This is a genomic window from Arthrobacter melezitosi, assembly GCF_054511055.1.
The window spans coordinates 113,614-337,038 of the sequence record NZ_JBTNDJ010000002.1 but is presented as its reverse complement, the minus strand read 5'-3'; the positions used below and the strand labels follow the sequence as shown (position 1 = coordinate 337,038).

The 223,425-nt window shown below is 69.3% G+C and carries 224 protein-coding genes and 2 tRNA genes (2 of these 226 cut by a window edge); 126 read left to right on the top strand and 100 right to left on the bottom strand.

Going from position 1 to position 223,425, the window contains the following annotated elements; genetic code table 11:
* Window positions 1-385, top strand: the 3' end of a protein-coding gene (locus ACX80W_RS04350) for a LysR family transcriptional regulator (RefSeq protein WP_459280759.1). The gene continues 512 nt to the left of window position 1, outside the view; 385 of the gene's 897 nt are visible here — the last part of the coding sequence; its start codon lies off the left edge, out of view; the stop codon is at window positions 383-385.
* Between the two features lie 58 nt (window positions 386-443).
* Here the strand turns inward: ACX80W_RS04350 and ACX80W_RS04345 are convergent, their stop codons facing one another.
* The 3 genes from ACX80W_RS04345 to ACX80W_RS04335 all read right to left on the bottom strand — a co-directional run bounded on the left by ACX80W_RS04345 (window position 444) and on the right by ACX80W_RS04335 (window position 3,891).
* Window positions 444-1,799, bottom strand: coding sequence for a hypothetical protein (locus ACX80W_RS04345; RefSeq protein ID WP_459280757.1), 1,356 nt, complete (start codon window positions 1,797-1,799; stop codon window positions 444-446).
* 335 nt (window positions 1,800-2,134) lie between these two features.
* Window positions 2,135-3,193, bottom strand: coding sequence for an LLM class flavin-dependent oxidoreductase (locus tag ACX80W_RS04340; RefSeq protein ID WP_459280755.1), 1,059 nt, complete (start codon window positions 3,191-3,193; stop codon window positions 2,135-2,137).
* A gap of 266 nt (window positions 3,194-3,459) precedes the next feature.
* Window positions 3,460-3,891 (bottom strand): OsmC family protein, encoded by a 432-nt coding sequence (locus tag ACX80W_RS04335; protein ID WP_459280753.1) that lies wholly within the window; start codon window positions 3,889-3,891, stop codon window positions 3,460-3,462.
* 197 nt (window positions 3,892-4,088) lie between these two features.
* Between ACX80W_RS04335 and ACX80W_RS04330 the strand changes: the two genes are divergently transcribed.
* From ACX80W_RS04330 to ACX80W_RS04295, 8 genes are all read left to right on the top strand, one after another.
* Window positions 4,089-6,257: an acyltransferase family protein gene (locus ACX80W_RS04330; protein WP_459280751.1), complete on the top strand. Its 2,169-nt coding sequence runs from the start codon at window positions 4,089-4,091 to the stop codon at window positions 6,255-6,257.
* A 257-nt stretch (window positions 6,258-6,514) separates the two neighbouring features.
* Complete coding sequence (locus tag ACX80W_RS04325; protein WP_459280749.1) at window positions 6,515-8,485, top strand: phytase; 1,971 nt, start codon at window positions 6,515-6,517, stop codon at window positions 8,483-8,485.
* Between the two features lie 94 nt (window positions 8,486-8,579).
* A complete protein-coding gene (gene ligD, locus ACX80W_RS04320; protein ID WP_459280747.1) occupies window positions 8,580-9,602 on the top strand; it encodes a non-homologous end-joining DNA ligase in 1,023 nt (340 codons plus the stop codon).
* 334 nt (window positions 9,603-9,936) lie between these two features.
* Window positions 9,937-11,643 carry a GAF domain-containing sensor histidine kinase gene (locus tag ACX80W_RS04315; protein WP_459280745.1) on the top strand — a complete coding sequence of 569 codons (1,707 nt, stop codon included), beginning with the start codon at window positions 9,937-9,939 and terminating at the stop codon, window positions 11,641-11,643.
* 108 nt (window positions 11,644-11,751) lie between these two features.
* Entirely contained in the window at window positions 11,752-12,006 is a 255-nt protein-coding gene (locus ACX80W_RS04310) for a hypothetical protein (RefSeq protein WP_459280743.1), read from the top strand.
* A gap of 16 nt (window positions 12,007-12,022) precedes the next feature.
* On the top strand, window positions 12,023-12,946 hold the full coding sequence (locus tag ACX80W_RS04305; protein WP_459280742.1) for a hypothetical protein: 924 nt from the start codon (window positions 12,023-12,025) through the stop codon (window positions 12,944-12,946).
* 48 nt (window positions 12,947-12,994) lie between these two features.
* Window positions 12,995-13,252: a PLD nuclease N-terminal domain-containing protein gene (locus ACX80W_RS04300; protein ID WP_459280740.1), complete on the top strand. Its 258-nt coding sequence runs from the start codon at window positions 12,995-12,997 to the stop codon at window positions 13,250-13,252.
* A 13-nt stretch (window positions 13,253-13,265) separates the two neighbouring features.
* A complete protein-coding gene (locus tag ACX80W_RS04295) occupies window positions 13,266-13,658 on the top strand; it encodes a response regulator transcription factor (RefSeq protein WP_459280738.1) in 393 nt (130 codons plus the stop codon).
* Between the two features lie 39 nt (window positions 13,659-13,697).
* On the opposite strand, the gene ACX80W_RS04290 is transcribed toward ACX80W_RS04295, so the two are convergent.
* From ACX80W_RS04290 to ACX80W_RS04280, 3 genes are all read right to left on the bottom strand, one after another.
* Window positions 13,698-14,222, bottom strand: a complete 525-nt coding sequence (locus ACX80W_RS04290; protein ID WP_459280737.1) for a hypothetical protein — start codon at window positions 14,220-14,222, stop codon at window positions 13,698-13,700.
* 56 nt (window positions 14,223-14,278) lie between these two features.
* A complete protein-coding gene (locus ACX80W_RS04285; RefSeq protein ID WP_459280735.1) occupies window positions 14,279-14,464 on the bottom strand; it encodes a hypothetical protein in 186 nt (61 codons plus the stop codon).
* 139 nt (window positions 14,465-14,603) lie between these two features.
* Window positions 14,604-15,089, bottom strand: coding sequence for a PaaI family thioesterase (locus tag ACX80W_RS04280; protein WP_459280734.1), 486 nt, complete (start codon window positions 15,087-15,089; stop codon window positions 14,604-14,606).
* On the opposite strand from ACX80W_RS04280, the gene polA reads away from it, so the two are divergent.
* From polA to rpsA, 3 genes are all read left to right on the top strand, one after another.
* Window positions 15,088-17,850, top strand: coding sequence for a DNA polymerase I (gene polA, locus ACX80W_RS04275; protein ID WP_459280732.1), 2,763 nt, complete (start codon window positions 15,088-15,090; stop codon window positions 17,848-17,850). The two genes, ACX80W_RS04280 and polA, sit on opposite strands and share 2 nt — an antisense overlap.
* Window positions 17,851-17,901: 51 nt before the next feature.
* Entirely contained in the window at window positions 17,902-19,221 is a 1,320-nt protein-coding gene (locus tag ACX80W_RS04270; RefSeq protein WP_459280731.1) for a GNAT family N-acetyltransferase, read from the top strand.
* Between the two features lie 269 nt (window positions 19,222-19,490).
* A complete protein-coding gene (gene rpsA / locus ACX80W_RS04265; RefSeq protein WP_120168329.1) occupies window positions 19,491-20,963 on the top strand; it encodes a 30S ribosomal protein S1 in 1,473 nt (490 codons plus the stop codon).
* Between the two features lie 188 nt (window positions 20,964-21,151).
* Here rpsA and ACX80W_RS04260 read toward each other — a convergent pair whose 3' ends face one another.
* The 5 genes from ACX80W_RS04260 to ACX80W_RS04240 form a co-directional block, all read right to left on the bottom strand.
* Window positions 21,152-22,279, bottom strand: coding sequence for a class I SAM-dependent methyltransferase (locus ACX80W_RS04260; protein ID WP_459280728.1), 1,128 nt, complete (start codon window positions 22,277-22,279; stop codon window positions 21,152-21,154).
* Window positions 22,272-22,949, bottom strand: a complete 678-nt coding sequence (locus ACX80W_RS04255; RefSeq protein WP_459280726.1) for an IMPACT family protein — start codon at window positions 22,947-22,949, stop codon at window positions 22,272-22,274. Before ACX80W_RS04255 ends, ACX80W_RS04260 begins: the two co-directional genes overlap by 8 nt.
* Window positions 22,950-23,021: 72 nt before the next feature.
* Window positions 23,022-23,495, bottom strand: coding sequence for a hypothetical protein (locus tag ACX80W_RS04250; protein WP_459280725.1), 474 nt, complete (start codon window positions 23,493-23,495; stop codon window positions 23,022-23,024).
* Window positions 23,496-23,504: 9 nt separating this feature from the next.
* Window positions 23,505-24,218, bottom strand: coding sequence for a GAF and ANTAR domain-containing protein (locus ACX80W_RS04245; RefSeq protein ID WP_459280723.1), 714 nt, complete (start codon window positions 24,216-24,218; stop codon window positions 23,505-23,507).
* A 95-nt stretch (window positions 24,219-24,313) separates the two neighbouring features.
* A complete protein-coding gene (locus ACX80W_RS04240) occupies window positions 24,314-24,541 on the bottom strand; it encodes a hypothetical protein (RefSeq protein ID WP_459280721.1) in 228 nt (75 codons plus the stop codon).
* A gap of 402 nt (window positions 24,542-24,943) precedes the next feature.
* On the opposite strand from ACX80W_RS04240, the gene ACX80W_RS04235 reads away from it, so the two are divergent.
* Window positions 24,944-25,282, top strand: coding sequence for a DUF8129 domain-containing protein (locus tag ACX80W_RS04235; protein WP_459280719.1), 339 nt, complete (start codon window positions 24,944-24,946; stop codon window positions 25,280-25,282).
* Window positions 25,283-25,316: 34 nt separating this feature from the next.
* Here ACX80W_RS04235 and ACX80W_RS04230 read toward each other — a convergent pair whose 3' ends face one another.
* A complete protein-coding gene (locus ACX80W_RS04230) occupies window positions 25,317-26,957 on the bottom strand; it encodes a RecQ family ATP-dependent DNA helicase (protein ID WP_459280717.1) in 1,641 nt (546 codons plus the stop codon).
* A gap of 111 nt (window positions 26,958-27,068) precedes the next feature.
* Here ACX80W_RS04230 and coaE point away from each other — a divergent pair, with 111 nt between their 5' ends.
* The 4 genes from coaE (at window position 27,069) to ACX80W_RS04210 (ending at window position 33,221) form a co-directional block, all read left to right on the top strand.
* Window positions 27,069-28,061, top strand: a complete 993-nt coding sequence (gene coaE / locus ACX80W_RS04225) for a dephospho-CoA kinase (protein ID WP_459280716.1) — start codon at window positions 27,069-27,071, stop codon at window positions 28,059-28,061.
* Between the two features lie 85 nt (window positions 28,062-28,146).
* Window positions 28,147-30,225 (top strand): excinuclease ABC subunit UvrB, encoded by a 2,079-nt coding sequence (gene uvrB / locus ACX80W_RS04220; RefSeq protein ID WP_459280714.1) that lies wholly within the window; start codon window positions 28,147-28,149, stop codon window positions 30,223-30,225.
* 4 nt (window positions 30,226-30,229) lie between these two features.
* The gene (locus ACX80W_RS04215) at window positions 30,230-32,053 is read left to right on the top strand and encodes a hypothetical protein (RefSeq protein ID WP_459280712.1); all 1,824 of its coding nucleotides are present in this window, start codon (window positions 30,230-30,232) and stop codon (window positions 32,051-32,053) included.
* Between the two features lie 130 nt (window positions 32,054-32,183).
* Window positions 32,184-33,221 (top strand): TerC family protein, encoded by a 1,038-nt coding sequence (locus ACX80W_RS04210; RefSeq protein ID WP_459280711.1) that lies wholly within the window; start codon window positions 32,184-32,186, stop codon window positions 33,219-33,221.
* A gap of 91 nt (window positions 33,222-33,312) precedes the next feature.
* Here ACX80W_RS04210 and ACX80W_RS04205 read toward each other — a convergent pair whose 3' ends face one another.
* The 6 genes from ACX80W_RS04205 to ACX80W_RS04180 all read right to left on the bottom strand — a co-directional run bounded on the left by ACX80W_RS04205 (window position 33,313) and on the right by ACX80W_RS04180 (window position 39,804).
* Window positions 33,313-34,281 (bottom strand): SDR family NAD(P)-dependent oxidoreductase, encoded by a 969-nt coding sequence (locus ACX80W_RS04205; RefSeq protein WP_459280709.1) that lies wholly within the window; start codon window positions 34,279-34,281, stop codon window positions 33,313-33,315.
* A 290-nt stretch (window positions 34,282-34,571) separates the two neighbouring features.
* Window positions 34,572-34,820: a DUF2630 family protein gene (locus ACX80W_RS04200; RefSeq protein WP_459280869.1), complete on the bottom strand. Its 249-nt coding sequence runs from the start codon at window positions 34,818-34,820 to the stop codon at window positions 34,572-34,574.
* 101 nt (window positions 34,821-34,921) lie between these two features.
* The gene (locus ACX80W_RS04195) at window positions 34,922-35,197 is read right to left on the bottom strand and encodes a hypothetical protein (RefSeq protein WP_459280707.1); all 276 of its coding nucleotides are present in this window, start codon (window positions 35,195-35,197) and stop codon (window positions 34,922-34,924) included.
* Window positions 35,198-35,423: 226 nt separating this feature from the next.
* Entirely contained in the window at window positions 35,424-36,692 is a 1,269-nt protein-coding gene (locus ACX80W_RS04190; protein WP_459280867.1) for an alpha/beta fold hydrolase, read from the bottom strand.
* Window positions 36,693-36,736: 44 nt separating this feature from the next.
* Window positions 36,737-37,222 carry a GNAT family N-acetyltransferase gene (locus tag ACX80W_RS04185; protein ID WP_459280706.1) on the bottom strand — a complete coding sequence of 162 codons (486 nt, stop codon included), beginning with the start codon at window positions 37,220-37,222 and terminating at the stop codon, window positions 36,737-36,739.
* A gap of 44 nt (window positions 37,223-37,266) precedes the next feature.
* Complete coding sequence (locus ACX80W_RS04180) at window positions 37,267-39,804, bottom strand: DEAD/DEAH box helicase (protein WP_459280704.1); 2,538 nt, start codon at window positions 39,802-39,804, stop codon at window positions 37,267-37,269.
* Window positions 39,805-39,843: 39 nt separating this feature from the next.
* Between ACX80W_RS04180 and ACX80W_RS04175 the strand changes: the two genes are divergently transcribed.
* Window positions 39,844-40,647, top strand: a complete 804-nt coding sequence (locus tag ACX80W_RS04175) for a trans-aconitate 2-methyltransferase (RefSeq protein WP_459280703.1) — start codon at window positions 39,844-39,846, stop codon at window positions 40,645-40,647.
* Here the strand turns inward: ACX80W_RS04175 and ACX80W_RS04170 are convergent.
* The 4 genes from ACX80W_RS04170 to ACX80W_RS04155 all read right to left on the bottom strand — a co-directional run bounded on the left by ACX80W_RS04170 (window position 40,631) and on the right by ACX80W_RS04155 (window position 43,066).
* A complete protein-coding gene (locus ACX80W_RS04170) occupies window positions 40,631-41,026 on the bottom strand; it encodes a DUF1801 domain-containing protein (RefSeq protein ID WP_459280701.1) in 396 nt (131 codons plus the stop codon). The two genes, ACX80W_RS04175 and ACX80W_RS04170, sit on opposite strands and share 17 nt — an antisense overlap.
* Before the next feature lie 72 nt (window positions 41,027-41,098).
* Window positions 41,099-41,797, bottom strand: a complete 699-nt coding sequence (locus ACX80W_RS04165; protein WP_459280700.1) for an SRPBCC family protein — start codon at window positions 41,795-41,797, stop codon at window positions 41,099-41,101.
* Entirely contained in the window at window positions 41,787-42,413 is a 627-nt protein-coding gene (locus tag ACX80W_RS04160; RefSeq protein WP_459280699.1) for an ArsR/SmtB family transcription factor, read from the bottom strand. Before ACX80W_RS04160 ends, ACX80W_RS04165 begins: the two co-directional genes overlap by 11 nt.
* 257 nt (window positions 42,414-42,670) lie before the next feature.
* Window positions 42,671-43,066 carry a VOC family protein gene (locus ACX80W_RS04155; RefSeq protein ID WP_459280697.1) on the bottom strand — a complete coding sequence of 132 codons (396 nt, stop codon included), beginning with the start codon at window positions 43,064-43,066 and terminating at the stop codon, window positions 42,671-42,673.
* Between the two features lie 91 nt (window positions 43,067-43,157).
* Between ACX80W_RS04155 and ACX80W_RS04150 the strand changes: the two genes are divergently transcribed.
* A complete protein-coding gene (locus ACX80W_RS04150; RefSeq protein ID WP_459280695.1) occupies window positions 43,158-43,811 on the top strand; it encodes an SGNH/GDSL hydrolase family protein in 654 nt (217 codons plus the stop codon).
* Window positions 43,812-43,836: 25 nt separating this feature from the next.
* Here the strand turns inward: ACX80W_RS04150 and ACX80W_RS04145 are convergent, their stop codons facing one another.
* The 6 genes from ACX80W_RS04145 to ACX80W_RS04120 form a co-directional block, all read right to left on the bottom strand.
* Window positions 43,837-44,268 carry a DUF1801 domain-containing protein gene (locus ACX80W_RS04145; RefSeq protein WP_459280694.1) on the bottom strand — a complete coding sequence of 144 codons (432 nt, stop codon included), beginning with the start codon at window positions 44,266-44,268 and terminating at the stop codon, window positions 43,837-43,839.
* 132 nt (window positions 44,269-44,400) lie between these two features.
* On the bottom strand, window positions 44,401-45,264 hold the full coding sequence (locus tag ACX80W_RS04140; RefSeq protein ID WP_459280693.1) for an SRPBCC family protein: 864 nt from the start codon (window positions 45,262-45,264) through the stop codon (window positions 44,401-44,403).
* A 150-nt stretch (window positions 45,265-45,414) separates the two neighbouring features.
* Window positions 45,415-46,002 carry a TetR/AcrR family transcriptional regulator gene (locus tag ACX80W_RS04135; protein ID WP_459280692.1) on the bottom strand — a complete coding sequence of 196 codons (588 nt, stop codon included), beginning with the start codon at window positions 46,000-46,002 and terminating at the stop codon, window positions 45,415-45,417.
* A 134-nt stretch (window positions 46,003-46,136) separates the two neighbouring features.
* The gene (locus ACX80W_RS04130) at window positions 46,137-48,536 is read right to left on the bottom strand and encodes a glycoside hydrolase family 65 protein (RefSeq protein ID WP_459280690.1); all 2,400 of its coding nucleotides are present in this window, start codon (window positions 48,534-48,536) and stop codon (window positions 46,137-46,139) included.
* Window positions 48,537-48,570: 34 nt separating this feature from the next.
* Window positions 48,571-49,293 (bottom strand): HAD family hydrolase, encoded by a 723-nt coding sequence (locus ACX80W_RS04125; protein WP_459280688.1) that lies wholly within the window; start codon window positions 49,291-49,293, stop codon window positions 48,571-48,573.
* A gap of 316 nt (window positions 49,294-49,609) precedes the next feature.
* On the bottom strand, window positions 49,610-49,879 hold the full coding sequence (locus ACX80W_RS04120) for a hypothetical protein (RefSeq protein ID WP_459280686.1): 270 nt from the start codon (window positions 49,877-49,879) through the stop codon (window positions 49,610-49,612).
* A gap of 205 nt (window positions 49,880-50,084) precedes the next feature.
* Between ACX80W_RS04120 and ACX80W_RS04115 the strand changes: the two genes are divergently transcribed.
* The 5 genes from ACX80W_RS04115 to ACX80W_RS04095 all read left to right on the top strand — a co-directional run bounded on the left by ACX80W_RS04115 (window position 50,085) and on the right by ACX80W_RS04095 (window position 53,718).
* Window positions 50,085-50,582, top strand: a complete 498-nt coding sequence (locus ACX80W_RS04115; RefSeq protein WP_459280684.1) for a DUF2975 domain-containing protein — start codon at window positions 50,085-50,087, stop codon at window positions 50,580-50,582.
* Window positions 50,582-50,866: a helix-turn-helix domain-containing protein gene (locus tag ACX80W_RS04110; protein ID WP_459280683.1), complete on the top strand. Its 285-nt coding sequence runs from the start codon at window positions 50,582-50,584 to the stop codon at window positions 50,864-50,866. The genes ACX80W_RS04115 and ACX80W_RS04110 overlap by 1 nt, the downstream gene beginning before the upstream one ends.
* Window positions 50,863-51,789: an oxygenase MpaB family protein gene (locus ACX80W_RS04105; protein WP_459280681.1), complete on the top strand. Its 927-nt coding sequence runs from the start codon at window positions 50,863-50,865 to the stop codon at window positions 51,787-51,789. Before ACX80W_RS04110 ends, ACX80W_RS04105 begins: the two co-directional genes overlap by 4 nt.
* 264 nt (window positions 51,790-52,053) lie before the next feature.
* Complete coding sequence (locus tag ACX80W_RS04100; protein ID WP_459280679.1) at window positions 52,054-52,635, top strand: protoglobin domain-containing protein; 582 nt, start codon at window positions 52,054-52,056, stop codon at window positions 52,633-52,635.
* An 84-nt stretch (window positions 52,636-52,719) separates the two neighbouring features.
* Window positions 52,720-53,718 (top strand): NAD-dependent epimerase/dehydratase family protein, encoded by a 999-nt coding sequence (locus tag ACX80W_RS04095; protein WP_459280677.1) that lies wholly within the window; start codon window positions 52,720-52,722, stop codon window positions 53,716-53,718.
* A 53-nt stretch (window positions 53,719-53,771) separates the two neighbouring features.
* On the opposite strand, the gene ACX80W_RS04090 is transcribed toward ACX80W_RS04095, so the two are convergent.
* The 6 genes from ACX80W_RS04090 to ACX80W_RS04065 all read right to left on the bottom strand — a co-directional run bounded on the left by ACX80W_RS04090 (window position 53,772) and on the right by ACX80W_RS04065 (window position 57,587).
* A complete protein-coding gene (locus tag ACX80W_RS04090) occupies window positions 53,772-54,005 on the bottom strand; it encodes a hypothetical protein (RefSeq protein WP_459280675.1) in 234 nt (77 codons plus the stop codon).
* Window positions 54,002-54,175, bottom strand: a complete 174-nt coding sequence (locus ACX80W_RS04085; protein WP_459280673.1) for a hypothetical protein — start codon at window positions 54,173-54,175, stop codon at window positions 54,002-54,004. The genes ACX80W_RS04090 and ACX80W_RS04085 overlap by 4 nt, the downstream gene beginning before the upstream one ends.
* Before the next feature lie 117 nt (window positions 54,176-54,292).
* On the bottom strand, window positions 54,293-54,649 hold the full coding sequence (locus ACX80W_RS04080) for a GntR family transcriptional regulator (protein WP_459280671.1): 357 nt from the start codon (window positions 54,647-54,649) through the stop codon (window positions 54,293-54,295).
* Window positions 54,646-55,692: a hypothetical protein gene (locus tag ACX80W_RS04075; RefSeq protein WP_459280669.1), complete on the bottom strand. Its 1,047-nt coding sequence runs from the start codon at window positions 55,690-55,692 to the stop codon at window positions 54,646-54,648. The genes ACX80W_RS04080 and ACX80W_RS04075 overlap by 4 nt, the downstream gene beginning before the upstream one ends.
* A gap of 96 nt (window positions 55,693-55,788) precedes the next feature.
* Complete coding sequence (locus ACX80W_RS04070; protein ID WP_459280667.1) at window positions 55,789-56,799, bottom strand: YeiH family protein; 1,011 nt, start codon at window positions 56,797-56,799, stop codon at window positions 55,789-55,791.
* A 56-nt stretch (window positions 56,800-56,855) separates the two neighbouring features.
* Window positions 56,856-57,587, bottom strand: a complete 732-nt coding sequence (locus ACX80W_RS04065) for a GAF and ANTAR domain-containing protein (RefSeq protein WP_459280666.1) — start codon at window positions 57,585-57,587, stop codon at window positions 56,856-56,858.
* 206 nt (window positions 57,588-57,793) lie between these two features.
* Between ACX80W_RS04065 and ACX80W_RS04060 the strand changes: the two genes are divergently transcribed.
* On the top strand, window positions 57,794-58,600 hold the full coding sequence (locus ACX80W_RS04060; RefSeq protein ID WP_459280664.1) for a GAF domain-containing protein: 807 nt from the start codon (window positions 57,794-57,796) through the stop codon (window positions 58,598-58,600).
* Window positions 58,601-58,623: 23 nt separating this feature from the next.
* On the opposite strand, the gene ACX80W_RS04055 is transcribed toward ACX80W_RS04060, so the two are convergent.
* On the bottom strand, window positions 58,624-59,121 hold the full coding sequence (locus ACX80W_RS04055; RefSeq protein ID WP_459280662.1) for a hypothetical protein: 498 nt from the start codon (window positions 59,119-59,121) through the stop codon (window positions 58,624-58,626).
* Window positions 59,122-59,307: 186 nt separating this feature from the next.
* Between ACX80W_RS04055 and ACX80W_RS04050 the strand changes: the two genes are divergently transcribed.
* From ACX80W_RS04050 to ACX80W_RS04040, 3 genes are all read left to right on the top strand, one after another.
* Window positions 59,308-61,224 (top strand): alpha-amylase family protein, encoded by a 1,917-nt coding sequence (locus ACX80W_RS04050; protein ID WP_459280661.1) that lies wholly within the window; start codon window positions 59,308-59,310, stop codon window positions 61,222-61,224.
* A gap of 94 nt (window positions 61,225-61,318) precedes the next feature.
* Window positions 61,319-61,395: transfer RNA gene (locus ACX80W_RS04045), tRNA-Met, on the top strand.
* Between the two features lie 216 nt (window positions 61,396-61,611).
* Window positions 61,612-62,532, top strand: coding sequence for an NAD-dependent epimerase/dehydratase family protein (locus ACX80W_RS04040; RefSeq protein ID WP_459280660.1), 921 nt, complete (start codon window positions 61,612-61,614; stop codon window positions 62,530-62,532).
* 81 nt (window positions 62,533-62,613) lie between these two features.
* On the opposite strand, the gene ACX80W_RS04035 is transcribed toward ACX80W_RS04040, so the two are convergent.
* The gene (locus ACX80W_RS04035) at window positions 62,614-63,258 is read right to left on the bottom strand and encodes an MBL fold metallo-hydrolase (protein ID WP_459280658.1); all 645 of its coding nucleotides are present in this window, start codon (window positions 63,256-63,258) and stop codon (window positions 62,614-62,616) included.
* 253 nt (window positions 63,259-63,511) lie between these two features.
* On the opposite strand from ACX80W_RS04035, the gene ACX80W_RS04030 reads away from it, so the two are divergent.
* From ACX80W_RS04030 to secG, 13 genes are all read left to right on the top strand, one after another.
* On the top strand, window positions 63,512-63,889 hold the full coding sequence (locus tag ACX80W_RS04030) for a GntR family transcriptional regulator (RefSeq protein WP_459280656.1): 378 nt from the start codon (window positions 63,512-63,514) through the stop codon (window positions 63,887-63,889).
* Window positions 63,890-63,975: 86 nt separating this feature from the next.
* Window positions 63,976-66,885, top strand: coding sequence for an excinuclease ABC subunit UvrA (gene uvrA / locus ACX80W_RS04025; protein ID WP_459280654.1), 2,910 nt, complete (start codon window positions 63,976-63,978; stop codon window positions 66,883-66,885).
* Window positions 66,886-66,944: 59 nt separating this feature from the next.
* On the top strand, window positions 66,945-67,616 hold the full coding sequence (locus ACX80W_RS04020) for an HAD hydrolase-like protein (RefSeq protein WP_459280652.1): 672 nt from the start codon (window positions 66,945-66,947) through the stop codon (window positions 67,614-67,616).
* Complete coding sequence (locus tag ACX80W_RS04015; RefSeq protein WP_459280651.1) at window positions 67,603-68,271, top strand: lysophospholipid acyltransferase family protein; 669 nt, start codon at window positions 67,603-67,605, stop codon at window positions 68,269-68,271. The genes ACX80W_RS04020 and ACX80W_RS04015 overlap by 14 nt, the downstream gene beginning before the upstream one ends.
* 67 nt (window positions 68,272-68,338) lie before the next feature.
* Window positions 68,339-70,426: an excinuclease ABC subunit UvrC gene (uvrC, locus tag ACX80W_RS04010; protein WP_459280650.1), complete on the top strand. Its 2,088-nt coding sequence runs from the start codon at window positions 68,339-68,341 to the stop codon at window positions 70,424-70,426.
* Window positions 70,427-70,498: 72 nt separating this feature from the next.
* Window positions 70,499-71,398 (top strand): RNase adapter RapZ, encoded by a 900-nt coding sequence (rapZ, locus tag ACX80W_RS04005; RefSeq protein WP_459280648.1) that lies wholly within the window; start codon window positions 70,499-70,501, stop codon window positions 71,396-71,398.
* Window positions 71,398-72,429, top strand: coding sequence for a gluconeogenesis factor YvcK family protein (locus tag ACX80W_RS04000; protein ID WP_459280646.1), 1,032 nt, complete (start codon window positions 71,398-71,400; stop codon window positions 72,427-72,429). Before rapZ ends, ACX80W_RS04000 begins: the two co-directional genes overlap by 1 nt.
* A gap of 10 nt (window positions 72,430-72,439) precedes the next feature.
* Complete coding sequence (gene whiA / locus ACX80W_RS03995) at window positions 72,440-73,420, top strand: DNA-binding protein WhiA (protein ID WP_120168237.1); 981 nt, start codon at window positions 72,440-72,442, stop codon at window positions 73,418-73,420.
* A 121-nt stretch (window positions 73,421-73,541) separates the two neighbouring features.
* Window positions 73,542-74,171 carry a superoxide dismutase gene (locus tag ACX80W_RS03990; RefSeq protein WP_459280644.1) on the top strand — a complete coding sequence of 210 codons (630 nt, stop codon included), beginning with the start codon at window positions 73,542-73,544 and terminating at the stop codon, window positions 74,169-74,171.
* Window positions 74,172-74,379: 208 nt separating this feature from the next.
* Window positions 74,380-75,387, top strand: coding sequence for a type I glyceraldehyde-3-phosphate dehydrogenase (gap, locus tag ACX80W_RS03985; protein WP_459280642.1), 1,008 nt, complete (start codon window positions 74,380-74,382; stop codon window positions 75,385-75,387).
* Between the two features lie 10 nt (window positions 75,388-75,397).
* Window positions 75,398-76,639 (top strand): phosphoglycerate kinase, encoded by a 1,242-nt coding sequence (locus ACX80W_RS03980; RefSeq protein WP_459280640.1) that lies wholly within the window; start codon window positions 75,398-75,400, stop codon window positions 76,637-76,639.
* 86 nt (window positions 76,640-76,725) lie between these two features.
* On the top strand, window positions 76,726-77,541 hold the full coding sequence (gene tpiA, locus ACX80W_RS03975) for a triose-phosphate isomerase (protein WP_459280638.1): 816 nt from the start codon (window positions 76,726-76,728) through the stop codon (window positions 77,539-77,541).
* Window positions 77,542-77,592: 51 nt separating this feature from the next.
* Entirely contained in the window at window positions 77,593-77,841 is a 249-nt protein-coding gene (gene secG / locus ACX80W_RS03970) for a preprotein translocase subunit SecG (RefSeq protein WP_120168227.1), read from the top strand.
* 91 nt (window positions 77,842-77,932) lie between these two features.
* On the opposite strand, the gene pgl is transcribed toward secG, so the two are convergent.
* Genes pgl through tkt form a run of 6 tightly spaced genes read right to left on the bottom strand, consistent with a single transcriptional unit; the run spans window position 77,933 to window position 86,214 of the window.
* On the bottom strand, window positions 77,933-78,733 hold the full coding sequence (pgl, locus tag ACX80W_RS03965) for a 6-phosphogluconolactonase (protein ID WP_459280636.1): 801 nt from the start codon (window positions 78,731-78,733) through the stop codon (window positions 77,933-77,935).
* Window positions 78,723-79,664, bottom strand: coding sequence for a glucose-6-phosphate dehydrogenase assembly protein OpcA (locus tag ACX80W_RS03960; protein WP_459280634.1), 942 nt, complete (start codon window positions 79,662-79,664; stop codon window positions 78,723-78,725). Before ACX80W_RS03960 ends, pgl begins: the two co-directional genes overlap by 11 nt.
* Window positions 79,661-81,205, bottom strand: coding sequence for a glucose-6-phosphate dehydrogenase (gene zwf, locus ACX80W_RS03955; RefSeq protein WP_459280632.1), 1,545 nt, complete (start codon window positions 81,203-81,205; stop codon window positions 79,661-79,663). Before zwf ends, ACX80W_RS03960 begins: the two co-directional genes overlap by 4 nt.
* Before the next feature lie 2 nt (window positions 81,206-81,207).
* Window positions 81,208-82,851 (bottom strand): phosphoglucose isomerase-related protein, encoded by a 1,644-nt coding sequence (locus ACX80W_RS03950; RefSeq protein WP_459280630.1) that lies wholly within the window; start codon window positions 82,849-82,851, stop codon window positions 81,208-81,210.
* A gap of 5 nt (window positions 82,852-82,856) precedes the next feature.
* Entirely contained in the window at window positions 82,857-83,969 is a 1,113-nt protein-coding gene (tal, locus tag ACX80W_RS03945; RefSeq protein WP_459280628.1) for a transaldolase, read from the bottom strand.
* Window positions 83,970-84,027: 58 nt separating this feature from the next.
* Window positions 84,028-86,214 carry a transketolase gene (gene tkt, locus ACX80W_RS03940; RefSeq protein ID WP_459280627.1) on the bottom strand — a complete coding sequence of 729 codons (2,187 nt, stop codon included), beginning with the start codon at window positions 86,212-86,214 and terminating at the stop codon, window positions 84,028-84,030.
* Window positions 86,215-86,614: 400 nt separating this feature from the next.
* Between tkt and ACX80W_RS03935 the strand changes: the two genes are divergently transcribed.
* Together ACX80W_RS03935 and ACX80W_RS03930 are read left to right on the top strand one after the other, a co-directional pair.
* Complete coding sequence (locus ACX80W_RS03935; protein ID WP_459280624.1) at window positions 86,615-87,556, top strand: heme o synthase; 942 nt, start codon at window positions 86,615-86,617, stop codon at window positions 87,554-87,556.
* Window positions 87,557-87,574: 18 nt separating this feature from the next.
* Complete coding sequence (locus ACX80W_RS03930) at window positions 87,575-88,486, top strand: dihydrodipicolinate synthase family protein (protein WP_459280622.1); 912 nt, start codon at window positions 87,575-87,577, stop codon at window positions 88,484-88,486.
* Here ACX80W_RS03930 and ACX80W_RS03925 read toward each other — a convergent pair.
* Genes ACX80W_RS03925 through ACX80W_RS03915 form a run of 3 tightly spaced genes read right to left on the bottom strand, consistent with a single transcriptional unit; the run spans window position 88,467 to window position 91,055 of the window.
* Window positions 88,467-89,438: a COX15/CtaA family protein gene (locus tag ACX80W_RS03925; protein ID WP_459280621.1), complete on the bottom strand. Its 972-nt coding sequence runs from the start codon at window positions 89,436-89,438 to the stop codon at window positions 88,467-88,469. The genes ACX80W_RS03930 and ACX80W_RS03925 overlap by 20 nt on opposite strands.
* A 4-nt stretch (window positions 89,439-89,442) precedes the next feature.
* On the bottom strand, window positions 89,443-90,186 hold the full coding sequence (locus tag ACX80W_RS03920; protein WP_459280619.1) for an ABC transporter permease: 744 nt from the start codon (window positions 90,184-90,186) through the stop codon (window positions 89,443-89,445).
* Window positions 90,183-91,055, bottom strand: a complete 873-nt coding sequence (locus tag ACX80W_RS03915; RefSeq protein WP_459280865.1) for an ABC transporter ATP-binding protein — start codon at window positions 91,053-91,055, stop codon at window positions 90,183-90,185. Before ACX80W_RS03915 ends, ACX80W_RS03920 begins: the two co-directional genes overlap by 4 nt.
* 215 nt (window positions 91,056-91,270) lie before the next feature.
* Between ACX80W_RS03915 and ACX80W_RS03910 the strand changes: the two genes are divergently transcribed.
* The 6 genes from ACX80W_RS03910 to ACX80W_RS03885 all read left to right on the top strand — a co-directional run bounded on the left by ACX80W_RS03910 (window position 91,271) and on the right by ACX80W_RS03885 (window position 96,446).
* Window positions 91,271-92,086 (top strand): helix-turn-helix transcriptional regulator, encoded by an 816-nt coding sequence (locus ACX80W_RS03910; protein WP_459280617.1) that lies wholly within the window; start codon window positions 91,271-91,273, stop codon window positions 92,084-92,086.
* Window positions 92,086-93,561, top strand: a complete 1,476-nt coding sequence (sufB, locus tag ACX80W_RS03905) for a Fe-S cluster assembly protein SufB (protein WP_459280615.1) — start codon at window positions 92,086-92,088, stop codon at window positions 93,559-93,561. The genes ACX80W_RS03910 and sufB overlap by 1 nt, the downstream gene beginning before the upstream one ends.
* Before the next feature lie 20 nt (window positions 93,562-93,581).
* Window positions 93,582-94,886, top strand: coding sequence for a Fe-S cluster assembly protein SufD (gene sufD, locus ACX80W_RS03900; protein WP_459280613.1), 1,305 nt, complete (start codon window positions 93,582-93,584; stop codon window positions 94,884-94,886).
* Window positions 94,883-95,248 carry a non-heme iron oxygenase ferredoxin subunit gene (locus ACX80W_RS03895; RefSeq protein ID WP_459280611.1) on the top strand — a complete coding sequence of 122 codons (366 nt, stop codon included), beginning with the start codon at window positions 94,883-94,885 and terminating at the stop codon, window positions 95,246-95,248. Before sufD ends, ACX80W_RS03895 begins: the two co-directional genes overlap by 4 nt.
* A gap of 65 nt (window positions 95,249-95,313) precedes the next feature.
* A complete protein-coding gene (gene sufC / locus ACX80W_RS03890; RefSeq protein WP_459280610.1) occupies window positions 95,314-96,084 on the top strand; it encodes a Fe-S cluster assembly ATPase SufC in 771 nt (256 codons plus the stop codon).
* A 32-nt stretch (window positions 96,085-96,116) separates the two neighbouring features.
* The gene (locus ACX80W_RS03885) at window positions 96,117-96,446 is read left to right on the top strand and encodes a metal-sulfur cluster assembly factor (RefSeq protein WP_459280609.1); all 330 of its coding nucleotides are present in this window, start codon (window positions 96,117-96,119) and stop codon (window positions 96,444-96,446) included.
* Window positions 96,447-96,585: 139 nt separating this feature from the next.
* Here the strand turns inward: ACX80W_RS03885 and ACX80W_RS03880 are convergent, their stop codons facing one another.
* Genes ACX80W_RS03880 through ACX80W_RS03870 form a run of 3 tightly spaced genes read right to left on the bottom strand, consistent with a single transcriptional unit; the run spans window position 96,586 to window position 98,620 of the window.
* Entirely contained in the window at window positions 96,586-97,275 is a 690-nt protein-coding gene (locus tag ACX80W_RS03880; protein ID WP_459280607.1) for an energy-coupling factor transporter transmembrane component T family protein, read from the bottom strand.
* Window positions 97,272-97,964 carry an energy-coupling factor ABC transporter ATP-binding protein gene (locus tag ACX80W_RS03875; RefSeq protein WP_459280605.1) on the bottom strand — a complete coding sequence of 231 codons (693 nt, stop codon included), beginning with the start codon at window positions 97,962-97,964 and terminating at the stop codon, window positions 97,272-97,274. Before ACX80W_RS03875 ends, ACX80W_RS03880 begins: the two co-directional genes overlap by 4 nt.
* Window positions 97,961-98,620, bottom strand: a complete 660-nt coding sequence (locus ACX80W_RS03870) for a biotin transporter BioY (protein WP_459280604.1) — start codon at window positions 98,618-98,620, stop codon at window positions 97,961-97,963. The genes ACX80W_RS03875 and ACX80W_RS03870 overlap by 4 nt, the downstream gene beginning before the upstream one ends.
* 178 nt (window positions 98,621-98,798) lie before the next feature.
* Between ACX80W_RS03870 and ACX80W_RS03865 the strand changes: the two genes are divergently transcribed.
* On the top strand, window positions 98,799-100,397 hold the full coding sequence (locus ACX80W_RS03865) for an ABC-F family ATP-binding cassette domain-containing protein (RefSeq protein ID WP_459280603.1): 1,599 nt from the start codon (window positions 98,799-98,801) through the stop codon (window positions 100,395-100,397).
* 4 nt (window positions 100,398-100,401) lie between these two features.
* Here ACX80W_RS03865 and ACX80W_RS03860 read toward each other — a convergent pair whose 3' ends face one another.
* The 3 genes from ACX80W_RS03860 to ACX80W_RS03850 are packed head-to-tail and all read right to left on the bottom strand — an operon-like array spanning window position 100,402 to window position 101,930.
* Entirely contained in the window at window positions 100,402-101,229 is an 828-nt protein-coding gene (locus tag ACX80W_RS03860) for an SURF1 family cytochrome oxidase biogenesis protein (RefSeq protein ID WP_459280601.1), read from the bottom strand.
* Window positions 101,230-101,466, bottom strand: a complete 237-nt coding sequence (locus ACX80W_RS03855) for a hypothetical protein (protein ID WP_459280864.1) — start codon at window positions 101,464-101,466, stop codon at window positions 101,230-101,232. It abuts the gene before it with no gap.
* A gap of 17 nt (window positions 101,467-101,483) precedes the next feature.
* Entirely contained in the window at window positions 101,484-101,930 is a 447-nt protein-coding gene (locus tag ACX80W_RS03850) for a DUF3099 domain-containing protein (RefSeq protein WP_459280599.1), read from the bottom strand.
* Window positions 101,931-102,068: 138 nt separating this feature from the next.
* Here ACX80W_RS03850 and ACX80W_RS03845 point away from each other — a divergent pair, with 138 nt between their 5' ends.
* Both ACX80W_RS03845 and ACX80W_RS03840 read left to right on the top strand, forming a co-directional pair.
* Window positions 102,069-102,806: a beta-ketoacyl-ACP reductase gene (locus ACX80W_RS03845; protein ID WP_459280597.1), complete on the top strand. Its 738-nt coding sequence runs from the start codon at window positions 102,069-102,071 to the stop codon at window positions 102,804-102,806.
* 92 nt (window positions 102,807-102,898) lie between these two features.
* Window positions 102,899-103,648: an SDR family oxidoreductase gene (locus ACX80W_RS03840; RefSeq protein WP_459280595.1), complete on the top strand. Its 750-nt coding sequence runs from the start codon at window positions 102,899-102,901 to the stop codon at window positions 103,646-103,648.
* Window positions 103,649-103,698: 50 nt separating this feature from the next.
* Here the strand turns inward: ACX80W_RS03840 and ACX80W_RS03835 are convergent, their stop codons facing one another.
* The 5 genes from ACX80W_RS03835 to serB all read right to left on the bottom strand — a co-directional run bounded on the left by ACX80W_RS03835 (window position 103,699) and on the right by serB (window position 109,327).
* Window positions 103,699-105,060 (bottom strand): DUF2254 domain-containing protein, encoded by a 1,362-nt coding sequence (locus tag ACX80W_RS03835; RefSeq protein WP_459280594.1) that lies wholly within the window; start codon window positions 105,058-105,060, stop codon window positions 103,699-103,701.
* Window positions 105,061-105,368: 308 nt separating this feature from the next.
* Window positions 105,369-106,130 (bottom strand): hypothetical protein, encoded by a 762-nt coding sequence (locus ACX80W_RS03830; RefSeq protein WP_459280592.1) that lies wholly within the window; start codon window positions 106,128-106,130, stop codon window positions 105,369-105,371.
* Window positions 106,127-106,654: a DUF421 domain-containing protein gene (locus ACX80W_RS03825; protein WP_459280591.1), complete on the bottom strand. Its 528-nt coding sequence runs from the start codon at window positions 106,652-106,654 to the stop codon at window positions 106,127-106,129. The genes ACX80W_RS03830 and ACX80W_RS03825 overlap by 4 nt, the downstream gene beginning before the upstream one ends.
* Before the next feature lie 164 nt (window positions 106,655-106,818).
* Window positions 106,819-108,318 (bottom strand): MFS transporter, encoded by a 1,500-nt coding sequence (locus ACX80W_RS03820; protein WP_459280589.1) that lies wholly within the window; start codon window positions 108,316-108,318, stop codon window positions 106,819-106,821.
* Window positions 108,319-108,424: 106 nt separating this feature from the next.
* Window positions 108,425-109,327: a phosphoserine phosphatase SerB gene (gene serB / locus ACX80W_RS03815; protein ID WP_459280588.1), complete on the bottom strand. Its 903-nt coding sequence runs from the start codon at window positions 109,325-109,327 to the stop codon at window positions 108,425-108,427.
* Between the two features lie 115 nt (window positions 109,328-109,442).
* Between serB and ACX80W_RS03810 the strand changes: the two genes are divergently transcribed.
* The 5 genes from ACX80W_RS03810 (at window position 109,443) to lplAB (ending at window position 113,656) form a co-directional block, all read left to right on the top strand.
* Window positions 109,443-110,231 (top strand): ABC transporter ATP-binding protein, encoded by a 789-nt coding sequence (locus ACX80W_RS03810; RefSeq protein ID WP_459280586.1) that lies wholly within the window; start codon window positions 109,443-109,445, stop codon window positions 110,229-110,231.
* A gap of 66 nt (window positions 110,232-110,297) precedes the next feature.
* On the top strand, window positions 110,298-111,110 hold the full coding sequence (locus ACX80W_RS03805; protein ID WP_459280585.1) for a TrmH family RNA methyltransferase: 813 nt from the start codon (window positions 110,298-110,300) through the stop codon (window positions 111,108-111,110).
* Between the two features lie 63 nt (window positions 111,111-111,173).
* Window positions 111,174-112,130: a hypothetical protein gene (locus ACX80W_RS03800; protein ID WP_459280583.1), complete on the top strand. Its 957-nt coding sequence runs from the start codon at window positions 111,174-111,176 to the stop codon at window positions 112,128-112,130.
* Window positions 112,131-112,213: 83 nt separating this feature from the next.
* Window positions 112,214-112,468: a type B 50S ribosomal protein L31 gene (locus ACX80W_RS03795; RefSeq protein ID WP_120168169.1), complete on the top strand. Its 255-nt coding sequence runs from the start codon at window positions 112,214-112,216 to the stop codon at window positions 112,466-112,468.
* Between the two features lie 102 nt (window positions 112,469-112,570).
* Window positions 112,571-113,656 carry a lipoate-protein ligase LplAB gene (gene lplAB, locus ACX80W_RS03790; RefSeq protein ID WP_459280581.1) on the top strand — a complete coding sequence of 362 codons (1,086 nt, stop codon included), beginning with the start codon at window positions 112,571-112,573 and terminating at the stop codon, window positions 113,654-113,656.
* Here the strand turns inward: lplAB and pepN are convergent.
* Entirely contained in the window at window positions 113,641-116,256 is a 2,616-nt protein-coding gene (gene pepN / locus ACX80W_RS03785; RefSeq protein WP_459280579.1) for an aminopeptidase N, read from the bottom strand. The genes lplAB and pepN overlap by 16 nt on opposite strands.
* A gap of 111 nt (window positions 116,257-116,367) precedes the next feature.
* Between pepN and ACX80W_RS03780 the strand changes: the two genes are divergently transcribed.
* Complete coding sequence (locus tag ACX80W_RS03780; RefSeq protein WP_459280577.1) at window positions 116,368-117,468, top strand: alanine racemase; 1,101 nt, start codon at window positions 116,368-116,370, stop codon at window positions 117,466-117,468.
* A gap of 17 nt (window positions 117,469-117,485) precedes the next feature.
* Here the strand turns inward: ACX80W_RS03780 and glgC are convergent, their stop codons facing one another.
* Window positions 117,486-118,754, bottom strand: a complete 1,269-nt coding sequence (gene glgC, locus ACX80W_RS03775; RefSeq protein ID WP_459280576.1) for a glucose-1-phosphate adenylyltransferase — start codon at window positions 118,752-118,754, stop codon at window positions 117,486-117,488.
* Window positions 118,755-118,814: 60 nt separating this feature from the next.
* Between glgC and glgA the strand changes: the two genes are divergently transcribed.
* Window positions 118,815-120,008 carry a glycogen synthase gene (gene glgA / locus ACX80W_RS03770; RefSeq protein ID WP_459280574.1) on the top strand — a complete coding sequence of 398 codons (1,194 nt, stop codon included), beginning with the start codon at window positions 118,815-118,817 and terminating at the stop codon, window positions 120,006-120,008.
* Between the two features lie 84 nt (window positions 120,009-120,092).
* Here the strand turns inward: glgA and ACX80W_RS03765 are convergent, their stop codons facing one another.
* Window positions 120,093-122,237: an acyl-CoA dehydrogenase family protein gene (locus ACX80W_RS03765; protein WP_459280572.1), complete on the bottom strand. Its 2,145-nt coding sequence runs from the start codon at window positions 122,235-122,237 to the stop codon at window positions 120,093-120,095.
* Window positions 122,234-122,998, bottom strand: coding sequence for a TetR/AcrR family transcriptional regulator (locus ACX80W_RS03760; RefSeq protein WP_459280570.1), 765 nt, complete (start codon window positions 122,996-122,998; stop codon window positions 122,234-122,236). Before ACX80W_RS03760 ends, ACX80W_RS03765 begins: the two co-directional genes overlap by 4 nt.
* A gap of 63 nt (window positions 122,999-123,061) precedes the next feature.
* Between ACX80W_RS03760 and ACX80W_RS03755 the strand changes: the two genes are divergently transcribed.
* The 5 genes from ACX80W_RS03755 to ACX80W_RS03735 all read left to right on the top strand — a co-directional run bounded on the left by ACX80W_RS03755 (window position 123,062) and on the right by ACX80W_RS03735 (window position 128,793).
* The gene (locus ACX80W_RS03755) at window positions 123,062-124,378 is read left to right on the top strand and encodes an acetyl-CoA C-acetyltransferase (protein ID WP_459280568.1); all 1,317 of its coding nucleotides are present in this window, start codon (window positions 123,062-123,064) and stop codon (window positions 124,376-124,378) included.
* Window position 124,379: 1 nt separating this feature from the next.
* Window positions 124,380-125,732: a 3-oxoacyl-ACP reductase gene (locus tag ACX80W_RS03750; protein WP_459280567.1), complete on the top strand. Its 1,353-nt coding sequence runs from the start codon at window positions 124,380-124,382 to the stop codon at window positions 125,730-125,732.
* The gene (locus ACX80W_RS03745; RefSeq protein WP_459280566.1) at window positions 125,729-126,709 is read left to right on the top strand and encodes a MaoC family dehydratase; all 981 of its coding nucleotides are present in this window, start codon (window positions 125,729-125,731) and stop codon (window positions 126,707-126,709) included. Before ACX80W_RS03750 ends, ACX80W_RS03745 begins: the two co-directional genes overlap by 4 nt.
* 9 nt (window positions 126,710-126,718) lie before the next feature.
* Complete coding sequence (locus ACX80W_RS03740) at window positions 126,719-127,969, top strand: kynureninase (RefSeq protein WP_459280564.1); 1,251 nt, start codon at window positions 126,719-126,721, stop codon at window positions 127,967-127,969.
* 80 nt (window positions 127,970-128,049) lie between these two features.
* Window positions 128,050-128,793, top strand: coding sequence for an ANTAR domain-containing protein (locus ACX80W_RS03735; RefSeq protein ID WP_459280562.1), 744 nt, complete (start codon window positions 128,050-128,052; stop codon window positions 128,791-128,793).
* A 5-nt stretch (window positions 128,794-128,798) separates the two neighbouring features.
* Here ACX80W_RS03735 and ACX80W_RS03730 read toward each other — a convergent pair whose 3' ends face one another.
* On the bottom strand, window positions 128,799-129,953 hold the full coding sequence (locus tag ACX80W_RS03730; protein WP_459280561.1) for a N(5)-(carboxyethyl)ornithine synthase: 1,155 nt from the start codon (window positions 129,951-129,953) through the stop codon (window positions 128,799-128,801).
* Here ACX80W_RS03730 and ACX80W_RS03725 point away from each other — a divergent pair.
* From ACX80W_RS03725 to ACX80W_RS03715, 3 genes are all read left to right on the top strand, one after another.
* Window positions 129,952-130,077 (top strand): hypothetical protein, encoded by a 126-nt coding sequence (locus ACX80W_RS03725; RefSeq protein ID WP_459280560.1) that lies wholly within the window; start codon window positions 129,952-129,954, stop codon window positions 130,075-130,077. The two genes, ACX80W_RS03730 and ACX80W_RS03725, sit on opposite strands and share 2 nt — an antisense overlap.
* Window positions 130,078-130,283: 206 nt before the next feature.
* The gene (locus ACX80W_RS03720) at window positions 130,284-131,075 is read left to right on the top strand and encodes a ZIP family metal transporter (RefSeq protein WP_459280559.1); all 792 of its coding nucleotides are present in this window, start codon (window positions 130,284-130,286) and stop codon (window positions 131,073-131,075) included.
* Between the two features lie 45 nt (window positions 131,076-131,120).
* Window positions 131,121-131,558 (top strand): RidA family protein, encoded by a 438-nt coding sequence (locus ACX80W_RS03715; protein ID WP_459280557.1) that lies wholly within the window; start codon window positions 131,121-131,123, stop codon window positions 131,556-131,558.
* A 39-nt stretch (window positions 131,559-131,597) separates the two neighbouring features.
* Here ACX80W_RS03715 and ACX80W_RS03710 read toward each other — a convergent pair whose 3' ends face one another.
* The gene (locus ACX80W_RS03710; protein ID WP_459280556.1) at window positions 131,598-132,212 is read right to left on the bottom strand and encodes a hypothetical protein; all 615 of its coding nucleotides are present in this window, start codon (window positions 132,210-132,212) and stop codon (window positions 131,598-131,600) included.
* A gap of 90 nt (window positions 132,213-132,302) precedes the next feature.
* On the opposite strand from ACX80W_RS03710, the gene ACX80W_RS03705 reads away from it, so the two are divergent.
* Window positions 132,303-133,250, top strand: a complete 948-nt coding sequence (locus tag ACX80W_RS03705; protein ID WP_459280554.1) for a phosphotransferase family protein — start codon at window positions 132,303-132,305, stop codon at window positions 133,248-133,250.
* A gap of 17 nt (window positions 133,251-133,267) precedes the next feature.
* On the opposite strand, the gene ACX80W_RS03700 is transcribed toward ACX80W_RS03705, so the two are convergent.
* The 4 genes from ACX80W_RS03700 to ACX80W_RS03685 form a co-directional block, all read right to left on the bottom strand.
* Window positions 133,268-133,807, bottom strand: a complete 540-nt coding sequence (locus tag ACX80W_RS03700; RefSeq protein WP_459280553.1) for a GNAT family N-acetyltransferase — start codon at window positions 133,805-133,807, stop codon at window positions 133,268-133,270.
* A 99-nt stretch (window positions 133,808-133,906) separates the two neighbouring features.
* Window positions 133,907-134,497 carry a GNAT family N-acetyltransferase gene (locus ACX80W_RS03695; RefSeq protein WP_459280552.1) on the bottom strand — a complete coding sequence of 197 codons (591 nt, stop codon included), beginning with the start codon at window positions 134,495-134,497 and terminating at the stop codon, window positions 133,907-133,909.
* A 47-nt stretch (window positions 134,498-134,544) separates the two neighbouring features.
* Window positions 134,545-134,724: a hypothetical protein gene (locus ACX80W_RS03690; RefSeq protein WP_459280550.1), complete on the bottom strand. Its 180-nt coding sequence runs from the start codon at window positions 134,722-134,724 to the stop codon at window positions 134,545-134,547.
* Window positions 134,721-135,140, bottom strand: a complete 420-nt coding sequence (locus tag ACX80W_RS03685; RefSeq protein WP_459280548.1) for a hypothetical protein — start codon at window positions 135,138-135,140, stop codon at window positions 134,721-134,723. Before ACX80W_RS03685 ends, ACX80W_RS03690 begins: the two co-directional genes overlap by 4 nt.
* A 318-nt stretch (window positions 135,141-135,458) precedes the next feature.
* On the opposite strand from ACX80W_RS03685, the gene ACX80W_RS03680 reads away from it, so the two are divergent.
* Complete coding sequence (locus ACX80W_RS03680; RefSeq protein ID WP_459280546.1) at window positions 135,459-136,838, top strand: HNH endonuclease signature motif containing protein; 1,380 nt, start codon at window positions 135,459-135,461, stop codon at window positions 136,836-136,838.
* A gap of 240 nt (window positions 136,839-137,078) precedes the next feature.
* Here the strand turns inward: ACX80W_RS03680 and ACX80W_RS03675 are convergent.
* Window positions 137,079-137,162 (bottom strand) — tRNA-Leu (locus ACX80W_RS03675).
* 216 nt (window positions 137,163-137,378) lie between these two features.
* Between ACX80W_RS03675 and ACX80W_RS03670 the strand changes: the two genes are divergently transcribed.
* Together ACX80W_RS03670 and ACX80W_RS03665 are read left to right on the top strand one after the other, a co-directional pair.
* Window positions 137,379-138,680 carry a M20/M25/M40 family metallo-hydrolase gene (locus ACX80W_RS03670; protein WP_459280544.1) on the top strand — a complete coding sequence of 434 codons (1,302 nt, stop codon included), beginning with the start codon at window positions 137,379-137,381 and terminating at the stop codon, window positions 138,678-138,680.
* A gap of 7 nt (window positions 138,681-138,687) precedes the next feature.
* Window positions 138,688-139,851: an acyl-CoA dehydrogenase family protein gene (locus ACX80W_RS03665; protein WP_459280543.1), complete on the top strand. Its 1,164-nt coding sequence runs from the start codon at window positions 138,688-138,690 to the stop codon at window positions 139,849-139,851.
* Here ACX80W_RS03665 and ACX80W_RS03660 read toward each other — a convergent pair.
* On the bottom strand, window positions 139,848-140,081 hold the full coding sequence (locus ACX80W_RS03660; protein WP_459280541.1) for a DUF5703 family protein: 234 nt from the start codon (window positions 140,079-140,081) through the stop codon (window positions 139,848-139,850). The two genes, ACX80W_RS03665 and ACX80W_RS03660, sit on opposite strands and share 4 nt — an antisense overlap.
* Window positions 140,082-140,122: 41 nt before the next feature.
* On the opposite strand from ACX80W_RS03660, the gene ACX80W_RS03655 reads away from it, so the two are divergent.
* Both ACX80W_RS03655 and ACX80W_RS03650 read left to right on the top strand, forming a co-directional pair.
* Window positions 140,123-140,419 carry a hypothetical protein gene (locus tag ACX80W_RS03655; RefSeq protein ID WP_459280540.1) on the top strand — a complete coding sequence of 99 codons (297 nt, stop codon included), beginning with the start codon at window positions 140,123-140,125 and terminating at the stop codon, window positions 140,417-140,419.
* A 216-nt stretch (window positions 140,420-140,635) separates the two neighbouring features.
* Window positions 140,636-140,974 carry a YciI family protein gene (locus ACX80W_RS03650; protein WP_459280538.1) on the top strand — a complete coding sequence of 113 codons (339 nt, stop codon included), beginning with the start codon at window positions 140,636-140,638 and terminating at the stop codon, window positions 140,972-140,974.
* Here ACX80W_RS03650 and ACX80W_RS03645 read toward each other — a convergent pair.
* A complete protein-coding gene (locus ACX80W_RS03645) occupies window positions 140,971-141,909 on the bottom strand; it encodes an aldo/keto reductase (protein WP_459280536.1) in 939 nt (312 codons plus the stop codon). The genes ACX80W_RS03650 and ACX80W_RS03645 overlap by 4 nt on opposite strands.
* Window positions 141,910-141,959: 50 nt before the next feature.
* Here ACX80W_RS03645 and ACX80W_RS03640 point away from each other — a divergent pair, with 50 nt between their 5' ends.
* Window positions 141,960-142,784 carry an undecaprenyl-diphosphate phosphatase gene (locus ACX80W_RS03640; RefSeq protein WP_459280534.1) on the top strand — a complete coding sequence of 275 codons (825 nt, stop codon included), beginning with the start codon at window positions 141,960-141,962 and terminating at the stop codon, window positions 142,782-142,784.
* A gap of 57 nt (window positions 142,785-142,841) precedes the next feature.
* A complete protein-coding gene (mshC, locus tag ACX80W_RS03635) occupies window positions 142,842-144,116 on the top strand; it encodes a cysteine--1-D-myo-inosityl 2-amino-2-deoxy-alpha-D-glucopyranoside ligase (RefSeq protein ID WP_459280533.1) in 1,275 nt (424 codons plus the stop codon).
* An 86-nt stretch (window positions 144,117-144,202) separates the two neighbouring features.
* On the opposite strand, the gene ACX80W_RS03630 is transcribed toward mshC, so the two are convergent.
* Window positions 144,203-145,093, bottom strand: a complete 891-nt coding sequence (locus ACX80W_RS03630) for a PAC2 family protein (protein ID WP_459280531.1) — start codon at window positions 145,091-145,093, stop codon at window positions 144,203-144,205.
* A gap of 106 nt (window positions 145,094-145,199) precedes the next feature.
* Between ACX80W_RS03630 and ACX80W_RS03625 the strand changes: the two genes are divergently transcribed.
* The 18 genes from ACX80W_RS03625 to ACX80W_RS03540 all read left to right on the top strand — a co-directional run bounded on the left by ACX80W_RS03625 (window position 145,200) and on the right by ACX80W_RS03540 (window position 165,910).
* Entirely contained in the window at window positions 145,200-145,952 is a 753-nt protein-coding gene (locus tag ACX80W_RS03625) for an HAD family hydrolase (RefSeq protein ID WP_459280529.1), read from the top strand.
* Window positions 145,949-147,115 carry a site-2 protease family protein gene (locus ACX80W_RS03620; protein WP_459280527.1) on the top strand — a complete coding sequence of 389 codons (1,167 nt, stop codon included), beginning with the start codon at window positions 145,949-145,951 and terminating at the stop codon, window positions 147,113-147,115. The genes ACX80W_RS03625 and ACX80W_RS03620 overlap by 4 nt, the downstream gene beginning before the upstream one ends.
* Window positions 147,116-147,158: 43 nt before the next feature.
* Window positions 147,159-148,241 carry a tRNA (adenine-N1)-methyltransferase gene (locus ACX80W_RS03615; RefSeq protein ID WP_459280525.1) on the top strand — a complete coding sequence of 361 codons (1,083 nt, stop codon included), beginning with the start codon at window positions 147,159-147,161 and terminating at the stop codon, window positions 148,239-148,241.
* 106 nt (window positions 148,242-148,347) lie between these two features.
* Window positions 148,348-150,111 (top strand): proteasome ATPase, encoded by a 1,764-nt coding sequence (gene arc, locus ACX80W_RS03610; RefSeq protein ID WP_459280523.1) that lies wholly within the window; start codon window positions 148,348-148,350, stop codon window positions 150,109-150,111.
* Between the two features lie 74 nt (window positions 150,112-150,185).
* Complete coding sequence (dop, locus tag ACX80W_RS03605) at window positions 150,186-151,754, top strand: depupylase/deamidase Dop (protein ID WP_459280862.1); 1,569 nt, start codon at window positions 150,186-150,188, stop codon at window positions 151,752-151,754.
* 33 nt (window positions 151,755-151,787) lie between these two features.
* Window positions 151,788-151,991, top strand: a complete 204-nt coding sequence (locus ACX80W_RS03600) for a ubiquitin-like protein Pup (RefSeq protein WP_459280521.1) — start codon at window positions 151,788-151,790, stop codon at window positions 151,989-151,991.
* A gap of 8 nt (window positions 151,992-151,999) precedes the next feature.
* Window positions 152,000-152,821 (top strand): proteasome subunit beta, encoded by an 822-nt coding sequence (gene prcB, locus ACX80W_RS03595; RefSeq protein ID WP_459280520.1) that lies wholly within the window; start codon window positions 152,000-152,002, stop codon window positions 152,819-152,821.
* Window positions 152,822-152,824: 3 nt separating this feature from the next.
* Window positions 152,825-153,550: a proteasome subunit alpha gene (gene prcA, locus ACX80W_RS03590; protein ID WP_459280518.1), complete on the top strand. Its 726-nt coding sequence runs from the start codon at window positions 152,825-152,827 to the stop codon at window positions 153,548-153,550.
* Window positions 153,550-154,911, top strand: coding sequence for a Pup--protein ligase (gene pafA, locus ACX80W_RS03585; RefSeq protein ID WP_459280516.1), 1,362 nt, complete (start codon window positions 153,550-153,552; stop codon window positions 154,909-154,911). The genes prcA and pafA overlap by 1 nt, the downstream gene beginning before the upstream one ends.
* A 127-nt stretch (window positions 154,912-155,038) precedes the next feature.
* Window positions 155,039-155,977, top strand: a complete 939-nt coding sequence (locus tag ACX80W_RS03580) for an FKBP-type peptidyl-prolyl cis-trans isomerase (RefSeq protein WP_459280514.1) — start codon at window positions 155,039-155,041, stop codon at window positions 155,975-155,977.
* A 42-nt stretch (window positions 155,978-156,019) separates the two neighbouring features.
* Complete coding sequence (locus tag ACX80W_RS03575) at window positions 156,020-156,415, top strand: FKBP-type peptidyl-prolyl cis-trans isomerase (RefSeq protein ID WP_459280512.1); 396 nt, start codon at window positions 156,020-156,022, stop codon at window positions 156,413-156,415.
* 118 nt (window positions 156,416-156,533) lie between these two features.
* On the top strand, window positions 156,534-158,519 hold the full coding sequence (locus tag ACX80W_RS03570) for a helix-turn-helix transcriptional regulator (RefSeq protein ID WP_459280510.1): 1,986 nt from the start codon (window positions 156,534-156,536) through the stop codon (window positions 158,517-158,519).
* 9 nt (window positions 158,520-158,528) lie between these two features.
* Window positions 158,529-158,864, top strand: coding sequence for a hypothetical protein (locus ACX80W_RS03565; protein ID WP_459280508.1), 336 nt, complete (start codon window positions 158,529-158,531; stop codon window positions 158,862-158,864).
* 102 nt (window positions 158,865-158,966) lie between these two features.
* Entirely contained in the window at window positions 158,967-159,287 is a 321-nt protein-coding gene (gene tatA / locus ACX80W_RS03560) for a Sec-independent protein translocase subunit TatA (RefSeq protein ID WP_459280506.1), read from the top strand.
* 5 nt (window positions 159,288-159,292) lie between these two features.
* On the top strand, window positions 159,293-160,120 hold the full coding sequence (gene tatC / locus ACX80W_RS03555) for a twin-arginine translocase subunit TatC (protein WP_459280505.1): 828 nt from the start codon (window positions 159,293-159,295) through the stop codon (window positions 160,118-160,120).
* 130 nt (window positions 160,121-160,250) lie between these two features.
* A complete protein-coding gene (locus tag ACX80W_RS03550; protein WP_459280503.1) occupies window positions 160,251-163,064 on the top strand; it encodes a DEAD/DEAH box helicase in 2,814 nt (937 codons plus the stop codon).
* Window positions 163,065-163,103: 39 nt separating this feature from the next.
* Window positions 163,104-164,741, top strand: a complete 1,638-nt coding sequence (locus tag ACX80W_RS03545; protein ID WP_459280501.1) for an amidohydrolase — start codon at window positions 163,104-163,106, stop codon at window positions 164,739-164,741.
* A gap of 440 nt (window positions 164,742-165,181) precedes the next feature.
* A complete protein-coding gene (locus tag ACX80W_RS03540; protein ID WP_459280499.1) occupies window positions 165,182-165,910 on the top strand; it encodes a polyprenol monophosphomannose synthase in 729 nt (242 codons plus the stop codon).
* Window positions 165,911-165,986: 76 nt separating this feature from the next.
* Here ACX80W_RS03540 and ACX80W_RS03535 read toward each other — a convergent pair whose 3' ends face one another.
* The 3 genes from ACX80W_RS03535 to ACX80W_RS03525 form a co-directional block, all read right to left on the bottom strand.
* On the bottom strand, window positions 165,987-166,334 hold the full coding sequence (locus ACX80W_RS03535) for an RNA polymerase-binding protein RbpA (RefSeq protein ID WP_459280497.1): 348 nt from the start codon (window positions 166,332-166,334) through the stop codon (window positions 165,987-165,989).
* A gap of 187 nt (window positions 166,335-166,521) precedes the next feature.
* Window positions 166,522-167,466: an SPFH domain-containing protein gene (locus tag ACX80W_RS03530; protein WP_459280495.1), complete on the bottom strand. Its 945-nt coding sequence runs from the start codon at window positions 167,464-167,466 to the stop codon at window positions 166,522-166,524.
* Window positions 167,467-167,518: 52 nt separating this feature from the next.
* Window positions 167,519-168,061: an NfeD family protein gene (locus ACX80W_RS03525; RefSeq protein WP_459280493.1), complete on the bottom strand. Its 543-nt coding sequence runs from the start codon at window positions 168,059-168,061 to the stop codon at window positions 167,519-167,521.
* A 98-nt stretch (window positions 168,062-168,159) separates the two neighbouring features.
* On the opposite strand from ACX80W_RS03525, the gene yczE reads away from it, so the two are divergent.
* Window positions 168,160-168,789, top strand: a complete 630-nt coding sequence (gene yczE / locus ACX80W_RS03520; RefSeq protein ID WP_459280860.1) for a membrane protein YczE — start codon at window positions 168,160-168,162, stop codon at window positions 168,787-168,789.
* Between the two features lie 28 nt (window positions 168,790-168,817).
* On the opposite strand, the gene ACX80W_RS03515 is transcribed toward yczE, so the two are convergent.
* A complete protein-coding gene (locus tag ACX80W_RS03515; protein ID WP_459280491.1) occupies window positions 168,818-169,654 on the bottom strand; it encodes a putative RNA methyltransferase in 837 nt (278 codons plus the stop codon).
* Between the two features lie 46 nt (window positions 169,655-169,700).
* Here ACX80W_RS03515 and ACX80W_RS03510 point away from each other — a divergent pair, with 46 nt between their 5' ends.
* On the top strand, window positions 169,701-171,737 hold the full coding sequence (locus ACX80W_RS03510; RefSeq protein ID WP_459280489.1) for a S9 family peptidase: 2,037 nt from the start codon (window positions 169,701-169,703) through the stop codon (window positions 171,735-171,737).
* 162 nt (window positions 171,738-171,899) lie between these two features.
* On the opposite strand, the gene ACX80W_RS03505 is transcribed toward ACX80W_RS03510, so the two are convergent.
* The 4 genes from ACX80W_RS03505 to ACX80W_RS03490 all read right to left on the bottom strand — a co-directional run bounded on the left by ACX80W_RS03505 (window position 171,900) and on the right by ACX80W_RS03490 (window position 175,378).
* The gene (locus tag ACX80W_RS03505) at window positions 171,900-172,556 is read right to left on the bottom strand and encodes a peptide deformylase (RefSeq protein WP_459280487.1); all 657 of its coding nucleotides are present in this window, start codon (window positions 172,554-172,556) and stop codon (window positions 171,900-171,902) included.
* A gap of 20 nt (window positions 172,557-172,576) precedes the next feature.
* A complete protein-coding gene (locus ACX80W_RS03500; protein ID WP_459280486.1) occupies window positions 172,577-173,212 on the bottom strand; it encodes an AAA family ATPase in 636 nt (211 codons plus the stop codon).
* Between the two features lie 167 nt (window positions 173,213-173,379).
* A complete protein-coding gene (locus ACX80W_RS03495; protein ID WP_459280484.1) occupies window positions 173,380-173,952 on the bottom strand; it encodes a dienelactone hydrolase family protein in 573 nt (190 codons plus the stop codon).
* A gap of 100 nt (window positions 173,953-174,052) precedes the next feature.
* Window positions 174,053-175,378 carry an amino acid permease gene (locus ACX80W_RS03490; RefSeq protein ID WP_459280482.1) on the bottom strand — a complete coding sequence of 442 codons (1,326 nt, stop codon included), beginning with the start codon at window positions 175,376-175,378 and terminating at the stop codon, window positions 174,053-174,055.
* Between the two features lie 293 nt (window positions 175,379-175,671).
* Between ACX80W_RS03490 and ACX80W_RS03485 the strand changes: the two genes are divergently transcribed.
* The 3 genes from ACX80W_RS03485 (at window position 175,672) to ACX80W_RS03475 (ending at window position 180,068) form a co-directional block, all read left to right on the top strand.
* Window positions 175,672-176,202, top strand: coding sequence for a hypothetical protein (locus tag ACX80W_RS03485; RefSeq protein WP_459280481.1), 531 nt, complete (start codon window positions 175,672-175,674; stop codon window positions 176,200-176,202).
* A gap of 293 nt (window positions 176,203-176,495) precedes the next feature.
* Window positions 176,496-177,521 (top strand): zinc-dependent alcohol dehydrogenase family protein, encoded by a 1,026-nt coding sequence (locus tag ACX80W_RS03480; RefSeq protein ID WP_459280479.1) that lies wholly within the window; start codon window positions 176,496-176,498, stop codon window positions 177,519-177,521.
* Between the two features lie 162 nt (window positions 177,522-177,683).
* A complete protein-coding gene (locus ACX80W_RS03475) occupies window positions 177,684-180,068 on the top strand; it encodes an ATP-binding cassette domain-containing protein (RefSeq protein ID WP_459280478.1) in 2,385 nt (794 codons plus the stop codon).
* A gap of 912 nt (window positions 180,069-180,980) precedes the next feature.
* Here the strand turns inward: ACX80W_RS03475 and ACX80W_RS03470 are convergent.
* Complete coding sequence (locus tag ACX80W_RS03470) at window positions 180,981-181,943, bottom strand: aldo/keto reductase (protein ID WP_459280476.1); 963 nt, start codon at window positions 181,941-181,943, stop codon at window positions 180,981-180,983.
* 226 nt (window positions 181,944-182,169) lie between these two features.
* Between ACX80W_RS03470 and ACX80W_RS03465 the strand changes: the two genes are divergently transcribed.
* Window positions 182,170-182,544, top strand: a complete 375-nt coding sequence (locus tag ACX80W_RS03465; protein WP_459280475.1) for a gamma-glutamylcyclotransferase family protein — start codon at window positions 182,170-182,172, stop codon at window positions 182,542-182,544.
* A gap of 69 nt (window positions 182,545-182,613) precedes the next feature.
* On the opposite strand, the gene ACX80W_RS03460 is transcribed toward ACX80W_RS03465, so the two are convergent.
* Window positions 182,614-183,345, bottom strand: coding sequence for a GntR family transcriptional regulator (locus ACX80W_RS03460; RefSeq protein ID WP_459280474.1), 732 nt, complete (start codon window positions 183,343-183,345; stop codon window positions 182,614-182,616).
* 46 nt (window positions 183,346-183,391) lie between these two features.
* On the opposite strand from ACX80W_RS03460, the gene ACX80W_RS03455 reads away from it, so the two are divergent.
* From ACX80W_RS03455 to ACX80W_RS03400, 12 genes are all read left to right on the top strand, one after another.
* Entirely contained in the window at window positions 183,392-186,265 is a 2,874-nt protein-coding gene (locus ACX80W_RS03455; protein ID WP_459280473.1) for an FAD-binding and (Fe-S)-binding domain-containing protein, read from the top strand.
* 160 nt (window positions 186,266-186,425) lie between these two features.
* Window positions 186,426-187,280, top strand: a complete 855-nt coding sequence (locus ACX80W_RS03450; RefSeq protein WP_459280471.1) for an IclR family transcriptional regulator — start codon at window positions 186,426-186,428, stop codon at window positions 187,278-187,280.
* Between the two features lie 32 nt (window positions 187,281-187,312).
* Window positions 187,313-187,960 (top strand): ABC transporter permease, encoded by a 648-nt coding sequence (locus tag ACX80W_RS03445; protein WP_459280469.1) that lies wholly within the window; start codon window positions 187,313-187,315, stop codon window positions 187,958-187,960.
* Window positions 187,953-188,951 carry an ABC transporter ATP-binding protein gene (locus ACX80W_RS03440; RefSeq protein ID WP_459280467.1) on the top strand — a complete coding sequence of 333 codons (999 nt, stop codon included), beginning with the start codon at window positions 187,953-187,955 and terminating at the stop codon, window positions 188,949-188,951. Before ACX80W_RS03445 ends, ACX80W_RS03440 begins: the two co-directional genes overlap by 8 nt.
* Entirely contained in the window at window positions 188,948-189,715 is a 768-nt protein-coding gene (locus ACX80W_RS03435; RefSeq protein ID WP_459280465.1) for an ABC transporter permease, read from the top strand. Before ACX80W_RS03440 ends, ACX80W_RS03435 begins: the two co-directional genes overlap by 4 nt.
* Before the next feature lie 29 nt (window positions 189,716-189,744).
* Window positions 189,745-190,713, top strand: coding sequence for a glycine betaine ABC transporter substrate-binding protein (locus ACX80W_RS03430; protein WP_459280464.1), 969 nt, complete (start codon window positions 189,745-189,747; stop codon window positions 190,711-190,713).
* A complete protein-coding gene (locus tag ACX80W_RS03425) occupies window positions 190,706-191,554 on the top strand; it encodes a nitrilase-related carbon-nitrogen hydrolase (RefSeq protein ID WP_459280463.1) in 849 nt (282 codons plus the stop codon). Before ACX80W_RS03430 ends, ACX80W_RS03425 begins: the two co-directional genes overlap by 8 nt.
* 2 nt (window positions 191,555-191,556) lie before the next feature.
* Window positions 191,557-192,384 (top strand): DUF6282 family protein, encoded by an 828-nt coding sequence (locus ACX80W_RS03420; protein WP_459280462.1) that lies wholly within the window; start codon window positions 191,557-191,559, stop codon window positions 192,382-192,384.
* Window positions 192,385-192,435: 51 nt separating this feature from the next.
* On the top strand, window positions 192,436-193,356 hold the full coding sequence (locus tag ACX80W_RS03415) for an alpha/beta hydrolase (protein ID WP_459280461.1): 921 nt from the start codon (window positions 192,436-192,438) through the stop codon (window positions 193,354-193,356).
* 346 nt (window positions 193,357-193,702) lie between these two features.
* A complete protein-coding gene (locus tag ACX80W_RS03410) occupies window positions 193,703-193,948 on the top strand; it encodes a hypothetical protein (RefSeq protein ID WP_459280460.1) in 246 nt (81 codons plus the stop codon).
* A 329-nt stretch (window positions 193,949-194,277) separates the two neighbouring features.
* Complete coding sequence (locus ACX80W_RS03405; protein ID WP_459280458.1) at window positions 194,278-195,372, top strand: ferredoxin reductase; 1,095 nt, start codon at window positions 194,278-194,280, stop codon at window positions 195,370-195,372.
* Between the two features lie 21 nt (window positions 195,373-195,393).
* On the top strand, window positions 195,394-196,542 hold the full coding sequence (locus ACX80W_RS03400; RefSeq protein ID WP_459280457.1) for a fatty acid desaturase family protein: 1,149 nt from the start codon (window positions 195,394-195,396) through the stop codon (window positions 196,540-196,542).
* Between the two features lie 17 nt (window positions 196,543-196,559).
* On the opposite strand, the gene ACX80W_RS03395 is transcribed toward ACX80W_RS03400, so the two are convergent.
* Complete coding sequence (locus ACX80W_RS03395; RefSeq protein ID WP_459280455.1) at window positions 196,560-197,897, bottom strand: APC family permease; 1,338 nt, start codon at window positions 197,895-197,897, stop codon at window positions 196,560-196,562.
* A gap of 76 nt (window positions 197,898-197,973) precedes the next feature.
* On the opposite strand from ACX80W_RS03395, the gene ACX80W_RS03390 reads away from it, so the two are divergent.
* Window positions 197,974-198,450 (top strand): hypothetical protein, encoded by a 477-nt coding sequence (locus tag ACX80W_RS03390; RefSeq protein ID WP_459280454.1) that lies wholly within the window; start codon window positions 197,974-197,976, stop codon window positions 198,448-198,450.
* A 28-nt stretch (window positions 198,451-198,478) separates the two neighbouring features.
* On the opposite strand, the gene ACX80W_RS03385 is transcribed toward ACX80W_RS03390, so the two are convergent.
* The 3 genes from ACX80W_RS03385 to ACX80W_RS03375 all read right to left on the bottom strand — a co-directional run bounded on the left by ACX80W_RS03385 (window position 198,479) and on the right by ACX80W_RS03375 (window position 201,197).
* Complete coding sequence (locus tag ACX80W_RS03385) at window positions 198,479-198,898, bottom strand: YunG family protein (protein WP_459280452.1); 420 nt, start codon at window positions 198,896-198,898, stop codon at window positions 198,479-198,481.
* Between the two features lie 201 nt (window positions 198,899-199,099).
* A complete protein-coding gene (locus ACX80W_RS03380; protein ID WP_459280450.1) occupies window positions 199,100-199,813 on the bottom strand; it encodes a VOC family protein in 714 nt (237 codons plus the stop codon).
* A gap of 196 nt (window positions 199,814-200,009) precedes the next feature.
* Window positions 200,010-201,197 (bottom strand): glycosyltransferase, encoded by a 1,188-nt coding sequence (locus ACX80W_RS03375; RefSeq protein ID WP_459280448.1) that lies wholly within the window; start codon window positions 201,195-201,197, stop codon window positions 200,010-200,012.
* 154 nt (window positions 201,198-201,351) lie between these two features.
* On the opposite strand from ACX80W_RS03375, the gene ACX80W_RS03370 reads away from it, so the two are divergent.
* On the top strand, window positions 201,352-201,804 hold the full coding sequence (locus tag ACX80W_RS03370) for a VOC family protein (RefSeq protein WP_459280446.1): 453 nt from the start codon (window positions 201,352-201,354) through the stop codon (window positions 201,802-201,804).
* Window positions 201,805-201,893: 89 nt separating this feature from the next.
* On the top strand, window positions 201,894-202,259 hold the full coding sequence (locus ACX80W_RS03365) for a nuclear transport factor 2 family protein (RefSeq protein WP_459280444.1): 366 nt from the start codon (window positions 201,894-201,896) through the stop codon (window positions 202,257-202,259).
* 73 nt (window positions 202,260-202,332) lie between these two features.
* Here the strand turns inward: ACX80W_RS03365 and ACX80W_RS03360 are convergent, their stop codons facing one another.
* The 6 genes from ACX80W_RS03360 to ACX80W_RS03335 form a co-directional block, all read right to left on the bottom strand.
* Complete coding sequence (locus ACX80W_RS03360) at window positions 202,333-202,551, bottom strand: hypothetical protein (protein WP_459280442.1); 219 nt, start codon at window positions 202,549-202,551, stop codon at window positions 202,333-202,335.
* A 17-nt stretch (window positions 202,552-202,568) separates the two neighbouring features.
* A complete protein-coding gene (locus ACX80W_RS03355; RefSeq protein WP_459280440.1) occupies window positions 202,569-203,609 on the bottom strand; it encodes a hypothetical protein in 1,041 nt (346 codons plus the stop codon).
* Between the two features lie 416 nt (window positions 203,610-204,025).
* Window positions 204,026-204,748, bottom strand: coding sequence for an AAA family ATPase (locus ACX80W_RS03350; RefSeq protein WP_459280438.1), 723 nt, complete (start codon window positions 204,746-204,748; stop codon window positions 204,026-204,028).
* A gap of 113 nt (window positions 204,749-204,861) precedes the next feature.
* Entirely contained in the window at window positions 204,862-206,040 is a 1,179-nt protein-coding gene (locus ACX80W_RS03345) for a glycoside hydrolase family 26 protein (RefSeq protein WP_459280436.1), read from the bottom strand.
* Window positions 206,041-206,145: 105 nt separating this feature from the next.
* Window positions 206,146-206,364, bottom strand: coding sequence for a hypothetical protein (locus ACX80W_RS03340; protein ID WP_459280434.1), 219 nt, complete (start codon window positions 206,362-206,364; stop codon window positions 206,146-206,148).
* Window positions 206,364-207,776 (bottom strand): glycosyltransferase family 2 protein, encoded by a 1,413-nt coding sequence (locus tag ACX80W_RS03335; protein WP_459280432.1) that lies wholly within the window; start codon window positions 207,774-207,776, stop codon window positions 206,364-206,366. Before ACX80W_RS03335 ends, ACX80W_RS03340 begins: the two co-directional genes overlap by 1 nt.
* Window positions 207,777-208,209: 433 nt before the next feature.
* Here ACX80W_RS03335 and ACX80W_RS03330 point away from each other — a divergent pair, with 433 nt between their 5' ends.
* A complete protein-coding gene (locus ACX80W_RS03330; RefSeq protein WP_459280430.1) occupies window positions 208,210-208,698 on the top strand; it encodes a GrpB family protein in 489 nt (162 codons plus the stop codon).
* A 33-nt stretch (window positions 208,699-208,731) separates the two neighbouring features.
* Window positions 208,732-209,241: a GNAT family N-acetyltransferase gene (locus ACX80W_RS03325; protein ID WP_459280428.1), complete on the top strand. Its 510-nt coding sequence runs from the start codon at window positions 208,732-208,734 to the stop codon at window positions 209,239-209,241.
* Between the two features lie 89 nt (window positions 209,242-209,330).
* Here the strand turns inward: ACX80W_RS03325 and ACX80W_RS03320 are convergent, their stop codons facing one another.
* The 5 genes from ACX80W_RS03320 to ACX80W_RS03300 all read right to left on the bottom strand — a co-directional run bounded on the left by ACX80W_RS03320 (window position 209,331) and on the right by ACX80W_RS03300 (window position 211,935).
* The gene (locus tag ACX80W_RS03320; protein ID WP_459280427.1) at window positions 209,331-209,708 is read right to left on the bottom strand and encodes a VOC family protein; all 378 of its coding nucleotides are present in this window, start codon (window positions 209,706-209,708) and stop codon (window positions 209,331-209,333) included.
* A 229-nt stretch (window positions 209,709-209,937) separates the two neighbouring features.
* Window positions 209,938-210,174 carry a DUF1059 domain-containing protein gene (locus tag ACX80W_RS03315; protein ID WP_459280425.1) on the bottom strand — a complete coding sequence of 79 codons (237 nt, stop codon included), beginning with the start codon at window positions 210,172-210,174 and terminating at the stop codon, window positions 209,938-209,940.
* Window positions 210,175-210,290: 116 nt separating this feature from the next.
* Complete coding sequence (locus tag ACX80W_RS03310; protein WP_459280423.1) at window positions 210,291-211,130, bottom strand: sigma factor; 840 nt, start codon at window positions 211,128-211,130, stop codon at window positions 210,291-210,293.
* Window positions 211,131-211,237: 107 nt separating this feature from the next.
* The gene (locus ACX80W_RS03305) at window positions 211,238-211,606 is read right to left on the bottom strand and encodes a DUF1048 domain-containing protein (RefSeq protein ID WP_459280858.1); all 369 of its coding nucleotides are present in this window, start codon (window positions 211,604-211,606) and stop codon (window positions 211,238-211,240) included.
* Window positions 211,606-211,935, bottom strand: a complete 330-nt coding sequence (locus tag ACX80W_RS03300; protein ID WP_459280421.1) for a PadR family transcriptional regulator — start codon at window positions 211,933-211,935, stop codon at window positions 211,606-211,608. The genes ACX80W_RS03305 and ACX80W_RS03300 overlap by 1 nt, the downstream gene beginning before the upstream one ends.
* 177 nt (window positions 211,936-212,112) lie before the next feature.
* On the opposite strand from ACX80W_RS03300, the gene ACX80W_RS03295 reads away from it, so the two are divergent.
* Window positions 212,113-212,514 (top strand): VOC family protein, encoded by a 402-nt coding sequence (locus tag ACX80W_RS03295; RefSeq protein ID WP_459280419.1) that lies wholly within the window; start codon window positions 212,113-212,115, stop codon window positions 212,512-212,514.
* Between the two features lie 47 nt (window positions 212,515-212,561).
* Here ACX80W_RS03295 and ACX80W_RS03290 read toward each other — a convergent pair whose 3' ends face one another.
* Window positions 212,562-212,936 (bottom strand): pentapeptide repeat-containing protein, encoded by a 375-nt coding sequence (locus ACX80W_RS03290; protein ID WP_459280417.1) that lies wholly within the window; start codon window positions 212,934-212,936, stop codon window positions 212,562-212,564.
* 443 nt (window positions 212,937-213,379) lie between these two features.
* Here ACX80W_RS03290 and ACX80W_RS03285 point away from each other — a divergent pair, with 443 nt between their 5' ends.
* The gene (locus tag ACX80W_RS03285) at window positions 213,380-213,871 is read left to right on the top strand and encodes a hypothetical protein (protein WP_459280415.1); all 492 of its coding nucleotides are present in this window, start codon (window positions 213,380-213,382) and stop codon (window positions 213,869-213,871) included.
* 22 nt (window positions 213,872-213,893) lie between these two features.
* Window positions 213,894-214,622, top strand: coding sequence for a class I SAM-dependent methyltransferase (locus tag ACX80W_RS03280; RefSeq protein WP_459280413.1), 729 nt, complete (start codon window positions 213,894-213,896; stop codon window positions 214,620-214,622).
* Between the two features lie 28 nt (window positions 214,623-214,650).
* Here ACX80W_RS03280 and ACX80W_RS03275 read toward each other — a convergent pair whose 3' ends face one another.
* A complete protein-coding gene (locus ACX80W_RS03275) occupies window positions 214,651-215,436 on the bottom strand; it encodes a peptidase M56 family protein (protein ID WP_459280411.1) in 786 nt (261 codons plus the stop codon).
* The gene (locus ACX80W_RS03270; RefSeq protein ID WP_459280409.1) at window positions 215,433-216,032 is read right to left on the bottom strand and encodes an RNA polymerase sigma factor; all 600 of its coding nucleotides are present in this window, start codon (window positions 216,030-216,032) and stop codon (window positions 215,433-215,435) included. Before ACX80W_RS03270 ends, ACX80W_RS03275 begins: the two co-directional genes overlap by 4 nt.
* Window positions 216,033-216,412: 380 nt before the next feature.
* On the opposite strand from ACX80W_RS03270, the gene ACX80W_RS03265 reads away from it, so the two are divergent.
* Complete coding sequence (locus ACX80W_RS03265; RefSeq protein WP_459280407.1) at window positions 216,413-217,180, top strand: VldE C-terminal domain-containing protein; 768 nt, start codon at window positions 216,413-216,415, stop codon at window positions 217,178-217,180.
* A gap of 26 nt (window positions 217,181-217,206) precedes the next feature.
* Here the strand turns inward: ACX80W_RS03265 and ACX80W_RS03260 are convergent, their stop codons facing one another.
* Entirely contained in the window at window positions 217,207-217,602 is a 396-nt protein-coding gene (locus ACX80W_RS03260; RefSeq protein WP_459280406.1) for a VOC family protein, read from the bottom strand.
* 89 nt (window positions 217,603-217,691) lie between these two features.
* Between ACX80W_RS03260 and ACX80W_RS03255 the strand changes: the two genes are divergently transcribed.
* From ACX80W_RS03255 to ACX80W_RS03230, 6 genes are all read left to right on the top strand, one after another.
* Window positions 217,692-218,744, top strand: coding sequence for a S66 family peptidase (locus tag ACX80W_RS03255; protein ID WP_459280404.1), 1,053 nt, complete (start codon window positions 217,692-217,694; stop codon window positions 218,742-218,744).
* A 98-nt stretch (window positions 218,745-218,842) separates the two neighbouring features.
* Window positions 218,843-219,409: a GNAT family N-acetyltransferase gene (locus tag ACX80W_RS03250; RefSeq protein WP_459280402.1), complete on the top strand. Its 567-nt coding sequence runs from the start codon at window positions 218,843-218,845 to the stop codon at window positions 219,407-219,409.
* Window positions 219,410-219,452: 43 nt separating this feature from the next.
* Entirely contained in the window at window positions 219,453-219,971 is a 519-nt protein-coding gene (locus tag ACX80W_RS03245) for an RES family NAD+ phosphorylase (RefSeq protein WP_459280400.1), read from the top strand.
* Between the two features lie 199 nt (window positions 219,972-220,170).
* The gene (locus ACX80W_RS03240; RefSeq protein WP_459280398.1) at window positions 220,171-221,016 is read left to right on the top strand and encodes an aldo/keto reductase; all 846 of its coding nucleotides are present in this window, start codon (window positions 220,171-220,173) and stop codon (window positions 221,014-221,016) included.
* An 88-nt stretch (window positions 221,017-221,104) separates the two neighbouring features.
* Window positions 221,105-221,614 carry a TetR/AcrR family transcriptional regulator gene (locus ACX80W_RS03235; protein ID WP_459280397.1) on the top strand — a complete coding sequence of 170 codons (510 nt, stop codon included), beginning with the start codon at window positions 221,105-221,107 and terminating at the stop codon, window positions 221,612-221,614.
* Window positions 221,611-222,273 (top strand): GAP family protein, encoded by a 663-nt coding sequence (locus tag ACX80W_RS03230; protein ID WP_459280395.1) that lies wholly within the window; start codon window positions 221,611-221,613, stop codon window positions 222,271-222,273. The genes ACX80W_RS03235 and ACX80W_RS03230 overlap by 4 nt, the downstream gene beginning before the upstream one ends.
* A gap of 45 nt (window positions 222,274-222,318) precedes the next feature.
* Here the strand turns inward: ACX80W_RS03230 and ACX80W_RS03225 are convergent, their stop codons facing one another.
* A protein-coding gene (locus tag ACX80W_RS03225; protein WP_459280392.1) for an ABC-F family ATP-binding cassette domain-containing protein crosses the window boundary here: on the bottom strand, window positions 222,319-223,425 show its 3' portion. Its footprint extends 630 nt past the window's final position; only the last 1,107 of its 1,737 coding nucleotides appear in the window; its start codon lies off the right edge, out of view; its stop codon occupies window positions 222,319-222,321.

Below are 223,425 nucleotides of genomic sequence, written 5' to 3'. Positions count from 1 at the left end.
CCTGGCGGATCACGGAATCCCGGCCACCATGGCCGATCTCAAGGAGCATCCGCTCGTCTACTTCGTGGATTCGATGCTGCAGGTGGATGCCCTGGACGCCCCACGGCGGCTGGTGCCCGAGATGCGGGACGGCTTCACGTCAACCAACGTTTTTGTCCATGTGGAAGCCACCCGTGCGGGAGCCGGAATAGGTTTCCTGCCCTGCTTCATGGGCGACCTCCATGACGACCTCGTCCGCCTGCTGCCTGCCGACGTCGCCGAACGACTGCCCTATTGGATGGTGCTCCGGCCCGACTCGATGCGGCGGCCTGCGGTGGCCGCCGTGGTTCACGCCCTGCGCCAACAGGTGGCCACGGACCGGGAAAGACTGCTGGGCCGCGGTTAGGGATTCCGGTTGTGGATAACCGGAATCCCGCCGCATCACCACCACCCGTCGGGGTGGATTAGTTCCCGAGATCTATTGAGGCGTGCCAGTACCGAGCGTTGGTCCTCGAGGCGGTCAACACCACCAGGCCGGTCTGACTGTTGACGTTTTGTTTCGTTGTTGTGGGGTCGTTGATGTCCTTGTCGGTGCTGCTGCTGATGATGGGCGTACCGGCGCCGCGCGCGAAGGAAATGTTGTCAAGCGGCGCCTTCTTGTAGAAGAGGGTGCCGCCGCCCTCCGGCGCGACCGCGAACATCCAAACCTGACGGCTCTCCTCGTCGATCATGACCATGGGACGGGTATGGAGGTCTTCGACAGCGCCGAACGGCGCGCTGGTCCATTTGGCGTTACTATCCCGCACCAGGAGCGCCACAAGTGTTTGGCCGACCTGCTGAGCGGATGTCTTGATCGCTGCGTAGAGGCGGCCGCTGCCGTCGCTTGTCAATTGCCTGAGGTTCAGATGGTCGTTTGCGCATCCCCCGGAGCAGTTGTTTCCTCCCCCGTGGGCGACCTCTGTCTGCCACGATTTCTCCGGCTGACCGTCCTGGTGGATGGCCAGGTAGAACCTCTTCTGGTCCAACCGCTGATTACTCCACATGACTGCGATCTTGTTGCCCTGGAAGGACGTGATTGCGGAGATGTCGTCATGGTGCGCCAAGGCGTTGCTTGTCGGTAGGACGAACGGAGTCCCCCACGCCGTGTCGCTCGTCGTCGAGTGGTTGACGTAGACGCGGTTGCTGTTGTCGGGCGAAACGACGGTGTAGGTGACCCACAACTTCCCGACGGAGTCTTTGGCCACCGTAATCGATTCCGAGCTCCCGCTGTGAAGGGTGACGGGGAATCCGGCGTCTTGTGAGTAGGTCTTCGTCGACGGGTTGTAGCTGAAGCGGTGGAGTTCTGCGGATCCGGAGGTCACCTCCGCCTGGGACGGTGCGAAACTCACCTCCGAGAGCGACGGTGGCAAATTCCACTCCGAGACCACCGTCGTGCCCGACACAACGTAGAGCTTGCCGGCCTTTGCGTCCCAGAGCGCGTCACCGCGCGCATTCGGCCGCGCGTCAACAGCCGTTTCCGTCTCCTGCCACTTCTGCGTTGCGGCGTCGAGCCGGTGGATTTTCGTCGCGTTAGCGGACGCGCTCCACATCAGTCCCCACCAACTCCCGTCCTGGAACCAGAGTTTGCTCTGGGCTTTGTCCGCGGTCGGGGTTCTGACGCCGTCGCCTGCGTATGATGGCCCGGGCTGCCCGACGTCGGCCGCCTGGGCGGCGGTGGGGGCCACGAATGCGACGGCCGCCGCGAGTAGCAGTGCGATGAAAAGGCTTAGTAGGCGCATGAGGGTGCCCTCGCCGTTATGTCGGGAGATGAGTTTGGTCATGATTGTTCTCCGATAGGAGGCAGGGCATGACGAAGGACGCCAGCGCTGTCATGAATAGCTGGAAACACGGTGCCTGCTCGGCGACGAAGAGAATTCCGGGCGGCGGCCCCCAGCCGCCCTTTCTCTTGGCAACCAAACTTAAATCCGCCCACTGGGCGTGTCAACGACTGCGCCTACCCTAAATAGAACAGAGGTAGGGGCAGGAGAAAGCGCGTCCGAGGCGGTGCTGCCGCCACGGGGTTGGACCGAGTTCTGACTGTGGACAGGGTCCCAAGGTTGGTGATCCCAAGTCATGATGGATTCACCGTTGCCGTGCGGGGCCGTAGCCGGTGCTCCTACTGTGGGTCCTGGACGACTTCCGCCGGGGACCAGCCCAGGGCGGGACCCAGCATGATGGCGATGTCGGTGAGGATCTGGACGTAGTCCTCATGATCGAAACTGAAGGGTAAGGCGAAAGCCACCTCATCGACCTCCTGGAAGCCGGCGTGTGCGTAGAGCTGTTCTGCGATCTGGTCGCTTGTGCCAAGGAGATCCGGGGCGAACAGCATCCGTTTCGGCCCCTGCGGTGCCCGGGTGCGGGGTAGGCGTTCATCCACGTACTGCTTGTACTTCTCCCGCTGGCCCGGCGACGCCGAATCGGTCGGGATGACCACCAGGCCCTGCGAGGCCCGGGCCGAGCCGTGCGCTTGATGTGATGCCGCCGCTGCTTCACGGTAGGCGCGGATCTGGGACTGCTGGATCCGGGCAAAGACAGGGTCCTGGTCCTCGTCGGGGAAGATCACGCTGCTTGAGAGCAGATTGAACCCATTCTGCGCGGCCCAGACAGCCGACTTCCTGGTCCCGGCCCCGTACCACAGGCGTTGCCGGAGGCCGGGGGAGTGCGGTTCGACGCGGTCGGAAAACTCCTCGACCACGCCCTGCTTCCCGGAGAACGCCCGTATCGGTTCACCCGCGACAAAGCGGGCGAAGCGTTCCACCCGTGCGTAGCTGAAGTCCTCCGACGCCGACGAATTCGGGTACAGCTCCTCCTTCACGGTGTCGTAGTGCATCGGTTCCCCAACACTCAGGCCCGGATTGATCCGCCCACCCGAAAGTAGATCGACCGTGGCCAGATCCTCAGCCAGGCGCAGCGGGTTTTCCCAGCCCATTGGTGTCACCGCGGTCCCGATCTCGATCCGGGAGGTGCGCTGGCTGGCGGCGGCCATCATCGCGACGGGCGAGGAGATTCCGAACTGCAGGTGGCGGTGGCGCAGCCAGGCGCTGTCGAATCCCAGCCGCTCGCCGAGTTCGATGATCTGCAGGGTCGACTCGTGCCCCTTGGCCGGATCCGCCGGATCAAACAGACCGATGGTAAGGAATCCGAGCTTGCGTAACGGGCGCGGGGAGACGGGCATGGGCTTCCTTCGAAGGATCGGTGTACGACTGACCCAAGACTATGCGCCGGGTCCCGCGGCGTCTGCGGGGAGGGAGGAAAGTTACCCTTCGCGTCATCATCGCCGTCCCGCACGAGGCCCGGGTCGAGGTGGGGCGGGCAATACAGAGGCACCATTCGGCAGGTTGCTGCATCGGGTGTCCCCACCCCCGATGCTCCTGCCAACGGAGGCAGGAGGACCCCGAAACGATGTCCGGGGTCCTCCTGCAAAGCCCGGTGCGTCGTGGGTCAGCCCCGCAGGGTGGCTGCCAGCGAGATGTCCTTGACCGCGGCAAGGGCCTGCGAGACAGGGCAGCCCTCCTTGGCGGCCTGGGCAAGGCGCTGGAAGTCCTCCTCGGAGAGCCCGGGCACGGTGGCCTCGAGCGTGAGCCGGATCGCGGTGATCCCGGTGCCGGGCTGGAAGTCCACCTCCGCCTTGGTATCCACGCGCTCGGGGGTCTTGCCTTCCTCGCCCAGTGCGTGGCTGAAAGCCATCGAGAAGCATGCCGAGTGGGCTGCGGCGATAAGTTCCTCAGGGCTCGTCTTGCCCTCGGCCTGCTCGGCGCGCGCCTTCCAGGTGACGTCGTAGGTGCCGAGGCCGGATGAATCGAGGGTGACCTGTCCCGAGCCTGAGGCGAGGTCGCCACTCCAAACGGTGTGGGCTGTGCGAACGGTAGCCATGGTTCTCCTTGCTGTTGGCCGGACACGTCGATTCGTGCCCGGGACTCAAAGTCCCATCCTAGGGAGCGCCGGGACCCGATGCCACGGGACCGGGCCTGCCGCGCCCGGTCGGGAGTGGCGGCAACCGCCAACTCCGGAAAATTGCGTTGAGCCTGGCCTCAAAGAGCGGTACCGTCGGCCGCACCAGCTGGTAAGAGATGTCGGGCCGACGAAGGGACATGATGCGTCCGGCTAGGGAATTGCTCAATGGAAACCACGTCGAGGTGCGTGAACGCCGACGCCGCCTGCCAACACCTCCGCTCACCAGGAACGGAGCCGATCGCCCCTCATCGGCTCCCCGGACGTTCCGCCCGGACATAGAGGGCCTCCGCGCGGTCGCAGTTCTACTGGTCGTGCTGCATCATGCGGGCGTGCCGGCATTGCAGGGAGGCTACGTCGGTGTCGACGTCTTCTTCGTGGTCTCCGGCTTCCTCATCACCGGCCTCCTGCTCAAAGAAGCTGAACGGAGCGGGCGGATCTCCCTCCTGGGGTTCTATGCACGACGGGCCCGGCGAATCCTGCCTGCCGCGACTCTTGTCCTCGCCGTCACAGTGGTCTCGTACTTTGCGCTGATCGGCGGTAGGAGTGCTACCCGGACCGCCGAAGACGGGCAATGGGCCGCGCTTTTTGCCAGCAATTTCCGCGAGATCTCGCAAGGGACGGACTACTGGGCCAGCGACCTTCCTCCATCTCCGTTACAGCACTATTGGTCGTTGGCCATCGAAGAGCAGTTCTACCTGTTCTGGCCGGCCGCAATGATCGCGGTCGCTGTGATCGGACGGAGAGTTCCACTACGCACGCGGCTGACGCTTTTCCTCGCTGTCACGATTGCAGTCTCCCTTGCATGGTCGGTGTACGCGACTACGGAGAACGCGGGTGCGGCCTATTTCTCGCCCTGGACGAGGATTTGGGAACTTGCGGCAGGCGCGATTCTTGCCGTGCTCGCACCGACGATCATGCGGCTGCCGGTTCTTCTTTCGGCCGTTACGAGTGTGTCGGGACTCCTCGTGATTGTGGCAGCAGCGCTCACGCTGGACGAGTACACCAGGTTCCCAGGCTCCGCTGCTGTTCTTCCGGTTGGCGGAACGCTCCTTGTGATAATCGGCGGAACAATCAGGCCGGGGCAGGGAGCCGAAGTGCTCCTGCGGTGTCGCCCGCTGCAATGGCTTGGCAGGCTCTCCTATTCGCTGTACCTGTGGCACTGGCCCGTGCTGGTCCTCGCCGTGGCGTTGCTCGGGACCCAACTGGCGATGACCACGAAGCTCGTCTTCGTCGGTGTGGCGCTGGCCTTGTCCGTCGTTACCTATAAGTACGTGGAATTGCCCGTACGGAACTCCAACTGGCTCAAGGCACGTCGGCCATCGGTCAGCGTGGGTTTCGGCGCCGCTCTGGTGGCGCTGTCACTGGGCCTCACGAGCATCCTGGTGTCGCTCCCGCCCAAGCCCTCACCCGCGTTCGGCACAGCTGCACCGGCGGCGGGCAGCGACCTGCCGACCGCTGACGAAGTGGCACAGGCCGTCGCTGACAGCGTAGACATTGCAACCTGGGCGCCGGAGCCGCCTATTGGGAGTTTCCCCTTCAATCAGCATGCGTGCATCAGGGGCCTTGATGCCCCAACAGGTAAGGCCAAATGCAGTTATGGCGACGTCAACGGCGACAAGACAATCGTTGTCTATGGCGACTCGCACGCCGAGACGTGGGCAAGGCCGCTGGGCGTGACAGCCACTGAACATGGGTGGCGCTTCGAGGTTTTTACGATGTACTCATGTCCGCCGGCCGACTTGTCGGTCTACAACTTCAAGCGCAAGGGCGCTTATCCCGAGTGCAAGGCATTCCGTGCCGACTCGCTGGAGAAGATCGAGGCACTCCGTCCGGACGTCGTCCTCATCTCGGGTCAGCATCAGGGTACGTGGCTTGAGAAGGATGGGCGCCCCGACAAGGAAAACACGGACGCCGCCTGGGAGAAGGGCCTCGCCTCCACCATCGAGTCATTGAGCGCGATAAGTGATCGGGTGGTCGTCATCGGGGACATCGCCTATGCGGAAAAGGATCCCGGGGACTGTGTCACATCGAATTCGGACGACGTCCGCCGCTGCCATACCGAGCGGAGTTACGCGGTGGACAGGGAACACAATGAGATGGAGAAGCGCGTGGCCGAGGCCGGTGGCGCGGACTACGTGGACGTCATTCCGTGGTTGTGCGCGGAGGATGTCTGTCCCGCAGTTGTCGAGGCATTCGCCACCCACCAGGATGCTCAGCACATCTCCACCAACTACGCCCTGTGGTTGCGCCGGGCTCTTGCCGACGCGGCCGGCCTGCATCCCTGACGCGGCGCCGGCAGCATGGTGCGCGGTGCCGGTGGGCCGGCGGTGTCCCGCGCGCCGCCCCGTCCGTCGGATGCAGCAGCTTGTCGGGGCTGCGTGCCGGAGCGGCCCTGTCCATCGGCCGGATGTCACCAACGTGCGGATTGTTGAATGCACGTTTGAGGCCCCGTAGGCTTTTTGGTAGATGGGGAGCGAGTTGCGAAGCTCGGAGCCCCGCCTGGGGTGTTCGTGCAGCGCACCGGCCACTGGATGGGAAAGCCATGGCTCACACTGTTCGACGCACGCAGGCGGCTGGCGGATCCTCCCGACGAGCGCCCAAGCTGCTCCGGCTCCTGCTCCTGATTGTCGCGGTTCTGGCTGCCGCCCTCGCAGCCCTCAACCTATTCGTCGCCCCGCAGGGCACCCCGGAGGCGAATGCGGCGGATGTCCCCGTGGCCCCGTCGGCCGAAACACCACCCGTTCCGAGCTCCAGTGACGCGGCAGACGACACCGCGGTCTGGATCCACCCCACGGATCCATCGCAGAGCGTGGTGATCGGTACGGACAAATTGACTACCGGAGGCGTGGGGGTCTACGACCTGTCGGGGCGCCAGCTGCACTTCTACCTGCACGGCAGCATGAACAATGTCGACCTCCGGTACAACTTCCCGCTGGGCAGCGAGCGCATTGCGCTCGTCGGCGTGACGGAGAGGAATGAGGCGTCGACCGGTGTCCGGTTCTACAAGGTGAACGTCGCGGACCGGTCCCTGGCAGAGGTAGGGCGCATTAGCACTCCAGGCAGGCCTCGCGGCTTCGGAATGTATCACTCGCCCGCCTCTGGGAAGTATTACGCCTTCGTGCATGACTTCAATACGAACGAGATAACCCAGTTCGAGCTGGACGGCTCCAACGGATCGGTTCGAGGGACGGCCGTGCGTTCATTTGACAACGGCAACAGCTCCGAAGGCATTTCGGCGGATGATGAGCTGCAACGTGTCTATGTGTCCGAGGAGGAAGTCGGCTTGTGGCGCTACGGAGCCGAGCCCGGGGACGGTTCAACCAGGACACTTGTGGATCGCACCGTGGCAACCGGTGGACGAATAGTGGACAACATCAAGAACTCCGCCATCTATTACGGCCGGAAGGGGACCGGCTACCTGGTTGTGTCGAGCCAGGGCGGATCCAACTTCGTCATCTACAACCGCGGTGACAACGCCTTCGTCGGCTCATTCAACATCAGCGATGGAGGCGGCGTCGACGGTGTGACCGGTCAGGACGGGATCGATGTCACCAATTTCCCCCTCGGACCCTCCTATCCAGCGGGACTTTTCACCAGCCAGGACCACGCCAACACCGATGCGGGCAACGACAACAGCGGCAACCAGAATCACAAGCTTGTCTCCTGGCAGCGCATCGCCGATGCTTTCAGCCCCCGGCTGCTCGTGGATACCACTTTTGATCCGCGCCAAATAGGAGCAGAGGGCGGAGGAGGCGGCCCCGGATCGGATATGACGCCCCCCGATACCTCGACTACGGGCGGTCCGTCAGGGGCCAGTAGCAGCACGTCGGCTGAGTTCACCTTCACCGCGACAGAGCCTGGGACGTTCGAGTGTGCCGTGGATGGAGGTGCCTTCGAGGGATGTACGTCGCCGAAGAAATACGCTGATCTCGCAGCTGGCCGGCACGTCTTCGCGGTGCGGGCGACCGACGCCGCGAGCAACTCCGACCCGACTCCTGCGGAAAAAACCTGGGTCGTCGATATGTCGGCGCCCCAGATCGAGAGCCTGGCACCGACGGCGGACGCCTACGTTTCCAGCGCGGCGGCTACGACGAACCACGGGGCGGCGCCGAAGCTCGCAGTGGACAACAGTGCGGTGGAGAATGCCTACCTGAAATTTGACCTGTCGGGACTCGAAGGAAGGACGATCGTCGGCGCGAAGCTCCAACTGCGGGCGACGACCAGCGGCTCGAAGGGTATGCAGAACGTCAGGTTGGTCACGGACGACACCTGGACCGAGAACGGCCTCACCTACGACACAAGGCCGGCTCTCGGCAGCAGCGTGCTGGGCAGCGTCGGACCGGTCACGGTGGAATCCGCCCATGAAGTGCCGCTGTCGGCGTCGGCCCTGCAGGGTGAGCTTGGCGGCGTGCTGTCGCTTGGCGTCGACACCACCAGCAGCGACGGGGCCGACTTTGGCTCCAGGGAGACTGCGGCCCCACCAAGGCTGGTGCTCGAACTGCAACGACCATAGGCGAACGCAGCCGGACCGGCTCCGGGGTTCACGCCGGGCACCCGGAAGGCGGTTCGGCACTGACGCGCCGCGCACCGCGGAGTAGGGTGCTCCCATGGCCCGAGAAGAAACGACCCTCGCCGTCCCCGGCCCCAACGGTCCCCGCGATGTCCGCATCTCCAGTCCCAGCCGCGTGCTCTGGCCGGAACTGGGCCTGACGAAACTCGACCTCGCACGCTACCTCCTGGACGTGCAGGAGGCGTTCCTCGAGGCCAACGGGGACCGGCCCGTCTCCCTGCAGCGGTTCTCCGGCGACATCGACGGCGAGCAGTTCTTCTCCAAGAACCCGCCCAAGGGCGCCCCGGACTATGTCCGCTCCGTGCCGGTCGTGTACCCCAGCGGCCGGTCCCACCCGCAGCTCGTCCTCGACGAGCCGGCAGCGGTGGTGTGGGCCGCGCAGATGAACACCGTCGTGTTCCACCCGTGGGCCTCCCGCGCCGGCAACCCGGACAACCCGGACCAGCTGAGGATCGACCTCGACCCTCAGCCGGGCACCGGCTTCGAAGAAGCCATTCCGGCCGCCCTCGAGCTGCGGGAGGTGCTCGCCGAGGCGGGCCTCACCTCCTTCGTCAAGACCTCGGGCAACCGCGGGCTCCACGTCTTCGCCCCGATCCGCCCGGACTCCGAGTTCCTTGAGGTCCGCCACGCCGTCATCGCCGCCGCCCGCGAACTTGAGCGCCGCATGCCCGAAAAGGTCACGACGGCGTGGTGGAAGGAGGAGCGCGGGCGGCTCGTCTTCGTCGACTACAACCAGGCGAACCGGGACCGAACCATGGCCGGGGCGTACAGCCCGCGCCCGCTCGCCCACGCCCCGGTGTCCTGCCCCCTGCGCTGGGACGAGCTCGCCACCGCCGACCCCCGCGACTTCACCATGGTGACCGTTCCGGAGCGGCTCCGCAGCGGAGGCGACCCGTGGGCCGGGATGCACTCCGATCCGGGCTCCATCGACACCCTGCTTGGTTGGTGGAACCGGGACACCGAGGCGGGCCTCGGTGAACTCCCCTTCCCGCCCGACTACCCGAAGATGCCTGGCGAGCCGCCGCGCGTCCAGCCAAGCCGGGCGCGCGCCAAGGGCTGACGCCGGCGGCATATGACGCCGCAGGTCCCTTGGGCTGGCGCTCGCCCCGAGAACTCCCGCAGAATGGAGTGGACAGGGAAAACTAGAGGAAAAATTGAGGAAACGGCGGGACGGAGGAGCGTCCCACGTTGCAGGTCGCGGTGCAGGCAGGCTGGGGTGCTGACCAACGGAAGGCTCAATCTTCCGTTGCCAAGTGGGTTTGCTGAAGTCGGGGGAGTGCAATGGCCGGATTCGATGCGATCGACGGGCCGGGGGTTAACCGGCCACCTGAGGGAGGCCGGCGGGGGGTGCCTTCCGCGCGGCCGGGCCGGGCCGCCGCTGGGGACGGACGGCCGTGAACGTGCCGGCCCCGGGAGCCCGGCGCGTGTCCTTCGTGCAGCCCTCCTCGCTGCCCGACGCCGGCCGGGTGCTCAAGGAGTTCCTTCCCCGGACCGAGGACCCGTTCCATACCCAGGAGCGGCTCCAGGGCCTGCTGTCCGCGGTGATGTCGCTCGCGGAGAACCTCAGCCTCGAGGCGGTGCTCGACCGGGTGGTGACCTCGGCCTGCCAACTCGTCGGGGCGCACTATGGGGCGCTGGGGGTGATCGGGCCCGGTGACGTGCTGACCCACTTCGTCACGGTCGGCATGGAGGAGGACCAGGCCCGGCTCGTCGGGGACATTCCCAAGGGCCGCGGGGTGCTCGGGCACCTCATCCGCGACCCACAGCGGATCCGGCTCTCCGACCTCACCGAGCACCCGCAGGCCAGCGGGTTCCCCGAACACCACCCGGAGATGCGGACCTTCCTCGGCGTTCCGGTCCGCGTGCGCGGGGTGGCCTTCGGGAACCTTTACCTCACCGAAAAGGAAGGCGGAGAGGACTTCACCGCCGAGGACGAGGAGCTTGCCGTTGCGCTGGCCGCCGCGGCCGGCGTCGCCATCGAGAACGCGCGCCTGTTCGAGGACGCGACGCGGCGCCAGCAGTGGCTCGAGGCCGGAATGGACGTCAGCGAACGACTCATGGGCAATCCGACGGCCGAAGCCGCGGGGCTTGACCTGATCGCCGACGGTGCCCTCCAACAGTCCGAGTCCGTGGTTTCGATGATCGCGTTCCCGGATCCGGGCGGCCGGGTACTGCGCTGCGGGACGGCCGTCGGCGCCAGCCACCTGGTGAAGGGCCACGCGATCGCCGTGGACAGCGCCCCCATCGCCCACCTGCTGAGCACCGGAGAATCTGTCCTGTGCCAGGCCTCGGAGCTCTGGGACGGTCCTCCCCCCGCAGCGGAACTGGGCCCGGTGCTGGTCGCGGCGCTGGGCCACAAGGGCACCCACGCCGGGATCCTCATCCTCGCCCGCCCGACCGGGGCCCCCGGCTACGGGCAGGTCGACGTCGAAATGAATGAGGTGTACTGTTCGCGGGCCGCCCTGGCCCTCGAACTCGCGCACGCCCACCTGATGCGCGAGCAACAGATCGTCTTCTCCGACCGGGACCGCATCGCCCGGGACCTTCACGACCTCGTGATCCAGCGCATCTTCGCGGCGGGCCTGAGCGTGCAGAGCCTCCGCCGCCACACCACGGACCCGGTAGCCCAGCAACGCATCAACTCGATCACCGGGGAGCTGGATGAGACGATCCGCGGGCTGCGGGACACCATCTACGCGCTGGGCGACGACGGCGGCCGCGAACGCCTCAGTTCGCGGATCGTCAGGGCCGTGCAGGACGGCACCTGGCAGGCCGGCACGACCCCGGAGCTGCAGATGCGGGGGCCGGTGGACGGCATTCCGGAACCCGTGGCGGGGCACCTGCTCGCGGTGCTCTCGGAGGGGCTCTCGAACGCGCTGCGCCACTCCGGAGCGCGCTCCATCACGATCACCGTCTCGGTGCGGGCCCGCCAGGTCAAGCTGCTCATCGAGGACGACGGGAAGGGCTTCTCCATCCCCGAACGCACGAGTGGCCTGTCCAACATGCACCACCGTGCGCTCGCCGTCGGGGGAACATTCGCCCCAGTGAGCGCCCCGGGCCACGGCACGAGGCTGTCCTGGACGGCGCCCCTGCCCAAGTAGGGACCACCGTCCAGGACCGGTGCGGGACGAAAGTCTCTGTGCACGGGGCTGAACATGGGTTGTACTTGAGGCGGACGCCGCAGTACCTTCAACGGATCGGAGCATTCGATGAGCCTCGAGGAAATCTGGGATCAGCTGGACCAACCCACGCGCCAGTGGATTACGACGAACCGAGGATGCAGGGTACTCCCACGGACCGTCACCGCGTCCATCAGCCGTGCCGCGGGGCGGCAGCTTGGGGAGTCACGCCACGGGCAGCTGGAGCTGACGGCCGAGGACCTGCGCTTTGTCGCGCTGAAGTCCGATCAGGCCGCGGGGCGGCAGATGGCGGCGCCGCTCAACCCGCCGCTTCCGCAGGGGTAGGAACAAGGGGGGAATCATGGAGCAGCATCGAACACCCCCGTTGGACATCGACATCCGGCCGCTGCCCACCAAACGCGCCGTGGCCGAGGGGGAGAGCTTTTCCGTCGACGTCGAAGCGGTGGCCGAACGCGATGTGGTGGCCGAGAAGGTCGTACTCGAGGTGGTCCAGGTGATCGACTACGGGTACGGGCGCACCAACCTGCACGGCGTGATCTACACCGCCCGCGACCGCTCCACCCACGTCATCTCGCAGCAGCCCCTGCCACCGGCCGGCCGGGTGATGGCCGGGGAGACTTACCGGACCCGCGCCGTCGTCGCCGTTCCCGGGTTGAACCTGCCCTCGGTGCGTGGCGAGCTGATCAGCATCTCCTGGATCCTCCGGGTGCGCATGTCCGCCCGGGACGACCAGGAGTCGGTGGGGGAGGGAATCTTCACAGTCCAGTCCGCGGCGGCGGGCTGCACCGCCGACGCCGCGGTGGAACCGGAGGCCAGCGGGCAGGGAACCGTCTCCCTCGAGCTCGTCGAACTTCCGACGCGGGTGCTGACCAACGGGACGCCCGTCACCGGACGGCTCCGGGTGGCGTCCCACCACGGGACGCTCCGCTCGCTCCGGGTGGGCCTGGTGATGCTTGAGGCGGTGGCCTACGGCCCGAAGCCGGAGCGGCTGCCCAGCGGCCGCCCCCAGAAGCACCCGCGCTCCGCGGAGAACACGATTGCCGAGACGCTCCTGACCGAGGGGCTGCCCGCAACCGGCACCGAGGCCGTGGTTCCGTTCACGGTCGCCACCCCGCGCTTCCTGCCGGCGCCGTCGCTCGACTCGGGGAAGTTCCGGGTCCGCTGGCAGCTGCGCATCACCGCCGACGTCGTGCACCGTCCCGACCCTCAGCTGAGGATCGGGCTCGTGGCGGTCACGGCCCCCCAAACCGCACATTCGGCCTAGCACCGGCACCCCGGTGCGCCGGGCACCACCGACGGAAAGGACCACGGGATGACTCGACGAAGGCCGGATTCGGGGGCCCGCAGGAAGTCCTTCAGGGACCTCGACCGGAACCAGCGCAGGGCGGTCATCGCCCTTGCGACGGTGCAGCTGGCGCTGATGGGCGCGGCGCTCACCGACCTCGCCCGGCGCCCCGAAGCCGCCGTCCGGGGCAGCCGCGCCGCGTGGGCCGCTGCGTGTTTCATCAATTTCGCCGGCCCCCTCGCCTACTACCTGTTCGGCCGCCGGCATCCGTCGGCCCGGCGGTGAGTAGACTCGACTCATGCAAGACGATAAGCCGGCGCTTGCCGCGGTGGTCATTGAAGACGACGACGACGTCCGTGACCTCCTTCACGCAGTGCTCACGGGGTTCGGGTTCACCGTCCACACCGCCCCCGGCGGCCAGGCCGGAGTTGAGATGGTGCGCCGCATCGCCCCGCAGGTGGTGACCCTCGACGTCGGCCTGCCCGACATCGACGGATTCGAGGTGGCACGGCGGATCCGCCGGTTCTCCTCCACCCTGATCGTCATGCTCACGGCGCGGGCGGACCCGCGCGATGAGGCCCGCGGCGTGGAGGCAGGCGCCGACGAGTACCTGACCAAGCCGTTCCGGCCCGCGGAACTCCGCCGGCGCATTGAGGACGGCCTTAACGAACGCCGCGTGCCGGTCGCCTAGGCTCACGCACCGCCCTTGCGGTGCGCGCGCCTTCAGGGGCTAGTGGCTGCGGACGCCCCGCCGGGAGATGAGCCGTGGAGCGATCCACCGGTCCGCCGCGGCTCCGGTGACGATGGAGTAGATGGCCTTGTGAAGGTAGTCGACGGTCTTTTCCCCCACCGGCCAGAGTGTCGGGGGCGCTCCGGTGCCCGTCGCGTTCTCCAGGGTCTGGTCGAACGCGAGGCGCACCACGGTGTGCGTGGCGTTCGCGACGCCCCCGCGGATGCCGGTGATTGCCCAGATGCCGCGCACGGCACCCAACGCCGCGCCCGTACCCCAGTGCATGGCGGAGTTGGCCGCGGCTGGCTTGGCCCGATCCGACACCGGCCGTCCCAGCAGGGCGCGCAGCGTCCGTCCCGGCACGTACGAGTTCGGGCGGCCGGTCAGGGCCTGCTCGAGCTTTTCCCCGAGGGTCATGACGGCGGTCCCCGCCAGGCCCGCGGCGGCCCCCTGCACCGCGGACCCAAGGATCAGGGTCAGCCGCACTCCGGTCGCACTGCGCAGCCGCCTCTTACGTCGTTTCATCCGTGCGCTCCTGTCCCGCCCGGCACGTGTCCGGCCGGTGTCGCTGCGTCGGTGCCCTACTGGTCGTTGCCGCGGGCGTCGTCGTCCTGGTCGGTGTCGATGCCGTTGTTCTCGTCATACTGCGAGGACTTCTCCGGTGAGGAGCCCCCGCCGTCCTGGGTGGCCGAATCATCGCAGCCTACGAGAAGCATTGCGCTGAAGGCGAAGATGAGCGGATATTTCTTAAGAACGTCGCCTGCCACCGTTCTCACTTCCCTCCGTCGGAATTCGTTCGCCTGTGCTTAAACCGTAGGACGGCGGATCGGGGCGGGGAAACGATTTGAGCCGGACGGACGCGGCAGCAGACGGCGCTGGCAGGGCGCGGCTCCCCGTGTTAGCGCCCTAGCGGGCGTCCCGGATGAGGTTGGTGATCCGCGCCGTCGAGAGGCGCCGGCCCTCCTCGTCGGTCATGACGACCTCATGGGTGGTCAGCGTGCGGCCGAGGTGGACGGCGGTGGCCGTACCGGTGACCGTGCCGGCGGCGACGCTGCGGTGGTGGGTTGCACTGATCTCGATTCCAAGGGCGTGCCGGCCCGGGCCGGCGTGGATTCCCGCGGCGAATGAGCCAAGGGTTTCCGCCAGCACGAGGTGGGCGCCCCCGTGGAGGATGCCCGCCACCTGCTCGTTGCCTGCGACCGGCATTCTCGCCACCATCCGTTCGGCGCTCATCTCGGAAAACGTGATGCCCATCTTCACGGTAAGGCGTCCGATCCCGTGCCGGCCCAGCCAGTCGTGCATCTCCGGTGGAACGCCCGCGGCGGTGAGCTCATCGGCGTACGGGTTGTCTGCGGAGCCGCGCTCGGGCGGCTGAGTGAAATTGTCGACCATGGGAACTAGGCTGGCACCTGTGAGTGAAACAACCAAACCTGGATCCACCCTGCCCGCCCCGACAACAGCGACGGGACAGCGCAACCGCCTCCTGGTCATCGACGGACACTCAATGGCGTTCCGGGCGTTCTACGCCCTGCCACCCGAAAACTTCTCCACCGACACCGGCCAGCACACCAACGCCGTGTACGGGTTCACCGCCATGCTGATCAACCTCATCAAGGACCAGAAGCCCACGCACGTGGCCGTCGCGTTCGACCTCGATACGCCGACCTTCCGCTCCGAGGAGTACACCGAGTACAAGGCGGGCCGCTCAAAGACCCCGGAGGAATTCCACGGGCAGGTCGACCTCATCATCAAGGTCATGGAGGCGATGCGCATCCCCACGATCTCCCTGGACGGCTACGAGGCCGACGACATCCTGGCCACCCTGGCGACCAAGGCCGCTGCCGAGGACTGGGACGTGCAGGTGGTCAGCGGCGACCGTGACGCCTTCCAGCTGGTCAACGACCGGGTGACCGTCCTGTACCCGAAGCAGGGAGTCACCAATATCCCGCAGATGGACGCCAAGGCCATCGAGGAAAAGTACTTCGTGCCGCCGCACCAGTACTCCGACCTCGCCGCACTCGTGGGGGAGAGCGCCGACAACCTGCCCGGCGTGCCCGGCGTCGGGCCCAAGACCGCCGCCAAGTGGATCCGGCTCTACGGCGGGCTCGAGGGGATCCTCGAGAACCTTGACTCCATCGGCGGCAAGGTCGGCGACGCGCTGCGGGCCCACGCCGACGACGTCCGGCGCAACCGCCGGCTGAACCGGCTGCTCACCGACCTTGAGCTGCCCGTGGACCTCGACGCGATGGCCTCCCAGCACCCCGACCGCTCCGCCGTGGAGGACCTTTTCGATTCGCTGCAGTTCAACACGCTGCGCAAGCGGCTGTTCGACCTGTTCGGTGAGGAGGAGGTCGAGGAGACCGGCGATGAGCTGACCCCACCCCCGCACGTCGTCCTCACGGACGCCGCGCCCCTGGCCGCGTGGCTGACCTCGACCAACCAGGCCCTGGCCGCCGTCCATCTGGCCACCGAGGCCACCGCCGGCGGAACCGACGTCACCGGCATCGCGATCGTCACCTCCACCTCCGCGGCCTTCGTGCCGCTGGAGGGCCTCGACGCCGAGGCCGAGCAGGTGCTCGCGCACTGGCTGGCCGACCTCGATGCGCCCAAGGTGGTCCACGACTTCAAGGAGGCCTACAAGCTGCTCGCACCGCGCGGACTGCACCTGGCCGGTGAGGTGGACGACACGGCCATCTCCGGGTACCTCATCCAGCCCGACCGCCGCAGCTACGACCTGGCCGACCTGAGCCAGTACCACCTGCGCCTGTCCCTGGGCGCCGCTCCCGGCAATACCTCCGGCCAGCTCGCCCTCGAGCTCGGCGAGAAGGACACCGCCGGTCCCGCCGTGATGCGCGCCTTCGCCGCGCTCCAGCTCAGCGAGCACTTCGCCGGCCAGCTCGTCGAGAAGGGAGCCAACCAGCTCCTCGGGGGGCTCGAGCTGCCGCTGTCGGAGGTCCTCGCCGAGATGGAGCTCACCGGCGTCGCCGTCTCCGTGGAACGCCTCGACCGGCTCCTCGACGACTTCTCCAAGACCATCAGCACAGCCGGCGCCGAGGCCTTCCGGATCATCGGCAAGGAGATCAACCTCGGCTCGCCCAAGCAGCTGCAGACGGTGTTGTTCGAGGAACTCGGACTGCCGAAGACGAAGAAGATCAAGACCGGGTACTCCACCGACGCCGACGCCCTGACGGACCTGATCGTCAAGACCGGCCACCCGTTCCTCGAGCAGCTCCTGGCCTACCGCGACGCCACGAAGCTCCGCCAGACCGTGGAGGGCCTGCGCAAGTCGGTTGCCGAGGACGGGCGCATCCACACCACCTACGCCCAGACGGTCGCCGCGACGGGCCGGCTGTCCTCGATCAACCCGAACCTGCAGAACATCCCGGTGCGCTCGGACGAGGGCCGGCGGATCCGCGAGGTGTTCGTCGTCGGGAAGGGCACCGATGGCACCCGCTACGAGACCCTGATGACCGCCGACTACTCGCAGATCGAGATGCGCATCATGGCGCACCTCTCCGGGGATGAGGGCCTGATCTCGGCGTTCCGCGAGGGGGAGGACCTCCACCGTTTCGTCGGCTCCCACATCTTCGGGGTGGCGCCCGAGGAGGTCACCAGCGCGATGCGCTCCAAGGTCAAGGCGATGTCCTACGGCCTGGTGTACGGGCTGAGCTCCTTCGGGCTCTCCAAGCAGCTGGCCATCTCCGTCGACGAGGCGCGGACCCTGATGCGCGATTACTTCGAGCGGTTCGGCGCGGTGCGCGACTACCTGCGCGGGATCGTGGAGCAGGCCCGCAAGGACGGCTACACCTCCACCATCGAGGGCCGGCGCCGGTACCTCCCGGATCTCTCCAGCGACAACCGCCAGCTGCGCGAGATGTCCGAGCGGGCGGCACTGAACGCCCCCATCCAGGGGTCGGCCGCCGACATCATCAAGAAGGCGATGCTCGGCGTGGACGGCGCCTTGAAGGCCAAGGGCCTGTCCTCGCGCATGCTGCTGCAGGTGCACGACGAACTGGTCCTCGAGATCGCCGAGGGGGAGAAGGACGTCGTGGAGGCGCTGGTGCGCGAGCAGATGGCCGGCGCGGCGGACCTCTCGGTGCCCCTCGACGTCTCCGTCGGCACCGGGCTGAGCTGGCACGAAGCGGCGCACTGACGAACCGCGGGCTGTGGTGGAGGGCGGGGAATCCGGCTAGGGTCTTGGAGCGTGAGCACACAGACGACGACGCCGGACACCTCCACCGAACTGCGCCTTGAGAGGTTCCAGGTCACGGAAGAGGAGGACACCTCGCCGGACGGGCGGTTCGCGAACTGGTCCTACGCCATGAGGGTCGGCTTCTTCGAGCCCCGCGTCGATCCCGAGGACCTTCCGGCCTATGCGAAGGCGTTCACCGCCGACGGGCGGGTGCTGGTCGGCGTGCACGACGACGCACCCGGCGCCCTGTCCGTGGACGGGTCCGTGCCCGTGGCGACCTACGCCTCGATGCGCAACACCGTCAACGCCGGCGGGCCGGAGCCGCTCCAGGCGCACCTCATCACCTCCGTCACGGTCCGGCCCTCCCACCGGCGCCGCGGCCTGCTGCGCCGGATGATGACCGAGGACCTCGAGGATGCCGCGGCCGCCGGCGTGCGCCTGGCGGTGCTGACGGCGTCCGAGGCCACCATCTACGGGCGGTTCGGCTTCGGCTGCGCCACCTTCACCTCAAGCGTCACAGTGAACGTGCGGGAGCGCTTCGCCGTGCTCGGCACCCCCACCGGGCGGACGGAGCTGGCCGAGCCCGGCTCGGTCGCCGCGCTCTCGGCGGAGGTCTTTGCCCGCTTCCACCGCCGGACCCGCGGCTCGGTCGGGCGGCAGTATTCCTACGCCCGGCGGGTCTCCGGCGAATGGGGGCGCGAGCGTCCGGTCGAGGACCGGGCCGTGCGCACCGCCGTGCACTACGACGACGCCGGGAACGCCGTCGGCTACGTGGCCTACCGGTTCGAAGGCTGGTCGAAGGAGCCCTACACGGTCAGCATTATCGACCTCGTCGCCGGCACCGAGGAGTCCTACCTCGCCCTGTGGCGCTACCTCGGGGCGCTCGACCTTATCCAGGAGATCACGTGGGACGGCGCGGCCGTCGACGACCCGCTGCCCTGGGCGCTTGCGGACCGCCGCTGCTACCGGGTGACCGGTGTCGAGGACGTCCTGTGGGTCCGCCTGCTCGACGTCGCGAAGGCCCTCGAGGGGCGCGGCTACCGCAGCGCCGGGCGGCTCGTGCTCGAGGTGGCCGATCCGATGGGCATCGCAGGGGGGACCTACGAGCTGGCCGTAACAGGCGGCCGGGCACGGGTGGAGCGCGTCGACGCCGACTCGGAGGTCGACGTGGCCCTGGACGTCGCGGCGCTGGGGTCGCTCTACCTGGGCGGGGTCAGCCCCGCGGCCCTCGTCGGAGCCGGGCTGGTGGAGCAGCGCACCGAGGGGGCCCTCGAGCGGCTGAACGACCTGTTCCGGGACGCCGAAAACCCCTACTGCATCACCCATTTCTAGGCGGGCGGAGCCTGGGAGGCACCCGACGGCCCGCTTTGACGGGGTTGGCTCCCGCCGTTAGACTAGACGGGCGCGTATTGCGCTGTGGTTCGGGCCGGCATCCGCCGTGCGAGTTCCGGCGCAATACCAATAGAACCGCTTTTTAGGTTTTATCCAATCTGTCCGCTTCCGGACAACGGATTCCCCTGGATGGCCCGGCCTTTTGGCCGGTTCTTCCAGCGTCCGCACTGACCGGATCAAGAAAACTTCCACAACGGAGCCCCAACTACATGACCATCACCACCACCGAGAAGCAAGGTGCCCCGCAGGTCGCTATCAACGACATCGGCACCGCTGAGGACTTCCTCGCAGCAGTCGACGCGACGATCAAGTACTTCAACGACGGAGATCTCGTCGAAGGCACAGTCGTCAAGGTCGACCGCGATGAGGTCCTGCTCGACATCGGTTACAAGACCGAGGGTGTCATCCCTTCCCGTGAGCTTTCCATCAAGCACGACGTCGACCCCGGAGACGTCGTCTCCGTTGGCGATCAGGTCGAAGCACTGGTGCTCACCAAGGAAGACAAAGAAGGCCGTCTGATCCTGTCCAAGAAGCGCGCTCAGTACGAGCGTGCCTGGGGCGACATCGAAAAGGTCAAGGAAGAAGACGGCGTCGTCACCGGTACCGTCATCGAGGTCGTCAAGGGTGGTCTTATCCTCGACATCGGCCTGCGCGGCTTCCTGCCCGCATCGCTCGTCGAGATGCGCCGTGTGCGCGACCTGGCTCCGTACATCGGCCAGCAGATCGAAGCGAAGATCATCGAGCTCGACAAGAACCGCAACAACGTTGTGCTCTCGCGTCGCGCCTGGCTGGAGCAGACCCAGTCCGAGGTCCGCTCGACCTTCCTCAACAAGCTCGAAAAGGGTCAGGTCCGCCCGGGCGTCGTGTCCTCGATCGTCAACTTCGGTGCGTTCGTGGACCTCGGCGGCGTCGACGGCCTGGTTCACGTTTCCGAGCTGTCCTGGAAGCACATCGACCACCCGTCCGAGGTTGTCGAGGTCGGCCAGGAAGTCACCGTCGAGGTTCTCGAGGTCGACCTGGACCGCGAGCGTGTCTCGCTCTCGCTGAAGGCCACGCAGGAAGATCCCTGGCAGACCTTCGCCCGGACGCATGCGCTGGGTCAGGTTGTTCCCGGTAAGGTCACCAAGCTGGTTCCGTTCGGTGCGTTCGTCCGCGTCGAAGACGGCATCGAAGGCCTGGTCCACATCTCGGAGCTGGCTGTCCGCCACGTTGAGCTTGCAGAGCAGGTCGTTTCCGTTGGCGACGAGCTCTTCGTCAAGGTCATCGACATCGACCTCGAGCGCCGCCGCATCTCCCTCAGCCTCAAGCAGGCCAACGAGGGCGTCGACGCCGACAGCACCGAGTTCGACCCGGCGCTGTACGGTATGGCTGCCGAGTACGACGAAGAGGGCAACTACAAGTACCCCGAGGGCTTCGACCCCGAGTCGAACGAATGGCTCGAAGGCTACGAGACCCAGCGCGCCGCCTGGGAGGCTCAGTACGCCGAGGCCCAGGCCCGCTGGGAGTCCCACAAGAAGCAGGTTGTGCAGCACGCGTCCGACGACGCCGCCGCAGCGAACGAGCCTGTCGAGTCGAACGCAACGAGCTACTCTTCGGAGCCCGTCGCCGCCGAGACCGGTTCGGGAACGCTTGCTTCGGACGAGGCGCTTGCCGCTCTCCGCGAGAAGCTGACCGGAGCCTAAACCCTCCGGCTGACGCCGAATAAGAGAAGGACCCCCGCCGTTTGGTGGGGGTCCTTCTTTTTGCCGTCGGAGGCCCCTGTGCCCTCCCATCGAGGACAAAGTATTGACCGGTGGATGGCCCTCCGGGGCGTCAGTGCTGCGTCCTCGATGGGCGCCGGCGCGTCCGGGCTCCTGCCTGAGACGTCCGGTCAGCGGCGGACCGAACAGGTCACCGTGAACCGCGGGTTGCGGTCGACCTGGCGGGTGGGGCCGACAATCCGGGTGAGCACGGGCCGGTAGGCAAGGTGGCTGTTCCACACGGTCCAGAGTTCCCCGCCCGGAGCGAGCACCCGGGCGGCGTCGGTGAACAGCTTCACCGCGATGCCGGCATGCACTGTGGCGCCGATATGGAACGGCGGGTTCAGCACGACCAGCCGCGCCGACGAATCCGGCTGGGACGACAGGGCGTCATCGCGCACGACCGCCACCCGGTCCAGGACACCGTTTGCCCTCAGCGTTTCCCGCGTCGACGCGACGGCCGACGCCGACTGGTCCGACGCCGTCACCCGCAGCCCGGGCCGGGTCAGCGCCAGGTAGGCGGCGATGGCACCGTTGCCGCAGCCCAGGTCGATGGCGGAATCGGTCTCCGCGGCGGCAGCGAGATGGGGGAGCAGGAAGCCGGTCCCGGGATCGAGGGCGGCGCCACCGAACGTCTCACCGAAGGCGTGCAGGATCAACGGGCGGGGGAGTCCGACGTCGTGACGGGCGGTGGTCGGGAACACCGGCCCGCCCACGGGCAGCGGGAGCGACGCCGTGATAACCCGGGATTTCTGCCGGGCCAGTCCCGCCGTGACCGAGCCGAAGTACTTCTGGAGCACGGCGGTCATGGCCAGGCTCATGTGCTTGACCCGCCCGCCGGCGTAGACGGTGACGGCCGGGTCCGCATAGGCGGCGATGTTCCAGGCCGCCTCCTCGAGGGCGTCGAGGGAGCGCGGCAGCTGGAGCAGCACGGTGCGGGCCCCGCGCAGCAGGTCCGGCCCGAGGTCCTGCGGCTCATACCGTCCCACGGCCCCGAGGGCAGCGGCATTGCGGGCCAGCGCCAGCTCGTGGGAGAGCGGGTCCTGGTACACCCGGGGACGGGGGACCGAGTGGCGAAGGGCCGCCCCGAGGGTGAGGGCACCGTACCGGTCACCGAGCAGGACGACGCCGTCGGGTTCCGAGGCGAACCGGGCGGCCGCCGAGTCGAGCAGCAGCCGGTCGGTGGCGTCGTAGGCCTGGAGGTTCGGCGCCTCGACGTCGGGTCGGCGGCTCAGGCGGTCGAAGTCGAACTCAGTCAAGGTCCACCCACCTGGTGCCCGCCGGCCGGGACACCGACCGTCCCGCGGTTACCGCCGCGAGGCGCCGCTGGAACTCCTCAAGACTTTCGGGGTCCGGTGGGAGCGCCACCTCGATGAGCGCCTCCTCCGCGGCATAGGAGGTGCCGAGCACGACGGTGGCGGCGGCCCGAAGGTCGTTCTCGACGCGTCCCGCATCCGCGTGCGCCACCGGCACCGTGTGCAGTGCGAGCAGGCTCCGGCGGCGGAACGGCGCACGGTCCAGGGCCTGGGTGACGGAGGAGGAGTAGGCGCGGATCAACCCGCCCGCGCCCAGCAGGATGCCTCCGAAGTACCGCACCACGACGGCGGCGGTGTCGCTGAGGTCGGCTGTCCCAGACGCCGCACCGTGCCGGGTCAGTGCCTCGAGCATCGGGACGCCGGCGGTGCCGGCTGGTTCGCCGTCGTCGTGGGCCCGCTGGACGGAGCGGCCGGGCCCGATCAGGTAGGCGCTGCAGTGGTGCCGCGCCGTCGGGAACTCGGTGCGCAGCTGTGCCAGGAGGCCGTTGGCTTCGGCTTCGGTTTCAATCCCGCGCAGGACCGTGATGAACGGGGACCGGCGGATCTCCAGCTCGTTCCGGAATTCGCCCCGGACCGTCGAGTAGGCGGTGGGGTGCCGGTGCGGAGCGGTCATTCCTGTAATCCTAGCCGTTGGAGCGCGGTGTCCGGCTCCGAGGGAGCGGAAGCCCCGAAGCCGGACCGTCCCCTATACGGAGTCGCGTCCGTCGGCTCCGCCGCCTTCGTCCGGGGCCCACTCCCGGTCGCCGTCCTGCCCGTCCTCGATCCGGGCGAAGCTGCCCTGGCGGTGGCCACCGGGCCCGGAGGCGGCCGCCTTGTCCGCCGCGTCCACCACGCCGTCGGCGAAAGCGATGGCGGCGCCGTACCCGCCCGGCCCGGAACCCGGGCCGGGGGAGTCCGCGGGCTCGGACGCATCGGTGCTGTACGGCGCCCGGGGCGGCGGCCTGTCGTCAATCAGCTCGTTCGCCGCGTGGGCGAGCAGGTCCCGTTGCAGCGGGGGCAGCGTGAACGAGCCGTGGAGATATGCCTCGACTTCGTACTCCCCGGCGTCGCCGCCGATGGCGAAGAAGTGGAGCCAGAGCTCACCGACGCTGATGCGGGCGTGCCGGATCGCCCGGAGGAGCAGGAGCCGCTGGTGCTCGTGGTCTGAGGGATTCTCCATGTGGACTCCTCAGCGGCGGACGTTGGCGGATCCGTCAATCACGCCGGCGGCAACGGTGAGCAGGTCGGTCGTGCTGCGGATGGCCGCGTTGAGGAGGCTCCGCATCGCCTCACCAGGGCTGGCGCGCCGACGCTCCATGAGCATCCCGCAGGCGGTATGGATACTGTCCCTGCTGTGCACGGCCTCCTGGAGGGTTCTGCCAAGCTCGGCCGGTGTCTTGCCGGGCTGGGCATTGCCGAGCAGGACGGCCGCCGGGGCTGCCAGCAGCGCGAGCTGCCTCCGGGCCTGGTCCGAGAAGGCGTTGGGCAGCGGCGAGTAGACCTTCAGTGCCCCGATGGGGCTGCCGTCGTGGATCAGGGCGGTGCTGAGGGTCGAGCGCAGGGGGAGGTCCACGACTGCGGCGCACCACTCCGGCCACCGCGTCTCGGTGGAGACGTCGTCGATCTGGTCGGTCGAGCCTGCGGCCCGGGCCGTAAGGCACGGGCCCTGGCCGAGCTCGTACTGGAATTCATCGGCCCGCGCGACAACCTGGTCGGTGTAACCGGTGCTGCCCGCACGGCCCTGGACGCCGAACAGGCTGACGCCTGCGCCAAGGGATCCGGCCACGGACTTCTTGACGGCTTCAGCGGGGGCCTCGACGGCCGGGGCCGCCTTGCTCTCGGTGAGGAGCAGGCCCTTCAGCCGCGCGAGAACCGATGTCAGGTCATCAAGCGGTACGTTCATTGTCGACGCTCCATGCGGCTCGGATCCGATGTTCGGCAACTGGTTTCAGCTTACACAGCCGCCTCCCGCGTTCCCGGGCCGCCGCCAGTGCCCGGTCAGATCACCAGCAGCCCCGCAGGGGCGCTGCAGGCCTGGTCGCACATGGTGAAGACGGCCTCCTGGGAGAGCGCGGCCGCCTGGGCCACGTCGGCGACGCTGCTGCCGCCGTCGATGGCCTCCAGGACGATCGCCTGAAGCAGGCTGGCCGCCTGGTCGCGGCTGAACTCCGCCGACTCCAGCTGTGCTGCTGCGACGGCCAATGACTTGAGGTGGTCCATGCTCATGCGGTGATCCTTACCGGGTGCGGCTGAGCCGCTGGTTCCAAAAGAGGGGCCGGGCCGGCTGGGGAGGGGCTGGCCCGGTGCGGACCTTCCCCGCTCGATGCGTGGGTGGTCCGGTGTGGGGCGGCGTCGACCGGTGTGCTGAGCCGGTTCAAAAGAGGGGCGCCCGCCGGTGTCGGCCGGCTGTGCGGCGGTGCTGCTTCTAGCCGGGAGTCGGCAGATGATGTTCCATGGCTTCGCTCCGTGACGGGCTCCATGGCCGGCTGCTCAACCTCTCCCAGATTATGGGCAGGGGCGGTGGTTGGCAATAAACAAACCGGCCGCCGCGCAGGTGCGCCAGTACTGCTTGCCGGGCATATTGGGCCCTTTGTACGCTGGCGGAACGGCGGAACCGAGGAGGAGAACATGAGCGAGTCCCCTGCACGCGGCGAACTGCCGCTGGCCGACTACGCCCACATCCCGCTTGGCACACTTCCTTCGCGTATCACCTCGCTCGATGAGGGCGGGCTGGAGGCGTTGCTGGCCTACGAGCGGGAGCACGGGAACCGGCTGCCCGTGACCCAGGTGCTCGAGCACCGGCTGCAGGCGGTGCGCGACGGCGCGGAACTGGCCGACGCCTCGGCGCAGAGCCTGCCGGAAATGGGTCAGGGGCAGGCGGGGTCCAGGGTGAGCCCGGCGACGTCCGGACCGCCGATCAACCCGCCGTCGCAGGGCGACCCGACCAACCCGGCGCAGCCGCGCTGACCCGGCCGTGCCCGGCTGACACTGCCGCCCGCAGTCAGCCGGCCGCGCGCAGCAGACCTTTCGCCGCCACGAGTTCCAGGGACAGCGTCCGGTAGCCGGTGGTTTCGAAGAGTACAGTCACCGTGCCCTCTTCGTAGCTCATCACGGTGCCCGAACCCCACTCGGCATGCTCCACCTTCGACTGGACCGGGTAGGGAACGTCCGCATCGGGCTGCTGCCGGTTCACCTCGACGGACCCTTCCGCGCAGTTGTCGCAGTGCCCGCAGGGTCCGTCGAACGCCTCGCCGAAGTAGGCGAGCAGGAACTGCCGCCGGCAGCCCCGCGACTCCGCATACCGGCGGGACATCTCAACCCTTGAGGTATCGATGGTCTCCCGGATCTGCGCCTGCTCGACCGCACGTTCCGCGGCCTCACCCGGGGAAAGGTCCACTGCGCTGTACCCGGCTGCGCCGGCGCGGACGGCGCCCGCGGCCTCAAGCAGGTTCACCAGGCCGGCCGCCTTGCGCTGGCTCAGTCCCGTCCGGGCGCGCAGTTCCTTGAGGTCGGTCGCATCCTCCTGCGCCCTGAGTACGGCGAAGAGCTGCTCGAGCCCCTCCCGGTCCGCGGTCTTGGCGGCGAAGAACCGGCGCAGGGAGAGGTCCTCGGGCCGGTAGTGGAGGGTGGCCGTGGCGGGCCCGCCGTCGCGCCCGCCCCGCCCGATTTCCTGGTAGTAGCTGTCCAGGGAGTCGGCCACGGCCTCGTGCACCACGAACCGAACGTCAGGCTTGTCGATGCCCATGCCGAACGCGGTCGTGGCCACCACCACCTCGAGCCGGCCGTCCAGGAACCCCTCGTGGACCTGCTCCCGCTCTCTGCTGCGCCGGCCGGAGTGGTAGGCGGCGGCGTTGATCCCGCGCCCGGACAGCTCCTGCGCGAGGGTGTCCGCGGCCTTCCGGGTGGCGACGTAGACCAGCCCGGGCTTCTCCAGCGCCTCCACCTGCTCGAGCACCGCCCGGTGCTTGTCCGCCTCCTGGACGTGGGACGCCACCTCCAGGTACAGGTTGGGCCGGTCGAAGCCCTCGACGAGGATCACCGGGTCGCCAAGGCGTAGCTGCGCGGCGATCTCCTCCTGGACCGGTGTGGCCGCGGTCGCCGTGAGGGCCAGAACGGGGCAGGGGAGCGAGTCCGCGAGGGTGCCCAGCTGAAGGTAGTCGGGCCGGAAGTCATGCCCCCACGCCGAGACGCAGTGCGCCTCGTCGATGACCAGCAGCGACACCTCAAGGCTGCGCAGGCGCTCGGCGACGTCCTCCCTGGCCACCTGCTCCGGGGCGAGGAACAGGAACTTCGCCCGCCGTTCCTCATCGGGCTCCCCGGCCGCCTCCCAGGCCTCGTCGGTTTCGGACCGGTTCAGCCCGGAATTCACGACGTACGCACGGCCCGCCCCGGCGCTGGCGTTGATGGCGTCGGCCTGGTCGTGCTGGAGGGCGATCAGTGGTGAGATGACGACGGCGACGCCCGGGAGCGCGAGCCCCGGCAGCTGGTAGATCGCCGACTTTCCGGATCCGGTCGGCATCACGCACAGGGCGTTCCTCCCCTCCAGCAGGGCCTGCATCGCCTGCCGCTGCCCGGACCGGAGGTCCTCCCACCCGAAGACGGTGGATGCCATCTCCTCGAGGTCCGAAAGTGTTGCTGTCATAACCTCCCCTTGCAATGTACTAAGCCTACTTAGCGTAATGGGCGGGGCCGCCGGTGCGTGTCCGGGTTTGGGGTTGACAGGCGCAGCCTTCCTCCGCGCTACCCTTGGCGGATGCTGAGAGTTGGATTGACCGGAGGGATCGCCGCGGGAAAGTCCCTGGCCGCCGGGCGGCTGCGGGCGCTGGGCGCCGTCGTCATCGACGCCGACGCCCTCGCCCGGGAGGTGGTGGAGCCCGGGTCGGAGGGACTTGCGGAGGTGCTCGGGGCCTTCGGGGCGCACCTCGCCGCCGCCGACGGCTCCCTCGACCGCAGGGCGCTGGGCGACATCATCTTCGCCGACTCCGGGGCGAGGGAGCGCCTGAATGCGATCCTGCACCCCCGCATCCGGGCCCTCGCCGCGGCCCGCACCGCCGCGGCCCCGGCCGGCGCCGTCGTGGTCGAGGACCTGCCGCTGCTCGTGGAGACGGGTCAGGTGGCCCGCTTCCACCTCGTCGTGGTGATCGATGCCCCCGAAGCCCGGCGCGTCGACCGGATGGTGCGCCTGCGCGGAATGAGCCCGGAGGCGGCGCTCAGCCGGATCCGCGCCCAGCTCGGCTCGGAGGAACGCAACGCGGCGGCCGACGTCGTGATCGGCAACGCCGGCCGCGAGGCCGACACCCTGGCGCACCTCGACGCCCTCTGGCAGGACCGGCTCCTGCCCTTCAACGCGAACCTGCTCGCGGGGATCCCGGCGCCCCGCGCCGCGGCGGCCCCGGTGGATCCTGACCCGCGCTGGCCGGCGCAGGCGGAACGGCTGGGCGCCAGGCTCCGCTCCGTCGACCCCCGCGTGCTGGACGTCGAACACACCGGGCCGACGGCGGTGCCCGGCCACCGGGCACCGGATATCCTCCAGCTCCGGGTTGCCGTGGCCGCACCGGCCGACGCGGACGCCCTGCGGCCGCTGCTGGCCGCCGCCGGGTTCCCTCCCGCCTCCCGGGGATCCGGCCTGCCCGGCACGGGCACCGCCGCCCGCCTGCTGGCCGTCCACTCGAGCGCCGATCCCGGCCGGGCCGCCGACGTCCATGTCGGGCTGCCGCACCCGGCGGGGGTTCCCGGCGCCGGATGAGGGCGGGGCGGGCCGGAGCGCGCGCCGGTTCAGCCGCCAGCAAAGCGGAAGCTGATTGTCCGCATAACGCGCTAACGTACTAGATATGAGTCTTGCCCAGGAGATCAAGCGGGTCGTAGCTCCCTTCGAAGTCATCAGTGAATACCAGCCGGCAGGCGACCAGCCGGCGGCCATCGCCGAACTGAGCACCCGGATCAAGGCCGGGGAAAAGGACGTGGTGCTCCTCGGCGCCACCGGCACTGGAAAGAGCGCGACGACGGCCTGGCTGATCGAGCAGGTGCAGCGGCCGACCCTCGTGCTGGTCCAGAACAAGACACTCGCCGCGCAGTTGGCGAACGAGTTCCGTGAGCTGCTGCCCAATAACGCCGTCGAATACTTCGTCTCCTACTACGACTACTACCAGCCCGAGGCGTACGTCCCGCAGACGGACACCTTCATCGAAAAGGACTCCTCGATCAACGAGGAGGTCGAGCGGCTGCGGCACTCGGCTACGAACGCCCTGCTCACCCGCCGCGACGTCGTCGTGGTCGCCACTGTCTCCTGCATCTACGGCCTCGGCACCCCCGAGGAGTACATCGCGAAGATGGTGACCCTGCGCAAGGGCCAGGAGATGAACCGCGACGCCCTGCTGCGCCAGTTCGTGGGCATGCAGTACACCCGCAACGACATGGACTTCCACCGCGGCACCTTCCGGGTGCGCGGGGACACCGTGGAGATCATCCCGATGTACGAGGAGCAGGCCCTCCGCATCGAGTTCTTCGGCGACGAGGTCGAGAACATCTACACCCTCAACCCGCTCACCGGCGACGTAATCCGCGAGGAGGAGGAGATGTACGTCTTCCCGGCCTCCCACTACGTGGCCGGACCCGAACGCATGACCCGCGCGATCAAGGCCATCGAGGACGAGCTGCAGGTGCGCCTGGCCGAGCTCGAATCCCAGAACAAGCTGGTGGAGGCCCAGCGGCTGCGGATGCGCGTCACCTACGACCTCGAGATGATGGAGCAGATGGGGTTCTGCAACGGCATCGAGAACTACTCCCGGCATATCGACGGGCGCGGGCCGAGCAGCGCCCCGCACTGCCTGCTTGACTACTTCCCCGACGACTTCCTCCTCGTCGTCGACGAATCCCACGTGACCATCCCGCAGATCGGGGCGATGTACGAGGGGGACATGTCGCGCAAGCGTACCCTCGTCGACCACGGGTTCCGGCTGCCGTCGGCCATGGACAACCGGCCGCTGAAGTGGGACGAATTCCTCGAGCGCATCGGGCAGACCGTCTACCTCTCGGCGACGCCGGGCAAGTACGAGCTCGGGAAGTCCGACGGGTACGTGCAGCAGATCATCCGGCCCACGGGCCTGGTCGACCCGGAGATCGTGGTCAAGCCCACCAAGGGGCAGATCGACGACCTGCTCGACGAGATCCGCACCCGCACCGAGCGCGATGAGCGCGTGCTGGTGACGACCCTGACCAAGCGCATGTCGGAGGACCTCACGGGATACCTCCTGGAGCACGGGGTGAAGGTGGAGTACCTTCACTCCGACGTCGACACCCTGCGCCGGGTGGAGCTGCTGCGCGAGCTGCGGATGGGGACCTTCGACGTCCTGGTGGGCATCAACCTGCTGCGCGAGGGCCTCGACCTGCCGGAGGTGTCCCTGGTCAGCATCCTCGACGCCGACAAGGAAGGGTTCCTGCGCAGCTCCACCTCCCTGATCCAGACGATCGGGCGCGCCGCGCGCAACGTGTCGGGCCAGGTGCACATGTATGCGGACCGGATCACCGATTCGATGGCGCGGGCCATCGACGAAACGAACCGGCGCCGCGCGATCCAGGTGGCGCACAACCTGGAGCACGGGATCGACCCGACGCCGCTGCGCAAGCGCATCGCGGACATCACCGACACGATCAACCGGGAGGACGCCGACACCCGGGAGCTCCTCGAGGCCGCCGCGAAGGGGCGGAAGAAGAAGCCCGGCCAGGGCGTGCACCGTGAGGGTCTGGCCGCGGTGCCGGCCGAGGACCTCACTGACCTCATCCAGCAGCTCACCGACCAGATGCACGCCGCGGCCGCTGAGCTGCAGTTCGAACTGGCGGCCCGGCTCCGGGACGAGGTGGGGGACCTGAAGAAGGAACTCCGGCAGATGCAGACGGCCGGGCACGCCTAGCACCATGCCGGAGCGGGGGGACGGCTTCGCGGAGATCCGCGTGCACGGAGTCGGGGAGCAGGAGTACCTGAGCAGCATCACCAGTGCCCGGGTGACCCGGCTCAACCCCTGGGCCGAGGCCGTCGACCCGCCGCTGCTTCCGCGCCACCGCCTGAGCCTGATCAACTGGTCGCGGTCCAATCGCAGGAGGACCGGCTTCCTGTGGTACCTGGCCTTCCCGTTCACACTGGCCAACGTTGCCGGCCGCATGCTCGAACGCCCCGGGCACGCCACCGCCGCGCCGTCGGCGGTGCTGCTGCAGGTGGGCTCGATGCTGCTCACCCTCAGCCAGCTGGCCTGGCTGGTGGTCCTCGGCGAGACGGTCCTCGAACACCTGGCCGGCCCCCTCGGTCTGCAGGGCTCCGCCGAGGGTCCGGCCCGGGGAACCCCCGCCGCCGCGGCGGCGGCGCTGGCCGCCTTCGTCGCGTACCGCTGGCTCCGGGTCATCCGGGTGCAGCGGGAGGTGCCCAAGCGCAGCCGCGCCTCGGCCCTTCTCCACGCCGGTGCCCTGCTCGCGGCCGGAGCGCTGCTGGCGCTGACGCTCCCGGCGGAGACCGTCTCCCCGGCGTGGCCCTCGACCCCCGGCCCCGATGCCGTCCCGCGCCTCGACGCCATGGCGCTGTGGATCGCCCTGAGCCTCGGTGTCCTGATGCTGCCCACCATCGTCAGCCCGCTGCGCCGGCCCGCCTGGGTGGGACCAACCGGCCGCTTCCCGGCCCCGGAGGGCGCCGCGGCCGGTCTGCTGCTGCTCGCCCTGTTCCTCATGCACTCGGTCAACGCCCTGGTCCGGATGCTCCTGGACGGCCTCCTCGGATACGTGGTGCGGCTGTTCGGCGGCCAGGAGTACGCCGCCCGCACCGCACGCGTGCTGCTGGCCTGGGACGACCCGCTGGATGCCGGCGACAGCCGGCTCGACCTGTTCCCGCTGCTCGCCCTGATCGCCCTGGCCGGACCTGTGCTCACCGCCGCGGTCGCGCTTCTACTGGACCGGCGGCTCGGGCTGCGGCCACTCTTTGGTACCCGGGAGCCACGCCTGCGGTGGTGGCACCGCGTCGTCGCTGCGGCCCCCGCACTCCTTCCGCGCGTCCTGCCCGCCGGCACGGCACTGGGCGCGGTGGGCATGGGCGCCGCGATGATCCTCGGGGAGGGCCGGCTGGGCGGGCCATGGCTCGCCCTCTCAGTGCTGCTGCTCCAGCTCGCTGGCGCCGCCGCGGTCCTCACCCTCCTGCTCGGGCAGCTCCGGACGGTACAGGAGGTGCTGGGCCGGGCCGCCGACGCCGCCGGCTTCTGGCCGGTCCGCGACCACCCGCTGGCCGGTGCCTCCTACCGCGACGCCGTCATCGACGGGATCGAACGCGAGGCGGCCCGGCTCGGACCCAGCCGGGTGGCCCTCGTGGGATACAGCCAGGGCAGCGTGATCTGCGCCTGGCTGGTGGCGGAGACCGGCGTGCTCAGGGGTTGCCGCGAACTGCACCTGGTCACCACCGGCTCGCCCCTGGCGTCCGTCTACGCCACGTTCTTTCCGGCCTACTTCACCCCCGGATGGTTCGGACGCGTGGCGGGCCGTGCCACCACCTGGGCGAACTTCTGGCGGGCCACCGACCCGGTGGGCACCCCGGTACCGGGTGCGGTGAACCTCGAGCTCCCGGACCCCGACAGGACCGGCACCGTGCAGGGCCACGGAGGGTACTGGAACGCCCCGGAAGTGATCAAGCATGCGGCAGCCCTGGCCGGAGGCGGACGAAATTCCCCATATCGGCACCCCGCCGGTAGGATTGACCCTACGTAGGGGAGTATCCCAAGCGCTACGAACGTCAACACGCAGGGCAGTGCCGCCCCGCCGGGCGTAGCGGTCGGCTGGCAGGGTGCCACGGCGGAGAGACTTACGGACCTCCGTCGCGACCCCCGAAAGGCGCTCCATGCCCGAATTACCTCTTGCGTTCGAGATCGGCACCTTCGTCGTTCTTGGAATCATTCTCCTGTTCGACCTGCTGCTCGTCGTGAAGCGTCCGCACGTGCCCTCGATGCGGGAGGCCGGCCTCTGGGTGGGCTTCTACGTCTCCCTGGCGCTGATCTTCGCGGCGATCATGTTCATCTTCACCGGCCCCGAGTTCGGTGGCCAGTTCGTCGCCGGGTGGGTGACCGAGTACAGCTTGAGCATCGACAACCTGTTCGTCTTCATCATCATCATGGCCCGCTTCTCGGTACCCCGGAAGTATCAGCAGGAAGTGCTGATGGTGGGCATCATCATCGCGCTGATCCTGCGGGGCATCTTCATCGCCCTGGGTGCGGCTGTGATCGAGAACTTCAGCTGGGTGTTCTACATCTTCGGCGCGTTCCTGCTCTACACCGCCTACAAGCAGGCGAAGGACACGGGCGAGGACGAGGAGGACGCCGGGGACAACAAGCTTGTCGCGAAGCTGCGTTCGGTGCTCCCCATGTCGGACCACTACGACGGCGGCAAGGTCCGCACTGTCGTGGACGGCAAGAAGGTCTTCACCCCCATGCTCGTCGTGTTCGTCACGATCGGCCTGACCGACCTGCTCTTCGCGGTGGACTCCATCCCGGCCATCTTCGGCCTCACCCAGAGCGCCTTCATTGTCTTCACCGCCAACATCTTCGCCCTGATGGGCCTGCGGCAGCTGTACTTCCTGCTTGGCGGCCTGATGACCCGGTTGGTGTACCTGAAGCATGCCCTGTCCGTCATCCTTGCGTTCATCGGCGTCAAGCTCGTGCTCCACGCCATGCACGTCAACGAGCTGCCGTTCATCAACGGCGGGCGCCACATCGAATGGGCCCCGGAAATCCCGACGTTCGTGTCCCTCGGCGTCATCGTGGCCACCATCGTCGTGGCCGTCGTCGCGAGCCTGCTGAGCTCGCGTGGACGCACCGAGGAGGTCGACGAGGACCTCGCCGCCGCCGACACGAAGGCCCGGAACTCGGACCTCGAGAGCTAGCACGGCCGCCAACGGGCCCGGCACCTGCGCAGCGCGCGGGTACCGGGCCCGTTCGTTTAATCCCGCACCGCAGGTGGACCGGGCGAGCGGGTCAGATGGTGAAGGAGCGCCCAAGCAGCCGCTCGCTCAGGTCCCACAGCCGGTCGGCGGCCTGCGGATCGACTGCCCAGCTGTGCACTCCCGACCTTCCCTGGTGGTCCTCGGGAACCACGATGGCGATGTCCGAGTTCTCCGTGTACACCCCGCCGTGCCCGTCCAGCTGCGGGCTGACCGCGGCCCACACCGTGGTCGCCGCTCCCTGCGGGACGCTCTTGTAGGCAGGGTTGTCCACGGGCTGTCCGTGTTCGTCGACCGCGCCAAGACCCTGGAGGTCCTCGAGGCTGAGGTGCCTGCCGATCCCCGTGGGGATGGTGCCTGGATGGACGGCAAACGCCCGGACCTGGAAGTCCCTGCCGCGAGCGTCAAGCGCCACGGCGAACAAGGACTTCGCACTCACCGACTGGGCGTAGGCGGCCCACTTCTCGTAGGGGCGGTTCGTGAAGTTGGGGTCCTCGAAGTCGACGCCGGCAAAGCGGTGGGCAAGCGAGGTGAGACTGATGACCCGTGCACCTCCGGCCCGCGTTAGAGCCGGCCACAGGCGCTGGGTGAGCTGGAAGTGGCCGAGATGGTTGGTGGCGAAATGGGATTCGATGCCGCGGGCGTCCCGGGCGAGGGGCGCCGCCATGAAGCCGGCATTGTTGATCAGAATGTGGAGGGGGCGGCCCGTAGCCAGGAAGCGATCCGCAAATGCATCGATTGATTCGGGGCTGGCGAGGTCCAGTTGTTCCGGCTCGACGCTGGCGAGCCCTGCGAGCGTGTCGGCCGCCTTCGCCGGGTCCCTGACGGCGGCGACAACTGTCGCCCCGGCTTCGGCGAGGACACGTACTACCTCAAGGCCGAGTCCGGCGGACCCGCCGGTGACGATCACGGTGCGACCGGTAAGGTCCTGGGCGGCGACAATGTCGGCGGCCGTCGTCTCGAAGCCGAAGCCCGAGGGAAGTGGTTCTTGAGGGGTGGACATGCGAATCCTTCGTTCTGGGCGTTCCCCTTGGAGGGGTCAGCGCCCGTGGGGTACGGGCCCGCCGTAGCCGTCGGTGGACACCGGTTCGTCAACGGGCCTCGAACTGAACACTACGGGGGAGTCCTGGTGGGAAAACCGGGTTACGTGCCTGTGGTGTTCGACATCACCCCCCGAAAGGTTTTGGAGCAGGCTCCCGGACTGCTGCCGGTGCTGCCCGCAGTTCGGATGCGCGAAGGCCCCCACCGCCGAAGCGGTGGGGGCCTTGTCCGCCTGGGAACCCGCCGGCCGGATTACTTGCGCGGCAGATAGCCTTCGACCTGCGAGATGGGCCGGGCCGCGGCCTTGTCCGGATCGTCGCCGAATTCGCTCCGCGCGCGGCGCTGACGGAGCAGGTCCCAGCACTGGTCAAGGTTCTGCTCGAGACGCTGCAGCCGGGCCGCGTTCTCCCTGCCCCGGGCAATGTCGTCCGCCGCGCTCCGGAGGTCGTGCTCCTCCTGAACGAGAGCCTTGATGCGCCCGAGAATATCCTGGTCGTCCAACATGGTTTCCTCCTCGATAGCCCCGGTTCACAGGGTACTGAGGCCGGGCCGGGTTGAACAGGGACCTGCCGCTGCGTGACGTCGGCTGCCGGGCCGCGCGCCTAGCTTTCGCCGGTGCGGGTGGTGCCGAACATGAGGGTGCGCCGGCGCACGTCGTAATAGACCGTCTTGGCGGTGGAGAGCAGGTCCTGGAGGTTGTCGGCGTCGTCGGGATCGAGGGTGAGCACTTCCTCCCAGGCGCCCTGGTCGAGGACAAGCTGCAGGGTGTACGTGCCGGGCTTCCCCGCTTCCCCCGCGATCCACGAGAACTGGTAGTGGCTGAGCTGGCGCACCTGGATGCTGTCGTCTGTCATCGGCTGTTCTGCGTTTGAAGTCATCGCATTCGCTCCTTTGCGGCCCGGATGCTTCCCGGGCCCGGTGTCGGGCTGGGGCGGAAACCGGCTGCGGCGTCCGCTCGGCGGAGGCGCCGCCGATCGCACCAACCTAACTTTGCTGCAGCGCCAAGTAAACGGGCGCTGAATGCGACGAAATCCTTGACGAACCGCCCGCCCGCTGAGCCCCGCACGGCCCGGGCGGCGCCACCCGGGCCGCCCCTACCCGTCCCTACTCGTCCCCGGTCATCGCCAGGAGCCGGTGGAAGATGGCCTCGCCGTCATCGGAGATCCCGTCGTGGTGGAAGTCCGCCGTCTCCCACACCCGCAGGCCCTTCACGGCCGCGGCGGTCCTCAGTGAGAGGCCGCGGTCGACGTAGATGTCGTCGCGGTAGACGGCGGCCGCCGCAGGCACCGTGTTGCGCCGCAGCGCTTCCGGGTCGTAGAGGGGTCCCCAGTCGTCCTTCCGGGCAAGGAGCTCCGCGGTCTCCCGCAGGGGAGCGAGGGCCGGGTCCTCCTCGAAGTACCAGGGGTAGATCATCTCGCCGGTGAGCAGGGGCTCGGCGGCGTCGGGCCGGAACTGCGGGAAGCGTCCGAGCACCCGGTCGGCGGACCAGGCCGAGGCCCCGCCCTGGCAGTAGATCGACTCGTGCATCACCGCGTACAGCGGGTTGGAGCTGCGGGAGACGAGGGCGCCCACCTGGTCGAGGAAGACCCGGGAGAGCCGCGGCCCGCCGGGGGTGGGCACGAACGCGTCCTCGAGCAGGTAGTGGAGGGCGTCGACGCGCGTGTTGCCGCCGAGGAACGAGCCGATCATCTGGAGCCGGCGGGCGGTCAGCCTCTCTCCGGTCGGCAGGTGCTCCTCGACGTCGTCGAGGTGCCGGGCGATCCGCGTCAGCAGCCCGCGGTCGCCGGGATACCAGCGGAAGTACTCCCGGTTGCGCTCCTCCACCCGCGCGTACGTCGCCGCGTACACCGTGTCGGGGGAGCCCTGCAGGGGCGGGAGCCCGCCGGTGATCAGGGCCCGCTCGACGCCCTCCGGGGCGAAGGAGAGGTAGCTCAGCGCACAGAAGCCGCCGTAGCTCTGCCCGAAGATCGTCCAGGGGGCGCCGACGAGCCGCCGGCGGATGAGCTCGGCGTCCGCGACGATCGAGTCGGCCCGGAAATGGGTGAGGTACTCCGCCTGCTGTGCCGGGCCGCCCCGGGCGGCCAGGGTCAGCGCGTCGGCGGGGGTCGACAGTCCGGTGCCGCGCTGGTCGAGCATGAGGATGCGGAAGCGTTCGGCGGCGGCCTTCATCCAGCCCGCCAGCTGCGTCGTGCGGTTCCCGCGCCCGCCCGGGCCGCCCTGGAGGAACAGCAGCCAGGGGAGGGCCCCGACGGCGTCGTCGTCGTGGTCGGTGGAGGTGTACTCCCGGGCGAAGACCGAGATGGACTCGCCGTCGGGCCGGCCGTGGTCCAGGGGAACGGTGAAGGTGTGGCCGGTGGCGCGCAGGCCCCGCATCACGAAGGTGGGTCCGCTGGAGAAGCCGTCGACGCCGGCGGTCTTCACGGTGCCGCCGTTCCCGCGAAGCCGCTCAGTGCGGCGCCGGTCAGCCGGAAGGTGGACCACCCGGCCTGCGGGCGGGCACCGAGGCTCTCGTAGAAGCGGATGGAGGGCTCGTTCCAGTCAAGCACCGACCACTCAACCCGGGCATAGCCGCGCTCAGTGGCAATCCGGGCGAGCTCGCGCAGCAGGGCCTTGCCGTGGCCGGCGCCGCGCGCGTCGGGGCGCACGTACAGGTCCTCGAGGTAGATGCCGTTGACCCCCTCCCACGTCGAGTAGTTGAGGAACCAGAGCGCGAAGCCCTGGATCTCGCCGTGGGACTCGGCGACATGCGCGTACACGGAGGGGCTGTCACCGAAGAGGGCCTCGTGGAGCCGGGGTGCCGTGTTCTTCACGGCATCGGGTTCCTTCTCGTAGATGGCCAGGTCGTGGATGAGCTGGAGGATGGTGGGGACGTCGCCGGGACGGGCTTCGCGGACGGTGTTCATCCTCCAAGCCTATCGAGGGCCGGTGCCGCGGCGGGGACCGCTCCCTACGGCGCGCCCACCCCGGTGACCTCGACGACGGGGGTGCCCGCGGCGTCGGAGGCGGCGAGGTCGATGACGGCGTTGATGCCCCAGTCGTTGTTGCCCGCCGGGTCCTTGAAGATCTGGCGGACCTTCCACACCTCCGGCAGCTTCTCGATGATGAGCAGGTTCGGACCGCGGGCCTCCGGCCCGTCGTCGATGTCCTCGTACTCCTCGAAGTATCCGTCCATGGCCTCGGCCCACCGATCCGCGGTCCAGCCGGAGTCGGCATCCAGGGCGCCCAGGGCCTCGTCGCGCTCGTCGGCGAACAGCTGCACCCGCTGGAACATCTCGTTGCGCACCATCACCCGGAAGGCGCGCTCGTTCGAGGTGAGCGAGGGCGGCTCATCGGGGAGGTCCACCTCCGGTCCGACATCGACGCCGGCCGGCTCGCCGGCGCTCAGCCGCGCCCACTCGTCGAGCAGGCTCGAGTCGACCTGCCGGACGAGTTCACCCAGCCACTCGATGATGTCGCTGAGGTCCTCGCGCAGCGCGTCGGTCGGCACGGTCTGGCGCAGGGCCCGGTAGCAGTCGGCGAGGTAGCGCAGGAGGATGCCCTCGGACCGGGTGAGGGCGTAGAAGGCGACGTACTCCCCGAAGCTCATGGCCCGCTCGTACATGTCGCGCACCACCGACTTCGGGGCGAGTTCGAAGTCCCCAAGCCAGGGCGCCGCCGAGCGGTAGACCTCGAAGGCCTGCTGCAGCAGCTCGGCGAGGGGCTGCGGGTAGGTGATCTCCTCGAGCCGGGCCATCCGGGCGTCGTAGTCGATGCCCTCGGCCTTCATGGCGGCGACCGCCTCGCCCCGGGCTTTCTTCTCCTGCGCCGAGAGCACCTGGCGCGGCTTCTCCAGCGTCGCCTCGATGACCGAGACGACGTCGAGGGCGTAGGCCGGCGCCTCGGGATCGAGCAGTTCGAGGCTGGCCAGGGCGAACGGCGAGAGCGGCTGGTTGAGGGCGAAGTTTGCCTGCAGGTGGACCTTGAGGCGGACCTGCCGTCCGTCGGCGTCCGGTTCGGGCAGCTTCTCCACGATGCCGGCGGCGACGAGCTCCCGGTAGATCCCGATGGCCCGGCGCATCAGCCTCAGCTGCGAGGAGCGGGACTCGTGGTTCTCCCCGAGGAGGCGCTGCGCCGCCTTGAAAGGGTTGCCCGGGCGCTCGAGCAGGTTCAGCAGCATCGAGTGGCTGACCGTGAAGGAGGAGGTCAGGGGCTCCGGCACGCCATCCACGAGCCGCTCGTAGGTCGGCTTGCCCCAGGACACGAAACCCTGGGGCGGCTTCTTCCGCACCACCTGGCGCAGCTTCTTCTGGTCGTCGCCGAACTTGGAGACCGCCTTGGCCATCGCCTTGGTGTTCTCCACGACGTGCTCGGGAGCCTGGACCACGACGGTGCCCGCGGTGTCGTAGCCGGCCCGGCCGGCCCGGCCGGCGATCTGGTGGAACTCCCGGGCGTTGAGCAGACGGGTCCGGACGCCGTCGTACTTGCTCAGGGCGGTGAGCAGGACGGTGCGGATCGGGACGTTGATGCCGACGCCGAGGGTGTCGGTGCCGCAGATCACCTTCAGCAGCCCCGCCTGGGCGAGCTGCTCCACCAGGCGCCGGTACTTGGGGAGCATGCCCGCGTGGTGCACGCCGATGCCGTGGCGGACGAACCGGTTGAGGGTCTTGCCGAACCCGGAGGAGAACCGGAAGGTGCTGATCAGTTCCGCGATGCGGTCCTTTTCCTCGCGGCTGCACACGTTGACGCTCATCAGGCTCTGCGCCCGTTCGATCGCCTCGGCCTGGCTGAAGTGCACCACATAGACCGGGGCCTGGTTGGTGGAGAGCAGTTCCTCGATGGACTCCTGCACCGGGGTCTCCACATAGTAGAAGTGAAGGGGGATGGGCCGGTCCACGGAGGTCACCGTGGCGGTGGGTCGTCCGGTCCGGGTGGTCAGTTCCTTTTCGAACAGGCTCACGTCGCCGAGGGTGGCGGACATGAGCAGGAACTGGGCCTGGGGCAGTTCGAGCAGGGGCACCTGCCAGGCCCAGCCGCGCTGCGGGTCGGAGTAGAAGTGGAATTCGTCCATGACGACGGTGCCCAGTTCCGCGGCGGCGCCTTCGCGCAGCGCGAGGTTAGCGAGGATCTCCGCCGTGCAGCAGATGATCGGGGCGTCGGAATTGACGCTGGAGTCACCCGTGACCATGCCGACGTTCTCGGCTCCGAAAATCTCAGTGAGGGCGAAGAACTTTTCGGAGACGAGCGCCTTGATGGGCGCCGTGTAGTAGCTGGTCCGGCCTTCGGAGAAGGACAGCAGGTGCGCGGCGATGGCGACGAGCGACTTCCCCGACCCGGTGGGGGTGGCGAGGATGACGTTGCTGCCCGAGGCGAGCTCGAGCACCGCATCGTCCTGCGCCGGGTACAGCTCCAGCCCGTGGGAGCCGGCCCAGCCGGTGAACGCCTCGTAGACGGCATCCGCCTGCGGTGTTCCGGACGGGGTGGCGGGGAGATGCTCTTGGATCCTCATGGTGGTTTCAGCCTACCCGTGGTGCCGTTAGGGTGAGCTATGCGATGGCACCCTGGAAAGTACGCGGAGTACGCCGACCAGCGCGGACGGCCGTTCTTCGACCTGGTCTCCCGCATCGGCCACCCCGCCCCGCGGCGCGTCGTCGACCTGGGCTGCGGGCCGGGGAACCTGACGGCGGCGCTCGCCCGCCGGTGGCCCGACGCCTCGGTGGTGGGCATCGACTCCTCACCGGAGATGATCGCCCGGGCGCGCGGGGGCGGTGATCTGCCGGGCAACCTCGAGTTCACCACAGGAAACGCCGCGGCCTGGCTCCCCGGCCCCGAGGACGACGTGGTCGTCTCGAATGCCCTGCTCCAATGGATTCCCGGGCACCAGGAGCTGCTGCGCCGGTGGGCGGCCGCCCTCGGCGGTGGCGCCTGGCTGGCGCTTCAGGTCCCGGGAAACTTCGACGCGCCCTCGCATGCGCTGATGCGCCGGCATGCCGCTTCCGCGCGGTGGGCTCCCGTGGTGGGGCAGGTGCTGCGCCACGGCGATGCGGTGGCCGAACCCGGCGGGTACCTCCGCCTGCTCGCGCGGGAGGGGCTTCTGGTCGATGCCTGGGAGACGGTGTACCACCAGGTGCTGCAGGGGGAGGACCCGGTGCTCGAGTGGGTGCGCGGCACCGGGCTGCGTCCGGTCCTGGAGGTCCTGTCGGCGGCGGAGGCCGCCGAGTTCGAGGAGGGCTATGCCCGGCTGCTGCGCACGGCCTACCCTGCCGAACCCTTCGGCACGGTGTTTCCCTTTCGGCGGATCTTCGCCGTGGCGGTGAAGCCGGGGCCCGCTGCGGCTACCGGCCGGCCTTGATCCTGCGCCAGCCGCCGGCCCGGTTGTTGGCGATGATCTGGCGGATCATGGCCGCGAGGGCCGGCGCGTTGACCGGATCGCCCTCCCGGTAGGCCACGGTGCGGGCCGTCGTGTTGCCGTGCCCGGCGGTGATGATGCCCTCCGGATCGGGCACGATAGCGCCGTCGTACAGGAAGATGTTGACGTGGTCCTTCGCGGCCAGGAAGGCGCAGACGTTGCCCTTTAGGACGAAATAGGGCTGCACACGCCGCTTGATCGTCTCGGTGACCTCCGGGTCGACGGCATGGATGAGCCGGCGCACCTCGGTGAGGATGTCCTGCTGCCAGGGCGGCAGCGCCGCGAGGTAGGCGTCGACGCGCGGATCGGCCTGAGAGTCCATGGGGGAACCCTGCCACCGGCGGCGGTGGCGATCAAGCCCCGCGGCAGGGTTCCCGTCGTCGGCGCAGGCGGATCAGGAGTAGACCTTGTCGAAGAACCCTTCCCACTCCCGCGGCGAAACTGCGGCCGGTGCCGCCGCGCCGGTGCGGAAGCGGTGAACCGTGATGCCCACGGGTGCGCCCCAGGCATTTCGGCCGAAGAACCGGTACAGGGTGTCGGCGGAGCGCAGGCCGAGGAAGTGCCCGGCCCGGTAGTCGACCTCGACCTCGGCGGGTTCCTCGCCGGGCAGGGCCAGGACGAGCCGGTCGCCCTGCGCTGCCGCTCCGGCTCCGAGGGCCTCCAGCAGCCGGGTGAAACCCCCGGGTCCCTGCGACGCGGCGGGCGCCTGGATGTCGGTGAACCCGACCTCCAGCCCATCGAAGTGGCGGAGGTACTGATCGAGGGTGTGCAGGTAGAACGCCGTGTGGGCCGAGGCACCGTCGTACTGCTCATCCCAGTTGTCGACGAAGATCCCGCTGTGGACGTAGTGCAGCCGGCAGGCGTCGTCCCCCACGGGTGTCAGGACGTGCTCGAGCTGGTTGAACCACCCGTCCGGGCCTTCCATCCGGCTGACGTGGTGCCTGGGGTAGTCGTTAACGACCCGCTCCGCTTCCCAATCGTCGGTGGGGAACATCCACGCCGGTTCGGCCTCCGTGACGGCCTTCCAGACACGCTCCGGCGGGGCGCCCAGCGTTGTGTCGACTGTGATCTCGAAGGAACCGTCAGTGCTCATGGTGTGTCTCCTGAGGGGTTGGGTGTGAACCGTCTGCTTTGGGTGTGGGGTGGAGTGCCACGACCAGGCGGTGGCGGCGCCCCCCGGGAAGGTCGGCGGGGGCATTGTAGGAATCGACGAGGCGTGCCACCGCCGTGCCGAGTTCCTCGACGAAGGCGGCCCGCTCCGCTGCCGAGCGGAAGGTGATGTCCCCATCGATGCCGAAGGTGGCAAGGGGGCGGCCGGCCTTCGCGGCACCGGTGATGAGCCGTCCCAGTTCGCCGACCATCCGCGATGCGAGGGCGAGCAGCCAGAACGCCGAAAACCGGTCGGCGAACCGGGCGGGGTCCGGTGCCACAGGGTCCAGCACCGAGGGGGAGATCACGTAGGAGGCGGCCGTCGCCTGCACCACGCGCTCGGTCATGTTCCCGCGCCGGCGTTCCTCCACGAGGGAGACCAGCCCCACGGCCTCCAGGGCGCGGAGGTGGTAGTTGACCTTCTGCCGGGGCAGGCTCACCCTGGCCGCCAGGGAGGACGCCGAGCCGGGCTCGGCCAGTTCCTCAAGGAGCCGCGACTTGATCGGGTCGAGGGAGGCGACGGCGGCGCTCCGGTCCTCGATGGTCTGAATTGAAATCATGAAGCAAGTGTCCCGCCGATGAATTTAATCGTCAAGACAAATATAGTTGTCGGCGGACCCGGTTCCCATGCGCTTCAGGCCCGGACGGGGCAGGAGAAGTCCTGGACCGGCTGCCGCCGCCGAGCCTCCGGCGCGGTCGATCCCCGTTGAACCTCCAGGAAGGCCCGGCCGCTTCAGCCGCGGCCGCGTCGTACCCGAAACGCGCTCGCCAGGACCAGGCCGCTCTGGCCCGGTACACCCGGCGCCCGGTATGCGGCCTACCCCGCGCCGGGAGAGGGGCGGCCGAGGTCCGCTCCCGCCGGTTGCCAGAGTTGTATGGGGTTTCCCTCGGGATCCTGAAGGTCCGCGAAGGTGCCGTTCGGATACTCCTCGGGATCGCGTGCAACAGGGACGCCGGCCGCCTGCAGCTGGGCGACCATCGCGTCGAGATCCCGCACGCGGAAGTTGACGGCCCAGGCCCGGCCCCGGGAAAGAGGTGGGGAGTCCTGGCCGAGGCTGGTGAACACCGTTGGCCCCGCCTCCTGCCACCACGGCGGAGCCTCGTAGCTCTGCGGCGGCGGGGTGACACCGAGGTGCTCCTCGTACCACCGTCCCAGCCCGGCAGGATCGGACGCGGCAAAGAAGAACCCGCCGATACCGGTCACCCGTTCCATAGGTGAAACCTATGCCGCGTGGACCGGTGCGGCAAGGGAAAAGAGTGCGGGTGCCCCAGCCCCGGGTGCCCGGTCTTGGTATGTTGTCGGCATGCCAACCAGGGGAAACGCCGACGCGCCGGGACATGCCGTGCTGCTCGGCGATTCGATCTTCGACAACGCGGCCTATGTCCCCGGTGGTCCCGACGTGGTGCAGCAGCTCCGAGGCGAACTGCCCCAGGGCTGGCGGGCCACCCTGCTGGCGGTCGACGGCGACGTCACTTCCGGAGTCGAGCGCCAGCTCCGGTCGTTGCCGCCGGATGCGACGCACCTGGTGGTCAGCATCGGAGGCAATGACGCACTCCAGTTCTCCTACCTGCTCGATGAGAGGGTGCCCACCGTCGCTGCGGCGCTGGCGCTGCTTGAACGCGCCCAGCGCCAGTTCGCGGCGGCCTACGGGGGGATGCTCGAGGCGGTGACGGCGGTGGGCCTCCCCGCGGCGGTCTGCACAATCTACGACACGCCGCCGGGGGAGCCGAACCAGCCGGTGATCCGGACCGCGCTCGCGGTGTTCAACGACTGCATCACCCGCGCAGCCTTCGCCCGTGCGGTTCCCCTGATCGACCTGCGCCTGATCTGCGGCGAGGACGCCGATTACGCCAACCCGATCGAGCCGTCGGTCCAGGGTGGGGCCAAGATCGCGCGCGCCGTCGCGTCCCTCCTCGCACCGCAGTCGGGCACACGGCGCTCAAGCGTCGTCGCCTGAGGACGACGGGGTCGGGTTGGCGGGATCAGGCCCGTGGGACCGTGAAATCGGTGGTGGTCATATAGGCCCAGCCGGCGCGGATCAGTTCCTTCAGCACCTCGATGTCCACCTGTCCCAGGGAGGAGAGGTAGAGGCATGCCGCGCCGGTGCGGTGGGGCCCGAGCCGCGGCAGAAGGGCGGAAGCCTCCGGGGCGTCGGTCAGCCCGTAGAGGACCAGCGCTGACGTGCGCGGAGAGAACCCGACGGCGAGCGCGTCACCCTCGCGCCCCGAGGCGTACGCGTAGTGGTACCGGCCGAACCCGATCATCGACGGACCCCACATCACGGGAGGGGCGCCGGTCTGCTCCTGCATCAGGGACAGCAGCGCCTGCCCATCCCGGCGGCGGGTGGAGTTTGGAACGCCCTCGAGAAAGGCCGCCGGATCGGCGTCGGTTGGTTGGGTCTTGTTCGCTGCCATGGCCTGGGGTGCACCCGCGCTTCCTGTCGGTTCGGTATGGCGCCAGCCTAGGCGCCGCGGTCCGGCAGGCACAAGGAAGCCCGCGGCCGGGCGGCCGCGGGCTTCCTGCTGCCCTTTGAGAGGGCGGTCGGATCAGCGGAGCGGGTCGTTGCCGCGGTCCGCGTCGAGGCGGTCCGCCGCGCTGGCCGTGTCGCTCTGCAGGGTGCCGTCGGACTCTCCGTCCACGTCCGCCAGGCCGTTGGTCTGGTCGAACGGCGTGGACACGTCCCGGTCGGCGACTTCGCCGGAGGAAACCCCGGTCGGAGCGCCCACGGTCCCGGTGACGGGAGTCGTAGTGACCGGGGTGACCGGAGTGGCCGGGGTGACCGTCTCGTCCACCTCCGTTTCGGTGTCCTTGCTGCGCCCGGCGGCGGCAGCACCGACCGCGGCAGCGGCGGCCAGGCCGACGGCTCCGGCCACGACCTTGCCCGAGACACCGGCCTTGCCGGAATCGCCCCGTGATTCGGCCGCGTGCTCGATACCCGGGGTGCCGGCGGTGGTGCCTTCGTTGACGGAGCCGCGCCAGGCTCCGCTTGCGTAGCCCTCGGACTCGATGAAGGCCTTGAACCGTTCGAGGTCGCCCTCGGCCTGCTTCTCGATGACGTTCAACTTGTCGCCGACCTTCTCGATGATTCCCTCGGGCTCGTACTCGAGGACGAGCTGAACGGAGGTCTGGCCGCCTCCGATGTCCTCGAAGGTGACGGATCCGGCGTTCGTGGCGCCCTCGGTCGCGGCCCAGGAGACCTTGCGGTCCGGTACCTGCTCGAGGATCCGCGCCTCCCACTGCCGCCGGATCCCGCCGATCTCCGCGACCCACTCCAGGCGGTCGTCGCTCAGCTGCGTCACACTCTTGATGCCGCCCATGAACTGGGGGAAGTCCTCAAACTGGGTCCACTGGTTGTAGGCGGTGCTCACCGGAACGTTCACCAGGATGCGCTTTTCGACCTGCGTGCTCATAGTGTCTCCTTCGATCGGAACGGGCGGTGACGAACGGGTAACTATTCGTCAGTATGCTTACTATACATTCCACCGATTGCCGGTGCTAGGGGACGAAATGCGTATGCGGCGGCGTGCCGGCCGGGCGGGCCGACGCCGCCGGAGGGCGCCTCAGACCGGGAGTGCGGCCTTGTGCTCATCGACCAGCCACCGTGCCATGGGCAGTGCGCGCCGGGCGGCGCGTGGATCGGATTCGGCCGCCGCCACGACCGCCCCCTTCATCAAGAGGGTCCATGAATGGGCGAAATCGGCGGGATCGGTGAATCCGGCCTCTTCGGCAAGGGTCTGGACGCTGAGCCGGATCTTCGCAAGATACTCCGCGCTGGCCCGGCCCAGCGGGTGCCCGTAGCCAAGCTCGAAGAGCACCTTGATGTAGGAGCAGGCCTCGTAGTCGGGGCGGTGGAACCACTCATCGAGGACGTCGAACATGGCAAGCAGCTGCTCTTCGGGGGTGGTTCCCCTCCGGGTGGATTCCGCAACGAGGTACCGGACGGTGAAGACCTCCTCCCGGCGGGCGAGGAAGGCTCGGACCAGGTCGTCCTTGGATGGGAAGTGGTGGTAGAAGGTTGCCTTGGCGATGCCCGCTTCGCGGATGAGCTCGTTGACGCCCACATCCCGGATGCCGCGCTGTGTGAACAGCCCGTACGCGGCGGCGAGGATCCGTTCGCGGGGCTCTGCCGGCTCCACCTGCACTCGCATGGCACTCCCTTATCCAGTGGATGACGGACGGCGCCCGGTCGGGCACGTTGTGCTCCCCCCAGCGCCCCGGTCGGACTGCCCCTGCCCCTTGTGATTCTACGGGCCGAAGGCGTCGGCCGCTCCAATTTTCCGCCTCAGTGCGCGGCCCGCTGATCGGTGGGCAGGGGCTGTTGGCCGGTGGAAGGAGCCGGCTTCGCGGCGGCGCGCGCCTGCACGATCGGCATGCCGGCCGTCGGAATGCTGCTGCGGAAAACGGACGGCACCGGTACTTCGCGTGCCGGCAGGTCCACCGTGACCTCCCGGGCGCCGACGGAGACCAGTTCGTCGCGCACCTGGACGTCGAGGGGCCCGCTTCCCTCGAAGCGCAGCGTGATCGACCTCCGTTCAAGCTCCACCTGCAGGGTGCCGCCGCGGAGCTTCAGATGGAACGCCAGCGATGTCCATGACTCCGGCAGCCGCGGGTCGAAGTAGGGGACCGGTCCCTGATCCCTGAGGCCGGCGAAGCCGCTGACCAGGGACAGCCACACGCCCCCGGCGGCGGCGATATGGACTCCATCGATGGTGTTTGAATGTGAGTCGTCCAGGTCGATGAAGGCGGCGTCCGTGAAGTGGGCCAGGGCGGTGTCGCCGTAGCCCACCTCGGCGGCCATGATGCCCTGCACACACGCGGAAAGGGTGGAGTCCCCGGTGGTGATTGGGTCGTAGAAGTCGAACGCGCGCTGCTTCTCCCCGGCGGTGAATTCCTGCCACTGGAGGAACATCGCCAGCACCGTGTCGGCCTGCTTGAGCACCTGGTGGCGGTAAATCACCAGGGGATGGAAATGCAGCAGCAGCGGGTACTGCGAGCGTGGCGTGGACCAGTCCCAGGGTTCAAGGGTCATGAAGTCCGCATCCTGGGCGAACACCTCAAGGACGTCGTCGTAGGGCATCTGCATCCGCGCGGCGGCCTGCAGCCACAGATCCCGTTCGCCCTCTTCGATGTCCGGGTGGTCCAGGGCCGCTGCGGCGCGGAGGTTGAATCTCGCCATCACGTTGGTGTACAGGTTGTCGTTGACCACGGCGGTGTACTCGTCGGGCCCGGTCACGCCGTGGATGTGGAACGCGCCGCGCTTGCCGAAGAATCCGAGGGACATCCACATGCGTGCCGTCTCGATGATCAGCTGGGCGCCCTCATTCTGCTGGAAGGCGGTGTCTCCGCTGGCCCAGCTGTACCGGTTGGACGCGAAGGCGATGGCCGCTCCGATGTGGAACTGCGCCGTGCCCCCCGCGTAGTAGGCACTGGCCTCAAGCCCGTTGATGGTGCGCCAGGGAAACAGGGCGCCGTCGACGTTCAGCTCATCGGCGCGCATCCTCGCCTCGGGGAGCAGGGCGTGCCGGAACTCGAGCACCTGCCGGGCCCCCTGGGGATTCGAATAGGTGAGGAAGGGCAGCAGGTAGATCTCCTGGTCCCAGAAATAGTGGCCCTGGTAGCCCGAGCCGCTGACGCCCTTCGCCGCGATCCCTGCGACTCCCGCGCGGGCCGTGGCCTGTTCAAGCTGGAACAGGTTCCACCGCAACGCCTGCTGGAGCTCCTCCTGCCCCCCGATCCGGATGTCGGCGGTGGCCCAGTGACGCCGGTAATGCGCAGCGCTTTCGTCGAAGATCTCCGCGGCGTCCTTGAGCGCAGCTTCGGCCGAGCCCTGGACGTCGGAGCTGCTGGCGGCGGCGGCGAAGGCGTACCCGACGCACTTCTCGAGCAGCAGGGGCACCCCGGCGTCGACCGCAAGCACATAGCGGACCTTGCTTTCGTCCTGGTCCGCCTGGGTGGCGAAGGGCTGCTGGGGGCCGGAAATCCGGTGGTCGACGGCGACGCCGATCTTCTGCTTGGACTGGGCGGTCTCCCAGACGAGCCGCAGCGAGCCGTTGGCGCCCTCCAGCTGCAGCGGCAGCAACACACGCCCGGCATGCCGGCCGGCCCGGCGGGGATCGTGGGCGGTATGGTCCTCCACCGGCTGGTCCTGCCGGTTCACGAGAGAGGAGGTGATGTCGACGGAGACCTGGCGGTCGGTGGTCAGCTCAAGGGTGATGGCGAGGCCGCCGCGGGTCTGCTGCCCCACGGCCCGGCGCTCCACGGTGGTGACGGTGGCCCCGGACCGGCACGACCAGGTCACGCGGCTCTCGTAGTGGCCGGTCGTGAAGTTGACGGTGCGCCGGTAGTCGGCGACCGTGGAGCCCGCCAGGGTGAGGGTTTCGCCGTCGATCACGACGGTGAAGTTGTTGGCGTCCGGCACGTAGAGGATGCGCTGGCCCGTGCGGGCGAACCCGAAGGCGGCTTCCGGGTGCTGGATGTCCCAGGTCTCGTGGAAGCCGTTGATGAAGCTGCCTGGCAGCTCCGTGTCGGCCGCGGACCAGTGGGCTCCGCGTACGCCCAGGAAGCCGTTTCCGATCGAGAAGAGTGTCTCAAGCGCTCCGGCGTCCCCCGGGCGGTGGACCGTCTCCACCAGCTGCCAGGGGTCGCAGGGGAAGCGGTCGCGGTCGGCGTTGATCAGTGCCATTCTCGGCGGTCCTTCACCATGGAGGGGCGGGGTCTTAAAGAAGCTGGTCAAGGTCATCCACCACCAAGGTGGCACCCGCGTCGAACAGGTTCTGCCTGCCGGCTCCGCGTTCGACGCCGATCACCGAATGGAAACGGCCCGCACTGCCGGCGCGGACGCCGGAGACGGCGTCTTCCACGACGATGCACGACTCCGGGGGCAGCCCCAGCAGGGTCGCCGCGTACTGGTAGGTGGCAGGGTCCGGCTTGCCGGAAAGCCCCGCGGCGGCGGCCACCGCTCCGTCGACGACGACGGGAAAATAGCCCTCCAGTCCGGCGGCACGGAGCACCACGTGGGCGTTCCGGGAGGAGGAGACGACGGCAAGCTTCAGCCCGCGCAGCTGTGCGGCCCGGAGGAAACGGAGCGATCCCGGGAAGGGCAGCACTCCCCGCGAGGCAACGATCTCATTGAAGAGTCTGTTCTTGCGGTTCCCCAGTCCCTGGACGGTGTCGTTCGCCGCGTCGTCGTCGGGCGGACCTTCGGGGAGGAGGATATTCCGTGAGGCGAGGAAGTCGCGCACCCCGTCGAAACGCGGCTTGCCGTCGATGTGGTCGAAGTAGTCGCTTCCGCCGTAGGGCCGGCGGTCCGGCCTGTCCGCGAGGTAGCCTTCGAACAATTCACGCCAGGCGGTTTCGTGGACCTCCGCGGTCGGGGTGAGGACCCCGTCAAGGTCGAAGAGCACCGCGGAGGCATCGGCCCAGGAGGAGGGGGACTTCATGGTCGTGCCCGGCCGGTCATGAGCGGCGGGGTGTGCGGGGGCCGGGAGGTCCCGTGGCGAAGTGGAGGTTGCGGCGCTCTGTGGAGGCCCGTGGCGTCCATGGGTGGTCCTTCAGCAGTGAGACCCTCAGTCGAGCCGCTGACGCGGCAGGTAGTAACGTTCCCGCGGGTATGAAGGAGCGTTGCCCCGCCGATCCGGGCTCCGCGCGGAGCCGAAGGGGCAGGGAGTTTCTGAGCTGCGTTGCGGCTCCCACTATACAGACAAGTCGTTCTACTTCGGTAGGCTCATTCCACGGGCGCCGCGGTATTTTCTCCTCCTAGTCGTGCTCGATCCGCCGCAGGGCTGGCTCTCCCGCGCGCGCCACCGATTGGGTGTGCCGCATGACGAGGGAAGCCCCCACGAACGACGCCGCGAAGGGCAGGAGTGCGGAGTAGGCGAGGGTGTAGGCCATGGTCAGGAGTGCCGTGCCCAGCAGCCCGCGCCCCGCCTCGGGTCCCCATCGATACTGCAGTTCCGGGCCGTAGGCAATGGCGAGCACTCCCAGCACGCCGAGGATAATCCCGGTGCGCAGCGTGAGTTTCGACATTCGTGAAGCATCCATGTTTTCCCCCATCCTCCGGCGCCGTGCGCCGGTGCCTCAGCAAACCACGCGTACCGCCGCGTTTCAATAGCCGAAATCGCTGGAACGGCAGGGACGCCTATGGGACCGGGAGGCGAAGGGTTACTGGAAGTCTTGCACTTTCTATCGAATATCGATACTTTAAAGCTGCTATTCAGTCGAGGGAGTCGAAATGAGAAATCTAACGGTCATCGCGTTGCGCATCGTGCTCGTGATGATGTTCGCCGGGTCGTTGTTCGTGCAGATTGTTCTGGTTCCCCTGCTGGGAGTCGACCTGAGGGGCGCCGATCCCGACGTGGCGGCCATCCGTACGCCCCTGGTGGTCCTCACGGTGCTCGGTATCCTCGCCCTGCAGGTGGCGGTGGTCTGCGTGTGGGGGCTTCTGACGATGGTGCGCCGGGGAACGGTGTTCTCCGCCAGGGCCTTCCGGCTCGTGGACCTCGTCACTGCCTCGTTCACCGCCGCCTCGTTGCTGACGTTCGGGCTGGGCGTCGCCCTCGCTCCCGGGGAAGCCGTCGCGCCCGGCGTGGTCCTGCTGATCGGGGGAGTGGCGGTGATGCTCGCCGCCGTGGCCCTGATCGTCCTCGTGTTGAGGGCGCTGCTCGCCCAGGCGGTGGACCGGGACCTCGAGGCGCGGAAGCTGCGGACCGAGCTGGACGAGGTGATCTGATGCCCATCGTCGTGCGTATCGATGTGGAACTGGCCAGGCGGAAGATGAGCGTTGGCGAGTTCGCCGAGAAGATCGGCCTGACACCGGCGAATGTGGCGGTGCTGAAGAACGGCCGGGCCAAGGCGGTCCGCTTTACCACCCTCGAGGCCATGTGCAGGGTGCTGGGCTGCCAGCCCGGAGACCTGCTGGAGTGGGTCGACGACGGCGATGCGCCCAAGGCATCCTCCGCGCCGGACGGCCCGGCAGCCCTCGGAGGGGATGCGCAGCAGGCGGAGCGCCGGTGATCAGGGTCGCGGTGCCGGTGCCGCGGAGTGCGGCATCGGTGCCGGCAGGGATTGTGCGCAGGCTTGAGGCGTTCTTCCCGCAGCCCCCGCCATCGGGATGCACCGGTGACCCGGGCCTGTTCGGTCCCGCATCGGCGGCCTGGCGCATCGGCCGGGAGCGGATCCTCCTCGCCGCCGGTCCGGCCGCGCTCCTGCTGCAGCTCGCCCACCCGCTCGTCGCGGAAGGCGTGAGGGCGCACAGCAACTTCACGGCCGATCCGCTGCGCCGGCTGCGGGGCACCTTGGACGCCGTCCTGACCATCACCTTCGGCGACGCTGAGCAGGTCCGCGCTGCCGCCCGGTACGTTGGCCGCCGGCACCGCCCGGTGCACGGCATCCTGCCGGACGCGTCCGGATCGATGCCGGCGGGGACTCCCTACCGGGCCGACGATCCGGACCTTGCGCTCTGGGTGTTCGCCACCCTCGTGTGGACGGCGGTCAACGTAACGTCCGGCTTCGCCCGCCCCGTCCCAACCCCTGAGCGGGACGCCTATTACCGGGACATGACCGCACTCGCGCATCAATTCGGCGTACCGCCTTCCGCCCTGCCCGAGGACTATTCCGGTTTGGAGGCCTATGTGGAGGACCAGGTCCGGCGTGTCCTGAGCGTCGGCCCAACGGCGTCGGCCCTGGCCAGGCAAATCCTTTCGCCCGACCCTCCAATCCTTGCACCGCCCGCCCGCGCTGCGGCCGTGCTCCTTGCCGCCGGAGTACTTCCTCCTGCCGTTCGGGAAGCTTACGGGCTGCCGTGGCGGATCCGGGACAGGGCCGTCCTGCGCGCCGTTCGGTTGGCGAGCCGGCTCACGCTGCCGCTGCTGCCGGCCCGCCCGCGGTACTGGCCCCACTACCGGGTCGCGGTGAGCCGGATGAGCCCGGAGAGGTGAACCGGTCCGTCATTCATTGATTTCGGAAGGACGCGAATCTAGACTACGAGGGCCGCCAGCGCAGAGGCGCAGGACACGGCACGTGTGCCCCTCCACCCGTGCGGAGTGCAGCCCGGACCGGAGGGATTCCTTGCACCGCAGCGGGAGGACCCGCGGGGTGCATCCCCCGCCCGGGCCCCGTCGGGCGAAACCTCCAGCCGGTCCCTCGTAGACGCGGCAGACTCCCGCCGCGGACCGGCCCCCCGATGTTCAGGAAGGGCTGTGATGAACGGACCCCGTGGCTACACCTATGGCAGTGCGGACCTTGAAACGAGTCCAGTTTCCCTTGACGACCTCCGGAAGATCGAGGAGTCGATCCTGTGGACCGACGCCGACCGGCAGGCGCTCCTGCGGGCCCGGCCGATTCTGGAGCCGCGCACCGATGCGATCCTTGACGTCTGGTACGGCTTTGTTGGATCGCACCCGTTCCTCATCGAGAGCTTCGCGGGCGCGGACGGCTCAACGGACTCCGACTACCTCGCAGCGGTGCGTGAGCGTTTCAAGACCTGGATAGTCGACCTGTGCTCGCGTGAACACGATCAGGACTGGCTGAATTACCAGCACGAGGCGGGCCTGCGCCACACCGCCGCGAAGAAGAATGTCACCGATGCGGTGGCCTCGACGGCCGCCGAGGTCAAGCTGCGGTACCTGATCGGATTCGTTGTCCCGCTCACGGCGACGATCCGCCCGTTCCTCGCCGAAGGGACCTCGGACCCCGGGGAACTGGATGCGATGTATACGGCCTGGTTCAAGGGGGTCACCCTGACGGCGATCCTCTGGTCGGAGCCCTACAGTCCGTCCTGGTGATCCGGGACGGACGGTGCCATGCCGGCGTATCCGCTCTCAGGTGAACACCTGCCGCCGGGGTGGAACTGCTGATGTTATGGCCGGATGAAACTTCTTTTCCTTGGAGGAACGGCCTGGCTCGGGCACGAGATCGCACGCCAGGCGGTAGGGCGCGGCCATGAGGTGACCTGTGTGGCGCGGGGCAAGTCGGGCCGCGTACCGGAGGGCGCGTCCTTCGTTGAGGTGGACCGCGACGACGATACAGGGCTGCACCGGGTGTCCGGCGGCCGCTGGGACGCCGTCGTTGACGTGTCCCGCCAGCCGGGCCAGGTGCGGCGCGCAGCCCGGGACCTCCGTCGTGCCGGGTACTACCTCTTCGTCTCGTCGGGCAGCGCCTATGCGGATCAGGGCCCGTCCGGCCAGGATGAGGACGCGCCCCTGTTGCCACCGCTCGAATCGGATGTCATGGAGTCCATGGAATCCTACGGGCCCGCCAAGGTCGCCTGCGAGCACGCCGTGGTGGCAGCCTTCGGCCCGGCGCGGAGCATGATCGCCCGTGCCGGACTCATCGGAGGACCGGGGGACGGCTCCGGCCGCACCGGCTACTGGCCGCTGAGGTTCGCGTGGCCCTCCAGCCCCGATGGATCCGTGCTGGTTCCGGCGGCACCGGACCTGCCCACGCAGGTCATCGACGTGCGGGATCTCGCCGCGTGGCTGATTGCCTGCTGCGAGGCACGGCGGGGCGGTGTCTTCAACGCAATGGGTGAGAGCCGTTCATTCGCCGCGCATATCGCTGCGGCACGGTCCGTCGCCGGCCACGATGGTCCGGTGGTGACCGCGGATGCGGAATGGCTCCATGCCCAGGGCGTGGGCGAGTGGGCCGGCCCCCGTTCCCTTCCGCTGTGGCTCAGTGCCCCCGACTGGCAGGGGATGAACGCGCGTTCCAACGGGCGGGCCCGGGACGCCGGGCTGGTGCTGCGCCCGCTCGAGGAAACGCTGCGCGCGACGCTGGAGTGGGAGGAGGCGGAAGGAGTCGACAGGCCGCGGCGCGCGGGCCTCACCCGTGTCGAGGAGGCAGTACTCCTGGAGGTCCTGCTTCGCTAGGACCCAGCCCGCCGGGTGCAGCCAGGGCTTTGGCTGGCCGGGGGCGCCCACCTTCACCTGCGCATGCCGGCGGGCGCCGCCACCGGCAGCGCGACGATCAATGCCACCGCGGCGAGGACCAGGGCGGCGAAGCCAAGGAGCGCCAGGCCGATACCTCCGATGTCGCCCAGGGAACCCTCCGCGGAACGGAACGAGAACAGGTAGATCCCGTTGGCTGCGAGCAGCGGAACGCCCGCCAGGGCAAGCAGCACGGTTCCGCCCTTCACGATGCCGGACCCGGCCTTCATCCGCCCGGCCACGAGCCAGAAGGCAAGTGGAGCACGACGCAGAGGAGTGCCGATAGAAGGTGCGCCGTGGTGAAGAACGACGGCCGTCCGTCGAACAGCCAGAGGAACCCGGCGGCGAACGACGCCCCAAGCGCGGCAGTACCGGGAAGCGCCTGCAGGGCTCTAGTCATGGGTCACGGTCCCACCGGAGGTGGCCGGAGGTGGCCGGACAGCACGGTCCACCCACACGTCGGAAGCCCTTCCGGGGGACACTCCCGGGCGCGCGTTGGGCGCGGTCGGGACCCGCCTCACGACGGACGTGCCCAGACCTGGGCAAGGACCCCCTGCGCCTCGGCGAGACTCAGACCACCACGTTCCGCTTCCACGGTGAGCACTTGCGCCGCCCGAATCAGGGGTGCGGTCGTCACCTGGCCGGGATTGACCCGGGTCCCTGCCGCCCGCGCCGTGCGGACGAGGCCCGCGGTTTCGAGTTCGCGATAGGCCTTGCCGACCGTTCCCGGGGCGACCCGCAGGTCCGCGGCCAGCTGCCGCACCGGCGGCAGGCGGGAATCGGCCGGAAGCTGTCCCGTCCGGATCTGCGCGGCCAGTTGGGACCGGATCTGCTCGACCGGCGAGATCGGCGCCGCTGGATCCACGCTGATCATCGCACGGGCCGGGCCTGGGGCCGCACCCTGGGGGTCCGGCCGGCTGCCAGCAGTCCCAGCACGGTGGCGGCGGCCTTGCCGAGCAGCACCGAGGCGACGACGGTGAAAACCAGTGATGAAAAGATCAGCACCAGGGCCAGCGTGGAACCCGGTTCGACAGGTGTGCTTCCTACGGCAGCGTTGAGGTTCACTGTCGGAACCGCGTCCAGGTGGGCGGTGCGGAGTACGGTTCCGGTGACAGCGGACAGGCCCGCGAGCTGGAAACCCAGGGCCGCGCTCGATGAGGTCATGATGAAGCGGGTCTGCGTCGTGCGGAGGTTCGTGTCCGTTGCGAACAGGCCGGGAGTCGCCGGTCCCGGCGCGGTCGCCACGCGGCGCAGGCACCCGTACACGGCCGCGATAAGCAGCACGGTGCAGACCATCACCGGGAGTCCGTAGTACCAACCGGGGAAGGGCCCGGACGACGAGAGGTTGTACTGCACATCGACGATTTGCCCTGATTCGACGCCCCACCCGGAAAGGCTGCGCCGTTGGAACACGCGGTGCAGGCCATTTTCATCCGTTGCGGAATACAGCCCGGTGAAAAGCAGCCCTGCCAGGAGCGCGGAGGCGGCAACCAACGGCAGGATGAAAACCCACTGGCGTGCGAAGGAGGTCGCGCTCCGCGGCACCAGGTCCGCCGTCGCGACCCGCCTCGGGCGCAGGGAACCAGACGGGCGGGGAGTAAGGGTGAAGGCCAGCAGGCCCGTCAACGCTCCCACGCCGGGGGCAAGCGCCGACGGCAGCCCGTAGCTTTGGGGCCACACCGCGGCAAGGACGGCCAGGAGGATGGACGCGCCACACCCGGCAACGAGGGCGGTCCCGGCGGCCCTCGCCACCGCCCGGTACATCAGCCGCGCGGCGCGTGCGTCCTCAAGCTCCAGGTCCTCACCGGTGGCGCTCAGGGCGACCGGGACCCCGAAAGCCTTTCGGAGGACCGTCCACGAAGCGGCCGCAAGCAGCGCCACCGTGAGTACCACGACACCAAGCTGGATAGAACCCATACCGACCCCCCATTGGACCATTTGTATCCTGAGTGTGATACAAGCAGGCCCAGGCTCTCCTGTCAATGGGGTGGCACCAGCCCGCCGGCCGCAGGGCTAGGCGGTGACGAGGACCGCGCCGGCGAGGCTGACCGCAGCAAGGAAGGCTGTCGAAACGGCACCCAGGGCCAGGCCGCGCCCTCCGGTGCGGGCCAGCTGCGGGACGGAGATGCCCGCACCGAGGCCGAACATCGCCGCCGCCAGCAGCAGCGTCGCGGTGACCGACGCTCCCCCGAGGAGAGGGTCGGGGACGAGGCTGGTGGAGCGGACGCCGACCAGCACGAGGAACCCGATGACGAAAAGCGGCACCACCGGTGGTTTCCCCGCGCGGGCCCCGCCTAACGGAGCGGACGGGCGGCGCATCCCCGCGGAGACAAGGGCCGCGACCGGCGCCAGGAGGACCACCCGGCCGAGCTTCACCACGGTGGCCACAGCCAGCGCGGCCGCGCCCGCGGTGCTCGCGGTGGCCACCACCTGGGCCACCTCGTGGACGGCCAGGCCGGACCAGAGCCCGAAGGTCTCCTCGGACAGCCCCAGGAGGCCGCCAAGCACCGGAAGGCCGAGGATCGCCACCGACCCGTACAGGGTGACCAGAGCCACGGCGCTGGCGACCTCGTCGTCGTCCGCGTCGACGATGCCCTGCATTCCGGCGATAGCCGAGGCCCCGCAAATCGAGAACCCGGCGGCCATCAGGGTGGAGGCGGCCCGGCTCAGGCCCAGGCGCTCGCCGGCGTACCGGGTCACGAAGAAGCTGGCGAAGACCGAGGCGACGATGAGCCCGAGCACCGGCAGCCCGAGGCCGAGGATCTCCGGAAGCGAGAGCTGAAGGCCCAGGACCACCACGCCGAGGCGGAGGAACCGCTTGGTGGCGCCCTGGACGCCCGGCCGGAGCCGTGGATGGTAGAGGCCGGTGTTCCGCACGAGCAGGCCCAGGGCGAGGGCGATGACCAGGGCGCCGGCGAAGCCCTGCACGTCCGCGAGCACCACGGCGACGGCGACGGCGGCCGCCATGACCAGCAGGCCCGGAGCGTGGCGGACCGCTGCGGGGGCGGGACGCTGTGGGGTCACGGGGTCGCTTTCAGGAGGCGTGCACGGACCACGTCAGTGCCATGCCGGCAGGGGGCCTAGTTGGTGAAATGGGTGGTGGCCGGTGCCGTCGCGACCGACTGCACAAGCTGTTCGGCGAGCACACGGAGCTTGATGTTCTGGTGGCTGGAGGCGCGACGGAGGATCTGGATGGCCTCTTCCTGGGTGCAGCGGTTCTGGGCGATGATGATGCCGACCGCGATGTCGATGTTCGTCCGCGACTCCATCGCCGCCTGCAGGTTGGCGGCCGCGTCCTTGTGCGCTGCAAGCTGCAGGGCGAGTTCAAGGGTGCTCGCCGCTTCCGCTGCGTATTCCTCGACCTGGCCCACGACATCGGGGGTGAACGCGCCCGGCTCCTCGGCGTACAAGTTGACGGCGGCACCGCCGTCGGCCCCCGTCAGGAGGGGGACCCCGAGGATCGAGTAGAAGCCCCTGTCCTCGATCGCCGCGAAGTACTCGGGCCACCGGGAGTCCGTCCGCGCGTCATGCACGACGGTCGTCTCGCCGGTCCGGATGGCGCTCAGGCAGGGCCCGTCGCCGTAGCCGTACTGGACTTCATCGAGTTCGGTGGCGGCAACGCTGCTGCTGGCCACCGTGGTGGCCCGGTCGTTCCGCTTGAGCGTGATGCCGCACTGTGCCCGCACCCCGGGCTCGAGGACGGCGGCGGTGTGTGAGGCGAATGCCTCAAGGAACAATTCCACGTTGCCGGACTCAAGGATCAGCTGCTGAAGCTGCCGTGCCACCGAATCACTTCCAGCGTTGTTTCGCATTGCTTCAGCTTAGGGCCATGGATGCCCGTTCAGCTCATCGGGCAGGGGTGCTAGAGCATTTTTGCGCATACCGCACCGGGGAGCTGCGGCTTTTCTCGTCCCGGCCCGTCACATACCCTCGATGATGGGCTGCACACCGGTCCTATGTCCCGACACCAGGGTCGTGCGGCGCCGCCCGATCCACGCTATGCATTCGAGGTTCTTCCGTGGATGAGCAGAGGCAGCAGGAGCTGGCATCCCGCGCGGCGTCCGAGGCCGGACTGGACGTGGAGGAGCTGTGGATCCGGTACTTCGCACTGGGGGGCTCGCTCGCCCAGATCGAGATCGATGCGTACCTGCAGGGGCTCCGGATGCTCCCCGGCCTCGAGAGCGGCATCCTCGTCCAGACCCTGAGGGAGGCCTTCGCCGAACTCGGGCAGGAACTGCCCGGTTTCGACGACGACGGCGCCCTGGCGGGGCGCCGGAGCGCGGCGGGCCCGGTGGCCGGCGCGCACAGCGCTGACCCGCTCGAGGCGCTCGGTGCGGCGGGAGCTGCCTTCCTGACCGCGGAGCAGGCCGAGGACCACCGCATGCGGGCACTGCGCAAAACGGGTCTGCTGGATTCCCCCGCCGAGGAACGCTTCGACCGGATCACCCGCCGGGCCAGTGAACACTTCGGCGTCTCCTCCGCGATCGTGGCGTTGATCGCCGAGCACCGCCAGTACCTGAAGTCGAGCGTCGGCTCGCTCGGCCAGAACCTTGAGCGGGAGAATGCCTTCTGCAACCGGACCATCCGCAGCGCCGGCCCGATGGTGGTGAGCGACACGCTGACCGATGACCGGTTCCGCTCAAACCCCCTGGTGGTCGGCGAACCGCACATCCGGTTCTACGCGGGCCACCCCCTCCTGGGCCCGGGCGGGTGGACCATCGGGACGTTGTGCGTCATCGACCAGAATCCCCGGGGCTTCTCCGACGAGGACAGGCGCGCGCTCAGGTCGTTCGCGGAGGCCGCGCAGCGGGAGGTCACCCCGTAGGGAAGCCCGGCCCGCGGAACCCGTCAGCGCGTCGAGAGGCCTTCGCCGTCGAGGGTGAGGAGGAGCTGGTGTGCTTCTCCGGGACACTGCGGGCCGTTGGGATGGACCCGGTCCGCTGTGGCGCGGACCGGACCGAGCACCTCCGTGCGCCCGTCGGGAGCGGTGACGGTTGCCCGGATCTCCACCTCGCCGGCGGCAAGGTCCAGCGCGGCGAAGCCCACCAGGGTCCCGTCGGGGCTCGCCGAGGCGGCGCAGATTCCGTCGGCGTCGCAGCCCTGGTCGATGGCCACCGATCCGGGACCCAGCGCCACCTCGGATTGGGTGCACCGGCCTTCCCGGCAGACCTCGAGCGTGAGCCCACCGACCCCGCGGACACGGTCGGCGGCAATGACTACCGACACACCATCCTCGGCTCCGATTTCGGTGCAGGCGGCCGGGGCGCCGGGCGTGCCGCAGCCACCGGCGAGCAGGAGCGTTCCACCGAAGACGGCGGAACGCAGCAGGGGCGCTCGAAAGGGCATGCCCCAGCCTAGCGCCGGCCGGCGTGCGGCCGGTTGCCTCCCGTCGTCCCGCCTGGCTCGATGGACCGCGGTCCCGGGCAGAGCGGACACCCGTGCACGGCACGCCTCCGGCTGCCCGTCAAGGCGGCGCGGAGTGCGCCGTCGCCCCCTGCCCTGCGCCTGGTCGCCCTGCCATAGGGTGGGGCCATGGTTTTCCACGAGTTCCTCGGCGAAGACTCCATCCCCGCGGAGGTCCTGGCGGCCCGCCGTCCGGGAACGTCCGACGCCGACTGGGATTCCTTCGAGGCGCGGTTCCGGACCGAGTTCCCCCGCCTGCGGTCGCTCTTCCGCAGGATCTACGGCGGCGGGGCGGACGATGAGCTGGTGCTGCTGGCAGTGGAGGCCGCCGGGTCGTGGCAGCAGCGCCCGGCCGGGCTCAAGGCGCTCGACGCCGAACGGGCGGCGGCGCCCGACTGGTTCCAGTCACACCGGATGCTGGGCGGGGTGTGCTACGTCGACCTGTACGCCACCGACCTTTCCGGCCTCCGGGAGCGAATTCCCTACTTCCGCGAGCTCGGCCTGACCTACCTGCACCTCATGCCGCTGTTCCTCGCCCCTGAACCGAACTCCGACGGCGGCTACGCCGTCTCAAGCTACCGCGAGCTGAACCCGTCCCTCGGCACCATGGAGGACCTCGCCTCCACCGCGTCCGAGCTGCGCGCCAACGGGATCTCGCTGGTCGTGGACTTCATCTTCAACCACACCTCGAACGAACACGAGTGGGCGCGGAAAGCGCTCGCCGGCGACCCCGAGTTCGAGGACTACTACTGGATCTTCCCCGACCGCGACATGCCGGATGCGTACGAACGCACGGTGCGCGAAATCTTCCCCGACGACCACCCCGGGTCCTTCGTGCCGCTTCCCGACGGGCGGTGGGTCTGGGCCACCTTCCATTCCTTCCAGTGGGACCTGAACTACCGCAACCCGGCGGTCTTCCGTTCCATGGCGGGGGAGATGCTCTTCCTCGCCAACCAGGGCGTCGACGTGCTGCGCATGGATGCGGTGGCCTTTGTCTGGAAGCAGCTGGGCACCGCGAGTGAGAGCCTCCCGGAGGCGCACCTCCTCCTGCAGGCGTTCAACGCCGTCTGCCGGCTGGCCGCGCCCTCCCTGCTCTTCAAGTCCGAGGCGATCGTCCACCCCGACGAGGTTGTCCAGTACATCAGCCCGGGGGAGTGCCAGCTCAGCTACAACCCCCTGCAGATGGCCCTGATCTGGAACACCCTGGCCACCCGCGACGTGTCGCTCCTGGCGCAGGCCCTCGAGCGGCGCCACGCCGTCCCACCCGGTGCCGCCTGGGTGAACTACGTCCGCAGCCATGACGACATCGGCTGGACGTTCTCCGATGAGGATGCGGCGGAGTTCGGGATCGGCGGGTACGACCACCGGCGCTTCCTCAACGCGTTCTACGTCAACCGCTTCCCGGGCAGCTTCGCGCGCGGTGTGCCGTTCCAGGAGAACCCGCGCACCGGCGACTGCCGCATCGCGGGCACGACGGCGTCGCTTGCCGGACTGGAGGCAGGCGACGCCGGAGCCGTCGGCAGGATCCTGCTGGCCCACGCGGTGGTGCTCAGCACCGGCGGGATCCCGCTGATCTACCTGGGGGACGAGGTGGGCCAGCTCAACGATTACGGCTACGCCCGGGATCCGGCGAAGGCGGCGGACAACCGCTGGGTCGGCCGGCCCGCCTACCCGGCGGCGCGGTACGCGCTGAAGGACGATCCGGCGACGGCGCCCGGGGCGGTCTTCGGAGGCCTGCGCCGCCTCATCGCCGTCCGGGACGCGACCCCCGAATTCGCCGGCGGCACGCTGGTTCCCTTCGGCACGAACAATGCCCATGTCCTCGGCTACCAGCGCCCGGCGGCGCCCGGCGCGGAGCCCTCGGTGGTCCTCGTCCTGGCCAATTTCGCAGATTCCCGGCAGCAGGTTACCGCGGAGACGCTCTCGGGCCTGCCCGGATCCGCCGTCGAACTCATCTCCGGGCGGGAGATCGCCGTGGCGGTCGGGCTGAGCCTCGAGCCCCACGGCGTGATGTGGCTCCGCTTCGCCCCGGCACCCACCGCCTGAACTCCGGGAGGGAGCGCGCCGACGCGACCGCCCCCCCGGGCGGTCCGGGCCGATTCGCTTATTCGCGCCCCGGGCTGTAGCGTTTCTACTACGCCGCGGGGTGGAGCAGTTCGGTAGCTCGCTGGGCTCATAACCCAGAGGTCACAGGTTCAAATCCTGTCCCCGCAACCAAGGCAGATGTCCCGGTCCCCTCAGGGACCGGGACATCTGCGTTAACCGGCCGCGGGCCCCGCAACCCGGGCCGTCCACCGGTCTCCGCCGGGTGCCGGCCGCGGTGAAATGAAGCCGTCACATCTTTCCACTTGATTGGCAGCCCCACGGGGCAGGTGCAGACTTGACTCTCGAAGCGCCCGCAGCGGAGTCGGGCGCCGGATGCCTGGAGGAAACATGCGCGTATTCGTGGCCGGCGCCGGCGGCGCCATCGGACGCCCGATCGTCCGTCGACTCGTTTCCTGGGGCCACGAGGTCTCCGGGATCTCCCGCGGAGGCGAAGGAGCCGCACGCATCTCGGCGGACGGGGCGACACCGTTTGTCGCGGACGTGCTGAACCTCGAAGAGGTCCGGAAGGCGCTGGAGGAGGCCCGGCCCGAAGTCGTCATCGACCAGCTCACGGCCCTGCCGCGCAACTATACGCCGGAGGCCATGCGGGAGACCCTCGCGCGCACGAGCGAGGTCCGCGTCGTCGGCGGAGCGAATGTTCAGGAGGCCGCCCTCTCAGCGGGGGCGACGCGGTTCCTCGCCCAGTCGGGGTGCTACTTCTATGCGCCGGGGGAGGGGCCCGCCGAGGAAGCGGAGCCGTTCGTGTCCGAGGGCCCTCCCCTTGTCGCCGGCAACGTCGCGGCCTTCCAACAGGTCGAGGACCGGATCACCGGCCTTCCGCAGGGCACGACCGGACTCATCCTGAGGTACGGGTTCTTCTACGGCCCGGGCACCTGGTACTCGTCGGAGGGGGATATGGGCCAGCAGGCACGGGCCGGCCAGCTCGGTGTGCTCGGCGGCGGTGACGGGGTCTGGTCCTTCGTCCACCTCGAGGACGCGGCGGAGTTCACGGCGCGCGCCGCGGTGGAGTCCCAGGCCACCGGGGCGGTGAACGTCACGGACAGCGACCCGACGCCCATGCGCGAAGTGATGCGGGCCTTCGCCGCCTATGCGGGTGGGAAGGCGCCGAACGAGTATCCAATCACCGAGGAGACGGACAGGAACGGGGTTTTCTACTCCACCCAGATGAGGGGCGCCAGCAACCGCCGCGCACGCCAGGAGTTCGGATTCAAGCCGCGCCGGTTGGAGTGGCTCGAACCGGCACAGTGACATCGGAGCGCGGCGGTGCCCTCCGCCGCATCCACCGGGGCACACCCCGCAGCGCGAAACCGCGCGCCCGGGCAGCCGTGGTTACCAGCCCCGCTCAAGCCACTTCCCGAGCTGGGGGCGTTCGGCGCCGAGGGTGGTTCCCTCCCCATGGCCGGGATGTACGAACGTGTCATCCGGAAGGTAGTCGAACACCCGCTCCGTCACGTCCGCGTACAGCGACGCGAAGCGGGCCGCGTCGCCCTGCGTGTTGCCCAGGCCGCCGGGAAAGAGCGAGTCGCCGGTGAACAGGTGCGCCGGGCCGTCCGGGTCGCGGTAGAGCAGCGCCATCGAGCCGGGCGTGTGCCCGCGCAGGTGGATGGCCTCGAGCTCGAATCCGTCGAAGGAACCCCGGTCCCCATGCTTCAGCGGCACATCGGTCGGCATCCCGATCGCGGGGACGTCGGCGGCGCCGGCGGCCGTGCGTGCACCGGTGGCCGCCACCACGTCCGCCAGAGCCCGTACGTGGTCCCAATGCGAATGCGTCGTGACGACCAGCTCGAGCTTCGCGGCGGCGGCAGTGTCCCGGGCGCCCTCCGCCAGCAGGGCGGCGATGGCCGGTGCGTCGTCGGCGGCGTCGATCAGGACCTGCCGTCCGGAGCGGCGGGCGGTGAGCAGGTAGACGTTGTTGTCCAGCGTGCCCACCGCCCGCCGGCGGATGACCACGGAGGAAAGATCAGCGAGAATCATGAGCCAACACTAGGGCAGGGGCCCTGCCTCCCGCCGCCCGCGGTGCCGGCCTGCGTGCCCCAGCCGTCGGGCGGAGCCCCACGGGTCCAAGACCGATCCGGCCCGGCGCCCCTCCGGGCCGGCGCAGGATTTCCCGCCGGGCGCCTCGGACAGCGTCCGGTTCGCGGTATTCTGCACCTAACAGCGCCCCCGGTGGGGCGGCACGGCACAGGCGGCGGACCATGGGCCGCCGTGCCCGGCGGAAGGGGCGTCAGTGGAGAGCGAAGTACCGGAGTGGCTGAAGCTCGATCCCGCGAGCCCGTATCCGCCGTATGAACAGCTGCGGCAGTTGATCGTCGAGGCCGCGAACAGCGGGCGCATCGCCGTCGGGGTCCGGCTGCCCCCGGTGCGGACGCTCGCCGCCCACCTCGGGGTGGCCGCGAACACCGTGGCCCGGGCTTACCGGGAACTCGAGCGGGCGCAGATCGTGGTCACCCGGTCGCGCGCCGGAACGGTGATCGCGGCGGCCGGCGACGAGGCCCGCCGGCGGACGGCCGAGGGGGCGGCGGATTACGCCCGGATCGTCAAGGCCAGCGGGCTGAAGGAGGAAGAGGCCGTCGCCTACCTGCGGGCGGCATTGCGCCGAGCGTGAACTGCACCGGCGCGCCACACCGGCGTGGCGGGAATTAACCCCGATTCGAATATGTCTTCGAAGCGGGATTGAATTACAGTTGTACGGTGTCTATAGCCAACTCCCTGGAACAGCACTCCTCGAACCCGTTGATCCCGCACCCGGACCTGTCGCGCCTCGTCGTGAAGGGGGCGCGCGAGCACAACCTCAAGAACGTCGATCTTGACATGCCCCGGGACGCCATCATCGTCTTCACCGGGCTCTCAGGCTCGGGCAAGTCATCCCTGGCGTTCGACACCATCTTCGCCGAGGGCCAGCGTCGCTACGTCGAGTCGCTGTCGGCCTACGCACGCCAGTTCCTCGGCCAGGTGGACAAGCCCGACGTCGACTTCATCGAGGGCCTTTCGCCGGCCGTGTCGATCGACCAGAAGTCGACGAGCAAGAACCCGCGCTCCACCGTGGGCACCATCACCGAAATCTACGACTACATGCGCCTGCTCTGGGCACGCGTGGGCCGCCCGCACTGCCCCATCTGCGGCGAGCCGGTGGCGAAGCAGACCCCCCAGCAGATCGTCGACCAGCTCCTCGAACTCGACGAGGGTACGCGCTTCCAGATCCTCGCCCCCGTGGTCCGCGGCCGCAAGGGCGAGTTCGTCGACCTGTTCCAGGAACTTTCGGCCAAGGGCTACTCACGCGCCCGCGTCGACGGTGAGCTCATCCAGCTGACCGACCCGCCGAAGCTGGGCAAGCAGTTCAAGCACACCATCGAGGTGGTCATCGACCGCCTCGTCGTCAAGGACGGCATCTCGCAGCGGCTCACCGACTCGGTCGAGACCGCCCTGAAACTCGCGGAGGGGCGGGTCCTCGCGGACTTCGTCGACCTGCCCGAGGACGACGCCAAGCGGGTCCGTGCCTTCTCCGAGCACCTCGCCTGCCCCAACGAGCACCCGCTGGCCATCGACGAGATCGAGCCGCGGTCCTTCTCCTTCAACAACCCGTTCGGCGCCTGCCCGGTCTGCACCGGCATCGGGACCAAGCTGGAGGTCGACGAGGAGCTCGTTGTCCCGAACCCCGACCTCAGCCTGGCCGAAGGCGCCATCGCGCCGTGGTCGCTCGGCACGGCGACCCTCGAGTACTGGACCCGGCTGCTCGAGGGCCTGGCCAAGGAACTGAACTTCAGCATGGACGTCCCGTGGCGCAAGCTGCCGGACCGTGCCCGCGAGGCCGCCCTGTACGGCAAGGACCACAAGGTGGTGGTGCAGTACCGCAACCGCTTCGGGCGTGAGCGCAAGTACAGCACCGGATTCGAAGGCGCCGTCCAGTACATCCACCGCAAGCACCTCGAGACCGAGTCGGACCACGCCCGCGACCGGTACGAAGAGTACATGCGGCAGATCCCGTGCCCCGAGTGCGGGGGTGCGCGGCTGAACCCGGCGTCCCTGTCGGTGCTCATCAACGGCAAGTCCATCGCCGAGGTCGCGGCCATGCCGATGCGCGACTGCAGCGACTTCCTGAACAACCTGGTCCTGACCGGGCGCGAGGCGCAGATCGCCAACCAGGTCCTTAAGGAGATCCAGGCCCGCCTGACCTTCCTGCTCGACGTCGGCCTCGAATACCTCAACCTGGAGCGCGCCGCCGGCACCCTCTCCGGAGGCGAGGCCCAGCGCATCCGCCTGGCCACCCAGATCGGCTCGGGACTGGTCGGCGTGCTCTACGTCCTCGACGAGCCCTCGATCGGCCTGCACCAGCGCGACAACCGGCGCCTCATCGAGACCCTGACGCGCCTGCGCAACCTCGGCAACACCCTGATCGTCGTGGAGCACGACGAGGACACCATCCACGAGGCCGACTGGATCGTCGACATCGGCCCCGGCGCCGGTGAACACGGCGGCGAGGTGGTCCACTCCGGCCTGCTCAAGGACCTGCTCATCAATGAGAAGTCGATCACCGGCGACTACCTCTCCGGCCGCCGGAAGATCGAGATCCCGGCCAAGCGGCGCAAGATCGACAAGTCGCGCCAGCTGAAGGTCGTCGGTGCCCGCGAGAACAACCTCAAGAAGCTCGACGTCGCCTTCCCGCTGGGCGTGCTGACCGCGGTCACCGGGGTCAGCGGCTCGGGCAAGTCGACGCTCGTGAACGACATCCTCTACAAGGTCCTCGCAAACAAGCTCAACGGCGCCAAGCAGGTCGCCGGCCGGCACAAGCGCATCGACGGCCTCGAGCACCTCGACAAGGTCATCCACGTCGACCAGAGCCCCATCGGCCGCACGCCCCGGTCCAACCCCGCCACCTACACCGGGGTCTTCGACCACATCCGCAAGCTCTTCGCCGAGACCACCGAGGCGAAGGTCCGCGGCTACCTCCCCGGGCGGTTCTCCTTCAACGTCAAGGGCGGGCGCTGCGAGGCGTGCTCCGGCGACGGCACCCTGAAGATCGAGATGAACTTCCTGCCCGACGTATACGTGCCCTGCGAGGTCTGCCACGGCGCCCGCTACAACCGGGAAACCCTTGAGGTCCACTACAAGGGCAAGACCATCGCCGACGTGCTCGACATGCCGATCGAGGAGGGCGCGGAGTTCTTCGCCGCGTTCAGCCCCATCGCCCGGCACCTCAACACGCTGGTCGAGGTCGGCCTCGGTTACGTGCGGCTCGGCCAGCCGGCCACCACCCTCTCGGGCGGCGAGGCGCAGCGCGTGAAGCTCGCCAGCGAGCTGCAGAAGCGCTCCAACGGGCGCAGCGTGTACGTGCTCGACGAGCCGACCACCGGGCTGCACTTCGAGGACATCCGCAAGCTCCTCCTGGTGCTGCAGGGCCTGGTGGACAAGGGGAACACCGTGATCACCATCGAGCACAACCTCGATGTGATCAAGAGCGCCGACTGGGTGATCGACCTCGGGCCCGACGGCGGCTCCGGCGGCGGCGAGGTCATCGCCACGGGCACCCCCGAGCAGGTGGCGCGCAGCCCGCGGAGCCACACAGGCACCTTCCTCGCGGAGATCCTTCCCTCCTCCACCTGAACATTCCCGGCAGGGAATAGGAGTGCGGCGGGCCGGGTCCGTTGTGGCAAACTTGCCCGGTGACTAATTCGCAGGCGCTTGTCCTCTTCGACCTCGACGGAACGGTGATCGACCCGGCCGGAGCGATCACCGGGGGGATCGGACAGGCACTGCGGGACCACGGGCTGCCCGTCCCCGACCGCCGCAGGCTCCAGAGCATGGTCGGGCCCGCCCTGGTCACGTCGCTGCGGCGCATCGCCGGGGTCCCCGACCACCTCATCGACCCGGTGATGGGCGCCTACCGCGCCGGCTACCGGTCCGTCGGCATGGCGCAGAGCCGCCCCTACCCGGGCATGGTCGACGCCGTCCGCGCCCTGCGCGCGGACGGCGTCCGGGTGGCCATCGCCACGCAGAAGCCGGAGTGGCTCGCCGAGGAACTGCTCTCCACCCAGGGCCTGGCCGGCCTCTTCGATTCGGTGCACGGCGCCCCCCGGGACGAACGCGCGGCCGCGGCGCTGCAGGGCAAGAGCACGATCATCGCCGCCGCGCTGGCCGCGCATGCCGGCCGCTACGGCAGCGCCATCATGGTGGGAGACCGCTCGCACGATGTGCTGGGGGCGGCCGATAATGGTCTTGGCTGCGTGGGGGTGTCGTGGGGTTTCGCCGTCCCGGGCGAACTCGCGGAGGCCGGCGCCCTCGCGGTCGTGGACACCGCCGGGGAGCTCCTGGAGGTGCTTCGTGGGAATCTATGACCTCACCCGCAGCACGACGCGCGGACTCATCGCCGGCCTCTGCCGGCCCACCGTCGAGGGACTGGAGAACGTTCCGGCGGAGGGGCCGTTCATCGTCGCGGCCAACCACCTCTCCTTCCTCGACAGCGTCCTCATCCAGGCCCTGATGCCGCGCCGGGTGGCGTTCTTCGCGAAGGCCGAATACTTCACCGGCACCGGGGTCAAGGGGCGCATGATGCGCTCCTTCTTCGAGGGCGTCGGCTCCATTCCCGTGCAGCGGGGCGAGCAGGCGGCCAGCGTGCAGGCCCTGAAGACCCTGCTCGACCTGCTCGAGGAGGGCAGCGGCGTCGGCATCTATCCGGAGGGCACCCGGTCCCGCGACGGGCTGCTCTACCGGGGGCGGACCGGCGTGGGCTGGCTGGCGCTGACCACCGGAGCCCCCGTGGTGCCGGTGGGCCTGATCGGCACGGAGGCGCTGCAGCCGGCGGGCAGCAACGGCATCCGGCCCCAGCACTTCACCATGAAGGTCGGTGCCCCGCTCTACTTCGAGAAGACCGGGCCGGGCCACCCGCTGCCGGCCCGGCGCAGCGCCACCGACGCCATCATGGACTCCATCGCCGCGCTCAGCGGGCAGCAGCGCTCCGCCGGCTACAACAAAAGCGCCCCCGCCGAGTAACCCCCGGGCGGGTCCGCGCTGGGCTGAACCGTCAGGAGGCGCCGGCCGGACGCTCTAGGATTGATCTGTGGCAAACCCAGCAAGCTACCGTCCCAAGACGGGGGAAATACCGCAGGACCCCGGTGTCTACCGGTTCCGCGACGAGCACGGCCGGGTCGTCTACGTCGGCAAGGCCAAGAACCTCCGCTCCCGGCTCAACTCGTACTTCGCGAACCCGCAGGGGCTGATGCCCCGCACCCGCGCCATGGTGCACACCGCGGCAGGGGTCGAATGGACTGTCGTCGGGAGCGAACTCGAGGCCCTCCAGCTCGAATACACCTGGATCAAGGAATTCAACCCGCGCTTCAACGTGATGTTTCGGGACGACAAGTCCTATCCGTACCTCGCGGTGACCATGGGGGAGAAGTTCCCCCGCGTCCAGGTGATGCGCGGCGACAAGAAGAAGGACACCCGGTACTTCGGGCCCTTCTATCCCGCCAAGGCCATCCGCGAGACAGTCGACACGCTCCTGCGGGTGTTCCCCGTACGCACCTGCAGCACCGGGGTCTTCCAGCGGGCCGAACGCTCGGGCCGGCCCTGCCTCATGGGGTACATCGACAAGTGCTCGGCACCGTGCATCGGGCGGATCTCCCCGGAGGACCACAAGGCCCTCGCCGGCGAGTTCGTGGCGTTCATGTCCGGTGAGGCCAAGCGGTTCATCACCGGGCTCGAAGCGAAGATGGCCGCCTCGGTCGCCGAACTGGACTACGAGGCCGCGGCGCGGACCCGCGACGACATCGCCGCGCTGCGGAAGGTCTTCGAGCGCAACACCGTGGTGCTCAGCGAGGACACCGACGCCGACATCTTCGCGCTCACCGAGGACGAGCTCGAGGCCGCCGCGCAGGTCTTCCACGTCCGCGCCGGGCGCATCCGCGGCCAGCGGGGCTGGGTCGTGGAGAAGGTGGAGGACATGGACACCCCGGACCTGGTGGAACACCTCCTGCAGCAGGTGTACGGCGAGGGCGGGCACGGCAACGAGCGCATCCCGCGCGAGGTGCTCGTGCCCGTGATGCCCAGCAACTCCGAACAGATCCTCGAATGGCTCCAGGGGCTCCGCGGGGCGCGCGTCGACGTGCGGGTGCCCATCCGCGGCGACAAGGCCACCCTGATGGGCACCGTCGCCCAGAACGCCGCCGATGCCCTGCGCCTGCATAAGAGCCGCCGGGCCGGGGACCTCACCACCCGGTCGGCCGCGCTCACCGAACTGCAGGAAGCCCTCGAGCTGCCGCAGCCGCTGATGCGCATCGAATGCTTCGACATCTCGCACGTCTCCGGCACGAACGTCGTGGCCTCGATGGTGGTCGTCGAGGACGGGCTGCCCCGCAAGTCGGAGTACCGCCGCTTCTCCATCACCGGCGACGCCGCCCGCGACGACACCGCCTCGATGTACGACGTGATCTACCGCAGGTTCCGCAACTACCTCGCCGGACAGTCGCCGGAGTCGCAGGACGGCGCGGCCGGCAGCGCCGGAAACGGTAATGGAACCGCCGGCGGCGACGGCGCCGCAATCGACGCGCTTGAGGCGAACCTCGAGGCCGAAGAGGATGCCGCAGACGGCCCCGGTGCGGATGCCGGCACACCCCTGGCGGACACCACGACGGCGACGACCAAGAACCGGTTCGCCTACCCGCCGAACCTCGTCGTCGTCGACGGCGGCCCGCCGCAGGTGGCCGCCGCCTCCCGCGCGCTGGCGGACCTGGGCATCGACGACGTGTTCGTCGTCGGGCTCGCCAAGCGCCTCGAAGAGGTGTGGGTGCCCGACAGCGACTTCCCGGTGATCCTGCCGCGCGCCTCGGAGGGACTGTTCCTGCTGCAGCGCATCCGCGACGAGGCCCACCGGTTCGCGATCGCCTTCCACCGCCAGAAGCGCGGCAAATCGATGACCGAATCGGTCCTCGACGGCATCCCGGGGCTCGGGCCGTCGAAACGGAAGGCCCTGCTGAAGCACTTCGGCTCGGTGAAGAAGCTGAAGGCCGCCTCCGAGGAGGAGCTGCTGGCCGTTCCGGGCATCGGTCCATCCCTGGCCTCCGCGGTCCGCAACGGACTCGCCGGCGGGGCGGCGGAGGACGCTGCGCCGGCGGTGAACCTGACCACGGGCGAGATCCTCGATTCTTAGCTAGGCTGGGACCGGCGACCGCTGCCTGCGGCGCAGCCCATCCGCACCACCTACGCCGAAACGGACCCTTTCATGACGGAGGCTGACAGCCTGACCCCGGTCAAACCCACCGAATCGGAGCTGCTGGTCGTCACCGGCATGTCGGGCGCCGGCCGCACCACGGCGGCCCACGCGCTGGAGGACCACGGCTGGTACGTCGTCGAGAACCTCCCCCCTCAGATGCTGGGGACGCTGACGGAACTGGTGGCACGCATGCCCCAGTCGATCCCGAAGCTCGCCGTGGTGATCGACGTGCGGAGCAAGGGGCTGTTCAACGACATCAGGACCGCCCTGGCCGGGCTGCGGGCGGCCGGGGTGAATTACCGCGTGCTGTTCCTCGACGCGGACGATGAAGTGCTGGTGCGCCGGTTCGAGCAGGGCAGGCGGCCGCACCCGCTGCAGGGCGGCGGCCGCATCCTGGACGGCATCGCCGCCGAACGCGATGTGCTCAAGGAGGTCAAGTACGCCTCCGACATCGTCGTGGACACCACCGACTTCAACGTGCACGCCCTGGCCACGGCCGTCACCGAACTGTTCTCGGAGTCCGGCCCGATCATCCTCCGCCTCAACGTCATGAGCTTCGGCTTCAAGTACGGCCTTCCGGTGGACGCGAACTTCGTGGCCGACGTCCGGTTCATCCCCAACCCGCACTGGGTACCCCAGCTGCGTCCGCAGACCGGGCTCGACGAGCCGGTGCGCGAGTATGTGCTCGGTGCGGCCGGCGCCGGCGACTTCGTCAGCCGCTACGTCAACGCGCTCGTGCCGGTGCTGGACGGGTACCGCCGCGAGAACAAGCACTACGCGACGATCGCCGTGGGCTGCACCGGGGGCAAGCACCGTTCGGTCGCCGTCACCGAGGAGATCGCCCAGCGCCTCGCCCAGCTGCCCGGAGTCCAGGTCGCTGCCCAGCACCGGGACCTGGGGCGGGAATAGTGGCCCTCTTTTCAGGGCCGCTGCCCCTGATTCCCGTGCCGGCGGCGAACCGGCGCGACGGCGAGCCCGCCGAAAAGACGCCCTCGGTGGTCGCCCTGGGTGGAGGGCACGGGCTGTCCGCCTCGCTGTCCGCGCTGCGCCTGCTCACCCAGGAGCTCACCGCCGTGGTCACCGTCGCCGACGACGGCGGCTCCTCCGGTCGGCTGCGCCGGGAACTGGGGGTGCTCCCGCCGGGCGACCTGCGGATGGCCCTGGCGGCCCTGTGCGATGACACCGACTGGGGACGCACCTGGCGTGACGTGATGCAGCACCGCTTCACCTCAAGCTCAGGCGTCGAAGGCTCCCTCGACAACCACGCGCTGGGGAACCTGCTCATCGTGACCCTCTGGGAGCTCCTCGGCGACCCCGTGGCGGGCCTGCAGTGGGCCGGCGCGCTGCTGGGCGCCCGCGGCAAGGTCGTCCCGATGGCCAGCGTCCCGCTGACCATCGAAGGCGACATCCTCACCGAGTCCGAGGGCAGGCTGCGGGTCGAGACCATCGTCGGCCAGGCGCAGCTCGCCGTTGCCGCCGAGTCGGGCAACGTCAGCAGCGTCCGGTTGCTCCCCGAGTCGGCCCCGGCCTGCAAGGACGCCCTCGAGGCGATCGAACTGGCGGACTGGGTGATCCTCGGCCCGGGCTCCTGGTACACCTCAGTGCTGCCGCACCTGCTGCTGCCCGAGCTCCGGGATGCGCTCTGCCGCACCTCCGCCAGGCGCTGCCTGACGATGAACATGACGAACGACACGAAGGAGACCCAGGGCATGACCGCCGTGGACCACCTCGCCGTGATCCGGCGCTACGCGCCCGAGTTCACCGTCGACGTCGTCCTCGCCGACCCGGCGGTCGTGGGGGACCGCGCGGAGTTCGAAGCGGCGGTGGCCGCGATGGGTGGGAGGGCAGTTCTGGGTAGAGTGGGTTCTTCAACCGGAAAGCCCGTTCATGATCCGCTACGCCTCGCAACGGCGTACAAAGACATGTTTGGGGAGAACTAGGAGTGAATTGGTGGCGCTGACCGCGGACGTCAAGGAGGAGCTTTCGCACCTCGAGGTTAAGAAGTCCTCTGTACGCAAGGCCGAGGTGTCCGCCCTGCTACGGTTCGCCGGCGGGCTGCACATCATCTCCGGGCGGATCGTGATCGAAGCGGAGGTCGACCTGGCCTCGACGGCGCGCAGGGTCCGCTCGGCCATCGCCGAGGTCTACGGACACAACAGCGAGATCATCGTCGTCTCAGGCGGCGGCCTGCGCCGCGGGAACCGCTACGTGGTCCGGGTGGTGCGCGACGGCGAATCCCTCGCCCGGCAGACCGGCCTGCTGGACACCCGGGGCAGGCCCGTGCGCGGGCTGCCCTCCGCAGTCGTCAACGGCTCGGCGGCGGACGCCGAGGCCGTCTGGCGCGGCGCCTTCCTCGCCCACGGCTCCCTGACCGAGCCGGGCCGCTCATCCTCCCTGGAGGTGACCTGCCCGGGGCCCGAATCGGCCCTTGCCCTCGTCGGCGCGGCCCGCAGGCTCGGCATCGCCGCCAAGGCCCGCGAGGTCCGCGGTGTGGACCGGGTCGTCATCCGCGACGGCGACACCATCGCCGCGCTGCTCACCCGGATGGGGGCGCACGACGCCCTGATGGTGTGGGAGGAGCGGCGGATGCGCAAGGAGGTCCGCGCGACGGCGAACCGGCTGGCGAACTTCGACGACGCCAACCTTCGCCGGTCGGCGCAGGCCGCGGTGGCAGCCGGCGCCCGGGTCGAGCGTGCGCTGGAGATCCTCGGCGAATCGGTCCCCGAACACCTCCGGTACGCGGGAGAGCTGCGGGTCGGCCACAAGCAGGCAAGCCTCGATGAGCTCGGACGGCTGGCGGACCCCCCGATGACCAAGGACGCCATCGCCGGCCGGATCCGCAGGCTGCTGGCCATGGCCGACAAACGGGCGCAGGAGATCGGAATTCCGGGAACCGACGCGAATGTCACCGCCGACATGCTTGACGAGTGATTCGTTGCATAGGATGGGAAGGCAAGCCCGCCGCTCCAGCGGCGGGAGCCCGGCGGTCCGCACCGGCCCTCGCGGGCCCGGAAACGTCCCCGGAACGGCAGACCTTTAGATGGAGGATTTCGTGAGCCAGTACATGTTGCCCGACCTAGATTACGATTACGCGGCCCTGGAGCCCCACATCTCCGCAAAGATCATGGAGCTGCACCACAGCAAGCACCACGCCACCTACGTCAAGGGTGCGAACGACGCCATGGCCCAGCTGGCCGAGGCCCGCGAGAAGGGCGAGTTCGGAAACATCCCCAAGCTGTCCAAGGACCTCGCCTTCCACCTCGGCGGGCACATCAACCACTCGATCTTCTGGAAGAACCTGTCCCCGGACGGAGGCGACCTGCCCACCGGTGAGCTGGCGGCCGCCCTCGATGACGCGTTCGGGTCCTTCGAGGCTTTCCGCAGCCACTTCAACGCCGCCGCGATCAGCCTGCAGGGCTCCGGCTGGGCCGTCCTCGCCTACGAGCCGCTCGGCGGCAACATCGTGATCGAGCAGCTCTACGACCAGCAGGGCAACGTTCCGGTGGGAACCATTCCGCTGCTCATGCTCGACATGTGGGAGCACGCCTTCTACCTCGACTACGTCAATGTCAAGGCCGATTACGTCAAAGCCTTCTGGAATATCGTGAACTGGACCGACGTCGCGGCACGGTTTGACCGCGCCCGGTCCGGTGCATCGAGCCTGGTCGTCCCCGGCGTCTGACGCCCGGTTGCGTTCCGCCTGTGCCCGCTCCGGCGGGGCGGGCACGCGCTCCGGGGCGGGGGTCCAGGCTCCCGCCCCGGAGCACCGCAGAACCTGATGGACCGAAAAGGATCATCGGAACCGCACAACGGCGTGCAGCGCAAGCAGCTGCCGGACCGGCCGAACAGGCCGCGGCCCGCAGCACCACTTATAAAGGAGATGGAAACCAGTGACTACGCGAATTGGAATCAACGGCTTTGGCCGGATCGGCCGTAACTACTTCAGGGCGGTGCTCGCTCAGGGCGCGGACCTGGAGATCGTGGCCGTCAATGACCTCACCAGCCCCGAAACCCTGGCCCACCTGCTCAAGTACGACTCCGTTGCCGGGCGCCTGGGCGTCAGCGTCGAGGTCGACGGCGGCGACCTCGTGGTCGACGGCAAGCGCATCCGCGTCCTGGCCGAGCGCGACCCGGCGAACCTGCCCTGGGCCGAACTGGGCGCGGACATCGTCGTCGAGTCCACCGGGTTCTTCACCAAGGCCGCCGACGCGCAGAAGCACATCGACGCCGGTGCGAAGAAGGTCCTGATCTCGGCGCCGGCCTCCGGCGAGGACCTCACGGTGGTCCTGGGCGTCAACGACGGGGACTACGACCCGGCCAACCACCACATCATCTCCAACGCCTCGTGCACCACCAACTGCCTCGGCCCGCTGGCGAAGGTCCTGCAGGACTCCTTCGGCATCGAACGCGGCCTGATGACCACGGTCCACGCCTACACGGCCGACCAGAACCTGCAGGACGGCCCGCACAAGGACCTGCGCCGCGCCCGCGCCGCCGCCGTCAACATGGTGCCCACCTCCACCGGCGCCGCCAAGGCCATCGGACTGGTCCTGCCCGAGCTCAAGGGCAAGCTCGACGGGTACGCCATCCGCGTCCCGGTCCCCACCGGGTCGGCCACGGACCTGACCGTCACGGTCGGCCGCGAGGTCACCGTCGACGAGGTCAACGCAGCCTACAAGGCCGCCGCTGAAGGGCCGCTGAAGGGCTACCTCACCTACACCGAGGATCCCATCGTGTCCTCGGACATCGTGGGCGATCCGGCCTCCTCGATCTTCGACTCGGGCCTGACCAAGGTTCTCGGCAACCAGGTCAAGGTCGTGTCCTGGTACGACAACGAGTGGGGCTACTCCAACCGCCTGGTCGACCTCACCGAAATCGTCGCCTCGAAGCTCTCCTGACGGCCCGCCCGTGAGCTACGCATCGATCGACGATCTCCTGGCGGAAGGGGTCCGTGGACGGCGGATCCTGGTCCGCTCGGACCTCAACGTACCCCTTGACGACTCCCAGCGGGTCACCGACGACGGGCGCATCCGTGCGTCGCTTCCCGTGCTGCGCAAGCTCAGCGAAGCCGGGGCCGCCGTCATCGTGATGGCCCACCTTGGGCGCCCCAAGGGTGCGCCGGAGGCGAAGTACTCGCTCCGCCCCGCCGTTGACCGCCTTGCCGAGCTCGCGGACTTCTCCGTGACGCTGGCAGGGGACACGGCCGGGGAGCAGGCGCGGGCTGCCGCGGAGTCCCTGAAGGACGGCGAGGTCCTGGTGCTCGAGAACGTGCGGTTCGACCCGCGCGAGACCAGCAAGGACGACGCCGAACGTGCCGCCTTCGCCGGCGAGCTCGCCGGGCTGACCGGCGGCTCGGGGGCGTACGTCAACGACGCTTTCGGAGCCGTGCACCGCAAGCACGCAAGCGTGTACGACCTCGCCGCGGTCCTTCCCTCCTACCAGGGCGACCTGGTGAAGGCGGAGGTCGAGGTGCTCCAGCGGCTGACCACCGACCCCGAGCGGCCCTTCGTGGTCGTCCTGGGCGGATCGAAGGTCTCCGACAAGTTGGCGGTCATCGAGAACCTCCTGGGCAGGGCCGACCGGCTCCTGATCGGCGGGGGAATGGTCTTCACGTTCCTCGCCGCCCAGGGGCACAAGGTGGGGGCCTGCCTGCTCGAGCCCGACCAGCTGGATAATGTGCGCGGCTACCTCGCCCGGGCGGAGGAGGCGGGCACCGAGTTCGTCTTCCCGACGGACATCGTGGTCGCCGAGAAGTTCGCGCCCGACGCCGGCTCCAGTGTGCTGGCGGCCGATGCGATCGAGTCCGGCCCCTACGGCGCCGACGGGATCGGCCTCGACATCGGACCGGCCACCGGCTCCGATTTCGCGGCGCACATCGCGCAGGCGAGGACCGTGTTCTGGAACGGCCCCATGGGCGTGTTCGAGTTCGAGGCCTTCGCCGAGGGGACCCGCGTGGTTGCGCAGGCCCTTGCCGAGGCGCAGCGCAACGGCGCCCTGACGGTGGTGGGCGGGGGCGACTCCGCCGCCGCGGTCCGGGGGCTCGGCTTCGAGGACACCCAGTTCGGCCACATCTCCACCGGAGGCGGGGCCAGCCTTGAGTACCTCGAGGGCAAGGAGCTTCCCGGCCTGACGGCGCTCGAGCGCGCCTGAGGCAACCGGCCAGGAACATCCACGCCGCAGGACCCGCCCGCACCGGGCGGGTCCTGCGGCTCCCGACGACTGAAAGAGAGTTCGCTATGACCACCTCGACGAACGGCGTGTTCGACCGGCGCCCCCTGATCGCAGGGAACTGGAAGATGAACCTGGACCACGTCCAGGCGATCACGTTCCTGCAGAAGCTCGCCTGGACCCTCGACGACGCCAACCACGACTTCGGCCGGGTCGAGGTGTCGGTGTTCCCGCCGTTCACCGACCTGCGCGGGGTGCAGACCCTCGTCAAGGGCGACGACCTCGCCGTCGTCTACGGCGGGCAGGACCTGTCGCCGCACGACTCCGGCGCCTACACCGGCGACATCTCCGGGCAGTTCCTGAACCGCCTCGGCTGCACCTACGTGCTGGTGGGCCATTCCGAGCGCCGCACGATCCACGCCGAAACCGACGGGGTGCTCAACGCCAAGGTGCACGCGGCGTACCGCCACGACCTCGTTCCGGTGCTCTGCGTCGGCGAGGGCCTCGAGATCCGCCAGGCCGGCACCCACGTCGAACACACCCTCGAACAGCTCCGCAGGGGCGTCGCCGGCCTCGACGCCGAGAAGGCCGCCCGCCTCGTCGTCGCCTACGAGCCCGTGTGGGCGATCGGCACCGGCGAGGTCGCCGGGCCGCAGGACGCCCAGGAGATGTGCGCGGCGATCCGCGCGGAACTCACCGAACTCTTCGACGGCGGCACGGCCGGGAAGGTCCGCCTGCTCTACGGCGGATCGGTCAAGGCCGCCAACGCTGGGACGATCCTGAAGGAGCGCGACGTCGACGGCGTGCTCGTCGGTGGGGCGAGCCTCGATGTGTCGGAGTTTGCTAGTATTGTCAGGTTCGAACAGCACCTGGTGACAGGCTAGTTCGAAGCGCACCCCCGCCTCGCGGCGGGCTCTCAGCCTTGAAAGGGCCCCGTGGAAATTCTCCGAATCATCCTGCTCGTACTGCTGGGCATCACCAGCCTGCTCCTGACGCTGCTGATCCTGCTGCATAAGGGCCGCGGCGGCGGCATGTCCGATATGTTCGGCGGCGGCATGTCCTCGAGCATGGGCTCCTCCGGAGTTGCCGAGCGCAACCTGAACCGCTTCACCGTGGCGTTGGGCCTGGCGTGGGGCACCGTGATCATCGCACTCGGACTCATCCAGCGGTTCCTCGAACCCTGACCGGCGCACAAAAGGCCCCGCCGCTTCCAAGCCTGGAAGCGGCGGGGCCTTTTTGGTGGGCCGGGGGTGCGCTACCGCACCCCCGGCTCGATCACTGTTCTGCGTCCTCGCGGTTGATGAGGCGGCCGGGAAGCTGCACGGCGGCCTCCTGGTCGATCAGCCAGAGCGTCCGGTTCCGGCCGCGCGCCCCGGCGGCCGGCACCTGGACAGAGCCGGCACCGGCAAGGGCCAGGCCCACCGCTCCCGCCTTGTCCTCGCCGGCCACCGCCAACCAGACCTCCTCCGCCGAATTGATGCTTTCCAGCGTCAGGGAGATCCGCTCGGGCGGGGGCTTGGGGGCGTCCGCGACGCCCACCACTGTTGAGCCCTTCGTGCGGATGCCCGCCAACTCCGGGAAGAGCGAGGCGACATGGGCGTCGGGGCCGACGCCGAGCATGAGCACGTCGAACCGGGGGAGCCGGGGATCGGCCGAGCCCCCGGTTCCCTCCGCATCGGCCGCTTCCTGCAGCCGTGCCGCGTAGTCCGCGGCCGCGGCGTCCTGGTCGGCGAAGTCGTCGCTTGAGCCGAACTCGTGGACCTTCGCCGGATCGACCCCGAGGTGGTCCAGCAGCGCCTCGCGCGCCTGCACGGCATTGCGGTCCGGGTGCCCGCTGGGCAGGAACCGCTCATCGCCCCACCAGAAGTGGACGTTCGACCAGTCGACAGTCCTGCAGGTGGGGGATTCCCGGACGGCCTTCAGGGCGGCCGTGCCGATGGAGCCTCCGGTCAGCACCACCGTGGCCGACCCGCGCTCGTTCTGCACATCGACGAGGCGGGTGATCAAGCGGGACGCCACCGAAGCGGCGAGCAGGGTGGGGCCGGGGTGGATACTGATCTTTGGCTCAGCGTTCACTGGTTTGTACGCTCCTTAGGTTCGTCCTGGCAAGGCCTTCGGTGATAACTTCCCCGAAAACGTCGTCCGGGTCAAGTCGTCGAAGTTCCTCGGCGAGGCACTCCTCAAGGCTGCGGCGCGGCAGCGAGATGCGCTGGACCGGCTGGTCCGGCTGGTGCAGCTCCGCCACGTTCCGGTCGGGCCGGTGCAGCTCGATGTCCCCGTTCGCCCGCGAGAGCCGAACCCGCTGGATGCCCGTTCCTACGGGGCCGGCGGCGATCGTCACCGGCGCATCGAGGGCCAGCGCCAACCAGGCCGCCAGGAGCACCGTGCTGGGGGAATCGGCGGCACCCTCGACGGTCACCTCGGTGATCGGCGAGGGCTCGGCCTGGTCCAGGACGGCCGCGAGCTGGATGCGCCAGTTCGTCAGCCGGGTCCACGCGAGGTCGGTGTCTCCTGCCGAATAGGTCTTCTGCAGGTTGAACAACGCCGCGGCCGGATCCTGCTCATTGGATGAGTCGGTGATCCGGCGGTGCGCGATGGCACCGATCGAGGTCTGCGCGGCCGACGCCGGCATCCGGTGCGACCACCAGGCGACGATCGGGGCATCGGGCAGCAGCAGCGCCGAGACGAGGGACTCGTTCTCGTTCGCGAGGTTCCCGGAGCCGCGCAGCACGATCACCTCGGAGGCGCCGGCGTCACCGCCCACCCGGATCTGGGCGTCCAGCCGGGTCGGATCGTCGGGGGATCCCTCGGCCAGGACGATGATGCGGCAGGGATGCTCCCGGCTCGCCTCGTTCGCCGCCCGGATCGCTTCCTCCTCGGCGCCCGCGCGGGTGATGACCACGAGGGTCAGCACCCGGCCCAGGGCGACGACGCCGCCCCGGTCCCGCATGCTCATGAGCTCCTTGGAGACCTTCGAGGTTGTGGTGTTCGGAAGATCTACGATCATGGCCTTCTCCAGCTTCTGCCATCGACGGCGAGCAGCTCATCCGCGGAGGAGGGACCCCAGCTGCCCGGCCTGTACTTTTCGGGCTGCTCATTCAGCGAGGCCCAGAACTTTTCGAAGGGATCGAGGATCTGCCAGGACAGCTCGACCTCCTGCTGGCGGGGGAACAGCGGAGGCTCCCCGAGCAACACATCGAGGATGAGCCGTTCGTAGGCCTCCGGGCTCGACTCCGTGAAGGAGTGGCCGTACCCGAAGTCCATCGTGACGTCACGCACTTCCATCTGCGTGCCCGGGACCTTCGACCCGAACCGGATCGTCGCCCCCTCGTCGGGCTGGACGCGGATGACCACGGCGTTCTGGCCGAAGTCCTCCTCGTTGTGGTCCAGGAAGAGCAGGTTCGGGGCGCGCTTGAACACCACCGCGATCTCCGTGACGCGCCGGCCCAGGCGCTTGCCCGCCCGCAGGTAAAACGGCACACCGCTCCACCGGCGGGTGTTGATGTCGAGGCGGATCGCGGCGAAGCTCTCCGTCGTCGAATCGGCCGGGATGCCGTCCTCGTCGAGGAAGCCCTTGACCTCCTCGCCGCCCTGCCAGCCGCCGTCGTACTGGCCGCGGGCCGAGTAGGAGGTCAGGTCCTCGGGAAGCCGCACGGCGGCGAGCACCTTCTCCTTCTCGGCACGCAGGTCCTCGGCATTGAAGGAGATGGGCTCCTCCATGGCGGTCAGGGCCAGCAGCTGCAGGAGGTGGTTCTGAATGACGTCGCGGGCCGCGCCCACACCGTCGTAGTACCCGGCGCGCCCCCCGATGCCGATGTCCTCGGCCATGGTGATCTGTACGTGGTCGACATAGTTCGCGTTCCACAGGGGTTCGAACAGCTGGTTGGCGAAGCGCAGGGCCAGGATGTTCTGGACCGTCTCCTTGCCAAGGTAGTGGTCGATGCGGAACACGGCGTCGGGCGGGAAGACCTGCTCGACGATGTTGTTGAGTTCGCGCGCCGACTCGAGGTTGTGCCCGAAGGGCTTCTCGATGACGACGCGGCGCCACTGGCCGTCGCGCGGCTCGGCGAGCCCGTGCTCGGACAGCTTCTGGCACACGATCTCGAAGGCCTTCGGCGGGATCGACAGGTAGAACGCGGAATTTCCCCGCGTTCCCCGGGTCTCGTCGAGCTCGCTGAGGGACTCCTGGAGCCGCCCGTAGGCGGCGTCGTCGTCGAAGTTGCCCTGGACGAAGCGGATTCCGGCCTCAAGCTGCTCCCACACCGTGTCGTTGAACGGCGTGCGGGAATACTGCTTGACCGAATTCCTCACCTCTTCGGCGAACTGCTCGTTGGTCCAGTCGCGGCGGCCGAAGCCGATGAGCGCGAAGCTGGGCGGAAGCAGGCCGCGGTTGGCCAGGTCGTACACGGCCGGCATCAACTTCTTGCGGGCGAGGTCGCCGGTGACTCCGAAGAGCACCAGTGACGACGGCCCCGCGATCCGGCTGAGGCGCCGGTCGCGGGTGTCCCGCAGGGGATTTGCCTGTCTGGGGGAAGGGGTCTCGTGCATTATCAGCCGTTCTGCCGGGATTCCCTGCCGGCACCGGCCAGGAAATCGATAACGCTGCTGAGCTGGCTCAGCCCTGCTGCGCGGTCGGTAAGGTGCAGGCGGACCACGGGGCGGCCGTGGGTCTCGAGCACCTGTGCGTCCCCGGCCGCCTGGGCCGAGATGAGTTCCCCGAACGTGAAGGGCAGTCCCGGGATCTCCAGGTCCGACCCCGCCGCACCGGTGAGCTGCAGGTACACGCCCGAGGCGGGCCCGCCCTTGTGGAACTGGCCGGTCGAGTGCAGGAAGCGCGGACCCCACCCGAAGGTGACCGGCCGGCCGGTCACCGCCGCCAGCGGGCTGCGCAGCGCCTCAAGCGGTGCCTGGGCGTGCCGGTCGAGGTAAGCCTGAACCGAGAGGTACCCGGTCGGGCCCAGCGTGCCCAGCAGCGCCTGCAGGGCATCTCCGACGGTGGTGGCGCCGCCGAGCAGTGCCGCGTCGCCGCGCACCTCGATGGCGCCGTCGACGAAGTTCGCCGGAGCCGGGGCGGGCTGGGCGTCCAGCAGGCCGCGGGCGGCCTTCTTGGCCGCCTCGACGTCGGGCTGGTCGAAGGGGTTGATCCCCAGCAGCCGGCCCGCGACGGCGGTCGCGAACTCCCAGACGAACATCTGGCTTCCCAGCGAGCCGCTGACCACGGCGCGGGTCTGACCGTCCGCGGCCGCCGCGGCGTCGGGACCGGCCAGGACGACCGGAACGACGTCGTCGGCCACGGTGGCGAGTTCCGGGGCGTCGGTAGAGGCGACGACGGGCAGCAGGCCCGTGCCGAGCTTCCCCGTCGACTCCGCGATGAGCTGCTCCACCCAGTCGGCGAAGCCCGGGAGGCCGGAGTCGCCGTCGGCGAAGACGATCTTGTCACGCAGCGGCTTGGTCCCGCCGAGCACGGCGCCCAGGCGGAGGCCGGCGTTGTCGGGGCCGTCCTCCGCGAGGAACTCGGAGATCTCCTCCGCGTCGGCCACGAGGGCCTCGATGTCGGCGCCGGCCAGGCCGGAGGGAACCAGGCCGAACGCGGTCAGCGCCGAGTAGCGCCCGCCCACCTGCGGGTTGGCGTTGAAGACCTGGCGGTAGCCGGCCTCCCGCGCCGAGCCGTCAAGCGGCGACCCGGGATCCGTGACGATGATAATGCGGGACTTCGCGTCGATCCCGGCGTCGGTGAACGCCTTCTCGAAGGCCCGGCGCTGCGAGTCGGTCTCCACGGTGGACCCGGACTTGGAGGACACGACGATCGCCGTCTCGGCGACGCGCTCCGCGAGGGCGGAGCTGACCTGGTCGGGGTCGGTCGAGTCGAGGACCACGAGGTCGACCCCCGCCGTGCGGGTGATGACCTCGGGGGCCAGGGATGAGCCGCCCATGCCGGCGAGCACGAAGCGGGTCACCCCCTCGGCCGCCAGGTCCTCCCGGAGCCGGTTGATTTCGGGGATCAGCGCGCGCGACTCGTCGAACAGGTCGATCCAGCCAAGGCGGATCGAGGCCTCCGGCTCGGCGTCGGGGCCCCACAGGGTGGCGTCCTTGGCCATGAGCCGGGAGGCGACCTTGTCCTCGACGAGGGTGGGAAGGGATGCCTCGATGGCGGCCGCGGCCGCGCCCGAGGCTGCGAGCTCGAAGGAACCCATGGGGATCAACGTCCTTCGGTGTCGAGGGCGGTCTGGACGGTCTCGAGCAGTTCGGACCAGCTGACGACGAACTTGTCGAGGCCTTCGGTCTCGAGCTGCTCGACGACCTCCTTGTAGGAGATGCCCAGGGCGTCGAGGTCGTTGAGGACGGCGTTCGACTCCTCGTAGGTGCCGGTGACGGTGTCGCCTTCGATGACGCCGTGGTCGGCCGTCGCCTCGAGGGTCTTCTCCGGCATCGTGTTGACGACGCCCTTTGCGACGAGGCCGGTCACGTACAGGGTGTCAGGAAGCGACGGGTCCTTGACCCCGGTGGAGGCCCACAGCGGACGCTGGGGGTTGGCGCCGGCACCGGAGAGGACCTGCCAGCGCTCGGTGGCGAACTGCTCCTCGAACACCTGGTAGGCGAGCCGGGCGTTGGCGAGCCCCGCCTTGCCCTTGAGCGCCTTGGCCTCCGGGGTGCCCAGGGCGTCGAGGCGCCCGTCGATCTCCGCGTCGACGCGGGAGACAAAGAAGGAGGCGACCGAGTGGATCTTGGACAGGTCGTGCCCGTTCTCCTTCGCCTTCTCGAGGCCGACCAGATAGGCGTTGATGACCTCGCGGTACCGCTCGAGCGAGAAGATCAGGGTCACGTTGACGCTGATCCCCGCGGCGATCGTCTCGGAGATCGCCTCGAGCCCCTCGACCGTGGCCGGGATCTTGATCAGGACGTTGGTGCGCTGGACCTTGGCGTGGAGCCGCTTGGCCTCGGCGATGGTGCCCTGCGCGTCGCGGGCGAGGCGGGGGTCGACCTCGATCGAGACGCGTCCGTCGAAGCCGCCGGTGCGCTTGGCCGCTTCGGCGAAGATGTCGGAGGCCTGGGCGACGTCGTGGGTGGTGATGTCGAAGACCGCCTGGTCGACGGTTGCGCCGGCCTGGGCCAGGGCGCCGACCTGCGAGGCGTAGGATTCGCCCTTCTTCAGCGCGGCGGCGAAGATGCTCGGGTTGGTGGTGACACCGACGACGTTGAGCTCTTCGATGAGCCGCTTGAAGGCGCCGGAGTTGATGCGTTCGCGGGACAGGTCGTCCAGCCAGATCGAGACGCCGGCCGCTGAAAGGTCGGCTGTTGGGTTGGAAGTCATGAGATTCTCCTTTGGGTCCGCGGTAGCGGACGGTGAAATCGGGGTGGAGGGGACGGGGTTACTGGTGGTCACCGGTCTCGGTGGCGCGGGTCCCCGAGGGCAGCGCGGGGGTCCCGTTGGGGGCCAGCGGGTCACCGGCGGCGGCGCTGATCGAGTCGCGTGCGGCGGCCACCACGGCCTCCGCGGTGATGCCGAACTCCCGGTAGAGGGTCTTGTAGTCCGCGGAGGCACCGTAGTGCTCCAGGGACACGGCCCGGCCGGCGTCACCGAGGAGGCCCTGCCAGCTCTGGGCCACGCCTGCCTCGACGGAGACGCGTGCGCGCAGGCTGCGGGGGAGGACCGACTCGCGGTACGCCTCGTCCTGGCTGTTGAACCACTCGAGCGAGGGCACCGAAACAACGCGGGTGGCGATGCCTTCGGCCTCGAGGGTCTCGCGGGCCTGCACGGCCAGCTGCACCTCGGAGCCGGTGGCCATCAGGATGACCTCGGGCTTGCCGTTGCGGGCCTCGGCGAGGATGTACGCACCCTTGGCCACTCCCTCGGCCGAGCCGAAGGTGTCGCCGGTGGCTGCGCCGTCGCCGCGCTCGTACGTCGGGATGTTCTGCCGCGTCAGCACGATGCCGGCGGGGTTCTCGGTGTTCTCGAGGATCGTCCGCCAGGCCACGGCGACCTCGTTGGCGTCGCCGGGGCGGACGACGTCGAGGCCGGGAATGGCGCGCAGCGAGGAGAGCTGCTCGACCGGCTGGTGGGTCGGTCCGTCCTCGCCGAGCCCGATGGAGTCGTGCGTCCACACGTAGATGGAGGGCACGCCCATCAGGGCCCCAAGGCGCACCGCGGGCCGCTGGTAGTCGCTGAAGATCAGGAAGGTGCCCGAGAATGCGCGGGTGCTGCTGTGCATGACGATGCCGTTGACGATCGCGGCGGCGGCATGCTCGCGGATGCCGAAGTGGAGCACCCGTCCGTAGGGGTTGCCCGACCAGGCTTCCGTCTGCCGGCCCGCCGGCACGAACGACGGGGCGCCTTCGATGGTCGTGTTGTTCGACTCGGCGAGGTCGGCCGAGCCGCCCCACAGTTCGGGAAGGACCGGGCCGATGGCCGTCAGGACCTTGCCGGACGCCGCGCGGGTCGACATGTCCTTGCCGGCGGGGAACTCCGGCAGGGCCTCTTCCCAGCCCTCGGGGAGGGTCCGGGACGCGACGCGCTCGAGCAGCTTCGCCTCGTCGGGGTGGGCGCCGCGCCAGGCGTCGAAGGAGGTGTCCCATTCGGCACGGGCGCTGGCGCCGCGCTCAACGACCTTGCGGGCGTGCTCCAGCACCGCTGGGTCGACCTCGAAGTGCTTCTCCGGGTCGAAGCCGAGGGCCTGCTTCAGGGCGGCCACCTCATCCTTGCCGAGGGCGGAGCCGTGGATCTTGCCGGTGTTCTGCTTGTTCGGGGCGGGCCAGCCGATGATGGTCCGCAGGGAGATGATCGACGGCTTCGAGGTCTCGTTCTTGGCGGCGACAAGTGCCGAGTACAGCTCGGCGACGTCCTCGACGTATTCGCCGGTCTTCGTCCAGTCGACGCGCTGGACGTGCCAGCCGTATGCCTCGTAGCGCTTGAGCACGTCCTCGGTGAAGGCGATGTCGGTGTCGTCCTCGATGGAGATGTGGTTCTCGTCGTAGAGCACCACGAGGTTGCCGAGTTCCTGGTGGCCCGCGAGGGAGGAGGCCTCGGAGGTGACGCCTTCCTGGAGGTCTCCGTCGGAGGCGATGACCCAGATGGTGTGGTCGAAGGGGCTCTCGCCCTGGGGGGCCTCGGGGTCGAACATGCCGCGCTGGCGGCGCTGGGCGAAGGCGAAGCCCACGGAGGTGGCCAGGCCCTGGCCGAGGGGGCCGGTGGTGATCTCGACGCCCTTGGTGTGCCGGTACTCGGGGTGTCCCGGAGTCTGTGAACCCCAGGTGCGCAGTGCCTTGAGGTCATCGAGCTCGAGACCGTAGCCGGCCAGGTACAGCTGGATGTAGAGGGTGAGAGACGTATGGCCGGGGGAGAGCACGAACCGGTCGCGGCCGGTCCATTCAGGATCCGTCGGGTCGTGGCGCATCAGCTTTTGGAAGAGCAGGTAGGCGGCCGGTGCCAGGCTCATTGCAGTACCCGGGTGACCGTTGCCCACCTTCTCCACCGCATCCGCGGCGAGGACGCGGATGGTGTCCACCGCCTTATCGTCCAGATCGCTCCAGTCAAGTTCCTGCTCTTGCTTCTGTGCCACGTTAACCGGGCCTTTCTCTGTCCAGGTCGGCCAGCGCTGCGGCACCAAATGGAGCCGGAGGCCGGAGCGCCCCGAGAGCACCCGCGGCCAACTGGCCGTTCATCGTTGAATCCTGCATTTTTTAGGTGTTCCCAAGGATGCCGACACCCTGAAAAAAAGGGCCGCATGGGCTCCAAAAACAACCATATCCCTTCCTCGCATCAAAGGAAGTTCACTCCCCTACAAGACGCGGATGTTGCTGTTCATTCCCGTTTCGAGGCCCTGGCCCGGTGAGATTGGTCACCCGCGGCGCCTGTGGCGGCGCGCTGTTCCGGGCCGGAAGCCGCGGCCGATTTCTACGGGGCGTAAAAGGGTATGATGAAGCTGTCTTTTGCCCCAAAAGAAATGAAAGTGTTGCCTTGTGAAGACCCAGCAGGTTTCTGCGCCGGCACGACCACACCGGGCCCCAGGGGGCGCCGGGCGCAAGCTCCGGGCATATGTCGCCCTGACCAAGCCCCGGGTGATCGAGCTCCTGCTGGTGACGACCCTCCCGACGATGATCTTCGCCCACGGCGGGTTCCCGCACCCCGGGCTGATCCTCGCCACGATGGTGGGCGGGGCGTTCGCCGCCGGCAGCGCCGGCGCCTTCAACTGCTACATCGACCGGGACATCGACAAGGTGATGCACCGCACCGAGAACCGTCCGCTGGTGACCGGTGAGGTGTCTCCCCGTGAGGCCCTGGTCTTTGCCTGGGCGCTCGGCGCCGCGGCCATCGGCATCCTCTGGTGGGGCGCGAACCCGCTGGCGGCCTGGCTCGGCATTGCGGCGATCTTCCTCTACGTCGTGGTGTACACGATCATCCTCAAGCGCCGGACCGCGCAGAACATTATCTGGGGCGGTGCCGCCGGCTGCATGCCGGTCCTGATCGCCTGGGCGGCGGTGACGAACTCGATCGAGTGGCCCGCCGTCGTGCTGTTCCTGATCATCTTCCTCTGGACCCCTCCGCACTACTGGCCGCTGTCGATGAAGTACAGCGACGACTACAACGCCGCGAACGTGCCGATGCTCGGCGCGATCGCCGGGGCGAGGGTCGTCTCGGTCCAGGTCGTGCTGTACGCGTGGGCCACGGTCGCCTGTTCCCTGCTCCTGGTGCCGGCCGGTGCCGGCTGGGTCTACACGGCGGCCGCGGCGGCCTCCGGCGCCTGGTTCATCCGTGAAACGCACCGGCTCCACGCCCAGGCACGCCGGGGCACACTGGAGAACCGCTCGGCCATGAAGGTCTTCCACGGCTCCATCAGCTACCTCTCGGTGCTCTTCCTCGCCCTGGCGATCGATCCTTTTGTCGGCGGCCCCGTCTTCTAGCGCCGCTAGCATGGGGGCATGACCTTCACCGGGCTCGTCGCCTACCCCATCACGCCCTTCACCGCCGACGGGGAGGTGAACGCCGCCGAGCTTGCCGCGCTGGTGTCGTCCCTGGCCATCTCGGGGGTCGACACCATCGCCGTGCTCGGCTCCTCGGGGAGTTTTGCCTTCCTCAGCCAGTCCGAACGGGAGTCGGTGGCACGGACGGCCGTGGAGGCCGCCAGCGGCGCCGTCCCGGTGGTGGTGGGCATCAGCGCGGTGGCCACGCGGGAGGTGCTGGCGGCCGCCCGCGCCGCCAAACGCGCCGGAGCGTCGGGCCTGATCCTGTCGCCGGTGTCCTACGTCCCGTTGACGGCCGAGGAGGTCGCCGTCCAGACCCGCACCGTGGCCGAGTCGACGGACCTGCCGATCTGCCTCTACAACAATCCCCGGACCACCCAGTTCAGCTACGGGCTGGAGCTGGTGGCGGAGCTCCTGGAGCTTCCGTCGGTCGTGGCGTTCAAGGACACCGCCGCGGACGTCGGCTCCTTCCGGCAGCGGTATGACCGGCTGCGGACCCTGGCGGGCGGGGAATTCAGCCACGGCCTGAGCGGGGACCTGCTGATCGCCTCCGGGGAGCTGGCCGCCGACGCCTGGCACACCGGCCCCGGGGCGCTGCTTCCCACCTACTACGCCCGGTTCCGCCGGGCCGTGGCCGCGGGGGATACGCCCGTCGTCGAGGAATACCGCAGGGTCCTCGCGCCGGTGGTGCAGCACGTGGTGAACCTCCGCAAGATCAGCGGCCTGCACCTGCTCGCCCGGGTGTGCGGCATCAACGCCGGCGATCCCCGCCTGCCGCTGCTCCCAGTCCCGGGCAGCGAACAGCGCGAATTGGCGCGCCTTGTCGACGTGGTGGAGGAGGCGCTGGCGCTCAGCGGACCGGTGTCCTGACCGTCTGCGCCTGCCCGGCGGCCGCTCCGGCCGGCTGCCGGGTATACCCGGTGTAGACGGCATGCACCGCGGCCGCCGTGAGCAGGGAGGCACCGAGAAGGTGCAGGGCCACCAGCCCGATGGGCAGGTGCAGGAAGTGCTGGGCGTACCCGAGGGCACCCTGGGCCAGCACCACGGCGGCGAGGAGCACCAGCGAGCGGCGCAGGGCCGGGGCCACCCGGTACCGGAACGCCAGTGCCACGGCAAGCGCCACGGTCATCACCAGGAGGTAGACCGGTGCCGCGTGGATTCGGGTCATCAGCTCCGGGTCGAGGTTGTTCCGGGCGGCGCCGTGGTCGCCGGCGTGGGGCCCGGACCCGGTCACGATCACCCCGAGGACGACGACGATCCCGGTCAGGACGGCGATCACCGCCAGGAGCTGGCGCACAATCCGCGGTGCCGCCTGCGGCAGGCGTTCCCGGCTCTGGGCGGTGGTCAGCCGGGTGCGGTTCACCAGCACCGTGGCCACCGAGACGAGGGCCATCGAGACGAGGAAATGCCAGCCGACCACCCACGGATTGAGGTCGGTCCACACGGTGATGCCGCCGATCACGGCCTGGGCGGGGATCCCCGCCAACAGTGCCACGGCGAGGCGGAAGAGGTCCCGGCGCCGGCGGCGGAGGTTGAGCAGGGACACCAGCATGGCGACGGCGATCACGACCAGGACGAAGGTCAGCAGCCGGTTGCCGAACTCGATGACCCCGTGCAGGCCGAGCTCCGGGGTGCTCACGATCGAATCGGCGGTGCACCGGGGCCACTCCGGGCAGCCCAGGCCCGACGCCGTGAGCCGCACGGCCCCGCCGGTGACAACGATGACGATCTGGGACACCAGTGATGCGATGGCAAGCCGCCGGATGAGCGGTGTCTCGGTGGCGGGAAGCCGCCCGATGAGTCGGGTCAGGGATGCAGGCATGTTCTCAACTCCATCGGAACCAGCGGATCGCGGCGGCGCTGGCCACGGCGGCCCAGCCCAGCAGGATCAGGCAGGACAGCGGATCGAAGGATCCCTCGAGGAACGCCGCGCGGAGCCCGTCGCCCAGCGCGGAGGACGGCAGGATCCGGACAAACGGCTCGAGGGCGGCCGGCAGCCCGGCGGCCGGAAGGACGATTCCGCCGGCGGCGGCCAGCACGATCCACAGCAGGTTCGTCACCGCGAGGGTCGCCTCCGGCCGCAGCGTCCCGGCCACGAGGAGGCCCAGCGCGGTGAAGGCCGCGGCGCCAAGGGTGAAGGCCAGGACCGCCCAGGGAAGCCCCGCCGGTTCCGGCCGCCAGCCCATCATTACCGCGGCACCGCCGATCAGCACCACCTGCAGGGCGAGCACCACTGCGACGGCCGTGGCCTTGCCGAACACCAGGCCGGAGCGGCCCAGGGGCGTGGTGGAGAGGAACCGGAGCACCCCGTACCGGCGGTCGAAGCCCGTGGCGATGCCCTGGCCGGTGAAGGCCGTGGACATGACGCACAGGGCCAGCACCCCGGGTGCCGCGGTGTCGATCCTGCTGGCGCCGTAGCCGTCAAGGAGCGGCGTCGCCACCAGGCCGGCCAGGGCCAGCAGGGGCAGGGCCACGGCGAGCACGAGCTGCTCACCGTTGCGGAGCATCGCGGCTGCCTCATACCCGCCGTGGCGGAGAACCCTCCGGGCCAGCGGTGCGGGGTGCGTCATCGGATGCTCCGTCCGGCGATGTCGAGGAACACGTCTTCAAGGGACCGCGGCGTCATGGTCACCGACACCGGGAGGACCCCCTCGGCGTCCCACCACTGGGCCAGGGCCGCGAAGTCGGCCGCGGTCAGGGCGCCGCTGACCAGGTAGTGCCCCGGCTCGGGTTCCGCACGGTGAAGGTGCGGCAGGAGCCCCGGGGGAATCTCGAGGCCGGGCACGGTCTGGAAGCGCAGCTCGCGGTAGTTCTCCGGGGCGGCGCCGGCCGTCAGGTCCGCGACGGTGCCCTGGGCCACGGTGCGTCCGCCCTCCATGATGTAGACGTAGTCCGCGAGCTTCTGGGCGTCGTCGAGCAGGTGGGTGGTGAGGATGATCGCCAGTCCGGCCGCGCGCAGTTCCTGGATCAGCTCGAACACGATGGTCCGGGACTGGGGGTCGAGACCGGCGCTGGGTTCGTCGAGGAAGAGGACCTCCGGGCGGCCGACCAGGGCGCAGGCAAGGGCCAGCCGCTGCTTCTGGCCGCCGGAGAGGCGGCGGATCGCGGTGCCGCCGAAGTCGTCGATCCCGAGCCGGTCGGCCAGCTCGTCGACCGGGCGCGGATCGGCGTACATCGAGGCAACATGCCGCAGCAGGACCAGGGGCCGGGCCGACGGCGGCAGCCCGCCGTCCTGGAGCATCACCCCGACGCGGGCGCGGAGCCGGGGGCTCGCGCGGTACGGGTTCTCGCCGAGGAGCCTCACCGTGCCGGCCGTGGGCCGCTGGAGGCCCTGCGCGCATTCCAGCGTGGTCGTCTTGCCGGCTCCATTGGCACCGAGGATCGCGGTGACGCTGCCCGCGGACGCCTCGAGGTGAACGCCGTCGAGCACCCGAACCATCCTGCCGTCGAGCGAGGGGACCGGCCCGAAGTCCTTGGTGAGGCCCTCGATCACCAGGGCGGCAGCTGAAGAATGCACCCGGCTATTCTACGGTACGTAGTAACGCCGGACGTAGGGGTGCGCGGCGGGGGAAGCCTGCCCTTACTGGCACGGATTCACACATTACGTCATGATTGTGTTGTGTATTTTGTATCGTGGGCGGGAGGGGGAACGCAATGAATGTGGTCGACCATGCCGCAGGGCGGGACCGGGCGGACTTTTCCTCCGCCGCCTCCGCCGCCGACGAGCGCACCCGGGACCGGGTCCTGTCGGCGGTCCTTGAGCGCGGACCCGTCAGCGCCGCAGAGCTCGGCAGCGGACTCGGCTTCACCCCGGCCGCCGTCCGCCGGCACCTCGACGCCCTGTCCCGCGACGGCCTCATCGAAGTCAAGCGCGGCGGCAGCACCTCGACGGGCGCCGGGCGGCCCGCCCGCCGCTACGTGCTCAGCCAGCGCGGCCAGAGCCGGCTCGGCAACGACTACCTCGACATCGCCCGCGCCGCCCTCCAGCAGCTTGGAGCGGCAGCCGGCCCCGGAGCGGTGGCGGAGTTCGCCCGGACCCGCTTCGCCGGCATGGAGGAGCGCTACCGGCCGCTGATCGAGGCCGCAGGGCCGGACCTCGAGGCCCGCGCCCGCGCGCTGGCCGCGGCCCTGAGCTCGGACGGCTTCGTCGGATCGGCCCGGGTCGTCGGATCGGCCGGAGCGGCCGCCCCGCGCGGCACGATGCTCAGCGTCCAGCTCTGCCAGGGCCACTGCCCGGTGCAGCAGCTCGCGGCGGACTTCCCGGCGTTCTGCGACCAGGAGACGGCCGCCTTTTCCCGGCTGCTCGGAGTCGACGTGCGCAGGCTCTCCACCCTCGCCCGCGGCGGCCATGTCTGCACCACCCACATTCCCCTCGGGCGCACCGCGTCCCCGGCGGGTGCCTCCCGCGCCGAAACCGGCGCCGCACCCCGCCCCTCGGATTTGCCAAACCATCAGCAAGGAAGGCCGTGATGACGGATCAAGTAGACCAGAAGCCACTGACCCCGACCCCCGTCCCGGAGTCGGTCATCAGCGACATCCTGGAGAAGAACCCCGAGCTTGAGGGCATCGGCACGTACCAGTACGGCTGGGCCGATAAGAACGAGGCGAGCGCCAACGCCCGCCGCGGCCTGAGCGAGGAGGTCGTCCGCGACATCTCGGCGAAGAAGAACGAGCCCGAGTGGATGCTCGACCTGCGCCTGAAGGGCCTCAAGTACTTCGACCGCAAGCCCATGCCGTCCTGGGGCGCCGACCTCTCGGGCATCGACTTCGACAACATCAAGTACTTCGTGCGCTCCACCGAGAAGCAGGCCAACACCTGGGAGGACCTGCCCGAGGACATCCGCACCACCTACGAGAAGCTCGGCATCCCGGAGGCCGAGCGTGCGCGCCTCGTCTCCGGCGTCGCCGCCCAGTACGAGTCCGAGGTGGTGTACCACCAGCTCCGCGAGGACCTCGAGCGCCAGGGCGTGATCTTCCTCGACACCGACACCGCGCTGCGCGAACACCCGGAGATCTTCAAGGAGTACTTCGGCTCGATCATCCCGGTGGGCGACAACAAGTTCGCCTCACTGAACACCGCCGTCTGGTCCGGCGGCTCCTTCGTGTACGTGCCCAAGGGCGTCCACGTCGAGATTCCGCTGCAGGCCTACTTCCGGATCAACACCGAGAACATGGGCCAGTTCGAGCGGACCCTGATCATCGCCGACGAGGGCTCCTACGTCCACTACATCGAGGGCTGCACCGCCCCGATCTACACCTCGGACTCGCTGCACTCGGCGGTCGTCGAGATCGTCGTGAAGAAGAACGCCCGCGTCCGGTACACGACCATCCAGAACTGGTCCAACAACGTGTACAACCTGGTCACCAAGCGGGCCGTGGCCCACGAGGGCGCCACCATGGAGTGGATCGACGGCAACATCGGCTCGAAGGTCACCATGAAGTACCCCGCGGTCTACCTTGTGGGCGAGCACGCCAAGGGCGAGACCCTGTCCATCGCATTCGCCGGCGAGGGCCAGCACCAGGACACCGGATCGAAGATGGTCCACATCGCCCCCAACACCAAGTCCTCGATCATCTCGAAGTCGGTGGCCCGCGGCGGCGGCCGCGCCGCCTACCGCGGCCTGGTGCAGGTGCGTGAGGGTGCGAAGAACTCGGCCAACACTGTGCGCTGCGACGCGCTGCTGGTGGACACCATCTCCCGCTCCGACACCTACCCGTACGTCGACATCCGCGAGGACGACGTCACCATGGGCCACGAGGCCACCGTGTCCAAGGTCAGCGAAGAGCAGCTGTTCTACCTGATGTCCCGGGGCATGCCCGAGGACGAGGCCATGGCCATGATCGTGCGCGGATTCATCGAGCCGATCGCCCGCGAGCTCCCCATGGAGTACGCGCTCGAACTGAACCGCCTGATCGAACTCCAGATGGAAGGGGCCGTAGGCTAGCAATGGCTGAAGCGACTCAAATGAACAACGAAGCGTCAATGGCCGGACCGGCCGGCGCCGCAGCCGACGAAAAGGCCCGGATCGGCGCCCCGTCCTCGGCTCCCGCAGCGATCGCAGGCTTCAGCGAGGAGGGCGAGAGCCTCTCGGAGCTGAACACCGGCACCGCCCAGCACGGCCTGAAGAAGCACAGCCACGGCAACGCCCCGGTGGTGCCTGAGGCCTCCCGTGGGGAGCGGCTGAAGTCCTACAACCTCTCGGACTTCGCCCCGCTCACCGGCCGCGAGGAGGACTGGCGGTTCACCCCGCTGAACCGCCTGCGCGGGCTTCACACCGAACCCCTCACCGGGACCGGTCCTTCAGTGCGGGTCTCCGGGGCCTCCAACATCCAGGTGGAGACCGTCGGGAAGTCCGACGCCCGGATCGGCTCCGCCGCCACCCCCGAGGACCGCATCTCCGCGGCGGCCTGGGCCGCGGCCGACGGCGCCACCGTCGTCACCATCCCCGCCAACACCGTGGCCGACGCCGAGGTGACCGTCACGGTCCTGGGCGCCGATCAGGCACCGGCGGCCCAGCACCTGGTCATCGAGGCCGGGAACTTCTCCACCGCCGTGGTGGTCCTCGACCACTCCGGCTCGGCGACACTCGCACAGAACGTCGAAATCGTCGTCGGCGACGGCGCCCGGCTCACCGTCGTCAGCGTGCAGGAGTGGGACGACGACGCCGTCCACGTCTCCTCGCAGCAGGCGAAGATCGGGCGCGACGCGCGCTTCAAGCACGTCGTCGTCAGCCTCGGCGGCGACCTGGTCCGGCTCACGCCGTCCTCGGTGTTCACCGCGCCCGGCGCCGAGGTCGAGATGTACGGGCTGTACTTCGCCGACGCCGGCCAGCACCTCGAACAGCGCCTCCTGGTGGACCACGCGGTGCCCAACTGCAAGTCCCGCGTGACCTACAAGGGCGCGCTCCAGGGCCAGGGCGCCCACACGGTCTGGGTCGGCGACGTGCTGATCCGCAAGGAGGCCGAGGGGACCGACACGTACGAGGTGAACCGGAACCTGCTGCTGACCGACGGGACGCGCTCGGACTCGGTGCCGAACCTCGAGATCGAGACCGGCCTGATCGAGGGTGCCGGCCACGCCAGCGCCACCGGCCGCTTCGACGACGAGCACCTGTTCTACCTGATGGCCCGCGGCATCCCCGAGCAGGACGCCCGCCGCCTCGTGGTGCGCGGCTTCCTCACCGAGGTCATCCAGCAGATCAAGGTTCCCGCCCTCGAGGAGCGCCTCGCGCTGGCCCTCGAGAACGAGCTCGCGGCAGGCAACCTGTGAGCGCGGAGGCCACCCCGCGGGGTGAACTGATCTGCAGTGTCGACGACATCGAGGTCAAGCAGGCCCTGCGCGTGCTGATCGACGATTATCCGGTGGCGATCGTGCGGGACTCCGACGGCGACATCCACGCCCTGGGGGACACCTGCTCCCACGCCGACATCTCCCTCGCCGAGGGCGACGTCGAGGGCTGCGCCATCGAATGCTGGGGCCACGGCTCCCAGTTCGACCTGCGCAGCGGCGCGCCCCTCCAGCTGCCGGCCTACGAACCGGTGCCGGTGTTCGCCCTGGAGATCCGCGACAACAACGTGTACGTGGATATCACCACGGTCACCAACGGAGCACCCGCACCCCAGCTCGGCTGATACGCCCGGCACCAGCACACTTAGACGACGCCCTGGCCGCCAGGGCAAAGGAGAACGGAAAACAGATGTCCACCCTTGAAATCAAGGACCTTTACGTCAGCATCGTGACGGAGCAGGGCGCCAAGCAGATCCTCAAAGGCGTCAGCCTCACCATTCGCACCGGTGAGACCCACGCGATCATGGGCCCCAACGGCTCAGGCAAGTCGACCCTTGCCTCCACCATCGCCGGCCACCCCCGGTACACCGTCGACAGCGGCTCCATCACCCTCGACGGCGAGGACGTCCTGGCCATGAGCGTTGATGAGCGTGCCCGCGCCGGCCTGTTCCTGGCCATGCAGTACCCGGTCGAGGTGCCCGGCGTCACCATGACGAACTTCCTCCGGACCGCCAAGACGGCCCTTGACGGAAAGGCCCCGAGCCTGCGCCACTGGACCAAGGACGTCAAGCAGGCGATGTCCCAGCTGCGCATCGACGCCGACTTCGCCCAGCGCAACGTCAACGAGGGCTTCTCCGGCGGTGAGAAGAAGCGGGTGGAGATCCTCCAGCTCGAGCTGTTCCGCCCGCGCTTCGCGATCCTCGACGAGACCGACTCCGGCCTCGACGTCGACGCCCTGAAGGTCGTCTCGGAAGGCGTCAACCGCGAGCACGCCAAGGGGGAGATGGGAACCCTCCTGATCACCCACTACACCCGCATCCTCCGCTACATCAAGCCGGACTTCGTGCACGTGTTCGTCGACGGCCGCATCGCCGAGGAGGGCGGCCCCGAGCTCGCCGACCGGCTCGAGGAAGAGGGCTACGACCGCTTCGCCGCGGCCACCCCGGCAGTCGAAGCGTAGGACCTGTTGTCCGCGTCCGCGAAAGGAAGACGATGAGTGAAGTAGAAGCAGCGCAGACGCCGCTGGACGACGTCGAAGAGGCGTTGAAGGATGTGATCGACCCCGAACTCGGGGTGAACGTCGTTGACCTGGGCCTGCTGTACGGGCTGAAGTACGCCGACGACGGCGCCCTGCTGATCGACCTGACCCTGACCACGGCCGCGTGCCCCCTGACCGACGTGCTCGAGGAGCAGGTCGGCCAGGTGCTCGACGGGGTGGTCGATGACTGGCGGCTGAACTGGGTATGGATGCCGCCGTGGGGCCCGGAGAAGATCACCGAGGACGGCCGCGACCAGATGCGCGCCCTCGGGTTTAACATCTAGGACGACCTCAGGTCCGCGCCCCGGCGCGGAGTTCCACAAAGGGGCGGCTCTTCGGAGCCGCCCCTTTCGTGTGCTCCGGCTGTGCTGCGTTCCGGCCGTAGTGGGTGCGGGCAGGTGCCGGCCGTAGTGGGTGCCGCAGTCAGGGCCGGCTCAGGCCCCGCCCGTCGGCGTCGCGCCCGCCCCGCCCGTCGGGCCCGTCCTCCCCGTCGTCGTGCTCGCCCAGCCCGCGCGCGGCGAGGGCCTGTCCGGTGGCGTGGGCGTAGGCCACCGCGTTGACCACCACCGGGATGACCACCGCGCGCGGGCTGCGGTGGAGCCCGCGCGCCTTCGCGGCGTCCCGCAGGTCCGCCAGCGAGCCCACCAGGTAGGGGATGCTGCGCACCATGATGGAGAGCGTCAGGGCGAAGCGCTCCGGGTCGGCGCCCAGCCGGCGCAGCGGCCGCACGAGGCGCACCAGCCCGTCGAGGAGTTCCTGCCCCGGCGTGGTGACCGTGAGCAGCCGCGCCGCCAGGATGCACACCGCGATGCCGCCGGGCACCACGAACGCGGCCTCCGGACCCCGGCTGAACCAGGCATAGAGCCCGAGGAGGGCGAGCACCGGCAGCGCCGGCACCAGCGCGCCGAGCACCTTCCGCAGCGGCAGCCGGGCGCCGGCGGTCATCAGGAGCAGGAACAGGACAAGCCCTGCCGCCGTGGGGAGCGGCTCGCGGTAGAGAACCACGGCCGTGCTGACCCCCAGGCTGAGGAGGGCCTTGAGCGCCAGCGGCGTCCGGTGCAGGAGCGACCGCCCGGGGACGTAGAGCCCGAGGAGCTGGCCGTGGCCCCTCACCGCAGGCAGAGCTCCTGGTAGAAGGCGACGGCCTCGGCCGGATCCCCGTCGAAGACGACCCGCCCACCGTCGATCACAAGGGTGCGGTCGCTGTCCTGGGCGAAGGACAGGTTGTGGGTGGTGAAGAGAACCTGCTGGGGGAGTCCACGCAGCACGGAGCGGATGGAGTGCTCGTTGCGAAGGTCGAGCAGGGTGGTCGGTTCGTCCGCCACCAGCACCTCGGGCTGGACGGCCGTCACCACGGCGATCGCCAGCAGCTGGCGCTCCCCACCGGAGAGGTCGTAGATGGAGCGGTCCGCCAGGTGCCCGATGCCGTAGGACTCAAGGACCCGCATGCCCGCGGCACGGCGCTCGTCGGCGTGCCGGATCCGGCTGCGGAGGGACAGCTCGACGTCCTCGCGGCCGGTGGGCATGACCAGCTGGGACAGGGGGTCGGTGAACACGAAGCCGACGGCCCGGCGGACCTCCCTGCCCCGCCGGGCGGTGTCCAGGCCGCGGACGGTGACACTGCCGGTCGAGGGCAGCAGCAGCCCGTTGACCAGCTTCAGCAGCGTCGACTTGCCCGAGCCGTTGGCGCCGATCACCGAGATGCGGTGCTCGCCCAGTTCCAGGCTGAGCGGGTGGAGGATGGCGCGGCTGCCGCCGTCTGCGGCGGGGACGGTGACCGACGCTCCGGAAAAGACGATCATGCGGGACGCGCGGCCTCCGCGGCCCCGGACGCCCCTTCGCGCCGGAGCATTGCCGGGAAGGCCCGGTGCACCGCTGCGGCGATGCCGGCGGCCAGCAGGTTCTTGAGAACGTCGCCGGGCAGGAACGCCGCGTCGACGGCGATCGCGTCGCGCACGCCGAGCCCGCCGTTGACCACCAGGCCGGCGATGCCCAGCGGGTGGATGAGCAGGAGGCTCGCAGTGAAGCAGGCGAGGAACAGGGCGCCGACGCGGAACCTGCGGGTCCGGCGCAGGAGCAGGACGGCGAGGAACCCGGCGAGCACCGCCGCCAGCGGGAACGCGAGCAGGTACCCGGCGGACGGCCCGGCCAGGACGCCGGGGCCGCCGCGGAACCCGCTGAAGATGGGCAGGCCCGCCAGTCCCGCCAGGACATACAGCCCGACGGCGGCTCCACCCCGTGCGGGTCCGAGGACCACCCCGGCGAGCATCACCCCGAGCGTCTGCAGCGTGATGGGCACCCCGAGCGCGCCGACGGGGATACCGGGTACGATTGCGAGGGCGGCAATGAGCGCGGCGAAGACCGCGATCAATGACAGATCGGTGGAATTCCACCGCTTCCGGGCACGCCCGCGGGATGTGACAGCTGCCCCGGAGGAACTCTGGTGGGCCTGGCTCATTGAATTCTTCCTCGCGGTTTCGGACTCAGGTGGCATCCCGGAGTGGGATGTCCCTTGTGGCGACGCGACAACGGAATGCCGCTCCTTCCCGAGAATAGTGCCGGACCGGCAAGATTCCTTTGTAGATCATCGACAAAAAAGTCCTGTGCAGCGCACAGGGCCACGAAAGGCCACGGAATTGATTACCGTATCGAACCTGGAGCTGCGAGCAGGAGCCCGGCTGCTGATGGAGTCGGTGTCCTTCCGCGTGGACCGCGGCGACAAGATCGGCCTTGTCGGCCGGAACGGCGCCGGCAAGACGACGATGACCAAGGTCCTCGCCGGCGAGTCCCTGCCCGCGGCGGGCTCCGTCTCGCGCAGCGGGGAGATCGGCTACCTGCCGCAGGATCCGCGCACCCCTGACATGGACCAGCTCGCCCGCGACAGGATCCTCTCCGCGCGCAACCTCGACACGGTGGTCCGCGAACTCCGCCAGGCCCAGGAGGACATGGCCAGCGAGGTCACCTCGGTCCGCTCGAAGGCGATGAACCGCTACGACCGGATCGAAGCGGCGTTCCTCGCCGGCGGCGGGTACGCCGCCGAGGCCGAGGCCGCGGCCATCTCCTCCAACCTCGCCCTGCCCGAGCGCATCCTGAACCAGCCGCTGCGCACGCTTTCCGGCGGCCAGCGCCGGCGCGTTGAACTCGCGCGCATCCTGTACTCCGGTGCCGAGACGATGCTGCTCGACGAACCGACCAACCACCTCGACGCCGACTCGATCACCTGGCTGCGCGAGTTCCTGCGCACCCACCAGGGCGGGCTGATCGTGATCAGCCACGACGTCGACCTGCTTGAGGCGACGGTCAACAAGGTGTTCCACCTCGATGCCAACCGGGCCACCATCGACATCTACAACATGGGGTGGAAGCGGTACCAGCAGCAGCGCGAGACCGACGAGCGGGCCCGGAAGCGGGAGCGCGCCAACGCCGAAAAGAAGGCGCAGGTCCTGATGGACCAGGCCAACAAGATGCGCGCCAAGGCCACGAAGGCCGTTGCGGCCCAGAATATGGCCAAGCGCGCCGAGCGGCTCCTCGGCGGCCTCGACGCCGTCCGGGCCAGCGACCGCGTGGCGGCCCTGCGGTTCCCGGATCCGTCGCCGTCGGGCAAGACCCCGATGACCGCCGAGGGCCTCAGCAAGTCCTTCGGGTCCCTTGAGATCTTCACCGACGTGGACCTGGCGATCGACCGGGGTTCCAAGGTGGTCATTCTCGGGCTCAACGGTGCGGGGAAGACGACCCTGCTGCGCATGCTCGCCGGGGTCGACACCCCGGACACGGGCCGGGTGATCCCGGGCCACGGCCTGAAGGTCGGCTACTACGCGCAGGAGCACGAGACGCTCGACACCGAACGCACGGTCCTGGAGAACATGAAGAGCGCCGCTCCGGACATGAAGGACGCAGAGGTGCGCGGCATCCTCGGCTCGTTCCTGTTCTCGGGCGACGACGTCGACAAGCCGGCCGGGGTGCTCTCCGGCGGCGAGAAGACCCGCCTGGCGCTGGCAACGATCGTGGCGTCCTCGGCGAACGTCCTGCTCCTCGACGAACCGACGAACAACCTCGACCCCGCCAGCCGCGCGGAGATCCTCGGCGCGCTGGCCAACTACACCGGTGCCGTCGTCATGGTCAGCCACGACGAGGGGGCCGTCGAGGCGCTCAAGCCCGAGCGGGTCGTGCTGCTGCCGGACGGCGTCGAGGACCTCTGGAACGAGGACTACCTCGACCTCGTGACGCTGGCCTAGCGGCTCAGCGGTAGCCCTGGGCGTCCAGGAGCGCGTCCTCGGCCTCCTCGGCCGTGGGGCGACGCCCCGGACGCCGGGCTGCCTCCGGGCGGCCGCCCGCCTCCTCGCGGTCGAGGCGCGCCTGCTGGCGGGCGGCATAGCCGAGCCCGACGAAGAGGAGCACGCCGAAGGCGAACCACTGCAGGGAGTAGGAAAGGTGGGGTCCCTCGTTCAGTGACGGTTTGGGGAACTTCGCGGGCACGACGGCCGGCGCCGGGTCCTCGGCGGCCATCAGTCCGTACGCCCCCGTCTGCACCGGGTACCCGAGCATCCGTGCGTACCCTTCGAGGTCGATCGAGGCCACCTGGCCCTCGGGGGCTCCACGATTCACCGCCGGCTCGCCCGGTTTGATGCGCGCCGTCACGGTCACCTCGCCTTCCGGGGGCGCGGGGATCGAATCCGGCCGCCCCGCCCGGTCATTGCCGATGGGCAGCCACCCCCGGTCGATGATGACCGCCGTGCCGTCCTCGAGCCGCAGCGGGGTAAGCACCTCGTAGCCGGGCTGGCCGTTCATCGGGCGGTTGCGCACGACGACCTGACCCTCAGTGTCGTATTGCCCGGTGAGCCGCACCGGAGTCCACTCCTGCAGGGGGTCGTAGGTCGCGAAGTCGACAGTGCCTTTGGCGTAGGGCACGGGTGAGCGCTCGTAGTTCGCCTCGATGCGCCCGATGTCGGACACCACGGCGTTGCGCCGTTCCAGCTGCCACCTGCCCAACCCGGCGCACGCCGCAGCCAGTGCCGTCACCAGGGCGAACCAGGCGAGCCAGCGGGGGGAGATCAGGAACCGGTACACCTAGGACGCACCCCCGGGCAGCACGGTTGTCTCTTTCCAGAGCCCGCGGACCTGGAGGTAGTCCTGGAGCCAGTCGACATGCGTGGAGCAGGCGACCCAAACCTTGCGGCGTTCAGGGGTGTGGATTTTCGGATTGTTCCACAGCAGCTGCCACGCGGCCGCCTCGCGGCAGCCCTTCCGGGAGCAGACCGGCGCTTCGGACGCCTGCTGTGGGGCGCCCGACAGGGCCTCGAAGATGTTGAAACCAGCGGTGCTCACGCGGCAGTGTCCGTCCTTCCGCGCAGCGGATCGTCGTCGTCGTTCTGGTGGTCATCGGCGGCGGTCACCGGCTCCTCGTCGATGATCTCACCGGCCAGCACGACCGGGCCGGGCGCCTCCGCCTCCACCGGGGGGCCCGGAGCTTCGATCTCGCGCGCCGGTGCGCGGTCGAGCAGGGCGTCGGTGTGGCGGATCTCGCTGGTGTCGCTGCCGCCGTTGGCGATGATGACGGCGAAGTAGGGGAGGAGCACCGCTCCTGCGATCACGACCCACATCATCCAGCCTTCGACGAAGAACACGAGGATGAGGCAGACCATCCGGATGCCCATGGAGATCGAGTACTTGATCATGCGCGAACGCATCTCGTCGGTGTGGGACTCCCTGGCGTCGGAGATGCTGTGAACGTCGGTGTCGTGCCTGCTGTGCCTGGTCTGCTTACTCATTCCACTCCCAAGGGGCCTTAGTCAATTATCTCACCCCGCCGCCCGTTGTTAAAGTTGGCTGCTCCGCGGCTAGGATCGACGGGACACTTTGACATAGTTCGTTTAGTTACAACGCACACCCGAAAGCGGAGGATCCCTGTGCAGGAAACAAATCGCAGCGATGAGGACAAGCCCGGACGCAGCGTCCTGGTCACGGGCGGCAACCGGGGGATCGGGCTTGCCATCGCGAAGGCGTTCCTGGCCAACGGGGACAAGGTGGCGGTCACCTACCGCAGCGGCGAGGTGCCCGAGGGAATCCTGGGCGTGAAGGCCGACGTGACGAGCGAGGAACAGCTCGACGCCGCCTTCACCGAGGTCGAGGCCGCCCATGGTCCAGTCGAGGTGCTTGTCGCCAACGCCGGCATCACCCGCGATACGCTGCTGCTGCGCATGAGCGAGACCGACTTCACCGACGTCATCGACACGAACCTCACCGGCGCGTTCCGGGTGGTCAAGCGCGCCTCCAAGGGCATGATCCGCCTGCGCCGCGGGCGCGTCGTCCTGATCTCCTCGGTGACCGGCCTCTACGGCGCCCCCGGCCAGATCAACTACTCCGCCTCAAAAGCCGGGCTGGTCGGCATTGCCCGCTCGCTGACCCGCGAGCTTGGATCCCGCGGCATCACCGCGAATGTCATCGCGCCGGGCTTCATCGACACCGACATGACGGCTGAGCTTCCCGAGGACACCCGCAAGGGCTACCTCGCCACCATCCCCGCCGGGCGCTTCGCCTCACCGGACGAGGTGGCCAAGGTGGTGCGCTGGATTGCGAGCGAGGAGGCCGGCTACATCTCCGGCGCCGTCATCCCGGTCGACGGCGGCCTCGGCATGGGGCACTAGGCCCGGCACAGTATTCCGGCGGCGGCACCCGCTGCCGCCTCAATCACGAAGTCACGATGCGCAGGACCGACCCGCGCGAAGAAGGAGTATTAATGGGTGCTTTGGACGGCATTGGAGCAATCGTCACCGGGTCATCGCGGGGCATCGGAGCCGATGTGGCCCAGCTGCTGGCCGCCGAGGGCGCCGGGGTCGTGGTGAACTACCGGCAGAAGGCCCCCCGTGCCAACAAGGTGGTGGCAGGCATTGAGGCCGCAGGGGGCAAGGCCGTCGCCGTCGGTGCCGACCTCACCACCCCGGAGGGCCCGGCCGCCCTGGTGGACGCCGCCGTGAGCAGCTTCGGCGGGCTCGGCCTGCTCGTGCTGAACGCCTCCGGCGGCATGGAGAGCGGCGTCGGCGAGGACTACGCGCTCAAGCTCAACCGGGACGCCCAGGTCAACATGCTCAAGGCCGCCGTCGGGGTCATGCCCGCCGGGTCCCGGGTCGTGTTCGTCACCAGCCACCAGGCGCACTTCATCGACACCGTTCCCACCATGGACGCCTACGAGCCGGTGGCCCGCAGCAAGCGCGCCGGCGAGGACGCCCTGCGGGAGCTCATCCCGATGCTCGAGGACAAGGGCATCCGCCTCGTCGTCGTCTCCGGCGACATGATTGAAGGCACGGTGACCGCCACCCTGCTCGACCGTGCCGCCCCCGGCGCGATCGAGGCCCGGCGCAGCGAGGCGGGCAAGCTCTACTCGGTGGCGGAGTTCGCCGCGGAGATCGTGAAGATGGTCAGCGCCGACGTGCCGACCGGCCACACCGAACTGGTCGGCGGAGCGCGCGGCTTCGTAGCCCAGGGCTGACCGCCGCCGGTCGGCGGCCGGACCGAGGAACAGTGCCAGGAGGCGAAGACCTAGCGGTCGGGGGTGTGGCCCACTGGCCATACCCCGGCCGCGGCCGCCTCGACGGTGCCGCAGCACTCTTCCAGCCTCTTCCTTTCGTGCCCGCTCAAACCGGCAGCGGACAGGACGCTGCGTGTCCTCGTAAGTTGATGACGCACAGCCCCCCGGTGCCGCCCCGCTGAGTCGGTCCAGGCGATCTCACGGAGCATTTGAACCGTGCGTTCCGCGGTGCGGGGATCGGCCATGCCATAGGCGAGCAGTTGCCCCATGGCCTGGTCAAGGAGGGCGGGAAAGGTTGGAAAAGCCAGGATCACCCGGGGCGTTCCCTTCTCGTCACTCAGGGTTTTGGGGCCGGCATGCCGTGATACCAGCGAGCACAGCACACTTGAGATATGCCCGACGGCGTGAACGGCAGTTGTCGGATCGTTGACCCCCGGGGAGAGTGCCCGCGAGGCTACGTCGAGGAGTTGCTGCAGCCCGAACCCGGCGTCCTGTACCGAGGTCCGCTCGAAACCGGTCCTGAGGGCCGCGTTCAGCTTTTTCTGCACTGTCTTCTGCACCCGTGGATCGATCTCTGTCCCCTGGAGGCTCCATGCCCTGGCGCAGGGGATCCCTTGGATAAGCGAACTGCCCGGTTCGGCATCGACCGAGATGAACACTCCGGTATCGGTGGCGGCACTCAGTGCCAGCTCCTCATCGATTCCCGTGAGGAACCCGGAGGAATCGCTCGCGAGGAGGATGCCAGGTGAAGATCCCTCCCGCTGCCTGACCGGTGGAGGTGGGTCAACCTCAGGGAAGATCCTGGCGATGGTGTCATTGGCTTCGGAGTGGACGTCGCGGAGCATCGTTTCGACGCGGATCTGCCGGGACAGATGCGCCAGGAAAAGGACGAGGGCGATGACGCTGGCCACCGCGAGAACGAAGGCGAAGGTCACGGAGATTTCGGGGACGAAACCAGGGTCCGTCTCGGTTTCCGTCCTGATGCTGCGAAGGACGGTCAGCGCGAAGACCAGCGTGGCGAGGAAGAGTGCCAAGGTGCTGTGAACGAACCGGTCGCGGGTGAATGTGCGGAGCAGCCGGGGAGAGAACTGGCTGCTGGCGAGCTGCAGCGTCACCACGGTAAGGGAAAACGTCAATGACGTGACCGTGACCAGCGAACCTGCAATGGTTTCCATCAGGGACCGTGCGGCCTCGGGCCCTCCACTGAACAGCAGGCCTGACAACGGCAGCGGACCCCTGTCCTGCAGGGCCCGGTCGAGGACCGGGAGGAACTGACCCAGGAGGAGGGCCACGCCCAGGGCAAGCAGGGGAACGGGCCAGAGCTGAGTGCGCAGCGAATCCCGAAGATCGCGCGCCGTGATCTGTCCCCTCACAGCGGCCGGCACTTGGGTTCGGGCCGGGGTGTTCGGGCTCCCTGAGTGCACTCCATGGCAGAAGAGTAGCCGCTCCTGAGCACCGTCCCCTAGGCGTACGTGGCCAGCAGGTTGGTTCTGCTGATAAGTGGATTGCCCTCAAGGCAGGCAGGTCGCGGCGGTGCCGGAGTGGGCATACTGGAGGTGGAGTCCGCTCCGCCCGGGTGGCCGGGTGTGCGGGCAGACCTCACAATCCGGTAAACCTCCCTGCCCCTCGGGTCCGGCGTAGTCCCCACCCCCGCCTCGACAGCGTTCTGGGCGCGTCCCGTTCAGAGTCGGTTGTTCCCCGGTGGTGCTGTCTGGGAGAGGCCCGAAGCCGGCATTCCCTGGCCGTCCCGCCCGGACGGCATCCGGTCCTGGTCCCGCAGGAAGAAGGCTCCAAGCGACCCGGCAAGCGTCGCGAAGACGGCCACCGAGTAGACCGCCAGCAGCACCTGGAGAATACGGGCGAAGGGGTCCGTCGGCGTCAGGCCGCTGCCGGTGATGGTGGCCATCGCGGATTCGAAAAGCGCCTCCGTGTACGAGGCGTGGGAGCCCGTCGCATAGAGCAGCTGGCTCGCCCCAAGGATCACGACGGCAGTCACCGCCGCGAGCCAACTGATCCTGCTCGAGAGCAGCCTGCCCGCCGACCTGGAGCCCCGGATCCCTGCGGACAGGATTCCCCCGAACCGGGCGAACCTCGCGAGCCGAAGGAGGCGAAGGGCCTGGAGTGCGCGGAAGAACCGGAGGAATGGAACGAGCAGGAAGACGACCTGCCACCAGTTTCTCGCCCAGAATGCCCTGCTGAAGCCGCCGAGATAGGCCCGCAGCAGGAACTCAGCGACGAAGACGGCCCAGAACACCCAGCCGATGATGCTGAAGACCAGGACCACGGCCGGATCCTCGGCGAGGAGCTGGCCGAGGACGACAAAGAGGAAGATCACGCCGAGGATCCCCATCGGCTTGTCCAGTCGGCGGGCGAGGACCTCTGCGGTGCGGAGCCGCTCGGGCAGCGCCGGAGCGGTACCGGGCCCGTCGGCGGGCCCGGTCATGAAGCTCCTTCCCCGGACCAGTTGGCCACGCCGGCCAGGGCCGAACCGCTGCCGGCTTTGGCCGCCGGGATCACGCTGATGGTCCCGTTCGTCTCGAGCACGACGGCGGCGATCTTGGAAAGATCGCAGAACCCGTTGCTGCGCACCGCCTGCAGTACCTCCGACTCTGTCAGCCGGTTCCTGCGCAGTTCGGCGTGCTGCAGTTTTCCGGACGCGACGAGCGCGACCGGCCGGGCGGTGACGACGGAGCGCGCTCCGGGCCAGCGCGCCGACACCCAGACGACGACCGGCTGGAGCGCCGCCAGCAGCGCCAGGGCCGTGACCCCCTCCAGGAAGGCGACGTCCGAGCTGAGCAGGATCGTCGCAAGGGTCGAGCCGAATGCAACGGTGACAATGAAGTCGAAGGCGTTCAGCTGACCGAGCGTGCGCTTGCCCGAGGCACGCAGCACCAGGACAAGGGCGGCATAGGAAACCGATCCGATCAGCAGCACCCTCAGGATCTGTGTCCACGAGTCAAACCACATCCAGGACCCCTCCAAAGCCGTCCAACGACCGGTCAAGGCCATCAGGTCCCCGCCTGTCAGGGGTGTCTGATGGTGCGGCGGATCACCACCGACTCAATCGACAGTACGCTTGCACCGCCCCCGGGCCAACGGGCGGACCCTGGCCCGGTGTGCAGCGCTCCGACTTACTGCGCGGGCGAGGGGGCGTCTGCGCTCCCGGACGCCTCTGCGGCGGTCTGCGCATACGACGCCGAAACGCGCCGGTAGACCGGTGTCAGGAAGGCCAGCAGCGCGGCGAGAATCAGGATGATCCCTGCCACCAGGAATACCAGGGCGATACCGCGTGAGGTGCCTTCGCCCAGCAGCGGGGCGAGCTGGGCCGCTCCCTCCTCCGAGCGCGCGTACGGGATGATCCAGAACTGCGCGATCGGAGCGATGAGGAATGCGGTGATCGGCGCCGCAGCGGACTCGAACGCCATGGCGAACCCAAACACCCGGCCCTGCCGCTGCAGGGGCACCACCTGCTGGATGATCGTCTGCTCCGCTGCCTCAACGAAGGGTATGAGGACGAGGTACAGCCAGATGCCGGCAATATACAGCCAGGCCCACTCCCGCACCGTGAACACCGCACCCAGGACCCCCATGACGACCACGGCGAGGAGCATGGTGCGCATCGGGTTGGCACCCAGGCCGAACTTGCCGATCAGTGCCCCGCCCACGATGAACCCGGTGGCGCCGAGCGCGAAGAAGGTGCCCCACAGCTCCACGGGGAACAGCTCAAGGCCGTAGGGATCCATCAACGCGAGGTAGACGCCACCGATGAAGTTATTGAACGTCGAGAACAGGATGAGCGCGAACAGCCCGGACACGGCAAGCACGGCGGCCACGGAGCCGCGCAGGTCGAACCCGCCGTGCGCGTCGGTGGCGGCCGCGCGCACCTCCTCCGGCATGCGCAGGGTGAGCAGGTGTGCGAAGGCCAACGCCGTGAGCACCAGGGCGACGACGATCGTCCAACCCATGCCCAGCAGCCCGACGGACAGCCCGGACAGCACCGAGGTGACGATGAACATCAGACCCTGCACCATGCCCACGAGTCCGTTGGCGTTGGCCCGTCGGTCCGGCTCGATGAGGATAGTGACGGTCGTGGAGAGGGCGATATTGCGCATGTTCTCGACCACCGCACCGACCAGGATGATCAGGGTGAAGACCCAGAACCACGGCCGGGTCAGGTCCAGCAGGGCGGGGGTGGGCGTCAGGGCGAACATGATCCCCGACAGCACGAACATGCCGAGGGTGAAAGCGGCGGCGAAGCGCATCACGGCCAGCTTGCGGTAGCGGTCCACGTAGGTGCCGAAGCTGATGCTGGAGAGGGCGATCAGCAGCATGTACGCGCCGCCGACCACCCCGGTGGCGATCACATTGCGCGTCTGCAGGTACACCCAAAACGTCAGGGCGAACCACAGGTAGCTTGTCGTGATGTTGGCGAGGGCGGTGTTCACGAGGATGCCGGTGAAGGTGCGTGAGCGCTCCTCCGGAGTGCGCAGCGACGTATCGATGGCGTCGCTGTCGGCCGGGTGCGGAGTGCCGCCGTCCGCAACCGGCGGGGGAGTGCCGGCCGCGTCGAGGCCCGCGCCTGCATGGGAAGCCGTGTCGGCCCGCGGCGGGGCCGGTTCCTGCCCGGTCATGCGTCCCAGTGTACTGAGGGGCTCCGACACTGTCGCCGTCCTGTGGGGACGTTTCGGATACGCCTCCACGGGGACCGTGAGCGCTGGTTCCTACGCCGGATCAGCCTCAGATTCCGGCGAAGTGCCGCACAATGTCGAGGTAGGGCAGGTCGATGGCGGCGTCCGCGGCGGCCCGCACGGCGGGCTTCGCATTGAACGCCACCCCGAGCCCGGCGGCGCCCAGCATGTCGAGGTCGTTCGCGCCGTCTCCCACGGCGATAGTCCGCTCCAGCGGGATACCCGCCTCCGCCGCCCAGCGCCGCAGGGAGCGTTCCTTCTCCGCGCGGTCGACCACCGCTCCCGACACCCGGCCGGTGAGGAGCCCGTCGCTGACCTCCAACAGGTTCGCCTTCGCATGGGTCAGCCGCAGGTTCGCCGCCAGCGGCTCAAGGATCTGGCTGAACCCCCCGGAGACCACGGCCACGAGGTGGCCGGCTGCGAGGAAGGCCTCCACCATCACCTCGGCGCCCTCGCTCAGTTCGATCTGCGCGCCGACCTTGTCGAGCACCGCCTCGGGCAGTCCCGCCAGGACCCCGACGCGCGCGTGCAGGCTCGAGGCGAAGTCGAGTTCACCGCGCATCGCGGCCTCGGTGACGGCGGCAACCTCGGCCTCCCGGCCGGCATAGGCGGCCAGCAGTTCGATGACCTCCTGCCGGATCAGCGTCGAGTCGACGTCGAGGACGAGCAGCTTGGTGCCCGGGGCGAAGACCGAAGCCGGAACGACGGCGGTGCCCACCGGTCCGGCCGGTGCGCCGGCGGCGGCGTTGCCGGACCCGGGCAGCGCCGCGCGGAGGTCCGCAGCCGGGCCGGAGAACCCGACGCCCAGCGTGCGGACCCGGTAGCGGGCGTCGCCGCCCTCGTCGACCGACGTGATGCGCGCTCCCGCGGCGCGGACGGCGTCCTCGACGGCGCGGAAGCCTGCCTCGGAATCGCCAAGGCCGTAGCTGACGACTCGGAACGGCGCGGTCATGAAACCTCCAGTGCATGCAGGGGTGCCCGTCCGGCCGGAGCGGGTGCTGCGGGCGGGGCCGGACGGCGGTGCTGATTTCGCCAACTACCCGGGTCTTAGCCTAGTGTCTAGTGCTATGAGTGACGTTCTTGAATTGGCCGGGGTGAGCCTCGTTCGGGGTGGAAAAACGCTGTTGGACGGCGTCAACTGGCAGGTCAGGGAGGGCGAGCGTTGGGTCGTCATGGGGCCCAACGGAGCCGGAAAGACGACACTCCTGCAAATCGCGGGCGCACGCCTGCACCCCACCACCGGCGTCGCCGGAATCCTCGACGAAGTGATGGGCGCCGTCGACGTCTTCGAACTGCGTCCCCGGATCGGGCTCGCCTCGGCGGCCCTGGCATCCCAGATCCCCGAGCAGGAGACGGTCCTGAACGTCGTCGTCACCGCCTCCTACGGTGTCACCGGGCGCTGGCGTGAGCAGTACGAGAAGCTCGACGAGCGCCGCGCGTTCCGCCTCCTGCACACCTGGGGCATGTCGACCTTCATGAACCGCCCCTTCGCCTCCCTCAGCGAGGGCGAACGCAAGCGCGTCCAGATCGCGCGGGCACTCATGACCGATCCCGAGCTGCTGCTGCTCGACGAGCCGGCCGCCGGGCTGGACCTCGCCGGGCGCGAGGACCTCATCCGCCGGCTGACCGAACTGGCGCAGGACGAGGATGCCCCCGCCACCGTCCTGGTCACCCACCACCTCGAGGAAGTACCTCCCGGGTTCACCCACGCGATGCTGATGCGCGACGGCGGCATCGTCGCCGCCGGTCCGCTCGAGGACGTGCTCACCGAAGAGCACCTCTCCAACGCGTTCGGCCTGCCGCTGAAGGTCAGCCGCGCGGACGGCCGCTACAGTGCTGTCGCCCGCCCCGCGTAGGGGCGCGGCCCGGCCGGCGCACCCCGCGGACCCGCCGCGGACCGGGACGCGGACCGGGACGCGCGCATGGGCCTGATCCGGCTCGACGGCCCGGGGGACCCGCGCACCTCGGACTACCGCAACCTCACCGATACCCAGCTGAGGCGCCGCATCGAACCGGCCGGCGGCCTGTACATCGCCGAAAGTTCCAAGGTGCTGCGGCGCGCCATCGATGCCGGGCACTCACCGCGGTCCTTCTTCCTGGCCGAGAAGTGGCTGCCGGGCCTCCAGGACGTCCTCGACCGGTTCCCCGGGGTTCCGGCCTACCTCGGTGACGAGGCCACCCTCGAGGAGATCACCGGCTTCCACCTCCACCGCGGAGCCCTGGCCGCGATGAACCGTCCGGCCCCGGCGGACCTCGGGGAGGTCCTGGCGGGGGCCCGCCGGATCGCGGTGCTCGAGGACATGGTCGACCACACCAACCTCGGGGCGCTCTTCCGGTCCGCCGCGGCGCTGGGCATCGACGCCGTCCTCATCAGCCCCCGGTGCGCCGACCCGCTGTACCGCCGCGCCATCCGGGTCAGCATGGGCAGCGTCTTCCAGGTGCCCTGGGTGCGCCTCACCGACTGGCCCGGGCAGTTGGAGGCGCTCCGCGGGGCAGGGTTCACCCTCGGGGCGCTGGCCCTGGGGCCGGGCTCGGTGCCCGTCCAGGAGGTCGGCGCGGCCGGGCTCGAGCGGCTTGCGCTGCTGCTGGGGACCGAAGGCGAGGGCCTCTCCGCCGGTGCCCTCGCCGCGGCCGACCTGTCCCTGCAGATCCCCATGCACGCCGGGGTGGATTCCCTCAACGTCGCTGCGGCGGCCGCCGTCGCCTTCTGGGAGTGCCGCTACCGCACCGCCTAGGCCGGTCGCCGGCGCCGGAAAACGCCAGTAGCGGACCCCGGGATCCGGTGGAACACTGGGAGGGTGACCGCTCCACCGGCCCGCCCCAAGGCCCCCGGCGCACGGACCGTCCCCGTCGCCGCGGCGCTCCTCCTCGGCGCGGCCATCGCGCTGAGCGGGTGCGGCCGGCTCCCCGAACAGATCGACGCCGCGCAATCCCAGCCGCCCACGGCCCCCGCCGCCGGCCCCCTGGCCCCCGCCCCGGTTCAGACGCCGACGCCGTCGCCGGCACCGGTCACCGCCGCACCGTCTCCTTCGGCGGCTCCGGCACCGGCTCCACCGCCGACGCAGGCCCCCGAGCTCTCCCTGACCCAAAGCCAGCAGTCCCTGCCCGACGACGTGCGCCGGGCCTGCGCGAACCTGCTGACCGGCACCCTGCCGGAACGGCTCCCCGCCGGCGAGGCCGGAGCCTGCGTCGAGGCCGCGATGCGCGCCGGCACCGGCGCACTGCAGACCATCTCGACGCGCGCCACGGGCCTCCCCGCGGGGGAACACACGGCGGCATTGAGCACGGCGCCGGAATTCGGCCTGCACCTGCGCAACGAGGAGCACGGCGTGGAGATCATCGTCAGCGGCGGCGAGGGATACCTGCTCACCCCGGAGGGAGGAACGACGGCGGACCCCGAGGGCGGACCGGAGGAGCGCTTCGCCGCCATCCTGGTGGAGGCTGCCTCGGCCACGACCGATCCGGCCGCGGTCCGAGCACTGCTCGCAGACTCGGGCGAATTCCTCCTTGAGCCTGCCGCCGAGCGGGACGGGATGCTCTACACGAGACTGTCGGCGGTGTCCGGGCCGGAACTCCAGGGCGTGAGGATGAGCACCTTCACCCTCGAACTCGACGAACTGCTGCGCCCCGCCCACCTCAGCCTCGGCGGCGTGGAACACGAAATCCTGACCTCGGTCGAGGCTACCTTCTCCCAATGGGGGACCCCGCAGGCCATTGCGCCACCCGCTTTAGCGCGGTTGGACGGTTTGCGCTAGGATTACTAGCTGGTCCCGAAGGACCGTTTCCGCTTTCAATCCCAGTGCCTGGCAAAATCCAGGCAACCAGAGAAGGTATCCCTGTGAAGTCTGACATCCACCCCCAGTACCACGCCGTCGTGTTCCGCGACCTCGCCTCCGACAAGTCGTTCCTGACGAAGTCGACGGCCACGTCGAAGAAGACCATCGAATGGGAAGACGGAAACACCTACCCGCTGATCGAGGTCGAAATCTCCTCGGAGTCCCACCCGTTCTACACGGGCAAGCAGCGGATCATGGACTCCGCCGGCCGCGTCGAGCGCTTCAACGCCCGCTTCAAGGGCTTCGGCAAGAAGTAGTTCCTGCACTTCGCGCCACCTGAGTTTCGACAGTGAGGCCACGCCCGGACAGCGGCGTGGCCTTCCTGCGTTAAGCTTCCGAACAGAGAGGGAACCCCCGTTATGGGCCAGGACCAGGACACACCCGGCGGCGGACGGCGCCACGGCGAGTACAAGACGCCGGGGGGCAAGCTCACCGCCGTCGACCTCGACGTCGTCGACGGACGCCTCGCTCAGCTGTCGGTCAACGGGGACTTCTTCCTCGAACCCGATGAAGCCCTCGGGGACATCAACGCCGCCCTTGAGGGCCTGCCGGTCGACTCGTCCACCTCGGAGCTGGCGGAGGCGGTGCGGACCGGGCTCGATCCCTCGGCGCAGCTGTTCGGGTTCTCACCGGAGGCCGTGGCCACCGCCGTGCGCCGCGCGCTCGGGCGCTCCACCGGCATCGCCGACCACACCTGGGAGATCATTCCGCCGACGCCGCTGAGCACGGCGATGCACGTCGCCATGGACGAGGTGCTCACCCGCGAGGTGGGGGACGGCGTCCGCAACCCCACGCTGCGCTTCTGGGAGTGGGAGTCGCCCTCCGTGGTGATCGGCAGCTTCCAGTCGGTGCGCAATGAGGTCGACCCCGAGGGCGTCGCCCGCCACGGGGTGAGCGTCGTGCGCAGGATCAGCGGCGGCGGCGCAATGTTCATGGAGCACGGCAACGCCATCACCTACTCGCTGTACATCCCGCAGACGCTGGTGGACGGCATGAGCTTCGCCGATTCGTACCCGTTCCTCGATGCGTGGGTGATGGAGGCCCTGGCGGCCCTGGGCATCACGGCGTGGTACCAGCCGCTCAACGACATCGCCACCGACCTGGGCAAGATCGGCGGCGCGGCCCAGAAGCGGCTCGCCAACGGCGGCATGCTCCACCACGTCACCATGAGCTACGACATCGACGCCGACAAGATGCTCGAGGTGCTGCGGATCGGCAAGGAGAAGCTCTCGGATAAGGGCACGAAGAGCGCCAAGAAGCGCGTCGACCCCCTCCGGCGCCAGACCGGGCTGGCGCGGGAGGAGATCATCGCCATGATGATCGACACCTTCCGCCGGCGCTTCGGCGCCGTCGACGCCGGGCTCAGCGAGGACGAGCTGCGCCTCGGCCGCGAACTCGTGGAGGAGAAGTTCGGGACCGAGGACTGGCTCTACCGGGTGCCGTAGGCCTGGGCGGTGAGGGAGCGCAGCAGGTGGTCCCTTTCCTCCACCAGGATCCGCCGCAGCGCGCCGGGGGCGTCGGGGTTGGCGGCGAGCCAGCCGTCGGTGGCCCGCAGCACGGGGTGCTCCCCGGGGAGCCCCTGCAGATCCTGCCGGCCCGGATAGAGGCCGCGCACCACGCGGGTGGCCATCTCGATGCCGCGGGCCTCCCATACCTCCCGCAGGGCCTCGAAGTAGGGCCCGTTGTAGGGGGCGGTCAGGTCGGCGCCGCCGAGGGTGAACCCCTCGATGGTGGCGCTGAGGAGTTCGTTGGAGAGCCGGGTGCCGAACACGGCCTCCCGCCAGGCGAGCTCCTTGACCCGGGCGTCCGGCACGGCCGAGCAGGCAAGGGTGAACGCTGCCTTCCCCGAGGCCGTATTGTCGCGGGCCAGTTCGGCCTCGAGTTCGCCGACCGGCGCCAGGCCCTGCGCGGCAAGTGCGGCGAGGAACATCCACCGCAGCTCGTCGTCGAGCGTCAGCCCGGGCACGGTGTCGGTGCCGTCGAGCAGGCGGCGCAGCACGGCCGCCGCGGAGCCGGTGGAACGCCCGCTTGCCGCCAGGGCCCGCGCCCAGGCCAGCTGCAGGTCGGAGCCCTCCGCGGCGTCCCGCAGTCCCTTCTCCAGGAAGCCGGCGCAGCGTTCGCGCAGCGCCGGCCGCCCGGCCGGGGCGGTGTAGCGTTCGACGGCGGTGCCGGCGTTCTGCAGCAGGACCTGGAGCACCCCGACGCCCGGTTCGGCCGGTGCCGCCAGCTCGACGGCACCGAGGTAGTCCGCGGCCGCCAGGTCCGCATCCCGGGTGCTCGACCAGAGGGCGGACAGGCAGATGGCCCGGGCGAGCGGGTCGGCGATCCTGTCCACCGACCGCAGCAGCGTCGCCAGGGAGCGTGGATCGAAGCGCAGCTTGGCGTAGGTGAGGTCCTCGTCATTGACCAGCAGCAGGTCGGGCTGGGACCTGCCGATCAGCCCGTCGAGCCGGGCCGACGTCCCGGTGACCTCGACGGCATGGGATTCGGTGCGCACCAGGGAGCCGTCCGCGTCGAAGCTGTAGAAGCCGATGCGCAGGGAGTGGGGGCGGGGCTCGGCCGCGCCGGTGATGGGATCGAGCGCGTCCTGCCGGATTGCGGCGGCGGTGTAGACGCCGTCCTCCACGGCCACCTCCGCGGTGAGCGCCGGCACCCCCGAGGTCTGCAGCCACTGGCGGGCCCAGGCCGTCATGTCCTGCCCGGAGGCCTCGCTGAGGGCGGCGAGCAGGTCCGCCAGGGTGGTGTTGCCGAAGGCGTGCGCCCGGAAATACTTCCGGGCCGCCTCCGTGAAGGCGTCGAAGCCGACGTAGGCCACGAGCTGCTTGAGCACGGAGGCGCCCTTGGCGTAGGTGATGCCGTCGAAGTTCTGCTTCGCCGCCTCGAGGTTGGCGATGTCCGCCACGATGGGGTGGGTCGTCGGCAGCTGGTCCTGCACGTACGCCCATGCCTTACGCTTGTTCGCGAAGCTCACCCACGAGGTCGTCCACTCGGTGGCCTCGGCCACCCCCAGGGCGCCCATGTAGTCGGCGAAGGACTCCTTGAGCCACAGGTCGTCCCACCAGGTCATGGTGACGAGGTCCCCGAACCACATGTGCGCCATTTCGTGCAGGATGGTGTTCGCCCGCGCCTCGTACTGGGCGGCCGTGGCCGCCGAGCGGAAGACGTAGTTCTCGGTGAAGGTCACCAGGCCCGGGTTCTCCATCGCCCCGAGGTTGTACTCGGGCACGAAGGCCTGGTCGTACTTGCCGAACGGGTAGGGGTAGTCGAAAAGATCGTGGAAGAAGTCGAGTCCCCGGCGGGTGGTGTCGAGGATGGCCTCGGCGTCGAAGGCCGGCGCCATCGACTGCCGGCAGTAGAGCCCGAGCGGGATCTCCAGCCCCCCGGTGCCTTTCCCGCCGGTCCAGGACCCTGCGACGTGGTGGTAGGGGCCGGCGAGGACCGCGGTGATGTAGGTCGAGATGCGCTCGGTCGGTGCGAACTTCCAGCGCAGGGCCCCCGGGGCACCCGCCGCCGGGGCACCCGCCGCCGGGGCACCCGCCGCCGGGGAGTTCGAGGCGACTGTCCAGGCGGCCGGGGCGGTGACGGTGAAGGTGAATTCGGCCTTCAGGTCGGGTTGTTCGAAGTTGGCGAAGACCCGGCGGGCGTCGGCGGGCTCGTACTGCGTGTAGAGGTAGGTTCGACCGTCCGCCGGGTCCACGAACCGGTGCATTCCCTCTCCGCTGCGGCTGTAGAGGGCCGTTCCGCGGACCGTTACCGTGTTCGACTCCAGCAGCCCCGGAAGGTGGATGCGGGAGCCGTCGACGGCTGTGGCGGGGTCGAGTGGCGTCCCGTTGAGGAGCACCTCCTGGACGCCGCCGTGGATGAAGTCGAGGAAGGTCGACGCACCGGGGGTGGCACAGGAGAACACGACAGTGGATTCACTCGGGAACCCCTCCACCGAGGGGTCCTCGGCGGCGCTGAGGTCGAGCCTCACGTCGTAGCATTCGACCCGGATCAGCAGGGAACGGGCGGCGGCCTCGTCACGGAGCAGGTTCTCGTTGCGCATCCGGTTATTCAATCACGCGCCGCGCGTCCGCCGGCGCGCGGGCGGACGGCCGGGGCCCGAAAGAGCGCCGGGGAGGGGGACCCGGCCCCGCAGGCGTGGTGGAATCGGACCATGGACACAGGAATCCCCGGAGACGAATCAACTCCGAGCGTGCTGGTCGACGCCGACCGGCTCGAGGCGAACATCGCCGCGATGGCCTCGGCCACCCGCACCCGCAAGGTGGCACTGCGCCCGCACGCCAAGACCCACAAAATCCCGGAGATCGCCGCGCTCCAGCTGGCGGCGGGCGCCGTCGGACTGACCGTGGCCACGGTCGGCGAGGCGGAGGTCTTCGCCGGGGCCGGGGTGGAGGATCTGTTCATCGCCTACCCGCTGTGGGTTGACCCGGCGAAGGGGGACAGGCTGCGCCGGCTCGCGGCAAGGGCCCGGATCACCGTGGGCGTGGATTCCGCCGAAGGTGCCACCGCCCTCGCGCGCAGCCTCGGCCCGGCCGTCGGTGCGGTCGCCGTGCGGGTTGAACTCGACAGCGGCCACCACCGCAGCGGCGTGGCGCCCGGGGATGCCGCCGGCGTGGCCGTGGCCGCCGCGGACGCCGGGCTCGAGGTCACCGGCGCCTTCACCTTCCCGGGCCACAGCTACGCCCCCGGGATGCCCGCCACGGCCGCCCGGGACGAGGACGCCGCGTTGGCCCGGGCGGCCGCCGGGCTCCGCGCGGAGGGCTTCGCCGCCGCGGAGCTGAGCGGCGGGTCGACCCCGTCGGCGCTGATGGGCGGGGGAACCGCCACCGAACTGCGCCCGGGGGTCTACGTCTTCGGCGACGCCCAGCAGTGGGAGCTCGGCACGATCGCCCCCGAGGACATTGCCCTCACCGTGGCCGCCACGGTCGTCAGCCGGCGCCGGGGTTCGGCCGGGGAGCCGGGGCACTTCCTGCTCGATGCCGGCAGCAAGATCCTCGGCAGCGACCGGGCGGCCTGGGCGACCGGCTACGGCCGGCTGCTCGATCACCCGGAGGCGCGGATCGTGGCCCTCTCCGAGCACCACGCGACGGTGCAGGTGCCCGCGGGCCAGCCCCTTCCGGAGCTCGGCACGCGCCTGCGCGTCGTGCCCAACCATGTCTGCCTGCCGGTGAACCTCGTGGATTCAGTGCTGGTCCTGCGCGGCGGCGCGGTAATCGACCGGTGGGCCGTCGCTGCCCGGGGCCGGAACAGCTGACCGGCCCCGGGTGCGGCTCAACCGGCCGGGATGATCTGGCCCTTGCTGAGGATGGTCAGCCCCGAGTCGGTGACGGCGAATCCGCGGCTGAGGTCAAGCTCGCGGTCGACGCCGATGCGCGCCCCCGCCGGGATCTTCACGTTCTTGTCGACGATGGCGCGCCGCACGATGGCGCCGGGTCCGATGCTCACCTTGTCCATCAGCACCGAATCGCTCACCTCGGCGCGTTCTTCAACGAACACGTCGGTGGCGAGGATCGAGCCCTGAACGCTGCCGCCGGAGACGACGACGCCGGCCGAGACAATGGAGTCGTGGGCCTCCCCGGAGCGTCCGTCGGCGCCGCGCACGAACTTCGCCGGCGGCGAGACGCTCTGGCGGGTGTAGATCGGCCACTGCAGGTTGTAGAGGTTGAACAGGGGCAGCGGTGAGATGAGGTCCATGTTGGCCTCGTAGTACGAATCCATCGTCCCGACGTCGCGCCAGTACTGGCGGTCCCGCTCGGTGGAGCCCGGGATCAGGTTCGTCGTGAAGTCGTAGACGGCGGCGTCGTTGCGGTCCACGAAGTGGGGGATGATGTCCCCGCCCATGTCGTGCTTGGTGTCGAGGCGGGCCGCGTCCTCCTCGAGGGCCTTCACCAGGGCGTCGGCGGTGAAGACGTAGTTTCCCATGGAGGCCAGGAAGCTGTTGGGGTCATCGGGCAGCCCCGGGGTGGTCTTCGGCTTCTCGACGAACGCGGCGATGCGGCCGCGGTCGTTGGCGTCGACCTCGATCACCCCGAACTGGTCGACGAGGTTCATCGGCTGCCGCACCGCCGCGACGCTGACCGAGGCGCCGGAGGCGATGTGCGCATTGACCATCTGCTCGAAGTCCATGCGGTACACGTGGTCGGCGCCGATGACCACGACGATGTCGGGCTGGGCGTCGTGGATGAGGTTCAGGGACTGGTAGATCGCGTTGGCGCTGCCGAGGAACCAGCTCTTGCCGCGGCGCTGCTGGGCCGGCACCGAGGCGATGTACTGCTGCAGCTGGGTCGACATCCGCCACGTCTCCGAGACGTGCCGGTCAAGGCTGTGCGACTTGTACTGGGTGAGCACAACGATCTGCAGGTAGCCGGAGTTGACCAGGTTCGAGAGGGCGAAGTCGATCAGCCGGTAGCTTCCGGCGAATGGAACGGCGGGCTTGGCCCGGTCCGCCGTGAGGGGCATCAACCGCTTTCCCTCGCCACCTGCCAGTACAACCGCCAGTACTTTCTTTAGTGCCACGGGTAACCCCCTTGAATATTCCAACGTGTCGGTCCAATTCAGTTCACACTAGAGGACTGCGGCCCCCTGCACTACGTTGGGGGAGTGCGAGTAGATATTGTCTCCAAGGAATTCCCCCCAGAAATCTATGGCGGGGCCGGTGTCCATGTAGCGGAACTGAGCCGCGTGCTGGCCGGACAGGTGGACCTGAACGTTCACTGTTTCGGCGCGGAACGGCCCGCCGAGTACCACGGGGCGCGGGTGCGCACCTACGGTGTGCCGCCCGGGCTCGCCGCGGCGAACGCCGCCGTACAGACCCTCGGGACGGACCTCGAGATGCTCGGGAACATCGGCGGGGCCGACCTGGTCCATTCCCACACCTGGTACGCGAACATGGCCGGCCACCTCGCCTCCCTGCTCCACGGCATCCCGCATGTGCTGAGCGCCCACAGCCTTGAGCCGCTGCGGCCGTGGAAGGCCGAGCAGCTGGGCGGCGGCTACGCGCTGTCCTCCTGGGCGGAGAAGACCTCGTATGAGGCCGCGGCCGCGGTCATCGCCGTGTCGGCCGGGATGCGCGATGACATCCTCCGAAGCTACCCCCTCGTCGACCCGGCGAAGGTGCACGTGGTGCACAACGGCATCGACGTCTCCGAGTGGGTGCGCGACGAGGACGACGACGCCGTGCGGGCCCTCGGCATCGACCCGGACCGCCCAAGCGTGGTCTTCGTGGGGCGGAACACCCGCCAGAAGGGCGTGCCGTACCTGCTCCGGGCGGCCGCGCAGCTGCCGGCGGATGTGCAGCTGGTCCTGGTCCTCGGCGCGGCCGACACTCCAGAGCTCGCGGCGGAGACGGAGAAGCTGATCGACGAGCTCCGGGACCGGCGCGGCTCGGTAGTGCTCATCGAGCGGATGCTGCCGAGGCGCGAAGTGGTCCAGGTCCTGAGCCACGCGACGGTGTTCGCCTGCCCGTCCATCTACGAGCCGCTGGGCATCGTCAACCTTGAAGCGATGGCCTGCGGAGCGGCTGTCGTGGCCAGCGCCACCGGAGGGATCCCCGAGGTGGTCGAGGACGGCGTCACCGGAACCCTCGTTCCGCTCGAACAGGTTACCGACGGCACGGGCACCCCCCTCGATCCCGAACGGTTCGTCTCGGACTTCGCCGCCGCCCTCACGGAGATGCTGTCCGATCCGGTGAAGGCACGCCGGATGGGCGAGGCCGGCCGGGCCCGCGCCGAGCAGCACTTCGCGTGGAAGTCGATTGCCGAGGCGACGCTCGAGGTGTACCGCAGCGTCCTGTGATCCCGATCATCCCGTCCGGGCCCGGAGCCGGCCCGGACGGTCCGCCCCGGACCCGTGCGGACAGCGGGTTCGGAGCGGACGGTGTCAGGCGGACTTGGCCGTGACCTGCCTTGCCTTGCGCGGGGCGTTCTTTCCCCGTGTCTTTGGCTGCTCCGCCTGCCGGGCCAGAACGGTCTTTTCGTCAACGGGCGAGCCGCTGCTGGCCCGCCTGGCGCGCGCGTGCGCCGCGGCGTCGTCCTGGCGGCGCTTCTCGGCTCCGGTGGCGATCTCGGCCCGGAGGTGTTCGGGGCCGTAGCCGAAGGCCTCGACCAGGTCGAGGGAGTGCGGGCGGATCTTGGCGAGCAGCCTGTTGATGTAGGGGCCGAGGGTGCGCGCCCGCTGGGCCGAAAGCCGCCCGTGCATCAGGTACCAGGCGAGGTTCTTCTCCAGCAGGCACAGCCCGAACAGGTCGCGCAGCCAGGTGAGGACCTGGCGGGTGCCGGGCTCGTCGACCCGGTGCAGCGCCGCCGTGAACGCCTCCCACTGCAGCAGCTCGGCGTGCGCCCGGGCCGTCTCGATCAGTTCGTGCTGGTGCTCGTTGAACAGGGCCGCGGCCTTGTCCTGCGGCAGGGCCTGCGCCCCGCGCAGCGCCCCGGCCAGTTCGGCCACCATGGTGCCGACCCGGTCCGAGAGCAGCCCGTGCTGGGTGGCCTCGTCCCGCAGCGCGATCGCCGACTTCTTCTCGGACCCCGTGTCCACGACGGTCTGCACCACGCGGCGCAGCCCGGACCGGTTGACCGTTCGCTCGGCGGCCTGCGAGACGGCGTAGCGGGCCAGGACGCCGAAGTCCATGCCCTTGAATTCCCGGGCGTAGTCGGTCAGCAGGCGCTTGGCGACGAGCTGGAGCAGCACGTTGTTGTCGCCCTCGAAGGTGGCGTACACGTCGAGGTCGGCCCGGAGCGAGGTGAAGCGGTTCTCGGTGAGGAACCCGGCGCCCCCGCATGCCTCCCGGCACTCCTGGAGGGTGTCCAGCGCCAGCCAGGTGGACAGCGGCTTGTACGCCGCGGCGAGGGTCTCGAGGTCCTGCCGGTCCTCGTCGGTGTCGGAGGTGCCGGAGAACACGCCGTCGAGCTTCTCGAGCAGCTCCTCGTGGGCGAACGCCGCGGCGTAGGTCGCGGCGAGGCGGGGCAGGAGGCGCCGCTGGTGGCGCTGGTAGTCGAGGATGACCTCCTCGGTGAGGTCCGATGAGGCATTGAACTGGCGGCGCTCGGAGGAGTAGGTGATGGCGGCCTTCAGCGCGAGCTTGCTCACCGCGACGGCCGCACCGTCCAGGGAGACCCGGCCCTGCACCAGGGTGCCGAGCATCGTGAAGAAGCGGCGGCCGGGCGAGGCGATGGGCGAGCTGTAGGTGCCGTCGGCGTCCACGCTGCCGTAGCGGTTCAGCAGGTGGGTCCGCGGCACCCGGACGTTGTCGAAGTGCAGCCGGCCGTTGTCGATCCCGTTCAGCCCGCCCTTGAGGCCGTCGTCCTCGCCGCCGATGCCGGGCAGGAAGGCTCCGTCGGCGTCGCGCAGTTCGACGTAGAAGGCGTGCACGCCGTGGTTGACGCCCCGGGTGACGAGCTGGGCGAACACGACGGCGGCGCGCCCGTCGACTGCGGCATTGCCGATGTAGTCCTTCCAGGCCGCCCGGAAGGGCGTGGCCAGGGTGAAGGATTCGTCCTCGGGGGAGTAGACGGCGGTCGTGGCGATGCTTGCGACGTCGGAGCCGTGGCCGGTCTCCGTCATGGCGAAGCAGCCGGGGATCTCCATGTTCATGATGCCGGGCAGCCACGCCCTGTGGTGCTCCTCCGTGCCCAGGTGCAGCACCGCAGCACCGAACAGGCCCCACTGGACACCGGCCTTGATCTGCAGCGAGGGGTCGGCCACCACGAGTTCCTCGAACCCTGCGATATTGCCGCCGTGGTCGTCGTGCCCGCCAAGGAATGACGGGAAGGCCCGGTGCACCGCCTGGTTCTCCACGAGGTAGTGGAGCTGGTCGAAGCAGCGCCTGCGGTGCTCGGCCGAGCTGAGCCCTTCGATCTTCTGTACTTCGGGTCGCCCCGCGAGGTCCCGGGCGGCCCGGCGCACCGAGGCCCACTTCCCGAGGAGGAGCTCCCCGAGCACCGCGGTGTCGAGGACGGCGGCGTCGTTGTCGGTGATCGTGCCCGCGGCGGGAACCTGCCGCTGCGTGCCGGTCGCTGTCTGCGTCATGAATTGTCCTTTGCAGGGGAGGAGGTGGTGGAGTCCGGCGCCAGGCCGGGCGTGCGTCCGGTGGGCACCTGATGGCTGATGCCCTCGAAAAGCCAGTCGGTCAGTTGGTCGGCGAGCTGCTCGACGCCCGGTTTTTCCGGGCCCGCCGGCATGGCCAGCCACAGCTCACCGGCGGAGCGGACCATGCCGATGGCGGCCCGCGGCCAGTACACGAGCCGGGGATCGGCGGGCCCGCTGAGCTGGGGCGAGGACCGGAGATACGCCCGCATGGGCCTGGCCAGCATCTCGGTGACCGCCTCCAGGAAATGCGTCAGCGGGTCGGCGGGCCGGGCGTCATCGGCTCCTCCGGGCCCTGAGTCGGCAGCACCGACCCGGGTGACGAACGCGTAGACGTTCGGCGAGGTCTGGGCCATCTGCAGGTAGACCGAGATCATGGCGCGCAGGCCCTCCCGGGGCGTCTGCGCCTGCCGCGCCGCGGTGAGGATTTTCTGCTGCATCTGGCCGGTGACGACCTCGGCCATGGCCTGTTGCAGGCCGGTCTTGTCCCCGAAGTAGCGGTAGTAGACGGACTTGGAGGTGTCGGCCGCCGCGGCGATGTCCTCCATGGAGGCGCCATGGCCCAGGGTGTCCACGGCCCGCCGGGCGGTGCTGATCAGCGCCCGCCGGCGTTCGGCGCGGTGTTCCTCCCACCGGCTGGACCGCCCGTCGGGCGCCGCGCCCGTTCCGGGGGGCACGGCGGAAACCGTTGAGGAAGTGTTCATGATACTCAGCGTATCAGGTACGCTGAGTATCGGTAATCCACCACCACCACCAGGAGATCCCTCATGTCGAACCAGCCAGGAGCAGGTGCGGGCCCCACCGCCGTCCGCAACGCCGTCGTCATCGGCGGCAACCGCATCCCCTTCGCGCGCTCCGGCGGGGCGTACGCCTCCTCGTCCAACAAGGACATGCTCATCGCCGCGCTCGATGGACTCGTCGCCCGGTTCGGGCTGCAGGGCGAGCGCATCGGCCAGGTCGCCGCCGGCGCCGTCCTGAAGCACTCCCGGGACTTCAACCTCACCCGCGAGGCGGTCCTCGGCTCCTCGCTCTCCGCACACACCCCCGCGTACGACCTCCAGCAGGCCTGCGCCACGGGGCTGGAGACCGTTGTCGGGCTCGCGAACAAGATCAAGCTGGGCCAGATCGACTCCGGCATCGCCGGCGGCGTCGATTCGGCCTCCGACGCCCCGATCGTCGTCAGCGAGGGCCTGCGCCGGGTGCTCCTGGAGCTCTCCCGGGCCCGCACGACCAAGCAGAAGCTTGCCGCCGTCAGCAGGCTGCGCCCCGGGGACCTGGCCCCCAACGCCCCCACCACGGGCGAGCCCCGCACGGGGCTCTCGATGGGCGAGCACCAGGCGCTGACCACCGCGGCCTGGGGCATCACCCGCGAGGCCCAGGACGAACTCGCCTATGCAAGCCATGCCAACCTTGCCGCGGCCTACGAGCGCGGGTTCTTCGAGGACCTGATGACCCCCTACCGCGGGCTGACCCGGGACGCGAACCTGCGCGCCGACACCTCGCTGGAGAAGCTGGCGAAGCTGAAGCCCGTGTTCGGGGCCGGGCTCGACACCCCGCCCACCATGACGGCGGGCAACTCGACGCCCCTCACCGACGGCGCCGCCGTCGTCCTGCTCGGCTCGGAGGACTATGCGCGGGCCAACAACCTCCCGATGCTCGCGAACGTGGTCGACGCCGAAGCGGCCGCGGTGGACTTCGTGAACGGCCAGGAGGGCCTGCTGATGGCCCCCGTCTACGCGATGCCCAGGCTGCTCCAGCGCAATGGGCTGCACTTCGATGACTTCGACTTCTTCGAAATCCACGAGGCCTTCGCCTCCACCGTCCTGAGCTCGGTCGCCGCATGGGAGAGCGAGGATTTCTGCCGGACCCGGCTCGGGCTCGACGGCGCGCTCGGCAAGATCGACCGGAGCAAGCTCAATGTCAACGGCTCATCCCTGGCGGCGGGCCATCCGTTCGCCGCGACGGGCGGGCGGATCGTGGCGTCGCTGGCCAAGGCGCTGGCGGTAAAGGGCTCGGGCCGCGGCCTGATCTCCGTGTGCGCCGCCGGCGGCCAGGGCGTCGTTGCGATCCTCGAGGCGCGCTGAGGTGGCCGATACCTACCTGGGCCTCGTCAACACTCCGCTGCCGGGCCGCCTGGCCAAGGCGCTGGGCCTGCCGCGCCCGGCCGTGCTCCGCCGCCACACCCCCGGCGGTCCGCTGATCCCCGGGCCGGTCCTCGTCCTCGGTGGTGGCTCCGGCGCCGACACCCTCGCCGGGGCCCTGCTCGGTTGGGGCCAGGACGTCCGCCGGCACCTGCGCCCGGAGGAGAAGCTCGGAGCGGTGGTCGTGGTCCTCGATTCGGTTTCGCGTCCCGAAGACCTGGCGGAGCCCCTGCTCGAACTCGGCCCGGCCGTCCGTGCCCTGGCACCGGGCGGAAGGATCGTCTCGGTCGCCCGGCCCGCCGGGGAAGCCGGCGATCCGGGCACCGCCGCGGCCCGCCAGGGCGTCGACGGCGCTGTGCGCTCGGTCGCCAAGGAGCTGAGGGCCGGCGCCACCGCCAACGGCATCGTGCTCCTCGGCGGGGCGGCCGTCGACAGCCCCGGCGCGCTCGGCGCGCTGCGGTTCCTGCTCTCCGGGCGCAGCGCGTACGTCGACGGCCAGTTCCTGGGCGTCTCCGGGGCCCCCGCCGCGGACGGCACCCGGGATGCCGAAGACCCCACCCGCCCGCTGGCGGGCAGGACCGCCGTCGTGACCGGCGCGGCACGGGGCATCGGCGCGAAGATCGCCGAGGTCCTGCACCGGGACGGGGCGACGGTTGTCGTCGTAGACGTGCCGGCTGCCGGCGAACAGCTTGCGGCGGTCGCCAACCGGGTCGGCGGGACGGCGCTCCAGGTCGATATCACGGTGCCCGACGCCGCCGCCCGGATCCTGGACCACGTGAAGGAGCGGTATGGCACCCTGGACATCTTCGTCCACAATGCGGGAATCACCCGGGACAAGCTCCTTGCCAATATGGACCCGGCACGGTGGAACGCGGTCATGGCGGTCAATATCTCCTCGCAGCTGCGCATCAACGACGGGCTGCTCTCCTCCCCGGTGTTCTCGCCCGCGGGCCGGATCATCAGCCTCGCCTCGACCAGCGGCATCGCGGGAAACCGCGGACAGAGCAACTACGCCGCCTCCAAGGCCGGGGTGATCGGCATGGTCCGCTCCACCGCCGCGGGGCTCGACGGGTCGGGGCGCACCATCAACGCAGTCGCCCCCGGGTTCATCGAGACCGACATGACCGCGAAAATGCCGCTGCTCACCCGGGAGGCGGCCCGCAGGCTCAGCAGCCTGCAGCAGGGCGGGCAGCCGGTGGACGTCGCGGAGACCATCGCGTTCCTGGCCTCGGGGCCGGCCGGCGGCATCAACGGGCAGGTTCTCCGGGTCTGCGGGCAGAACCTGGTTGGGGCATGAGCGAGGTTCTCCTTCCGGGGATGCCCGCCCTGGCGGGCCTGTACCGGCAGGCGGCACTCGGCGCCGTGCTGCGCCGGGCCGGCCTGCGCAGTCCCGCAATGGTGCTGCCGGAGGTCCGCCACCGGGCCTCCGGCGGCCCCGTGGACCGGGAGCGGCTCACCGCCTTCCAGCATCTCATCGGACAGGCGGCACGCGACGCCGTTCCCTCGGCCCACGTCCACACCCTGGCCTTCCCCGTCGCAATCAGCGTCATGGCCCGCCCGGACTTCCCGCTCCCGATGCTGGGCATGGTCCACCTGAGCAACACGGTGGTGCAGACCAGGGCGATGCGCGTGGGGGAGGAGTTTGAGTCGGTGGCCTACGCCGAAAACCTGATCCCGCACCGGTCCGGAACCTCGGTGGACCTCGTCACCGAGGTGTCGGTGGACGGCGAACGGATCTGGAGGGGCCGCTCGGTCTACCTGGCGCGCGGTGTCACCGCCCCCGCCGGCCCGGAGGTGCATCCGGCGCCGGACGGGTCCCCGGGGGCGGGCCCGGCGGCTGGTGGCGACAGGATGGACGCGGCCCTGCAGGGGAGCGGGGACGCCTTCATCCCGCCGGTGCCCACGGCGCAGTGGCACCTGGCCTCCGACACAGGCCGCGCCTACGCGGCCGTGTCCGGGGACTGGAATCCGATTCATCTGAGCGCGCCCTCGGCACGGCTGCTGGGGATGAAGCGTGCCATCGCGCACGGGGTGTATCTCGCCGCGCGCATGGTGGAGCTGGCGGAGCCGGCGGCGCCGGACGCGCTGTCGTGGGGCGTGAACTTCCTGTCCCCGGCCCTGCTCCCGGGCACGCTCGCCGTCGCCGTCCGTCCCGGGGAGCCACTCGACGGCTCCGTCCGCCGCACCGAGGTCACCGGCTGGTCGCCCGGAGCGAAGCGGCCGTCCTTCACCGGCTGGGTCACTCCGCAGGCGGTGGACCCGGAGTCACCCTAGACTGGGCCCATGGTTGACGACACGCTGCTTCAGCGCGCCCGCGAGCTCGACGCACAGGATCCGCTGGCCGGGTACCGCTCCCTGTTCATCACCGATGAGGCCGACGGCCTGACCGCCTACCTCGACGGGAACTCGCTGGGCCGCCCGCTCGCGGAGACCGAACGGAGCCTTGCGGAGTTCGTCCGGAATCAGTGGGGGTCCCGCCTGATCCGCGGCTGGGACGAGGGGTGGTTGGAGTTGCCCGAGCGGCTCGGGGACCGGCTGGGGAGCATCGTCCTCGGGGCCGCGCCGGGCCAGTGCATCGTTGCCGACTCCACCAGCGTCCTGCTCTACAAGCTGGCGCGTGCCGCCGTCTCAGCCCGGCCGGGCCGCACCGAGATCGTCATCGACCGTGACAACTTCCCCACCGACCGGTTCCTGATGGAGTCCATCGCCCGCGAGCGCGGCCTGACCGTGCGGTGGCTGGAAGTCCCCTACGACGGAGGGGCGGGCGTGGAGGCGGTGGCCGGCGTCGTCGGGCAGCAGACGGCCCTCGTTGTGCTCAGCCACGTGGCGTACCGGTCGGCGCACGCCGCCGACGTGCCGGGCATCACCTCGGTGGTGCACGACGCCGGCGCCCTGGTGCTGTGGGACTTGAGCCATTCGGTGGGCTCGGTGCCCCTTGAGCTGGATGCGTGGGGTGTCGACTACGCGGCGGGCTGCAGCTACAAGTACCTCAACGGCGGTCCCGGCGCGCCCGCCTGGGCGTATGTGGCGGAAAGGCACCTCGATTCCTTCGACCAGCCCATCCAGGGGTGGCTCGGCAGCGCCGATCCTTTTGCCATGGGTCGGTCCTACGAACCGGCGCCGGGGATCCGCCGGATCGTGTCGGGCACTCCGCCGATCCTCGGCATGCTCGCCCTGCAGGACATGCTCGACGTGCTGGAGAAGGCGGGCATCGGGGCCGTGCGGGAGAAGTCCGTCGCCCTGACCGGTTTCGCCATCGAGGCCGTCGACGCCCTGCTCGGGCCCGCCGGGGTGGTGCTCGCCTCGCCGCGCCTTGCCGCTGAGCGCGGCGGCCACATCACCATCGACCACCCGGCCTTCGCCACGATGGTGCCCGAACTCTGGGCTGAAGGGGTGATCCCCGACTACCGGAACCCCTCGGGCATCCGCCTCGGGCTGTCCCCGCTGACCACGTCATTCGAGGAAACACTCGTTGGAATCCGGGCCATCGCGGACAAAATCGGGTCCCCGGGGCCGGGGCCTGTCGCGGGCTGAGCGTTCCGGACTATTGTGGGGCTACCGCCCGGGGCGTCGGAGGGGGGTGCCGGGCAATGCAGACAAGCGGAGGCAAGGGTATGGCTGAGGACGAGGGTGCAGCACCCACCCAGCGGGTGGGGACCCTGCTCCAGGACATGGTGCTCGACAGCACCGACGTCGAGGAGTTCCTGACTGAGGTCGTGAAGCTCGCCGCGGCAACCCTGGAGGTACGGCACGGTGAAACGCTCTGTGGTGTGACCCTGCTGCGCCCCCGGCGATCGGCCACCGTTGCCAGCAGCAGCGAGTATGCCCGGCAGATGGACGAGATCCAGTACAACTTCGACGACGGGCCCTGCCTGCGCGCCGCGCGGGAGGAGAAGCTGGTCCACGTCACGGACATCACCCAGGACACCCGGTTCCCGGACTACCGGGACGCCATCGCCGACCACGGCATCCGCTCGATCCTGGGGATCCCGATCCTGCTGGAGGGCGATGCGAACGCGGGGCTCAACCTCTACTCCGACACCGTCGATGCGTTCGATGACGACGCGATCGCCGCGGCCGAGTCCTTCGCCGATGAAGCCTCGAAGGCCCTGCGGCTGGCCGTGCGCATGGCCCGCCTGACCGAATCGGCGAACGACCTCAAGGCGGCGATGGAGTCACGGACGACGATCGACCTGGCTGTCGGGATCATCATGGGGCAGAACCGCTGCAGCCAGGATGAGGCGTTCGGGATCCTGCAGTCCGCCTCGAACAGCCGGAACATGAAGCTCCGCGATGTCGCAGCCGCCATTGTCGCCTCGACGGGCAATTCCACGCCGAAGACCCACTTCGAGGCCTGACCGGCTCAGCCGCGTCCCGCCGGCACCCGGTGCGGGTACTGGGCGTCACGGTCCTGGAAATCCAGGATCGCCGGGTTGACCACGGTGCCGTCCCGGATTTCGATGGCGCGCCTCAGTGTCTCGTCGGCGTCCCAGGCCTCCGGCCCGCCCAGGACCCTGCCGAGGAACGGCAGCAGCGCCTCGCTGATCTCCCAGGTGGCCGAATCCCACAGGTAGGACGGACTGTGGTCGACGGCGTAGTAGCGCACGTGGTTCCCGACCTCGAACATCGGCTCGGCGAACGAGGTGGGCCGGGCCCAGCTGAAACCCATCTCCCGGTCGCAGGAGACATCGATGATGAGGCTGCCGCTGGAAAACAGGGGCAGGTCCGCCTCCTCGAGGTACATCTGCGGTGCGTTGGGGTTCTGCAGGGTGCAGTTCACCACGATGTCGTAGCGGGCCAGGTAGGGGGCCAGCGGCACGCTGCCGTCCTCGGTCAGGACCTCGCTGAGGTGCGGTGCGTCGGGGCTGGTTTCCAGCTGGGCGATGCGGGCCGAGTGGATGGGAGACCCGACGGCCGCCACGCCGCGGCTGGTGAGGATCTGCACGTCGCTGACGCCGTGGGCGCTCAGGGCGGTGACGGCGCCGCGGGCGGTTGCCCCGAAGCCGATGACCGCCGCGGTAAGCCTGCGCCCGTAGTCTCCGGTGAGGCCCGAGAGCTGCAGGGCGTGCAGGACGGAGCAGTACCCGGCCAGCTCGTTGTTCTTGTGGAAGACGTGGAGGGAGAACCCGCCGTCCGCCGCCCAGTGGTTCATCGCCTCGAAGGCGATCAGGGTAAGCCGCTTGTCGATGGCCAACTGGGTCATCTCGGAGTCCTGGACGCAGTGGGGCCAGCCCCACAGCACCTGCCCGTCCGCCAGGGAGGCGAGGTCCGCCGCCTGCGGCTTGGGAAGCAGGACGACATCGGAGGAGGCGATAATCTCCTCACGCCTCAGCAGGGGTCCGACCATGGGCTCCAACTGGGCGTCGGAGAGCCCGAACTGGGCACCGTAGCCCTGCTCGACACGCATCCGCCGGCGCAGTCCGGCGTCGATCCGTTCGAAGTGATACGGGTGGATCGGAAGGCGGCGTTCATCGGGTTTGCGGGAGAGTGCGAACACTCCAAGGCGCAGCTCCTCCATGGCTCAGGCCCTTCCGGTTCCGGCGGGGGCCGCCGGGGCCCCGGCCCGGGGTGCGGACGGTGAGGGGGTGGAGGCCACCGGCGGGGCCGGTGGCGGGCAGGTGTGGATCATCTTCGCTCCCTAGGGGGAACCAGAGGGTTCCGTGGCGTTGACACTACACCCAGCGGGGTAGGCGCCTGCACCCCGCCGGGCGCAATCCGCAGGGTCCTGCTCTCCGCCCGCGCCGGCGGCATGCGCCGGCACACGTGTCGCTCCGGCATGCCCGATCCGCCTGGGAAGTCAAGACCGTTCAACCCTTCCGCTCTGGCGGGCGACTTCTATACTTTCGGTGTGGCAATGTCGCTTCTGTTCGGTGTCGTGGCGTCGAGTGCCCTGATCTTCGGGGCACTTATCGGGGTGCGCTTCGATCTGCCCAAGCGCCTGCTGGCCATCCTCCTGTCTTTCGCCGCCGGGTCCCTGATCACCGCGCTTGCCTTCGAGCTGTTCGAGGACGCCTTCGAGCACGGCGGCATCTGGCGGGCCGCCATCGGGCTCGCGGCGGGGGCCATCGTCTTCACCGTGCTGAGCGCCCTGCTCGACCGCTGGGCCCAGGCCGGGTCGCAGGACACCCCGGCCGACGAATACCAGGGCAGCGCGAAGCTCGACACCGACTCCGCCGCCCAGGACCGCCCATCGTCGTCGGCCTCCACCAAGGGGGCAGCGGGCATGGCGCTGCTCGCCGCGGTGACCCTCGACGGCGTCCCCGAGAACGTCGCCCTCGGCGTCGCCCTGGGGGAGGGCACCGGTGGGCTGGCCCTCCTTGCGGCCATCTTCGTGTCGAACTTTCCGGAGGCCCTCGTTGGAGCATCCTCGATGCGCAGCCAGGGAAGGTCCTCGGCGGCCGTCGTCGGGCTGTGGGTCGGGTGCGCCGCCCTCCTCGTACTCGCCGTCCTCATCGGGGCCGGGCCGCTCTCCGGCAGCGACCCCGAGACCATCTCCATCCCCCTCGCCTTCGCCGCCGGTGCGGTGATCGCCTCGCTGGCCGACACCCTGATGCCCGAGGCGTATGAGAACGGCGGGCCGGCGGTGGCGCTGAGCACCGCCGCCGGTTTCCTGCTGTCCTTCGTGCTCTCGCTCATGTGAGGCGGGCAGGGCCGCCTGTCCGGTGGGCACTTGTACTGTGGGGCAATGAGCGGAACCGACTTCGTGCGCAGTCCAGACCTGTACCCGGGAGCCCAGTATGCGGCGGCAGCCCGTGTGCCTTCGGGGAGCCACTTCATTTTCACCGCCGGAGCGTGCCCGCTGAACCTTGACGGTTCCACCGTTGCCGTGGGCGACTACCGGGGGCAGGCCGCCAGGGTGATGGACAACCTCGTCCTCGCGCTCGCCGCCGGAGGCGCCGACCTCTCGCACCTGGTGAAGACAACCATCTTCGTCGCGACGAACGACCGCGCCGATCTTGCCGGGGTCTGGAACACCGTTCGGGAACGGCTCGGCGGCCGGGACGTGCCCAGCACCCTGCTCGGCGTCGCGGTGCTTGGATATGCGGACCAGTTGGTGGAGGTCGAAGCCGTCGCCGCCGTCCCGGCTCCGCCGCCGCCGTCCTTCCCGCCGTCCGGCTCCTAGCCGGCGGCGCCCCGGCACGGCAGTACGCCGGTTGCTCAATCACCGCCGCGGTGGCGGATCGAGCGTTGCCTCGAGGGCGGAGCGCACCCTCGGATCGAGTCCTTCAAGGAACAGGGACAGGTCCGAGGCGGCGTAGGAGGCCGCGCCCTGCCAGTCCGACTTCACCACCGCCTGCCCGTTCCACCAGAAGGTGTTCCCCGGCGCTCCCTCAACCTCAAGCACCACCTTCAACGCCTCCTGCCGGCCCCCGGGGGTGTCGATGGTTTCCCACCCCCATCGGGTGAAAGCTGCGGCACAGACTGCCCCGTCGCCGTCCTCCACGAACTGGCGGAAGGCCAACCGGTTCCGCCCGGCACGCAGCCACTGGACGAGGAGCGGGTATGCCGCGTAGCTCGGGATGGGCCGCGGACCAGCGCCCTGCCGATAATCAGCGGGTGACCCGGTGATGTCGCTCCCGGCGCGGTGGTCCGTATAGCGGTAGGAGCTCCAGTCGAGCACGGTCGCTGCGAACCGGGTCTCCTGGCTTCGGTGGACAAGGTCCCCTTCCGGAAGCAGGAAGGCGAGGGTGGTGCTCAGCACGCCGTCTCCGCTCCGGCGCACCAGTGCACCGCTTGGCCGTCCGTCGATGTAGAACGCTTCCGTCTCCAACCCCATCGGCCCAACCTAGCCCCTTCACGGTGGGCGGGAGGAGTTCCGCCGCGCCGTCGGTACCTCCAAGCGGGCCCCGCAGGCATAATGAGGCGCATGCGACCGCAGTGGAGCCCCCGGATCGGCTGGAACGACCTGCCCGAGCAGGTGCGGGCCGGCGTGGAGAACGTCCTTGGGGAGCCGGTGGCACATTTCGCGGGCCAGCAGGGCGGGTTCTCGCCCGGCAGCGCCGACCGGGTGGTGACCCTTACCGGCCGGCGGGCATTCGTGAAGGCGGTGGGCCCGGCACTCAATGCAACCTCACCGGGAATCCACCGCAGGGAAGCGGCGGTCACCGCCGTCCTGCCCGAGGGCCTGCCGGCCGCATCCCTGATCGGCACCTTCGACGACGGGGAGTGGATCGCCCTCGTGCTCAGCGACGTCGACGGACGGCATCCGCACCTGCCCTGGCAGCGCGGCGAGGTGCACCTTGTCCTGGATGCCCTGCTCCAGCTGGCCCAGGCGCCGGTTCCTCCCGCGGCAGGGCAACTGCCCGAGCTTGTGTCGGACCTTGCCGGGGATTTCGCCGGGTGGGCCCGGATCCGGGTCGACCCGCCGGAGGACGCCGGCAACTGGGTTCGGGACAACCTCGACGGATTGGAGCGGCTTGCGGCACACGGGGTGCAGTCCCTCCGGGGCGGGTGCCTCGTGCACACGGACCTCCGGGCCGACAACATCCTGATCACTCCGACCAATGCCGCGGTCCTCGTCGACTGGCCCTGGGCCTGCATTGGGGCCGGCTGGTTCGACGCCCTGAGCGTCCTGATCAACACCCGGGTGTTCGACCCGTCCTTCGACGTCGAGGACCTCCTGCGAACGCACCCGGTCTTCGCCGGGGTGGCACCGGAGGACATCGACGGTGTCCTCTCGGGGTTCGCCGGCTATTTCCTCGACGCCGCCCGCCAGCCGCCGCCGCCCGGACTGCCCACGCTCCGGACGTTCCAGCGGCAGCAGGGGGACGCCGTCCTCGCCTGGCTCCGCCAGAGGCTTGCCGGACGCAGCTGAACCCGGCGCGCAACCTGTCAGGCCGGAAGGTCGTCCCACTCGAACGGTGTCACGGTGTTCCCCTCCCAGTCCTGCCGGAGGATCGAGTAGGCCACAGATGCCATCCGGCCGCCTCCGGCCGTCGGCCAGCCCAGCCGGTAATGCGCCTCCTTGAGGAAACCGGACCGGACGAACGTCCTGCGCATGGCGATGTTGTCCTCACGCGTCACGCCCTCGAAGCGGACCACCTCGGGCATGGTGGAGAAAACCAGCGCGCACAGCGCTCGCAGGACGGCGGTCCCGGCACCCCGCCCCCGGTGATCCTCGGCCAGGCGCAGGTCGAAAAGTGGCGCGTCGTCGGCCAGATCCTCCAGGACGACCATGCCGATGCTCCGCCCCGCCTCCTCAATCCAGTAACCCTGCGCGTCCCCGCTCCAGAACCGGCCCTCCCGCGCGACCGGTCGGACGTCGTCGCCGGTGGGGGAGCTGCGCACATGGAAGGGGAAGCTATTGGAGGTGAGGAAGTCGACAACGGCGTCGGCGTCGGCCGGGCCCATGGCGCGGAAGGTGATGTGCATGAGCGGATCCTACGGGCAGCAGGCGCCGACCGTGGCAAGCGGCTCCACCGCTCTGCGAACCGGCCGGTGGCGCACGGAAGGAGCTGCCGCCCCGTCGGGTCAGCGCGTCCGGTCGAGACGGTGGCGGAGGCCGGAGGCGACTGCCGGCCACTCGGGGGCGGTGATCGAGAACACCACGGTGTCGCGCAGGGTGCCGTCGGCCATGCGGCTGTGGGCCCGGAGCACGCCGTCCTGCCGCGCCCCCAGCCGGGCGATAGCCTCGCGTGACTGGAGGTTGTGCCAGTGGGTGGTGAAGGCGACCGAGGCGCACCCTTCGGTCTCGAAGGCATGCGTCAGCATGAGCAGCTTGCTCTCGGCGTTCGTGCCGGTCCGCTGGGTCGAGAGGCGGTTCCAGGTGTAGCCGATCTCGACGCGCGGCGTGGCCCGGTCGATGTCGCAGAAAGTCGTCATTCCCAGCACCTGACCGGTCCGTGCATCCAGTGTCGTGAAGGGAAGCATCTCGCCAGCAGCCTGGCGCGCGAGGCGGCGGTCGATCTCCTCCGCCATGCCCTCGGGTGAGGGGATGCTCGTGTACCAGAGCTTCCACAGCTCGCCATCGCGGACGGCGTCCACCAGCCCGGGGAAGTGGCGGTGGGCGAGTGGTTCGAGGACAACGCGCGAACCGGTGAGCGTAAGGGGTGCAAAAGCCATGGAACCAATCCAAGCACAGCCGGCGCGGCGCCCGGCCGGGGATGGATCTACAGGGGCTTCTTCGCCAGCTGCTTCACCCAGGAGGGGGTTTCCTTGCCCAGCTTCCGGTCGGTCGTCAGCCTCAGGCGGGCCGCACGGATCCGCACCCGCTGCTCGTCGCCCTGTGGTGGGTGGTCGGCGGGCTGGCGGCGCCCGGTGTTCGCATTGCGGCTTGCTGTTGCGCTCATTTCCCTGCCTCCTCCACCATCGGTGCCTCTGCTGCTCCATTGTCTCCCACGCCGTCAACCCCGTCCACTTCCGACGGGAGGAACCGTGCCCAGGCGACCTCGAGGATCGCCACCTCCTCGGGCCCGGCGAGGTCGCTGGCGGCGAGGCTGTCCAGGACACCCAGCCCGATCTCCTGGCGCGGAGGGTCCTCGGACATGGCCGCATCAAGGGCCCACTCGGCCCGGGCCCACCACTGGGACCGCTGGTCCGCCTCCCGGCGGTCCCGGACGTTCCGCCAGGCGAACACCCCGGTGATGACCGCCGTCAGGAGAATGGCCAGCGGCCCGAAGGAACTGACGACCTCCCACCACGGGGTGCCGTCGGAGACGATCTCGACCCTGACGGGTTCGGGCGGGGTCGTGGCGGACGGCAGCATGATCTCCAGCCTAACCGCGCGCGGCGACGCTCCTACGGAGGCGGAGCCGGGCGCCGGTGAGTGTTCCCCCGGTGGAGCCGGGCGCCGGTGAGGTGTCCGCGGCGGGGCCGGGCGCCGGTGAGGTGTCCGCGGCGGGGCCGGGCGCCGGTGAGGTGTCCGCGGCGGGGCCGGGCGCCGGTGAGGTGTTGGCGGCACAGCCGGGCGTGAAGGGCGCGCGGCCGACTCGATTCCCGGGCGGGTTCAGCGCCAGGTTTTCCGGCTCGCTTCCCGCCCGATTTCCCGGCCGAAAATGTCGGTGCGGGATGAGAGTGTTGGGTCATGGAAAGGGCGGACACCCTCGACCCGGAGGCTCACTACCAGGCACCTCCCGGGCCGCATCACCAGGCACCCGGGGTGGATTCCCGGGCGCGGCAGCACCCCGGGTGGCTCGAGGCAGCCGTGGGGGTCCTTGGGGCGGAGTTCCTCGCCGGCGGGCCGGCGGAAACGGCCGATCTTGAGCAGGCCATTGAGGGCCTGCAGGCGTTGCAGCGGCTGAAGAACTGGGCCGACGCGCAGACCGTGGGGTTCACCAAGCGCATCCGTGTCCTCACCGGGGAACGCCTTCAGCAGCGCGGTATGGATGCCGGTTCCCTGACCGATACCCTCGCCGCGGCGGAAGTGGCGTGCGCCCTGCGCGTCCCCGAGCGCACCGCCGGGTCCCTCGTCCAGCATGCCTGGCTGCTCTCGGAGCATTTCCCGCGAACCTTCGAGGCGCTGGCATCCGGCGACATTTCCTGGCGCCATGCGGTCACCATTGCCGAGGAGTGCACGGGAATCCCGGACTTTGCCCTGCCCTACTTCGAGCAGCAGCTCGTTCCCGTAGCGCAGGAGACGACGGCCGCCCGGTTGGCCTACCGGGCCCGCCGGCTGCGCGCGGAAATGCACCCGGAGAGCCTCTCGGTCCGGACACAGTCGGCGGAGAAGAACCGTCGGGTCGAATACCGGCCCGACGACGACGGCATGGCCTGGCTGAACGTGTACCTTCCGGCTGAGAAGGCAATGGCGATTGACGGGCGACTGACCCGGCTCGGCCGGGCCCTGCAGTGCCCCGAGGAAACCAGGACCCTGGCCCAACTGCGCACCGATGCGCTCACCGACCTGCTCACCCACCACTGTCCCGACCCGGTCGGCGGACCTACTGTCGGGGTCGGCCGGGCCGCGCCGGATGAGGGGTTCAACGGCATCCACGCCCAGGTGCACGTCACCGTGCCGGTGCTGACCCTGCTCGGGGTCGATGACGCCCCGGCCGAACTCGAAGGCTATGGGCCCATCGCACCCGAGCTCGCCCGCCAGCTGGCCGCCCATGCCCCGTCCTTCACCCGGCTGCTGACCCATCCCGAGACCGGGGCGGTGCTCAGCGTCGGCCGCGACTCCTACGCCGTTCCGGCGGACCTGAAGAAGTGGCTGCGGGTTCGGGACAGAACCTGCCGGCATCCGGGCTGCAACCGTTCGGCCGCCGGCACCGAACTCGACCACACCGTGCCCTGGTCCCGGGGCGGCACCACCGCCCACAACAACCTCGCCCACCTGTGCCGCAAACACCACATGCTCAAGAGCGAGGGCCTGTGGCACTACCAACAACCGCAGCCCGGAGTGATCACCGCGACCTCCCTGGCCGGACGAAAATACCGGACCCTGCCCGAACCGGTCCCCGGCTAGGTGTACCCGCTCGCTAGGTGGACCTGGCGGTCGGGTCGCCTCTCAGGGTGCGCACTGGTTCAACCGCCTCACTGGACCGAAGGAGATCGTTGGGGCGCGCCTTTTCCGCTTTGGGGGGCGTGCTTGATGCCGTTGCTGGCCTCGGACCCGGGCATTGATGGGTACACCCACGAAATCCAAGCGCAAGATCCGGCAACAAGAAGGCCCCGGTCAGATTACTCTGACCGGGGCCTTCCACTGTGCGCGGAGGGGGACTTGAACCCCCACCCTCAATAAGAGGACTAGCACCTCAAGCTAGCGCGTCTGCCATTCCGCCACCCGCGCGGGTGGGCTTTTTCCGGTTCAAAACCTTCGAAAGCGGCGAAAAAAACTCTAACACGACATCGGCCCAGAAGTTGAATCGAGGGATCGGCGGAGCCTCCCGAGCCCGATTTTCCGGGGATTTTGAGCACCGCAGCGCGGCGGCCCGGTTCAGGTTGGCCCAGCACACCGGGCACCTCGGTAGGCTGGGGAGCAACCTGCACCGAGGAGGACCCAGCGATGGCCATCACGCCCGAAGACGAAGTCGTACGCATCTGCCAGGAGCTCATCCGGATCGACACCTCGAACTTCGGCGACAACGCCGGACCGGGGGAGAGGGCGGCCGCCGAATACACGGCGGGCCTGATCGAAGAGGTGGGTCTGGCCACGGAGATCTTCGAAGCCGCACCCGGGCGCGCCTCGGTGCTTGCCCGCATGGAGGGAACCGACTCCTCGCTGCCGGCCCTCGTTGTCCATGGGCACCTCGACGTCGTCCCCGCCCAAAAGGAGGACTGGAGCGTCGACCCCTTCAGCGGCGAGGAGCGCGACGGGCTCATCTGGGGCCGGGGAGCCGTGGACATGAAGGACATGGACGCCATGATCCTCTCGGTGCTCCGCCACCTCCAGCGCAGCGGGACCCGCCCCCGCCGGGACATCATCTTCGGCTTCTTCGCCGACGAGGAAGCCGGCGGAAACTACGGCGCGTCCTGGCTGGTGGACAACAAGCCCGGCGTGTTCGACGGCGCGAGGGAGGCGATCTCTGAGGTCGGCGGGTTCTCCGCCACCATCGGCGGGCAGCGCACCTACCTCCTGCAGACGGCGGAGAAGGGAATCTCATGGCTGCGCCTGCTGGCGCACGGCCGTGCGGGGCACGGCTCCCAGATCAACACCGACAACGCGGTGACGCGGCTGGCGCGTGCCGTCACCCGTATCGGGGACTACGACTGGCCGATCGAACTGACCCCCACCACGCGCCAGTTCCTGGACGGCGTCACCGAGCTCACCGGCGTCGAGTTCGACCCGGACAACCCCGAAGTGCTGCTCGCCGAGCTCGGTACGGTGGCGCGCTTCGTGGGGGCCACCCTGCAGAACACGGCGAATCCGACGATGCTCAAGAGCGGCTACAAGCACAATGTCATCCCCGGCACCGCCGAGGCCCTCATCGATGTCCGCACCCTTCCCGGCCAGCAGGAAAAGGTCCTCGAGATCGTCAAGGAGCTCGCAGGTGCCGGGGTGGAGGTCTCCTACGCGCATCAGGACGTCTCCCTTGAGGTCCCCTTTGCCGGGAACCTCGTTGATTCGATGATCGACGCCCTGCACGGCGAAGACCCTGGCGCGAAGGTGCTGCCCTACACCCTTTCGGGCGGCACCGACAATAAGTCGCTGAGCCGCCTGGGCATCACCGGATACGGCTTCGCGCCCCTGCGGCTGCCGGACGACCTCGACTTCACCGGCATGTTCCACGGCGTCGACGAACGCGTCCCGACCGACTCGCTGCGCTTCGGCACCCGGGTGCTGAACCGTCTGCTCACCACCTACTAGGGCGTCCGTGGAACCCGCCGAGGAGCTGCTGCCCGCCGCCCTCCTGGAACGCTTCCGGGAGCGCGCCCCGCGGTACGACGCCGACAATGCCTTCTTCACCGAGGACCTCGCCGACCTCCAAGCGGCCGGATACCTGCGGCTGTTCTGCGCCCGGGACGACGGGGGCTCCGGGGCGGGAATCCGCCAGGCCGCCGCCGCACAGCGGCGCCTCGCCGCGGCAGCCCCGGCAACGGCCCTGGGCATCAACATGCACCTCGTGTGGACCGCCGTGGCCGCGCTCCTGAGGGACCGCGGAGACGACTCGCTCGGTTTCATCCTCACCGAGGCCACTGCGGGCGAAATCTTCGCCTTCGGACTCTCCGAACCCGGCAACGACGCCGTCCTCTTCGACTCCACCACCACGGTCGAGCGGGGACCGGACGGATCCGTGACCTTCACCGGGACGAAGATCTTCACCAGCCTGTCCCCGGTGTGGACGCGCCTCGGCGTGTTCGGCAAGGCTCCCCAGCAGGGGACCGGAGGTGAGGGCGAACTGATCCACGCCTTCGTTCCACGGGGCACGGCGGGGGTCTCGATCATCGAGGACTGGAATCCCCTCGGCATGCGGGCGAGTCAGTCGAACACCACCCGCCTCGACGGGGTGCAGGTGCCCGCCGCCGGAATCTTCCGCAGGCTCCCGGTGGGCCCGAACGCCGATCCGTTCATCTTTGCGGTCTTCGCCGCCTTCGAGACCCTGATCTCGGCCGTCTACGCCGGCATCGCCGACCGCGCCCTGCAGCTGTCGGTCGAGGCGGCACACCGCCGCACGTCGAGGGTGCGCGGCACGAGCGCGGCGCAGGACCCTGTGCAGCGCCGGCGCATCGCCGCCGCCGCGATGCGGCTGGAGGCCCTCGACGCCCAACTGAGGGCCGTGACGGCGGATCTGGATGCGGGAACCGACCATGGGCCGTTCTGGTTCGCGAAGCTCGTGGGCCTGAAGACCGCCGCCGCCGAGACAGCGCGCGCCCTCACCGAAACCGGGCTGCAGGTCTCGGGAGGTTCGGGGTATGCGGCCTCCAGCGAGATCGCCCGGCTGCACCGGGACGCCCTGGCCGGGCAGTTCCACCCCTCGAACGAGGACTCGGCCCACAACACGGTGGCCACGGCGTGGCTGGGTCCACTGGAGGACTAGGCGGTACGCTCCACGCGCAGTACTTTGCGCCGCAGCCAGTAGCGGCGGCCCCCGCCCAGATAGATGCAACTGCGCTCAAGTTCCCACTTGCCGTATTCGGCGTGTTCCGTGAGGACCTTCCTGGCCGCACCCACCGGCTCACCGGCGTTGACGGTGAGAACCAGGTACTCGTATTGGCGGCCGAAATCCCGTTTGCGGACGGCGGTTGAGTTCAGAAATTGCTCTCTCATATTCCTCCAATTTCGACCACTTTACCGATAACGTCTAACTCATGAGCATAGATCCGCGTGTCGCGCTCCAGGCCCTTGTCACCGCGCTCGAAGAGCACCTTGCGGCATCCGCCACGCGCAGGATGGACGACGATCCCGCCGTCGAAGCCGCCTATCTCGCCATCGCGGATGCTTTCGAGGTCTATGAGGAAGCCCTCTACGACGCCCACGGAGAGGTCACCCCGCTGGAGATCTACGAGGAGTCGGACGAGGACGCCGACCTCGACGACGAGGACCTCGACGACGTGGAGGACGGCGCAGGCCTCGAAGCGGACGACGTCAACGCCACCCGGGAGTAGGGACCGACCCAGGCTACAAGGCCGTTCGCTGCCGGCCACGGCGTTGGCAGCCTGCCGTCGGCGACACCAGCCGCCGGCCTCTAACCCGTCGGCGACACCAGCCGCCGCCGCCCAGACCGCCGGTCCCTGAACCGCCGGCACCACACCCGTGGGGCCGGACGCCTTGAAGCATCGCCACCCATTGCCGTCCGGCACGTTCGCGGGCACTATCGGGGCATGACCAAATACCTCGTCTCCTTTCCCAGCCACGCCATGGTGCTCACCGAGGAGGAGTTCCCCACCGTCGTCGCGGACTCGCACGCCGTGATCGAGGAGGCGAAGGCCGCCGGCGTCTACGTCTTCGGCGGCGGGATCCAGGAGGAGGTCGCTCCCGTGCTGGTCTCCGCCGACGGATCGGTGGACACCCGGATTTATCCGGGCAGCAACCTCACAGGCGGGTTCACCGTGCTCGAGCTGCCGACGCGCGGGGATGCGGTCGAGTGGGCGGGGAAGATCGCGGCTGCCTGCCGATGCTCCCAGGAGCTCCGCGAATTCGGGTACGACCCGGCGAGCTAGAAGGCCAGGGCCGCCGACACCTCGTCGAGGGCCTCGGCGATCTGGCCGGCGATCGGCTCGGGCGTCGTCTGCAGGATCTCCTTGAGCTGATGCGGAGTCCGGGCGCCCACGACGGCGGCGGCGACTGCCGGGCGGCCCAGCAGCCACCGCAGGGCAAGGTCGTGCGGCTGCAGGTCGAGTCCCCTCGAGGCGGTGCAGAGGGCGTCCACGACACGCAGGGGCCGTCCTTCGAGGTAGGTCTCCACGTACGGGGCCCACAGATCCGAAGCGAGGCGTGAGTCGGCAGGGGTGGCGGTCCGGTACTTGCCGGTCAGGACTCCCCGCCCGAGGGGTGCCCAGGCGAGCACGCCCGCGCCCATGGCGGCCGCGGCGGGAACCGCTCCGCGCTCGGCCCCCCGGTTCAGCAGCGAATATTCGATTTCATTGGCGACGAGCGGAAAGCCCGCGGTCGCGGCGGCCCGCGCGAATTCCCAGCCGGCGTAATTCGACACGCCGACATAGCGTGCCCGGCCCGAGGTGTAGGCCACCTCGAGCGCACTGAGGGTCTCCGACAGGGGAACCAGCGGATCCGGGCCCGGCGCAAGCCACAGGTCGACGTGGTCGGTGCCCAGCCGGGACAACGACGCATCGAGTGAGTCGAGCAGTCCCCGCCGGGACCCATCCAAGCGGTGGGTTCCGGCGCGCACGGCGCCCGCCTGGACGGCCAGCACCAGTTCGGACCGGGCCACCGTGTCGCCGATGAATCCGCCCAGCATCGCTTCGGCGCGCCCCTCCCCGTACCGTCCGGCGGTCTCCACCAGGGTGCCGCCGGCGTCGGCGAAAATGCGGAGCTGCTCGCGCGCTGCCTCGTCATCGACGTCCTGCCCCCAGGTCATTGTGCCAAGCCCCAGTACCGACACGGCAAGGCCGCTCGTCCCCACGTTTCGCCGTTGCATAGGGCCAGCCTAGAGCCTCGCGGTCAAAGATTGCTCTAGGGTCTTAACATGTGAATTGGATCGAAGCTGCCATCCTGGGCCTTATTCAGGGACTGACGGAGTTCCTGCCCATCTCCTCGAGCGCACACCTCCGCATCGCCGGCGAGTTGCTGCCCAACGCCCAGGACCCGGGGGCGGCCTTCACCGCCATCACGCAGCTCGGCACCGAAACGGCGGTTGTCGTGTTCTTCTGGCGCGACATCGTCCGCATCATCCGCGCCTGGTTCGGCTCGCTCCGGGGGAAGGTTAGCCGCCAGGACCCCGACGCGCGGATGGGGTGGCTGGTCATCCTGGGCAGCCTCCCGATCGTGGTTCTCGGCCTGCTGTTCCAGGACCAGATCGAATCGACCTTCCGCAGCATGTGGCTCGTGGCCACGATGCTCGTCGTCTTCGGCCTGTTCCTGGCTGTTGCCGACGCGGTGGGCAGGCAGGGCCGCACCCTGGACCGGCTCACCTACCGCCACGGCATCCTTTACGGGTTCGCCCAGGCCCTCGCCCTCATCCCCGGCGTGTCCCGCTCCGGCGGCACCATCACCGCCGGCCTGCTGATGGGTTACACCAGGGAGGCCGCCGCCCGGTACTCCTTCCTGCTGGCCATCCCTGCGGTGTTCGGCAGCGGGATCTTCCAGCTCGTGAAGAGCCTGGACACCGCCGGGCCCTACGGCGCCGGCGAGACGGCCGTGGCAACCGTCATCGCCTTCGTCGTCGGCTTCGCCATCATCGGCTGGTTCCTGAAATTCGTCTCCACCCGCAGCTACAGCGTGTTCGTGTGGTACCGCATCCTGCTCGGCATGGCCCTGTATGTGCTGCTGGGCTTCGGTGTGATCAGCGCCTAAGCCCCCGGCACCCCGCACCGGCCCGAAGGGGCCCGCCAAGACCGTAAGGTAGAAGGTGTGATTGCGTGGAACTCCAGCCCTGTCCCGACCCTCCCCGGCCGCCAGTCCGGCGTCGCACTGTACGACACGCCGCAGGGCCGGGTCGTCGAACTAGCCGCGGAGGAGGACCCGAGCCTCTACGTCTGCGGCATCACCCCGTATGACGCAACCCACCTCGGGCATGCGGCGACCTATGTCGCCTTCGACCTGCTCAACCGCACCTGGCGCGACACCGGCGCGCGCGTCCACTACGTCCAGAACGTCACCGACATCGACGACCCGCTCCTTGAGCGGGCCGCAGCCACCGGCGTCGACTGGCAGCAGCTCGCCGCCGACCAGATCGACCTCTTCCGCACCGACATGGAGGCCCTGAACGTCCTCCCGCCCGATTCCTACGTCGGCGCCGTCGAATCGATCGAGTGGATCGTCCCGGTCATCGAGTCGCTGCTGGCGGATGGCCTGGCCTACCGCGTGCCCGGAACGGGCGGCGAACCGGACGGCGACGTCTACTTCTCGGTCGAGGCCGCTTCCGCCTCGGCACCCACCGAACCGTCCCGCTGGGCCCTCGGGCTCGTCTCGCGCCTTCCCGAGGAAGAAATGATCGAACTCTTCGCCGAGCGCGGCGGCGATCCGGACCGCCCTGGAAAGAAGCACCGGCTCGACCCGCTGCTGTGGCGGGTCGCCCGCGAGGGTGAACCGCGCTGGGACGGCGCGTCCCTCGGTGAGGGACGCCCGGGCTGGCACATCGAATGTTCGGTCATCGCCCAGCGCTTCCTGCCCTCACCCCTCACGGTGCAGGGCGGCGGCAGCGACCTGGTATTCCCGCACCACGAGATGAGCGCCGGCCATGCGATGGCCGGCAGCGGCACCGACCTGGCCCGGCACTACGCCCACGCCGGGATGGTCGGGTTCGAGGGCGAGAAGATGAGCAAGTCCAAGGGCAACCTTGTCCTCGTCTCCACCCTCCGCAGGGAAGGGGTGGAGCCGGCGGCGATCCGGCTGGCCATCCTCAACCACCACTACCGCAGCAACTGGTCCTGGACCGGCGAGGTCCTCGCCCGGGCGACGGCCCAGCTGGAGGCGTGGCGTGCCGCGCTGCCGCACGCGGACGCCGAATCGGTTGCCGCCCTGCGGTCCGAGATCCGCGCCGCACTGGCCCGGGACCTGGACGCCCCCGCCGCGGTCGCCGCCGTGGACCGCTGGGCCGAGGCGTCGGCCGGGCGCGGGGGCACCCCTGAGGGCGCCGCGCAGGTTACGGCCGTCTTGGACGCGCTGCTGGGCATCCGCCTCTGAGCCGTCCGCCCGCAGGGAGGTGACGAACCTGCCCGGCCTGACCGGGGAGGTTCGCCGGGTACCGCAGGGGGTGCCCGGCGCCGGGGTTACTGCTCGCGCCGGCGCTTCTTGAGGTACCGCTCGAACTCGCGGGCGATCGACTCACCGCTGGCCTCGGGCAGGTCCACGGTGTCCTTGGCTTCCTCGAGCTGGCGCACATAGGCGGCCACCTCGGGATCCTCCGTGGCCAGTTCGTCGACGCCGCGCTCCCACGCCTCCGACTCCTCGCTGAGCAGCTGCGTCTCAAGGCTGACCTGGAGCAGCTCCTCGAGCCGGTTCAGCAGCGCCAGCTGCGCCTTCGGGGAGGGGGACTGGCCCACATAGTGGGGCACGGCCGCCCAGAGGGACAGGGTGGGGATGTCGGCGAGGAGCCCCACCTCGGCGAGCACCCCGACGATGCCGATGGGACCCTCGTAGGTTGACGGTTCGACGTCGAGGCTGTCGCGCACGAGGTCGTCGTCGGAGGTCACTGTGACGGGGATCGGACGCGAATGGGGCACGTCCGCCAGCAGCGCCCCGACGAGGACCATGCAGTCCACCTTGAGTTCCTTCGCTGAGGCGACAAGCTCCGCGGTGTAGGCCCGCCACTTGTAGGACGGCTCGACGCCGTGCACGAGGATCAGGTCGATGTTCGAATTCGGAACGGAGGCCTTGCTGATCTTCGTCGTGGGCCACTTGATCCGCCGCTGGCCCGCCGCGTTCCGTTTGATCAGGGGGCGGGTGAACTGGAAGTCGTAGAACTCATCGGCGTCGATCGTCGAGATCTTTTCACTGCCCAGGTAACGCCCGACGAACCGGAGCGCATCACTCGCCGCCTCGCCGGCGTCGTTCCAGCCCTCGAAGGCAGCGAGCATGATGGTGACCCGCCGGTCCGGATCCGAGGCGTCCCGGAAGAGGTCGCGGACACCGCGCGGCTGGCTGTCGTCGAAGGAGTTCACTTCTTCACCCTAAACCTGACCCCGCGGCCCTGTCAGTCACCGGTGGGGCGCTTCGCGTAAAGCGGAGGCGGCCGGGAGCCGCGCCGGGCCACCGTAGACTTGGACCATGGCAACCCGCGCTCTCCGTACCCCGTCCAGCACGAAATCGGCAGGGGCCAGCCTCTCCGGTGACGGAGTTCAGGCGGTCCTGTGGGACATGGACGGCACGATCGTGGACACCGAGCCCTACTGGATCGAAGCCGAAACCCAGCTGGTGAAGGACCACGGCGGATCCTGGTCCGATGGCCAGGCGAGTGCCCTGGTCGGGCAGGCGCTGACGTTTTCGGCCCGGCTGCTGCAGGACGCCGGGGTGCGCCTCACCGAGCGGGAGATCATCGACCGCCTCATCGCCGAGGTGGTTGCGAAGGTTCGCATCGAGGTGCCGTGGCGTCCCGGCGCCCGGGAGCTCCTTGAGGAGCTTCGGACGGCAGGGATTCCCTGCGCCATGGTGACCATGTCGGAACGCCTCCTGGCCTCGGAGATCGCGGCCCAGCTGCCCGAGGGGACCTTCGAGTTCCTCGTCACCGGAGACATGGTGGAACGCGGGAAGCCCGACCCCGAGGCCTACCGCACCGCCTTCGACCGGCTCGCCCAGGACCGCCCCGGCCTCTCCGCGGCGCGCGTGGTCGCCATCGAGGACTCGCTGCCCGGGGTGACCTCGGCGATTGCCGCCGGCGTGGTGACCCTCGCCGTTCCCCACTTCGTCCCCCTGCCCGCCGACCCCGCCCGGACCGACTGGACAACCCTTCAGGACAGGACCGTCGAGGACCTGAACGGCGTGGTGCGGGACGCTGCCGCACGGCGCGGCCCGGAGCGATGAGCGGACCGGCCGCCGTCCCTGGCACCGGTCCCCGCGAACGCCGGCTGGGAGTCTCCCTGGGCCGGATCGCGGGCATTCCGGTCATCCTCACCTGGCCCTGGTTCCTGGTGACGGCGATCATCGCCGTCTTCTTCGGGCCGAGGGTCGAAGCAAACTTCCCCGGCATCGGGATCGGCGCGTACGCCGTCGCTCTTGGCTATGCCCTGCTCCTTGCGTTGTCCGTGCTCATCCACGAATTCGCCCACGCGCTCTCGGCACGCGCCTTCGGCTGGCCCACCCGCCGCATCGTGCTCAACCTCTGGGGCGGCCACACCCAGTTCGACTCCTTCAGCTCCACCCCGGGCCGGTCCCTCGCCGTCGCCCTGGCCGGGCCCGCATCGAACTTCCTCCTGGCGCTGCTGAGCTGGGGGATCATCCTCGCCTCGGAGCCCGGCACCGTCGTCGACCTCCTCGCGAATACGCTCTTCTGGGCCAACCTGATCCTCGCCGTGTTCAACGTGCTCCCCGGGCTGCCCCTCGATGGGGGCAGGATCGTCGAGTCCGCCGTCTGGAAGGCCACCGGAAGCCAGGACCGCGGCACCATCGCGGCGGGCTGGGCGGGACGGATCATCGTGCTGCTGTTCATCGGCCTGGTGCTCGGGTTGCCGCTGGCCTCCGGCCGTGCCCCCCAGATCACCGCCGTGGTCATCAGCGTCCTGGTCGCCTCCTTCATGTGGTCCGGCGCCGGCGAGGCGATCCGGGCAGGACGGGTCCGGCTTCGGATCCCCGGCCTGACCGCCGGCCGACTCAAGCAGCCCGCCGTCGGCCTGCCGGCCGGCAGCACCGTGCACGACCTCCGCCAGCTGGCCGCCGGGCAGCCCGAGCTCGCCGTGGTGCTCCTTGACCCCGACGGGCGGCCGCAGTTCGTCGTCGACTTCGGCGCCCTCGCCGATGTTCCCGACGAGGCCGCCGCAACGACCCGGGCCAGCACCGCGGTCCGGCCCCTCGCCTCGACGGCCGGCGTCGCCGAGACCGCCGCCGGGCAGGAGCTGCTGAACCTCCTGGGTTCATCGGACGGCTTCGAATACCCCGTCACCGACGCCCACGGCACCGTGACCGGGGTCCTCCACCGGCTGGCCGTCATCGACGCCCTCACCGGCAAACGCACCCCCGACCCCGCCTGAAACCCGGCCCTCCGCCGCCTTCACCAACCAAAGGATTCCCTGAATGAACAACCCCGCGTCCAGCCCTGCCGAGAACCAGCCGCACGGCGCAGCGAGCAGACGGGGCCCCTTCCGGCCGGGCGAGAGGGTGCAGCTCACGGATGAGAAGGGCCGCATGAACACTGTTACCCTCACCCCCGGCGGCGCGTTCCACACGCACAAGGGGTTCCTGCTGCACGACACCATCATCGGCCAGCCCGAGGGCACTGTGCTGCCCAACACCACGGGCCAGCTGTACCAGACGCTGCGGCCCCTGCTGTCGGACTTCGTGCTCTCCATGCCGCGCGGGGCGGCGGTGGTCTACCCCAAGGACGCCGCGCAGATCGTCACCATGGGCGACATCTTCCCGGGCGCCCGCGTCGTGGAGGCCGGTGTCGGTTCCGGGGCGCTCTCCATCTCGCTGCTGCGCGCCGTGGGCGACTCCGGATACCTCCACTCCTTCGAGCGCCGGCCGGAGTTCGCGGAGATCGCCAAAGGCAACGTGGAAACGATCTTCGGGGGCCCACACCCGGCCTGGCGGGTCTCCCTGGGCGACTTCCAGGAGCAGGTGCTCGTGGAGGAGGAGCCCGGAAGCGTTGACCGGGTGGTGCTTGACATGCTCGCGCCGTGGGAGTGCCTCGACGCGGTCGCCACGGTCCTGGCCCCGGGCGGCGTCTGGATCAACTATGTGGCGACGGTGACCCAGCTCTCCCGCACCGCGGAGGCCATCCGCGCCGACGGCCGCTTCACCGAGCCGGAGGCATGGGAGTCAATGGTGCGCGGCTGGCACCTCGAAGGGCTCGCCGTCCGGCCCGACCACCGCATGGTGGCCCACACCGGCTTCCTGCTCACCGCCCGGCGCCTGGCCGACGGTGCCACCGGCCTCGTGCAGAAGCGGCGGCCGTCCAAGACGGACTTCAGCGAGGAAGACCTCAACGCCTGGACCCCGCAGGCCGTGGGGGAGCGGGAGGTTTCCGACAAGAGGCTGCGCCGGGTGGCGCGGGACGCCGCCTCCACGATCCAGCGCGGGGCACTCCCACCCGAGGAGGCGCAGGCCCGGCGGGACGCCGAAAGGCTCGCCGAAGGGGACGCCGGGCCCGCCGTATAGGGGGTTCGAGCGCCCGCCACAATTAGGCAACTATGCGGGCTTTTGCCGCCGCTCCTGCGCTATGGTCGATCTATAGTTCCATGCCGAGTGAAGGTGGCGACACGATATGTCGGACTCTGAAGACTACGCTTCCCATCCGGACCGGACCGGCCAGCACCAGCCCGCTGGAGCAGGAGAGAACTCAGTTGTTCAGCGTCAGCTCAACGTGCTGCGGGACAAGCTGCGTTACGTCGACAGGCAGTTGGCGACGGCCACGCAGAACAATTCCCGCCTCGTCGGCGCGCTGGAGGCGGCGCGGACCGAGATCGTGCGGCTGAAGGCCGCCCTCGAGAAGGAGGGCGCCGCGCCCTTCAGCTTCGCCACGGTGATCCAGGTGAACGTCCAGCAGCCCGCCGAGCCGGGTACCACCACGCAGGCCACGGTGCAGGACACCGCCGACATCCTGCAGTCCGGCCGGAAGCTTCGGGTGACGGTGAGCCCGCTGATCAACGTGCGCCAGCTCTCCCCGGGCCAGGAGGTGCTCCTCAACGAGTCCCTGACCATCGTCGCCGCCCTCGGCTACGAGCGGGCCGGGGAGATCGTCACGGTGAAGGAGCTCCTCGGCAAGGACCGCGCGCTCGTCGTGGGCCGCACCGACGACGAGCGGGTCATCCGGTTGAGCGGGCCGCTGCAGTCCCAGCGCATCCGCGTCGGCGACGCCGTCGCGGTGGACACCAAGTCCGGCTTCGGGCTGGAAAAGGTGGCCCGCAGCGAGGTTGAGAACCTCGTGCTGGAGGAGGTTCCGGACATCGGCTACGAGGACATCGGCGGGCTGGGGCCGCAGATCGAGCAGATCCGCGACGCCGTGGAACTTCCCTTCCTCCACCCGGACCTGTACCGCGAACACGGGCTGAAGCCGCCCAAGGGCATCCTGCTGTACGGCCCTCCGGGCTGCGGTAAGACGCTGATCGCCAAGGCGGTGGCGAGCTCGCTTGCCGCCCGCGCCGCCGAACGCGCCGGCACCGAGCAGGTCCGCAGCTACTTCCTCAACATCAAGGGGCCCGAGCTGCTTGACAAGTATGTGGGCGAGACCGAACGCCACATCCGGCTGATCTTCGCCCGGGCGCGGGAGAAGGCCTCGGACGGCAGCCCCGTCGTGGTGTTCTTCGACGAGATGGACTCCCTGTTCCGGACCCGCGGCACCGGGGTGTCCTCCGACGTCGAAACCACTATCGTGCCGCAGCTGCTCAGTGAGATCGACGGTGTGGAGAAGCTCGAGAACGTCATCGTGATCGGCGCCTCGAACCGGGAGGACATGATCGATCCGGCGATCCTCCGGCCGGGCCGGCTCGATGTCAAGATCAAGATCCACCGCCCGGACGCCGAGGGCGCCGCCGAGATTTTCGCGAAATACATCACCGAGGACCTGCCCCTGCATGCCGACGACCTGGCCGAACACGGCGGCAACGCCGCGGTGACGGTCCAGGAGATGATCCGGCGCACCGTCGAGAAGATGTACTCCACCGAGAAGTCGAATGAGTACCTCGAGGTGACCTACGCCAACGGCGACACCGAGATGCTGTACTTCAAGGACTTCAACTCGGGGGCGGTCATCCAGAACGTCGTGGACCGGGCCAAGAAATACGCGATCAAGGACCTGCTGCTCGAAGGCAGCAAGGGCCTGCGGATCGAACATTTCATGCGTGCGGTCGTCGACGAATTCCGCGAGCATGAGGACATGCCCAACACCACGAATCCCGATGACTGGGCCCGGATCTCGGGCAAGAAGGGGGAGCGGATCACCTACATCCGCACCATCGTCCAGGGCAAGGCCGGCCAGGAACCGGGCAAGGCCATCGAGACGGCGGCAAACACCGGCCAGTATCTATGATTCCAACCGGAGGGCTGGACCGGGTGGACACGCCCGGCCCGGAGCAGTCGGGCCCGGTGTCGGTCCACCGGGTCATGGGGACCGAGACCGAATACGGGATCATCGCGCCGGGGCTTCCCGCCGCGAACCCCACGATGCTCTCCTCCCAGGTCGTCAACGCCTACGCGGCGACGCTGCGGGAAGGGCTGGGCAACCTGGCGGGCACGCGATGGGACTACACCGACGAAGCCCCGCTGACCGATGCCCGCGGCTGGCTCGTTGAGCGGGGCTCCGCCCACCCCTCCCAGCTCACGGACGAACCTCCCGTGCTCACCGCGGAACAGGTGGCGCTGGCCGACGGCAACGACCCGCAGGATACGGCCGTGCTCATGAACCTGGTGCTCAACAACGGCGCCCGGCTGTACGTCGACCACGCGCACCCCGAGTATTCGAGCCCGGAGGTCACCAACCCCCTCGACGCCGTCCTCTGGGACCGCGCGGGGGACCGGGTGGCGCTGGCGGCCATGGAACGCATCGCCGCCACCCCCGGCTTCTCGCCCGTTCACCTCTATAAGAACAACACCGACAACAAGGGCGTCTCCTACGGTTCGCACGAGAACTACCTGGTGCCGCGCAGCGTTCCGTTCGGCAGCCTGGCCGCGGCCCTCATTCCCTTCTTCGTCTCCCGGCAGGTGCTGTGCGGGGCCGGCCGGGTGGGGCTGGGCGCCACGCATCAGCGCCCCGGCTTCCAGGTCAGCCAGCGGGCCGATTTCTTCGAGAACGAGATCGGGCTCGAGACGACGGTGCGCCGGCCCATCATCAACACCCGCGACGAGCCCCACGCCGTGGCGGAGAAGTACCGCAGGCTCCATGTGATCATCGGGGACGCGAACCTCAATGAGGTGTCGAACTACCTGAAACTTGGAACCACCGCGCTCGTGCTTTCCCTGATCGAGCAGGGCCGGTGCCCGGTGCCCGAACTGGCGGAGCCGGTGCGCGCCCTCCAGGACATCAGCCACGACCCGTCGCTGAGGACCACGGTGCGGCTTGCCGACGGCAGGCAGGTCACGGCGCTGGACCTCCAGGAGATCTACCACGCCGCGGCCGCCGGGGCGTGCGCCGGCGGAGCCGATGCCCAGACCCAGGACGTCCTGGACCGGTGGGGGTCCCTCATCGGGGTGCTCCGGCGGAACCCGATGGAGGCCGCCGCCTCCATCGACTGGGTTGCCAAGCTGAAGATCCTGCAGGCCTACCGTGACCGCGACTCGGTCGGCTGGGACAACCACCGGCTCGCCCTGGTGGACCTCCAGTACGCCGACCTGCGCCCCAGCAAGGGGATCTACCACCGGCTGGCCCAGCGCGGGGAGGTCGAGCTCCTCGTCACCCCGGCGCAGGTCGAGCGTGCGGTGGGGGAGCCGCCCCGGGACACCCGCGCCTACTTCCGCGGCAAGTGCATCGCGAATTTCCCCGCGGAGGTGGTCGGGGCCAGCTGGGACTCGATCATCTTCGAAATCCCCTCGCAGAACCGCCTCCAGCGGGTGCAGACGCGGGAGCCGCTGCGCGGCACCGCCGTGCTCACCGAACGGCTTTTCGAGGAATCTGCCAACGCCGAAGACTTCCTCGCCCGATTGTTGAGCGGGCCGGAACAGCGCGTGGCACCATAGAAGCAGCAGAACCGAAACCGAAGGGTGCTCATCATGGCAACACAGGATCAGAAGGCCACAGGCACACGCACGGAGGAGCAGGAAGAGGCGCCCACGGAGCCTCCCGCCGCTCCCGCGTCGGCCTCGGATACCGTGGATACCCAGGGCGTGGATGACCTGCTTGACGAAATCGACGGCGTGCTTGAATCGAACGCCGAAGAATTCGTCCGGGGCTTCGTCCAGAAGGGCGGTCAGTAAAGGCAATGATGCCGGAGGAAGCAGCAGCCGCGGTCGCCCGTGCGGCATCGACGTCGTTCTCGGACCATCTGGGGCGCCATCACCCCGACCTGCTCGCTTCGCGCAGCCGCGTTGACTTTCCGCCCCAGGGCGCCGGCCCGGCCCTCGCCCCGCATGCGACGACCATCGTGTCGCTGACCTTCGCCGGCGGGGTGCTGATGGCCGGAGACCGGCGGGCCACCATGGGCAACGTCATCGCCAGCCGGCACATTGAGAAGGTCTTTCCCGCCGACATGTTCTCGGTGCTCGGCATCGCCGGCACGGCCGGTATCGCCCTTGACCTGACCCGGCTCTTCCAGGTCGAGCTCGAGCACTACGAGAAGATCGAAGGCACCCGCATGAGCCTGGACGGAAAGGCGAACCGGCTGGCCGCCATGGTCCGGCAGAACCTGCCCATGGCGCTGCAGGGCCTCGCCGTCGTGCCCTTGTTCGCCGGCTACGACACCAGCCGCCACGAGGGACGGCTCTTCTCCTTCGACGTCACCGGCGGCCGGTACGAGGAGCAGGAGCACCACAGCGTCGGCTCCGGGTCGGCCTTCGCGCGCGGTTCGCTGAAGAAGCTGTGGAAGCCGAACCTCGATGAGGCCTCGGCGGTGCGCGTGGCGGTGGAAGCCCTGTACGACGCCGCGGACGACGATTCGGCCACGGGCGGGCCCGACCTGGTCCGGGAACTGTGGCCCGTGGTCTTCACCGTCAACAGCGCCGGAACGCGACGGATTCCGGACCGGGAACTTGAAACGACGGCGCGGGATGTCATCGCGGGCCGCTCCATCGCAGGACGGGAGGCCTAGGCCATGACCCAGCAGTTCTACGTCTCACCCGAGCAGCTCATGCGGGACCGCGCCGATTTCGCGCGGAAGGGAATCGGCCGCGGCCGCTCGGTCATCGTGCTCAGCTGCCGCGACGGCATCGCGCTGGTCGCCGAGAACCCGTCGCCCTCGCTCCACAAGCTCGGCGAGATCTACGACCGCATCGCCTTCGCCGCCGTCGGGAAGTACAACGAGTTCGAAAGCCTGCGGCAGGCCGGCATCCGCTACGCCGACGTCCGGGGCTACTCCTACGACCGCGAGGACGTCACCGCCCGGGGTCTCGCCAGCGTGTACGCGCAGAGCCTGGGCGCCGTGTTCACCGCCGAGAGCAAGCCGTTCGAGGTGGAACTCGTCGTGGCCGAGGTGGGGGAGCAGCCCGGCTCGGACCACCTGTACCGCCTCACGTTCGACGGCTCGATCGCCGACGAGAAGGGCTTCGTGGTGATGGGCGGGGCGGCGGAGGCCGTCGTCGATGTGCTGCGCAGCCGCTTCACGGAGGACCTCGACTTCCAGGGGGCCGTCCAGGCCGCCGTGCACTCGCTCCGGCAGGACGGCTCAACGGGTGCCGGGCCGCAGCTTGGGCCGGAATCGCTCGAAGTGGCCGTGCTCGACCGGGATCCCGAGGTGGCCCGCGGGACGCACCGGGCGTTCCGGCGGATCGGCATTCCGGATCTTGTCTCAATGCTCACTCCTCGGGAAAGCCCTGTCTGATGGACCGGCGTATCTTCGGAATCGAAACAGAGTTCGGCATCTCCTACTCGGGGCCCAACTCGAGGCCGCTCTCGCCCGAGGAGGTGGCACGCTATCTGTTCCGGAAGGTCGTCAGCTGGGGGCGCTCCTCCAATGTGTTCCTCACCAACGGTTCACGGCTCTATCTCGACGTCGGTTCCCACCCGGAGTACGCGACCGCCGAGTGCGACGACCTGGCGCAGCTGATCGCCCAGGACCGCGCCGGTGAACTGATCCTCGAGGACCTCGTCGTTGAGGCCCAGCGCAAGCTCGGCCAGGAGGGCTACAACGGCAATATCTACCTGTTCAAGAACAACACCGACTCCGCCGGCAACTCCTACGGCAGCCACGAGAACTACCTCATCCCGCGGAAACTCGAATTCGGCCGGCTCGCCGACATCCTGATCCCGTTCCTCGTCACCCGGCAGCTCCTCGTGGGCGCAGGAAAGGTGCTGAAGACGCAGAACGGGTCGCTCTACGCGTTCTCCCAGCGCGCCGACCACCTCTGGGAGGGGATCTCCTCGGCCACCACCCGGTCGCGGCCCATCATCAACACCCGGGACGAACCGCACGCCGACGCCGAGTTCTTCCGGCGCCTCCACATCATCGCCGGGGACTCCAACATGTCCGAGACGACGACCCGCCTCAAGATCGGCTCCGTCGACCTGATCCTGCGCATGGTCGAGGCGGGCGCCCTGATGCGCGACTTCCGCCTCGAGAACCCGATCCGCAGCATCCGCGAAATCTCCCACGATCTCTCCGGCCGGCAGCTCCTGAAGCTCGCCAACGGGCGCTCCATCACCGCCCTTGACATGCAGCGGGAGTACCTGGCCCGGGCCAGCGCCTTCGTCGAAACCCACGGCGCCCACCACGCGCACGTTCCGGCGATCCTGGGCCTGTGGGCACGGACCCTCGACGCCATCGACACCGGGGACACCTCCTCCATCGACAGGGAGGTCGACTGGGCGATCAAGAAGAAGCTGGTCGACCGGTACATGGAACGCAACGGCGTCGACCTCGACTCCGCCCGGGTCTCGCAGCTCGACCTCACCTATCACGACATCTCCCGCAGCCGCGGCCTGTTCTTCCTGCTTCAGGCCCGGGGCGAGGCGCTGAGGGTCGTCGACGACGTCGTCGTCAAGGATGCGGTCGACACGCCGCCGCAGACCACCCGGGCCCGGCTTCGCGGCGAATTCGTGCGGCGCGCCAAGGAGGCCAACCGCGACTACACGGTGGACTGGGTGCACCTGAAACTCAACGACAGGGCCCAGCAGACAATTCTCTGCAAGGACCCCTTCAAGTCCGTCGATGAACGGGTCGAGGCGCTCCTCGAGCACCTCTAGGCACACCGGGGAGCTCAGCGCGCGGCGGACTTGGGGAGAAATCGCCGCCCGGAAACCGTTAGGCTTGGGAGTGCCCCTCCGGATGGGCGCTGCCTGAACTACCGACAACTCCTGCGAAAGAAGTTCTGTGCGACGAGTACTTTTGTTCCTCCTGCCCCTGCTGCTCGTGCTCGCCGGCTGCGGCGGCGCCTCGACCGGCAAGTCGGCGGGCGACGCCGATGTCTTCGAATCGGTCACCGTCAGCGGCGGCAGCGAGAAGAAGGCCCCCAAGGTCGAGTTCGACACGCCCCTCAAGGTGACCGCGCCGGCTGTGAAGACCCTCGTCGAGGGCGAGGGCAAGGCCATCAAGGCCGGCCAGCAGATCACCTTCAACGCGGCCTTCTTCAACGCGGAAGACGGAAGCAAGCTCGGTGACACCTACGAGGCCGGCGAACCGCAGCCGCTGCCCGTCGACGACACGCTCAAGGAGCAGGACGCCGAGCTGTACGAGGTCCTCGTCGGCACCAAGGTCGGAGCCCAAATCGGGTACACCCGCCCGGTGGAGGAGCCTGCCGAAGGCCAGGAGGCCACCCCCCAGCAGATCGTGGTCTTGAAGATCATCTCCGCCAAGGACCCCGCCCCGGAGCCCAAGATCCTCTCCCCGGAGGACGTGAGCAAGCTCGACGAGGACGGCAAGCTTCCCACCTTCAAGTTCGCCAAGGACGGCGCGCCCGAGGTCACCATCCCCGACAACAAGCCCTCCGAGGACCTCGTCGTGAAGGTCCTCAAGGAGGGCGACGGCGAGAAGGTCGCCGAGTCCGACACGATCACCGCCAAGTACAGCGGCTGGCGCTGGGAGGACGGCGAGCAGTTCGACTCCAGCTTCGAGCGGGGCGAGCCCGCCGAGTTCCCGCTGACCGGCGTCATCGAGGGCTGGACCAAGGGCCTGAGCGGCCAGAAGGTCGGCTCGCAGGTGCTGCTGGTCATCCCCGGCGCCTGGGGCTACGGCGACCCCGCCCCCCAGGGACGCCCCTCGGGAACCCTCGTGTTCTTCGTGGAGATCACCGGCAAGACCGCCGCCAAGTAAAAGCCAGCACCACCGAACACCCCCACCCTGCGAAGGAGAACCATGTCATTTGGACAGCGCGAATTCGACCGCTCGAAGCCCGAGATCGACTTCCCGGACCACGGCGCCCCCACCGAACTCGTCATCGAGGACCTCATCGAGGGCAACGGCAAGGCCGCCACGCCCGGGGACACCGTCTCCACCCACTATGTCGGTGTCGCGTTCTCGACCGGAGAGGAATTCGACGCGTCCTGGAACCGCGGCGCCCCGCTGGACTTTAAGGTCGGTGTCGGCCAGGTCATCCAGGGCTGGGACCAGGGCCTGCTCGGCATGAAGGTCGGCGGCCGCCGCCGGCTCGAGATTCCCTCCGACCTCGCCTACGGCGCCCGGGGTGCCGGCTCGGCCATCGGACCGAACGAATCGCTGATCTTCGTCGTCGACCTGCTCGACGTGCGCTGAACCTCCTTCCCCGAAAAGTGCCGCCCCGTGCCCCGCGCGGGGCGGCATTTCCGTTCCCGGTCGTGGGCCGGAACGGGGCTGGTCCGGGGGCCGTTCGCGGGCAGGTAAGGTAACTCCCGTGTCCGCAAAACGAACCGAACGACTCCTGACCCTGGTGATCCTGCTGCTGTCCAGCAAACGCGGTTTCAGCAAGGAGGAACTGTTCGAGGAGATCGAGCTGTACCGGGAGGCGCCCACGGCCGCCGCCCGGGAAAAGCTGTTCGACCGGGACAAGGCGATGCTGCGCGAGCAGGGGATTCCCCTCGAGTCCTTCAGCGAGGACCCCCTCTTCGAGACCGACAACACCGTCCAGCGCTACCGCATCAACGCCGAGGAGTACCAGCTCACAGGCGTGACCTTCACCGCCGAGGAATACACCTTCCTCAGCCTCGCCGCGGGCATGTGGGACCCGGCCTCGCTGGACTCCGCCGCCACCCGTGCCATGCGTAAGCTCAGCCTCCGCACTCCGGGCGCGGAGCCTCCCGCGCCGCTTCCGGTCCAGCCTCGAATCCGCACCAGCGAACCCTACTGGGACGAGGTGTGGCGGGCCATGGCCGCCCGGCGGACCATCACCTTCACCTACCGTGCGGCGAGCACCGGCCGTGAGGAAAAACGCACGGTGCGGCCGTGGGGGATGGGCTCCCGCTTCGGGCACTGGTACCTCGTCGGCTTCGACACCGACCGGCAGGCCGAACGGTTCTTCCGCCTCTCCCGCATGACCTCCCCGCCGGCGCTGCGCGAGGGCGGCTTCGAGCCGCCGGAATCCTTCGACATCAACGCCGCCCTTGCCTCCCTGACCCGCCGCGACGCCGAAGGCACCGCAGAGCTGCTCGTACGGCCGGGCACCTGCAACGTACTGAGGGTGCGCCGGGGCGCCGTCCTGGTCGAACACGGCGAGGAGTGGGACCGCCTGCGCGTCCCGTACACGGGCCTGCCGGCCCTGGCCGCGGAGGTCGCCGGTTTCGGCGCGAATGCCGCCGTCACCGCGCCGGCCGAACTCGGCGCCTCGGTGCGGCACCTGCTCACCGGCGCCCTGGCCGCCGCCCGCGCCACCACCGAGGTGGTGCTTACCGCGGGGCAGGGTACGGCTCCGCGCCGGAAGTCCTCCGCCCAGGACCACCTGCTGCGGCTGCTCGACCTGGTGCCCTACCTGCTGGCCCACCCCGGGGCGGGGCTGCGCGAAACCGCACAGCGGTTCGACGTCTCGGAGGCCCAGCTGACCCGTGACCTCGACCTCCTGTTCGTCAGCGGCCCGCGCCACTACCCGGACGGCCTGATGGACGTGGACGTCGAGGGAGGCAGGATCTACCTGAGCAACGCCCGCAACCTCTCCCAGCCCGTGCGCCTGGCGATGGACGAGGCCTGCACACTCATCGTCGGCCTCCAGGCGCTGCGGGAGCTGCCGGGCATCGCGGCGCATCCGGCCCTCGCCACGGCGCAGGCCAAGCTCACCGCGGCGGCCGGCGACGCCGCACGGATGGGCACGGTGATGGCGACCCGGCTGAGCGAGGACGAGGTGCACCCCCACCTCGAGCTGTTCCAGGAGGCCCTGCGCCGCGGCGTCCAGATCGAAATGTCCTACCTCGTCCCGGCCCGCGACCAGATCACCGACCGGGTCATCGAACCGGTCCGCGCCTTCTCCCAGGACGACCTCTGGTACGTGGAGGCCTGGTGCACCGGCTCGGCAGGCTTCCGGAACTTCCGCCTCGACCGCATCCAGGACGCCCGCCTCACGGACCGTCCCGTCACCCGCGGAGGTGAGGCGGGTCCGGCCGGACCCCCGCCTGCGCCGTCGGCGGGGCTCTACACCCCATCGCCGGACGATCGGAGCGTCGTCCTGGTCCTGAAGGAACCGGCGCGCTGGATCGCGGCCCAGTACAACGCCGTGCGGACCGAGGAACAGGGCGGCGGCACGCTCGCGGCCGAACTGCGTGTCGGGTCGGTGGCCTGGCTCCCCGGGCTGATGGCCGGCCTCGGCGGGGCGGCGGCGGTGGCCGGGCCCGGGGACGTGCGCCGGGAGGTCCTGCGGTGGCTCGAGGCGGCCCTTGCCTCAACGACAACCTAGACTGAAGCCATGTCGTGGTGGATGTGGTTGGTGTTGTGGATCGCGCTCGTAGCCGTCAGCGCGTTGTTCCTGCTCGCGGTGGCCTTCCGGGTCTTCCGGAAGGCGGTGTCGGCACTCAACGAGTTCGAGCAGGCGACGGCGCAGCTCGCTCCTCCTCCGTTGGCCGCCGGCACCGAAGGCGGGAGCCCCGGCGCCGTTCCGGCCGTATTCGCCGATCCCGGCGAGGTGCGCCGGGCCAACCACGAAGCGAAGCTGCTGCGCCGGTGGCGCCGGCGCGAGCGGCGGGTCCACCGCCGCGCGGAGCACCGGCGGCCCCAGCTGCTGGGCGACCTTCCCCACCTGTAGGCCCCGTCCCGGCCGGCGGGACCCCGGGGGAGCGCGGCTCCCCGGGCACGACCGGGCCGATCTATGACCTAAACTGGAGGGGATCTAGGAGAGGAACCTGGCATGAGGCTCGACGGCTGGCAAATCGTCATTATTATCGTGATCGCGATCCTTCTTTTCGGAGCGCCGAAGCTTCCCGGGCTGGCGCGGAGCGCCGGTCAATCGCTGCGCATCTTCAAGTCCGAGGTCAAGCAGATGAAGGACGAGAACAACACCGGCAGCGGCACCGCAGGCACCCCGGTCGAGGGGAACATCGTCGCCTCAGGGCCTGCCTCCGGAACCCAGGGCACGCCCGGCCAGCCGGCCGCCGGCCCGCACACCCCGCCCGGGACGGCCGGTGGATCGAGCCCCGCACCGGGCGGAACGCCGGGCCCCACCCCCTAGGGACCATGGCACGCACTCGAGGGCGCAAGGCCAACCCCGAGGGACGGATGGCGCTCAAGGAACACCTGCGCGAAGCCCGCATCCGGTTGGTCAAGTCGGCGCTGGCGGTGGTCGCCGGCACGGTCGTCGGCTTCTTCATCTACAACCCGGTCCTTGAGGCGCTGGCGGCGCCCATCCAGGAACTGAACGAGCGCGAGGGCCGCAGCGCGGCCCTGAACTTCGACGCAGTCGCCTCCCCGTTCGACCTGCTCATCCAGGTCTCGGTCTTTTTGGGCCTGATCATCTCCAGCCCGGTCTGGCTGTACCAGCTGTGGGCGTTCATCACGCCCGGACTGCACGCCAAGGAGCGGCGCATCTCGCTGTCCTTCATCGCGGTGGCCGTGCCCCTCTTCCTTGCCGGGATCTACCTGGCGTGGCTGGTGCTGCCCAACGCGGTGAGGGTCCTGACCGACTTCACCCCGGGCGGTTTCACCAACATCATCACGGTGTCGGTGTTCATCACCTTCATCCTGCGCCTGATGCTCGCCTTCGGCATCGCCTTCCTGCTGCCCGTGGTGCTGTTCGGCCTGAACCTCGTGGGGCTGATCTCCGGACGGCAGATCCTGAAGGCCTGGCGCATCACGGTCTTCCTCGTCTGCCTCTTCGCCGCCATGGCCGCCCCGGGAGCCGACGCGGTGAGCATGTTCTACCTCGCGGTTCCGATGCTCGTACTGTTCTTCGCCGCCATCGGCCTGTGCCTGCTCAACGACAAGCGCCGCGCCCGGCGCAACGCGGCCCGGGAGGCCGAGGTGGAGGCCGGCGCCGACCGGGCCTCCTCCATCGAGGGACTCTGACACCAGTCGGCGGGACGGCCCCGGGGAGGCACGGAACTGCGCCCCCGGCCCCGCTGTCGGTGCCGCCGCCCGCGCCCGGGAGGCCGGGGCGATGCGTGCCGCGCCCGGGCCCAGCGTTTAGGGTTGAAAGATGAGCACCCCCGCAGAGCGCTACCAGGCGGCCAAGGCCCGCAACCAGATGGCACGGACCCAGCTTTTCGCCTTCGAAAACACGCTCTCGTTCGAACTCGATCCCTTCCAGCGCGATGCCTGCACCTCCCTGGAGGCGGGCAGGGGAGTCCTCGTGGCGGCCCCGACGGGCGCCGGGAAGACCGTGGTGGGGGAGTTCGCTGTGTACCTCGCGCTCCAGCAGGGCCTCAAGGCCTTCTACACCACCCCGATCAAGGCCCTCAGCAACCAGAAGTACTCGGAGCTCGCCGCGGTGCACGGCCCGGACCGGGTGGGCCTGCTCACCGGCGACACGACGATCAACCCCGACGCCGACGTCGTCGTGATGACCACCGAAGTGCTGCGGAACATGCTCTACGCCAACTCGGAGACACTTGACGATCTCGGCTACGTGGTGATGGACGAGGTGCACTACCTCGCCGACCGGTTCCGGGGCGCGGTCTGGGAGGAAGTCATCATCCACCTGCCGACCGAGGTCAAGCTGGTCTCCCTCAGCGCCACGGTCTCCAACGCCGAGGAGTTCGGTGCCTGGCTCGACACCGTCCGCGGTGACACCGACGTCGTGGTCTCCGAGCACCGGCCGGTGCCGCTGTGGCAGCACGTGATGGTCGGCTCGAACCTCCTTGACCTCTTCGCCGGCGACGTGGCCTTCGACGAGGCGGCGCCGTCCGGCCCGGACGGCGGGGCGCGCGACTTCTACGAAGTCAACCCCGAACTGCTCGAACTGGCAAGCAACGAGGTGCGGCTGAACCAGCGTGCCGGATGGGGCTCCGGACGCCGGGGAAGGACGCCTGCGCGCCGCCCGCAGGACACCCTGGTGCGGCGCGCGAACCGCCCCCAGGTCATCACGGCCCTCGACCGCGCCGGCCTCCTGCCGGCGATCACCTTCATCTTCTCCCGCAACGGGTGCGAGGCCGCAGTGACCCAGTGCCTCCACGCCGGGTTGTGGCTGACCACCGAGGACGAGCGCCGGATCATCAGCGAAACCATCGACGAGGCCACCCTGGAGATCCCCCGGGACGACCTCGAGATCCTCGGCTTCTGGACCTGGCGCGAAGGACTCATCCGCGGCTTCTCCGCCCACCACGCCGGCATGCTCCCCACCTTCAAGGAGGTCGTCGAGAAACTGTTTGCCGCCGGACTGGTCAAGGCCGTCTTCGCCACGGAGACCCTCGCCCTGGGCGTCAACATGCCCGCCCGGTCGGTGGTCCTGGAGAAGCTCGACAAGTTCAACGGCGAGGCGCACGTCAATGTCACCGCGGGGGAGTACACCCAGCTCACGGGCCGGGCCGGACGCCGGGGCATCGACGTCGAGGGCCACGCGGTGGTGCTCTGGCAGCCCGGCACCGACCCCGGGGCGGTGGCGGGGCTCGCCTCGCGCCGCACCTACCCGCTGAACTCGAGCTTCCGCCCGACGTACAACATGAGCATCAACCTCATCGCCCAGTTCGGGCAGGAGCGCTCCCGCGAAATCCTCGAGACCTCCTTCGCACAGTTCCAGGCCGACCGCTCCGTTGTGGGCATGGCCAAGCAGCTGCGCAGCCGGGAGGAATCCCTGCGCGGGTACGAGAACTCGATGACCTGCCACCTTGGGGATTTCCGCGAATATGCGAGCCTGCGCCGGGAGCTGACCGACCTTGAGCAGCGTTCCACCCGAGACCGGTCCCGCTCGGCCCGTTCGGCGGCCGAGGCCTCCCTCGAGGCGCTGCGGCCCGGCGACGTCATCGACGTGCCCGGGGGCCGCAGCCAGGGCTATGCCGTGGTGCTCGACAGCGACTCCTCCCGCGAACCGCGTCCCACCGTGCTTACCATCGATACGCAGATCCGCCGGGTGGGCGTCCAGGACCTCGACGGCCCCATCGAAATCCTCTCGCGCATCCGGATCCCCAAGAGCTTCAGCGCCCGCAGCCCGAAGGACCGCCGCGACCTGACCTCCTCCCTCCGCAACGCCCTGCAGGAGAAGCGTCCGCCGCGCCGGGGCGCGGACCGCGGAAACGGGCTGCACTCCTCCACCGCCGCGGCCGAGGAACGCGCCATCACGGAGCTGCGCCGGCGCCTGCGCGCCCACCCGTGCCACGGGTGCAGCGAGCGGGAGCAGCACGCCCGCTGGTCCGAACGCTGGTTGAAGCTGCGCAAGGAGACCGACCGGCTCGCCGGGCAGATCCGGGGCAGGACCAACACCATCGCGAAGACCTTCGACCGGGTGTCCGAGGTGCTGGCCGGCTACGGGTACGTCACACCGGACGCCGCAACCGGCCTGAAGATCACCCCGGCGGGGCAGAAACTGCGCCGCATCTACGGGGAAAAGGACCTCCTCATCGCACTCTCGGTGGAAAACGGGGCCTTCGACGACCTCGACGCGGTGGAACTCGCCGCCGTCGCCTCGGTCCTGGTGTACCAGGCGAAGCGCGAGGAACGCGGCCTGCGCCCGGTGATGCCGAGCTTCGGGCTCGAGGCTTCGGTGGACATCATCATCCGCGAATGGTCCCGCCTTACCGACCGGGAGGAGCAGCACCGCCTCCCGGTGACGGGCGAGCCCGAACTCGGGCTCGTCTGGCCGATGTACAAGTGGGCCCAGGGCCGCTCCCTCCAGACCGCCCTCAGCGGGACCGAACTGGCCGCCGGGGACTTCGTCCGCTGGGCCAAGCAGGTCATCGACCTGCTCGACCAGCTGGCGAAGGTCAGCGACCTGCCCGAAGGCCTGCACGGCCGCTGCGTCAAGGCGATCGCCCTGATCCGCCGCGGCGTGGTCGCGTACTCAAATATCACCGAATAGACCGCACAACCCTCCTACTGAAAGCTCCGTTCCCACTCCATGGATTCCCAGCGCCCTGTCCTGTACCGCAACGGCTCCGTCTACAGCCCCGCCGACCCCTTCGCCACCGCCATGCTCGTCGACGGCGGAACGGTCGCCTGGATCGGCGGTGAGCATGCCGCGGAGAACCTCGGCGGGCCGGGGGTCCGCACCGTCGACCTCGACGGCGCCCTCATCGCGCCCGGGTTCGTCGATTCGCACTTCCACACGACCGAGACCGGCCTGGGATTGACTTCGATCGACCTGTCGGCGTGCACCAGCCTGGCGGACCTGCTGGAACGTGTCCGCGCCGCGGCCGCGGCCCATGAGGGTCCGGTGTTCGGCCACGGCTGGGACGAATCCCGGTGGCCGGAGCGGCGCGCCCCGACGGCCGCCGAGCTCGATGCGGCCTCCGGCGGGCGCCCTGTCTACCTCACCCGGGCGGATGTGCATTCGGCCGTCGTCTCCGGAACCCTGGCGGCGTCCCTCGGTCTGGCGGAGTTCGACGGCTGGAATGACGGCTTCCTGGTGCGCGCCGCCCACACCGCGGCCCGGCTCGCGACCCGCGCCCTGGCACCCACCGACCGCGCCGCCCTGCAGCGCGCAGCCCTGGCCCATGCGGCCTCCCGCGGCATCGTCGCCGTGGTGGAGATGGCCGCGCCGCACATCGCGCCCCGGGAGGACCTCGAAGGACTGCTCGCCCTCGGCGGTGCGGACGCTGGGGCAGCCCTGCCGGAGGTGATCGCCTACTGGGCGGAAGCCGTCACCTCGCCGGAGGACGCGCGGAGCATCCTCGCCTCCTTCGGCGGCCGCGTCGCGGGGCTGGCGGGCGACCTCAATGTCGACGGCTCGATCGGCTCCCGCACCGCCGCACTGCGGCAGCCCTACTCCGACGACCCCGGTAACCGCGGGCACGCCTTCCTCGATGAGTCAGCTGTAGGCGCGCACCTGACCGCCGCCACCGCCGCGGGAGTGCAGGCCGGCTTCCACGTGATCGGCGATGCAGGGCTCGACGTCGTCCTCGCCGGCCTGGGGGAGGCCGAGCGGCAGCTCGGTATCGACGCCGTCCGCCGCTCGCGGCACCGGCTTGAGCACGTCGAGATGGTCGACGACGACGCCATTGCCGCGCTTGTCCACTACGGAGCGACGGTCAGCGCCCAGCCGGCCTTCGACTTCCTCTGGGGGCATGCCGACGGCCTGTACGCGCAGCGCCTGGGCGAGGGACGCCGGGGCGGGATGAACAGGTTCGCCTCGCTGCTGGCGGCCGGCGTGCCGCTCTCGATGGGTTCCGACAGCCCGGTGACCCCGCTTGACCCCTGGGCTTCGGTGCGCGCCTGCATCGAGCACAGCAAGCCCGCCGAGGCGATCTCCGCCCGGGCGGCCTTCATCGCCCACACCCGGGCCGGCTGGAGGGCGGCCGGTGCGGCCAACCCGATGCTGGGGCAGCTCGCGCCGGGCTCGCCGGCCTCCTTCGCGGTGTGGCAGGTCGACGAACTCATGGTCCAGACCCCGGACAGCCGGGTGCAGTCCTGGAGCACCGATCCACGGGCCGGAACCCCGCTGCTGCCCGCCCTGGACACCGAAACCCCGCCGCGCTGCATCGAGACCGTCCACCACGGACGGACCCTCTTCTCCGAGGACGGCGCCTTCGGCTTGTAGTGGCCGCAGGGCCATCAGTCAAGGGGCGTCCACGGTGGGAAAAAGGCCGCCGCCGGACGGGACCCTGACCTGCACAAAGGGACGTTTCCGCAGGTCAGGGGCTCATTGACACCTCATCTCCAGCACGTAAGCTGAATCACTACGGGTTGGAGCAACTCCTCGGGAACTGACCTGGCCGGCCACCGGCGCGACCAACCTCCCGTTCGGCCTCGACCGCCGTACGGGTGAGGACGGTGACGGCATCATCAAGAGCAGGCCCGCACGCCATCAGAGAACAGATCCGGTTCGCCGCTTCTGGTACGAAGGCGGGCGGGCCTGCTCGATGAACCGGCCCTGCGCGGCGCCGCCCCTTCCGGGTCCGCCTTTCCTCGTCGCCTATACTTGACGTTTGACTTGCAGGCACCAGCGGTCCCTGCGTTCCCCCGGAAAGGCCCTCTCGCTTGCGTGTTCTCACCATCATTCCGACCTACAACGAGATCGAATCCCTCCCGCTGACACTGGGACGGCTGCGGAAGGCGGTGCCGGGCACCGACGTGCTGATCGTCGACGACAACAGCCCGGACGGCACGGGAGCATTCGCTGACAGTACCGCCACGACGGACCCGCAGGTGTTCGTCCTGCACCGCACCGGCAAGGAGGGACTGGGCGCGGCCTACATCGCCGGCTTCCGGTGGGGACTCGGGCGTGGCTATGACGTGCTGGTGGAGATGGACGCCGACGGCTCCCACCGGCCCGAGCAGCTGCAGAGCCTCCTCGACGCCGTCGACGGGGCCGACCTCGTGATCGGTTCGCGCTGGGTCCCCGGCGGGAGCGTGGTCAACTGGCCCCGGCGCCGCAAGCTCCTGTCGAGGGCGGGCAGCACCTACTCCCGCCTGATGCTCGGGCTCCCGGTGCGGGACATCACCGCCGGCTTCCGGGCCTTCCGCCGCGGGACGCTGGAGAAGCTTGACCTGTCCTCGGTCGAGTCGATCGGATACGGCTTCCAGGTGGACATGACCTTCCGGGTGGCCCGGCTCGGCCTGAAGATCACCGAGGTCCCCATCACCTTCGTGGAGCGGGAGCTGGGGGCCTCGAAGATGCACGGCGGCATCGTGGTGGAAGCCATCGTCAATGTCACGCGGTGGGGCCTGGCGGCAAGGTGGCGGAAGCTGACCAGCCGCGGCCGCTGACCGGCGCCGGGCACAAAAATGCCGGTGACCCCACCCGGAGGTGGCGTCACCGGCATCGGCCGCGCGGGCCCTGGCGTCAGGCGGAGCGGCGTTCGCCGCGGCGCTCCCGCAGGATCGTCAACCGGTCCTGCAGGATCTGTTCGAGTTCGTCGACCGAGCGCCGCTCGAGCAGCATGTCCCAGTGCGTGCGCACGGGCTTGTCATTGGAATTGTCAGGGCGCTCCCCATCGACCAGAAGCGCTTCCTTGCCGGTCTTGGAAACCCAGACCGGGGGGATTTCCGCCTCGGCGGCGAACGTCACGAAGACCCGCTCACCGTCTTCGCAGCGGTACTCGACCCGCTGGCGTGGAGCGGGCTCCACACCCGATTCGGTCTCCATGCTTTGCGCTCCGAGGCGCATGCCGCGCAGGCTGCGATCGCTCATATTTTCTCCTACTCAACGAGTGGCTTCCGGCTGGGCCGGCACCGATCTGCGCGCCCCCGGCCCGACGGCCGTCGACGGCAGCAGGAAACCGGGCTACTACGCATACTGTATAACTCCGCATCCAGCGGGAATGTTCCTGCCGGGGAAAAGAAATTCCGGCAAACCACCAACTATACCCGGAACCGGTCTACGCGTCACGCATCGACGGGTTTGTTTCGGCCGCCTGGCCGTCCCGGGAGTCGACCGTCGTCGTCCCGAGCACGCTGCCGAGCCCCTTCAGGGCGTCACCGATCTCGGAGGGGATGATCCACAGCTTGTTCGAGGATCCGTCCGCGAGCTTCGGCAGCGTCTGCAGGTACTGGTAGGCGAGCAGCTTGGGCGTCGGGTTGCCCAGGTGGATCGCGTCGAAGACCTTCTGGATGGCCTGGGCCTCGCCGTCGGCCCGCAGGATCGCCGCCTTCGCGTCGCCCTCCGCGGCCAGGATGGCGGCCTGCCGCTGACCCTCGGCGGTGAGGATCGCCGACTGCTTCGTGCCCTCGGCGGTGAGGATCGCCGCCCGCCGGTCACGTTCGGCGCGCATCTGCTTCTCCATCGAATCCTGGATGGAGTGGGGCGGATCGATCGCCTTCAGTTCAACCCGGGACACCCGGATGCCCCACTTGCCCGTCGCCTCGTCGAGCACCCCGCGCAGCTGCCCGTTGATCTGGTCCCGGGAGGTCAGCGCCTGTTCGAGGTTCAGCCCGCCGACGACGTTGCGCAGGGTGGTGGTGGTCAGCTGTTCGACCGCCTGGATGTAGTTGGCGATCTCGTAGGTCGCCGCCCGCGCATCGGTCACCTGGAAGTACACGACGGTGTCGATGGAGACCACCAGGTTGTCCTCGGTGATCACCGGCTGCGGAGGGAAGGAAACGACCTGTTCGCGCAGGTCGAGCAGCGGCAGCAGCCGGTCAACGAACGGAATCAGGATGGTCAGTCCCGGAAGCAGGGTGCGCTGGTACTTGCCGAGGCGCTCCACCACCCCCGCCCGGGCCTGCGGGATGATCCGCACCGATTTCACCAGCACGATGAGAACGAATAGGACAAGGACGATCAGGATGATTGTCAGTCCGATGGTCCCGGCGTCGCCGTTCATGGATCCCCTTTGATCGAGTGGTCTGCGGGACCGAGGTGGCCCCGCCGGAAGGTTACAGGTTGTCAGCGTTCGAGTCGGGGCTCTCCGCCGCCGGCTCCACGACGGCGGTGGCTCCTTCGATCCTCGCCACCGCGAGCCGCGCACCGGCAGGCACCGAGATCCCGTTCAGGGTGCGGGCGGACCAGGTGTCCCCGCCGATCTTGACGGTCCCGGACGAGGAGGTGACGGTCTCCAGCGCGAGCGCCGGTTCGCCGATGAGGCGCTCGATGTTGGAGCGCTGGTCCCCCGTGGCTCCGCGAAGGTGCCTCAGGGCTATGGGGCGGACCAGCAGGACCATCATCAGGGCCACGACGCAGAACGCCAGGCCCTGCAGGAAGAAGGAACCGGTCACGAAGGAGGCGATCAGGCCCGCCAGCGCCCCGACCGACAGCATGAGGAACATCAGGTCCAGTGTGAGCGTCTCGACCGCCGCAAGGCCGAGGAACAGGACGAGCCAGAGAATCCACGGGTTCTCCACGAGCCAACCAAACATCGTTTCCCTCCCGGAACGGCGGGCAGGTCCGGCGGCACGGCTGCAGTCGGATGTGTTGCTCATTGTGCCAAAGTGGCCGGGCAATACCTAGGGCCGGAGCCCCGCGGGGCCCGGTCGTTATCGATTTGAAAGTCTGGGAGGCAGCGGTGGGACACTTGAGCGTGCTGCTTCGCCTCCTGACCTCGCCAAACCTGCTGCTGCGCCACCTCCGGCTGTACCTCGGATTGTTCCTGTACGGCGCCTCGATCGCCCTGATGGTCCGCGCGAACCTCGGCGCCTCGCCCTGGGATGTCTTCGGGCAGGGACTCGCACGGAGCACGGGCCTGAGTTTCGGCATTGCGACTGTGCTGATCAGCATCGGGGTGCTGTTGCTGTGGATTCCCATCCGGCAGCGTCCCGGGTGGGGAACGATCGCTAATACGATTCTCGTCGGCCTAGCCGCCGACGTCGTCCTGCGGCTGCTCGCCACTCCGGAGCACCTGGTCCTTCAGGGGCTGATGTTCACGGCCGGCCTGGTGCTGCTCGCCGTCGCGACGGCGCTGTATATCGGCGCAGGCATGGGGCCGGGCCCCCGGGACGGCCTGATGACCGGCCTGGTCCGTCTGACGGGCTGGCCGGTGTGGACCGTCCGGGGATCGATCGAACTCACGGTCGTGGTCGTGGGCTTCCTGCTGGGCGGCGTCGTGGGACTCGGCACCGTCGTCTTCGCCCTGGCCATCGGCCCGCTCGTCCAACAGGCGCTGCGGACCCTGCGGGTTCCCCTGCGCGGGAACTCCTGCGGGAAGGCTTAGCGGCCGGGTCCGGGGTTCCCGCGGCCGGTCAGGAGTGGCGGAACGCCTGGACGGTGAAGCGGGCGGTCACCGGGACCTCCCGGTCCAGCCCCTCGACGAGCGCCGCAAGCTGCCGAGGCTCAAGGTGCCGTGCCGCCGGGCCCATGGCGGCCACGTCCGCGAGTTCCTCCGGGGAGAGCCGCATCTCATGGACGACCTCCCGGCGCTCCACCTCGGTCAGGCGCCCGTCCAGGGACCCTGCGAGGTCCTGCGCCTTATCGGCCGGGACCTCGAGCATTGGGACCAGCCGGGCGGCCTCGCCGAGGTGCCCCGGCAGGGGCGTCGCCACCACCAGCAGCCCGCCCGGGGAGAGCACGCGCACGAACTCGTCGACATTGCGGGGTGCGAAGACATTGAGGAGCAGATCCGCGCTGCCTGAGGAAAGGGGGAGCGGCCGCCACAGGTCCCACACGAGCGCGATGCCGCCGGGCAGCTCGCGGGCGGCCTTGCGCAGCGCGAACTTCGAGATGTCGAGTGCAACCGGCAGAGTCCCGGGGAAGCGGTCGGTCACGCCGCGGAGGTAGTATCCGGTCCCGGCGCCGGCGTCGACGACCACACGGGGGTCGGGGACGTGCCGCTGCGCGGCCGCCGCAACGGCGTCGCGCAGCGGTGAGTAGTGCCCGGCGGCGAGGAACCGCGCCCGCGCTTCGACCATCCCCGCGTTGTCGGCTTCGAACGCCGTCCCCCTGCCTGTCAGCAGGTTCACATAGCCCTGCCGGGCCGCATCGAACCGGTGGCCGCGCACGCAGGCCAGTCCGCGCCCCTCGACGTGGAGGGACGAGCCGCACACAGGGCACAGCAGCAGGTTCTCGGGGAGGGAGGGCATCCCTCCATCCTAGGCGGAGGGCACATCCCGCATTAGTCTCGAAAGGGTGGAACCACATCAGCTGAACCTCCTGCACTCCGTCGGCACTCCGACGCTCCACCCCGACGGCGGCCGGGCGGTGTTCGCCGTGACCCGCCCGGATTTTGACGCCGACGCCTATGTCGGCCAGTTGTGGGAGGTGCAGACCGACTCGGGGGCGCTGCGCCGGCTCAGCCGCGGCTTCCGCGACACCTCACCCCGGTTCTCTCCCGACGGCTCGCTGCTGGGGTTCCTGCGTGCCCGCCCGGGGGACAAGCCGCAGCTGCACCTGATGGACTCCCGCGGCGGTGAGGCGCTGCAGGTGACGGACCAGCCGCTCGGCGTCGAGGACTTCCGCTTCGCCCCCGACTCCGGTTCGATCGTTTTCGTTGCCCGCGTCCCCGAGGAGGGCCGGTACGGCACCGTCGAGGGGGTCGGCGCCTCGGCCGAGGACCCGCGCCTGGTGACGACCTTCCAGTACCGCGCCAACGGGCTCGGCTACACCGGTGACAAGCGGGCCCAGCTCTTCCTGGTCGAGGTGCCGCACCCGGATACCGAACCCTTCATCGAGCCCGTGGGCCGGGTGGCCAGGGACGCCGGCACGGACCGTCCCGGGCCCCTGCCGGAGGCGGTCCAGCTCACCTCGGACCCGGCGGACCACAACAGCCCGCGCTTCAGCTCCGACGGCACCCGGATCCTGTTCACCGCGGCCCTCAGCCCGGACGCCGACTCCACCCTGGCCAGCGAGGTGTACTCGGTCCGGCGCGACGGCACCGGCAGGGAACAGCTTTCGGGGCTCTCCGCCGCGCAGCGGCTCGACTGCGCGGCGCCGGTCCACAGCAGGGACGGCCGCTGGCTCTTCTACCTGGCCGGCGAGCTCTCCGCGACCGGCCTTGACTTCGTCGCGCGGAACGCCGGACTGTATGCGGCACCGATCGACTCGCCCGGGGAGGCCCGGCGCCTCACCGATGCTGAGACCGTGGACCTCGGGGAAGTCCTCGAGGTGGTCCCGCACGGGGAATCCTCGGTCCTGGTGATCCGCCGCACCCGCGGCGCGTGCGAACTGCTTGAGGTGGACGCCGACGGGACGGCCTCGACGCTGGCCGCAGGCCAGTTCGTGGTGGGCGGCGCCGCCTCCGCCGCCGGCCGGGTCCTCGTCAGCTATACCGGCCCCGGCACGGCCGGCGACGCGGCGCTGGTGGGCGCGGACGGGCTGCAGCCCCTCACCGATTTCTCCGCGGAGCTGCGCAGCGCCACCCGGATCTCACCCGCGGCTGAGGAGACCTTCCCGGCACCCGATGGGGCGCCGGTGCACGGCTGGGTGATCCTGCCCGAGGGGGAGGGCCCCCACGCGGTGCTGCTGAACATCCACGGGGGCCCTTTCTCGCAGTACGGCTGGGGCTACTTCGACGAGGCCCAGGTGTACGCCCGCGCCGGCTATGCAGTGCTGATGTGCAACCCGCGGGGGTCGGCCGGGTACGGGCAGGAGCACGGGCGGGTCATCAAGGAGGCGATGGGAACGCTCGACCTGCAGGACGTCCTGGCGTTCCTGGACGGCGCCCTGGGCAAGTACGCCGAGATGGACGGCAGCCGGCTCGGCATCATGGGCGGCTCCTACGGCGGCTACCTCACCGCGTGGACCATCTCCCAGGACTCCCGGTTCACCGCCGCCATCGTGGAGCGGGGCTACCTGGACCCGCCCTCCTTCATCGGCTCCTCGGACATCGGCTGGTTCTTCTCCGACGAATACACGGGCACCGACCCCGACAAGGTGCGGGGACAGAATCCCTTCGCCCAGATCGCCTCCGTTGAGACGCCGACCTTCGTGATCCATTCCGAGGAGGACCTGCGGTGCCCGGTCGAGCAGGCCCAGCGCTACTACACGGCGCTGAAGAAGCAGGGCGTCCCGACCGGGCTCCTCCTCTTTCCGGGGGAGAACCACGAGCTCTCCCGCTCCGGGACGCCCTGGCACCGGCGTCAGCGCTTCGAGCATATTCTCCGGTGGTGGGCCCAGTGGCTCCCCAGCGAGCGCAACCAACCGGCAGGCGGGAGCCCCGAGCGGTAGGCCCGGGCGGTAAACCCGAGCGGTAGGCCCGGGCGGTAAACCCGAGCGGTAGGCCCCCGCGGTAGGCCCGACTGGCAGGCCCCCGCGGTAGGCCCGACTGGCAGGCCCGACTGGCACGACCGACGGCGGCGGACGGCCGGCCGCGGGGCAGGGCCCGGAGGGCTAGAAGCCCAGGCCCCTTCGGGCCTCTTCGATCGACGGGTGGGCCCAGCGGCGCGTGTACTCGATGTTGTCGGCGAGGGACCGGGTCTCGGCGCGGTCCAGGTAGAGGACGCCATTGAGGTGGTCCGTCTCGTGCTGCACGATGCGCGCCGGCCAGCCGGCCAGCCGGGTCGCCACGCCCCGGCCGTCCGGCGCGGTGTACTCCAGCGTGACCTCCCGGTGGCGCTCCACCACGGCCTGGTAGCCGGGCACCGACAGGCACCCTTCGTAGAACGACGCGGTGGCCGGTCGGGCCGCGGCATACCGGGGATTGACCATGGCGAAGAACGGCAGGGGCGTGCGGCCGCGTTCGGCGGCGACGGCGTCGTCCTCCACCCCCTGGTCCTCCACCACGGCGATGCTCAGCGGGATGCCCAGCTGCGGTGCGGCGAGCCCGACGCCGGGGGCATTGTGCATCACCCGGCGCATCAGGGCGATCAGCGCCGCGAGGTCGGCGTCGGCCAGCTGTCCGTCGAAGGGCTGGGCCCGCATCCGCAGCACAGGGTGCCCGGCCCGGACGATCGGCGGCAGCTCCTGGGACAGGATCGAGTGGACAAGATCGTGCAGTTGGGAGCGCGTGTGCCGGGCGTCGGGCGGAGACTGTGCCGGGGTATCCATTGACTCATGGTACGAGGAACTCATCGTAGAGGCTGCCGTGCCCGTATGGCCGGTCCGGCGGCCGGCGCCGGTGGTTTCCCGGAGCGGCCGGCGAGGGCTTCGGCCAGGACGCCCTGGAGGTCCTCGACGACGGCTTCGGGCGCCCTTCCGGCGTCGATCACGAGGTGCCCGGCCCCGCGCGCAAGGTCGAGGTAGGCAGTGCGGTACGCCTGCAGTTCGTCGAGGTTTTCACTGTCCGTGCCGCGCGCGGCGATGCGGAGCAGGGCCTGTTCCGCGGGCAGGTCCAGGAGCACGACGGCGTCGGGACGGGGCAGCAGCCGCAGCGCGGCCGGGAGGAGGACCCCCCGGCGCAGGCCCCGGGCCGCCCGGAGGGCGAGCTGGCAGTGCAGGTGCCGGTCCAGGATCACGATGCCGTCGAAGCGGGCGGCCCGGACCGAGTTCACCATCACATGGCCGAGCCGGATCAGCGTTTCGGCGGCGTCCATTCCCCGGGCCGGCACCGTCCACCCGAACCGGCGTGCCCACCGGGTGAGGGTCTTCCGTCCGGAGTAGTTGCCCAGGACCAGGGCTTCGGTGCCCTGGGGCACCCGGTCCGCGAGGCTCCGTGCCGCCGTCGTCTTTCCTGCGCCGTCGATTCCGGTCAGCACCAGGATCATGGGGTGTCCTTTCAGTGGGGCGCCGGCCGGTCAGGGCCGGTGGGCGTCCCGGGTTCCAGCAACTGTCCCTCCTAGGATGCGCTCCCAAGCTGGACCGGGGCTGGGTGGGCCCTTGGCGGGAACTCCCGGGTGCTGCAGGCCTCGGGCGCCGCGTGCATCCCGGCCGGCTACAGCCCGTCGAGGAAGGCGAGCGCCCGCCGGGTGAGCAGCGATGTGGCCGCCGCGTCGTAGGACGGTAGGGAGCTGTCGGTGAAGAGATGCTCCCTCCCGGGATAGAGGAACAATTCGGCATTGTCCGTTCCGGCCACGAGGGCGCGCGCCGCGTCGAGATCGCCCTCTCCGGCGAAGAACGGATCGTCCTCCATTGCGTGGACCTGGACGGGCACACCCGCCGGCCAGCCGCCGAACTCCGTGGCGGGGAGGCAGGAATGCAGCAGGAGGGCACCGCGCGCACCACCGCGGGTCTGGGCCAGCAGCTGCGCGGGCATCACCCCCAGGAACAGCCCGAGGTACACCAGCCCCGCCGGAAGACCGACGGCCGCTTCCGCCCCCCGGCCCAGGATGGTGTCGAAGCCCATGGCCCCTGCGTAGTCAAGGCCGTCGTCGAGGGAGTCGAAGGTCCGGCCGTCGAACAGGTCCGGCGTGTGGACGGTATGGCCTGCAGCCCGGAGGGTGCCGGCGAGAGCGGTCACGCCGGGCGTCAGTCCCTGCGCATGGTGGAACAGCAGGATTTCGGCCATGTCAGCTTCCCTTCCGCGGCGGCCCGAACGGTCCGCAACTATAGGCCGGCGCGCTGTCCGCGGGCAAGGTCCACGACGCCGGGCGCCCGCAGCGACCGGCTTAGGAAGCGGTCTGCCGCGACCGTGCCCTGCGGAACAGGGTGCTTGCCGCCGCGATGGCGGCGATGAGAACCGCGGTGCTGATCAACTGGGTGCGGCTCGCTTCGGCGCTCAGGCCCACGGCGACGATTGCGCCGAGGATGACAAGTGCGAAACCGGTGAGCCAGGGGAACCCCCTCATCCGCACCGGCAGGGGTGTGCCCGCCCGGTCCGCGCGCCGGCGCAGGATGATCTGCGAAACGAGGGCGGAACCCCAGACGACGAGGCAGGTGGAGCCAAGGAGCTGGAAAAGGGCGGGCAGGATGCGTTCGGGGAAGATCAGTTCCAGGACGGTCGCGGCGAAGCCGAAGACCACCGAGGTGGCCACGGCCCGCCGCGGCACCCGGGACGGGCCGAGGTGCTGGAGGTACCGGGGTGCCTGACCGCGCTCCGCCAGGGAGTAGATCATGCGCGAGGCGCCGTAGAGGTTGGCATTGAGGGCTGAAAGCAGCGCCAGCACGGCGACGATGGTGATGGCCGTACCGGCTCCGGGGATCCGTGCGGCGTCGAGTACCCCGTTGAAGGGCGAGGCCAGGGCCGGCGAGGTGGCGGGCAGCACGAGGATGATCACCAGAACGGAACCGACATAGAACACCAGGATGCGCCAGACGACGGTCCGGACGGCCCGCCCGATGCTCCGCGAGGGGTCCTCCGTCTCGGCCGCGGCGACGCTGACGATCTCGGTGCCGCCGAAGGCGAAGATGACGATGAACAGGGCCATCGCGATGCCCTCGAGCCCGGCCGGGGCGAAGTCCGTTGTGAGGTTCCCCAGTCCCGGAGACCGCACCCCGGGCAGCAGGTTCAGGACGAGGGCCGCCCCGATGACGAGGAAGACGACAATCGCGGCGACCTTGAGGATCGCGAACCAGTACTCGAACCCGCCGAAGTTGCGCACGCCGGTGAGGTTGATGGCCGTGAAGAGGACCATGAAGACCAGGGCCAGCGCCCAGACCGGCAGGACCGGCCAGATGGAGACGAGCAGGGCGGCCGCGCCCAGGGCCTCCGCCGCAATGACCACCACGAGCTGGAACCACCACAACCAGCCGATGGTCGACCCGACGGTCGCGCCCATTGCCTTTTCCGCGTAGACAGAGAACGCGCCCCGGCTCGGGTGGGCGGCAGCCATCTCACCCAGCGCCCACATCACCAGGATGATCAGCGTCCCGGCGACGAGGTACGAGATCAGCACGGCCGGTCCTGCGGCCTGCACACCGGCACCGGAGCCCAGGAAGAGTCCGGCGCCGATGGCGCTTCCAAGGCCCATCATGGTGAGCTGCCGCTGCTTCATGAGCCGGGCCGCTCGAAGGGGCGGGCGGTTTGCTGGATCACTCGACGGACTGGGCATCATTCCTTTCTATCCGACCGGCGGCGCCTGAGGCACATCGGGTGGCAATATGTCGCAGCGGAACACATCCCCGACGACCGGGCTGCGCCGGGCCGACCCTGTCGGCCCGGTGCAACGAAAGCTTGCCAGGGGCCCCCGGCGGCGGTAGCAAGGAGGTACGGTTCCGGCCGGCGGGCCGGCGGAGCGGGTCCGCGCTCCAGGGACCACCGGCGTCGGCGGCGGGGGAGGAGAGGCTCGTGGATCCAGCCGGCAGTGCCCCGCGGGTCTTCCTCGCGTGGCTCTACGGTCCACTGGCCGTCGCGGCCGGCCTTGCAGCGCATGGCGCCTCGGGCGGCGAAGCGCCGCCGGGGGCGGTCCTCCTTGCCCTCACCGCCCTGCTCGGCCTGGCGGCGTCCATCCTCGCCCGCCTCCGCCTCCCCGGCTGGGCGGTGCTGCTGCTGTGCGCGCTGACCCAGCAGCTCCTCCACCTCGCCTGCAGCGCGTTCGTCGGCGGATCCGCCGGCACCGCGTCCCCGCACGGACACGGTGGGCCGGCCGTGGTGCCACCATCCGCCGCTTCCGCGGTGCCGGCGCAGGATCTGCACCTCATGCTCTACGCGCACGCGGCCGCCGCCCTGCTGGCGGCGTTGGTGATCGCCCGGGGGACGTGGGCGGTTTCCTGGCTTCGATCCGGCCGTCGCCTACGCGGCCGCGGCCGGTTCGTTGGATCGCCCCCGTCGCCGACTCCCAAGAAGACCGGGGAGGCCGCCCTCCGGCGACGGGACTAGGACGCCGGGACCGCCCGAAGGCGGGTGGCCGGCCCGCCGGCCCGCGGCCGGGGTGTCCCACCGCGGACCCACGGCGGTAGTCTCGGGAGGGAGGCCCGTCCGACCGAACCCCCTCGAACCACCCGCCGGCGGTCCTGCACGCACCCGGCGTGCCCGCCCGGCTCCAAGTCCCGTCTGGACGGCTGGGCGGTGGGACGGTGGGACGGCTGGACGTGGGTGCAGGCGGACATGGACATTGACAACTCGGCTACACGGGACGCTGCCGCGGCCGGGCAGCCCCAGGAAAGGAAATCATGCGCGCAACCCTGATGTACGGAGCCGGAGACGTGCGGGTGGAGAACGTTCCCGACGCGACCCTGGAGCAAAGCACCGACGCCGTCGTGCGCGTGCTCGTCTCGTGTATCTGCGGCAGCGACCTCTGGCCCTACGCCTCCCGGAAGGCCAGCCGGACCGGTTCGCGGATGGGGCACGAGTTCATCGGCGTCGTCGAGGAGACCGGCCGGGACGTCGCCACGGTCAAGCGCGGCGATGTCGTCATCGTGCCGTTCGTCTGGTCGGACGGCACCTGCGACTTCTGCCGCGCCGGCCTGCAGACCTCGTGCCGGAACGGCGGCAACTGGGGCCATCCGGACGCCGGCCAGGGTGAGGCAGCCCGCATTCCCCAGGCGGACGGCACCCTCGTGAAGGTCCCGGTCGGCGAGGATTCGGACCTCCTGCCGGCCCTTCTGACCCTCTCGGACGTGATGTGCACCGGCCACCACAGCGCGGTGACGGCCGGGGTCGGGAAGGGATCGAAGGTCACCGTGATCGGCGACGGTGCCGTGGGGCTGTCCGCCGTCATCGCGGCGAAGCGGCTCGGCGCGGAGCAGATCATCCTGATGGGCCGCCATCAGGCCCGGACGGACCTCGGGCGGGAATTCGGTGCCACCGAGGTGGTGTCCGAACGCGGCGGGGAAGGCGCCGCCCGGGTGAGGGAACTCACCGGGGGAGACGGCACCTCCGCCGTCCTCGAGTGCGTCGGGACCCTGCCGGCCATCGAGACCGCGTTCGCCGTGGTGCGCGACGGCGGCGCCGTCAGCCGGGTCGGCGTGCCCCAGTACTCCGAGGTCCCCATGCCGTCGACGTTCATGCGGAACATCTCCCTGACCGGCGGCGTCGCGCCGGCCCGCGCCTACATCGAAGAGCTCCTGCCGGAGGTGCTCGACGGGACCATCCAGCCCGGCCGCGTGTTCGACCGCACCATGAAGCTGGAGGACATTGCCGAGGGTTACCGCGCCATGGCGGACCGCGAAGCGCTCAAGGTCCTCATCCGTCCGTAGGCCTCGCCCGCGGAGGGAGTGCTGCAGGCCTTCCCTCCGCCCGTGCGCACCGGCGCGGAAGCCGGCGCCGGAGACGCCACCGCGCGGCTGACAACTGGTTAGATGGACCAAGACGACGACAGGGACCGTTCCAACGGTCAGCTTTACGGACGGAGAGCCACCATGAGCATGTCTCTGAGGACTGACGAGCAACCGCTCCACAATGCCGACCGCCACGATGTGATCCGGGTGCAGGGCGCGCGGGTGAACAACCTCAGGAACCTCAGCATCGAGATCCCCAAGCGCCGGCTGACGGTGTTCACCGGCGTCTCCGGCTCGGGCAAGAGCTCACTGGTGTTCGGCACCATCGCCGCGGAGTCCCAGCGCATGATCAACGAAACCTACAGCGCCTTCGTGCAGGGGTTCATGCCGGCCCTCGCCCGGCCCGACGTCGATGTGCTTGAGGGCCTGACGACGGCGATCATCGTCGACCAGGAGCGGATGGGCGCCAATCCCCGCTCCACGGTCGGCACCGCGACCGACGTCAACGCGATGCTGCGCATCGTCTTCAGCCGCCTCGGCCAACCGCACATCGGCTCCCCGCAGGCCTTCTCCTTCAATGTCGCCTCGATCAGCGGTTCCGGTGCCGTCACCTTGGAGCGTGGCGGAACGACCACGAAGGAGCGCCGCAGCTTCAGCATCACCGGCGGCATGTGTCCGCGCTGCGAGGGCATGGGTTCGGTCACCGACTTCGACCTGACCCAGCTCTATGACGACAGCAAGTCGCTCAGCGAGGGTGCGCTCACCATCCCGGGGTACAGCGTGGACGGCTGGTACGGCCGGATCTTCAGCGGCTCCGGGTTCTTCGACGCGGACAAGCCGATCCGCAAGTTCACGAAGCGGGAACTGCATGACCTGCTCTACAAGGAACCGACGAAGATCCGGGTCGATAACATCAACCTGACCTACGAAGGCCTGATTCCGAAGATCCAGAAATCCCTGCTCGCCAAGGACCGGGAGGCGATGCAGCCGCACATCCGGGCCTTCGTCGACCGCGCCATCACCTTCACGACCTGCCCCGAGTGCGACGGCACCCGGCTCAGCGCCGCGGCCCGGTCGTCGAAGATCGAGGGGATCAGCATCGCCGACGCCTGTGCCCTGCAGATCAGCGACCTCGCGGAGTGGGTGCGCGGGCTGGAGGAGCCCTCGGTGGCGCCGCTGCTGACGGCGCTGGGGGAGACCCTCGACTCCTTCGTCGAGATCGGCCTCGGCTACCTCAGCCTCGACCGTCCCACCGGAACGCTTTCGGGTGGCGAGTCCCAGCGGACCAAGATGATCCGCCACCTGGGGTCCTCGCTCACCGACGTCACCTATGTCTTCGACGAGCCCACCATTGGACTGCACCCTCACGATATCGAGCGCATGAACGCCCTGTTGCTGCGGCTGCGGGACAAGGGAAACACGGTGCTCGTCGTCGAGCACAAGCCGGAGGCGGTTGTCATCGCCGACCACGTGGTCGACCTCGGGCCCGGAGCGGGGACGGCGGGCGGCACCGTCTGCTTCGAAGGCACGGTCGAGGCCCTGAGGGCCAGCGACACCCTCACCGGCCGGCATTTCGACGACCGGGCCTCCCTCAAGCACACCGTCAGAAAGGCCAACGGCGCACTCGAGATCCGCGGCGCGTCCGCGCACAACCTGCGGAATGTCGACGTCGACATTCCGCTCGGGGTGCTCGTCGTCGTCACCGGGGTCGCCGGCTCGGGCAAGAGCTCGCTGATCGCCGGCTCGGTCTCCGGACGGGATGGGGTGGTCTCGGTGGACCAGGCGGCGATCCGGGGTTCGCGGCGCAGCAACCCCGCCACCTACACCGGGCTGCTCGAGCCCATCCGCAAGGCCTTCGCGAAGGCTAATGGGGTCAAGCCCGCACTGTTCAGCGCCAACTCCGAGGGCGCCTGCCCCACCTGCAACGGCGCCGGGGTGATCTACACCGACCTGGCGATGATGGCCGGCGTCGCCACCACCTGCGAGGAGTGCGAGGGCAGGAGGTTCCAGGCCTCCGTGCTGGAGTACCACCTCGGCGGGAAGAACATCAGCGAGGTGCTGGCCATGCCGGTGAGCGAGGCCGAGGAGTTCTTCGGGGCGGGTGAGGCGCGGACGCCGGCGGCGCACGCCATCCTGCACCGGCTCGCCGACGTCGGCCTGGGCTACCTCAGCCTCGGCCAGCCGCTCACCACGCTGTCCGGCGGCGAGCGGCAGCGGCTCAAGCTGGCGACCCAGATGGCCGACAAGGGCGGCATCTACATCCTCGACGAGCCGACCACGGGCCTGCACCTGGCCGACGTCGAAAACCTCTTGGGGCTGCTGGACCGGATCGTCGATTCCGGCAAGTCGGTCATCGTCATCGAGCACCACCAGGCGGTCATGGCGCACGCCGACTGGATCATCGACCTCGGGCCCGGAGCGGGGCACGACGGCGGCCGGATCGTCTTCGAGGGCACGCCCGCCGACCTCGTCGCGCAGCGCTCAACCCTCACCGGGGAGCACCTGGCGGCCTATGTCCGGACCTAGTTGATACGTCAACTATCTAGCCGGCCGGACGCCAAACCTGGCGCCCGGCCCGGCAACCCGCCGAAACGGGCGCGGAACAGGGGGAGTGGTGCCCCGAGGGGCCACAACGCCCCATGCCGGCCGACCGGCCACCGGCCTGATTTGAGCACCCGCAGCCTGCGTGCTGAGGGCCAATCAACCCCGGAAGCCGACCGGCATGCATTCGCTGACAGGTATCGCGACACAGCGGAGCATTCCTCCAGTGGCATCTCCGGGACCGGCGGACACGGCGGGGATGCGCGCCGACGGCGTCCACTGTGCGACGAGGTGCTGAATTGCCGACGAGCCGCCGGTGGCCGGATGCCGGCTGTCGACGGGCGGATTTCGGCAGTCGCGTGAAGGCTCGATCGACGTCGTTCTGCTGCGCGCCCGGCGCCGGGGCGAGGCGGAGAATGCCGTGTGATGAGGACACCACTGAAGCCCCTTCCGGCCCCTTGGATAATTCGCCGATAATCTACATTATGTCAACTTATCTTGAAGAGGGGCTCCCCCGGAGGCCGGACCACGTCTAGTCTTAGCTCGAACGGTGCTCCAAGGAGAAGGCGTCGCGCCCATCAGATCGAGCCGGCTCCGGCGGCCCGAATCCTTGGGCAGACGCCACGGAAGCCACTGATGGGGTGAGACCGCCGCGACAGTGCCGACCGTCCGTTTCAACATTTGGCGAAACGTCCGCCGTGTCGTCGTGCTTGCCGTGGTCATCGTCGGAACCCAGGTCGGTCCCGCCCGCGGAAATCCAGCCTCGTGTGCCATGGTCTGCACCTGGCCCTCGTAACACCTGGAACACATCCACCGGGATGAAATTGAGCCAAGATACGCCCGGGCCACCCCTCCCCTGCCGGCTGCGCGGACTTCTGCCGATCGCGTGTGTTGGAGCTATGGGAGGGGCGCGCCCCGGGCCGCGGTCCACAGTGCATACCACTCGGTGTTGGTCATCAGTTTTGCCTGCCGCGGGCCGTCGGCTGACGCCCTGATCCGCTCGGGGTTGGTCGATCCGATAACTGCTTCTATTCGGGCGGGGTGCTTCAGGAGCCACGCGAGGACGATGGCCTCGGGGCTGGTGTTGCGTTCCTGGGCAAGCTGACATACCAGGTCCGTGGCATTTGATTCCGCCGGCGTGTGCGATTCCCGGGCCTGGGAGTACAGGCCCTGTGCGAGGGCACCCCACGCCTGGAGCCTGGTGCCGTTGCGCAGGCACCACTCGATGGTCCCGTGCGGAAAATTGGTCGCCGATCCGCTTGGATGGTTCACCAGCACCGTGCTTTCCAGCCAGTCGCGTTTGGACAGGCTCATTTCGAGCTGGTTCACAGCGATCGGGATGTCCAGTTCGGTCTGCAGATAGTCCATTTGGGCCGCCGACATGTTCGATACTCCGAGCGCCTTGATCCTTCCCTCCCGCAGGAGGGCGTGAAGCACCGGCTTCAGCGTGCTCGGGTCAAGCAACGGGTCAGGGCGGTGAAGCAGCAGAATATCGACGGCATCCATCTGCAGCCGACGGAGGGAACCTTCGAGGCCGGCCACGACATTCTTGGCGCTGAGGTCGTAGTAACCGCCCCGGTCGCCGGCAGGGAGGACGATGCCGCACTTGGTCTGGACCGTAGCACCGTTCAGCAGGGCGGGATTCCTGCGGATGACCTCGCCGAAAACGGCTTCGGATTTGCCGCGCCGGTAGATGTCCGCGTGGTCAAACACTGTGATGCCGGCCCCCACTGCGGCCGTAATGGCTGTCTCCGCCTGCTCAATGTCGGTTTCCCCGTAGGGTTCATCCGTCCAGGCTCCACCCAGGCCCATGGCGCCAAAGAGGAGCCTGCTGGTCTGGGGTGCTGTCTGCGTGGTCATGTGCGGATCCCTTCCGGGCGAGGCTGATGCCCGGACCGGACGGCGGGGCACTCAAAGGACCCAGTTTATGCTTGCGGGCTACGGACGCCGCGTTGACAGTTCGGATCCCGGCGGTCTGCAGTTTGCGACCGCCGATCTGTCGACCGAGCGGAAAGAGAACGGCAGCGATAAAATTGTGGGTCGTTCGACAGGCGGGTCGTACGCGGTATTGAGGGAAGGGGAATTTATGGTTCAGCGGCTGTTCTCGTACGGGACGCTGCGGCTGCCCGCCGTCCAGCTCGCCCATTTCGGGCGCCTGCTCACGGGCACCCAGGACCGCCTGCCCCACCACCGCATCGAGTGGCTCCGCATCGTCGACCCCGAGGTGATTGCCACGAGCGGAACCGATTCGCACCCCATTCTGCGCTACTCGGCCGCGGCATCCGATGCCGTCGAAGGAACTGTATTCGAGGTGTCCGACGAGGAGCTCGCCGCGGCCGACTCCTATGAGGTGGGCGATTACGAGCGGGTCCTCCTGCGGCTGGAATCCGGGATCCACGCCTGGGTCTACACCGGCACGAACCCCTCCGCCCCGCCGTCGGACGGGCCGGCCGCACCCTGAAGCATCCCGTCAGCCGCGCCCTTTCGTTCCTACGGCCGACGCCAAAGCGGGCGGGACGGCCCCGCGGAATCAGGGCCGGCCGGCCAGCCGGTCCCAGATGGAGGACTCGTCCTCCGATGACCCCTGCCGGTGCAGGGCACGCCGCAGCAGGAGCCGCCCGGTGGTTTCGAGGTGGCGTTCCATCGCCACGGCGGCGGCGGCGGCGTCGGCCGCCTCAAACGCCTCGACGATGGGAAGGTGATCTAGCAGAACCTCGCGGAGCGACCGGTCCGACTCAACCGTGGAGGCACCGGCGAGCCTGGTGGCATCCCGAAGGTTCGCCACGATCCTGCCGGCACGGGCATTGCCGTCGATATCGATCAGCAGGGCATGAAGTTCCTGGTCGTGCTCCTCGAAGGCCGGCTCATCGCCGCTCCGGGCCGCGGCCTCCATCGCCTCGTAGCGCTGCCGAAGTGCCGCACGCTCGACGGCGCTCGCGTGGAGGGTGGCCCGGCGCACCGCGGGCACCTCGAGGGCCAGGCGGATCGAGAAGATCTCCGCAATGTCGTGGGGCGCGGGCGGAACAACGCGGAAGCCGCGGTTGCGCTCAAAGCGGACCATTCCGGTTTCCGCCAGCCGCAGCAGCGCTTCCCGGACGGGACTGCGGGAAATGCCCAGTTCCTCGGCGACCTGGTACACGGAGTAGAGCCGGCCCGGGACGAGCACCCCGGCAAGCACGGCCTTGCGCAGGGTCACGATGGTGCGCTCGGCCAGGGATGCGGAACGGGGGTCCAGGGCGGAAAGTCCGGAGGTCGGTGACATGGAAAGAGTCTAGGACGCCGCGGCCCTAACATGTAACATGCTACTCATGACCGCGCTTGCCCTGCCCCGTTCCCTGGCCTCCACGCTGCGCAGCCGGGGCATCTCCGATGTCCGCGACGACGAGACCACCCGGTCCGCCTACTCGAGCGACGGCTCGCTGTACCGGGTGCGCCCCTCCGTCGTCGTCTTTCCGCGCGACGCCGACGACGTCCTGGCCACCCTTGAGGTGTGCCGCGAACGCGGGGTGCCGGTCACCTCGCGCGGCGCCGGCACCTCGGTGGCCGGCAATGCGGTGGGCAGCGGCGTGGTCCTCGAGTTCAGCCGGTACATGAACCGAGTGCTCGACCTCGATCCGGAGACCCGCACCGCCGTCGTCCAGCCCGGTGCCGTGCACGCCTCCCTGCAGCACAGGGCCCTGGCGCAGGGGCTGCGGTTCGGGCCGGACCCCTCAACCCACAGCCGCTGCACGATCGGCGGCATGATCGGCAACAACGCCTGCGGCTCCCGCACCCTGGCCTACGGGCGCACCGTGGACAACGTCACGCACCTCGACGTCGTGACCGGCTCGGGGACCCGGCTGATGCTCGGCCCCGATGGAACACCCGCGGCGCCCGAAACCGATGCGCTCCGCTCGCTCGTCCAGGGCGAGCTCGGCACGATCCGGACCGAACTCGGGCGGTTCGGACGCCAGGTCTCCGGCTACGCGCTCGAGCACCTGCTCCCCGAACACCGGTTCGACCTGCGCCGCGCGCTGGTCGGCAGCGAGGGAACCCTGGCGGTGGTCCTCGAGGCGGGGGTGCGGCTCGTCGTGGACCCGGCGCACCGCACCATGGTGGTGCTCGGCTTCGCCGACATCGGCTCCGCGGGCGATGCGGTCATGGACGTCATGGACTTCCGCCCCACCGCCTGCGAAGGGCTCGATTCCCGCATCATCGACGTCGTCCGTGCGCAGAAGGGCGATGCGGCGGTCCCGGAACTGCCGGCCGGCAGCGCCTGGCTGTTCATCGAAGTCGCCGGCGACGACGCACTGGAGGTGGCGGACCGGGCCCGGCGGCTCAGCGGAGCGGCGGCCCTGTCGGCGCGGGTGGTCACCGACCCCAGGGAGGCCGCGGCGCTTTGGAAGATCCGGGAGGACGGGGCGGGCCTGGCGGGCCGCTCCCCCGCGGGAATGCCCGCCCACTCAGGCTGGGAGGATTCCGCGGTGCCCCCGGAGCGCCTCGGGGACTACCTGCGGGAGTTCGATGCCCTGCTGCTCGAACACCACCTCATCGGGTTCCCGTACGGGCACTTCGGGGACGGCTGCGTCCACATCCGCCTCGACGTGCCGTTCAACCGCACCGACGGAAGCGCCCTCTTCCGCAGCTTCATGACGGCCGCCGCCGAACTCGTCGCCCGGTACGGCGGATCGCTCTCGGGCGAGCACGGAGACGGACGGGCCCGCAGCGAACTGCTGCCCTACATGTACTCCCCCGCCGCGATCGGACTGTTCGGGAAGGTCAAGGCGGTCCTCGACCCGGACAACCTGCTCAACCCCGGCATCATCGTCGATCCCCGGCCCCTCGACGCCGACATCCGGGTGGCCGAGTCCGCGCCGCTGCGGTCAAACCTCGGCTTCCGCTACCTGCACGACGGCGGCGATTTCAGCCAGGCCGTCCACCGCTGCACGGGGGTGGGCCGGTGCCGGGCCGAGAACACCGACGGCACCGGCGTCATGTGCCCGTCCTACCTCGCGACCCGGGAGGAGAAGGATTCGACCCGCGGGCGGGCGCGGGTGCTGCAGGAGATGATCAACAAGGGCGGCGCCGGCTGGCGCTCCCCCGAGGTCCACGACGCACTCGATCTGTGCCTTTCCTGCAAGGGGTGCGCCTCGGACTGTCCGACCGGCGTGGACATGGCGGCCTACAAGGCCGAGATGCTCCATCAGAGCTACCGGGGACGGCTCCGCCCGGCTTCGCACTATTCGCTGGGCTGGCTGCCCCGGTGGGCGCGCCTCGCTTCCTTCGCCCCCCGCCTGGTCAACGCCCTCACCCGGCTGCCGGGGATCGGTCCGCTGGGGCTGCGCCTGGCCGGGGTCGATTCCCGTCGCGCCATCCCCGCGTTTGCCACCCAGACCTTCACGGCCTGGTTCCGCGACCGGCCGGCGACACCCACCGCTGCGGGTGGACAGCTGACTGAGGGAACACCCCGGGAGGACAAGACGGCCCCACCGCGGCGCCCGGTGCTGCTGTGGGCCGATTCGTTCACCAACTACTTCACCCCCGAGGTGGGGCAGGCGGCCGTGCGGGTCCTTGAGAACGCGGGCTTCGAGGTGCGGATTCCGGACAAGGCCCTGTGCTGCGGGCTCACCTGGATCTCCACCGGACAGCTGGACGGGGCGCGGCGGATCCTGGGCGACACCGTGGCCGAACTCGGGCGTTCCGCCGACGCCGGGATTCCCATCGTGGGCCTTGAGCCCTCGTGCACCGGAGTGCTCCGCTCCGACGCGCTGGAACTCCTCGGCGAGGACACCGCCGGTGCCGTCGCCAAGGCCACCCACACGCTGGCCGAACTGCTGGCGACGGTGCCGGGCTGGACGCCGCCCCCGATGGAAGGCACCTCCGTCGTGGCCCAGCCGCACTGCCACCACCACGCCGTCATGGGCTGGAGCCCGGACGCGCAACTGCTGAAGCGCGCCGGAGCGCAGGTGAAGGAGCTCGGTGGGTGCTGCGGGCTTGCGGGCAACTTCGGGGTGGAACGTGGCCACTACGAGGTGTCGGTCGCGGTGGCCGAGCAGCAGCTGCTCCCCGCCGTCCGCTCCGCCGACTCCGAGACGGTCATCCTCGCCGACGGCTACTCGTGCCGCACCCAGCTCGAAGACCTCAGCGACCGGCAGGGCATCCACCTCGCCCAGCTGCTGGACCGCGCAGCGCCCGAGGGCTGACGGAGGCCGGCTCCGTCCGTCCGGACACCGCCCGGACGCCGCCGCGGCCCTGCGCTGGCGCCCCGCATCGCTGCCGGCACGGGCGGGCCCGGGCGCCGCGCGTTGCAATATTTGCAACGCCGGATTGCGTTTATTGCATCGGCACTCCATAGTGAAGCTCATGACTGAGACGCAGGACACATCGGCCGCCAAGATGCTGGCGGTCCTTGAGGCACTCGCACAGTCCGGTGCCCCCGCCCGCTCCGGGGCCGTCGACCAGTCCGGCACGGCCGAGCCGTTCGGGCTGACCGTGGCGGAGCTCTCCCGGGTCCTCGAACGGGAAAAGTCGATCGTGTCCCGCCAACTGAAACCCCTCGTCGAACTCGGCCTGGTTGAGCGAGGGGACGACGGCAGGCACCGCCTGGGCTGGCGCCTGTTTGCGGTGGCCGCCCAGGCCGGGGACCAGCGCCTGCTCCTGCTCGCCCCGCCGGTGATGCGCGAGTTGACGCGCCTGCTGCGCGAATGCGTGCACCTGAGCATCCGGCGGAACACCGAGGTGCTCACCATCCTGTCCGAACGTCCCCACCGGGCCGTGGAGGCCGCAGGCTGGGTGGGCCGGAACGCCCCGATCTCCTGCACCTCCTCGGGCCGCGCCCTGCTCTTTGACCACCGGCCGGAGGAAATCCAGGAACTGCTGGGCGCACACTTCTTCCGTGGCCCGGGCCCGAACGCGCCGGCCAGCGTCGAGGAGATGAACGACCGGGTCATCGCCGCCCGCACAAGGGGCTACGCGCTGGCGGTCGACGAGTTCGACGAGGACCTCACGGCGGTTGCCGCCCCAGTGCGCGATGTCCACGGCCGCATCGTCGCGGCCCTCAACGTCTCAGCACCGTCCTACCGGCTGCGGGACAGCGCCGATGCCGCCGGACGCCACGTCAGCCGGGCGGCCGCCTACCTCAGCCGTGCCCTGTCCGCTCCCCCGGCGGAACACCCGCCCGGGCCTGCATCAGCCGGAAATGACAACCCCAATGCCTGAGACAGGCTCCGCCCCCAACCCAGAAGGACCCCATGGGATTTCTCGACTACGTCGCTAAGAATGCGGAACGGATCCTGTTCCTGCTGCTCCAGCACGTACAGGTCGTGCTGCTGTCGGTGGCCCTGGCCACCCTGGTCGCCCTGATCATCGCCCTCGGCACGGAGCGGCTGCCGCGGATCCGCAGGGCCGCCCTGTCGGTCACCGGCACCATCCTCACCATCCCCTCCTTCGCCCTGTTCGGCCTGATGATCCCGCTGTTCGGACTCGGCGTCCTGCCCACGGTGCTGGCCCTGACCGTCTACGCGGTCTTTCCCATCCTCCGCAACGCCGTCACCGGACTGGCGGGAGTCGACGCCGGCGTCGTCGACGCGGCCCGCGGCATGGGGATGGGCTCCCGGCGCCGCCTGCTGACGGTGCGCCTGCCGCTGGCCTGGCCCATCATCCTCAACGGGGTGCGCGTGGCAACGATCATGGTCGTCGCGATCGCCGCCATCGGCGCGGCGGTGCGCGGGCCGGGCCTGGGCGAGCTGATCTTCCGGGGCCTGTCCCGCATCGGCGGCGCGAACGCCCTGTACGAGGCACTGAGCGGCGTGATCGCCATCGCCGTCGTCGCGGCCCTGCTCGACCTTCTGTTCATCCTCTTTGGCAAACTCACTACACCCCGAGGCCTTCATGTCTGATTCCAGCACAGCACCAGCTCCCGCCGCGGATGCGATGATCCGGCTCATCGGCGTCACCAAGCGCTACAGCGGCACCGACACCGACGCCGTGGCGCCCTTGACCATGGACATCCGCCGCGGTGAATTCGTCGTCCTCGTCGGCCCGTCGGGCTGCGGCAAGACAACGACCCTGCGGATGATCAACCGGCTCGTCGAACCGACGGGCGGACAGATCTGGATCGACGGGCGGGACGTTACGCACTCCGACGCCGACGAGCTCCGCCGGCATATCGGCTACGTGATCCAGCAGGTCGGCCTGCTCCCCCACATGTCCATCGGGCAGAACATCGGTTTGGTGCCCCGGATGCTGGGCTGGGACAAGAACCGGATCGCCGGGCGCGTCGATGAGCTCCTCGACCTCGTGGGGCTCGACCCGTCCCGCTACCGGGACCGGTACCCCAAGCAGCTCTCCGGCGGCCAGCAGCAGCGGGTCGGCGTCGCCCGCGCCCTCGCGGCGGACCCGCCGGTGATGCTGATGGACGAACCCTTCGGCGCCATCGACCCCATCACCAGGGACCGGCTGCAGGAGGAGTTCCTCCAGCTTCAGCAGCGCATCCGCAAGACCATCGTGTTCGTCACCCACGACATCGACGAGGCGCTCCGGCTTGGGGACCGCATCGCCATCTTCGCCGAAGGTTCACGCCTCGCCCAGTTCGCCACTCCCCTGGAGATCCTCACCAATCCGGCCGACGACTTCGTCCGCTCCTTCATCGGCCACGGCGCCGCGATCCGCCGGCTCTCCCTGTTGAAGGTGGGTGAACTGCAGGAGCGGCGCGCCGCCTCGCCGGCATCGGCCGAACTCACCGTCTCCCCCGGCGACACCGTCGCAGCGGTGCTGGAGCAGATGCTCAGCCGGGGCGCCGACACTGTCAACGTCGCCGGAGGCGGCCAGCTGTCGGTATCCGACATGCTCTTCGCCGCCTCGCAGGACACGGAAGTGGCCGCCCGGTGAGCACCCTGACCGTCCCCCGGCGGGACACGAGCTTCCCGGAGGAGCCGTCGGAGCGGACCTCCTGGATCCTGCCGGCCCTCGCGGTGGCCCTGGTGGTGGGCACCCTCGCCTACATCAGCACGGCCGAACTCGACTCGATCGAGGCCCGGGCCCTGACTCCGGAGATCCTGCTCCGCAAGCTGTCCGAGCATGTCGTCCTGGTCGCGGTATCGACGGCGATCGTCATCGCGCTCGGAGTTCCGGCAGGCATCGCCCTCAGCCGGCCGTGGGCCCGGCACCTGCGCGGCCCTGTCCTCGCCGTCGCCAACGCCGGCCAGGCCATCCCCTCGATCGGGATCCTGGTGCTGCTGGCCCTGATCTACGGCGTCGGGTTCTCCATGGCGGTCGTCGCCCTGGTGCTCTACGCCCTGCTTCCGATCCTGCGGAACACCCTGGTGGGCCTGCAGCAGGTCGACCGGTTCGTCGTCGATGCGGCGCGGGGCATGGGGATGAGCGCCCGGCGCATCCTGTTCACCGTCGAGCTTCCGCTGGCCGTGCCCGTCATGCTCGCCGGCATCCGGATCTCCCTGATCCTGAACGTCGGCGTCGCCACCCTTGCCACCTACACCAACGCCGGCGGCCTCGGTGACCTGATCGAGCGGGGCATTGTGCTGTACCGCATGCCCATCCTGGTTGCCGGCTGCCTGCTCACCATCGCCCTCGCCCTGATGGTGGACTGGCTCGCCGGTCTCGCCGAGCGGCGCCTGCGCCCTCAAGGTCTGTGAAATTGATCCCGTCAACGAAAGGCACATCCATGTCCGCTCGCACCAGGCTCGCCGTCGGAGTCCTCACCGGAACAGCCCTCCTTTCGGGGTGTTCCCTGGGGGATGCGCCTCCCAGCAATGTCTCGGCCGGTTCCCTGGCCGAGCTCGGCGACCTGAGCGGGGCGGAGATCGGGGTCGGCGGCAAGGAATTCACTGAGCAGCTCATCCTCTGCGAGGTGACCGCCCAGGCGCTCGAGTCCGCCGGTGCCGAGGTGAAGCGGACCTGCGGGATGTCCGGCAGCAGCACCGTCCGCTCCGCCCTCCTCAGCGGCGACATCGACCTGTACTGGGAGTACACCGGCACCGGCTGGATCACCCATCTGGGCGAGACCGACCCCATCACCGATCCGCAGGAGCTCTACAAGGCGGTCGCGGACCGCGACGAGCAGGAAAACTCGATCGCCTGGCTGAAACCGGCCCCTGCGAACAACACCTACGCCGTCGCCGGCAGCCGGGCGAAGGTCGAAGAACTCGGAGTCACGACGGTGTCCGACTACGCGAAACTCGTGTCGGACGACGCCGCCAGCGCCAGCTTCTGCGGTGCGGCCGAGTTCTTCGGCCGGGACGACGGATGGCCCGGACTGCAGGAGGCCTACGGCTTCGAACTCCCCGGAAACGGCGTCTCCGAGCTGGCCGCCGGCGCCATCTACAACTCCATCGAAAAGTCCGACCCCTGCGTCTTCGGCGAGGTGTTCGCCACCGACGGGCGTATCGCCGCGCTCGACCTTGTCGTCCTCGAAGACGACAAGAAGTTCTTTACTGCCTACAACCCCTCGGTCTCGGTCCGCACCGAGGCACTCAAGGACAATCCCGCGATCGAGGAGGTGCTCGCACCGGTGGCCGAGGCCCTCGATGACAAGACGATGCAGGCCCTGAACGCCAAGGTCGACGTCGACGGGCTCACGCCCGAAGAAACCGCCACCGAATGGCTGGTCAAGGAAGGATTCGTTGGTGAGTGAGCGCATGGCCATGCCGGCCGGAGCCGACCGCCTGCGGGTACGCCTGCTGCAGACCGACCCGGTGCTCGGCGACGTCGATGGCAACCTGGCCCGCCTTGATGCACTGGTGCAGGCCGGAACCGACTGTGACCTCGTTGTCGCGCCGGAGCTGGCGACCCACGGGTACCACCTCAGCGAAGTGCCCGACATCGACCCGCTCCAACCCGACGATGAGCGGCTGCTGCGCCTGGGCCGGCACGGCCCCGCCGTCGTGGCGGGCTTCGCCGAGGCCTTCCGCCACCACACGTTCAACAGTGCCGCACTGCTGACCGACGGCGACCCCCGGATCCAGCGCAAGATGTACCTGCCCACCTACCGGGGCTGGGAGGAGCGCAAGCACTTCCGCCCCGGCGGACGGCTGCTCTGCCACGACCTGGCGGACACCCGGCTCGCGGTGCTGATCTGCAATGACGCCTGGCAGCCGGCGGTGCCGTGGCTTGCGGCCCACAGCGGTGCTGAGGTGCTGGTGGTGACGGTCAACAGCGCCACCAGCACCGTGGGGATCTCCACGGAACGCGCCTGGGAGATCATCCTGCTGCACGCCGCCGTCGTCCTGCAGTCCTACGTGGTGTTCGTCAACCGCTCGGGCCGGGAGAACGAGCGCGACTTCTGGGGCGGGTCGCGCGTCATCGACCCCTCGGGGGAAGTGCTCGGCCAGCTCGGCTCCGAGCCGGGAGAACTGACCTGCGACCTCGACCTCGGCGGGCTGCGCCGGCTCCGCCGCCAGTGGCCGCTGCTGCAGGAATCGCGCGCGGAGATCATCGCACGCGAAGCCGCACAGCTTTCAGCAGAGGAGCTCTAACCGTGTTCGACTCCCACGTGCACGCAGGGCCGGATGTGCTGGACCGGATCGGTGACGACATCGCCGTCGCCGAGGCCTTCGCGCTGGCGGACTTCTCGGGATTCGTGCTCAAGGCCCACTACGAGTCAACCGTCGGCCGGGCGAACTCGGCAGCCCGGCTGACCGGCCAGACGGTCTACGGGGGCATCGCGCTGAACCAGCACTGCGGTGGAATCAACCCCAGCGCGGTGGCCGCCACGCTTTCCTCGGGGGGCCGGGTCATTTGGATGCCCACCGCGGATGCCCACACCCAGCACACCGCCGACCTGCCTCGGCTGTGCCACCAGGAACCGCGGCTGGCACAGCATGCCTATGCGATTCCCCCGGTCGACACCAGCACCACCGCAGCGGCCGAAACGGTGCTGGCGCTGATCGCCGACCATGACGCGGTGCTGGCCACCGGGCACCTCAGCGGGGCCGAATGCAATTGGCTCAGCGAGCGGGCGCGGTTCTACGGCATCCGCCGGGTGCTGTTCACGCACCCCTCCTACACGGTGCCCGGGCTTGACCCTTCCGCGATCCGGGCACTCGTGGAGCGCGGCGGGTACGCCGAAATCACCACCTACCAGCTGCTGCACCAACCCGGCTGCACGCCTGCGATGCTGGCGCGCGCCGCCGAGGCGGCCGGCAGCCGCCTGATCCTCGCCTCCGATGCCGGACAACCGGATTCCCCGCCGCCGCCGGAGGCGCTCCTGCTCCTCATCGACACTCTCGCCGCCGAAGGCCTCGACCGCAGCTGGCTCGAGGCGGCCGCCTCCACCACCCCCGCCGGACTGTTCGCCCCCGCCTGACCCACAACGCACCGCTCGCCGGGTGCGCCCATCGAAATGAAGGAAAAAACAGTGATCGAGAAGGAAACGACGTTCTTCAGCGAAGGCAGCCGCCTGCAGGCAACCCTCTACTACCCCGACAGCCTTCCCGGCGACGGCCCGCACCCGGCCCTCATTGTGAACTCCGGGTACCAGGGGTTCAACGAGTTCTACCCGAAGATGTTTGCCAGGCAGATGACCGAGCGCGGGTACATCTGCCTCGGATTCGACTACCGCGGCATGGCCGACAGCGAGGGCGAGAAGGGCACCGTCCTGATCGAGCAGCAGGTCGAGGACATCCGCAATGCGGTGACCTTCATGCAGTCCCAGGACGACGTCGACAACCGCCGGATCGGACTCATCGGCTGGGGCATGGGCGCGGCCAACGTGATCCTCGCAGGCGAGAAGGGAGGCAACGTCGCCGGTGTCGCCGCCCTTAACGGTTTCTACGACGGGCCACGCTGGCTGAAGTCGATCCACACCTTTGACGAGTGGACCCGGATCGTCGATGAGGTGCAGCAGGACCGCACCCGGCGTGTCCTCGAAGGGGAATCACGGCTGGCCGACACCTTCGCCCACTACCCCCTCGATCCCGCAACGAAGGACTACGTGGGCAAGGAATTGTCCCAGGTGTACGGCTTCGGCCATCCGACGCGGGTGCAGTTCACCGAGTCGATCATGGGTCTCCGGGTCGAGAAAGTAGTGGCGGACCTTGCCCCGACCCCGCTGTTCATCGGGCACGGATCGCGCAACACACTGCACCCCTTCGAGGAGGCCTCGTCCCTGTATGCCGCGGCCGCCTCACCCAAGACCCTGTACACCATCGACGGCAGGCACAACGACTTCATGTTCGTTGACCACCCCGAGTTCGTTGTGCTGTGCGACGCGCTTCGTGAATTCTTCGACGAGGCCTTCCGGGCAAGCACCTCCGCTGCCCGGAGCGTCTCGGCCTGATCCGCGGTTCCGGACGCACGGAGGGCCCCGGCCCCAGCGGCAGCTGGTCGGGCGGACCAGGGGAAGGGCGGCGGCCGCAGTTGGGTCGCCGCCCTTCCCTCCGCATTCGGGTCAGTGCCGGCGTTTCCCCCACCGCCGGCTGAGGTTGATGCGCTCCGAGCGGCGATGAGGTACGGGATGGCAACGCCGACGCGGCCGCCTCGACCCTCCCGATAAGGAACACCCACACTGCACAAAGCCGTGCCCGGCGCAATATGACGAATCTAATACGCGCCGACTACCACCGGCACGGGCGGACCTCCGGACAATGGAACCTGTGATGGGGCCGTACCTTGAGGAACACCGAATGCAGTGGCTGAACAAACACCGTGATTTTCTACCGTCCGTTGGGGCCCTCCTGGGGGTCTCCCTTTTTTGGATCACCGGAATTTCGGGCGGGCTGAGGCTCCTCAATGGATTCCGCTCCCCCTTGGCGGCGTTGGTTGGGCTGTACCTGATGCTCATCCTGGTGGTCGCCTCCCTCGTCGTGGCGGCCTGGGGTTACCGGGAGCTACGCCGCCGGCTGGCCTACCGGCGGCGCGCCAGCCGCTGAGGGTGCCTTCGTCGGCCGGTTACCCCCTTGACCGCCCTCATTTTGGTAAGCACACTTGCTAATAGGTGGTTGCCCTCGGTACTGTCATAAGGCTGGCCGGGCCCAAAGCCGCCATCACCAAAGCACGTCCGTTCACGCCTCGGCGGCGGCTTCGCGGCTCCCCGCACGGCCGCTTGCCGACCCGCCCCGGCACCCCCGGGGCTCGAAGAGTCTCCACCGTTACACTGTTTTCAATCAGAACCCGTCGGCCCAACCGCGGAGTAGGTGCCCCAGAAATGGACCAAGGCAGCTGCGCCCAGATCTGAGGTGAAACCGTTTTCCTACGTCGATTGGCGCGTGCCGCCTCCGCCCTCACGACTCCGCTTTCGCCGGAGGATTTCCTAGCGCTCTTCAACCCGGTGCACTCCTCGCGCCAGCTCCGTGGAATCGTGACGCGGGTGGACCATGAAACCGAGGACTCGGCCACCATCCACTTCCGTCCGGGCCACCGCTGGCACGCGCACCAGGCCGGTCAGTGGGCGCGGATCGGCGTCGAACTCGATGGAGTCCGTCAATGGCGCTCCTACTCCCTGAGCAACGCAGCCGGCCAGGATCCGGCGATCACCGTGAAGGACGCCGGCGCGGTGTCCCATGTCCTGGTCCGCGACACCAAGCCGGGCGATATCCTCTTCCTCTCGCCCCCTCAGGGCGACTTCGTCCTACCCGAGCACCCCCGGCCCCTCCTCATGCTTACGGCCGGCAGCGGCATCACGCCTGTGATGTCCATGATCCGCACCCTCATCCCCCGCCGGCCCGACGCCGACGTGGTGCTCATCAATTCCAACAGCACCCCCGAAAAAAGCCTTTTCCGCGGGGAACTCGAAGAGCTTGCCGACCAGTTCCCCAATCTCAAGGTCCGCCACTGGTTCACCAGTGCCCGCGGGCGGCTCGAGTTCACCGCAAGGGCCATCGCCGACCTCTGCCCGGACTGGCGCAGCCGCGCCGCCTATGCCTGCGGGCCCGAAGGCTTCCTGAACGACGCCGAAGACCTGTGGAAGCGCGAAGCGGCCCTCGACGCCGCCCGCACAACCCCCGGCATCGCGGCCGGGACCGAAGGGCAGCGGTCCGGCACGGGGACACTCACAGTCGAACGCTTCAGCGCGGACTTCACGGCCGGAGCGGGGCACGACGGCGGACTGGTTGTCTTCGAACAGTCGGACCGCGAGGTGGAGGCCGACGGCGACACCCCGCTGCTCGATATCGGGGAGGACGCCGGAGTCCTGATGCCCAGCGGCTGCCGCATGGGTATCTGCCACAGCTGCCTGATCCCGCTGCGGGCCGGGCAGGTCCGCGACCTCCGCACCGGTGAACTCCACAACGCTCCCGGCCAGCTCATCCAAACCTGCGTGTCCGCGGCCGCCGGGCCCGTGAACCTCGACCTCTAAACCCCGCTGAAGGAGTCCCCCATGACCTCAACGTTGACCCGCCCGGGCGCCCTTGCGGCGTCGGGTCACCCCCTGGTCCGCCCGGAAGCCGCCCGTCATCTCTCCGATGAGCAGGTTGCTGAGCTTGGCCGTGAACTCGACGCGGTACGGGACGACATCCTCGCCAAGCGCGGCTCCTCCGACGCCGCCTACATCCGGCGCATCATCAAGATTCAGCGCACCCTCGAGTTCACCGGCCGCGGCACTCTGCTGTTCAGCCGTTACAAGGCCGCCTGGGCCGCGGGCACGGCCATGCTGAGCCTCGCGAAGATCCTCGAGAACATGGAGATCGGCCACAACGTACTGCACGGGCAGTGGGACTGGATGCGCGACCCGGACATCCACTCCACCACCTGGGAGTGGGACTTCGTCACCCCGGCGCGCTCCTGGCAGCACACCCACAACGACCTCCACCACCGGTGGACCAACGTCATCGGCAAGGACCGGGACGTCGGATACAACCTGCTCCGCATGGATGCGGACCAGCCGTGGCGCCCGTTCAACCTCGGCAACCCGCTGTACAACGCCGTCCTCGCCCCCGTCTTCGAGTGGGGCATCGCGCTGTACGACCTCGAGATCCCCGAGTACAAGGAAGGCCTGAAGTCGAAGGAAGCGATGAACCGCGACCTCAAGGCCGTCGGCATCAAGGTCTTCAAGCAGTTCTCCAAGGACTATGCGGTGACCCCGTTGGTCGCGATGGCCACCGGCTCGGGCCGACGCGCGCTTTACGGGACCCTCGCCGCCAACGCCATCCGCAACCTCTGGGCCCACGCCGTGATTTTCTGCGGGCACTTCCCGGAAGGCACCGACACCTTCACCGAGGAGATGGTCGAAGGGGAAACCCGCGGTGACTGGTATGTCCGCCAGATGATCGGCTCGGCGAACATCTCCGGCTCGAAATTCATGCACCTGATGACCGGCAACCTGTCCCACCAGATCGAGCACCACTGCTTCCCGGACCTGCCGTCCAACCGCTATGCCGAAGTCGCCGTCAAGGTGCGGGAAATCTGCAACCGGTACGGCCTGCCGTACACCACGGGTCCGCTTCCCAAGCAGGTCGGGTCCACCTGGGCGAAGATCTTCAAGCTCGCCCTGCCGCCGAGGAAAACCTCAAGCCGCCGCCGGCCCTGATGGCGCGGCGCCGGGGCCTACGCCGCGATGCGCTCGTCCCGCTTGCGGCCGGCGCGGGCGAGGAGGAACAGCAGCGATCCGACCACGACGTAGGCGATGGCTCCGAGCCAGATCACCCCGGACTGCTGCGCAAGCAGCACAATGCTGGCGATGGTCGCGAGGATCGGCACAATCCGGGGAACCGAGAAGTGCTCGTGCTCCACCTTGTCCTTCTTGAGGACGAGCACGCTGACGTTGGCCGAGAGGAACACCAGGAGCAGCAGCAGCACGGTGGTCTCTGCCAGTGAGTTGACGTTTCCGACAAGAGTCAAAATGATCGTCAGGACGGCGACGACGATGATCGACACAAAGGGAGTGCGCCGCTTCGGCAGCACCCGGCAGAACGCATCGGGAAGAAGTTTCGCCTCCGAGAGGCCGTAGCCGACACGGCTGGCCATGACCATGAACAGCAGGGTGCCGTTGGCGATGGCGACCAGGGCGATCAGGCTGAACAGCCAGAGCGGGATCCCGACGCCGCTGGCCCGCACCACGTCGAGCAGCGGGCCGGTGGATTCTGCCAGTTCGGCCGGAGGCAGGACGATCACCGCGCCGAGTGCGATCAGGAGGTAGACGACGGCCGCGGTGCCGATGGCCCCGAAGAGGGCCCGCGGGTAGGCCTTGGAGGGATTGCGCACCTCCTCGGCCATGTTGGCGGCCGCCTCGAAGCCAAGGAAGGAGAAGAACGCGATGACGGATGCCGCGAAGGCACCGCCCAGCGGGGACACGCCTGGCGCGAATTCGACCAGCCGGCCCGGTTCCCCGTTGCCGCTTCCGAGCACGATGGCGGCAACCACGATGACGAGCACGAGGCCGGTCACCTCGATGATTGAGGCAACGAGGTTGGCGCCGAGGGATTCCCGGACGCCGCGGAGGTTGATCAGCGTCAGCAGGATGATGAAGACCACCGCCGCGGGGCCGGCCGGCACGTCGATGAGCGCGGCCAGGTAGTCGCCGGCGAAGGCGTTCGCCAGGGCCGCGGCCGTGGTGATGCCCGAGGCCATCATCAGGAACCCGACGAGGAACGACACGTAGGGGACCTTGAAGGCGCGCTCGGCGTACCGTGCTGCGCCACCCGCGTGCGGATACTTGGTAATGAGCTCCGCGTAGGTCCCCGCGGTGAGGAGCGCCACGACCAGCGCGATGAGCAGGGGCAGCCAGATAACGCCCCCGACGTCGGCGGACATGGACCCCACGAGGGTGTAGATGCCCGCCCCGAGGGTATCCCCCACGATGAACGCGAACAGCAACGGCGCACCGACTGCCCGCTTCAGTCCGACGTGCCCACTCGGTGTGCTCGTGCCCGTATCACTCGTCATCGCACCATTGCAGTCCTTTTCGGACGATGACGCAACAAGAGAAGCTTTTTGCGCACCACACTGGCATACTCACGCCATGGCTGTCCGACGGACGATGGGTGGAGTCGCCCTACGGTACTGCGCCGTTCTCGTCCTGGCAGCCGCCGCCCATCTGGCGGGGTTGTGGTTCCATTCATCGGGTGTGTACCACGGGCCGGCCAATGTCCCGCTCACCCAGTTCCCTGAGGATGCGGATTTCGGATTTGTCTTGACCTTCGCTGCCAGCATCATCGGGCTGAAGTACGTGGTCTACGAGCTGATTGCGAGAACCTTCTCACGGAACTTCGAATCCCGTGCCGCCCGGGCGTGCTTTTACGCCGGCTACGTGGTGGCGTTGATGATCGATCTGGCTTCGCTGTTTTCGTCCTCGGAACCCATTGCCGATGCAGGCTTTGCCCTCCTGGCCGCAGTGCTGTGCAGCCCGGTGGTGCTTATTGTGTGTGCAGCGGTGATCGTCGGCATTACCTGCTGGGCAAACAGGCCCGTCAAAGCGGGTGCTTACCGGGCTCCCTGAGCGCACGGAAAAGTTCCAGCAGGTGGACCTACCGTCGGTCGACGGAATCTCCCGCGTGAAGGCCCGGGGCGAGTGCGGACAGCACTCTTGTGTGAAGAAGCCGGTATTCCTCGGCGTATGCGCGCGGTCCCCCTGGTGGTCGAACGACGACGCGCGGCACCCCGATTATGCGATGCGGTGGAAACTGCTCGCGGGTCAGGTCGATCTCGAGGCCGCTGGCGAGGCGGTTCCAGTAGTGGACCTCATCCTCGTCGTCCCCACCGGTGACGTCGGCGATGAGAAGGTCACCACCGAGCAGGTCCTGGAGCACGAGGGCGGTCGTCCCACACTGTCCGCGTGCTGGTTGATCCGGGTGCCACCGTTTGAGGCCCACAGCATCGAGACAAGTGGTGTCCGCTCCCCAGGACGTGCGGAAGGCACGCTCAAGCTCAAGCAGGGTGGGCGTCATACTTTTCTCCGGTGATCATCGGTGGGGACGACGGTAGCACAGCGCCCAGGCGCGGAACCACGGTGTGGGGACCGCGGTTCCGTGCCGGGGACGGCCTGGTGAACCAGCGCGTTGCGCGCTCGAGGCGGCGCATGCGGGCGGCCGCCGCCACGGGTGCCCTGCACAATGGCACGGTGATACGGCCACGATCCCGACCGGGGCCTAGGAGTGCGCCGGCAGCACGCACAGCTCGTTGCCCGATGGATCGGCGTAAACCCGCCACGGCAGGTCACCCCACCCCGGGTGGAGCTCCCGGCCGCCGCGCCCGGCAATGCCTGCGGCGACCGCGTCGGGGTCATCTCCGGCCTCAAGCCGGATGTCGAGGTGGAGCCGATTTTTCTCCGGGCCCTTCGGACCCGTTTCAGGGCACAGCTCAAGCAGGGGGCCGCGCAACGAGGGATGGCGCAGCACATTCCCCGGTTGCCGGGTCCAACCGGTCAGCCAGGACCAGAACGCTGCGTCACGGACCGGATCGGCGGAGTCCAGTGGCATCGCCGCAATCGGGCCGGTGCGAACGTACGCTTCCCGCTCCTCCATCACGCAGCAGGGATTTCCCTCGGGATCGGCAAGCACCACCCACGGCACGTCGCCTTGGCCGATGTCGAGGGGTCGTGCCCCCAGCGTGAGCAGCCGATCGACCTCATCGGCCTGCCGCACCCCACCGGCGAGGTCGAGGTGGAGCCGGGGAGCCCGAGCGGAACGCGGCTCGGTGACGCGCTGGAAGCACAGGTCGAGCACCGGTCCGCCCGGGACGGCCATCCGCGTCTCGAAGGCGTCGGACCCGTCGGTGAGCCTCTCACCGCCCACCGCGGCCTCCCAGAACCGGCCCAGCCGCTGCGGCTCGGCCGCGTCGATCACAAGGTTCTCCAGATACATGAACCACACCGTAAGCCAGCCGACGACGGAGCCTCAAGCCTTGGCGCTCCGCGGCCGGAATAACCACCGGTCGCGGAGCGGGGCGTCCGGACATCTTCCCGGGACACGCCGTGTTCGCGCCCATCGGGACCTGGCGGTCATGGCCGTAGCGGAAGGAGGGTCCGGGGCCCGGCCCGTTCCGGCCCGGACGACCGGGTCAGCGCAGGGATTCGAGCAGCTCCACGGCAGCGGCGGGCCCGTCCTCCGCCGCCATCACGCGGGCCGCCTGCTGCACCGCTGGTCGATAGTCCGCCGCCTGCGACAGGGCCGCGGACAGCCGGCCCGCGGTGAGCGCGCGCTGCCTGACGGGCGGTGGGCCAAGGCCACCCTCATGCAGCCTTGCTCCCCAGAAGGGCTGGTCGGCAATGAAGGGCACTATCACCGACACGGCTCCCGCAGCCACTGCTGCCTGGACGGTCCCGATCCCGCCATGGTGCACCGCCGCCCGCGCCAGGGGCATCACCAGGTCGTGGGCCACCGAGCCGGTCACCAGCACATCCTCGCCGAGGATGTCGGAGGGAACGGACAGGCCACCGAGGCCGGTCGCGATCAGGGTGCGGGCACCGGTGCTGCGGACGCCACGGACCACCTCCCGTGCGCGTCCCACCGGATCCCCGGACGCCATCGAGCCGAAGCCCGCATAGACGAAATTTCCGCCGGAAATGAAGGCGGAAACCTCCTGCGGGATGGCGCCCGGGGTCGGTGCGCGCCACGGGCCCGTGAGGTGGACCGCGGCCGGCCAGTCCGCGGGACGCTGGAGCACCGCCGGACTGATCGGCATCAGCGTCGCAGCCGGCGGAGGAAGTGGTCCGCCCCGCCTCCCGACGAGTTCCGCCACGGCCGAAAGCTCCCGGCGGAACATCGCCGTACTGCCGGACGCAGCCCGGTAGGTAAGCCGATTGAGCGGGCCCAGGTTCCGGCTCGTCGTGCCGGCGGCGGGGAACGCCCTGGTCGGAGTCAATGCCGGCACGAGCTCGACCCACACGAAGGGTATGCCGAGCGCGTCGGCGATGAGCGGCGCCGAGAGGATTTTGGGGTGCGCCACGAGCACATCGGGCGGATACTCAAGCGCCGCTGTGGCCGACCCGACAATCACGCCGCGCATGAGCGGACGCACCACGGAGCGGTACGACCGGAGGGCGGCAAGGGTCGAGACGCCCTGCTGCTCGATCAACCGTGTGTAATCGACCCCCAGGCCGGCGACGTCGATGCCGGACAGATCGACGCCGGAATTGTCCGGCACGACGAGCCGCACCTCATGACCGGACCGCCGGGCCCTACGCGCCAGCACCGCGAATGGATCGATGTCGCCCCGCGAGCCCGCCGTCACCAGCAGTAGCCTCACTGCATCCCCCTGAGGGTCGTCCCACCACCACACCCGGTGGCCTCGGTTGAACGACGGTAGCCCTGCTCGTTGATCAGCCGCCACTCAAATTTCCACCCGTGCGCTCATAGGCACCCCGCTTGCCGCGTGGTTGAGCCCGCTGCAACACTTGGCCATGGCTCGCGACCACTCCTATGATCCAGCCGACGGATTCCCACGGATCATGCCGTCCCTGCGGTACGACGACGTGGGCGGAGCGCTCGTGTGGCTGCGGGACGTGTTCGGTCTTCGGGAGCACCTGCGGTGGTCCTCCGACGATGGCGTTGTCCAGCACGCGCAAATGCGGATCGATAGTGGTTTCGTGGAGCTGGCCCGCGCCACCACGGACCAGCCGAGCCCCCGGACTCTTGGGCGCACCAGCTCAGCGCTCGTCGTGCTCGTTGACGACGTCGACCGCCACCATCAACGGGCCCGGGCCGCAGGTGCGGATATCGTCGCGCCCCTGGCTGACAAGGCGTGGGGCCTGCGCCAGTACACGGTCGAGGATTTGGAGGGGCACCGCTGGGAGTTTTCCCAGCAGACCCGTCGCGTTCCCCCGCAGGAGTGGGGCGCCCGGTTGGCTACCTGAGTGACAGGCTCCGTCTTCAGAGGCAGGCGGGGTTCAAGGAAAAGCCCACCCGGGCGGACCGCCACGGGTGGAGGGAAAGGATCAGCGCTATGCGAAGGACCATGGAGTCGGTGGCCAGAGCCTTCTCGGGCCACCGCTTTGAGGACGCCCTTCCGCACATCGATGAGGACGTCACCTGGGAACTCGTCGGAGGCGACGACGTAAACGGAAAGCCGGCGGTTGCAGGCATCTGCGGGTCGCTCACACGGGACCTCGCGGACGTGCGGACCGACTTTGAACGGTTCAGGGTGGTAGCCGCAGGTGAGTGCGTCGTCGTGGACAGCGCCGCCCGGTACTCCGGTGCCGACGGCAGCCTGAGCCGGGTGGCATCCTGCGACCTCTATGACTTTGTGGACGGACGCGTGGCCAGGATCCGGTCCTACAACGTCGAACTCGATCCCGCCGGTACCGCATGACGTCGCCTCGGCACCCCTTGCCGGCCTCACAGCGCGGACAGCAGCACAGGGGCGAGGATGCACACGACGGCCGTTAGGGCGATGACCGCTCCGAGAATGGCCTGTTCCCGCCGGGCTGCGGCCGCGCCGCGCAGCGTGAGCCGCGGATGGGCCAGTCGATCGCCTCCCGCTCGTACGCCGTTCCCGCAAGGCTGTCGGCGCCGGACAGCAGGCGGAGACGCTCGGAGCTGTCGTCCTGGTTGCCGCCCCCGCCGTGCGGGGTGACAGCCCACAGAAGCCGAAGCGCCTCCACGAACGAGAGCGCGGCCTTTAACGGCTCGTTTTCGACGTAACTGCGGGTTGTCCAGACGGCCTTCGCCCGCTCCAGCGGGAAACCGAGCACGACGTCCGCGTCGCCCCGGCGTACGACATAGGCCACCCGGTGGGCCGGCCCACCCGCCCCTCCTGGCGCATCCGGGGAGTGACGATCTCAGGGACGTGCAGCCAGTGGAATGCGGCGACGATCCGGGGGCGCGGACCGCGGCCCAGGAGCAGAATTCCGTTGCGTTCCGCGAGGACTGTGACGAGCCGGGGAAGACCCGCGTGCCGGGACCCGGCGAAGACGTCCGGGCGCACCCGGCGAAGCGCCGCCAGGAACTGCGGGTCACGCCGGCCCTGCAGGACCGGATACCTGCCGAGTTCGCTGGCTGCCCTGAAGAAGGCCTCCGCCCGGCAGTTGAGGAGGTTGGACAGGGCGAACGCACCTCGAACGCCCATCAGGCCCGCGAGGACGACGAGACCCGTGGACAGGTCATGGGAGACCACGCGTGCCGAGCACCAGCAGAGGAAAACCGCGGCGGCCGCCCCAATTGCCGCGAGGACGATCCGGCGCTCCTGCATCCACGTGGCCCACCCCCTGCGGGACAGGCGGTGCTCGTGGGCTTCATCGGCGGCCCGGGGGCGCTCCGGGCCCCGGGACACGGTGAAGGCCAACCGGGCCTCGTCCTTCGGCCTGGGGACGACCGACGGACTCCCGGGAGCCCGCTCCCCAACGGTTCCCTCCATGGAGTACCGACTGCTGAGCGTGGGCAAGGCGCCATCCAGCTTCGCGAGCGCGGTCCGCAGGCGGTCGATGTCGATGTCGGTGGGCGAGATCCCGAAGGCCTCGAGCCGTCCGCGTGCCGCCATGGCCGCCAGCTTCTCCGGGCGGGGCCGGGTCCGCAGGAGGTAGCGCGCGAACCGGCCGCTCATGAAGTGGCAGGCGTCGAGTGCATCAGCATAGGCGTCGATCCCCGAATATCCCATCGACGCCGTGATGTGGGCCGAGGTTCTGCTCAGCTGTACCGTCGCAAGGCAGGCTGCGACGTCCACGGGCAGGAAGACGCCCGGTGCCCCGTACCGGGGAATCCTGCCTCCGCGAGGCTGTCGTCGGTCTGTAACCCCAAGGCGTCCTTGACCCCCTGTACGGACCGGTCGAACATGGTGTCGCCGTGGGCGAGGCGTACTTCCCGGAAGACCAGGGTGTCCAGCAACCTCGCGCGCACCACCGGAACAGGCGTACCTTGTCGATACGGGGAGTCGGGGACAGCCGCGGCATAGCGACGGCCGAGGAAGACCGCCAGACCCGCAACGCCCCTGCGCGGGTCGGGCCCGGTGATCATGCTGTCAGGGCGGACCAGTTCGCGCTCCAACTCCCGAAGGGCGAAGAGGTCGAGGCCTTGAAGGAACCGCAGGGCGTAGTCCAGTTCCCTTTCGCCTTCCGGGCCCTCGGAGGGGCCGGTCGTTGATCAAAGGTGTTTGAGGTATTGCTGTGGAGCGGTGAGGAAACGCTGCCAGTTGGCCACCAGGTCGAGGTCCTCCCACTGCCGGCGGCGGTAGCCCCACTCCCCCAGCTCAAGAATCTGTGCGTTCGGCAGCGCCGCGAGCAACGGTGAGTGGGTGGACATGATCACCTGTGACTTGCCTGTGGCGATGACAGCCTTGAGGACTCCCAGCAGGGCGAGACATCCGGAAAAGGAAAGCGCCGATTCCGGTTCGTCAAGGACCCAGAGTCCCGGGCCCTTGAAGCGGTCACCCACGAGCTGCAGGAACGATTCGCCGTGGGACATCTCGTGGAAGGCGAGGTCGGTCCGGCTCATGCTCGGGTTTGCCTCGAGGTAGCTGTAGAACCCGTGCATTGTTTCGGCCCGCAGGAAGTATCCGCGCCGTGCCGCACCGGCATTCCGGATCAGCTGCAGGTGGTCCCCCAGCGTGGACTCGGTGGCACGGGTGCTGTGCTGGGCCCCGGTCGATCCCCCTTCGGGCGAAAGCCCGTACGCAACGGCAAGCGCCTCGATGATCGTTGATTTGCCGGAGCCGTTTTCCCCCACCAGCACAGTCGCAGGGCCGAGGACGAGTCCGTCGTCCAGCAGCTGGCGGACCGGTGCCAGCGTCGCCGGCCAGGCGCCCCGGTCGAGGCCGTTCGCGGCCTGCTCGCGTACGCTCCGGAGAGGGAACTGCTGAAGTCTCATGCGCCAGTCTGACACGCCGGGCCAGGTCACGGTCAGGCCCGGCGCGGGCCTGCACGGTGTCCGTGACCGGTTCCCGGCGTTCTGGCCCGATAGCCGCCCTGTGGTGTCCTCCGCTAGGGTGAATTGGGTGGCCCAAGCTGCTCCCCGCAGTTCTCGGGTTCCTCAGCGAAGCGGTACCAGGCTGGCAGGGCCGCCGTAAAGGCCGACCGAATGGAGGGGTCCCCGGTCACCGTCCAGTCCACGGCGGCACCGATCTCCGGTTCCAGCTTGTTCCACTCGAACCAGTTGACCATCTTCAGCTGGGGGAATTCCTCCTGCACGGCCGGATCGAACACCTGCTCCCACCAGGCGCGCTTGATGTTCAGCTCCCGGAGCCCGTCGATGTCATCGGTGACCAGTGCCGCAGTCTCCGGAATGGCAACGGGCTTACCGCGCCCGACACCGTACTCGGTATGGAAGTCGGGCAGCATCGACTCGTCGCCGTTGCGGCCGTTGTAGTCTCCGGTGAGCTGATCGGCGAACTTGCCCGCCTCGGGAATCTCGCTTTCTCCCCAGGGGTAGGCGTCCCCCCAGTGGTAAAGGGACATGCCGACCCAGTCGACGGCGTCGTCCCCCGGGTAGTAGGGGGCGTAGGGATCGTCGTGGGCGGTGAGGACACCGTCACCCGTCGTGTCGAGGAGGGGAAAGCCGGCGGTGCCCGGCAGGGATTCGTGGGAGCCGCCGGCGAAGGGGTAGCCGCCGCCATAATTCGGTGCCCACATGATCGCCGAGCCCGGCGCGCCCTGATGGATGGCCTCGGCTATCCGCCGGAACGCTGCAATGTACGCCTGCGGTTGCTGGCCCCAGGGATACCAGGAGCCGTTCATCTCGTGCGCGAAGCGGACGATGACCGGAACCCCGCTCGTATTGAACCCCGCGAGCAATGCAGCGAGCCCCTCGGCACGTTCCCGGGTGACCTCGGCCAGGCCCTGCTGCGGTTCCAGCGTCAGCAGCAGTATTCCTCCCTCCTGCCGGACCTGCTCCGCAGCAGCGCTGATCAGGCTCGGGTCCTCCGCCGAGAACGGAAAGTCAGCGAAGGAGACCGCAACGGCGGGACGCTGCCCCAACTTGGCGGAATACTGGGCCAGCGTCTCGCGGCCCCACTCAAGGTTCACCCCCATGAGCGTTCCGTCCTGCGGGGCCAGGCGGCGACCATCGATTGGCCCGCAGGGGGCAGCGGCGGGGTTGGGGGTGCAGGCGCACAGCGCCAGCACCAGGAACGCGGAAAGTGTCCGGAGAAGGTTTGAGACCACGGCAGTAATCTACCGGCACCGGGCACCGCGCCGGTGCCGCCCGGAACCGGGGCGGTCGGCGCCGGGTGCCGGTTCCGTGCGGGTCCGCTCCGGGAACGGCGGCGGCTAGGGGTGGGCGTCGGGGTGGATGCTTCGGTTCTCGCTGCGCTCCCGGCGCGGGCGCAGCCAGCCGGGAACATGGGCCTTGGGCAGCACCTTGACGATGGCAAGGGCGGCGTACATGACGGTGTTGATGGCCACGAAGGTCGCCAGGACGGCGAACACTTCGCTGTCCAGGATCGACTCGGGGAAGACCAGCCCGAGGGGAACGCGCAGTGCACCCATCACGACGCTGCCGCCTCTGAGCGCAGGACGCCCGCATGGGAAACGTGCTTCCAGTCCGCGGTGCGGCCGAGTGAGATATCGATGATTCCCTTGACGTAGACAATGTTGAGGAACATGTCGAAGCAAAGCTCGGGCAGGAGCGTTGCTGCCAGCAGGCGGGCACGCCACCCGCCTTTCCAGACGGTGCACACCCGTTCGATCATGAACAGGGCTCCGAGGCCCAGCCAGAATGGAAACCACACCCAGGCGTCGAGGGAGAGCAGCAGGAGTGCGCCCAGGAGCAGGTATGCACCGAGCGCGATGACTCCGTACCCGATGCCCAGCTGCTGCACCCAGTAGCGCACGGTCTGCGGTGTCACCCCGTAGGCCCCAATGTTCTCCAGTGCCCCCCGCTGCCATCGCAGCCGCTGCGCCCACAGCGTGGACCAGATCGGCATCAGCTCGGTGACGACCGTGCACTGGTCCGGGGAGATGATCAGGGCGCCAAGGGACTTGAGGGCGATCGTCAGCTCGTTGTCCTCCGTGAGGGCTGCCGTGTCGTAGACATCCCCCGGGGTGCCGGGAATCGAGAGCCCCCGCTGCCCGGCGACGGTTGTCAGTGCAATCGGGCGGAAGAGCGATGCCGTTCCGGTCAGCACGAACACGCGCCCGCGCCGACGCCTGATTTGGCGGCTGTAGCGGATGTATTCGTTGCGTTGGAACTGCCCGAGGACCCCGTGCCCGGGCTCACCGTAGAACAGCCCGCCCACGGCCATCAGTGCGCGGTCGTCGGTGAAGCGCCGCACCGCCGCCGCGAGGAACCCGGCATCCAGCCGGGTGTCCGCGTCCATCACCATGACGACGTCGTTCGGTCCCTGACCGGGAAGGACCAACCTGAGCGCCTGGTTCAGGGCACCCGCCTTTTTCCGTGTATTGTCGACCGATTCGAGCACCTCGACGCCGGCGCGGCGGGCCAGCGCCGCGGTGTTGTCGGTGCAGTTGTCGGCCACGACGATGATCCGCTCCGGGGGGTGGGACTGGGACCGAAGCGAGGCGATGGTGGAGGGCAGTGAGGCCTCCTCGTTATGTGCCGGGATGAGCACGGTGACGCTGACCGGACCGTGGTAGACACCCCTCGTGGCGGCCATGACGAGCTTCGGGGCAAGCGGCGCGATGTCCGGATTGGCCGACCGGCGGGACCGTGTCGAGATGCGCTGCTCGAGCAGCGCCACGCCGGCGGCCAGGAGTACGGCCAGGGCCATGGCGATGGCGAGCACCCGGAAAGGGGGCATGTCCGTGTTGTAGAGCACGCGCCAGATTCCCAGGATGACCCCGTGGGCCGGACCCTCGACCTGGGTCGGACCGCCCACCGTCACCGCCGCCCACAGGGACGCGGCCGCGCCTGCTGCCAGCAGGGCTATGACCAGACCCACCGTCCGGTGGAACCGGCCCCGTCTGGGTCGGGCGGCCGCGCCCTCGCCGGGAACCGTTTCCATCCCGCGCCGGCGGAGTCCGGAGCCAGGGGCGGTAAAGCCCCGGCGGGGGCGGGGTTGCAGGTGGCGTGGCGCCCGCTTGGCGGTTTTCCTCATGGACCCTCAGCCAGCCACGGGATGGGCACGGAAATGTGCAGGGTTGAGCGCCTGAGTATTCATAAGATTGAGACCTCTTCACAAGTGCTGCGGAACACAGCTGATCGACTTACCGCGAACACCCCACCCCAGCAGTGCGGCACACATCAATTCCCAGCCTGCCAACGCTATCGAACTGGACCCGGTTCCGCCAGACGGCCGGGCGGAACCGATACCTGATGACGTGACTGATCCGGGATGCCACGGTTCTTCCCAGCGGGAGGACCGCAACCCTCTGATGAACGACCGGAAGGAAGACGTTTTGCCCGCCTGGCAGCTGACCACACCAAAATCAGTCGAACGTGCGAACACCATCCTCGCAGCGGAGCGCAGCAGGATGGATGCCGAAGGGGTGCCGGGTGAGCTCCTCCTCACCGGAGGCAGCAGCATTGCGGGCCTCGTGACGAAAGGGGATATCGACCTTCACCTCCGGGTGGCCGAAAGCGACTTCCCGGTGGCGGTCTCTAGGCTTCGGCGCCTCTACACGGCGGCCCTGCCGGAGATCTGGACTGCCTCTTTCGCGGTCTTCGAACGGTCCGCCCTGCCCCCTGTCGGTGTGGCAGTCACCGTCATCGGCTCCGAGCACGACCAGAGGTTTGTGCGGTCCTGGGAGCAACTGCGATCACGGGCCGGGGCGCGTGAGCAGTACAACGTCCTGAAACGGACAAGCGACGACGTCGAAGCGGCAAAATCGGCGTTCTTCGACGACCTCGCTGGCGAAAGCTGAACCTGTCGGGAGCGGGCGGCCTACAATCCGGGTATGTCCCTCCACTGGCGAACCCGCCCAGAACAACCCCGCGACCTCGACGCCATCCACGCCATCAACGCCGCCGCATTCGAAACCGAAGCTGAAGCAAACCTCGTTGAAGCGCTGCGCGGCGACCCGGCCTGGATCGAGGGCCTGTCCATCCTTGTGACCACCACCGCTGACGAACCGGTCGGACACGCCCTGCTCACGCGCTGTCACATCGGTGAAACGCCCGCCCTCTGCCTCGCGCCGTGTGCCGTTCTTCCCTCCAGTCAACGTGCCGGCGCCGGCACTGCCGCCGTCGACGCTGCCCTGGAGGCCGCCCGGGCAATGGGCGAAGCTTTCGTGGTGGTTCTCGGACACCCGGGGTATTACCCCCGTTTCGGTTTTGAACGCGCCTCAAGCTTCGGGATCCGGCTAAGCATCGACGTTCCCGACGAAGCCCTCACGGCTCTCTCGCTTGACCCGCAGCGGGCCCTGCCGTCGGGAACCGTCCGCTACGCGGAACCCTTCGGGATCTAGCTGCCCAGATCCCTGCGGCCGGCACCGCGCCGCAGCGGAGCGGGGACGGTATTCCCCCACACGTGGGGCGGCCAGCTCCGACTCCCAGGTCACCAGGTGCGGGCGAGGGCGTGAAAGGTTTCCTCGTCGCTGTGGACCGGGATGACGCACAGCAGATGGCCTCCCGGGGCCCGCAGCGTGTGGCATCCCTGCCAACTCGCAACTTCGATGGCGCCCAGGGCGGTCAACCGGGCAACTTCCGCCGGGACGTCATCCGTTTCAATGTCGACGTGGTAGCGGGCGGTGTCCTCAACCGACTGCACCGCGACGACGAGGTTCGGGACACAATCCTGCAGGGTCTGGAACTGCGGTTCCCCGGGTGGGCTTTGGGTCGGCACCCCGAGCGCGCCGGCCCAGAAGGCGGCGCTCGCCGAGGCCTGCCCGGACGGGGCATCGATCAGTACGGTGGACAAGCGGCTGCGGTGCATGAGTCGGCTCCTGGTCACGAATCTGTGCGGTCGAACGGCTTTGAGTTCGCAGCCACCGGCCCGGCACCAGGATCGGCGACCGGCGGTGGCTGCTGCCGACCTCGAAGCTAACAGGACCCGGCTCAGCGTGGAAGCCGGCCGGGCGATGAGGGCCGGTCCGCGCCGATCCTGCCCGGGGATCGGGCCCAGGACGCCCGAGGGGGCAGCCGTGGGCCCGGGACCGGGGCGGTCACACCTCAGGGAGTGCTGCGAAAGCCTTCTTGGTATCCCGGTACCACCCCATGCCCTTGATCGGATTCCTCCACCGCCCCTTCATCGCCTCGTGCGCCTCCTGGTGGGTCGCATCGCCGGACTTGACCGCACTCCGGAGGTGCCGGTCCTGGGCCTGAATGACGTCATCCGCGGTATCGCCGCTCAGCTCCAGGTCGCAAGGACCGCCGAGCTGCCTGCATGTCATGGTCTTCATTGCCGTTTCCTTCTGCCGTGATGGGTTGGGCCGGGACTTCAAAGCGAGTCCTACCCATATGACGGATGCGGCGCCGCTGATGTGACCGACCTGAACCGGCAGGATCGCGGTCGGCGCTACTTGTGGGCCGCAGCGGCCCGCCCCGCGATGGATGCCAGCACGTCCGGCCGGGCGCGGAACGTTATTTCCTGGACCATCCCGCTCGCGACGCTGAAGTCGAAGGCCACCCGGGCCCGGCCGCGGTGGAACCACGCCGCACCGGGACGATCGCCCACAAACACAGGCAATGCGGCCTTGGCGGAGCCATCGAACATCGCGGCGACGTCGTCCCGTCCCTGGATCCGCTGGGGGGTGCCGGCGGCGACCGCCTCGGCATCCGCGGTGACCAGGATGTCGGGAGCAAGGAGGTGGAGGAGCCGGCCGAAATCGCCGCCCTGGGCGGCCGCAAGGAAGGCATCCACGACTTCCCAGTCGGCCGGCGTCCCCGGCGGTGCCACCGCCGACACCTTGGCCCGCGCCCGCGAGGCCAGCTTGCGGGCAGCCGTCGAGGTCACATCAAGAACCGCCGCGACGGTGGCGAAGTCCACGCTGAAGGTGTCATGAAGCACGAACGCCACGCGCTCCGCGGGCGACAGCCGTTCCAGGACGACCTGCAGGGCGACCCCAACGGAGTCCGCCAGGACCACCTGCTCGGCCGGATCCGGGGAGATCCCGGTTTCGAGGAGCCGCATCGGCTCGGTCGGCTCGGGAATCTTGGAGCGCAGACGGTCCAGGCACAGGCGGGTAGTGACGACTGTCAGCCAGGCGGGCAGGTTGTCGATCCTGGCCTCGGTGCCATTGAACCGCAGCCAGGCCTGCTGCACCATATCCTCGCCCTCGGCACGGTCATCGAGCAGGCTCTTGGCGATGCGCGCAAGCCTGGGGCGTTCCGCCTCGAATTGCTCACTTCGATCCATAAAGTGACACCATATGCGGGTTCACTTCCGATGGGTATGGCCGGGCCGGCCGGAGCGCCCGCCGCCCGCGGGGCAGCCTCAGCGACCCCGGTTCGCCGTCCCAGTGGTCAGCTCGGCCCCGCCCGGTCCACATCATCGATCGCCTTGGCCAGCCGCGTGCGTTCCTTGTCGATCCACTGCCTGCCGCTGTAGGCCTGGGCGAAGGTTTCGGCGAACTCCGCCGGGTCCTCCCCCACGATCGTGCGCACCGGCGTGCCGTCCGCCGCGGCGCGTTCCCAGAGGTCGACCGCGTCACCCATCATGGTCAGCATGGTCTCGCCGTCGGTGACTCCGCCGTAGTACATCAGGTACCGGTGGAGTGCCTTCGCGGCGGTGCCATGCGGCTCCGGCAGGGCCTCGAGGCGCGCCTTGTGCTGCCTGTACTGCTTCTTCTGCCCGAGCGGGCCGGTGATGGCCCCGATCCAGTTGGCCATGATCATTTTTTCCCTTCGCGGAGCTGTTCGAGACGTTCTGTGAGGAAGCTCCAGGTCCTCCAGAATTCATTGAGGTACTCCCGCCCCTGCGCGTTCAGTGAATACACCTTCCGCGGGGGCCCCTTCTCCGAGGGAACCTTCTCCACGTCGACGAGGTGCCGCTGCTCGATCCGCACGAGCAGCGCGTAGATCGTCCCTTCGGCGATGTCGGTGAAGCCCTGGTCCCGCAGCCCCGCGGTGATCTGGTATCCGTAGGCGGGACGGGACGAAAGCATCGACAGAACGACCCCCTCGAGGACCCCTTTGAGCATCTCCGTTGCCTGCCTGCCCATTGAGCCCCTCCAGGCTAGTCATTATTACTAGGTACCAGTACATAGTAACACTGAATAGCTGTAACAGGAGGGCTGGGAAATGCACTCCAGACCGGCACGGCGTCTTCGGTTCCGGTCCCGTTCCGCCGACCGCTGCCTGAAAGCTACCGCCGCTGCCGCGGCTTGTAGGATGTGCCCATGACGGCGCCGCAGCTCTACATCAGCTTCCCCGGCACGGCGCGGGAGGCACTCGGCTTCTACGCTGACGTGTTCAGCGGGGAGCTTTCCCTGCATACCTACGAGGACTTCGGTCGAAACGACGGGCCAGCCGACGCCGTGGCCCACGGAGTGCTCAACGGCGTCGTCGCTCTGGCCGGCTCGGATGCTGCGCAGGGCGAGAAGAGTGTTCGCCTTGAAGGGGTCATGCTCTCGTTGCTGGGTACGGCCGAGCCGGCGGTGCTCCACGGGTGGTTCGATCGACTCGCTGAGGGCGGCGCAGTTGTCGACCCGCTGTCGCCGAAGCCGTGGGGTGCGACGGACGGTCAGGTCGTGGACCGTTACGGGCTCCACTGGCTCATCGGGTATGAGCCCGGGCGCTGAACAGCCGCTGCGCGTCGACCCGCCGACCGCGCACACTGCGGATCCTCCTAGGCGCCCTCCCAGTGGGCAGGCCGTTGAAGGTCGCCTGGGAGGCGGGTGGCCCAGCTGCCACCCGCGGCATTGAGTTGGGGCCGGCTCACATACAGTGCTTGGGAAAGATCCGCGCCGTCGAGACGGGCGTCCCGGAGGTCCGCGCCGAGGAGATCGGCACCCGAGAGGTCGCTGAACCGCAGGTCCGCCGCGATCAGGAATGCCCCGCGGAGGTCCGCCGCGATCAGGAATGCCCCGCGGAGGTCCGCCCCGCACAGCGGCCGCGACGTGAGATCCCATCCCATCAGGTCCGCTCCAGGACGCAGTGCGGCGTCGAGGTGATCATCGCCGGCTGCAAAATAGGCAGCCCGCACCTCCTCGCTGACGTCCATCAGAACTGTCCTGACGGTGCCGTGCATTTCGGGCAGGTCCAGGTGAAGCAGTTGGCGCAGTCAGGACGCAGCGACTGCCGGCTGAGGGCAGGAGTGGAGGATGGCGTTGACGGGTGGAGTGGGGGTGCATGTGATTTTCCCGGGATGGGTGCGGTGAGGGGCCCGAGGCTCGGGGAACCCGCTGCGGGAGTTCCCATCGAGGACACGCGGAATCACCGCTCCGCGAGGGAGCGAACAGGAAACGCTTGAGCTCTGGGTCACAGAGACGATTGGAAGATCACTGCCGCCAAAATACCACCGGCAGGGCGGCCCAGGCGAGGAGACGTCCACCGGCGGCGGCCTTCACACGCGCCCGACCGGGCAGGTTCCCCTTCTGCGCAACAATCAGGGCACGAATCGCCTCCTTCGTGAGACGCCACCGCAACAGGCGCCAGAATGGGGGGATGAACCTCCCGTTCGGGCGCCACAAGGGGTTGATCGGTGCGCGGTGCTTCCTCGCCGCCGGAATCGGTGCTGCGGTGATGGGTACAACGGCCGCGTGCACTCCCTACTCCGGCACCGCACCTCCCTGTTTTCCGCCGGCCTTTTCGGTGACTCCGGCTGCGGCCGCGCCGGGGGAAACGGTGACCGTTGCGGCTCCGCCGGTTGATTGTGACCCCCGGTACGGGGATGACGCCCGGATTCGGATCGTCGTGACCGATGAACGGGGCGTCGAGGCCATCGACACCACAGCGCCAATGACCGATGCCGGCGAGTTCGCCTACACATTCCCGGTTCCGGCCCGGATGGCGGTAGGAAAAGCCTCTGTTATGGCCGAGCCGGATGACGTTGACTGGTGCGATGACACGGGCAGGAACAACCGCATACAGGGCTCCAGGATGTGGGAGCGGACCTCCTGTGTGCTGCCGGTGGAGCCACTGACAATCACGCACTAGCGGGGAACCCATGGTCGATCCGATGCACTTCAATCAGCGGGCGGACGTCTACGAGGAATCCCGCCCGCCCTACCCGGACGCCCTGTGGACACGGCTGCGCGGCCTCAACCTGCTGCGGCGGGGGACGCGCGCACTCGAACTGGGGGCCGGGTCCGGACAGGCGACCGCAGCGCTGGTGGACGCAGGCCTGAGCGTGACCGCCGTCGAGCCCGGGCAGAACCTCGCCGCACGGTTGCACGCGCGACTGCCCTCGGTCCAGGTCCAGGTGGCCGCGGCAGAGGATGCCGAGGTGCCGGACGCGGGCTTCGACCTGGCGGTGGCCGCGACCTCCGTCCACTGGTTCGACCTCGACGTCGTCCTGCCCAAGCTGCACCGCGCCCTGGTTCCCGGCGGCAGCTTCGTCGTGTGGCGCACCGTCTTCGGTGACCCAGCCTTTCCGACGCCGTTCCGCGAGCGCACCGGGCAGATTGTCCGACGTCGGCGGAATCTTCCCGTGAGGCCCGGACCGGATGAGCTTGATACGGCGGGATGGGTGCGCGAGTTGACCCGGAGCGGGCTGTTCGTCCACGCCTCCACGGATCACTTCCCCTGGAGCATCGAACTTCGGGCCGACCAGGTGCATGGCCTATTCAGCACGTTCAGCAACTGGACCGCGGCGGAGGTCGAGGAGGCAGCACAGGCCGTGCTGGATCTCGGCGGCTCCGCCACCGAGCACTACGTCACGCCGCTGATCGTCCTGAGGCGCACCTGAACCGGCGGCGGCGGAATCCGAACGCTTCCTAGGGGTCGTTGCGCAGATCCGGTGGTCCCTCGATGATGAACTCACCGATCACTGTTTCACCGTCGGATTCGTAGACAGGTACGGCGAAGGTCTTCCCCAGCCGCGCTTCCTGCCAGGCGAGAGCCTCGGCGGGGCTGGCGAACTTCTCCGCGGCGTTCCTTCCCGACGCTTCATCGAGCTCCTCGGAATAGGCATAGCCATGCACGCCGCTGCTGGCAATGACTGCAAGGAGGACCGGCTCCCGGTGGTCTTTGGCGGTGCCGTACGTATCGCCGTTTTCGTTGACGGCCCATTCGGTGGGAGCCTTGTTCACGTAGGTGGCCTCGAGCCGGTAGCGTACGTCCGGTTCGCTGGTGCGGATCCCGGTTGAGCGCTCCCCCGGGTTCAGGGCGATGGTGTAGCCGCCCCGCGCCTCAAGGTCGTTGGGGCCGCAGCTCATTGACGCCCCGTCCTCCCAGTACAGGGTTCCGGCACTCAGGCAGGTCAGCTCCATGGTGATATGGGTGGCACCCGGGGGCGCCTGCCCCAGCTCGATCGCCTGCGATCCGGTGTAAACCCCTTCGTCCGCGGTGGCGAGCGCGGTGACGATGTCCCCACCCGGCTCCACCAGGAAGGCGGCAGCGGCCGCCCCCGCTCCTCCGACCAGCCCGACGCCGGCGAAGACCCCCGCCCTGACCCACCACCGGTGCCGGCGCAGGTCGGCGGGCGAGGATGCATTGACCCTGGAAACCAGGACGGCGCGCAGTCCCTGGCCGAAGGTGTCGTCCATTGGATCAAGGTTCATTGCTGTCCCTCCTCTGCGAGCGCGAGCGATCGTGGTCCGGTGGGTTCGGGCAGGTCTTCCCGCAGGCGTTGCCGGGCCCGGTGCAGCCTAGTCTTCGCCGCGTCAGGGCCCAGTTGGAGAAGCGCGGCCTCCGAGGCGATGTCATAGCCCTCGAGCGCGACGAGCGTGATCAGCTGCAGGTCCACAGGCTTGAGCGACCGCAGCGCCTCGGCGAGGTGTCCATCAACGCCGTCCAATGGATGCTCATGGAGGAAGGTCTCTGCCGGGTCCGCCGCCGCCGGATTGCGGGGAAGGCTCTTGAGCACAGTGTCGTAGCGCCGCCTCGAGCGCCGGAGGTTCAAGGCGCAGTTCGTAGTGGTCACCAACAACCAGGGAAGCACCGAACGCTGCACGAGCCTCACCCCGGCCCGCCGGCGCCACAGCTCAAGGAAGGCCGCCGCACTCACGTCCTCGGCATCCGGCCGATTCGGCGCCAGCCGGTACGCCTGCCGGTACACCCGCTCCCGGTGCCGGTCGAACAGCACACCGAATGCCTCACCGTCACCGTTCAGGCTGCGCGACCACAGGCCGCTGTCGTCATCGCTTCGTTCCCCCATACCCTGTAGTGTCCACCCGGCCACGGAAGGTTTCACCCATCGCGGGGTAATTTTCCGGGGCCGCCCCATCCTTCATTGACCGGATGGGTCGGGCGGCCCGCCGGCGGCCCACCGGCGATTGCTCCTCCGGATGCCGAATTCCCCCGGGCCTTTAAACGCATGACGAGGTCCTGGCGGGAGGAACTATCAACCCCGGCTGTCAGTTGAATCTGCAGCAGCGCGCTCCTCCGCCCTGGCTGGAGCATCGCCATGCACGGGAAGGGGCACGTCATCGAAAGCAGGCACGCCGTCGGCGCTGGTCCCGGCGTGGCCCTCGTCCGCGATCCGGCCGGCAGGCCCACCCAGAGGTTTGCCGTGCCACGGGCCCTTCAACGACCGTGGTGAGTACCGACAGGACATCCGGGAGTCGGCGCCGCATTGCGGTGGCCCTCTCCGGCGTTCTCCTGCTGGGGCTGGCCGTCCTGGCGCTGGTGCTCCTCGTGCCCGGCCTGCTCAGCGGCTTGCGCACCGACGGCGGCTCCCTGCTCGGGGGCCCGGAGTGCACGGTCCGGACCTCGGAGGGAGAGGTCGCCCTCGATAGGGATGAGGCGCAGCTCGCCACGACCGCCGTGGCACTCCTGGCCCGCGGGATGGAGGCACCGGACACCGCCGGCATCGATCGAGCGGTGCTGCAGCGGCTGGCCGACGGCCCGCCGGAGAACGCCGGCCCCAGCCTGACCTGCCGGGGCTCGGCCGCCGACGGTCTGCCGGAACAGCAGTTGGGCGCCACGGGCCTGACGCCGCGGGCCGAACAGGTCCGCCAGGCACTGTCCGAGGTGTTCGGCGACCAACCCCTCGGCGGATTCTCCCCGGGCGGCGTCGGACAGGGACACGGAGCGGACTCGACGCACTACGACGGCCGGGCCATCGACATCTTCTTCCGCCCGGTGACGGAAGAGCACCGGCGTGAAGGGTGGCTTGTCGCCCAGTGGCTCGTCGCCCATGCGGAGGAACTGAACATCCAGTACGTCATCTTCGACGACCGGTTCTGGAGCGCGCACATCCCCCGGGGGCGGTGGCATGCCTACGACGCACCCGAGCCCGCCAACGAAATCCTGCGCCACCTCGACCACGTCCACGTCGACGTGCTGGGCGGAGGCAACAACTGAGCAGCGGTGCAACACGCGTCGATGCGTTACTCGGCCGGTTTCATCTGAATGAGCTGAATGAGGTTCCCGCACGTGTCATCGAAGACCGCCACGACAGCGGCGCCGATGTCTGTTGGGGGCTGGGTGAACACCACGCCCCTGCCGGACAGCCTGGCGTGCTCGGCGGCGAGGTCCTCGACGGCAAACTGGGCAAGGGGAATGCCGTCTTCGACGAGGGCATCGCGGTACGGCTTCACCGCCGGGTGGCGCGAGGGTTCAAGAAGCAGTTCGGGGCCGTCCGGCGATTCGGGCGATACAACGGTGAGCCAGAAGTCATCGCCGAGGGGAATGTTTTGGCGCACGATGAAGCCGAGCACATCTGTGTAGAAGGCGCGGGCCGATTGCTGGTCGTCCACGAACAGGCTCGTCAGGGCAATTCTCATGGTCGGTCCTTCGTCGGGCGGGTCGTCGTCCCATCGTAGGTCCCACGCCGCCACACCGGATCAGTTGCGCCTCGTGTTTGAATGGCGGGATGGAAAAATGGGGGAATCCAAGACCGGCGCCAAAACTCCGTGAGGGTGACCGGGTGGCGGTTCTATCGCCGTCCTTCGCCGCCCCGGGCTTCGCACCTGAAGTCCATGACCAGGCCATGGACCGGTTCGCGGCCGCAACCGGGCTCGTCCCGGTTGAGTTCCCGACGACCCGGCAGCTGGGCGCAACGGCCGGGGACCGGGCCGCCGATCTCAACGCGGCGTTCGCCGACCCGACCATCCGGGCCATCCTGGCCACCGTCGGCGGCAACGACCAGATCACCGTCATCCCGCATCTGGACGCCGGGCTCGCCCGGGCCGACCCGAAGATCTTCCTCGGCTACAGCGACAACACGAACCTGTTGAACTGGCTCTGGTCACTCGGCATCACCGGGTTCCACGGCGGCTCCACCCAGGTGCACCTCGGACCCGGCCCCCGCATCGACGAGGTCCACCTGGCCTCCGTGAAGGCCACCCTGATGACCGGTGGAGAGCTCGCGATCACGGACCCCGGCGAATCGGAGGACTTCGGGCACGACTGGCAGGACCCCCGGGCCCTCACCGAGTTCGGGGAACGCGAGTCCCCCGAGCCGTGGACCTGGGCCGGGCCGGAGCGGTTGGTGTCCGGCCGGACCTGGGGCGGATGCCTCGAGGTCATCGATCAGCTCGCCCTCGCCGGCCGGATGCCCCGGGTGGAGGACCTCCACGGGTCGATCCTGCTGCTTGAAACCAGCGAGGAGCTCCCACCGGCCGACTGGGTGAAGCGGTGGCTCCGCGCGCTCGGCGAGCGCGGTGCACTGGAAGCCGTCGCAGGGGTTCTCGTCGCCAGGCCCCCGACCAGCAGCTTTGGGAGCCGGCCCGGGCCGGAGGAACGCGCCCGCCTGCGGGCGGCGCAGCGGGAGGCCGCCATCGGGGAGATCCGTCGGTACAACCCCCAGGCCGTCGTCTGCGTTGGGCCGCCCTTCGGCCATACCCGCCCGCAATGGATCCTGCCCTACGGCGGACACATCACCCTGGACGGGTACGCCCGCACCATCACCGCGTCCTACGACTGACTCCGGTCCGCCGGGCACGGGCCCGCCCCATGCGTGCCTCACTGCGACTCCGCTTTTTACGGCCAGCGGGGTTTGGCGCGGTGTGCGACGCTGGGGCGGTGGAAGCTAATCCCGAGGTACCGCCGTGGCCACTGATCGACCCGCGCCACGACGGCGTGATCCTGCGCAGGTTCCGGGATGAGGACGCCGGGATGGCCATGGAACTGGCCCGGGACGAGTACATCCCCATGATCGGCACCCTGCCTGCCCGGGCGTCCCGGGCAGAGGCACTGGCCTGGGTCGAACGCCAGCGGCAGCGCCACCCCGAGGGGACGGGGTTCTCCTTCTCCATCGTCGACGCCGGGAGCGGCCGCTGCGTCGGCCAGGTGGGCCTGTGGACGCGGGAACTGAACCAGGGGCGTGCCCAGGCCGGCTACGGCGTCATACCCGGTGAGCGCGGCCGGCGGATCGCTGCCCGGGCGCTGCTGGCGCTCCGGGATTTCGCCTGGACGATCCCCCGGCTGCACCGGGTTGAGCTCTACATCGAACCGTGGAACACCGCCTCGATCCGCAGCGCCGACTACGCCGGTTTCCACCGGGAGGGGCTCCTGCGAAGCCATCAGGAAATCGCCGGCGAGCGTCGGGATATGCTCCTGTACGCCGCGCTCAGGAAGCCCGGGTCATAGGCTGTCCGGGGGCGGGGACGGACCGGGACGACCCAGGGGGAGCATGGCACAGCGCGGAGCACCGGTGGTCGACGGCGGTGACCCGCTGTCCCGGCGGGTGCGCGGCACATTCTACCGCGCCGTCGACCCCGCCTACCGGGAAGCCGCCCTGGGGGGATCGCGCAACGCGGGCCGGTACTCACGCCCGGGTGTTCCCACCCTGTACCTGAGCTCCTCCCCCGAGGGCGTGGCCGCGGCGATGATCGCCCACGCCGGGAACCGGGCCCCCGACCTGGAGGTCGTGGAGTTCGACGTCGACGCCACCGGAATCGCCGACCTCCGCGACCCCGCCCTCCTGGCCGGGCTCGGGATCGATCCAGGCGATGCCGCCGCCGACTGGCAGGAGCCCGTCGCCGCCGGCCGGGTGCCCCCTTCCTGGGAGGTACGGAAGGCACTGGAGCATTCCGGCGCCCGAGGCCTGATCGACCCTTCCCGGAAGCGGCCCGGGCTGTGGCACCTCACCCTGTTCTGCTGGAACCGTGACGGCGCGCCCACCGTCCGCACCGGCCCGACGCCCCGCTGAGGTGCCACCCTCGGGCCGGTCCAAGCGGTGCCTCGCCTGGTCGAGCCACGGTGCCGAGCGTGAAGACCCTGCAACGGCGTTCCGGAGAATGCTTCACTGTTGACCGCTCACCGGCCGTGGTGCACTGGTTACGGAGCAGGCCTCCCTCCCGCCGGTTGCCGCGGTGATGAGCCTGGATCGCTCACGAAAGGAACTCTTCATGCAGACCGTCAGCCTCAACAACGGCGTCGAGATGCCGATCCTCGGCTTCGGCGTCTACCAGATACCCGAGGATGAAACCGAGGAAGCCGTCTCCGCGGCCCTCGACGCCGGGTACCGCCTGATCGACACCGCCGCGGCCTATGGGAACGAAGAGGCCGTCGGCCGGGCAGTGGCCAACAGCGGCATTCCCCGCGACGAGTTGTTCATCGTGACCAAGCTGTGGGTGCAGGACGCCGGCGAAGACAACACGCTCCAGGCCTTTGGCCGCTCCCTCCAGCGCCTTGGGCTCGACTACGTCGACCTGTACCTGATCCACCAGCCCTACGGCGACTACTACAGCGAATGGCGCGCTCTGCAGCAGATCTCCAGGCAGGGCCGGGCCAGGGCCATCGGCGTCGCCAACTTCCACCCCGACCGCCTGCTGGACCTCATCCTCCACAACGAGGTTCCCCCGGCGGTCAACCAGATCGAAACGCACCCCTTCTACCAGCGCGCCGAGGACCAGCGCCTTCTGAAGGACCACGGCGTCCAGATCATGTCCTGGGGCCCCTTCGCGGAAGGCCGGAACAACCTGTTCACCCATCCCGGGCTCACCCCGCTTGCCCAGGCCCACGGCGTGTCCGTGGCCCAGATCGTCCTCCGTTGGCTGATCCAGCGCGGGGTCGTCGTCATCCCCAAGTCCGTCGACCCGGGGCGCATGGCGCAGAACTTCGATGTCTTCGGGTTCACCCTCACCGAGAACGAGATGACGCACATCGCGGGCCTGGATACCGGCGCCTCCCTGTTCTTCGACCACCGCGACCCGGCCATGACCGTGCGGTTGGGATCGGCCCGCGTTAACTGACCCTGGCCAGGACGGCCTTCGACCGGGTCCACGTCGCCGGCCCATCCTACGACCGACTGGTCGGTCGGTTTTATGCTATGGTCTCTCCATGGACAAGAGAGAGCGCATCCTGGACACTGCCCGGAGGCTCGCAATTGAGACCGGCTCGATCCCCTCACTTGACGTCGTCGCCACCCGATCGGGGGTCTCCAAGGGCGGGTTGATGCACCACTTCCGTTCCCGGGCGGCACTGTTCGAGGGCATCGCGGAGCAGGCCATCGAGATGATGGACGCGGAGTTGGGAGCGGCGGCCGGGCGCGGAAACGTGGCCGAGACGTGGCTGCGGCTGTCAAGGTCCCCCGAGGATGCCGACCTGTATCGGGCACTGCTGGTTTCCTTCACCGACGCCGGGTCGACAACGGAGGCGCTGCTGAACCGTTCGGCGGAAGCCACCCGGCGCTGGGAACGCATGATTGCCGATGAGCTTGGCGACCCGGTTGCGGCCGCCGTCGTTCGGCTCCTGGGTGACGGCATGGTCATGAATGCCGTCACGGGCGGCCGCCTGCCGCCCCTCGAAGCGGTGCTCGAGTGGCTGGCGCCTAGGACGGCCGGACGGTGAGCGGCGGCCTGTTCGCCGCGATCCTCGGTTTGGCAATCGTGGATTCCTTCAACCCTGTCACGATCGTTGCCATCACGCTGATCCTGCTGACGGTCCGCACCAGGCCGCTGGCCTCGGCCCTGACCTTCGTCCTGGGAGCCATGAGTACCGTCGCCCTCCTGGGGGCCGCCATCTTCCTCGGCGCGGATGCTGCTGCCGGCGTGGTGGGAGACGGCCTTGTCTGGCTGCGGCGCATTGTGTTCCTCGTCGCCGCGGCCTCCCTTCTCGTGGCAGGCATCCGACGCCTGAAGGACCGCCCGCGGAAAGGCGTCAACCTGCCGTCATGGTTCGGGGTCGGGACCGCCTTTCCCCTTGGCGTGCTGATGACCGGTGCTGACCTGCCCAATGCGTTTCCCTACTTCATTGCCATCGAGCGCCTGATCGACGCCGACACGGGACTCGCTGCGGGTCTGCTCGTCCTTGTCGGATACGCCGTTGTGTACTGCACCCCGTGCCTGGTCCTCCTTGCCCTTGGCATGGCCCACGGGGACAAGGTCCGGGCCCGGCTGCGGAAGGTCTACGACCGCCTCTCAACAGGCACGGTGCCGCGGTCGGTGCCTGCGGCCGTCGTGCTCCTGCTCCTCGCTGCCGGAGTCCTCGCCGTCGCTCTGTGGCCCTGAGCAGGCCGCGCCGCGCGGTGCCGCCCGGAGCCCTGCCGCCGCCTGTCACTGCACCGCGGGAAGGCTGAGCCGCTGCCCCTTCCAGGTGCGGCGGAGCCACCGGTCGTGGGAGGCGACGACGACGGTGCCGGGGTACCCGGGGATCGCCGCCTCGAGCTGGGTCGCCAGGAAGAGCGAGAGGTGGTTCGTGGGCTCATCGAGCAGCAGCACCTCGGGCGGGCCCGCAAGGAGCACGGCCAGGGCCAGCCGGCGCTGCTGGCCGACGCTGAGGACGTCGACGGGCCGGTTCTCGTCCCGCGGCGCGATGAGGCCGAAGGAACCGAGGGGCATCCGTGCGGCCCGTTCCTCCCCCAAGAGGTCCTCATAGGCCTGCCGCGTGGTGCGGCCGCTCCCGCGCCGGTGCGGGTCGGGCAGGTCCACGTCCTGGGTGAGCAGGCCGACCCGCAGGGACGCAGCGGCGTCCACTGTTCCGGAGGTGGGAAGGAGTTCCCCGGCCAGCAGGTGCAGCAGGGTGGATTTGCCGGACCCGTTCGGCCCGGTGATCAGCCACTTCTCCCCCGCGGCGAGCGCCAGCGACGTTGCCGCAAGGCGGCCGGCGACGGCGGCCCGCGACGCGCTGAGGACCGTCCCGGACCGGTGCCGGCCCGCCCCCGGGCCACCACCGGCGGTGAGTCCCCGGAAACGCAACTGCTGTGGAGGTTTGCGGATCTGCCGCTCCTCAAGGTCCTCAAGGCGGGCGCGCGCATCGTTGACCCGGCGGGAAACCGTCTTGGCATTCCGGTCGGAGTAGAACTTCGCGGAGACCCGGGCCTCCGAGCGCGGTGTCCAGCGCTCGTGGCCGACGATGTAGGTGCGCGGCGCGGCGGCCCGCAGCCGGCCCAGCTGCGCCTGTTCGTCGCGGTATTGACGTTCCCACCGTTCCCGCGCGTCGAACCGGGCATGGAGATAGTCGGTATAGGTTCCCGTGAACCGCACGACGCCGATGCCCGTACCGTCCCCGTCCCCGACGAGCGGCCCTGCGGCGGCGTGCGGCAGCGGCGCGGGATCCAGGTCCACCAGCGATGTCGCCACCTCGTCGAGGAACGCCCGGTCGTGGCTGGCGATGAGGACCGGGCCCTGCCACGACACGAGCAGGTCGCGCAGGTACGCGGC

Excerpts from the sequence above, each read along its gene's own strand:
- serB (WP_459280588.1), bottom strand. The coding sequence starts at position 109,327 with ATGACCGCGCCGTTCCGAGTCGTCAGCTACGGCCTTGGCGATTCCGAG.
- ACX80W_RS03755 (WP_459280568.1), top strand. The coding sequence starts at position 123,062 with ATGTCGAACCAGCCAGGAGCAGGTGCGGGCCCCACCGCCGTCCGCAAC.
- ACX80W_RS04210 (WP_459280711.1), top strand. The coding sequence starts at position 32,184 with ATGCCCGAATTACCTCTTGCGTTCGAGATCGGCACCTTCGTCGTTCTT.
- ACX80W_RS03680 (WP_459280546.1), top strand. The coding sequence starts at position 135,459 with ATGGAAAGGGCGGACACCCTCGACCCGGAGGCTCACTACCAGGCACCT.
- ACX80W_RS03465 (WP_459280475.1), top strand. The coding sequence starts at position 182,170 with ATGGTTCAGCGGCTGTTCTCGTACGGGACGCTGCGGCTGCCCGCCGTC.
- pepN (WP_459280579.1), bottom strand. The coding sequence starts at position 116,256 with ATGCGCAACGAGAACCTGCTCCGTGACGAGGCCGCCGCCCGTTCCCTG.
- ACX80W_RS03805 (WP_459280585.1), top strand. The coding sequence starts at position 110,298 with ATGGGCCTGATCCGGCTCGACGGCCCGGGGGACCCGCGCACCTCGGAC.
- ACX80W_RS03290 (WP_459280417.1), bottom strand. The coding sequence starts at position 212,936 with ATGGACGTCAGCGAGGAGGTGCGGGCTGCCTATTTTGCAGCCGGCGAT.
- ACX80W_RS04075 (WP_459280669.1), bottom strand. The coding sequence starts at position 55,692 with ATGGGTTCTATCCAGCTTGGTGTCGTGGTACTCACGGTGGCGCTGCTT.
- ACX80W_RS03645 (WP_459280536.1), bottom strand. The coding sequence starts at position 141,909 with ATGCAACGGCGAAACGTGGGGACGAGCGGCCTTGCCGTGTCGGTACTG.
- ACX80W_RS03490 (WP_459280482.1), bottom strand. The coding sequence starts at position 175,378 with ATGAAGCAGCGGCAGCTCACCATGATGGGCCTTGGAAGCGCCATCGGC.
- ACX80W_RS03725 (WP_459280560.1), top strand. The coding sequence starts at position 129,952 with ATGGCTCAGGCCCTTCCGGTTCCGGCGGGGGCCGCCGGGGCCCCGGCC.
- ACX80W_RS04135 (WP_459280692.1), bottom strand. The coding sequence starts at position 46,002 with ATGCGAGTGCAGGTGGAGCCGGCAGAGCCCCGCGAACGGATCCTCGCC.
- ACX80W_RS03455 (WP_459280473.1), top strand. The coding sequence starts at position 183,392 with ATGACCGCGCTTGCCCTGCCCCGTTCCCTGGCCTCCACGCTGCGCAGC.
- ACX80W_RS04130 (WP_459280690.1), bottom strand. The coding sequence starts at position 48,536 with ATGGCACTGATCAACGCCGACCGCGACCGCTTCCCCTGCGACCCCTGG.
- ACX80W_RS03350 (WP_459280438.1), bottom strand. The coding sequence starts at position 204,748 with ATGAGACTTCAGCAGTTCCCTCTCCGGAGCGTACGCGAGCAGGCCGCG.
- ACX80W_RS03535 (WP_459280497.1), bottom strand. The coding sequence starts at position 166,334 with ATGAGCGATCGCAGCCTGCGCGGCATGCGCCTCGGAGCGCAAAGCATG.
- ACX80W_RS03655 (WP_459280540.1), top strand. The coding sequence starts at position 140,123 with ATGAGCATAGATCCGCGTGTCGCGCTCCAGGCCCTTGTCACCGCGCTC.
- ACX80W_RS03700 (WP_459280553.1), bottom strand. The coding sequence starts at position 133,807 with ATGCACATCACCTTCCGCGCCATGGGCCCGGCCGACGCCGACGCCGTT.
- ACX80W_RS04170 (WP_459280701.1), bottom strand. The coding sequence starts at position 41,026 with ATGGACTCTCAGGCCGATCCGCGCGTCGACGCCTACCTCGCGGCGCTG.
- ACX80W_RS04150 (WP_459280695.1), top strand. The coding sequence starts at position 43,158 with ATGCCAACCAGGGGAAACGCCGACGCGCCGGGACATGCCGTGCTGCTC.
- prcB (WP_459280520.1), top strand. The coding sequence starts at position 152,000 with ATGCCGGAGGAAGCAGCAGCCGCGGTCGCCCGTGCGGCATCGACGTCG.
- ACX80W_RS04300 (WP_459280740.1), top strand. The coding sequence starts at position 12,995 with ATGACTCGACGAAGGCCGGATTCGGGGGCCCGCAGGAAGTCCTTCAGG.
- ACX80W_RS03620 (WP_459280527.1), top strand. The coding sequence starts at position 145,949 with ATGAGCGGACCGGCCGCCGTCCCTGGCACCGGTCCCCGCGAACGCCGG.
- ACX80W_RS04095 (WP_459280677.1), top strand. The coding sequence starts at position 52,720 with ATGAAACTTCTTTTCCTTGGAGGAACGGCCTGGCTCGGGCACGAGATC.
- ACX80W_RS03615 (WP_459280525.1), top strand. The coding sequence starts at position 147,159 with ATGAACAACCCCGCGTCCAGCCCTGCCGAGAACCAGCCGCACGGCGCA.
- ACX80W_RS04340 (WP_459280755.1), bottom strand. The coding sequence starts at position 3,193 with ATGCCCGTCTCCCCGCGCCCGTTACGCAAGCTCGGATTCCTTACCATC.
- ACX80W_RS04290 (WP_459280737.1), bottom strand. The coding sequence starts at position 14,222 with ATGAAACGACGTAAGAGGCGGCTGCGCAGTGCGACCGGAGTGCGGCTG.
- ACX80W_RS03920 (WP_459280619.1), bottom strand. The coding sequence starts at position 90,186 with ATGACGCACCCCGCACCGCTGGCCCGGAGGGTTCTCCGCCACGGCGGG.
- ACX80W_RS03260 (WP_459280406.1), bottom strand. The coding sequence starts at position 217,602 with ATGAGAATTGCCCTGACGAGCCTGTTCGTGGACGACCAGCAATCGGCC.
- ACX80W_RS03330 (WP_459280430.1), top strand. The coding sequence starts at position 208,210 with ATGAACGACCGGAAGGAAGACGTTTTGCCCGCCTGGCAGCTGACCACA.
- ACX80W_RS03505 (WP_459280487.1), bottom strand. The coding sequence starts at position 172,556 with ATGGATACCCCGGCACAGTCTCCGCCCGACGCCCGGCACACGCGCTCC.
- ACX80W_RS04035 (WP_459280658.1), bottom strand. The coding sequence starts at position 63,258 with ATGATTCTCGCTGATCTTTCCTCCGTGGTCATCCGCCGGCGGGCGGTG.
- ACX80W_RS03840 (WP_459280595.1), top strand. The coding sequence starts at position 102,899 with ATGGGTGCTTTGGACGGCATTGGAGCAATCGTCACCGGGTCATCGCGG.
- ACX80W_RS04280 (WP_459280734.1), bottom strand. The coding sequence starts at position 15,089 with ATGGTCGACAATTTCACTCAGCCGCCCGAGCGCGGCTCCGCAGACAAC.
- ACX80W_RS03765 (WP_459280572.1), bottom strand. The coding sequence starts at position 122,237 with ATGACGCAGACAGCGACCGGCACGCAGCGGCAGGTTCCCGCCGCGGGC.
- ACX80W_RS04185 (WP_459280706.1), bottom strand. The coding sequence starts at position 37,222 with ATGAACACCGTCCGCGAAGCCCGTCCCGGCGACGTCCCCACCATCCTC.
- ACX80W_RS03255 (WP_459280404.1), top strand. The coding sequence starts at position 217,692 with ATGGAAAAATGGGGGAATCCAAGACCGGCGCCAAAACTCCGTGAGGGT.
- ACX80W_RS03730 (WP_459280561.1), bottom strand. The coding sequence starts at position 129,953 with ATGGAGGAGCTGCGCCTTGGAGTGTTCGCACTCTCCCGCAAACCCGAT.
- ACX80W_RS03715 (WP_459280557.1), top strand. The coding sequence starts at position 131,121 with ATGAGCGGAACCGACTTCGTGCGCAGTCCAGACCTGTACCCGGGAGCC.
- sufB (WP_459280615.1), top strand. The coding sequence starts at position 92,086 with ATGACGGATCAAGTAGACCAGAAGCCACTGACCCCGACCCCCGTCCCG.
- ligD (WP_459280747.1), top strand. The coding sequence starts at position 8,580 with ATGGCCCGAGAAGAAACGACCCTCGCCGTCCCCGGCCCCAACGGTCCC.
- ACX80W_RS03550 (WP_459280503.1), top strand. The coding sequence starts at position 160,251 with ATGAGCACCCCCGCAGAGCGCTACCAGGCGGCCAAGGCCCGCAACCAG.
- rapZ (WP_459280648.1), top strand. The coding sequence starts at position 70,499 with ATGACGGAGGCTGACAGCCTGACCCCGGTCAAACCCACCGAATCGGAG.
- ACX80W_RS04100 (WP_459280679.1), top strand. The coding sequence starts at position 52,054 with ATGAACGGACCCCGTGGCTACACCTATGGCAGTGCGGACCTTGAAACG.
- ACX80W_RS03340 (WP_459280434.1), bottom strand. The coding sequence starts at position 206,364 with ATGGGTGCACTGCGCGTTCCCCTCGGGCTGGTCTTCCCCGAGTCGATC.
- ACX80W_RS03365 (WP_459280444.1), top strand. The coding sequence starts at position 201,894 with ATGCGAAGGACCATGGAGTCGGTGGCCAGAGCCTTCTCGGGCCACCGC.
- ACX80W_RS04250 (WP_459280725.1), bottom strand. The coding sequence starts at position 23,495 with ATGGAGAATCCCTCAGACCACGAGCACCAGCGGCTCCTGCTCCTCCGG.
- ACX80W_RS03430 (WP_459280464.1), top strand. The coding sequence starts at position 189,745 with ATGTCCGCTCGCACCAGGCTCGCCGTCGGAGTCCTCACCGGAACAGCC.
- ACX80W_RS03875 (WP_459280605.1), bottom strand. The coding sequence starts at position 97,964 with ATGATCGTCTTTTCCGGAGCGTCGGTCACCGTCCCCGCCGCAGACGGC.
- ACX80W_RS03315 (WP_459280425.1), bottom strand. The coding sequence starts at position 210,174 with ATGAAGACCATGACATGCAGGCAGCTCGGCGGTCCTTGCGACCTGGAG.
- ACX80W_RS03780 (WP_459280577.1), top strand. The coding sequence starts at position 116,368 with ATGGACACAGGAATCCCCGGAGACGAATCAACTCCGAGCGTGCTGGTC.
- uvrB (WP_459280714.1), top strand. The coding sequence starts at position 28,147 with ATGAGTCTTGCCCAGGAGATCAAGCGGGTCGTAGCTCCCTTCGAAGTC.
- ACX80W_RS03450 (WP_459280471.1), top strand. The coding sequence starts at position 186,426 with ATGACTGAGACGCAGGACACATCGGCCGCCAAGATGCTGGCGGTCCTT.
- ACX80W_RS04215 (WP_459280712.1), top strand. The coding sequence starts at position 30,230 with ATGCCGGAGCGGGGGGACGGCTTCGCGGAGATCCGCGTGCACGGAGTC.
- ACX80W_RS03385 (WP_459280452.1), bottom strand. The coding sequence starts at position 198,898 with ATGACGCCCACCCTGCTTGAGCTTGAGCGTGCCTTCCGCACGTCCTGG.
- ACX80W_RS03410 (WP_459280460.1), top strand. The coding sequence starts at position 193,703 with ATGCAGTGGCTGAACAAACACCGTGATTTTCTACCGTCCGTTGGGGCC.
- ACX80W_RS04165 (WP_459280700.1), bottom strand. The coding sequence starts at position 41,797 with ATGAGCACTGACGGTTCCTTCGAGATCACAGTCGACACAACGCTGGGC.
- ACX80W_RS03515 (WP_459280491.1), bottom strand. The coding sequence starts at position 169,654 with ATGCCCTCCCTCCCCGAGAACCTGCTGCTGTGCCCTGTGTGCGGCTCG.
- ACX80W_RS03270 (WP_459280409.1), bottom strand. The coding sequence starts at position 216,032 with ATGGGGGAACGAAGCGATGACGACAGCGGCCTGTGGTCGCGCAGCCTG.
- coaE (WP_459280716.1), top strand. The coding sequence starts at position 27,069 with ATGCTGAGAGTTGGATTGACCGGAGGGATCGCCGCGGGAAAGTCCCTG.
- tpiA (WP_459280638.1), top strand. The coding sequence starts at position 76,726 with ATGACCACCTCGACGAACGGCGTGTTCGACCGGCGCCCCCTGATCGCA.
- ACX80W_RS03915 (WP_459280865.1), bottom strand. The coding sequence starts at position 91,055 with ATGGTTCGGGTGCTCGACGGCGTTCACCTCGAGGCGTCCGCGGGCAGC.
- ACX80W_RS04195 (WP_459280707.1), bottom strand. The coding sequence starts at position 35,197 with ATGACTTCAAACGCAGAACAGCCGATGACAGACGACAGCATCCAGGTG.
- ACX80W_RS04325 (WP_459280749.1), top strand. The coding sequence starts at position 6,515 with ATGGCTCACACTGTTCGACGCACGCAGGCGGCTGGCGGATCCTCCCGA.
- ACX80W_RS03440 (WP_459280467.1), top strand. The coding sequence starts at position 187,953 with ATGTCTGATTCCAGCACAGCACCAGCTCCCGCCGCGGATGCGATGATC.
- ACX80W_RS03480 (WP_459280479.1), top strand. The coding sequence starts at position 176,496 with ATGCGCGCAACCCTGATGTACGGAGCCGGAGACGTGCGGGTGGAGAAC.
- rpsA (WP_120168329.1), top strand. The coding sequence starts at position 19,491 with ATGACCATCACCACCACCGAGAAGCAAGGTGCCCCGCAGGTCGCTATC.
- ACX80W_RS03660 (WP_459280541.1), bottom strand. The coding sequence starts at position 140,081 with ATGAGAGAGCAATTTCTGAACTCAACCGCCGTCCGCAAACGGGATTTC.
- ACX80W_RS03850 (WP_459280599.1), bottom strand. The coding sequence starts at position 101,930 with ATGAGTAAGCAGACCAGGCACAGCAGGCACGACACCGACGTTCACAGC.
- ACX80W_RS03760 (WP_459280570.1), bottom strand. The coding sequence starts at position 122,998 with ATGAACACTTCCTCAACGGTTTCCGCCGTGCCCCCCGGAACGGGCGCG.
- ACX80W_RS04310 (WP_459280743.1), top strand. The coding sequence starts at position 11,752 with ATGAGCCTCGAGGAAATCTGGGATCAGCTGGACCAACCCACGCGCCAG.
- ACX80W_RS03245 (WP_459280400.1), top strand. The coding sequence starts at position 219,453 with ATGGCACAGCGCGGAGCACCGGTGGTCGACGGCGGTGACCCGCTGTCC.
- ACX80W_RS04180 (WP_459280704.1), bottom strand. The coding sequence starts at position 39,804 with ATGAGGATCCAAGAGCATCTCCCCGCCACCCCGTCCGGAACACCGCAG.
- ACX80W_RS03495 (WP_459280484.1), bottom strand. The coding sequence starts at position 173,952 with ATGGCCGAAATCCTGCTGTTCCACCATGCGCAGGGACTGACGCCCGGC.
- ACX80W_RS04240 (WP_459280721.1), bottom strand. The coding sequence starts at position 24,541 with ATGAGCATGGACCACCTCAAGTCATTGGCCGTCGCAGCAGCACAGCTG.
- ACX80W_RS03625 (WP_459280529.1), top strand. The coding sequence starts at position 145,200 with ATGGCAACCCGCGCTCTCCGTACCCCGTCCAGCACGAAATCGGCAGGG.
- ACX80W_RS04065 (WP_459280666.1), bottom strand. The coding sequence starts at position 57,587 with ATGCGAAACAACGCTGGAAGTGATTCGGTGGCACGGCAGCTTCAGCAG.
- ACX80W_RS04295 (WP_459280738.1), top strand. The coding sequence starts at position 13,266 with ATGCAAGACGATAAGCCGGCGCTTGCCGCGGTGGTCATTGAAGACGAC.
- ACX80W_RS03710 (WP_459280556.1), bottom strand. The coding sequence starts at position 132,212 with ATGGGGTTGGAGACGGAAGCGTTCTACATCGACGGACGGCCAAGCGGT.
- ACX80W_RS03445 (WP_459280469.1), top strand. The coding sequence starts at position 187,313 with ATGGGATTTCTCGACTACGTCGCTAAGAATGCGGAACGGATCCTGTTC.
- tatC (WP_459280505.1), top strand. The coding sequence starts at position 159,293 with ATGGCACGCACTCGAGGGCGCAAGGCCAACCCCGAGGGACGGATGGCG.
- ACX80W_RS03545 (WP_459280501.1), top strand. The coding sequence starts at position 163,104 with ATGGATTCCCAGCGCCCTGTCCTGTACCGCAACGGCTCCGTCTACAGC.
- tal (WP_459280628.1), bottom strand. The coding sequence starts at position 83,969 with ATGACTTCCAACCCAACAGCCGACCTTTCAGCGGCCGGCGTCTCGATC.
- ACX80W_RS04140 (WP_459280693.1), bottom strand. The coding sequence starts at position 45,264 with ATGAGCACGCAGGTCGAAAAGCGCATCCTGGTGAACGTTCCGGTGAGC.
- ACX80W_RS03735 (WP_459280562.1), top strand. The coding sequence starts at position 128,050 with ATGGCTGAGGACGAGGGTGCAGCACCCACCCAGCGGGTGGGGACCCTG.
- ACX80W_RS03830 (WP_459280592.1), bottom strand. The coding sequence starts at position 106,130 with ATGACCGGGCCCGCCGACGGGCCCGGTACCGCTCCGGCGCTGCCCGAG.
- ACX80W_RS03885 (WP_459280609.1), top strand. The coding sequence starts at position 96,117 with ATGAGTGAAGTAGAAGCAGCGCAGACGCCGCTGGACGACGTCGAAGAG.
- ACX80W_RS04080 (WP_459280671.1), bottom strand. The coding sequence starts at position 54,649 with ATGATCAGCGTGGATCCAGCGGCGCCGATCTCGCCGGTCGAGCAGATC.
- ACX80W_RS04055 (WP_459280662.1), bottom strand. The coding sequence starts at position 59,121 with ATGCCCTTTCGAGCGCCCCTGCTGCGTTCCGCCGTCTTCGGTGGAACG.
- ACX80W_RS04335 (WP_459280753.1), bottom strand. The coding sequence starts at position 3,891 with ATGGCTACCGTTCGCACAGCCCACACCGTTTGGAGTGGCGACCTCGCC.
- ACX80W_RS03460 (WP_459280474.1), bottom strand. The coding sequence starts at position 183,345 with ATGTCACCGACCTCCGGACTTTCCGCCCTGGACCCCCGTTCCGCATCC.
- ACX80W_RS04255 (WP_459280726.1), bottom strand. The coding sequence starts at position 22,949 with ATGACCGCTCCGCACCGGCACCCCACCGCCTACTCGACGGTCCGGGGC.
- pafA (WP_459280516.1), top strand. The coding sequence starts at position 153,550 with ATGGACCGGCGTATCTTCGGAATCGAAACAGAGTTCGGCATCTCCTAC.
- ACX80W_RS03930 (WP_459280622.1), top strand. The coding sequence starts at position 87,575 with ATGACCTTCACCGGGCTCGTCGCCTACCCCATCACGCCCTTCACCGCC.
- ACX80W_RS04235 (WP_459280719.1), top strand. The coding sequence starts at position 24,944 with ATGAGCGAGTCCCCTGCACGCGGCGAACTGCCGCTGGCCGACTACGCC.
- ACX80W_RS03820 (WP_459280589.1), bottom strand. The coding sequence starts at position 108,318 with ATGACCGGGCAGGAACCGGCCCCGCCGCGGGCCGACACGGCTTCCCAT.
- ACX80W_RS03295 (WP_459280419.1), top strand. The coding sequence starts at position 212,113 with ATGACGGCGCCGCAGCTCTACATCAGCTTCCCCGGCACGGCGCGGGAG.
- zwf (WP_459280632.1), bottom strand. The coding sequence starts at position 81,205 with ATGCACGAGACCCCTTCCCCCAGACAGGCAAATCCCCTGCGGGACACC.
- prcA (WP_459280518.1), top strand. The coding sequence starts at position 152,825 with ATGACCCAGCAGTTCTACGTCTCACCCGAGCAGCTCATGCGGGACCGC.
- ACX80W_RS04050 (WP_459280661.1), top strand. The coding sequence starts at position 59,308 with ATGGTTTTCCACGAGTTCCTCGGCGAAGACTCCATCCCCGCGGAGGTC.
- ACX80W_RS03285 (WP_459280415.1), top strand. The coding sequence starts at position 213,380 with ATGAACCTCCCGTTCGGGCGCCACAAGGGGTTGATCGGTGCGCGGTGC.
- ACX80W_RS03470 (WP_459280476.1), bottom strand. The coding sequence starts at position 181,943 with ATGACCACGCAGACAGCACCCCAGACCAGCAGGCTCCTCTTTGGCGCC.
- ACX80W_RS03575 (WP_459280512.1), top strand. The coding sequence starts at position 156,020 with ATGTCATTTGGACAGCGCGAATTCGACCGCTCGAAGCCCGAGATCGAC.
- ACX80W_RS03475 (WP_459280478.1), top strand. The coding sequence starts at position 177,684 with ATGAGCATGTCTCTGAGGACTGACGAGCAACCGCTCCACAATGCCGAC.
- ACX80W_RS04160 (WP_459280699.1), bottom strand. The coding sequence starts at position 42,413 with ATGATTTCAATTCAGACCATCGAGGACCGGAGCGCCGCCGTCGCCTCC.
- ACX80W_RS04115 (WP_459280684.1), top strand. The coding sequence starts at position 50,085 with ATGAGAAATCTAACGGTCATCGCGTTGCGCATCGTGCTCGTGATGATG.
- ACX80W_RS04205 (WP_459280709.1), bottom strand. The coding sequence starts at position 34,281 with ATGTCCACCCCTCAAGAACCACTTCCCTCGGGCTTCGGCTTCGAGACG.
- ACX80W_RS03320 (WP_459280427.1), bottom strand. The coding sequence starts at position 209,708 with ATGCACCGCAGCCGCTTGTCCACCGTACTGATCGATGCCCCGTCCGGG.
- arc (WP_459280523.1), top strand. The coding sequence starts at position 148,348 with ATGTCGGACTCTGAAGACTACGCTTCCCATCCGGACCGGACCGGCCAG.
- ACX80W_RS03685 (WP_459280548.1), bottom strand. The coding sequence starts at position 135,140 with ATGCTGCCGTCCGCCACGACCCCGCCCGAACCCGTCAGGGTCGAGATC.
- ACX80W_RS04305 (WP_459280742.1), top strand. The coding sequence starts at position 12,023 with ATGGAGCAGCATCGAACACCCCCGTTGGACATCGACATCCGGCCGCTG.
- ACX80W_RS03670 (WP_459280544.1), top strand. The coding sequence starts at position 137,379 with ATGGCCATCACGCCCGAAGACGAAGTCGTACGCATCTGCCAGGAGCTC.
- lplAB (WP_459280581.1), top strand. The coding sequence starts at position 112,571 with ATGGGCCAGGACCAGGACACACCCGGCGGCGGACGGCGCCACGGCGAG.
- sufD (WP_459280613.1), top strand. The coding sequence starts at position 93,582 with ATGAACAACGAAGCGTCAATGGCCGGACCGGCCGGCGCCGCAGCCGAC.
- ACX80W_RS03870 (WP_459280604.1), bottom strand. The coding sequence starts at position 98,620 with ATGAGCCAGGCCCACCAGAGTTCCTCCGGGGCAGCTGTCACATCCCGC.
- ACX80W_RS03650 (WP_459280538.1), top strand. The coding sequence starts at position 140,636 with ATGACCAAATACCTCGTCTCCTTTCCCAGCCACGCCATGGTGCTCACC.
- ACX80W_RS03960 (WP_459280634.1), bottom strand. The coding sequence starts at position 79,664 with ATGATCGTAGATCTTCCGAACACCACAACCTCGAAGGTCTCCAAGGAG.
- ACX80W_RS04345 (WP_459280757.1), bottom strand. The coding sequence starts at position 1,799 with ATGACCAAACTCATCTCCCGACATAACGGCGAGGGCACCCTCATGCGC.
- ACX80W_RS04040 (WP_459280660.1), top strand. The coding sequence starts at position 61,612 with ATGCGCGTATTCGTGGCCGGCGCCGGCGGCGCCATCGGACGCCCGATC.
- ACX80W_RS04330 (WP_459280751.1), top strand. The coding sequence starts at position 4,089 with ATGTCGGGCCGACGAAGGGACATGATGCGTCCGGCTAGGGAATTGCTC.
- ACX80W_RS03530 (WP_459280495.1), bottom strand. The coding sequence starts at position 167,466 with ATGAACGGCGACGCCGGGACCATCGGACTGACAATCATCCTGATCGTC.
- ACX80W_RS04110 (WP_459280683.1), top strand. The coding sequence starts at position 50,582 with ATGCCCATCGTCGTGCGTATCGATGTGGAACTGGCCAGGCGGAAGATG.
- ACX80W_RS04145 (WP_459280694.1), bottom strand. The coding sequence starts at position 44,268 with ATGGCAGCGAACAAGACCCAACCAACCGACGCCGATCCGGCGGCCTTT.
- ACX80W_RS03950 (WP_459280630.1), bottom strand. The coding sequence starts at position 82,851 with ATGGGTTCCTTCGAGCTCGCAGCCTCGGGCGCGGCCGCGGCCGCCATC.
- ACX80W_RS04090 (WP_459280675.1), bottom strand. The coding sequence starts at position 54,005 with ATGAAGGCCGGGTCCGGCATCGTGAAGGGCGGAACCGTGCTGCTTGCC.
- ACX80W_RS04175 (WP_459280703.1), top strand. The coding sequence starts at position 39,844 with ATGCGATGGCACCCTGGAAAGTACGCGGAGTACGCCGACCAGCGCGGA.
- ACX80W_RS04120 (WP_459280686.1), bottom strand. The coding sequence starts at position 49,879 with ATGTCGAAACTCACGCTGCGCACCGGGATTATCCTCGGCGTGCTGGGA.
- sufC (WP_459280610.1), top strand. The coding sequence starts at position 95,314 with ATGTCCACCCTTGAAATCAAGGACCTTTACGTCAGCATCGTGACGGAG.
- ACX80W_RS03745 (WP_459280566.1), top strand. The coding sequence starts at position 125,729 with ATGAGCGAGGTTCTCCTTCCGGGGATGCCCGCCCTGGCGGGCCTGTAC.
- ACX80W_RS03600 (WP_459280521.1), top strand. The coding sequence starts at position 151,788 with ATGGCAACACAGGATCAGAAGGCCACAGGCACACGCACGGAGGAGCAG.
- ACX80W_RS04085 (WP_459280673.1), bottom strand. The coding sequence starts at position 54,175 with ATGACTAGAGCCCTGCAGGCGCTTCCCGGTACTGCCGCGCTTGGGGCG.
- ACX80W_RS03275 (WP_459280411.1), bottom strand. The coding sequence starts at position 215,436 with ATGAACCTTGATCCAATGGACGACACCTTCGGCCAGGGACTGCGCGCC.
- ACX80W_RS03695 (WP_459280552.1), bottom strand. The coding sequence starts at position 134,497 with ATGGCTTTTGCACCCCTTACGCTCACCGGTTCGCGCGTTGTCCTCGAA.
- ACX80W_RS03705 (WP_459280554.1), top strand. The coding sequence starts at position 132,303 with ATGCGACCGCAGTGGAGCCCCCGGATCGGCTGGAACGACCTGCCCGAG.
- ACX80W_RS03400 (WP_459280457.1), top strand. The coding sequence starts at position 195,394 with ATGACCTCAACGTTGACCCGCCCGGGCGCCCTTGCGGCGTCGGGTCAC.
- ACX80W_RS03500 (WP_459280486.1), bottom strand. The coding sequence starts at position 173,212 with ATGATCCTGGTGCTGACCGGAATCGACGGCGCAGGAAAGACGACGGCG.
- ACX80W_RS03925 (WP_459280621.1), bottom strand. The coding sequence starts at position 89,438 with ATGCCTGCATCCCTGACCCGACTCATCGGGCGGCTTCCCGCCACCGAG.
- polA (WP_459280732.1), top strand. The coding sequence starts at position 15,088 with ATGGGAACTAGGCTGGCACCTGTGAGTGAAACAACCAAACCTGGATCC.
- ACX80W_RS03525 (WP_459280493.1), bottom strand. The coding sequence starts at position 168,061 with ATGAGCAACACATCCGACTGCAGCCGTGCCGCCGGACCTGCCCGCCGT.
- ACX80W_RS03740 (WP_459280564.1), top strand. The coding sequence starts at position 126,719 with ATGGTTGACGACACGCTGCTTCAGCGCGCCCGCGAGCTCGACGCACAG.
- ACX80W_RS03825 (WP_459280591.1), bottom strand. The coding sequence starts at position 106,654 with ATGTGGTTTGACTCGTGGACACAGATCCTGAGGGTGCTGCTGATCGGA.
- ACX80W_RS04155 (WP_459280697.1), bottom strand. The coding sequence starts at position 43,066 with ATGGAACGGGTGACCGGTATCGGCGGGTTCTTCTTTGCCGCGTCCGAT.
- ACX80W_RS04230 (WP_459280717.1), bottom strand. The coding sequence starts at position 26,957 with ATGACAGCAACACTTTCGGACCTCGAGGAGATGGCATCCACCGTCTTC.
- ACX80W_RS03380 (WP_459280450.1), bottom strand. The coding sequence starts at position 199,813 with ATGTATCTGGAGAACCTTGTGATCGACGCGGCCGAGCCGCAGCGGCTG.
- dop (WP_459280862.1), top strand. The coding sequence starts at position 150,186 with ATGGGGACCGAGACCGAATACGGGATCATCGCGCCGGGGCTTCCCGCC.
- ACX80W_RS03690 (WP_459280550.1), bottom strand. The coding sequence starts at position 134,724 with ATGAGCGCAACAGCAAGCCGCAATGCGAACACCGGGCGCCGCCAGCCC.
- ACX80W_RS03240 (WP_459280398.1), top strand. The coding sequence starts at position 220,171 with ATGCAGACCGTCAGCCTCAACAACGGCGTCGAGATGCCGATCCTCGGC.
- ACX80W_RS03910 (WP_459280617.1), top strand. The coding sequence starts at position 91,271 with ATGAATGTGGTCGACCATGCCGCAGGGCGGGACCGGGCGGACTTTTCC.
- ACX80W_RS03370 (WP_459280446.1), top strand. The coding sequence starts at position 201,352 with ATGGCTCGCGACCACTCCTATGATCCAGCCGACGGATTCCCACGGATC.
- ACX80W_RS04245 (WP_459280723.1), bottom strand. The coding sequence starts at position 24,218 with ATGAACGTACCGCTTGATGACCTGACATCGGTTCTCGCGCGGCTGAAG.
- ACX80W_RS03395 (WP_459280455.1), bottom strand. The coding sequence starts at position 197,897 with ATGACGAGTGATACGGGCACGAGCACACCGAGTGGGCACGTCGGACTG.
- ACX80W_RS04190 (WP_459280867.1), bottom strand. The coding sequence starts at position 36,692 with ATGCGGGGCCTGCGCGCCACCGGCCACACCTTCACCGTTCCCCTGGAC.
- ACX80W_RS04125 (WP_459280688.1), bottom strand. The coding sequence starts at position 49,293 with ATGAAGTCCCCCTCCTCCTGGGCCGATGCCTCCGCGGTGCTCTTCGAC.
- ACX80W_RS03390 (WP_459280454.1), top strand. The coding sequence starts at position 197,974 with ATGGCTGTCCGACGGACGATGGGTGGAGTCGCCCTACGGTACTGCGCC.
- ACX80W_RS03300 (WP_459280421.1), bottom strand. The coding sequence starts at position 211,935 with ATGGGCAGGCAGGCAACGGAGATGCTCAAAGGGGTCCTCGAGGGGGTC.
- ACX80W_RS03280 (WP_459280413.1), top strand. The coding sequence starts at position 213,894 with ATGCACTTCAATCAGCGGGCGGACGTCTACGAGGAATCCCGCCCGCCC.
- ACX80W_RS03325 (WP_459280428.1), top strand. The coding sequence starts at position 208,732 with ATGTCCCTCCACTGGCGAACCCGCCCAGAACAACCCCGCGACCTCGAC.
- tatA (WP_459280506.1), top strand. The coding sequence starts at position 158,967 with ATGAGGCTCGACGGCTGGCAAATCGTCATTATTATCGTGATCGCGATC.
- ACX80W_RS03565 (WP_459280508.1), top strand. The coding sequence starts at position 158,529 with ATGTCGTGGTGGATGTGGTTGGTGTTGTGGATCGCGCTCGTAGCCGTC.
- ACX80W_RS03810 (WP_459280586.1), top strand. The coding sequence starts at position 109,443 with ATGAGTGACGTTCTTGAATTGGCCGGGGTGAGCCTCGTTCGGGGTGGA.
- ACX80W_RS03235 (WP_459280397.1), top strand. The coding sequence starts at position 221,105 with ATGGACAAGAGAGAGCGCATCCTGGACACTGCCCGGAGGCTCGCAATT.
- ACX80W_RS03310 (WP_459280423.1), bottom strand. The coding sequence starts at position 211,130 with ATGGATCGAAGTGAGCAATTCGAGGCGGAACGCCCCAGGCTTGCGCGC.